The organism is Chromobacterium alkanivorans, from assembly GCF_016937655.1.
Taxonomy (GTDB): domain Bacteria; phylum Pseudomonadota; class Gammaproteobacteria; order Burkholderiales; family Chromobacteriaceae; genus Chromobacterium; species Chromobacterium alkanivorans.
Genome location: NZ_JAFHKL010000006.1, coordinates 112,338 through 322,493, shown reverse-complemented (window position 1 = coordinate 322,493; position 210,156 = coordinate 112,338). Strand labels below are relative to the sequence as shown.

General features: G+C 64.8%; 227 protein-coding genes and 1 tRNA gene (1 of these 228 cut by a window edge). 102 read left to right on the top strand and 126 right to left on the bottom strand.

Annotated elements, in window-relative coordinates; all coding sequences use genetic code 11:
- Positions 1–395 precede the first annotated feature (395 nt).
- The 16 genes from JW897_RS13215 to gspG form a co-directional block, all read right to left on the bottom strand.
- A complete protein-coding gene (locus JW897_RS13215; protein ID WP_205466432.1) occupies positions 396–1,874 on the bottom strand; it encodes a lytic polysaccharide monooxygenase in 1,479 nt (492 codons plus the stop codon).
- A gap of 232 nt (positions 1,875–2,106) precedes the next feature.
- The gene (locus tag JW897_RS13210; protein ID WP_205466431.1) at positions 2,107–3,564 is read right to left on the bottom strand and encodes a lytic polysaccharide monooxygenase; all 1,458 of its coding nucleotides are present in this window, start codon (positions 3,562–3,564) and stop codon (positions 2,107–2,109) included.
- A 127-nt stretch (positions 3,565–3,691) separates the two neighbouring features.
- Entirely contained in the window at positions 3,692–5,956 is a 2,265-nt protein-coding gene (locus JW897_RS13205; protein WP_205466429.1) for a sensor histidine kinase, read from the bottom strand.
- A 189-nt stretch (positions 5,957–6,145) separates the two neighbouring features.
- On the bottom strand, positions 6,146–6,829 hold the full coding sequence (locus JW897_RS13200; protein WP_048415052.1) for a response regulator transcription factor: 684 nt from the start codon (positions 6,827–6,829) through the stop codon (positions 6,146–6,148).
- Between the two features lie 262 nt (positions 6,830–7,091).
- Positions 7,092–7,550: a type II secretion system GspH family protein gene (locus JW897_RS13195; RefSeq protein WP_205466427.1), complete on the bottom strand. Its 459-nt coding sequence runs from the start codon at positions 7,548–7,550 to the stop codon at positions 7,092–7,094.
- Positions 7,537–7,923, bottom strand: a complete 387-nt coding sequence (locus JW897_RS13190) for a type II secretion system protein (protein WP_205466425.1) — start codon at positions 7,921–7,923, stop codon at positions 7,537–7,539. Before JW897_RS13190 ends, JW897_RS13195 begins: the two co-directional genes overlap by 14 nt.
- Positions 7,898–8,374: a type II secretion system protein gene (locus tag JW897_RS13185; RefSeq protein WP_205466423.1), complete on the bottom strand. Its 477-nt coding sequence runs from the start codon at positions 8,372–8,374 to the stop codon at positions 7,898–7,900. The genes JW897_RS13190 and JW897_RS13185 overlap by 26 nt, the downstream gene beginning before the upstream one ends.
- A 7-nt stretch (positions 8,375–8,381) precedes the next feature.
- The gene (locus JW897_RS13180) at positions 8,382–10,229 is read right to left on the bottom strand and encodes a secretin N-terminal domain-containing protein (RefSeq protein ID WP_205466421.1); all 1,848 of its coding nucleotides are present in this window, start codon (positions 10,227–10,229) and stop codon (positions 8,382–8,384) included.
- 56 nt (positions 10,230–10,285) lie between these two features.
- Entirely contained in the window at positions 10,286–10,714 is a 429-nt protein-coding gene (locus JW897_RS13175; RefSeq protein ID WP_205466420.1) for a hypothetical protein, read from the bottom strand.
- Positions 10,711–11,292, bottom strand: coding sequence for a GspMb/PilO family protein (locus JW897_RS13170; protein WP_205466418.1), 582 nt, complete (start codon positions 11,290–11,292; stop codon positions 10,711–10,713). Before JW897_RS13170 ends, JW897_RS13175 begins: the two co-directional genes overlap by 4 nt.
- A gap of 8 nt (positions 11,293–11,300) precedes the next feature.
- Positions 11,301–11,834: a hypothetical protein gene (locus JW897_RS13165; protein ID WP_205466417.1), complete on the bottom strand. Its 534-nt coding sequence runs from the start codon at positions 11,832–11,834 to the stop codon at positions 11,301–11,303.
- Complete coding sequence (locus JW897_RS13160; protein ID WP_205466415.1) at positions 11,822–12,583, bottom strand: hypothetical protein; 762 nt, start codon at positions 12,581–12,583, stop codon at positions 11,822–11,824. Before JW897_RS13160 ends, JW897_RS13165 begins: the two co-directional genes overlap by 13 nt.
- Complete coding sequence (locus tag JW897_RS13155) at positions 12,564–14,132, bottom strand: GspE/PulE family protein (RefSeq protein ID WP_205466414.1); 1,569 nt, start codon at positions 14,130–14,132, stop codon at positions 12,564–12,566. The genes JW897_RS13160 and JW897_RS13155 overlap by 20 nt, the downstream gene beginning before the upstream one ends.
- Positions 14,133–14,152: 20 nt before the next feature.
- Positions 14,153–15,334 (bottom strand): type II secretion system F family protein, encoded by a 1,182-nt coding sequence (locus JW897_RS13150; protein WP_205466412.1) that lies wholly within the window; start codon positions 15,332–15,334, stop codon positions 14,153–14,155.
- A gap of 1 nt (position 15,335) precedes the next feature.
- Positions 15,336–15,803, bottom strand: a complete 468-nt coding sequence (locus JW897_RS13145) for a transglycosylase SLT domain-containing protein (RefSeq protein WP_259043393.1) — start codon at positions 15,801–15,803, stop codon at positions 15,336–15,338.
- Positions 15,781–16,200, bottom strand: a complete 420-nt coding sequence (gene gspG / locus JW897_RS13140) for a type II secretion system major pseudopilin GspG (protein WP_231589306.1) — start codon at positions 16,198–16,200, stop codon at positions 15,781–15,783. Before gspG ends, JW897_RS13145 begins: the two co-directional genes overlap by 23 nt.
- A gap of 319 nt (positions 16,201–16,519) precedes the next feature.
- Here gspG and JW897_RS13135 point away from each other — a divergent pair, with 319 nt between their 5' ends.
- From JW897_RS13135 to JW897_RS13125, 3 genes are all read left to right on the top strand, one after another.
- Positions 16,520–17,173: a cytochrome b gene (locus JW897_RS13135; RefSeq protein WP_205466410.1), complete on the top strand. Its 654-nt coding sequence runs from the start codon at positions 16,520–16,522 to the stop codon at positions 17,171–17,173.
- Positions 17,174–17,274: 101 nt separating this feature from the next.
- The gene (sodC, locus tag JW897_RS13130) at positions 17,275–17,787 is read left to right on the top strand and encodes a superoxide dismutase family protein (RefSeq protein WP_048415063.1); all 513 of its coding nucleotides are present in this window, start codon (positions 17,275–17,277) and stop codon (positions 17,785–17,787) included.
- An 89-nt stretch (positions 17,788–17,876) separates the two neighbouring features.
- On the top strand, positions 17,877–18,329 hold the full coding sequence (locus tag JW897_RS13125) for a DUF4442 domain-containing protein (RefSeq protein ID WP_048415064.1): 453 nt from the start codon (positions 17,877–17,879) through the stop codon (positions 18,327–18,329).
- 11 nt (positions 18,330–18,340) lie between these two features.
- Here JW897_RS13125 and JW897_RS13120 read toward each other — a convergent pair whose 3' ends face one another.
- The 3 genes from JW897_RS13120 to JW897_RS13110 form a co-directional block, all read right to left on the bottom strand.
- Positions 18,341–18,769, bottom strand: a complete 429-nt coding sequence (locus JW897_RS13120) for a hypothetical protein (protein WP_048415065.1) — start codon at positions 18,767–18,769, stop codon at positions 18,341–18,343.
- Positions 18,766–19,704, bottom strand: a complete 939-nt coding sequence (locus JW897_RS13115) for a Nudix family hydrolase (protein ID WP_205466408.1) — start codon at positions 19,702–19,704, stop codon at positions 18,766–18,768. The genes JW897_RS13120 and JW897_RS13115 overlap by 4 nt, the downstream gene beginning before the upstream one ends.
- A 122-nt stretch (positions 19,705–19,826) precedes the next feature.
- On the bottom strand, positions 19,827–20,030 hold the full coding sequence (locus JW897_RS13110) for a hypothetical protein (protein WP_048415067.1): 204 nt from the start codon (positions 20,028–20,030) through the stop codon (positions 19,827–19,829).
- 495 nt (positions 20,031–20,525) lie between these two features.
- Between JW897_RS13110 and JW897_RS13105 the strand changes: the two genes are divergently transcribed.
- Positions 20,526–22,235: a potassium/proton antiporter gene (locus tag JW897_RS13105; protein ID WP_048415068.1), complete on the top strand. Its 1,710-nt coding sequence runs from the start codon at positions 20,526–20,528 to the stop codon at positions 22,233–22,235.
- Here the strand turns inward: JW897_RS13105 and JW897_RS13100 are convergent.
- Both JW897_RS13100 and cysK read right to left on the bottom strand, forming a co-directional pair.
- Entirely contained in the window at positions 22,227–23,099 is an 873-nt protein-coding gene (locus JW897_RS13100; RefSeq protein WP_048415069.1) for an ATP-binding protein, read from the bottom strand. The two genes, JW897_RS13105 and JW897_RS13100, sit on opposite strands and share 9 nt — an antisense overlap.
- A gap of 91 nt (positions 23,100–23,190) precedes the next feature.
- On the bottom strand, positions 23,191–24,126 hold the full coding sequence (gene cysK / locus JW897_RS13095; protein WP_205466406.1) for a cysteine synthase A: 936 nt from the start codon (positions 24,124–24,126) through the stop codon (positions 23,191–23,193).
- A gap of 191 nt (positions 24,127–24,317) precedes the next feature.
- Here cysK and JW897_RS13090 point away from each other — a divergent pair, with 191 nt between their 5' ends.
- Positions 24,318–25,193, top strand: a complete 876-nt coding sequence (locus JW897_RS13090; protein WP_048415071.1) for an ion transporter — start codon at positions 24,318–24,320, stop codon at positions 25,191–25,193.
- Here the strand turns inward: JW897_RS13090 and JW897_RS13085 are convergent.
- The 4 genes from JW897_RS13085 to JW897_RS13070 form a co-directional block, all read right to left on the bottom strand.
- Positions 25,186–25,710: an O-acetyl-ADP-ribose deacetylase gene (locus JW897_RS13085; RefSeq protein WP_048415072.1), complete on the bottom strand. Its 525-nt coding sequence runs from the start codon at positions 25,708–25,710 to the stop codon at positions 25,186–25,188. The genes JW897_RS13090 and JW897_RS13085 overlap by 8 nt on opposite strands.
- A 95-nt stretch (positions 25,711–25,805) precedes the next feature.
- Entirely contained in the window at positions 25,806–27,170 is a 1,365-nt protein-coding gene (locus JW897_RS13080; RefSeq protein ID WP_275899869.1) for a branched-chain amino acid transporter BcaP, read from the bottom strand.
- Positions 27,171–27,515: 345 nt separating this feature from the next.
- A complete protein-coding gene (locus JW897_RS13075) occupies positions 27,516–27,977 on the bottom strand; it encodes a DUF4136 domain-containing protein (protein WP_205466405.1) in 462 nt (153 codons plus the stop codon).
- Positions 27,978–27,981: 4 nt separating this feature from the next.
- Complete coding sequence (locus JW897_RS13070) at positions 27,982–28,872, bottom strand: LysR family transcriptional regulator (protein WP_048415075.1); 891 nt, start codon at positions 28,870–28,872, stop codon at positions 27,982–27,984.
- A gap of 185 nt (positions 28,873–29,057) precedes the next feature.
- On the opposite strand from JW897_RS13070, the gene aceB reads away from it, so the two are divergent.
- From aceB to JW897_RS13050, 4 genes are all read left to right on the top strand, one after another.
- Positions 29,058–30,653 carry a malate synthase A gene (aceB, locus tag JW897_RS13065; protein WP_205466403.1) on the top strand — a complete coding sequence of 532 codons (1,596 nt, stop codon included), beginning with the start codon at positions 29,058–29,060 and terminating at the stop codon, positions 30,651–30,653.
- A gap of 231 nt (positions 30,654–30,884) precedes the next feature.
- A complete protein-coding gene (locus JW897_RS13060; protein ID WP_205466401.1) occupies positions 30,885–32,078 on the top strand; it encodes a GGDEF domain-containing protein in 1,194 nt (397 codons plus the stop codon).
- A 63-nt stretch (positions 32,079–32,141) separates the two neighbouring features.
- The gene (locus JW897_RS13055; protein ID WP_205466399.1) at positions 32,142–32,831 is read left to right on the top strand and encodes an SIMPL domain-containing protein; all 690 of its coding nucleotides are present in this window, start codon (positions 32,142–32,144) and stop codon (positions 32,829–32,831) included.
- Positions 32,832–32,929: 98 nt separating this feature from the next.
- Positions 32,930–33,541, top strand: a complete 612-nt coding sequence (locus tag JW897_RS13050; protein ID WP_205466397.1) for a glutathione S-transferase — start codon at positions 32,930–32,932, stop codon at positions 33,539–33,541.
- An 81-nt stretch (positions 33,542–33,622) separates the two neighbouring features.
- Here JW897_RS13050 and JW897_RS13045 read toward each other — a convergent pair whose 3' ends face one another.
- The 7 genes from JW897_RS13045 to treR all read right to left on the bottom strand — a co-directional run bounded on the left by JW897_RS13045 (position 33,623) and on the right by treR (position 41,046).
- A complete protein-coding gene (locus JW897_RS13045) occupies positions 33,623–33,958 on the bottom strand; it encodes a YnfA family protein (protein WP_205466395.1) in 336 nt (111 codons plus the stop codon).
- Positions 33,959–33,980: 22 nt separating this feature from the next.
- Complete coding sequence (locus JW897_RS13040) at positions 33,981–34,667, bottom strand: DUF1345 domain-containing protein (RefSeq protein ID WP_048415079.1); 687 nt, start codon at positions 34,665–34,667, stop codon at positions 33,981–33,983.
- Positions 34,668–34,699: 32 nt separating this feature from the next.
- Complete coding sequence (locus JW897_RS13035; RefSeq protein WP_205466393.1) at positions 34,700–35,563, bottom strand: arylamine N-acetyltransferase family protein; 864 nt, start codon at positions 35,561–35,563, stop codon at positions 34,700–34,702.
- Between the two features lie 123 nt (positions 35,564–35,686).
- Positions 35,687–36,907 carry a maltoporin gene (locus JW897_RS13030; protein ID WP_205466392.1) on the bottom strand — a complete coding sequence of 407 codons (1,221 nt, stop codon included), beginning with the start codon at positions 36,905–36,907 and terminating at the stop codon, positions 35,687–35,689.
- Between the two features lie 97 nt (positions 36,908–37,004).
- Positions 37,005–38,657 carry an alpha,alpha-phosphotrehalase gene (gene treC, locus JW897_RS13025; RefSeq protein ID WP_205466391.1) on the bottom strand — a complete coding sequence of 551 codons (1,653 nt, stop codon included), beginning with the start codon at positions 38,655–38,657 and terminating at the stop codon, positions 37,005–37,007.
- Positions 38,658–38,673: 16 nt separating this feature from the next.
- A complete protein-coding gene (treP, locus tag JW897_RS13020; RefSeq protein WP_205466390.1) occupies positions 38,674–40,104 on the bottom strand; it encodes a PTS system trehalose-specific EIIBC component in 1,431 nt (476 codons plus the stop codon).
- Between the two features lie 234 nt (positions 40,105–40,338).
- Complete coding sequence (treR, locus tag JW897_RS13015) at positions 40,339–41,046, bottom strand: trehalose operon repressor (RefSeq protein WP_048415126.1); 708 nt, start codon at positions 41,044–41,046, stop codon at positions 40,339–40,341.
- A 192-nt stretch (positions 41,047–41,238) separates the two neighbouring features.
- On the opposite strand from treR, the gene JW897_RS13010 reads away from it, so the two are divergent.
- A complete protein-coding gene (locus tag JW897_RS13010) occupies positions 41,239–41,718 on the top strand; it encodes a nuclear transport factor 2 family protein (RefSeq protein ID WP_205466389.1) in 480 nt (159 codons plus the stop codon).
- Between the two features lie 18 nt (positions 41,719–41,736).
- On the opposite strand, the gene JW897_RS13005 is transcribed toward JW897_RS13010, so the two are convergent.
- Together JW897_RS13005 and JW897_RS13000 are read right to left on the bottom strand one after the other, a co-directional pair.
- The gene (locus JW897_RS13005; protein WP_205466388.1) at positions 41,737–42,429 is read right to left on the bottom strand and encodes a M24 family metallopeptidase; all 693 of its coding nucleotides are present in this window, start codon (positions 42,427–42,429) and stop codon (positions 41,737–41,739) included.
- Between the two features lie 36 nt (positions 42,430–42,465).
- Positions 42,466–43,530 carry an FAD-binding oxidoreductase gene (locus JW897_RS13000; protein ID WP_205466387.1) on the bottom strand — a complete coding sequence of 355 codons (1,065 nt, stop codon included), beginning with the start codon at positions 43,528–43,530 and terminating at the stop codon, positions 42,466–42,468.
- A gap of 145 nt (positions 43,531–43,675) precedes the next feature.
- Here JW897_RS13000 and pdxR point away from each other — a divergent pair, with 145 nt between their 5' ends.
- The 4 genes from pdxR to JW897_RS12980 all read left to right on the top strand — a co-directional run bounded on the left by pdxR (position 43,676) and on the right by JW897_RS12980 (position 48,057).
- Entirely contained in the window at positions 43,676–45,124 is a 1,449-nt protein-coding gene (gene pdxR / locus JW897_RS12995; RefSeq protein ID WP_205466386.1) for a MocR-like pyridoxine biosynthesis transcription factor PdxR, read from the top strand.
- A gap of 44 nt (positions 45,125–45,168) precedes the next feature.
- Positions 45,169–45,648, top strand: a complete 480-nt coding sequence (locus JW897_RS12990; protein ID WP_205466385.1) for an SRPBCC family protein — start codon at positions 45,169–45,171, stop codon at positions 45,646–45,648.
- 121 nt (positions 45,649–45,769) lie between these two features.
- Positions 45,770–45,843, top strand: a tRNA-Gly gene (locus tag JW897_RS12985).
- Between the two features lie 63 nt (positions 45,844–45,906).
- The gene (locus JW897_RS12980; RefSeq protein ID WP_048415088.1) at positions 45,907–48,057 is read left to right on the top strand and encodes an AsmA family protein; all 2,151 of its coding nucleotides are present in this window, start codon (positions 45,907–45,909) and stop codon (positions 48,055–48,057) included.
- Between the two features lie 368 nt (positions 48,058–48,425).
- Here the strand turns inward: JW897_RS12980 and JW897_RS12975 are convergent, their stop codons facing one another.
- Positions 48,426–50,399 (bottom strand): monovalent cation:proton antiporter family protein, encoded by a 1,974-nt coding sequence (locus tag JW897_RS12975; protein WP_048415089.1) that lies wholly within the window; start codon positions 50,397–50,399, stop codon positions 48,426–48,428.
- Positions 50,400–50,516: 117 nt separating this feature from the next.
- Between JW897_RS12975 and JW897_RS12970 the strand changes: the two genes are divergently transcribed.
- The 15 genes from JW897_RS12970 (at position 50,517) to JW897_RS12900 (ending at position 64,490) form a co-directional block, all read left to right on the top strand.
- Positions 50,517–51,497, top strand: coding sequence for a KpsF/GutQ family sugar-phosphate isomerase (locus tag JW897_RS12970; protein WP_048415090.1), 981 nt, complete (start codon positions 50,517–50,519; stop codon positions 51,495–51,497).
- 25 nt (positions 51,498–51,522) lie between these two features.
- Entirely contained in the window at positions 51,523–52,047 is a 525-nt protein-coding gene (locus JW897_RS12965) for a KdsC family phosphatase (protein WP_205466384.1), read from the top strand.
- The gene (lptC, locus tag JW897_RS12960; protein WP_205466383.1) at positions 52,044–52,613 is read left to right on the top strand and encodes an LPS export ABC transporter periplasmic protein LptC; all 570 of its coding nucleotides are present in this window, start codon (positions 52,044–52,046) and stop codon (positions 52,611–52,613) included. The genes JW897_RS12965 and lptC overlap by 4 nt, the downstream gene beginning before the upstream one ends.
- Positions 52,603–53,157, top strand: a complete 555-nt coding sequence (gene lptA / locus JW897_RS12955; RefSeq protein WP_048415093.1) for a lipopolysaccharide transport periplasmic protein LptA — start codon at positions 52,603–52,605, stop codon at positions 53,155–53,157. The genes lptC and lptA overlap by 11 nt, the downstream gene beginning before the upstream one ends.
- Positions 53,154–53,882 (top strand): LPS export ABC transporter ATP-binding protein, encoded by a 729-nt coding sequence (gene lptB, locus JW897_RS12950; RefSeq protein ID WP_048415094.1) that lies wholly within the window; start codon positions 53,154–53,156, stop codon positions 53,880–53,882. Before lptA ends, lptB begins: the two co-directional genes overlap by 4 nt.
- A 3-nt stretch (positions 53,883–53,885) precedes the next feature.
- Positions 53,886–55,310 (top strand): RNA polymerase factor sigma-54, encoded by a 1,425-nt coding sequence (locus JW897_RS12945; RefSeq protein ID WP_205466382.1) that lies wholly within the window; start codon positions 53,886–53,888, stop codon positions 55,308–55,310.
- Positions 55,311–55,377: 67 nt separating this feature from the next.
- Positions 55,378–55,692, top strand: coding sequence for a ribosome hibernation-promoting factor, HPF/YfiA family (gene hpf / locus JW897_RS12940; protein WP_019104259.1), 315 nt, complete (start codon positions 55,378–55,380; stop codon positions 55,690–55,692).
- Positions 55,693–55,813: 121 nt separating this feature from the next.
- A complete protein-coding gene (gene ptsN, locus JW897_RS12935; protein ID WP_043632481.1) occupies positions 55,814–56,275 on the top strand; it encodes a PTS IIA-like nitrogen regulatory protein PtsN in 462 nt (153 codons plus the stop codon).
- Positions 56,268–57,224, top strand: a complete 957-nt coding sequence (hprK, locus tag JW897_RS12930) for an HPr(Ser) kinase/phosphatase (protein WP_019104261.1) — start codon at positions 56,268–56,270, stop codon at positions 57,222–57,224. Before ptsN ends, hprK begins: the two co-directional genes overlap by 8 nt.
- Positions 57,205–58,047, top strand: coding sequence for an RNase adapter RapZ (gene rapZ, locus JW897_RS12925; protein ID WP_205466381.1), 843 nt, complete (start codon positions 57,205–57,207; stop codon positions 58,045–58,047). Before hprK ends, rapZ begins: the two co-directional genes overlap by 20 nt.
- Before the next feature lie 36 nt (positions 58,048–58,083).
- Positions 58,084–58,707 carry a flavin prenyltransferase UbiX gene (locus JW897_RS12920; RefSeq protein WP_205466380.1) on the top strand — a complete coding sequence of 208 codons (624 nt, stop codon included), beginning with the start codon at positions 58,084–58,086 and terminating at the stop codon, positions 58,705–58,707.
- A gap of 45 nt (positions 58,708–58,752) precedes the next feature.
- Entirely contained in the window at positions 58,753–60,243 is a 1,491-nt protein-coding gene (locus JW897_RS12915; protein WP_048415098.1) for a bifunctional ADP-dependent NAD(P)H-hydrate dehydratase/NAD(P)H-hydrate epimerase, read from the top strand.
- Between the two features lie 115 nt (positions 60,244–60,358).
- Positions 60,359–61,276, top strand: coding sequence for a DMT family transporter (locus JW897_RS12910; protein ID WP_156187911.1), 918 nt, complete (start codon positions 60,359–60,361; stop codon positions 61,274–61,276).
- 77 nt (positions 61,277–61,353) lie between these two features.
- Positions 61,354–62,898: a sensor histidine kinase gene (locus JW897_RS12905; RefSeq protein WP_043591975.1), complete on the top strand. Its 1,545-nt coding sequence runs from the start codon at positions 61,354–61,356 to the stop codon at positions 62,896–62,898.
- Positions 62,895–64,490, top strand: a complete 1,596-nt coding sequence (locus JW897_RS12900; protein WP_048415100.1) for a DUF3369 domain-containing protein — start codon at positions 62,895–62,897, stop codon at positions 64,488–64,490. The genes JW897_RS12905 and JW897_RS12900 overlap by 4 nt, the downstream gene beginning before the upstream one ends.
- Before the next feature lie 230 nt (positions 64,491–64,720).
- Here JW897_RS12900 and trhA read toward each other — a convergent pair whose 3' ends face one another.
- The 7 genes from trhA to JW897_RS12865 all read right to left on the bottom strand — a co-directional run bounded on the left by trhA (position 64,721) and on the right by JW897_RS12865 (position 69,281).
- Entirely contained in the window at positions 64,721–65,338 is a 618-nt protein-coding gene (trhA, locus tag JW897_RS12895) for a PAQR family membrane homeostasis protein TrhA (protein WP_019100472.1), read from the bottom strand.
- A gap of 216 nt (positions 65,339–65,554) precedes the next feature.
- Complete coding sequence (adk, locus tag JW897_RS12890; protein WP_048412768.1) at positions 65,555–66,211, bottom strand: adenylate kinase; 657 nt, start codon at positions 66,209–66,211, stop codon at positions 65,555–65,557.
- A 70-nt stretch (positions 66,212–66,281) separates the two neighbouring features.
- Positions 66,282–67,055, bottom strand: coding sequence for a 3-deoxy-manno-octulosonate cytidylyltransferase (gene kdsB, locus JW897_RS12885; protein ID WP_205466379.1), 774 nt, complete (start codon positions 67,053–67,055; stop codon positions 66,282–66,284).
- Complete coding sequence (locus JW897_RS12880) at positions 67,052–67,234, bottom strand: Trm112 family protein (RefSeq protein WP_205466378.1); 183 nt, start codon at positions 67,232–67,234, stop codon at positions 67,052–67,054. Before JW897_RS12880 ends, kdsB begins: the two co-directional genes overlap by 4 nt.
- Positions 67,224–68,246, bottom strand: a complete 1,023-nt coding sequence (lpxK, locus tag JW897_RS12875) for a tetraacyldisaccharide 4'-kinase (RefSeq protein ID WP_205466377.1) — start codon at positions 68,244–68,246, stop codon at positions 67,224–67,226. Before lpxK ends, JW897_RS12880 begins: the two co-directional genes overlap by 11 nt.
- Before the next feature lie 4 nt (positions 68,247–68,250).
- On the bottom strand, positions 68,251–68,664 hold the full coding sequence (locus JW897_RS12870) for an ExbD/TolR family protein (protein ID WP_205466376.1): 414 nt from the start codon (positions 68,662–68,664) through the stop codon (positions 68,251–68,253).
- Positions 68,665–68,666: 2 nt separating this feature from the next.
- A complete protein-coding gene (locus JW897_RS12865) occupies positions 68,667–69,281 on the bottom strand; it encodes a MotA/TolQ/ExbB proton channel family protein (RefSeq protein WP_205466375.1) in 615 nt (204 codons plus the stop codon).
- Between JW897_RS12865 and JW897_RS12860 the strand changes: the two genes are divergently transcribed.
- Positions 69,268–69,630 carry a hypothetical protein gene (locus tag JW897_RS12860; RefSeq protein WP_156187751.1) on the top strand — a complete coding sequence of 121 codons (363 nt, stop codon included), beginning with the start codon at positions 69,268–69,270 and terminating at the stop codon, positions 69,628–69,630. The two genes, JW897_RS12865 and JW897_RS12860, sit on opposite strands and share 14 nt — an antisense overlap.
- Before the next feature lie 89 nt (positions 69,631–69,719).
- Here JW897_RS12860 and JW897_RS12855 read toward each other — a convergent pair whose 3' ends face one another.
- From JW897_RS12855 to JW897_RS12845, 3 genes are read right to left on the bottom strand one after another with little or no spacing between them, the layout of a single operon-like run.
- Positions 69,720–70,409, bottom strand: a complete 690-nt coding sequence (locus JW897_RS12855; protein WP_205466374.1) for a histidinol-phosphatase — start codon at positions 70,407–70,409, stop codon at positions 69,720–69,722.
- The gene (gene hda / locus JW897_RS12850; RefSeq protein WP_043591991.1) at positions 70,406–71,080 is read right to left on the bottom strand and encodes a DnaA regulatory inactivator Hda; all 675 of its coding nucleotides are present in this window, start codon (positions 71,078–71,080) and stop codon (positions 70,406–70,408) included. The genes JW897_RS12855 and hda overlap by 4 nt, the downstream gene beginning before the upstream one ends.
- A gap of 10 nt (positions 71,081–71,090) precedes the next feature.
- Positions 71,091–72,185: an AI-2E family transporter gene (locus tag JW897_RS12845; protein WP_048415998.1), complete on the bottom strand. Its 1,095-nt coding sequence runs from the start codon at positions 72,183–72,185 to the stop codon at positions 71,091–71,093.
- 86 nt (positions 72,186–72,271) lie between these two features.
- Between JW897_RS12845 and purM the strand changes: the two genes are divergently transcribed.
- The 11 genes from purM to JW897_RS12790 all read left to right on the top strand — a co-directional run bounded on the left by purM (position 72,272) and on the right by JW897_RS12790 (position 81,980).
- Positions 72,272–73,309, top strand: a complete 1,038-nt coding sequence (purM, locus tag JW897_RS12840) for a phosphoribosylformylglycinamidine cyclo-ligase (protein ID WP_205466373.1) — start codon at positions 72,272–72,274, stop codon at positions 73,307–73,309.
- Positions 73,278–73,502: a hypothetical protein gene (locus JW897_RS12835; protein ID WP_205466372.1), complete on the top strand. Its 225-nt coding sequence runs from the start codon at positions 73,278–73,280 to the stop codon at positions 73,500–73,502. The genes purM and JW897_RS12835 overlap by 32 nt, the downstream gene beginning before the upstream one ends.
- Positions 73,499–74,128, top strand: a complete 630-nt coding sequence (purN, locus tag JW897_RS12830) for a phosphoribosylglycinamide formyltransferase (protein ID WP_205466371.1) — start codon at positions 73,499–73,501, stop codon at positions 74,126–74,128. The genes JW897_RS12835 and purN overlap by 4 nt, the downstream gene beginning before the upstream one ends.
- A 4-nt stretch (positions 74,129–74,132) precedes the next feature.
- Positions 74,133–75,305 carry a DUF3108 domain-containing protein gene (locus tag JW897_RS12825; RefSeq protein ID WP_205466370.1) on the top strand — a complete coding sequence of 391 codons (1,173 nt, stop codon included), beginning with the start codon at positions 74,133–74,135 and terminating at the stop codon, positions 75,303–75,305.
- A complete protein-coding gene (locus JW897_RS12820) occupies positions 75,301–76,551 on the top strand; it encodes an RsmB/NOP family class I SAM-dependent RNA methyltransferase (RefSeq protein WP_420837266.1) in 1,251 nt (416 codons plus the stop codon). Before JW897_RS12825 ends, JW897_RS12820 begins: the two co-directional genes overlap by 5 nt.
- A 111-nt stretch (positions 76,552–76,662) precedes the next feature.
- The gene (locus JW897_RS12815; RefSeq protein WP_082159173.1) at positions 76,663–78,042 is read left to right on the top strand and encodes a chloride channel protein; all 1,380 of its coding nucleotides are present in this window, start codon (positions 76,663–76,665) and stop codon (positions 78,040–78,042) included.
- A gap of 86 nt (positions 78,043–78,128) precedes the next feature.
- Positions 78,129–78,440 carry a Grx4 family monothiol glutaredoxin gene (gene grxD, locus JW897_RS12810; RefSeq protein WP_019100724.1) on the top strand — a complete coding sequence of 104 codons (312 nt, stop codon included), beginning with the start codon at positions 78,129–78,131 and terminating at the stop codon, positions 78,438–78,440.
- A gap of 124 nt (positions 78,441–78,564) precedes the next feature.
- Positions 78,565–79,377: an EAL domain-containing protein gene (locus JW897_RS12805; protein ID WP_048415993.1), complete on the top strand. Its 813-nt coding sequence runs from the start codon at positions 78,565–78,567 to the stop codon at positions 79,375–79,377.
- Positions 79,378–79,511: 134 nt separating this feature from the next.
- Entirely contained in the window at positions 79,512–80,144 is a 633-nt protein-coding gene (gene upp / locus JW897_RS12800; protein WP_019100726.1) for a uracil phosphoribosyltransferase, read from the top strand.
- A 74-nt stretch (positions 80,145–80,218) separates the two neighbouring features.
- Positions 80,219–80,731 carry a GNAT family N-acetyltransferase gene (locus tag JW897_RS12795; RefSeq protein ID WP_048416001.1) on the top strand — a complete coding sequence of 171 codons (513 nt, stop codon included), beginning with the start codon at positions 80,219–80,221 and terminating at the stop codon, positions 80,729–80,731.
- 4 nt (positions 80,732–80,735) lie between these two features.
- Positions 80,736–81,980, top strand: coding sequence for a uracil-xanthine permease family protein (locus tag JW897_RS12790; RefSeq protein WP_048415992.1), 1,245 nt, complete (start codon positions 80,736–80,738; stop codon positions 81,978–81,980).
- 198 nt (positions 81,981–82,178) lie between these two features.
- Here the strand turns inward: JW897_RS12790 and JW897_RS12785 are convergent, their stop codons facing one another.
- Positions 82,179–83,078 (bottom strand): LysR family transcriptional regulator, encoded by a 900-nt coding sequence (locus JW897_RS12785; protein WP_053077534.1) that lies wholly within the window; start codon positions 83,076–83,078, stop codon positions 82,179–82,181.
- Between the two features lie 194 nt (positions 83,079–83,272).
- Between JW897_RS12785 and JW897_RS12780 the strand changes: the two genes are divergently transcribed.
- The 4 genes from JW897_RS12780 (at position 83,273) to JW897_RS12765 (ending at position 84,397) form a co-directional block, all read left to right on the top strand.
- Positions 83,273–83,440, top strand: a complete 168-nt coding sequence (locus tag JW897_RS12780; RefSeq protein WP_205466368.1) for a hypothetical protein — start codon at positions 83,273–83,275, stop codon at positions 83,438–83,440.
- 30 nt (positions 83,441–83,470) lie between these two features.
- Positions 83,471–83,641: a hypothetical protein gene (locus tag JW897_RS12775; RefSeq protein WP_197083134.1), complete on the top strand. Its 171-nt coding sequence runs from the start codon at positions 83,471–83,473 to the stop codon at positions 83,639–83,641.
- Positions 83,642–83,793: 152 nt separating this feature from the next.
- Positions 83,794–83,985, top strand: coding sequence for a hypothetical protein (locus JW897_RS12770; RefSeq protein ID WP_048415990.1), 192 nt, complete (start codon positions 83,794–83,796; stop codon positions 83,983–83,985).
- Between the two features lie 244 nt (positions 83,986–84,229).
- Complete coding sequence (locus JW897_RS12765) at positions 84,230–84,397, top strand: hypothetical protein (protein WP_197083133.1); 168 nt, start codon at positions 84,230–84,232, stop codon at positions 84,395–84,397.
- A gap of 42 nt (positions 84,398–84,439) precedes the next feature.
- On the opposite strand, the gene JW897_RS12760 is transcribed toward JW897_RS12765, so the two are convergent.
- The gene (locus JW897_RS12760) at positions 84,440–84,943 is read right to left on the bottom strand and encodes a GNAT family N-acetyltransferase (RefSeq protein ID WP_259043306.1); all 504 of its coding nucleotides are present in this window, start codon (positions 84,941–84,943) and stop codon (positions 84,440–84,442) included.
- A gap of 170 nt (positions 84,944–85,113) precedes the next feature.
- On the opposite strand from JW897_RS12760, the gene JW897_RS12755 reads away from it, so the two are divergent.
- On the top strand, positions 85,114–85,665 hold the full coding sequence (locus JW897_RS12755) for a hydrolase (RefSeq protein ID WP_205466367.1): 552 nt from the start codon (positions 85,114–85,116) through the stop codon (positions 85,663–85,665).
- Positions 85,666–86,133: 468 nt separating this feature from the next.
- Entirely contained in the window at positions 86,134–86,469 is a 336-nt protein-coding gene (locus tag JW897_RS12750) for a DUF2322 family protein (protein WP_240352188.1), read from the top strand.
- Between the two features lie 76 nt (positions 86,470–86,545).
- Here the strand turns inward: JW897_RS12750 and rplI are convergent, their stop codons facing one another.
- The 9 genes from rplI to JW897_RS12705 all read right to left on the bottom strand — a co-directional run bounded on the left by rplI (position 86,546) and on the right by JW897_RS12705 (position 94,644).
- Positions 86,546–86,995, bottom strand: a complete 450-nt coding sequence (gene rplI, locus JW897_RS12745) for a 50S ribosomal protein L9 (protein ID WP_048415986.1) — start codon at positions 86,993–86,995, stop codon at positions 86,546–86,548.
- A 21-nt stretch (positions 86,996–87,016) separates the two neighbouring features.
- Positions 87,017–87,244 (bottom strand): 30S ribosomal protein S18, encoded by a 228-nt coding sequence (gene rpsR / locus JW897_RS12740; RefSeq protein ID WP_011137185.1) that lies wholly within the window; start codon positions 87,242–87,244, stop codon positions 87,017–87,019.
- A 5-nt stretch (positions 87,245–87,249) separates the two neighbouring features.
- Positions 87,250–87,549, bottom strand: coding sequence for a primosomal replication protein N (gene priB / locus JW897_RS12735; protein WP_048415985.1), 300 nt, complete (start codon positions 87,547–87,549; stop codon positions 87,250–87,252).
- 17 nt (positions 87,550–87,566) lie between these two features.
- Entirely contained in the window at positions 87,567–87,944 is a 378-nt protein-coding gene (gene rpsF, locus JW897_RS12730) for a 30S ribosomal protein S6 (protein ID WP_048410930.1), read from the bottom strand.
- Positions 87,945–88,188: 244 nt separating this feature from the next.
- Positions 88,189–88,491: a hypothetical protein gene (locus JW897_RS12725; protein WP_048415984.1), complete on the bottom strand. Its 303-nt coding sequence runs from the start codon at positions 88,489–88,491 to the stop codon at positions 88,189–88,191.
- A 25-nt stretch (positions 88,492–88,516) separates the two neighbouring features.
- Positions 88,517–88,849, bottom strand: a complete 333-nt coding sequence (locus JW897_RS12720; protein WP_476727390.1) for a metal-sensitive transcriptional regulator — start codon at positions 88,847–88,849, stop codon at positions 88,517–88,519.
- A gap of 85 nt (positions 88,850–88,934) precedes the next feature.
- Complete coding sequence (locus tag JW897_RS12715; RefSeq protein ID WP_205466366.1) at positions 88,935–90,431, bottom strand: multicopper oxidase family protein; 1,497 nt, start codon at positions 90,429–90,431, stop codon at positions 88,935–88,937.
- 176 nt (positions 90,432–90,607) lie between these two features.
- Complete coding sequence (rlmB, locus tag JW897_RS12710) at positions 90,608–91,363, bottom strand: 23S rRNA (guanosine(2251)-2'-O)-methyltransferase RlmB (protein ID WP_048415982.1); 756 nt, start codon at positions 91,361–91,363, stop codon at positions 90,608–90,610.
- A 68-nt stretch (positions 91,364–91,431) separates the two neighbouring features.
- On the bottom strand, positions 91,432–94,644 hold the full coding sequence (locus JW897_RS12705) for a sensor domain-containing protein (RefSeq protein ID WP_240352187.1): 3,213 nt from the start codon (positions 94,642–94,644) through the stop codon (positions 91,432–91,434).
- Between the two features lie 362 nt (positions 94,645–95,006).
- Between JW897_RS12705 and mfd the strand changes: the two genes are divergently transcribed.
- Positions 95,007–98,411 carry a transcription-repair coupling factor gene (gene mfd, locus JW897_RS12700; protein ID WP_205466365.1) on the top strand — a complete coding sequence of 1,135 codons (3,405 nt, stop codon included), beginning with the start codon at positions 95,007–95,009 and terminating at the stop codon, positions 98,409–98,411.
- Between the two features lie 664 nt (positions 98,412–99,075).
- Positions 99,076–100,428: an exodeoxyribonuclease VII large subunit gene (xseA, locus tag JW897_RS12695; protein WP_205466364.1), complete on the top strand. Its 1,353-nt coding sequence runs from the start codon at positions 99,076–99,078 to the stop codon at positions 100,426–100,428.
- Between the two features lie 69 nt (positions 100,429–100,497).
- Here xseA and JW897_RS12690 read toward each other — a convergent pair whose 3' ends face one another.
- On the bottom strand, positions 100,498–101,055 hold the full coding sequence (locus JW897_RS12690; RefSeq protein WP_259043296.1) for a GNAT family N-acetyltransferase: 558 nt from the start codon (positions 101,053–101,055) through the stop codon (positions 100,498–100,500).
- Positions 101,056–101,199: 144 nt separating this feature from the next.
- Here JW897_RS12690 and JW897_RS12685 point away from each other — a divergent pair, with 144 nt between their 5' ends.
- Positions 101,200–101,967: a hypothetical protein gene (locus tag JW897_RS12685; protein WP_205466362.1), complete on the top strand. Its 768-nt coding sequence runs from the start codon at positions 101,200–101,202 to the stop codon at positions 101,965–101,967.
- A 19-nt stretch (positions 101,968–101,986) separates the two neighbouring features.
- Positions 101,987–102,328 carry a hypothetical protein gene (locus tag JW897_RS12680; RefSeq protein WP_205466361.1) on the top strand — a complete coding sequence of 114 codons (342 nt, stop codon included), beginning with the start codon at positions 101,987–101,989 and terminating at the stop codon, positions 102,326–102,328.
- 92 nt (positions 102,329–102,420) lie between these two features.
- On the opposite strand, the gene JW897_RS12675 is transcribed toward JW897_RS12680, so the two are convergent.
- Positions 102,421–102,762, bottom strand: coding sequence for a DUF6616 family protein (locus JW897_RS12675; protein WP_205466360.1), 342 nt, complete (start codon positions 102,760–102,762; stop codon positions 102,421–102,423).
- Positions 102,763–103,037: 275 nt separating this feature from the next.
- Here JW897_RS12675 and JW897_RS12670 point away from each other — a divergent pair, with 275 nt between their 5' ends.
- A complete protein-coding gene (locus JW897_RS12670; protein WP_205466359.1) occupies positions 103,038–103,481 on the top strand; it encodes a hypothetical protein in 444 nt (147 codons plus the stop codon).
- A gap of 54 nt (positions 103,482–103,535) precedes the next feature.
- Here the strand turns inward: JW897_RS12670 and JW897_RS12665 are convergent, their stop codons facing one another.
- On the bottom strand, positions 103,536–104,933 hold the full coding sequence (locus JW897_RS12665) for an amino acid permease (RefSeq protein WP_048415616.1): 1,398 nt from the start codon (positions 104,931–104,933) through the stop codon (positions 103,536–103,538).
- 483 nt (positions 104,934–105,416) lie between these two features.
- On the opposite strand from JW897_RS12665, the gene JW897_RS12660 reads away from it, so the two are divergent.
- The gene (locus JW897_RS12660; protein WP_205466358.1) at positions 105,417–106,814 is read left to right on the top strand and encodes a methyl-accepting chemotaxis protein; all 1,398 of its coding nucleotides are present in this window, start codon (positions 105,417–105,419) and stop codon (positions 106,812–106,814) included.
- Positions 106,815–106,881: 67 nt separating this feature from the next.
- Here JW897_RS12660 and adhE read toward each other — a convergent pair whose 3' ends face one another.
- From adhE to JW897_RS12640, 4 genes are all read right to left on the bottom strand, one after another.
- The gene (gene adhE / locus JW897_RS12655; protein WP_205466357.1) at positions 106,882–109,551 is read right to left on the bottom strand and encodes a bifunctional acetaldehyde-CoA/alcohol dehydrogenase; all 2,670 of its coding nucleotides are present in this window, start codon (positions 109,549–109,551) and stop codon (positions 106,882–106,884) included.
- Between the two features lie 426 nt (positions 109,552–109,977).
- Positions 109,978–111,078 (bottom strand): carbonic anhydrase, encoded by a 1,101-nt coding sequence (locus tag JW897_RS12650; protein WP_240352186.1) that lies wholly within the window; start codon positions 111,076–111,078, stop codon positions 109,978–109,980.
- Between the two features lie 158 nt (positions 111,079–111,236).
- Complete coding sequence (locus JW897_RS12645; protein ID WP_205466356.1) at positions 111,237–111,620, bottom strand: ester cyclase; 384 nt, start codon at positions 111,618–111,620, stop codon at positions 111,237–111,239.
- Between the two features lie 28 nt (positions 111,621–111,648).
- Positions 111,649–111,852 (bottom strand): hypothetical protein, encoded by a 204-nt coding sequence (locus JW897_RS12640; RefSeq protein WP_156187977.1) that lies wholly within the window; start codon positions 111,850–111,852, stop codon positions 111,649–111,651.
- 95 nt (positions 111,853–111,947) lie between these two features.
- Between JW897_RS12640 and JW897_RS12635 the strand changes: the two genes are divergently transcribed.
- The 3 genes from JW897_RS12635 to JW897_RS12625 all read left to right on the top strand — a co-directional run bounded on the left by JW897_RS12635 (position 111,948) and on the right by JW897_RS12625 (position 114,661).
- Positions 111,948–112,880 carry a LysR family transcriptional regulator gene (locus JW897_RS12635; RefSeq protein ID WP_205466355.1) on the top strand — a complete coding sequence of 311 codons (933 nt, stop codon included), beginning with the start codon at positions 111,948–111,950 and terminating at the stop codon, positions 112,878–112,880.
- A 94-nt stretch (positions 112,881–112,974) separates the two neighbouring features.
- Positions 112,975–114,159: an FAD-dependent monooxygenase gene (locus tag JW897_RS12630; protein ID WP_205466354.1), complete on the top strand. Its 1,185-nt coding sequence runs from the start codon at positions 112,975–112,977 to the stop codon at positions 114,157–114,159.
- Positions 114,160–114,283: 124 nt separating this feature from the next.
- Positions 114,284–114,661 carry a hypothetical protein gene (locus tag JW897_RS12625; RefSeq protein WP_205466353.1) on the top strand — a complete coding sequence of 126 codons (378 nt, stop codon included), beginning with the start codon at positions 114,284–114,286 and terminating at the stop codon, positions 114,659–114,661.
- Positions 114,662–114,735: 74 nt separating this feature from the next.
- Here the strand turns inward: JW897_RS12625 and JW897_RS12620 are convergent, their stop codons facing one another.
- The 5 genes from JW897_RS12620 to JW897_RS12600 form a co-directional block, all read right to left on the bottom strand.
- Positions 114,736–116,172 carry an EAL and HDOD domain-containing protein gene (locus tag JW897_RS12620; protein WP_205466352.1) on the bottom strand — a complete coding sequence of 479 codons (1,437 nt, stop codon included), beginning with the start codon at positions 116,170–116,172 and terminating at the stop codon, positions 114,736–114,738.
- A gap of 50 nt (positions 116,173–116,222) precedes the next feature.
- Complete coding sequence (aroC, locus tag JW897_RS12615) at positions 116,223–117,323, bottom strand: chorismate synthase (protein ID WP_048415623.1); 1,101 nt, start codon at positions 117,321–117,323, stop codon at positions 116,223–116,225.
- 57 nt (positions 117,324–117,380) lie between these two features.
- Entirely contained in the window at positions 117,381–118,025 is a 645-nt protein-coding gene (locus JW897_RS12610; protein WP_205466351.1) for a 2OG-Fe(II) oxygenase, read from the bottom strand.
- A 59-nt stretch (positions 118,026–118,084) separates the two neighbouring features.
- Positions 118,085–119,002, bottom strand: coding sequence for an alpha/beta hydrolase family protein (locus JW897_RS12605; RefSeq protein ID WP_205466350.1), 918 nt, complete (start codon positions 119,000–119,002; stop codon positions 118,085–118,087).
- 142 nt (positions 119,003–119,144) lie between these two features.
- Complete coding sequence (locus JW897_RS12600; RefSeq protein WP_205466349.1) at positions 119,145–120,353, bottom strand: MFS transporter; 1,209 nt, start codon at positions 120,351–120,353, stop codon at positions 119,145–119,147.
- A gap of 122 nt (positions 120,354–120,475) precedes the next feature.
- Here JW897_RS12600 and JW897_RS12595 point away from each other — a divergent pair, with 122 nt between their 5' ends.
- Both JW897_RS12595 and JW897_RS12590 read left to right on the top strand, forming a co-directional pair.
- On the top strand, positions 120,476–122,155 hold the full coding sequence (locus tag JW897_RS12595) for an SgrR family transcriptional regulator (RefSeq protein WP_205466348.1): 1,680 nt from the start codon (positions 120,476–120,478) through the stop codon (positions 122,153–122,155).
- 108 nt (positions 122,156–122,263) lie between these two features.
- Positions 122,264–122,695 carry an Hsp20/alpha crystallin family protein gene (locus JW897_RS12590; protein ID WP_048415628.1) on the top strand — a complete coding sequence of 144 codons (432 nt, stop codon included), beginning with the start codon at positions 122,264–122,266 and terminating at the stop codon, positions 122,693–122,695.
- A gap of 63 nt (positions 122,696–122,758) precedes the next feature.
- Here the strand turns inward: JW897_RS12590 and pepN are convergent, their stop codons facing one another.
- Both pepN and JW897_RS12580 read right to left on the bottom strand, forming a co-directional pair.
- Complete coding sequence (pepN, locus tag JW897_RS12585) at positions 122,759–125,383, bottom strand: aminopeptidase N (protein WP_205466347.1); 2,625 nt, start codon at positions 125,381–125,383, stop codon at positions 122,759–122,761.
- Positions 125,384–125,465: 82 nt separating this feature from the next.
- Positions 125,466–127,244, bottom strand: a complete 1,779-nt coding sequence (locus JW897_RS12580; RefSeq protein ID WP_048415630.1) for a M61 family metallopeptidase — start codon at positions 127,242–127,244, stop codon at positions 125,466–125,468.
- Positions 127,245–127,716: 472 nt separating this feature from the next.
- Between JW897_RS12580 and ccoN the strand changes: the two genes are divergently transcribed.
- From ccoN to JW897_RS12520, 12 genes are all read left to right on the top strand, one after another.
- Entirely contained in the window at positions 127,717–129,141 is a 1,425-nt protein-coding gene (ccoN, locus tag JW897_RS12575; protein WP_048415631.1) for a cytochrome-c oxidase, cbb3-type subunit I, read from the top strand.
- A 16-nt stretch (positions 129,142–129,157) separates the two neighbouring features.
- The gene (gene ccoO / locus JW897_RS12570) at positions 129,158–129,772 is read left to right on the top strand and encodes a cytochrome-c oxidase, cbb3-type subunit II (RefSeq protein WP_019102681.1); all 615 of its coding nucleotides are present in this window, start codon (positions 129,158–129,160) and stop codon (positions 129,770–129,772) included.
- A gap of 3 nt (positions 129,773–129,775) precedes the next feature.
- Positions 129,776–129,967: a cbb3-type cytochrome oxidase subunit 3 gene (locus tag JW897_RS12565; RefSeq protein WP_019102682.1), complete on the top strand. Its 192-nt coding sequence runs from the start codon at positions 129,776–129,778 to the stop codon at positions 129,965–129,967.
- Positions 129,964–130,881: a cytochrome-c oxidase, cbb3-type subunit III gene (gene ccoP / locus JW897_RS12560; protein ID WP_048415632.1), complete on the top strand. Its 918-nt coding sequence runs from the start codon at positions 129,964–129,966 to the stop codon at positions 130,879–130,881. Before JW897_RS12565 ends, ccoP begins: the two co-directional genes overlap by 4 nt.
- 155 nt (positions 130,882–131,036) lie before the next feature.
- Positions 131,037–132,488: a cytochrome c oxidase accessory protein CcoG gene (ccoG, locus tag JW897_RS12555; RefSeq protein ID WP_048415633.1), complete on the top strand. Its 1,452-nt coding sequence runs from the start codon at positions 131,037–131,039 to the stop codon at positions 132,486–132,488.
- A gap of 3 nt (positions 132,489–132,491) precedes the next feature.
- Entirely contained in the window at positions 132,492–133,019 is a 528-nt protein-coding gene (locus JW897_RS12550; RefSeq protein WP_048415634.1) for a FixH family protein, read from the top strand.
- Entirely contained in the window at positions 133,019–133,438 is a 420-nt protein-coding gene (locus JW897_RS12545; RefSeq protein WP_205466346.1) for a YbaY family lipoprotein, read from the top strand. The genes JW897_RS12550 and JW897_RS12545 overlap by 1 nt, the downstream gene beginning before the upstream one ends.
- Before the next feature lie 447 nt (positions 133,439–133,885).
- The gene (locus JW897_RS12540) at positions 133,886–135,262 is read left to right on the top strand and encodes a peptide MFS transporter (protein WP_048415635.1); all 1,377 of its coding nucleotides are present in this window, start codon (positions 133,886–133,888) and stop codon (positions 135,260–135,262) included.
- 178 nt (positions 135,263–135,440) lie between these two features.
- Positions 135,441–136,940: an ArnT family glycosyltransferase gene (locus JW897_RS12535; protein WP_205466345.1), complete on the top strand. Its 1,500-nt coding sequence runs from the start codon at positions 135,441–135,443 to the stop codon at positions 136,938–136,940.
- Positions 136,933–137,946 carry a glycosyltransferase family 2 protein gene (locus JW897_RS12530; RefSeq protein WP_205466344.1) on the top strand — a complete coding sequence of 338 codons (1,014 nt, stop codon included), beginning with the start codon at positions 136,933–136,935 and terminating at the stop codon, positions 137,944–137,946. Before JW897_RS12535 ends, JW897_RS12530 begins: the two co-directional genes overlap by 8 nt.
- Complete coding sequence (locus JW897_RS12525) at positions 137,943–138,350, top strand: GtrA family protein (protein WP_205466343.1); 408 nt, start codon at positions 137,943–137,945, stop codon at positions 138,348–138,350. The genes JW897_RS12530 and JW897_RS12525 overlap by 4 nt, the downstream gene beginning before the upstream one ends.
- A gap of 54 nt (positions 138,351–138,404) precedes the next feature.
- Positions 138,405–139,229, top strand: a complete 825-nt coding sequence (locus tag JW897_RS12520; protein ID WP_048415639.1) for a ChbG/HpnK family deacetylase — start codon at positions 138,405–138,407, stop codon at positions 139,227–139,229.
- 28 nt (positions 139,230–139,257) lie between these two features.
- On the opposite strand, the gene JW897_RS12515 is transcribed toward JW897_RS12520, so the two are convergent.
- Together JW897_RS12515 and JW897_RS12510 are read right to left on the bottom strand one after the other, a co-directional pair.
- The gene (locus JW897_RS12515; protein ID WP_205466342.1) at positions 139,258–139,944 is read right to left on the bottom strand and encodes a TIGR01621 family pseudouridine synthase; all 687 of its coding nucleotides are present in this window, start codon (positions 139,942–139,944) and stop codon (positions 139,258–139,260) included.
- Positions 139,937–140,443, bottom strand: a complete 507-nt coding sequence (locus JW897_RS12510) for an acyl-CoA thioesterase (protein ID WP_048415641.1) — start codon at positions 140,441–140,443, stop codon at positions 139,937–139,939. Before JW897_RS12510 ends, JW897_RS12515 begins: the two co-directional genes overlap by 8 nt.
- A 209-nt stretch (positions 140,444–140,652) precedes the next feature.
- Here JW897_RS12510 and JW897_RS12505 point away from each other — a divergent pair, with 209 nt between their 5' ends.
- Positions 140,653–141,324 carry a putative metalloprotease CJM1_0395 family protein gene (locus JW897_RS12505; protein WP_205466341.1) on the top strand — a complete coding sequence of 224 codons (672 nt, stop codon included), beginning with the start codon at positions 140,653–140,655 and terminating at the stop codon, positions 141,322–141,324.
- Positions 141,325–141,488: 164 nt separating this feature from the next.
- Here the strand turns inward: JW897_RS12505 and JW897_RS12500 are convergent, their stop codons facing one another.
- Complete coding sequence (locus tag JW897_RS12500; RefSeq protein ID WP_205466340.1) at positions 141,489–143,873, bottom strand: heavy metal translocating P-type ATPase; 2,385 nt, start codon at positions 143,871–143,873, stop codon at positions 141,489–141,491.
- 143 nt (positions 143,874–144,016) lie between these two features.
- Between JW897_RS12500 and JW897_RS12495 the strand changes: the two genes are divergently transcribed.
- Both JW897_RS12495 and JW897_RS12490 read left to right on the top strand, forming a co-directional pair.
- On the top strand, positions 144,017–144,487 hold the full coding sequence (locus tag JW897_RS12495) for a Cd(II)/Pb(II)-responsive transcriptional regulator (protein WP_048415642.1): 471 nt from the start codon (positions 144,017–144,019) through the stop codon (positions 144,485–144,487).
- Positions 144,484–145,143 (top strand): YiaD family glycine zipper/OmpA-like lipoprotein, encoded by a 660-nt coding sequence (locus JW897_RS12490; RefSeq protein WP_048415643.1) that lies wholly within the window; start codon positions 144,484–144,486, stop codon positions 145,141–145,143. Before JW897_RS12495 ends, JW897_RS12490 begins: the two co-directional genes overlap by 4 nt.
- Before the next feature lie 179 nt (positions 145,144–145,322).
- On the opposite strand, the gene JW897_RS12485 is transcribed toward JW897_RS12490, so the two are convergent.
- Both JW897_RS12485 and JW897_RS12480 read right to left on the bottom strand, forming a co-directional pair.
- The gene (locus tag JW897_RS12485; RefSeq protein ID WP_048415644.1) at positions 145,323–146,006 is read right to left on the bottom strand and encodes an LrgB family protein; all 684 of its coding nucleotides are present in this window, start codon (positions 146,004–146,006) and stop codon (positions 145,323–145,325) included.
- A complete protein-coding gene (locus tag JW897_RS12480) occupies positions 145,996–146,427 on the bottom strand; it encodes a CidA/LrgA family protein (protein WP_205466339.1) in 432 nt (143 codons plus the stop codon). The genes JW897_RS12485 and JW897_RS12480 overlap by 11 nt, the downstream gene beginning before the upstream one ends.
- Before the next feature lie 123 nt (positions 146,428–146,550).
- Between JW897_RS12480 and JW897_RS12475 the strand changes: the two genes are divergently transcribed.
- Together JW897_RS12475 and JW897_RS12470 are read left to right on the top strand one after the other, a co-directional pair.
- Positions 146,551–147,441: a LysR family transcriptional regulator gene (locus JW897_RS12475; protein ID WP_205466338.1), complete on the top strand. Its 891-nt coding sequence runs from the start codon at positions 146,551–146,553 to the stop codon at positions 147,439–147,441.
- 27 nt (positions 147,442–147,468) lie between these two features.
- Positions 147,469–147,921, top strand: coding sequence for an LEA/WHy family protein (locus tag JW897_RS12470; protein WP_048415647.1), 453 nt, complete (start codon positions 147,469–147,471; stop codon positions 147,919–147,921).
- Between the two features lie 84 nt (positions 147,922–148,005).
- Here JW897_RS12470 and JW897_RS12465 read toward each other — a convergent pair whose 3' ends face one another.
- Positions 148,006–148,440, bottom strand: a complete 435-nt coding sequence (locus JW897_RS12465) for a hypothetical protein (protein WP_081574618.1) — start codon at positions 148,438–148,440, stop codon at positions 148,006–148,008.
- A 127-nt stretch (positions 148,441–148,567) separates the two neighbouring features.
- Positions 148,568–150,454, bottom strand: coding sequence for a methyl-accepting chemotaxis protein (locus tag JW897_RS12460; protein WP_205466337.1), 1,887 nt, complete (start codon positions 150,452–150,454; stop codon positions 148,568–148,570).
- Between the two features lie 291 nt (positions 150,455–150,745).
- Between JW897_RS12460 and JW897_RS12455 the strand changes: the two genes are divergently transcribed.
- Positions 150,746–151,390: a TetR/AcrR family transcriptional regulator gene (locus JW897_RS12455; protein WP_205466336.1), complete on the top strand. Its 645-nt coding sequence runs from the start codon at positions 150,746–150,748 to the stop codon at positions 151,388–151,390.
- 198 nt (positions 151,391–151,588) lie between these two features.
- Here JW897_RS12455 and sucD read toward each other — a convergent pair whose 3' ends face one another.
- The 13 genes from sucD to JW897_RS12390 all read right to left on the bottom strand — a co-directional run bounded on the left by sucD (position 151,589) and on the right by JW897_RS12390 (position 165,685).
- Entirely contained in the window at positions 151,589–152,473 is an 885-nt protein-coding gene (sucD, locus tag JW897_RS12450; RefSeq protein ID WP_043592732.1) for a succinate--CoA ligase subunit alpha, read from the bottom strand.
- A 27-nt stretch (positions 152,474–152,500) separates the two neighbouring features.
- A complete protein-coding gene (sucC, locus tag JW897_RS12445; protein ID WP_048411387.1) occupies positions 152,501–153,673 on the bottom strand; it encodes an ADP-forming succinate--CoA ligase subunit beta in 1,173 nt (390 codons plus the stop codon).
- Between the two features lie 199 nt (positions 153,674–153,872).
- A complete protein-coding gene (gene lpdA, locus JW897_RS12440; RefSeq protein WP_205466335.1) occupies positions 153,873–155,306 on the bottom strand; it encodes a dihydrolipoyl dehydrogenase in 1,434 nt (477 codons plus the stop codon).
- A gap of 49 nt (positions 155,307–155,355) precedes the next feature.
- Positions 155,356–155,538 carry a hypothetical protein gene (locus JW897_RS12435; RefSeq protein WP_048411385.1) on the bottom strand — a complete coding sequence of 61 codons (183 nt, stop codon included), beginning with the start codon at positions 155,536–155,538 and terminating at the stop codon, positions 155,356–155,358.
- Positions 155,539–155,592: 54 nt separating this feature from the next.
- Positions 155,593–156,834 carry a 2-oxoglutarate dehydrogenase complex dihydrolipoyllysine-residue succinyltransferase gene (odhB, locus tag JW897_RS12430; protein WP_205466334.1) on the bottom strand — a complete coding sequence of 414 codons (1,242 nt, stop codon included), beginning with the start codon at positions 156,832–156,834 and terminating at the stop codon, positions 155,593–155,595.
- A gap of 52 nt (positions 156,835–156,886) precedes the next feature.
- Complete coding sequence (locus tag JW897_RS12425; RefSeq protein WP_048415650.1) at positions 156,887–159,715, bottom strand: 2-oxoglutarate dehydrogenase E1 component; 2,829 nt, start codon at positions 159,713–159,715, stop codon at positions 156,887–156,889.
- A 200-nt stretch (positions 159,716–159,915) separates the two neighbouring features.
- Positions 159,916–161,208: a citrate synthase gene (gene gltA, locus JW897_RS12420; protein WP_048415651.1), complete on the bottom strand. Its 1,293-nt coding sequence runs from the start codon at positions 161,206–161,208 to the stop codon at positions 159,916–159,918.
- A 53-nt stretch (positions 161,209–161,261) separates the two neighbouring features.
- On the bottom strand, positions 161,262–161,510 hold the full coding sequence (locus JW897_RS12415) for an FAD assembly factor SdhE (protein WP_019103260.1): 249 nt from the start codon (positions 161,508–161,510) through the stop codon (positions 161,262–161,264).
- The gene (locus JW897_RS12410) at positions 161,507–162,217 is read right to left on the bottom strand and encodes a succinate dehydrogenase iron-sulfur subunit (protein WP_019103261.1); all 711 of its coding nucleotides are present in this window, start codon (positions 162,215–162,217) and stop codon (positions 161,507–161,509) included. The genes JW897_RS12415 and JW897_RS12410 overlap by 4 nt, the downstream gene beginning before the upstream one ends.
- Positions 162,218–162,230: 13 nt before the next feature.
- Positions 162,231–164,003, bottom strand: coding sequence for a succinate dehydrogenase flavoprotein subunit (gene sdhA / locus JW897_RS12405; RefSeq protein ID WP_205466333.1), 1,773 nt, complete (start codon positions 164,001–164,003; stop codon positions 162,231–162,233).
- Complete coding sequence (gene sdhD / locus JW897_RS12400) at positions 164,003–164,347, bottom strand: succinate dehydrogenase, hydrophobic membrane anchor protein (RefSeq protein ID WP_048415653.1); 345 nt, start codon at positions 164,345–164,347, stop codon at positions 164,003–164,005. The genes sdhA and sdhD overlap by 1 nt, the downstream gene beginning before the upstream one ends.
- On the bottom strand, positions 164,341–164,715 hold the full coding sequence (gene sdhC, locus JW897_RS12395; RefSeq protein ID WP_019103264.1) for a succinate dehydrogenase, cytochrome b556 subunit: 375 nt from the start codon (positions 164,713–164,715) through the stop codon (positions 164,341–164,343). Before sdhC ends, sdhD begins: the two co-directional genes overlap by 7 nt.
- A 235-nt stretch (positions 164,716–164,950) precedes the next feature.
- Positions 164,951–165,685 (bottom strand): GntR family transcriptional regulator, encoded by a 735-nt coding sequence (locus JW897_RS12390; protein ID WP_048415654.1) that lies wholly within the window; start codon positions 165,683–165,685, stop codon positions 164,951–164,953.
- Between the two features lie 210 nt (positions 165,686–165,895).
- Between JW897_RS12390 and JW897_RS12385 the strand changes: the two genes are divergently transcribed.
- The 5 genes from JW897_RS12385 (at position 165,896) to JW897_RS12365 (ending at position 171,821) form a co-directional block, all read left to right on the top strand.
- A complete protein-coding gene (locus JW897_RS12385) occupies positions 165,896–166,876 on the top strand; it encodes a malate dehydrogenase (RefSeq protein ID WP_048415655.1) in 981 nt (326 codons plus the stop codon).
- A gap of 116 nt (positions 166,877–166,992) precedes the next feature.
- A protein-coding gene (prfB, locus tag JW897_RS12380) for a peptide chain release factor 2 (RefSeq protein WP_191186809.1) occupies positions 166,993–168,097 on the top strand; the annotation gives its coding sequence in 2 pieces (ribosomal slippage) (positions 166,993–167,073 and positions 167,075–168,097; 1,104 coding nt in all).
- Positions 168,098–168,167: 70 nt separating this feature from the next.
- A complete protein-coding gene (lysS, locus tag JW897_RS12375) occupies positions 168,168–169,673 on the top strand; it encodes a lysine--tRNA ligase (protein ID WP_048415713.1) in 1,506 nt (501 codons plus the stop codon).
- Between the two features lie 164 nt (positions 169,674–169,837).
- A complete protein-coding gene (locus JW897_RS12370; RefSeq protein WP_205466332.1) occupies positions 169,838–171,100 on the top strand; it encodes a tyrosine-type recombinase/integrase in 1,263 nt (420 codons plus the stop codon).
- An 88-nt stretch (positions 171,101–171,188) separates the two neighbouring features.
- Positions 171,189–171,821: a hypothetical protein gene (locus JW897_RS12365; protein WP_205466331.1), complete on the top strand. Its 633-nt coding sequence runs from the start codon at positions 171,189–171,191 to the stop codon at positions 171,819–171,821.
- A gap of 169 nt (positions 171,822–171,990) precedes the next feature.
- Here JW897_RS12365 and JW897_RS12360 read toward each other — a convergent pair whose 3' ends face one another.
- From JW897_RS12360 to JW897_RS12195, 35 genes are all read right to left on the bottom strand, one after another.
- Positions 171,991–172,374 (bottom strand): hypothetical protein, encoded by a 384-nt coding sequence (locus JW897_RS12360; RefSeq protein WP_205466330.1) that lies wholly within the window; start codon positions 172,372–172,374, stop codon positions 171,991–171,993.
- 17 nt (positions 172,375–172,391) lie between these two features.
- Entirely contained in the window at positions 172,392–172,844 is a 453-nt protein-coding gene (locus JW897_RS12355; protein WP_205466329.1) for a CHAP domain-containing protein, read from the bottom strand.
- A gap of 109 nt (positions 172,845–172,953) precedes the next feature.
- A complete protein-coding gene (locus tag JW897_RS12350; RefSeq protein WP_205466328.1) occupies positions 172,954–173,442 on the bottom strand; it encodes a hypothetical protein in 489 nt (162 codons plus the stop codon).
- A 68-nt stretch (positions 173,443–173,510) separates the two neighbouring features.
- Positions 173,511–174,044, bottom strand: coding sequence for a DUF7338 family protein (locus tag JW897_RS12345; protein ID WP_205466327.1), 534 nt, complete (start codon positions 174,042–174,044; stop codon positions 173,511–173,513).
- The gene (locus tag JW897_RS12340; protein ID WP_205466326.1) at positions 174,041–174,376 is read right to left on the bottom strand and encodes a hypothetical protein; all 336 of its coding nucleotides are present in this window, start codon (positions 174,374–174,376) and stop codon (positions 174,041–174,043) included. Before JW897_RS12340 ends, JW897_RS12345 begins: the two co-directional genes overlap by 4 nt.
- A gap of 2 nt (positions 174,377–174,378) precedes the next feature.
- The gene (locus tag JW897_RS12335; RefSeq protein ID WP_205466325.1) at positions 174,379–175,704 is read right to left on the bottom strand and encodes a hypothetical protein; all 1,326 of its coding nucleotides are present in this window, start codon (positions 175,702–175,704) and stop codon (positions 174,379–174,381) included.
- Positions 175,704–176,288, bottom strand: a complete 585-nt coding sequence (locus JW897_RS12330; RefSeq protein ID WP_205466324.1) for a YmfQ family protein — start codon at positions 176,286–176,288, stop codon at positions 175,704–175,706. Before JW897_RS12330 ends, JW897_RS12335 begins: the two co-directional genes overlap by 1 nt.
- Positions 176,279–177,376 (bottom strand): baseplate J/gp47 family protein, encoded by a 1,098-nt coding sequence (locus tag JW897_RS12325; RefSeq protein ID WP_205466323.1) that lies wholly within the window; start codon positions 177,374–177,376, stop codon positions 176,279–176,281. The genes JW897_RS12330 and JW897_RS12325 overlap by 10 nt, the downstream gene beginning before the upstream one ends.
- Positions 177,366–177,782 (bottom strand): phage GP46 family protein, encoded by a 417-nt coding sequence (locus JW897_RS12320; protein ID WP_205466322.1) that lies wholly within the window; start codon positions 177,780–177,782, stop codon positions 177,366–177,368. Before JW897_RS12320 ends, JW897_RS12325 begins: the two co-directional genes overlap by 11 nt.
- Positions 177,783–177,784: 2 nt before the next feature.
- Complete coding sequence (locus JW897_RS12315; RefSeq protein ID WP_205466321.1) at positions 177,785–178,327, bottom strand: phage baseplate assembly protein V; 543 nt, start codon at positions 178,325–178,327, stop codon at positions 177,785–177,787.
- 8 nt (positions 178,328–178,335) lie between these two features.
- A complete protein-coding gene (locus tag JW897_RS12310; RefSeq protein ID WP_205466320.1) occupies positions 178,336–179,469 on the bottom strand; it encodes a phage baseplate assembly protein in 1,134 nt (377 codons plus the stop codon).
- Complete coding sequence (locus JW897_RS12305; protein WP_205466319.1) at positions 179,462–180,655, bottom strand: DNA circularization protein; 1,194 nt, start codon at positions 180,653–180,655, stop codon at positions 179,462–179,464. Before JW897_RS12305 ends, JW897_RS12310 begins: the two co-directional genes overlap by 8 nt.
- A 42-nt stretch (positions 180,656–180,697) precedes the next feature.
- Positions 180,698–182,563 (bottom strand): phage tail tape measure protein, encoded by a 1,866-nt coding sequence (locus JW897_RS12300; protein WP_205466318.1) that lies wholly within the window; start codon positions 182,561–182,563, stop codon positions 180,698–180,700.
- A complete protein-coding gene (locus tag JW897_RS24530) occupies positions 182,556–182,678 on the bottom strand; it encodes a hypothetical protein (RefSeq protein ID WP_275899868.1) in 123 nt (40 codons plus the stop codon). The genes JW897_RS12300 and JW897_RS24530 overlap by 8 nt, the downstream gene beginning before the upstream one ends.
- Positions 182,679–182,695: 17 nt before the next feature.
- Positions 182,696–182,995, bottom strand: a complete 300-nt coding sequence (locus tag JW897_RS12295) for a phage tail assembly protein (protein WP_205466317.1) — start codon at positions 182,993–182,995, stop codon at positions 182,696–182,698.
- Entirely contained in the window at positions 182,992–183,351 is a 360-nt protein-coding gene (locus tag JW897_RS12290) for a phage tail tube protein (protein ID WP_205466316.1), read from the bottom strand. The genes JW897_RS12295 and JW897_RS12290 overlap by 4 nt, the downstream gene beginning before the upstream one ends.
- A gap of 57 nt (positions 183,352–183,408) precedes the next feature.
- Positions 183,409–184,893: a phage tail sheath subtilisin-like domain-containing protein gene (locus tag JW897_RS12285; RefSeq protein ID WP_205466315.1), complete on the bottom strand. Its 1,485-nt coding sequence runs from the start codon at positions 184,891–184,893 to the stop codon at positions 183,409–183,411.
- A complete protein-coding gene (locus JW897_RS12280) occupies positions 184,890–185,060 on the bottom strand; it encodes a DUF2635 domain-containing protein (RefSeq protein ID WP_205466314.1) in 171 nt (56 codons plus the stop codon). The genes JW897_RS12285 and JW897_RS12280 overlap by 4 nt, the downstream gene beginning before the upstream one ends.
- A gap of 11 nt (positions 185,061–185,071) precedes the next feature.
- Positions 185,072–185,650 (bottom strand): phage tail terminator protein, encoded by a 579-nt coding sequence (locus JW897_RS12275; RefSeq protein ID WP_205466313.1) that lies wholly within the window; start codon positions 185,648–185,650, stop codon positions 185,072–185,074.
- Between the two features lie 59 nt (positions 185,651–185,709).
- Positions 185,710–186,033 carry a DUF4429 domain-containing protein gene (locus JW897_RS12270; protein WP_205466312.1) on the bottom strand — a complete coding sequence of 108 codons (324 nt, stop codon included), beginning with the start codon at positions 186,031–186,033 and terminating at the stop codon, positions 185,710–185,712.
- 67 nt (positions 186,034–186,100) lie between these two features.
- Complete coding sequence (locus JW897_RS12265) at positions 186,101–186,616, bottom strand: hypothetical protein (RefSeq protein WP_205466311.1); 516 nt, start codon at positions 186,614–186,616, stop codon at positions 186,101–186,103.
- Entirely contained in the window at positions 186,609–186,944 is a 336-nt protein-coding gene (locus JW897_RS12260) for a head-tail adaptor protein (protein WP_205466310.1), read from the bottom strand. The genes JW897_RS12265 and JW897_RS12260 overlap by 8 nt, the downstream gene beginning before the upstream one ends.
- Positions 186,941–187,492 (bottom strand): head-tail connector protein, encoded by a 552-nt coding sequence (locus JW897_RS12255; RefSeq protein ID WP_205466309.1) that lies wholly within the window; start codon positions 187,490–187,492, stop codon positions 186,941–186,943. The genes JW897_RS12260 and JW897_RS12255 overlap by 4 nt, the downstream gene beginning before the upstream one ends.
- A gap of 51 nt (positions 187,493–187,543) precedes the next feature.
- Positions 187,544–187,765, bottom strand: coding sequence for a hypothetical protein (locus JW897_RS12250; protein ID WP_205466308.1), 222 nt, complete (start codon positions 187,763–187,765; stop codon positions 187,544–187,546).
- Positions 187,766–187,903: 138 nt separating this feature from the next.
- A complete protein-coding gene (locus JW897_RS12245) occupies positions 187,904–189,106 on the bottom strand; it encodes a phage major capsid protein (protein WP_205466307.1) in 1,203 nt (400 codons plus the stop codon).
- Positions 189,107–189,175: 69 nt separating this feature from the next.
- Positions 189,176–189,940 (bottom strand): head maturation protease, ClpP-related, encoded by a 765-nt coding sequence (locus JW897_RS12240; protein ID WP_205466306.1) that lies wholly within the window; start codon positions 189,938–189,940, stop codon positions 189,176–189,178.
- On the bottom strand, positions 189,861–191,150 hold the full coding sequence (locus JW897_RS12235) for a phage portal protein (RefSeq protein ID WP_205466305.1): 1,290 nt from the start codon (positions 191,148–191,150) through the stop codon (positions 189,861–189,863). Before JW897_RS12235 ends, JW897_RS12240 begins: the two co-directional genes overlap by 80 nt.
- Positions 191,150–192,805 carry a terminase large subunit gene (locus JW897_RS12230; protein WP_338030567.1) on the bottom strand — a complete coding sequence of 552 codons (1,656 nt, stop codon included), beginning with the start codon at positions 192,803–192,805 and terminating at the stop codon, positions 191,150–191,152. The genes JW897_RS12235 and JW897_RS12230 overlap by 1 nt, the downstream gene beginning before the upstream one ends.
- A 50-nt stretch (positions 192,806–192,855) precedes the next feature.
- Positions 192,856–193,365, bottom strand: a complete 510-nt coding sequence (locus tag JW897_RS12225; protein WP_205466304.1) for a P27 family phage terminase small subunit — start codon at positions 193,363–193,365, stop codon at positions 192,856–192,858.
- Between the two features lie 120 nt (positions 193,366–193,485).
- The gene (locus JW897_RS12220) at positions 193,486–193,911 is read right to left on the bottom strand and encodes an HNH endonuclease (protein WP_205466303.1); all 426 of its coding nucleotides are present in this window, start codon (positions 193,909–193,911) and stop codon (positions 193,486–193,488) included.
- Positions 193,912–194,091: 180 nt separating this feature from the next.
- Positions 194,092–194,625, bottom strand: a complete 534-nt coding sequence (locus tag JW897_RS12215) for a hypothetical protein (protein WP_205466302.1) — start codon at positions 194,623–194,625, stop codon at positions 194,092–194,094.
- Between the two features lie 83 nt (positions 194,626–194,708).
- A complete protein-coding gene (locus JW897_RS12210; RefSeq protein ID WP_205466301.1) occupies positions 194,709–195,404 on the bottom strand; it encodes a hypothetical protein in 696 nt (231 codons plus the stop codon).
- A complete protein-coding gene (locus JW897_RS12205; protein ID WP_205466300.1) occupies positions 195,401–196,288 on the bottom strand; it encodes a hypothetical protein in 888 nt (295 codons plus the stop codon). Before JW897_RS12205 ends, JW897_RS12210 begins: the two co-directional genes overlap by 4 nt.
- Before the next feature lie 431 nt (positions 196,289–196,719).
- A complete protein-coding gene (locus JW897_RS12200; RefSeq protein WP_205466299.1) occupies positions 196,720–197,292 on the bottom strand; it encodes a hypothetical protein in 573 nt (190 codons plus the stop codon).
- A gap of 81 nt (positions 197,293–197,373) precedes the next feature.
- Positions 197,374–197,634, bottom strand: a complete 261-nt coding sequence (locus tag JW897_RS12195; protein WP_205466298.1) for a helix-turn-helix domain-containing protein — start codon at positions 197,632–197,634, stop codon at positions 197,374–197,376.
- A 1-nt stretch (position 197,635) separates the two neighbouring features.
- Here JW897_RS12195 and JW897_RS12190 point away from each other — a divergent pair, with 1 nt between their 5' ends.
- The 21 genes from JW897_RS12190 (at position 197,636) to JW897_RS12090 (ending at position 209,238) form a co-directional block, all read left to right on the top strand.
- Complete coding sequence (locus tag JW897_RS12190; protein ID WP_205466297.1) at positions 197,636–198,190, top strand: helix-turn-helix domain-containing protein; 555 nt, start codon at positions 197,636–197,638, stop codon at positions 198,188–198,190.
- A 62-nt stretch (positions 198,191–198,252) separates the two neighbouring features.
- Positions 198,253–198,642: a hypothetical protein gene (locus JW897_RS12185; RefSeq protein ID WP_205466296.1), complete on the top strand. Its 390-nt coding sequence runs from the start codon at positions 198,253–198,255 to the stop codon at positions 198,640–198,642.
- A 2-nt stretch (positions 198,643–198,644) separates the two neighbouring features.
- Positions 198,645–199,415 carry a hypothetical protein gene (locus JW897_RS12180; RefSeq protein WP_205466295.1) on the top strand — a complete coding sequence of 257 codons (771 nt, stop codon included), beginning with the start codon at positions 198,645–198,647 and terminating at the stop codon, positions 199,413–199,415.
- Positions 199,412–199,957 carry a hypothetical protein gene (locus JW897_RS12175; protein ID WP_205466294.1) on the top strand — a complete coding sequence of 182 codons (546 nt, stop codon included), beginning with the start codon at positions 199,412–199,414 and terminating at the stop codon, positions 199,955–199,957. Before JW897_RS12180 ends, JW897_RS12175 begins: the two co-directional genes overlap by 4 nt.
- Positions 199,958–200,649: 692 nt before the next feature.
- Positions 200,650–200,964, top strand: a complete 315-nt coding sequence (locus JW897_RS12170) for a hypothetical protein (RefSeq protein ID WP_205466293.1) — start codon at positions 200,650–200,652, stop codon at positions 200,962–200,964.
- Positions 200,965–201,087: 123 nt separating this feature from the next.
- Positions 201,088–201,456: a hypothetical protein gene (locus JW897_RS12165; protein ID WP_205466292.1), complete on the top strand. Its 369-nt coding sequence runs from the start codon at positions 201,088–201,090 to the stop codon at positions 201,454–201,456.
- 16 nt (positions 201,457–201,472) lie between these two features.
- Positions 201,473–202,225, top strand: a complete 753-nt coding sequence (locus tag JW897_RS12160) for a P-loop NTPase family protein (protein ID WP_205466291.1) — start codon at positions 201,473–201,475, stop codon at positions 202,223–202,225.
- Complete coding sequence (locus JW897_RS12155; protein WP_205466290.1) at positions 202,222–202,389, top strand: hypothetical protein; 168 nt, start codon at positions 202,222–202,224, stop codon at positions 202,387–202,389. The genes JW897_RS12160 and JW897_RS12155 overlap by 4 nt, the downstream gene beginning before the upstream one ends.
- A complete protein-coding gene (locus JW897_RS12150; RefSeq protein WP_205466289.1) occupies positions 202,386–202,892 on the top strand; it encodes a hypothetical protein in 507 nt (168 codons plus the stop codon). Before JW897_RS12155 ends, JW897_RS12150 begins: the two co-directional genes overlap by 4 nt.
- Complete coding sequence (locus tag JW897_RS12145) at positions 202,889–203,467, top strand: 3'-5' exonuclease (RefSeq protein ID WP_205466288.1); 579 nt, start codon at positions 202,889–202,891, stop codon at positions 203,465–203,467. Before JW897_RS12150 ends, JW897_RS12145 begins: the two co-directional genes overlap by 4 nt.
- On the top strand, positions 203,464–203,835 hold the full coding sequence (locus JW897_RS12140; protein ID WP_205466287.1) for a hypothetical protein: 372 nt from the start codon (positions 203,464–203,466) through the stop codon (positions 203,833–203,835). Before JW897_RS12145 ends, JW897_RS12140 begins: the two co-directional genes overlap by 4 nt.
- An 82-nt stretch (positions 203,836–203,917) precedes the next feature.
- Positions 203,918–204,115 carry a phosphoribosylglycinamide formyltransferase gene (locus tag JW897_RS12135; RefSeq protein ID WP_205466286.1) on the top strand — a complete coding sequence of 66 codons (198 nt, stop codon included), beginning with the start codon at positions 203,918–203,920 and terminating at the stop codon, positions 204,113–204,115.
- Positions 204,116–204,133: 18 nt separating this feature from the next.
- Complete coding sequence (locus tag JW897_RS12130) at positions 204,134–204,856, top strand: hypothetical protein (protein WP_205466285.1); 723 nt, start codon at positions 204,134–204,136, stop codon at positions 204,854–204,856.
- A 48-nt stretch (positions 204,857–204,904) separates the two neighbouring features.
- Positions 204,905–205,600, top strand: a complete 696-nt coding sequence (locus JW897_RS12125) for a DUF2786 domain-containing protein (protein WP_205466284.1) — start codon at positions 204,905–204,907, stop codon at positions 205,598–205,600.
- A 43-nt stretch (positions 205,601–205,643) separates the two neighbouring features.
- A complete protein-coding gene (locus tag JW897_RS12120) occupies positions 205,644–206,036 on the top strand; it encodes a hypothetical protein (protein WP_205466283.1) in 393 nt (130 codons plus the stop codon).
- Positions 206,036–206,254 carry a hypothetical protein gene (locus tag JW897_RS12115; RefSeq protein ID WP_205466282.1) on the top strand — a complete coding sequence of 73 codons (219 nt, stop codon included), beginning with the start codon at positions 206,036–206,038 and terminating at the stop codon, positions 206,252–206,254. The genes JW897_RS12120 and JW897_RS12115 overlap by 1 nt, the downstream gene beginning before the upstream one ends.
- Positions 206,251–206,556, top strand: coding sequence for an H-NS family nucleoid-associated regulatory protein (locus JW897_RS12110; RefSeq protein WP_205466281.1), 306 nt, complete (start codon positions 206,251–206,253; stop codon positions 206,554–206,556). Before JW897_RS12115 ends, JW897_RS12110 begins: the two co-directional genes overlap by 4 nt.
- Complete coding sequence (locus tag JW897_RS12105; RefSeq protein ID WP_205466280.1) at positions 206,549–207,511, top strand: phage Gp37/Gp68 family protein; 963 nt, start codon at positions 206,549–206,551, stop codon at positions 207,509–207,511. Before JW897_RS12110 ends, JW897_RS12105 begins: the two co-directional genes overlap by 8 nt.
- Entirely contained in the window at positions 207,508–207,810 is a 303-nt protein-coding gene (locus JW897_RS12100) for a helix-turn-helix transcriptional regulator (RefSeq protein ID WP_240352183.1), read from the top strand. Before JW897_RS12105 ends, JW897_RS12100 begins: the two co-directional genes overlap by 4 nt.
- Positions 207,811–208,317: 507 nt before the next feature.
- Positions 208,318–208,641, top strand: a complete 324-nt coding sequence (locus JW897_RS12095; RefSeq protein WP_205466279.1) for a monooxygenase — start codon at positions 208,318–208,320, stop codon at positions 208,639–208,641.
- Between the two features lie 147 nt (positions 208,642–208,788).
- On the top strand, positions 208,789–209,238 hold the full coding sequence (locus JW897_RS12090) for a fimbrial biogenesis chaperone (protein WP_048415657.1): 450 nt from the start codon (positions 208,789–208,791) through the stop codon (positions 209,236–209,238).
- Positions 209,239–209,246: 8 nt separating this feature from the next.
- On the opposite strand, the gene JW897_RS12085 is transcribed toward JW897_RS12090, so the two are convergent.
- A protein-coding gene (locus tag JW897_RS12085; protein WP_205466278.1) for an aldo/keto reductase crosses the window boundary here: on the bottom strand, positions 209,247–210,156 show its 3' portion. The gene runs 80 nt beyond the window's last position; only the last 910 of its 990 coding nucleotides appear in the window; the start codon falls outside the window, past its right edge; it ends in the stop codon at positions 209,247–209,249.

Here is a 210,156-nt window from a genome sequence, read left to right as displayed (position 1 = left end):
GCCGAAGGCGGCCTCGCCCAATTGACCCTGCCCGCCCAACGCCGCCAGCGAACTGTTCTGCAACCCCAAACCCGCACCCGCCACCACTGCAACCATGCTGACCTCCGGAAACTGGACTGTTCGGAGAGTCTTATCTAGAGAATCGGGGAAAAGTTTAGCAAATTTGAAAAAAACCATTTTTCATGACAAATGCAAACCTTGTATCGAGTACGGCCTCTCAGGCATTAGGCGCCCGGGAAAGGCTGCGCCGCGGACGAGCGCTTGAAAACTAGCAAACCCCTTGTCCCGACAGAGACAAGGGGCTATCGCCGTTTCCCGCTAGCGGCGCTTAACGCCTGATCAAAGCCTTGCGACCCTAAACACCCACTCAGCCGCCGCTCGGGTCAAACGCGGACTTAAATCAGCGCCCACAGGGCTGGCTGGCTAGCCGGCGTCCAACCGGAACCCGCCCAGGCGGTATGCGGCTGCAAGCAGCGATACTTCTTGCCTTCGAACACGACCACCTGGCCGGCCTTGTAGCTGGCGCCCTCTTTCCAGGCTTCGCCCTCCACCGGCGGCGTGGTGCCGCTGTCGTCGGCCTTGACCGTCAGCGCATGCGCGGCGGTTTGCTCGCCTTTGCTGTTGCTGACCTTGACCTTGAAGCTGTAGGCGGTGTCCTGCTTCAGCGCCGGCGCCTTGAAGTTGAGGGTGGCGGCGTTCAGCGCCAGGCCGGCTATATTGGGCGACACGGTCCACAAGTATTTCAAGTTGCTGCCGGAGGCGGCCTGGGCGCTCAAGCTTACGGCTTCGCCCGCCTTGGCTTCGGCCTTGCCGGTGACCGTGACCTTGCCCGGCGCGATATCGTCTACCGGCGGCGGCTTGATCTCGCCCATGGAGGTTTCGATTTCGAAGTTGTAAGCCTTGTTGAGGCCATAGACCGCGTTGTCGGTGGCGCTTTCCAGCGGCTTGACCTCATTGCCCGCCAGCTTGCCCAGCTTGACGATGCGGGACTTTTGGTTCACTTGCTGAGCCAGCGCGTACACCCATTTTTCCGGCTGCTGCTGGCCGGCGGCGACGACGATTTCATGACGCTCGACATCGCTGCCGCGCGCGCGGTCGAATACGCGCAGGGTCACTTTCATGCCCTGATTCAGCACAACGTCACGCTTGTTGATCTCGCCGCTGTGCTTCCACTGGACATTGGCCGAAGCCACATCCACATCGGAGCAGGAGTAGAAGGCTTCGTCGTTGTCATCCGGGGCACGCTGCCATACGGTGTAGACCACGCGCTTGCCGGTTGCCCAGGCCGGCAGCGTCACCGCAATGTCGGTGTAGCCGACTTTACGGCTGGCCAGATCGCCAGTCAGCTCCGGCCTATCGCGGCGTTGATCTTTGCCGATGGACACCAGATCGCTCCAAGTCAGGGGCTTGGAAGGATCGTAGCTGTCCTTGCTAATAAACACCTCGAAGTACTTGGTGTAGTGCGGGGCGCTCTGAGCGTAGCGGAAGGTCATTTTTCCATCCGCGCCGGGCGTCAGCACCGTGGCCGTCGGCCAGCTGTGTCTAGGGTTATCCAGCTCAGCCCAACTGCCCGCTTTGCCGCCGCCGCACAGCTTGCCGTTGGGCACCAGCTGCTGATGGTTGCCGTCGGACTTGGCTTGGGCATTCGCGGTCCAGTCGTCGACAGCGGTCGCCGCGGCCTTGCAGCCGGAAAACTTGCTGGAGCCGCTCCAATGCCCGCCCTCCAATTTGCACGCCACTTCACGGCTTACCGGGAAAGACATGGAGCCATGGGCGGAGGCGGTGGACGGGGCAATGGCCATCAGGGAGGCGGCAATCTGGCTCAGGGCCAACACAGGCAGGACGAGCTTGCCGGCGGTGCGAGGTGCGGTCATGTTCTAAAACCTTAAGTGCAAGGGTTGGGTTGTCGCCCTCCCCCGGCCATCCGCGGCCGGGAAAGGGCTTGCCCGTATTGTTCCAAACCCCGCCATGACGCCCAATCATTCTCAATAAAAGCTAAATTTTGGTGATTCCCAGGCGATATCCATCCTCAACGGAAAAAACCCGCAACCGGGTCTTAAACGCGCGCCAAACCGAAGCTGGCCGCGTTCGAACTAGCCGTCACGGCTACTGCCCCTTGCACATCGCATGCATATTGGAAACACCGACCTCGCGCCATGCGCCCCACTGTCCATCCGAACCCGGAGCGATGCCTCTGATCTCCCAGCCATTCAGCCATTCCTTGCCCTGGTAGGTGACTTTGGTGCAAGGCGTCTTGTAGACCGTGGCCGCATTCCAGCTGCCTTCGGCCGGCGGCGCGCTGTCCGCCTTGACCAGCAACTGGTGGCTGGCGCCCTGGCTGCCCTGGCTATTGCTGACCTTGACCTGGAAGGTATAGCGAGTGTCCTGCTTCGGCGCCGGCGCCTTGAAGTTGAGGGTGGCTGCGTTCAACGACAGGCCGGAGATGCTGGGCGACACCGTCCACTGGTATTTCAGATTGGTGCCGGCGGCCGGTTTGGCCGACAGGCTGACGTTGGCGCCGCTGCTGACGCTGGTCGGGCCGCTAACGGTCACCTTGCCCGGCGCGATCTCACCCGGCGGCGGCTTGGTGCCCTCGTCCGATTGCTCCAGCACAAAGCTGTATTCCTTGCCCAGGCCGAACACAGTGTTGGCGGTGGCGTTCTTGACCGGCACCACTTTGCCGTTTTGCAATTGACCGACATTGACCACGCTGGATTTGGCGTTGACGGCGGTGGCCAGCGCATAGGTCCATTCATTGGCCGCGGTTTGGCCGGCGGCGATCTTGATCGAGTGTTTCTCAAGATCCGTGCCGCGCAGCTTGTTGAACACGCGCAAGGTGATGGTGGTGTCGGGCTTGGCCTCGAAGGGGCTTGCCGTCAGCAGGCCCAGTGGTTTGAAATCCACGTTGTTGGCCACGATGTTGACGTCGGAGCAGCTGTAGAAGGCCTCGCCGCTGTCGCTGCGCTGCCATACATTGTAGATCACGCGCTTGCCCTGCATCCCAGCCGGAATATTCACGTCCAGCTTGGTCTTGGCGCTGGGCGCCACCGCGCCGGAGTCACCAATCAGCTGCAGATCGTCCCACTGCAGCGGGCGTTTGAAGTCATAGGAATCCTTACTGATATAGGATTTGAAATAAGCGGTTTGGTGCTGGGCGGTCTGATGATAAGTCATCGTGTATTTGCCGTCCGGCCCCGGCTGGATGGTGGTGGCCGGCCAATCGACCGTAGCGTCCAGGCCGCCGAAGGTTCTGGCGTCGCCGCCGGCGCACAGCTTGCCGTTGGGCACCACTTGCTGGTGATTGCCGCTGGCATTGCCCTGGCGCACGCCATTCCAGTCATAGATGGCTTGCGAGCCGCCGCTTTGCTTGACGGCCTGGCATCCCGGGGTCTTGGGGTTTTCCGGATTATCCGAAGTGCGGCAGTAGTAGATGCGGCTGATCGGCTCTTCCATCGAACCATGGGCGGAGGCGGCGGTCGGGGCCAGCAATATCAGGGAGGCGGCGATCTGGCTCAGCGCCAGCGCGGGCAGAGCTAAGCTGCCGGCCTTGCGAGATAGGGACATGATGTTCCTTGATTTAGGGTGGGTGTGGTTCAGGCCGGGACGGCTTCAAGCGCCTCCCCCAGCCTGTCCCCATTGTTCCAAACCCCTCCCATGCGCCCAATCAATCTCAAGAGATGCTCAAACGCTCCTAGGCTTCGTCCTCCCCGCTCTCCATCCACGGCGTCAGCAGCAGGAACTCGCTGCCCAGCCGGCTCTCGGACTTGACTTCGACGCGCCCGCCGTGGGCCTGCATCACCGCCTTGACGAAGGGCAGGCCCAGGCCGGCGCCGTCGCGGCGGCCTTCGTCCACCTGGTAGAACAGCTCGAACAGCCTGGGCAGCGCGTGTTCGGGAATGCCTATGCCCTGATCCACCACGCTGATGCCGGCCATCTCGCCCCAGCGCGCCAGCCGCACCACGATGTGGCTGTTGGGCGGCGAGTATTTGACGGCGTTGTCCAGCACATTGACCACAGCGCGCAACAGCATGTCGTAATGGCCGCGCACCCACAACGCTTCCAGCGCTTCCGGGCCATGCAGCGCGATGCGCTTTTGACGGGCGCTGGCCTCGATCTGGTCCATCGCGTCTTCGGCCAGGTCGGACAGCGCCACCGGCAGGAAGCTGGCCGGGTCCAACTGTTCGGCGCGGGACAGCTGCATGAAGTCCTGCGCCACGCGCAGGCTGTAATGCACTTGCCGGCGCAGATCGTTGAAGAATTGGTCCTGCCGCGGCCCGGTCTCGCCGCCGCGCTGCTCTATCATCGCCAGCATCGTGGTCAGCGGGTTGCGCAGATCGTGCGCCATCTGACGCAGCACGCGCCGGTCGCCGGACACGCTGGCCTTGACGTTTTGCAGGTCGACCAGGCTGATCAGGCTGCTGGACAAGCCGTCGCATAGTTCCTGACAGGGCGTGACCAGCAACATATGCTCGCCCTGGCCGCTGCGCACTTCTTCCACGCTGATGCCGCCGCTGCGCAGCGCCTTCGCGCGCGCTTGCGCGGCCAGTTCCAACACCCAGGCTTCGGCTTCGTCCGGGGTGCCTTGCTCGCACAGCAGATTGCGCGCCGCCTGATTGCTGAGGACGATCTTGCCGCCCTGCTCGAAGAAGATAGGATAGGGCAGCATATTGAGCACGCTGGCGTAGGCGTTTTGCCAGGCGCGCATCTGCTGCATCAGCCGTTCGATTTCATCAGTGTCGGATTCGGCGTCCTGGCCGCGCAGCGGCAGCTCCATGCCGGCCTCGCGCAGGTTCCGCCGCATCGCCTCCATTTCCTCCCGCAGCAGCAAATGGGTCTTGGTTTGCCAGCGCCAGGCGCAGCCGGCGTAGATCAGCAAGCCGCCGATCAAGGGCGAGCTGACCGGAATCCAGATCTGGGTTTGCAGCAACAACAGGGTGGACGCCAGCCAGCAGCCGCCCAGCCACAGCCAGGCGCGGCGATGCATGCGCGCCGGCGGCGCCAGCAGGCAGATCAGCAACAGGCCGAGCATGATGCCGAGATTGATCAGCAGCTTGTACGGAGCGGCCAGCATGGCGACCGGGCCGTGGTTCATCAAGGTCTGGGTTTGCAGCGCCAGGATCTGACTGCGGGTATGGCCCTCGCGGTCCAGCGGATAGCGGTTGGCGCGCAGACCCTTGAACGGATCCAAGGCCAGGTGGCCGACAAAGACGATCTTATTGTGAAACGCCTGCCGCGGCACCACGCCGGTCAACACGTCCAGCATCGAGTACTGCTGGATGTGGTGCTGAGCCGGCAACACCAGCAGCCAACCGTCGCTCTGCGGCGCGCAGCGCCGCCAGAACGCGGCCAGACACCAGGTGTTTTCCCGCGGCGGCAGTTCGTAGCCGGCGACGCGGATCGCCTCCATCACCATGTGCGGCGCCAGCTTGCGGCCATGCAGCTTGTAAGGCACCAGGCCGGTGACCACGCTGCGGTCGCCGATCAACAAGTCGCGGTGCCCCATCCCAGCCGCGGCGGCGTAAATGGCCGAGGGCTCGGGACCGTCGCGCCCCGACTCGGCTTCGGCGTCGGGCGGCAAGGCCAGCACCACCCGGCCATGCCGCCGGATGGCTTCCGCCAACATGCCTTCGTCCCGGCGCGACATCAGGTTCATGTTCAGCGCCACGCTGTCGGCCTGGTTCAGCCGCTCCAGCAGCGCGGCGTAGAGCACGTTGCCGTTGACTTCCTCGTGGCCCAGCGCCCGCACCGTGGCTTGATCGACATTGACGAGCACGACGTCGTGTTCGTCTTCATCGGTTTGCAGCTCGGAGAGCAGCTCAAAATACAAGCGGTCCAGTGAGTGGAACAGCGCGTCCTGGGTGGGAATGGCGAACACCGCCGCCAGCAGGACGAAAGCGATCAGGAAGCGCGCGTCGTAGCGACGCCCGCGCCGGAGCGCTTGGCAAAACCATTTCATAAGACATCCAAAACGCGGCATGAGAGCGCGGCGGGCCTGAACGGCGGCATCGGCCTCGGAGCCTGTTCAAAAGCCCGCGGGCAAGGCGAAACGAGCGAAAAAGCGGAATGTACAAGGGATACATGAGCATTTTGAGCTTGTACTCACCGAGCAACGCCTCACGAAGCGCAGCAGACTTTGAACAGGTTCTCAGACCCGCTCCAGCCGGTAGCCGTAGTTGTACACGGTGGAAATCACCATGCCCTTGCGCGGCCGCAGGCCCAATGCCGAACGCAGATTGCTGACATAGGTGGCCAGGCTGGCGTCGTATTTGCGGTCCGCCTGGCCCCAGATGCGCTGGCTGAGAAAGTCCTTGGTCAGGATACGGCCCAGGTTGCGGAACAGCAGCGTGGCCAGCGCGAATTCGCGCGCCGGCAACGTGGCCTTGCCGCCGGGAAAGCTGACGCTGCGCGCTTCCGGATTGAAGGTATAGCCGCCCGCCTCGAACGAGGCTTCCGGATCGCCCAGGCGCTGCTGCTTGCGGAACTGGGCGTTCAGCCGCGCCAGCAGCTCGCGTTCGCGGATCGGCTTTTGCAGGTAGTCGTCTGCGCCGTGCTCCAAGGCCAGCACGATGTCTTCTTCGTCGTCGCGCTGAGTCACCATCAGGATGGGCAAGGCCGGCGGCAGTTTGGCGCGCGCCCACTTGAGCACTTCCACGCCGTCTCGACCCGGCACCTCCCAATCCAGCAGCATCGCGTCGCAGCGTTGCTGCCGGAACTGAGCGACGAACTGATCGCCATCGACGCAGGCGACAGGCTGATGGCCGTGCTGCTCCAGCAGTTTGACCACGCGTGCGGATTGGAGCGGACAGTCTTCTAAAATTGCAACAATCATAAATAGGTGTGTAGGTTGAAAGCGGCGGATTCATAAGCGGAGCGCCAGCAGTGCGCGCCCGGGAGCTGAGTGCTTCCGCACGCGCCTGAGCGCCGCCGGATGCCGTCATGAATAGCCCAAAGAAGGCATTCTTACGGAAAGATGGTCAGGGAATCCATAGGACTACTCCTAACTTCCTAAAGAATCCCTCAATAAATTTAAGCCTATTGAACCGGAGCAACTGATACGTCATGCGGCTACAACCATCACAGCCGCGCCGGCGTCACGGCGCGGCCGGCGCCAGAAACACCCATTGCCGGTAGCTGTCCTTGTCGGCAAAGTCCCCCAGCTCCGCGGCGAAACCCCGCTGTTTCAACGGCCTCCCTTCCGCCAGGCTATGCACGCCGACGATGCCGCCGTCCGCGCCCTTGATCAGCCCCCAGTCCGGCTTGCCCGTCAGCGGGTCGGCGTAGAGCCGGCGCAGGTGGCGTCGGGTAAAGGGCGCGCGTTCGTCCTTGAGCAAGGCTTCCAGGGTTTTGGGATAGGCCGGCGCGGGGCCTGCGCGATGGTAGGCGGCGATGGCGCGCTGTAATTGCAGGCCGATGTGCAGCAGCTCTTCCTCCTGCTCGCGTTGCAGCTGCCGGCTCCAAGCGCCGGCCGCCGCGCTGAGGGCGACGCCCATGGCCAACGCCAGCGTCAACACGCCCAGATAGGCCAGCCCACCTTGCTTACCAGCTGCCATAGCTGCTGCCGTCCAGGCTCTTGCCCGGCGCGCCGCTGGTCACGTCGCCGATGCCTCCCTCCTCGGCCGGTTTGGCTTGCCAGCCGTCGCGCCGGCCGGCGATGGGATCAAGCGGCAGTTCGCGCAGATAGCGGCCGGCCACCAGATCCTGCAGCGCGGCCGGGTTGGCGCCGTGATCGGCGCGGTAGTCGTCCATCGCCTGGCGCAGCGCGGCCAGATTGTGGCGCAGCACGGTTTCGCGGGCGCGGTCGTTGTGCTTGAAGTAGCTGGGGCTGACCAGGGCCATCAGCGCGCCTATGATGCTCATCACCACCAGTAGCTCGATCAGGGTGAAGCCGCACGCCGGCTTACCATTGTTGGTAGGGTATGCCATTGATGCCCTTTCGAAGGCTCTTGGAGCGGATATCGTATACGTCGCGGCCGGAGGAGAACGCCTCGGCCGAGCTGTCGTAGCCGCGCGTGTCCCAGCTGTCCGCCGGGTCCTTGCCCGCGCAGCCCTCGCACATCGGATCCGCTGGCAGCCGGCGCAGGAAAAAGAGTTTGCCGCCATTGGGATCGCTCTGGTCCGGCACGCCGTCCACCAGGCTGGAGAGGCGGGGAGGATAGCCGCTCTGCTCCAGCGAAGCGTCTATCTTCTTGTCCGCCACCGCCTGCCGGTAGGCGTCGATGGCGTTGCGGATCTGGCGCAGACTGTGCCGCAGCTCGGCCTCCTGCGCGCGCCGCCTGGCCAGCTCGCTCAGCGGCAGGCTGGCGCCCAGCAGCAGCGCCATCAGGGTGAGCGCGGCCAGCATCTCGATCAGGGTGAAACCGGATTGACGCGGCATAAGCACCTCAGGGCGCGGCCAGCGGGCTGTCCAGCGCCGGCGCGGACGCCTCCTGCTCCGGCGCCGCGGCGGGCGCGGCCGGCCGCGGCGCTTCGGTCGTCAGCGGCTCCAGCGTCAGCCGGCCTTCGGTGCCGGAATGGAAATAGCTGTTGGAGGCGGCCGGCAGGTCCAGCGCCCTTTCAATGCGCGGGGTCAGCAGCAAGATGAGCTCGGTGTGCTCGACGCTGCGTTTCTGGCTGCCGAACAAGCTGCCCAGCCAGCCCAGGGTGCTGAGGCCGGGCAACCCGCTGCTGCCGCGGTCGTGTTGCTGATTGACCAGGCCGGCCAGCACCTGGGTTTCGCCGTCGCGCGCAGTCATCACGGTTTCGGCGTTGCGGGTGCTCATCGGATAGACGGTGCCGCCGCCGGCGGTTTTGACTTCGCCCTTGAGATTGCTGACTTCCATATTGACCTTGACGCTGACTTCATTGCTGAGGCTGATCCGCGGCTCCACTTGCAGGATCAGGCCGACGTCCTGATAGTTGACCGATTCCGTCACCACGCCGTTGGCGTTGGTGGTGGTGACCACCGGCACTTTCTCGCCTATCTTGATGCTGGCCTTTTCCATATTGCGCACGCGGATCTTGGGGTTGGCCAGCACCTTGGTCTTGCCCTGCCTTTGCAGCAGTTTGATCGCCGCGCCCAGATCCCCGCCGTTGCTGCCGCCAACGCCGATGCCGTCGCGGTTCAGGCCCAGCAGGTCGCCCACCGTCACCTTGTCCGATCCCTCTTTCGGCAACACCGAAAACCGCAGTTCCGCCGGATAGTCGACGCCGACGTCAAGCACGTCATTGGTGTTCACTTCCAGCACTTGCACGTCCATGGTGACTTCTGACTGGGCAATGTCCAGGCTGGCCACCAGCCGCTCGATCACCGCCATCACTTCCGGCGTGTCGCGCACGATCACCGCATTGGTGCGTTCGTCCAGGTGGACGTTCTTGGGCGAGCTGATCTGGCGCAGCGCGGCCAGCACATGACTGGCGTTGGCCTGACTCAGGTAGAAAGCGCGGGTCAGCAGCTCTTGGTATTCCTTGGCTTTTTCCGAACGCGCCGGATAGATCAGCATGCTGTGCTGGCTAAGCACTTTCTTTTCCAGCTGATGGGTGCGCAGCAGCAGATTGATGGCGTCTTCCGCCGTGGTCTGGCTGGCGACGATGCTGGCGGGGGCGGCGATGGGCACTTCCGGGTCGAACACGAAGTCGATGCCGGCCAATTGGGAGATGGCGTCGAAGATGCCGGAGATCGGCTGCACCTTGAAATTCAGCGTTACCGGCTGACGCAGGGCCTCGGCCAGGCTGGGGCGCGCGTCGCGGCGGCCGGCCTCCCGGTTTTGCAATTCGTCGCGCAGCGCTTGCGCCTGTCGGTAGTCCGGCTGCTCCTGCAGAATGCGGCCCAGCCGCTCCAGCGCCTCGCGCGGACGCTGCGCGCCGATCTCGGCGGCGGCGTCCAGCTCCAGCTTCAGCCGCAGCCGGCGCTCCAACTGCCGTTTCAGCTGCTGGGCGCGCATATGCTCCGGCGCCGATGCCAGCAGGCGGCTCACTTCCGCCAGCGCTCCCGCGTCGTCGCCGGCGTCCATCCTGGTCTTGGCCGTTCGCAAGGCCTCCTCCGCCAACGCCGCGCTCTTGACCACGACGTTTTTGCGGCGTTCGACATCGTCGGGCTTCCGCCGCAAAGCGGTTTCGGCGGCGCGCAATTGTTCTTCCGCGCCGGGCGGGGCCGTCTGGTTGAAGATCTTCTTGACCGGCCCGGGCAGCGCGCATCCGCCCAGCGTCAAACCAAGAGCGAGGGCCAGCAGTGTGGGTTTGCAATGTTTCATGATGCCTGGTGTCTGGTGTCTGGTGAAAACAGCGTCGTCTCGTCGGCGGCGACGCCTTAGTTAGCCGATGGATGCAACGCAATCGAATGCTCCCGCCCGTCCGCGTCCAGCAGCAGCGCGCGCTCCGCCTCCAAGGCCTTGAATGTGTATTGCCCCGCCAACTTGGCGCCCGGTTGCAGCGCCCTGGGCATCCGGCAGCCGACGCACAGCAGGAAGCTGCGCCCCAGGCCTTCCAGCACGACCACGCGCTGGCCGTCCTGCCGCCATTCGCCTACGGCGCTGAACGGCGCCGGCGCGGCCTCCAGCGGGGCTAGCGGCAGCGGAGCGGCCAGCGCCGACGCGGCGTCCGGCGGCGGAAGCTCGGGCCTCGCTTCTTCGCGCAGCGACGCCAGGCTCTGGACCGGAAACAGATCGACGCCGCCCGCCTGGGCCAGCGCCGCGCAGGCCAGCGCGAGGCCGCCCAGCCAATGCTTAAGCCGCCTCATCGTCCGGCGCCCAGCAGACTGAAGCGCATGCGCATGCTCAGCGTCGCGGTGTCGGTGCGCGCCCGCTCCAGCGTCAGCGCCTCCAGCCGCAGCAGCGGCTGCGCCGTCAGCGCGCCCAGCGCCGCCGTCAACTCCGGATAGCGGCCGCTGGCGCTCAGCTCCACCGTGACGCGGCGCAAAGCGCCGCCGGCCTCCGCGTCTTCCCGATAGCTGGCCTCGGACACGCTCAGGCCCGACTGGCGCAATTGCTCCAGCAACGCCAGCTTGCGCGGGGCCAGCGCCAGCCGCAGCTGGGCCTGCCATTGCCGCTCTCGCCCCGCCGCCGTCGCCGGCTGCGCGCGCGCCGGCGCGCTCAATTCCTGGCGGCGCTGTTGCAAGTCCGCTTGCTGAGCTTCTTGCACCAGCGCGCCGTAGGCCAGCAACAGACCGCAGGCCGCCAGCGACAAACGGCCGCAGCGCCCCAGCCGGCAAGCCAACGCTTGCCGATGCCAGCGCAGCCTGGCGCGCCATGGCCGTCCGCCGGCGGCGGGCCGAGCGCCGCGCTTGAAGGCCGCCAGCCGGCGGCCGGCGTCTTGCATCCAAGCCCTCATCGCAAGCCCACCTGCACCGTGGCCAGCACCGTCTGCTCCGAGTCGCCGGGCTTGAGCCCATGCCGCAACAGCTGCGCCTGGCCAAAACCGGCCGGCAGGTTCAGCCGTTCGACGAAATGGAAGACCTCCGCCAACTCCGCCGCGCTCAACTCCAGCCGGACTTGCTTGCCGGCGCCGTCGAGATGCAGCGACAAAATGCCCAAGCGCGGCGACCAGGCCTGTTCTATCGCCCGCAGCAGCGCCGGACGCAGCCGGGTTTGATCATCGCCCTGAGCCTGCAGCAAGGCCTGCGCCTTGCGCGCTTCCGGCGAGGCTGCCTGGGCGCGGCGCTGTTCGCGCTCGCGCAGAAAGCGCTGTTGCTGCCGCCGCTGCTCCCAGGCCGAGGTGTCCGCCTCCAGCAACTCCAGCTCCCATTGCCGCCAGCCCAAGGCCGCCAGCAACGCCAGCAATACGATGGCGGCGACGCCGGCCAGCGGCGCGCTCGCCTCTGGCCGGCTGAAATCCAGCCCGCGGGTATTCAGGCGGCGCATGGCTGGCTCGCTAGCAAGGGGTGGGGAAAGCCCAGCCAGCGCGCCCGCGCCGCCAGCGGCTGCTGCGTCGGGCCTTGAGTCGCGCTCCAGTCGTAGTCGCCGCCGGGCTCGCGGCCGCACAGGGCTTCCGCCGCCGCCACGCCTTCGGCCGCGCTTTGCCCCGGCGCCAGCGCCAGGGTGAGCAACTCTTCCCAGCCGCCCTCGCCGCGCCACAAACAAGTAACGGCGCCGGCCTCGGCCAGCACCAGCCCGCCCGAGGCCGACGCGCGCGGGTGGGCTTGCAGGCAGCTGGACAACAAGTCGCGGCAGCCGGCCAAGCGCCAGCCGGCCGCCCGCGCCGCGGCGCGCAAATCGGCCAGCAGCGGCGCGTGGGCGGCGAAGGCCAGCCGCGCCGCGCCGTAAGCGGCCGGCGCCAGGCGGATGTCCAGTTCGCCGCCGACGCCGCGTTCGCGCAGCAAGCCCTGCGCGTAGGCGCGCCACTGCGCGCGCTGCCCGGACAAGCCGTCCTGCCACGGCAACAGCTGGCTGTGCGCCCATGGATAGCCCAGCAGCACCCGCGCCCGGTTGCGCCAGGCCGGCCGCCGGCGCTGGACGCCGCCCAGCAGCATGGCCAGCGCCTCGGCCGGCTTGCCGTGATGACGGCAGCGCCGCGGCTGGCCAGGGACGCCATCGGATGATTGCAGAGGCGGCAGCAGGGTCGCCAGTTCGGCGTCGATCAACACGGTTCTGTCATTCCATGGCCACGGCACGGCTGACCTCCTGATAAGTGGTGAGTCCGCGCGCCACCGCCTCGTGGGCGGCGTCGCGCAGCGATTGATAGTCGGCGCATTGCGCCAGCGCCTGCTGGCGCTTCTGCGGCGAGCGCTCCAGCAGCGCCTCCTTGAGTCGGCTGTCCAGGCGCAACACTTCCGCCAGCGCGATGCGGCCGTGAAAGCCGCCGCCGCGGCAGCTATCGCAGCCAGCGCCGGCGCAGGCGGCGCACAGCCGGCGCACCAGGCGCTGCGACACCACGCCGTTGAGCGCTTCCAGGAAGGTAGCCGCTTCCACGCCCATGTAGAGAAAGCGGTCTATCACGCTGAAGGCGTCGTTGGCGTGCACCGAAGACAGCACGCGGTGGCCGGTCAGCGCCGATTGCACCGCGATGGCGGCGGTCTCGGCGTCGCGGATTTCGCCCACCAGGATGGTGTCCGGGTCGTGGCGCAGGATGGAGCGCAGGCCGCGGGCGAAAGTCAGGCCTTTTTTCTCGTTGACCGGAATTTGCAGAATGCCGGCCATTTCGTATTCCACCGGGTCTTCGATGGTGATGATCTTTTCCTCGCCGGTGTTGATCTCCGCCAGCGCGCCGTACAAGGTGGTGGATTTGCCGCTGCCGGTGGGGCCGGTGATCAGGGTCAGTCCGTAGGGCAGCTGCGCCAAGGCGCGTACGCGGCGCGCGGTTTCGCCGTGAAAGCCCAGGCTGTCCAGGCTCAGGCTGTCGCCGCGCTGGGATTTGTCCAACAGGCGCAGCACCGCGTTTTCGCCGTGGACGCCCGGCATGATGGAGACGCGGAAATCCACCTCGCGGCCTTGCAGCGCCACCTTGAAGCGGCCGTCCTGCGGCACGCGCTTTTCCGCGATGTCCAGGCTGGACAGCACTTTCAGCCGCGACAGGGTCTGACTGGCCGCCAACTGCCCCGGCACCCGGCGAATGGCCTGCATCACGCCGTCGATGCGGTAGCGGATTTGCAGCCCGTCGTCGCGGGACTCCAGATGGATGTCGCTGGCGCGGCTTTGCAGGGCGTCGTACAAGGTCATGTTGACCAGGCGGATCACCGGGCTTTCGTCCTTGGCCAGGCTGCTCAGCGAGATCGATTCCACCGCCTTGGCCAGGCTGTCCTCGGCCAGGTCCACTTCCGCGCCGTCCATCACCCGCTCGCGGGCCTCGGCCTGTTTCAGCCAGGCGTCGGCCACGCCGGGCAGGCTGAGAGCGAAGCGCTGGCCGCGGCCCAGCAGCCGGTTCTGCATGCGCAGCCGCAGGTCCAGCCGCAGCGGTTCGGCCAGCAGCAGGTACAGTTCGCCCCGCCACTCCAAGGGCGCTACGCGGCAGGACAGGGCCTCAGCCAGCGGCAACAGATCGAAGCGCGCCGTCGCCTCCCCCACCTGGGCCTCGCTCAGCGCGGCCAGGCCCAGCAGCCTGGCCGCCTGCGGCAGGCCGACCGGCTCGCGCTCCAGCTGCCGATTCAGCAGCTCGGACATCGGCAGGTCTTGTTCCCCGTTCTCGCGCCGCCATTGCCAGGCGGCCGGCAACGCGGGCTCCATCAATGCTTCCATACCCCTCCTCACCCCATGCCGCCGGCCAATTCGAAAATCGGCATATACAGCAGGACGACGATCAGACCGACCAGGCCGCCCACCGCCAACATCAGAATCGGTTCGAACACTTTGCTGAACACCTCGATCGCCTGGTCCAGCGCGCCGTCGTGAAACTGGGCGATGCGCTCGCACATGCCGCCCAGGTCGCCGCTCTGCTCGCCGACGCGCAATAAGCGCTCCGCCACCGCCGTGGTCAGCGCGTGACGCGCCAGGGTGTCCGCCACCGGCCGGCCGGCGCGCAACTCCTCCAAGGCGCGGCCCAGACGCTGGCCATACGCGGCCGGCAGCAGCCGCCCGGACAGCACGAAGGCCTGCAAGGCCGGCGTGCCGCCGGCGATCAGCAAGCCGGCTGTGCGGTAAAACCGCGCCAGCACGAACAGGCGCGCGACGTCGCGCAAGCGGGGCAGCGTCCACAGCAGGCTCAGCAGCGCGCGCTGGATCCGCGGCGCGCGCAGCAGCAGGCACAGCGCCGCCAGGCCGGCGGCCAGTCCCGCGCCCAGCAAGCCGCCGTGGGCCTGCACCAGCCGCGCCCACCACAGCATGGCGGCGGCGCTGGCCGGCATCTCGCGCAGCGATTCGAACACCACGGCGAAACGGGGAATCACGAAGAACAACATGAACAGCAGGATGCCGAAACCGACGGCGAGCACCAGCGCCGGATAGACCAGCGCGCCGCTCACCCGCTTGCGGATGGCGACGATGCGCAGTTCGTAGTGCTGATAGCGCTTCAGCGCTTCCGGCAGTTGGCCGCTGCCCTCGGACGCGGCCACGGTGGCCGCCAGCAGCGCCGGAAACACCTCCGGCTGCTCTTCCATCGCCCGCGACAGCGGCTGGCCCTGGTACAGCGCCTGCAACAGCCGCTCCAGCACGCCCTGCAAGGCTTTGTCGCCGCGGCCGGCCTTGTCGCGCAGCGCTTCCAGCGCTTCGATCAGCGCCAGCCCGGCCTCCAGCAGCGCCGACAGCTCCTGCAGCAGCAGGCCCAGCGCCGCGCCCTTGAGCGCGCGCTCGGCGCCGGCTTCGCGCCTCGCCTCCAGCACCAGGCCGTCGTCGGCGCTCAGTTGGGCCAGCGCGGCGGCTTCGCTGTCCGCCCGCAGCAAGCGCGTCCGCACCTCCCCCTGCCGCAATACGCGGATCCGGTAGGCCGCCACCTCAGCGCCGCGCCTCGCGTTCCGCGCGCAATTGCAGATACTGCCGCCACACCTTGTCCACGTAACGCTTGCGCGCGCCTTCGCGCGCAGCCGCGCCGCCGGCGTTGTAAGCCCCCACCGCGCGCCAGGTGTAGCCGTAGCGCGCGATGAAGTCCGCCAGGATGGACGCGCCCACCTGAACGCTCAGGCAGGGCTCGTCCAGCAGCCGCTGGCGGCTGATGCCGCGCAGGGCCAGCGCCGGCAGATGGAGGCTGTTGATCTGCATCAGGCCGATGTCGTGGCTGCCGTCCTTGTTGTAGTTGACGGCGCGCGGGTTCAGCGACGACTCCACTTTGGCGATGGAATACAGCAGCAGCGGGTCCACCCGGTGGCGCGCGCCGGCTTCGCGCCAGCAATTGGCCGCCTGCGCGCCGTCGGCCAGCAAGGCGCAGGCGGCCAGCAGCCCCTTACAGCGCATGGACCAGTTCACCGTCGCCTCCCGCCCGTCCGGCTTCGCCCAGCGAAACGATCTCGGCCTCGGCCTCGCCGCCGGGCACCCGCCATTGATACGGCCGTCCCCAGGCGTCCATCGGCACATCCTTGGCCAGGTAGGGGCCGTGCCAGCCTGCCACGCCCGCCGGCGCCTTCACCAATGCCTCCAGGCCTTGCTCCGCGCTGGGATAGCCGCCGACGTCCAGCCGGTATTGCGCCAAGGCGTCGCCCAGCGTCTTCATCTGCGCCTGGGTGGCTTTGACCTTGGCCTTGTCCACCTGGGAAAACAGCTTGGGTCCGACGTAGCCGGCCAACAGGGCGATGATCAGCAGCACCACCAGTAATTCCAGCAGCGTGAAGCCGCCTTGTCCGGCGGCTCGTCGTCGAGCGCTCATCGTCGTCATAAGAATCGCTTGTCCAAAGTCAGGCCGCGCCCGGCGGCGTGGGATTAGAAGAGAGGAAGCGGGCCCGCGCCGCCCGTGACGACGGCGGCCCACTCCTTGCCAACGCATGCTCACATGGGGCTTTCGCGGTTCTCAATCTTTCTGAAAGGAATCTAAAGTCGGGCGGACGCGCCGGGACCGGCCGGCCGGAGCAAGCCATTGAGGATGGTTTCAGAATCATGGCGCCGGCAGCTGCGCCGGCGTTTGAATAGCGTTTTTTTAATCGCGCGCCGCCGCCGGCCCCGCCCGGCGCCGCGTCCCGGAGAAACGCATGTCCCCTTCCGCCCCTGCCGCCGCCAACGCTGGCTATCCGCGCCTGCAAATCTTGTTTCACTGGCTTAGCGTGCTGTTGAAGGCCGTCCTGGCGCTGGCCGGCGGGCTGCGCCACCAGTTGGTCAGCCACGCCGCCGTCGACATGCGCAGCGTGATGATCGTCCACATCGGCTGCGGCATGGCCCTGCTGTTCCTGACCCTGCTGCGCGCCGCCACCCGGCTGGCCGGCCCGGCGCTGCCGCCGCTGGCCGGCAGCAGCCGCGCGCAACGCGCTTGCGCCCACGCCGCCCATCTGGCGATCTACGGCTTGATTCTGGGGTCCTGCCTGCTGGGCTGGCTCATCGTCAACGCCAAGGGCATGGCGATCCCGATGCCGCTGCTGGGCTTCGATTTTCCGCGCCTGGTCGCCGCCGATCCGGCCCTGGTGATCGCGGCGGTGCGGCTGCACGACTGGCTGGGCTGGATCTGCTACGGACTGCTCGCCGTCCACATCGCCGCCGCCGTCTGGCACCATGTCGCGCTGAAGGACGACACGCTGCGACGGATGAGCTGGCGACGGCCGGAGACGGCCGCGGCCGGCTGCCATCGCTGCTCGCCGGCCACCGAGGCGCAAAACGAGAACCTGGCGCCCGCCGACCGGCTGGCCTCCTGAGCCGCGCCCGCCCCACCCGAACAGCCAGGCTCCGGCCTGGAACCGGGATGGCACAATCGGGGTCTTCACCCTACCCCCGCCCTTATTCGGAGAATCCGCCCATGTTGCGCCCCCTATCCGCCCTGCTGTGCTGTCTGCCCGCTCTGGCCCTGGCCCAAAGCGTGGAACTGTCCTTCGTCGACGCCAAGGGCAACGCCGGCCCGGCCGGCAGCGTCCAGATTGAAGACACGCCCTACGGCGCGCTGCTGACGCCCAATCTTGAAAAACTGCCGCCGGGCCTGCACGGCTTCCACGTGCACGAGAAAGCCTCCTGCGCGCCGTCCGTCGGCGCCAACGGCGCGGTCACCCCGGCCGGCGCCGCAGGCGGCCACTGGGACCCGGACAAGACCGGCGCGCACGCCGGCCCTTACGGCCAAGGCCACAAGGGCGACCTGCCGGCGCTGTACGTGGGCGCCGACGGCAAGGCGAGCTATCCGGTGCTGGCGCCGCGGCTGAAAGCGGCGGACTTCGCCGGCCACGCGCTGATGGTGCACGCCGGCGGCGACAATCACAGCGATCACCCGCAGCCGCTGGGCGGCGGCGGCGCGCGCGTGGCCTGCGGCGTGGTCAAATAAGCCCGTCCTCGACAAGGAAAAACCGGCGCGATTGACAAGGCCGGTTTTTTTATTGACGATGACAGAATTCAAACGACCGTTTCAATACGATGAAACCACCCTCCTGGCTGTTCAGAGTCTTGCTCAATCTGTGGCCCCCCTTCCTGGGCGCCGGCATCCGCGTCCAGCGGCTGGCCGACGATTTCAGCGATATCGAAGTGCGGCTGAAGCTGGGCTTCAGCAATCGCAACTACGTCGGCACCCATTTCGGCGGCAGCCTGTACGCGATGACCGATCCCTTCTTCATGCTGATGCTGATGCACCAGTTGGGGCGGGACTACTATGTGTGGGACAAGAGCGGCAGCATCGACTACGTCAAGCCGGGCCGCGGCACGGTGCGCGCGCATTTCCGGCTGGAGCCCGCCGTGCTGGAGGAGATTCGGCTGCGCACCGCCGCCGGAGACAAATACCTGCCGCAATTGCAGGTGGACATCGTCGATCAGCAGAACGAGCTGGTGGCGAGGGTGTTCAAGACGCTGTACATCAAACGCAAGAAGAAATGAGGCGCCGCGCTTCAGCGCGTGGAAAACGGCAGCAGATAGCGCTTGCCGTCCAGGCTCAGCGTGGCCAGCCAGTCGCGGCTGCCGCTGACGCACAACGGCAGGGTGACCACCGCCTTCCAGTCCGCGCCGTCGCGCACGAAGGTGTAGCGGTTGAAGCCCATGTCCATGTCGGCCATATTGAACTCCACCTGCGGCGCTTCCCGGGCCGCGACGCCTTGCAAGCGAATCTCGAACGGCTTGCCGTGTTGCGGCGGCGACGCGAAACGCCAGACGCCGCCGCCGGGCAGAGCACAGGACGGCTGGCCGGCCGCGCAGGCCAGCGGCGTCGGCTTGGCCGGCTGCCGCTCGCCGTACCAGCGATAGATCAGGCCGAACTTGAGGCCGCCCAGCAGCAGCAAGGCGCCGCCCAGCGCCAGCCATTTGCGCTGTTTGGCGTTCATCGCCAGGCCCCCCGCATCAAGGCGACGCCGTGCGCGCCGTGACGACGGGCCGCGTCCAAATCGTCCAGACTCATGCCGCCCAGCGCGTAGACCGGCGCCGGCGCGCCGTCCGCCAGGCAGCGCCGGAAACCGTCCCAGCCCAAGGGCGCCACGCCGGGATGGCTGGCGGTGGCGGCCACATGGCCGAGCAAAGCGTAATCCAGACCCAACTCCCCTATCCGCGCCACTTGCGCCGCATCGTGCGCCGACGCGCCCACCCAGGCGAAATCCGGCCGCCGCGCGATGGCCTCCAGCCGCGCGGCGTTCAGGTGCACGCCGTCCACCGGCCATTCCGCCGCCCAGGCCGGATCGGCGTTGACCAGCAGCTTGCCGCCGCGGCAGTGAATAATGGCAGCCGCCTTGGCGACGAAATCGGCGAGCTCGACCCGCGTCATCTGCGGCTCGCGGATCTGCACCATCCCCCAGGCCGGCCCCTGCTCCAGCCGCCGCAATTGGGCGTCGACGCCGATCTCGTGCGCGCAGCTGATAGCATAGGCCGCCGGCAGCTCCAGCGATTTGAGAATGGGGCCGTTGGCCGGCAGCATGGGCTGCACCGTGCAAGCGCCCGGCGTCTGCCAGGCGAAGCGCTGGCCCTCCCGCGGCTGCGGCTCGCCGCGCCAGGACCAGACCCGGAAGAAGCGCAGCCGCACCGAAGCGTGCTCATAATGGTGGACTTTGCTCAGCCACGGCGTCGCGGCCTCCATCTCTATGCCCATTTCCTCGTAGAGCTCGCGCGCCAGCGCCTGCTCGCCGCTTTCGCCCGGCTCCACCTTGCCGCCAGGAAACTCCCAGTAACCGGCGTAGGGCTTGCCCTCCGGCCGGCTGCCCAGCATGAAACTGCCGTCCGGCCGCATCAGCGCGCCGGCCACTACCTCGATGATCTTGCTGTCGCTCATTGCTTGGTCTTGCCCGGTGAATATCGTTCCGGCTCTCGACGGCCGGCAGCGCATTCTACCGCAAGCGCTCCTCAGCAAAGCAATAAGGGCGCCACGGCGCCCTTGATGGATTCAAGCCCGTCTCAACCCGGACGGCCCGGCTTGGTGCAGCCCGCGTCCTTGTAAGGCTGGGAGCTGAACTGCAGCCAGCCCGGTCCCAGGGAGAATTGCGAGCAGGCGAGCTTGCCGTCTATCTTGCTCTGCCACAGATACCAGGGCGCGGGCGCGGCCAGGGTCATCAGGGGGAAGGACAAGGCCGCCAGGGCCAGAATGATTTTGCGAGTCATCGTGAATACCTCGGGACACAGTGAAGAAGAGCATGGCCGATGCGAGGCCTGGCCAGGCGCTGAAAATGCCAAACAAATATACAATACAATTCTAATTGCATAAAGCGCGACTTGCCGTAGGCATCAAGTCGCCCGACACGACGTTTTTTGCAAAAAATGCGCCCAGCAGGCCGATCCGCGCCGGCTAATCGGTAACAAAGTGTTACCATTAGCCCTGTAAGGCAGCGAATTCAACGCATTTGTCCCCATTGTCATGAACCCTCCGCCTCGAGAGCCTGTTCTCGGGCTCGCGCGCCAGGAACGAGACAAGGCGGGAACGACTGAGAAAACGGCATGCTCAAGCGGCGCTCGAGCGTTTCGAGGTCGTGCTCGCCGCGCAACGTTCAAGCCAGCGCGGCGGTCGGTTTCATCTCGCCCCGGCAAGTCCCCCGATTCGCAGCATCCGCCCCTCGCATCATCGATGCGGCCCTCGCCACCGCCAGAAGGAGATTTTTCTTGGACACCCTGAATTCACTGATCCTGGCCGGTTCGCTGGTGTTTCTCGCCAGCCTGGTGGTGTCCTCCATCGCCTCCCGCTTCGGCGCGCCGCTGCTCTTGGTCTTCCTGGCGCTGGGCATGCTGGCCGGCGAGGACGGCCCCGGCAAGATCGTGTTCAGCAATTACCAGCTCAGCTATGTGATCGGCACCATCGCCCTGGTGGTGATCCTGTTCGACGGCGGCCTGCGCACGCGCCAGGACAGCTTCCGCATCAGCCTGAAGCCGGCCGGGGTGCTGGCCACGCTGGGCGTGCTGATCACCACCGGCGTGACCGGCCTGTTCGCCGCCTGGGTGCTGAACCTCAGCTGGCTGGAGGGCTTGCTGATCGGCGCCATCGTCGGCTCCACCGACGCCGCCGCGGTGTTCGCCCTCCTGTCCGGCCGCGGCCTGGAAATCAACCGCCGCGTCGGCAGCGCGCTGGAGATAGAATCCGGCAGCAACGATCCGATGGCGGTGTTCCTGACCTCGGCGCTGATCGGCGTGCTGGGCCAGCAAGGCCAAGACGCCGGCGTCGCCGCCATGCTGTGGCTGTTCGTCAAGCAGATGGGCCTGGGCGCGCTGGCCGGCTGGGCCGGCGGCAAGGCCATGGTCTGGCTGTTCCAGCGGCTGGGTCCGCGCGGCGCGATGCTGGCGCTGTTCAGCCTGGGCACCGCCGGGGCGCTGTTCAGCCTGACCACGGCGGCCGGCGGCAGCGGCTTCCTCGCCATCTATCTGGCCGGCATCGTGGTGGGCAACGCCCGGGTGGCGGACCTGCCCAATCTGTTGAACATCCACGACGGCTACGCCTGGCTGGCCCAGGTGACCATGTTCCTGGTGCTGGGCCTGCTGGTGACGCCGTCCAATCTGCTGCCGGTGGCGCCCTACGCGCTGGCGATCTCCATCGTGCTGATGCTGGTGGCGCGGCCGCTGGCGGTGTGGCTGTGCATGCTGCCCTTCCCGGTGCCCAAGGCGGAAAAGCTGTTCATGAGCTGGGTGGGCCTGCGCGGCGCGGTGCCGGTGATTCTGGCCATTTTCCCGCTGATGGCGGGGCTGCCCAACAGCCAGCTGTTCTTCAACGTGGCCTTCTTCGTGGTGATGATGTCGCTGCTGTTCCAGGGCTGGACCATCGCGCCGCTGGCGGAGAAATTGAAGCTGAAGCTGCCGGCGCGGCCGGACGTAGAACACCGGGTGCCGGTGGTCAGCGGCCAGGAAGCCCGCTACGAGGCCGCCTCCTGCCTGGTGCGCGCCGACAGCCCGGCCGAGGGCCAGCTGGCCGGCGAGCTGGCCTTGCCCGGCGGTGTGAGGCTGGCCGCGCTGTACCGCGACGAACAAGCGCTGGAGCCGGCGGCCGGCCAGACGCTGCGCGCCGGCGACTGGGCCTGCCTGATCGGCCCCGGCCCGGCGCTGGAGACCGCCGGCGAGGCCTTCCACCCGCCCGGCGACGATCCTTACTACGGCTATTTCACCGTGTCCGGGCTGGCGCGTCTGGCCGACCTGGCCGACAGCTACGGCCTGACGCTGAGCGAGCGCGACCGCGCCGACAGCATCGCCGACTACTGCAAACGCGCCTGCGGCTATCCGCTGGTGGCCGGCGACGTGCTGCGGCTGGACCGTCTGGAGATGGTGATCCGCGCCGCCGCCGACGGCCAGGTCAAGAGCGTGGGCCTGCGCTATCTGACATCACAATAAGGCCTTGCGCTCCTTGGCGCTGCGTCCGGCCCAGTCGCAGGCGAACTGCCAGGCGACGCGGCCGGAGCGGCTGCCGCGCAGATGGCTCCAGTGCAGCGCGGCCTTTTCCGCCTCGGCGTCCAGCTTCAGGCCGAAATGCGCCAGCCACTCGGTCGCCGCCGCCAGATAGGCGTCCTGATCGAACGGGTAAAACGACAGCCACAGGCCGAAACGGTCCGACAAGGACACCTTCTCCTCTATCGCCTCGCCCGGGTGGATCTCGCCGTCCTGCACCCAGCCCTCGCGGTTTTCGCTCATTTTTTCCGGCATCAGATGACGGCGGTTGGATGTCGCGTACACCAGCACATTGTCGACGCGGCGCGCCAGGCCGCCGTCCAGCGCGGTCTTCAACGCCTTGTAGGCGTCGTCGCCCTGCTCGAAGGACAGGTCGTCGCAGAACAGGATGAAACGCTCCTTGCGCCCGGCCACCAGCTCGACGATGCGGTTCAAGTCGCCCAGCTGCGCCTTGTCCACTTCGATCAGGCGCAGGCCCTTGGCGGCGAACTCCGGCAGCAGCGCCTTGACCAGCGAGGACTTGCCGGTGCCGCGCGCGCCGGTGAGCAGCACATTGTTGGCCGGCCGGCCCTTGACGAACTGGCGGGTATTGCGCAGCAGTTGCGCGCGCTGGGCGTCGATATGGGTCAGGCGCTCCAGCTCCGGCGCGTGCGGTTCCGCCACCGCCTCCAGCCAGCCGGCCATGCCCTGGCGCTGCCAGCGGAATGCCAGCGCGCTCCAGTCCGGCTCCGGCCGCGCCGGCGGCAGCAAGGGCTCCAGACGCGCCAGCATGGCTTCGGCCCGGGCCAGGAAGGCTTGCAACTGCTCCATGATTCCCCCTCAGATGCGAAACGACAAAAACAAACAGCCTGGCAGAAAGCCGCCAGGCTGTCGATGTCCGCGGCCGCGGCCGCGACCGAACTCAGTCCGCCAGATGCTGGAACAGCGGCGTGGACAGATAGCGCTCGCCGAAGGAGGGAATCACCACCACGATCAGTTTGCCGGCGTTTTCCGGACGCTTGGCCAGTTCCAGCGCCGCCCACACCGCCGCGCCGGAGGAAATGCCCACCAGCAGGCCTTCGCGCGCCGCCACCGCGCGCGCGGTTTCCATCGCGTCCTCGTTCTTCACGCGGATGATTTCATCGTAAATGCCGGTGTTGAGGATGGCCGGCACAAAGCCGGCGCCTATGCCCTGGATCGGGTGCGGGCCCTTGGGGCCGCCGGACAGCACCGGCGACGCGTCCGGCTCCACCGCCACGATCTGCACGCCGGGCTTGCGCGCCTTCAGCACCTCGCCCACGCCGGTGATGGTGCCGCCGGTGCCCACGCCGGCGACGAAGATGTCGACCTGGCCGTCGGTGTCGCTCCACACTTCTTCGGCGGTGCTGCGGCGGTGGATGGCCGGGTTGGCCGGATTTTCAAACTGCTGCGGCATGAAGTGGCTGTCCGGATTCTGCTCCACCAGCTCGCGCGCCTTGGCGATGGCGCCGCCCATGCCGTCCGGCCCCGGGGTCAGGATCAGCTCGGCGCCGTAGGCGCGCAGCAGCTGGCGGCGTTCGCGGCTCATGGTTTCCGGCATGGTGATCACCAGCTTGTAGCCGCGCGCGGCGCAGACCATGGCCAGGCCGATGCCGGTATTGCCGGAGGTGGGCTCCACGATGGTGGTGTCCGGGCCGATCTTGCCGGCCTGTTCGGCGGCGTCGATCATCGCCACTGCGATGCGGTCCTTGACGCTGTGCGCCGGGTTGAAGAACTCCAGCTTGGCCGCCACGGTGGCGCCGCAGCCGTCGGTCACCCGATTCAGCCGCACCAGCGGGGTGTTGCCGATCAAATCCGTCACTGCATTGGCAATTCGCATCTTTATTCTCCACAGACAGTTTTGAAGAAAACCATATTACCCAGCATCATAAACAAGCCAAGCGACGATCCAAAATATTGTTTGCTTATAATCGTCAAACTTGGCAGTCTCAGCCGGCCCCGCGCGCGCCGCGGCCCGGCGGCTACACTGAAACGACACACACCACCCGCAGACCGAGGTCCACTTCCCGCATGCCTACACAGGAAACCCTGATCCCCCTCACCGGCTGGCGCCGCAAGCTTTACATCATCATTTACGAGGCAGACACCCGGCCGGGCCGCATCTTCGACCTGGCGCTGATCGTCGCCATCCTGCTGTCGGTGCTGACAGTGATTCTGGAGAGCGTGCAGAGCATACAGGCCGCCTGGGGCGCCCAGCTCAAGATTCTAGACTGGTGTTTCACCATTCTGTTCACCATCGAGTACGCATTGCGGCTGATTTGCATCCACAAGCCTATGCGTTACGTGAAGAGCTTCTTCGGCGTCATCGACCTGCTGGCGGTGCTGCCGATGTATTTGGGGCTGTTCATCCCGGAGAGCCGCTTCCTGGCCGATATCCGCATCCTGCGCCTGCTGCGCATGTTCCGCATCCTCAAGCTGACCCGCTACATCGGCGAGGCCAGCGAACTGAAACGGGCGATGCTGGCCAGCCGCCGCAAGATCACGGTCTTCCTGGTCACCGTGGTTCTGCTGGTGGTGATCCTGGGCACGCTGATGTTCGTGATCGAAGGCCCGGAACACGGCTACACCAGCATTCCGGTCAGCATTTACTGGGCTATCGTCACCCTGACCACGGTGGGCTTCGGCGACATCACGCCCAAAACGCCGCTGGGCCAGGCGCTGGCCAGCGTGGTGATGATCACCGGTTACGGCATCATCGCGGTGCCCACCGGCATCGTCACCGCCGAAATCGCGCGCGGCAGCGGCGCCAAACCCAAGACCGTGGAAGCGGTGTCCGGCACCCGGCTGTGCCCGCACTGCTTCACCGAGGGCCACGACTGGGACGCGCGCTTCTGCAAACACTGCGGCGGCCAGTTGCCGCGGCCATCCAAGGGCGAGGTCAGCTAGCGCCGGCCAGCAACTGCCGGTAGCGGCCGGCCATCGCCTCGTCGAAGGCCACCAAGAGCACGCGCCGCAGCGGATGCGACTCCTGCGCCAGCCAAGCGCGCACGGTATCCACCGCGATGACGGCGGCCTGCTCCGGCGGATAACCGTAAACGCCGCAGCTGATCGCCGGAAAGGCGATGCTGGCCAGGCCGTGCCGCGCCGCCAGTTCCAGGCTGTTGCGGTAGCAGGCGGCCAGCAGTTCCGCCTCGCCGTGGGCGCCGCCCTGCCACACCGGCCCCACGGTGTGGATCACATGCCGCGCCGGCAGCCGGTAGCCGGCGGTCAGCTTGGCTTCGCCGACGCGGCAGCCGTGCAAGCCCCGGCATTCCTCCAGCAGCTCCGGCCCGGCCGCGCGGTGGATGGCGCCGTCCACGCCGCCGCCGCCCAGCAGGCTGGTGTTGGCGGCGTTGACGATGGCGTCCAGCGCCAGCGTGGTGATGTCGCCCTGCCAGGCCGTCAATTCGATCCGCTCTTCCATGCGTCCCCCTCCTTCCTTGATGCCGCCATTATCCGCCCGCGGCCGGCGGCGGGCGCAAAAAAAGCCGGCTGAAGCCGGCTTTTTCATCCTCCGCCTCAGGCGGGGTTGTTCAACAGCGAATTGCGCCGCGAATAACCAAAGTACACCACCAGGCCTATCAACAGCCAGACCATGAAGCACACCCAGGTCAGCAGCGACAGCTGGGTCATCAGGAAGCCGCAGCACAGAATGGCCAGCGTCGGGATGTAGGGCACGCCCGGGCAAACGAATTTGCGCGGCAGATTGGGCTCGCGCTTGCGCAGCACGATCACCGACAGCGCGATCAAGGTGAAGGCGGCCAGGGTGCCAATGTTCACCAGCTCCGCCAGCGTGTGCAGCGGCACGAAGCCGGCCAGCAGCGCGATGATGGTGCCGATCAGCCAGGTGGCCTTGTACGGGGTGCCGTACTTGGGATTCACATCGGAGAAGATCTTGGGCAGCAGGCCGTCGCGCGACATCGCGAACAGGATGCGGGTCTGGCCGTAAGTCATCACCAGAATCACCGTCATCATGCCGAGGATGGCGCCCAGGTCGACGAAGCCGGCGAACCAGTCCAGCTTGGCCACTTGCAAGGCCAGCGACACCGGATGGTCTACGCCTGCGAACTGCATATAAGGCACGATGCCGGTCATGATCGCCGCCACCACCACGTAGAGCAGCGAACACACGCCCAGCGACCAGATCACCCCGCGCGGGATGTCCTTGGCCGGGTTCTTCACTTCCTCGGCGGCGCAGGTCACCGCGTCGAAGCCGATGAAGCTGAAGAACACGATGGCGGCGCCGTGGAACACGCCGGAGAAGCCGAAGGGCAGCGCCGGCTGCCAGTTCACCGGCTTGACGTGCCACACGCCGATGCCGATGAACAGCAGCACCACGCCCACCTTGATCAGCACCACCACATTGTTGACGCGCTTGGATTCCTTGATGCCGAAGGCCAGCAAGGCGGTGATCACCATCGCCACGCAGAAGGCCGGCAGGTTGAACAGCGTATGCTTGCCCGGCAGCGAGCCGGCGGCGGCGGTCAGGTATTCGGGCAGGGTCACGCCGAAGCCGGACAGCAGGCTCTGGAAATAGCCGGACCAGCCCACCGACACCGCCGACGAGGCCAGCAGGTATTCCAGCAGCAGGTCCCAGCCTATGATCCAGGCTATCATCTCGCCCAAAGTCGCGTAGGCGTAGGTGTAAGTGGAGCCGGACACCGGCAGCATGGAGGCGAATTCGGCGTAGCACAGCGCGGCGAAGCCGCAGGCGAAGGCGCTGATCACGAAGGACAGCACCAGGCCGGGGCCGGCCACGGTGGCGCCGGTGCCGGTCAGCACGAAGATGCCGGTGCCGATGATGGCGCCGATGCCGAGCATGGTAAGGTCGAAAGCAGAAAGCTCCTTGCGAAGCCCACGCGAGGTTTGAGCGGTAGCCAGCATTCCCTGGACGCTCTTTTTGCGCATCAAACTCATTTGTTTCACTGTCCCGTAACGGCCGTCCGGTACAACGACAAAGCGCCCGCTGTCCCGGCGGGCGCTTCATACTCGGATGGGGCCTGTATGATCTGTTGTGTCCTATCCCCCGCTGCTCTGTCTGTCGTTGGCTTTAAATAAACGCGATAACAAGGGCTTGCCGTTGTCGAGCGCGGTGCTTAAGCCGCCGATCCACGCAGTTCATGCCGGGGAAGAATGCGATAGTACCGCAGGGCCGGCCGCCGGCAATGCGGGAAACCCCATATAGCCCGCGGCCATCAAACCCTGCGCGTCATCATAGCGCAAAACAAATCATGGCAATGGCATTAAATCTATCAATTTGCGCGCGGCGTTCTCCAATTGCTGACGGCCGTTGTCGCCGTCGCCCAATTCCTGCTGGCCCTGCCACAGCACAGCGCCGTCGGCGCTGTTGACCACCTCCAGCGCCAGCGTGCGCACGGTGCGCACCTGGTAGTCCGGCGACCAATACATGCCGCCGCCGTAGCGCCAATCGCGCCAGCCGCCGGCGTACCAGCCGTCCGCCGGCCAATACACCTGGCGCTGCTGGCTTTGCTTGAAGCACAACTTCCATTGCGGGCGCGCCTCGTCCACCGCCGCGCCTTTCAAGGCCAGCCGGTCCAGCAGCCATTCGCGCATGTCCACGCCGGCGCCGGCCGACGGCAGGCAGCTCAGGCCCACCGTGCCCGCGCCGGCCCAGGCCGGGGCGGCCGCCAGCGCCGCCAGCAGCGCCGCCATCGCTGTTTTCATCTTCATCGCCTCAATTCCAATATGCCGCCTCAGCATACACTGACCGCAGATAGTCGACGAAGTGCCGCACCCGCGCCGGCAACAGCCGCCGCTGCGGCACCACCGCGCACACCGGATAGTCCGGCGCGGAGAACTCGTCCAGCACCGTCACCAGCCGGCCGTCGGACAAATCGTCCTTCACCTCCCACAGCGAACGCCAGGCCAGGCCCAGGCCCTGCAGCGCCCAGTCGTGCAGCACCGCGCCGTCGTTGCACTCCAGCCGGCCGCCCACGCGCAGGTTCACCGCCTCGCCGTCGCGGCGGAACGCCCAGCCGCGGCTTTGGCTCTCGCCCAGCGACAGGCAGTTGTGCTCGGCCAGGTCCTCCAGCCGGCGCGGCAGGCCGTGGCGTGCCAGATAGGCCGGCGCCGCCACCACCACGCGGCGGTTTTCCGCCAGCCGGATCGCCACCAGCGAGGAATCGGCCAGATCGGAAATGCGGATCGCGCAGTCGATGCGGTCACGCTGCAAGTCCACCAGCCGGTCCGACAGGTCCAGCGTTACCTTGACGTCGGGGTGGCGCTGCTGAAAGCCGGCGATGTGCGGCGCCACGTGCTTGCGGCCGAAACCGGCCGGCGCCGACACCCGCAGATGGCCGCGCGCGCGGCCGCTGCCGGAGGCCACTGCCGCCTCCGCGTCCTCCAGATCGGCGAGGATGCGCTGACAGTCCTCGAAAAAAGCCGCTCCCTCCTGGGTCAGCGCCAGGCTGCGCGTGCTGCGGGTCAGGAGCTTGACGCCCAGCCTCTCCTCCAGCGCGTCGATGCGCCGGCCTATTATGGCCGGCACCACCCCCTCCTGGCGCGCGGCGGCCGACAAGCTGCCCTGCGACACCACGGCGACAAAGGTCTCCAATTGTTTCAACATCCGGGCCGCCCCACGATTAGCTAACAAAAAGTAAAAGATGATATGTCTATATATGCATTTTTTTTTACGCTTTGCCTAGATAGACTAGCCAGGTCCCGTTTCACTGTCCCAGGTGCGGACGCGGACGCCGCCTGTCCCGGCGCGCCCGCTCGCCGCCCCGTCCAACGATGCAAAGGAGTCCCAGCATGGCAGCCTCGCTTCCCCAGGGGATGGAAATCCTCGCTACGCTCACCCCGGCCTACGCCGACATCCTCAGCCACGACGCGCTGGCCTTCGTCGCCAAGCTGCATCGCCGCTTCGAGCCGCGCCGCCGCGAACTGATGGCCGCCCGCGCCGCGCGCCAGGCCGAGCTGGACGCGGGCAAGCTGCCGGACTTCCTGCCAGACACCGCCGCCGTCCGCGCCGGCGACTGGACAATCGCGCCGCTGCCGGACGATTTGCTCGACCGCCGCGTGGAAATCACCGGCCCGGTGGACCGCAAGATGATGATCAACGCGCTCAATTCCGGCGCCAAGAGCTTCATGGCGGACTTCGAGGACTCCAACTGTCCGAGCTGGGACAACCAGATCAACGGCCAGATCAATGTCCGCGACGCCTATCGCAAGACCATTTCCTTCGCCAACCCGGACGGCAAGCAATACCGGCTCAACGCCGACACCGCCACCCTGCTGCTGCGCCCGCGCGGCTGGCATCTGATGGAAAAGCACGTCAAGGTGGACGGCGAGATCGTCTCCGGCGCGCTGTTCGACTTCGCCCTGTCCTTCTTCCACAACATCAGCTATCTGCGCAGCGTGGGCAGCGCCACTTATTACTACCTGCCCAAGATGGAAAGCCATCTGGAAGCGCGGCTGTGGAACGAGGTGTTCGTCTTCGCCCAACAGGAACTGTCCATCCCGCAGGGCACGATCAAGGCCACGGTGCTGATCGAGACCATACTCGCCGCCTTCGAAATGGACGAAATCCTGTACGAATTGCGCGAGCACAGCGCCGGCCTCAACGCCGGCCGCTGGGACTACATCTTCAGCTGCATCAAGAAATTTCGCCAGAACCGCGATTTCTGCCTGGCCAACCGCGCCCAGATCACCATGACGGTGCCCTTCATGCGCGCCTACGCGCTGCTGCTGCTGAAAACCTGCCACCGCCGCGCGGCGCCGGCGATAGGCGGCATGGCGGCGCTGATTCCGATCAAGAACGATCCGGCGGCCAATGAGAAGGCGCTGGCCGGCGTCCGGGCGGACAAGGAGCGCGACGCCGCCGACGGCTACGACGGCGGCTGGGTGGCCCACCCCGGCCTGGTACCCATCGCCGCCGAAGCCTTCGGCAAGGTGCTGGGCGACGCGCCGAACCAGATCGCCAAGCTGCGGCCCGACGTCCAGGTCGGCGCCGCCGAACTGCTGGACTTCCGTCCCGACGCGCCCATCACCGAGGCTGGGCTGGCGATGAACATCAATGTGGGCATCCAGTACCTGGGCGCCTGGATTTCCGGCAACGGCTGCGTGCCCATCCACAATCTGATGGAAGACGCCGCCACCGCCGAAATCTCCCGCTCGCAGATCTGGCAATGGATACGCAGCCCCAAGGGCGTGCTGGACGACGGCCGCAAAGTGAGCACCGAACTGTTCCGCCAGCTGCACGCGGCGGAAGTGGCCAAACTCAAGACCGAGTACGGCGCGCGCTGGACCCGCCAGTACGACGACGCGGCCGCGATGTTCGACCTGCTGACCACTTCCGACGATTTCGTCGAGTTCCTGACGCTGCCGGGATACGAATACCTGGCCTGACAGGACAAATGGATCCCGACGGCGAAATTGTCGGGATTTGTCAGCCTGGCTGCGTAGCTTTGCGGATTGAAGCCCATGGACAACGGCCCTATGATGGGCCGCTTGTCATAATTCACCTTGCAAAGCGCCGGCCCCGAGCCTGTTCACGCTCTGGCGAGCGCCCACGAAACCAAGCGCCGCGCCCGCCGCGCGAGGTTTCGCGACGCGCAGCGGACTTTGAACAGACCCCACATGCAAAGCATCCTAGACTTCCAGGCCGCCGTGCTCAGCACCACCGGCTACGGCCTGGCGCTGACCGCCGTCATCACGATGTTCTGGCTGCGCAACCGCGACGAGCGGGCCTTCCTGTACTTCTGCGCGGCCGGCGCCAGCGTCAGCCTGGGCGGCGTGTTCAGCCTGCTGCCCGTCGGCCTGCCGCCGTGGCCGCAACTGGCGTTCAACAATCTGCTGTGGATGCTGTTCCACCCCCTCGCGCTGTGCGGCGTCCGCCATCTGAACGGCAAGAAGCCGCGCGTCTGGCAAAGCCTGCTGCTGGTGGCCGCCGGCATGGCCGCCTATCTGCAGGCCGGCCCGGCCGATATGGGGCGGCGCACCATCGCGGTCTGCCTGGTCTATCTAATCGCCTGGCTGCTGGCCGCGCGCGAACTGTGGCCCGGCCGCACCCGCATCGCCGGCGCCGGCTGCAAGATGGCGCTGGCGGTTTGCCTGCTGTACGCCTTGCTGTCGCTGACGCGCCTCGTCCACGCCGGCTGGGCCGGCGAGGTCTACGACGCCGACGCGATGCGCTTCTCCATGCTCGCTTCGCTGGGCATGCACTGGCTCAGCTTCGGCTTCATCTTGTGCGCGCTGTACATCTGCTACGAGCGCGCGCTGGAGCGGACCCAACACCAGGCCAGCCACGACGGCCTGACCAATCTGCTCAACCAACGCCGCTTCCGCGAACTGGCCGAGGCCGCCTGCCGCCGCGCCTGGCGCGAGCGCGAGCCGCTGGCGCTGCTGCTCCTGGACGTCGATCACTTCAAGAGCATCAACGACCGCCACGGCCACCAGTTCGGCGACCTGGTATTGCAACAACTGGCCGCCTGCCTGCGCGCCGAAGCGCGCGGCGACGACATCGTCGGCCGCTACGGCGGCGAGGAATTCGTGATGCTGCTGCCGCGCGCCGGCCTGCGGGACGCGCACGCGGCCGCGCAACGCATCATGCGCGCGGTGGACGCGTTGCGGCCGCAGCCGGCCGCCGCCGCCCCGCCCTTGCGCATCAGCGTCAGCATCGGCGTGGCCAGCACCAGCCAGCAGCCCTACGACGACCTGTCCAGCCTGTTCCGGGCGGCGGACAGCCAGCTCTACCGGGCCAAGCGCAACGGCCGCAACCGGATCGAACTGGCCGAAGGGCAGTATGCCGTCGGAAACTTTTCTCGGGCATGATGGGCCTACACACTGCGAATCGGACTTTTCCGATCAAGACAACAATGTCATGGGAATCGACACATGAACAAACCAACTCTCTTGCTTGCCAGCCTCGGAACCCTGTTCGCCGTCAGCGCCGCCCCGGCGCTGGCCGACAGCACCCAACTCAATCTGTCCGCCAGCGCCCAGCGCGAAGTGCCCAACGACCAGATCAGCGCCACCTTCTACCAGCAGCTGAGCAACGCCCAGCCGGCGGTGCTGGCCGACCGGCTGAACAAGGCCGCCGCCCAGGGCATCGCTCTAGGCCGCGCCTATCCCAAAGTGCAGCTGTCCAGCGGCGGCTACAACACCTGGCCCAATTACGACAAGAACGGCAAGATCCAGAGCTGGCAAGGCCGGGTGGAAATCCAGCTGAAAAGCCGCGATTTCGCCCAGGCCGCCGAACTGATGGCCAAACTGCAACAAAACCTGCTGCTGCAAGGACTGCAGTTCAGCGTGTCCGACCAGGCGCGCAAGGAGGCCGAGCAGACCATGCTGCCGGAAGCCATCGCCAACCTGGAGTCCCAGGCCAAGATCGCCGCCAAGGCCATTGGAAAAAATGTCAGCAATATCAAGGAACTGGACATCGGCAGCCAATCACCCATCTTCCGTCCGCCGATGATGATGAAGGCCGCCGGCATGGCCGCCAACGCGGAAGTGGCGCAACCGGACCTGCAGCCCGGACAATCGCAACTGCAACTGCAAGTCAGCGGCAAGGTGGAGTTGAAGTAAGCCTTCCAGCCGCCACGGCATTGCGCTAAAGTAGTCGCTCGCCGGGCCTTGCCGTCCGGCGAGCACTTCGCCTGCCAATATCCAGAACGACCCGAAACATGAAACTGATCGCCTCGTTGACCAGCCCCTACGCCCGCAAGGTGCGCATCGTGCTGGCCGAAAAGAAAATTGACTGCCCGCTGGAGGAAGACGTGCCGTGGAACGCGGACACCCGCGTCGGCGACTACAATCCTCTGGGCAAGGTGCCGGTTCTGGAACTGGATGACGGCTCGACGCTGTACGACTCGCGCGTCATCGCCGAATATCTGGACAATATCTCGCCGGTGTCGCGCATTCTGCCGCAGGAAAACCGCCTGCTGATCGCCACCCGGCGCTGGGAAGCGCTGGCCGACGGCATCGTCGACGCAGCGGTGGCCATCGTGCTGGAAAAGCGCCGCCCGGACGACAAGCAGATGCCGGAAGCGATCGCGCGCCAACGCGGCAAGATAGATCGCGGCCTGGCCGCGCTCGCCGCCGACCTGGCCGACCGCCAGTGGTGCAACGGCGTGAGCTACAGCCTGGCCGACATCGCCGTCGGCGCCTGCCTGGGCTATCTGGACTTCCGCTTCCCGGAGATAGACTGGCGCGACAGCCACCCCAATCTGGCCAGCCTGCTGGAGCGGCTGATGACGCGGCCCTCCTTCGCCGACACCCTGCCGCCGGTCGCTTGAATCGCGCCGCCGCCAAGAAAAACCGGGCCTGAGCCCGGTTTTTTCATGCCTGCGCCCGCACAACGGATCGTGAACGGGCACTCAAGCCGGCCGCGGCGCCAGCATGATGATGGCCATCCCGCACAAGGCCACCGCCGCGCCGGCGATGTCCCAGCCGCTGGGCCGCACGCCGTCCACCAGCCACAGCCACAACAGCGCCACCGCCACGTAAACGCCGCCGTAAGCGGCGTAAACCCGGCCCGCGGCCGCCGGATGCAGGGTCAGCAGCCAGACGAACAGCATCAGCGACAGCCCGGCCGGCAACAGCAACCACCACGGCCCCACCTTGCGCAGCCACAGCCAGGGCAGATAACAACCGACGATTTCCGCGACCGCGGTCAGGCCGAACAAGAGCAATAATTTCAACACGTTCAACATGGGGTCTCGCTGCGCTCCGGCATCAGATCAGGCCGGCGGCGATATTGATCATCAAGGCCAACACCGTGGCGTTGAAAAAGAAGGACAGCACGCAATGCAGCGTGCCCACCTTGCGCATCGCGCTGGTGGTGTAGCTGACGTCGGCGGTTTGCCCGGAGGTGCCGATGATGCAGGCGAAATAGAGGAAGTCGCCGTAATCCGGCTCCTCCTTGCCGGGAAACTCCAGACCCGGGGCCAGGCCGCGCGCGTGGGCGGCGTAGTAGGCGCGCGCGTAATGCAGCGCGAACATCACATGGATGAAGGCCCAGGAGGAAAAAATGGTCAGGATGGCCAGCGCGACGTGGCCGGCGCGCGGCCAGCCGTGCAAGTCCTTGACCGCCGCCAGTTCCAGCACGATGGCGGCCAGGCTGGCCAGCGCCGCCAGCACCGCCAGCGTCATCACCAGCGTCTGTCCCTCGTCCTCCAGTCTGGCCCAATGACGGATGTGCTGGCGGCCCTCGCTGAACATCATCCAGGCCACCAGCGCCAGATAGAGCGCGGCGCCCACGTTCCAGCCGACGATGTAGCGGGTGATCTCCTGCACCGGCCACAGCCAGGGCAGCGCCTGCACGGCCAGCAGGCCGACGACGGCGGCGATCGCCAGCCGCGGACGGGCCAACAGCATGCGCGCCGGCGCGAACCGGCGGATGGAGCGAAACAGGACGGACATGGCGGCGAGACTCCCCGACGATGGACAGGGCCTCAGTGTACCCGTCCCGGCGCGGGCGGCAAGCCCTCTCCGTTCAAGCCGGCGGCTCGCTGAAGCGCCGGGTGAACAGCCGGCGGCTCGCTGAAGCGCCGGGTGAACAGCCGGCGGAAGGTCTCGAACTCGCCCGGCGCCAGCGTCAGCCGGCATTGCCTGCCGTTGCGGGTCTCGGTCAGCGCGTCCTCGGTCAGCACCCGGCTGCCTTCGACGGTCAGCAAGGCCATCAGCCGGCTCTTGTTGAACGGCGAGCGCGGGTCTTCGGCGATGCGGCGCTGGATCTCGCTCAGCGCGCCGCAATCGGCGATCTCGTCGTCCAGGTCGAAGCCGTAGGCGATGCGCCAATCCTCGCCCTCCCCCGCCAGCCGTCGTTCCAATTGGGCGAAGCCGGCGCCGGCCGGCCAGACTACCCGGTAATCACCGTTGGCGGAGCGCGCCACTTCGCCGCACAGCGGCACCATGCGCAGCGGCTGCTTGAGGCCGTAGCCGCAATCCAGCAGATAGCCCTGGGCCTGGTGCCACAGCAGGACGGCGACATGAGTGCCGCCCAGCGGCAGCCAGTCTTGGCTGTCCTCGTCGAAGATCGTCGCGCGGATCAGGCTGGCTTCCAAGCCGTTGCGGCGCAGAAACAGATAGAGCAAGGGGTTCAGTTCGTAACACAGGCCGCCTTCGTCGCGCAGCGCGACTTTTTCCAGCAGGCTGCGCTCGCTGATGGGCTCGGGCCCGCCCTGGAACAGGCTCAGGTTTTCGAACGGCAGGCACAAGGCCGTCTCGCGCAGCAAGTCGTCGATGTCCTCGAAGGCCAGCGGCCGCTGCGCGTCCCAGCCGATGCGGGCCCGAAATAGAGCGTTGATGTCCGGCATAGTCCCTCCCGTCTAGCGTCAGACAGGCAATCTAACAGCCGCCGGACCGGATCGACAGATCAATTATCCGGGCGAGACGTTCAAAAAATTTGATGGTCCGCGCCCGGCACGCTCAAGCCTCGCTCACCACCAGTGCTCCAGCTGCACCCCGAAGGTGGAGCCGCTGAGCGCGCTGCCGAAAGCGCCGCCGTCGGCCAGCGTCGAACCGGGGGCGGCCGCCTGCTGGGCGGCGCGGTTCCAGCGCGCGTAGGTGTAGAAGAAACGCAGTTCCGGCCGGCTCCAGAACGCCTTGTCCAGCGCCAGCGTCGGCGCGATGGTGAACTTGCTCAGGGTACGCACCTGACCGTCGGCGGCCTTGACCCGGTCGAAGCCCACTTCGGCCGCCAACTTGAAGCGCTCGCCGAAGGCGTAGACCGGCCGCGCGCCGGCCGACCACCAGGTCTGCCCGCCGTCCGGCCGCGCGTCGCGCTGCCAGGCCAGCATCAGTTGGCCGCCGAACTCCCGCGTGGCCTGCCAGTCCAGCGCCTCCACCAAGCGGCTGCGGCGGCTGCCGCTGTCGCTGACGAGGCTGCCGGTACCGCCCAGGCCGGTGCCCGGCCCTACTCCGTATTGCAGCGAGAACAGATTGCGGCCGCCCAACACGCCTTTTTGCTCGTGCAGCGCGCTGAGCGACCAGCCGCTGTTCGCGCCCGCCACCTGGCCGGCGCGCTGGATGTAGCTGAGGCCCAGGCTCAGTTCGCCGCCGGGATTGACGGCGATGCCGCCCAATTGCAGATCGTGTTTGTTGGCCTGGTCCGCCTGCCACCAGTTGTCGTTGCGCGAGAAGGCGTAGCTGAGCTTGAGTTCCTGGCCCAGCTTGAAATCCTCCAGGCCGAAGCCGGTGCCGCTGGGATTCCAGAAATAGAAGTCGGCGATATGCACGTCGTGGCGCTTGTAGTAGCGGCGGCCGGCCCACAGCGTGGCGCCGTTCAGCTGCGGGATGTCGCTCCATTTGGCGTAGGCCTGCGGCAAACGGACATTGCCGTTGTCGCCCTGGAAGGTCAGCGAATGACCGTTGCGGTTGTACAGGCTGGCCATGCCCACCACGCTGAGTTTGCTGCCGTTCTCGGCTTGAAACAGCTGCTGGCCCAGTTCCAGCTCGGCGTACTGTTCGCATTCATTGCCCAGCCGGTACTTGGTTTCGGCGCCGGCCAGCTGGAAGCAGCTTTGCTTGCCGCCGCCGTCCGATCCGCCGGCGCCCAGGCGGGCGTAGCCGTGAAAATCCAGCGCTTGCGCGGCAACGGGCAGCAACAGGGGGGCGGACAAGGCCAGCAAGGCCAGGCCGCGGGGGGTGAATTGAGTCATTGTTCTCTCCATTTCCCTTAGTTTTGGGCACAGCGCGGCCTGCCGGCCGGGAATGCCGGCAGCTCGCAGAGGATTAACGCCTCGAAAATTCTGAGGCTCAGTTCAGCACGGCGCGGTACAGCAAGGATTCATAGGGCCGCAGCCGCGCCCGGGCGGGATGCGAGGCCGCGTCGGCGTAGTTGGCGCACAGCAGCTGCCAGCCGTGGTTCGGCGCCAGGTACTCCGCCGGCGGCGAGTAGTCGCGCTCCTCGGCGCTGAAATTGCTGATCACCAGCAGCTTCTCGCACTCGCCGGTCCGCGCGTAGACCCACAGCGCCGGATCGTCCGGCGTCAGGCAGCGGTAATCGCCGTCGCTGAAGATCGGGTATTGCTTACGCAGCGCGATCAAGCGCCGGTAGTGCTGCAGCACCGAGTCCGGATCGCGGCGCGCGGCGGCGACGTTGACCGTCTCCGCGTCCGGCGCCAGCCCTATCCACGGCTCCCGCCGCGAGAAGCCGGCGAAGCGGCCGTCGTCCCATTGCATAGGCGTGCGCGAGTTGTCGCGCGACTTCTGCCGGATCGCCGCCATCGCCTGCCCGCGCTCCAGACCGTCGGCCAGCAATTGCCGGTAGGCGTTATGGGTTTCCACGTCGCGGTAGTCTTCGATGTCGGCGAAGCCGGGATTGGCCATGCCGATCTCTTCGCCCTGGTAGATGTAGGGCGTGCCTTGCAAGCCGTGCAGCGTGGACGCCAGCATCTTGGCGGACTCCACCCGGTAGCGGCCGTCGTCGCCGAAGCGCGACACCACCCGCGGCTGGTCGTGGTTGCACCAGAACAGCGCGTTCCAGCCGCCGCCCTCGTGCATGCCGCGCTGCCAGTCCGACAGGATGCGCTTGAGCGCGATGAAGTCGAACGGCGCGGCGCGCCATTTCTCGCCGTCCGGGTAATCCACTTTCAGGTGGTGGAAGTTGAAGGTCATCGACAGCTCGCGCCGCTCGGGATGCGAATAGGCGACGCAGTGCTCCAGCGAGGTGGACGACATCTCGCCCACCGTCATCAAGTCCCGGCCGGCGAACACTTCGCGGTGCATCTGCTGCAGGTATTCGTGCACTCGCGGGCCGTCGGTGTAGAAATGGCGGCCGTCGCTGTCGTCCTCGGAAAAGGCCGGGTCCTTGGAAATCAGATTGATCACGTCCAGCCGGAAGCCGGCCACGCCCTTGTCCGCCCAGAAATTCATCATGTCGAACACCGCGCGCCGCACCGCCGGATTGTCCCAGTTCAGGTCCGCCTGGGTCTTGTCGAACAGGTGCAGATAATACTGGCCGCTGGCCTCGTCCCACTCCCAGGCCGATCCGCCGAACTTGGAGCGCCAGTTGTTAGGCCGGTCGCGCCAGATGTAGAAATCGCGATAGGGATTGTCCCGGCCCTGCAGCGCCTGGCGGAACCACGGGTGCTCGGTGGAGGTGTGGTTGACCACGATGTCCAGCATCACTCCGATGCCGCGCAGCCGGGCTTCGGCCAGCAGCAGTTCGAAGTCGGCCATGCTGCCGTAAGCCGGGTCTATCGCGTAGTAGTCGCTGACGTCGTAGCCGTTGTCGCGCTGCGGCGAACGGTAGAACGGCGTCAGCCACAGATAGTCCACGCCCAGCCAGGCCAGGTAGTCCAGCTTGTCCGCCACGCCCAGCAGATCGCCGGTGGCCGCGCCGTGGTGGCTGTAAAAGCTCTTGGGGTAGATCTGGTACACCACCGCGGATTTCAGGTTCTTGTTCATTGCTACGGCTTTCTCGTCAGGACTGCGGCAGCTGGCGGCGCGCCAACACCCAGGTCAGCGCGAACGGCGCCACCAGCGCCACCACCATGCCCGCCAGGAACATCGGGATCTGCTGCGGAATGATGGAGATGAAGGCCGGCAAACCGCCTACGCCTATCGCCGAGGCGCGCACATGGCTGAGGGTGATGGTGGCCGCCGCCAGCGCCGAACCGGCCAGCGCCGCGTAGAACGGCAGCTTGTAGCGCAGGTTGACGCCGAACATCGCCGGCTCGGTGATGCCGAAGAAGGCGGAAATCGCCGAGGTGGACGCCATGCTCTTCTCATTGCTGGCGCGCGCCAGCCAGAACATCGCCAGCGCGGCGCTGCCCTGGGCGATATTGGACAGCGCGATCATCGGCCAGATGAAGGTGCCGCCCTGGTTGGCGATCAACTGCAGGTCCACCGCGATGAACATATGGTGCATGCCGGTCAACACCAGCGGCGCGTACAGGGCGCCGAACAGCATCGCGCCCAGCAGCGGCGCCAGATTGAACACGTAGACCAGCGCGTCGGTGATGGCGATGCCCAGATGGCGCGCCACCGGGCCGATCACCGCCAGCGCCAGCACGCCGCTGACCACGATGGTGACGATGGGCACCACCAGCAGCTGGACGGAATTGGGCACCCGCGGCCGCAGCCACAGCTCCACCCGGCACATCACCCAGGTGGCGGCCAGGATGGGCAGGATCTGGCCCTGATAGCCCACTTTTTCGATGCGGAACCAGCCCAGCACGTCGAAATACGGCAGCGCCGCGCCGTCCAGGCCGGCGGCGGCCTTGCCGTAGTTCCAGGCGTTGAGCAAGTCCGGATGCACCAGCAGCAGGCCCAGCACGATGCCCAGCACCTCGCTGCCGCCGAAGCGCTTGGCCGCCGACCAGCCCACCAGCGCCGGCAGGAACACGAAGGAGGTGTTGGCCATCATATTGATCAGCCCCCACACCCCGTCCAGGCCCGGGTAGGCGTCCAGCAGGCTCTTGCCGTCGATGAACATGCCCTTGGCGCCCAGCAGATTGTTCAAGCCCATCAGCAGGCCGGCCACGATGATGGCGGGCAGGATGGGCATGAACACGTCGGAAAACACCTTGACCAGCTGCTGCAGACGGCCCTGTTTCTGATCGCCGCTGGCCTTGACCTCGGCCACGGTGGCGCGCTGCAGCGCCGCCAGTTCGATCAAGGGCTGGTAGACCCGGTCCACGTCGCCGGAGCCGATCACGATCTGAAACACCCCGCCGTGGCTGAACTGGCCCTTGATCAGCTCCACCTGGCGCAGCGCCTCCTGGTCCACCCGGCTTTCGTCCTTCAAGGACAGCCGCAGCCGGGTAATGCAGTGCGCGGCCTGCTGCAGATTGTCGCGGCCGCCCACCGCTTCGAGTATCCGGGCGGCAATGTTCTGGTAATCGTGGCTCATTTGGGGGTCCCTGTGTGTCTCGGCCTGGCGGTCTGCGCCGTCTAGCCCGTTATCAAACCTGGCGGCGGTATTGGCAAGCGCCGCCGATGCTGATGGCACGCTAACTGGTACAGACGAGTTGTGTCAACACTCGTATAGACGAGTTTGCGCAAAATCAAGCAAGCCCGTGCGCGGACGCAACAGCCGCGACGGCTCGCTTCAAATCAAGGGATTAGCGCGCGCGACGCCGGGCCGCTATTTGCGGCGGGCGACGTCGGAGAAGAAGAATTTGTCCAGCCGATGGCGGGACTCGGTGTATTCGAACTGGCGGCCGTCGTAGAGATGGGTGTGGTTCTTGACCACGATCACATGGTCCATGCCGTTCAGGTCCAGGTAGCGGCGATCGTCGTCGCCGCAGGCCTGCGCCTCTATCACCCGGCGCGCGTAGCTGATGTTCAGGCCCAGCCGCTGTTCGATGAATTCGTAGATCGAGCCGGCGGCGGCCTCCCGGTCCAGCCCCGGCACCAGGCCGGCGACGAAGTAGTTGATGTCCAGGATCACGTTTTCATTGTCGATATTGCGCACCCGCTTGATCCTGAGCAGCGGGGTTTTCTCGCGCACGTCCAGCAGCCGCGCCAGTTGGGCGTCCGCCGGCACCGTTTCCATCTCCGCCACCCGGGTGCTGACGCGGCGGCCCAGGTGCTGATGCGCCTCCTTGAAGCTGACGATGCCGCTGAGCTGGAATTCGATATTGCCGGAACGCAGCACGAACACGCCCTTGCCGTGGATTTTCTGCACATAGCCGCGCTCCTGCAGCATGTCCACCGCCTTGCGCACGGTGCCGCGGCTGGCCTCGTAGCCCTGCATCAGCTCGGCTTCGGAAGGGATGCGGTCGCCCTGCTGGTAACGCTGGTTGTCGATGTCGGCGACGATGTCGGAAAAGATTTGGCTGTATTTGTTCACGGCGTGGATTCGGCAAGATCTGGCGGAGCGCCCCAGTCCGGCAGTCTGCCTCAAGCGCGGGCGGCGCGCCAGCCCGCGCCGGGCGCGCTCTTGCGCCGCGCGCAATAGTGCATTGCCGGCCGCGGCTATTCCGCCCGCGGCGGCGGCGGCGCACACTGGCCGCACCTTAAGCCCTTTCCACAGGAGAACAAGATGTCCTCGTCCGCCCCTCTTCGTCCGCCGCTGCCGCCCTTCGATCGCGCCGGCGCCGTCCTCAAAGTCCGCCTGGCCGAAGACGGCTGGAACAGCCGCAATCCGGAACAGGTGGCCCAGGCCTATACCGAGGACAGCCAATGGCGCAACCGCGCGGAATTCCCGCGCGGCCGCGCGCAAATCATCGACTTCCTGAGCCGCAAATGGCGGCGCGAACACGAATACCGGCTGATCAAGGAGTTGTGGGCCCACGACGGCGAGCGCATCGCGGTGCGCTTCGCCTATGAATGGCGGGACGAGGCCGGCCAGTGGTTCCGTTCCTACGGCAACGAAAACTGGGAGTTCGCCGCCGACGGCCTGATGCAACGCCGCTACGCCTGCATCAACGATCTGGCCATCCGCGAAGACGAGCGCCTGTTCCACTGGCCGCTGGGACGCAGGCCGGACGATCATCCCGGCCTGAGCGAGCTGGGACTGTAAGCAAGTCCTAGGCGCCCATCACTCCTCGAAACAGGCATCCTCCAGCAACATGTCCTCGAAGAAGGCGCCGAAGGGCCGCGACGGGTGGCGGATATGGATTTCCAGCACCCACAGCATGCGCGCCGGCGTGAAGTCCACCTCCGCCAGCGGCCCCTCGTGGATGGCCGCGTGCGGGAAATCCGCCAGCCGGTGGCCGGACAGGTCCAGGTTCAGCGCCCAGCCGCGGCCGGCGGCGCAGTCCTCGGCGAACCGGTACAGCTCGCGCCCGCTACAGCCTTCGCTCGCCCATTTGCGCCTGACCTCGTGGAAAATGGCGCGGGCGTCGGCGGCGCAGCGCGCCATCTCAGGATCGGCGCCGGTGACGAAGCTGTCGCCGCCGTCGCCCTCCCACTGTTTCCACACCGGGCCGATGTCGATGAAGAAAATATCGTCGTCGCCCAGGCGCACGCCGGGATCGGACGCCGCGCCGAAAGTCTTCAGCGTATTGCGGCCAAAGCGCACGTAGACATCGTGCCAGCCGCGCAGCATGCCGCGCTCGGCCAGGATGTCCTTGGCCAGCTCCACCGCGTCCTCCTCCAGCATCCCCGGCCGCATCGCCGCGGCGATCAGGGCGATCGCCTGCCGGGTTTTGTCGCGCACCGCCATCAATTGCTGCGGATCGAAGGCCGGGCCCACGCCCTCCAAGGCCGATTGTTCAAGGTTTGCTTCCATTTCATGCTCCTTTGCTGAATGCGGGCAGGCGGCCGCCTACCCGGGTACGACAACGCTCAAACCGTGCAAGCGCGGCTGCAGCGCGATCTGACAAGCCAGCCGGCTGCGGCCGTCATTCACTTCCAGCACTTCCAGCGCCGCCAGCAGCCGCCGCTCCGTACGCTCCATCGCCGGCAAGCGCGGCAGCCAGTCCTGTTCGACGCGCACCAGGCAAGTGCCGCAGGCGGCCTGCCCGCCGCAAACGCCGCGCATCAGCCCGGCGGCGGCCAGCGCCTGCATCAGGCTGCCGGCGGCGGCCACTTCCAGCCTCCGCTCCCCGCCATCCGCGACGCGCACGCTCAAGGCCACCGCCTCCGGGGCGGATGCGGCGGAAAGCGCCGGCTGAAACGCGTCGGCCAGGAAGCGTTCCTCCGGCAGGCCGCGCTGTCGCGTCAGCAACTGGCGCGCCGCGCCCACCATCGCCGGCGCGCCGCAGGCATAGACCTCGGCGGCGCGCAAACAGGGGAAATCCTCGGCCGCCGCCTGCTGGACGAAACCGCGCCGTCCGTCCCAGCCCGGTCCGGGTTCGGACAGCACCGGCTCGAAGCGGAAACCCGGACGCTCGCGCTCCCACGCCCGCATCTCCTCAAGCAAATACAGGTCGTCCACGGTGCGGCCGCCCCAGTACAAGGTCACCGGCCGGCCTCCGGCCGCGCCCAGTCCCTGCAGCAACATCGCCCGCAGCGGCGCGATGCCGGTGCCGGTGGCCAGCATCAGCGCCTGTTCGGCGCCGGAGTCCTCCCGCCACACGCAGTCACCGTAGGGCCCCTCCAGCCAAAGCGCGTCGCCCGGCCGCGCTTGCCGACTCAGCCATTCGGAAAACGCCCCGCCCGGCTGCAGCCGCACCTGCAGCTCCACGCCGCCGTCGGCGCGCGGCGCCGCCGCCATCGAATAACTGCGCGTCAGCCCGCCCGGAGCCGTCACCGACACGAACTGCCCGCCGCGAAAACGCAGCGGCTCCGCATCGACGCACTCCAGCCGCAAGCCGCGCACCTCGCGTCCCAGCCTCTCTATCGCCGCCAGCCGGTAGCCGCGCGCGCCGCTGTCTGTCTGTTCCGTCATTTCCGTTCCTTGATCTCTCTCGCCGCGTCGGCGGCGCTGATGACCGGAAAGACTTTAGGCGGTCTTTGGACCAGCAAAAACATCCAGTTTTGATAAGATTGATGGTCCAGAAACCAGAAGTGCGGACCAGGGAAGGAGAGCGCGCATGCTGCGCAAATGGAATTTGCAACTCAGCCTGGACCGAGGCGGCGGGCTGCCGGTGCACCTGCAAATCGCCCAGCGGATCAGCGCCGACATCCAGCGCGGCCGGCTGCCGCCGGGCGCGCCGCTGCCGGGCAGCCGCGAATTGGCGGCGCAGTTGGGCGTCAACCGCAAGACCGCGGTGCTGGCCTATGAGGAACTGGCGGCGCAAGGCTGGCTGCTGACCCAGGGCCGGCGCGGCACCTTCGTCGCGCCCAGCCTGCCGCTGTTGTCGCCGCGGCCCGCGCCGGCCGCCGCGCGGACGCCGACAAGCGTCCCCGCGAACGACGCCATCGACTTCGGCGACGGGGTGCCGGATTCGCGGCTGATTCCCTTCGACGTGCTGGGGCGCGCCTACCGCCGCGCGCTGATCGCCGCCGCCCGCGCCGGGCGGCTGGCCTACGGCGATCCGCGCGGAGAATTGCCCTTGCGCCAGGCCTTGGCGGAAATGCTGGACATGGAGCGCGGCCTGGACGCCGACGCCGAACGCATCTGCCTGGTGCGCGGCAGCCAGATGGGCATCTATCTGGCCGGCCGCGCGCTGCTGCGGCCCGGCGACGCCGTGGCGCTGGACGCGCTCAGCTATCCGCCGGCGCGCGAAGCCTTCCGCTCCCTGGGCGCGCGGCCGCTGGACGTGGAACTGGACGCCGCCGGCATGCGGCCGGACGCGCTGGAGCGGCTGTGCCGAACCCAGCCGGTCAAGGCCGTCTACCTGACCCCTCACCACCAATACCCGACCACCCTGATGATGCCGGCCGAACGGCGCTTGCAATTGCTAGCCCTGTCGCGGCGCTACGGCTTCGCCATCATCGAGGACGATTACGACCACGAATTCCACTTCAGCCGCAGCCCGGCGCTGCCGATGGCCAGCCTGGACGCCGCCGAGCGCATCGTCTACGTCGGCTCCCTGTCCAAAGTGCTGGCCCCGGGCCTGCGCGTCGGCTATCTGGTGGCCGAGCCCGCCATCATCGAGCGCTGCGCCGCCGACATCATGCTGATAGACCGCCAGGGCAACGCCGTCACCGAGCTGGCGGTGGCGGAACTGATGCACAGCGGCGAACTGAAACGCCATCTCCGCCGCGCGCTGCGAGTCTATCGCGCGCGCCGCCAGGCGCTGGCCGACGCGATAGACCGCCATCTGGCCGGCCTGGCCGACTACGATCTGCCCGAAGGCGGCCTGGCGCTGTGGCTGCGGCTGCCGTCCTGGGTGGACATGCCGCGGCTGTGCGCGGACGCGCAAAACGCCGGCGCGCGCGTCTTGCCCGGCGGCGCTTTCGCCGGCGACGGCCGCGACATCCCCGCGCTGCGCCTGGGCTTCGGCGCGCTGGAGCCGGCTCAGTTGGAGCAAGGCGTCGCCCGCCTGGCCCGGGCGCTGCGTCGGCAAATTCCCGCGGCGGGATTGCGAACCTCATGACAAAGAACTAATCTGAGCCGATACCTCCACCCGAAAGGCCAGCCATGGACCACGCCAACGGCCCGTACCGTCTCACGCTGGAACGCCTGATCGACGCCCCGCCGGAACAGGTTTACCGCGCCTGGACCGAAGCCGAACTGCTATGCCAATGGTTCACCCCGCGGCCGTGGACCGTGGCCTCGGCCGAACTGGACGTCCGGCCCGGCGGCTCCAGCCTGGTGGTGATGCGCAGTCCGGAAGGACAGGACTTCCCCAATCGCGGCGTCTATCTGGAAGTGCGGCCCGGACGCCGGCTGGTGTTCACCGACGCCTACACCGAGGCCTGGCTGCCGTCGGCCAAGCCCTTCATGACCGTGACGCTGGACTTCGAAGCCCGCGACGGCAAGACCCATTACCGCGCCGACGTCCTGCACTGGACCGAGGCCGACCTGCGCGAGCACGAGGCGATGGGCTTCGCCAGCGGCTGGGGCCAGGCCACCGATCAGCTGGAGGCCTTGTTGGCCGGGCTGCGCAAAGAGCGTTGAGCGCGCGCTTGTTTATCAATCGCTTAGCTCGCGCCGTCGCCGCCGGAGCCGTCCGCTCCGCCGCGGCGCCTTGCCAAAACAGGCAAAAACCGCTACATTCGGGCGCTCTAGCCGAAAACGCGCGGGTGTAGCTCAATGGTAGAGCAGAAGCTTCCCAAGCTTACGACGAGGGTTCGATTCCCTTCACCCGCTCCAGTCCGATTTCCCAACCCGTAACCTAGATCCAAGCGCTGGCATGGCCCATCCGAGCATCCCCCAATGAAATTGAACTCCGGCCGGCTGTGGCTTCGCATCGCTGTTTACAGCCTCACCGCGCTGATTGCGGTCGTCGTGCTGGTGCAATCGCTGATCTACTGGCAATTCAATGAAGCCCAGGTGCGCGGCACCCTGTCCCACGCCTTGCAGGACACCGGCCGCGTCATCAGCATCGAAGGCCGCGTCACTCCGGTATTGTTCCCCTCCCCCGGCATCCAGATCGAAAAACTCTCCGTCTCCGAACCGGGCCAGCAAACGCCCTTCGCCCGCGTGGAGGAATTGCGCGTAGGCCTGGCCTGGTGGCCGCTGCTGTTCGGCAACCGCGAAGTGAGTTCGGTGGCCCTGTACGGCCCCAGCGCCAACATCAGCCGCGGCGAAGACGGCCGCCTGTCCATCGCCGACCTGTTCCAGCGCCATAGCCAGAGCAGCTTCTCCGTCAAGCTGGACACGCTGAAGATACGCGAAGGCACCCTGGTGCTGTCCGACCAGATGACGCATACCGACAGCCGCGTCGCCAGCATCAGCCTGGACGCCGACGATCTGCGCGGCAGCGCCAGCCTCAGCGCCGGCGCCATCCTGGAACAGGGCTCGCGTCCGGTGCGGCTGGCGGTCAACACCCCGCTGTCCATCCAGGACGACCAGGTCAGCCTGGAAGCGCTGGACGCGGTGGCGATGACCCAGGTGCCCGGCCTGGGCGAAAGCAAGCTCACCGTCAGCGGCCAGTACAAGCTCAATTTCGCCACCTTGCAGGCCACCGGCAGCAATGTGGCGCTCGCCTTCAGCAGCGAGCGGCCCAGCAGCGAAGTCCACCTGGCGCTGCCGCAGATCAACGCCAGCTTCGACGAACTGACCATGCCCTCCGGCCAGCTGAGCGCCAAGCTCAGCTACGCGCGCAGCCAGTACCAGCTGGAAGCCGCGCTGGAAAACCTCAAGCTCAACGAAGCCGGCCTGTACGCCGACAAGCTGCACGGCGACTTCAACTGGCTGGCCGGCTCCACCAAGGTCAACGTCAAGCTCAACGCGCCGCTGTCGCTGGCCGGCATGAACCAATTGCGGATGCAGCCGCTGGCGCTGACTTCCACCATCACCACCCCGCTGCTGCCGCGCGGCAAGCTGGTCTCCACCATGGACGGCGCGCTGGACGGCGACCTGGACGAGCCGCGCTTCAATCTGCGCGTCGCCGGCAAGATGGACGGCTCCGACCTGGCGGTCACCGTCAGCCAGTACGGCCTGATCAAGCCGCGCCACGAGGCGACGGTGTCGGTGGGCCGGCTGGACCTGAACCGCTATCTGCCGGAAAGCAAGGGCGACCCGGTGGCCATCTTCCAGAACACCGGCGACATCCCCCTGGACTGGCTGGACCTGTTCGACCTCACCGGCAAGGTGGCGATAGGCGAACTGGCGGTGGGCCGCTTCCGCATCAAGCAGATCAGCAGCAATGTGCGCGTCAACCCGCGCGAGCTGGAGCTGGACCAGATGTCGGCCGACATCTACGAAGGCCGGCTGCAGGGCGACGCCAGCCTCAGCCGTCGCGACGTGCCGCAGCTGAAAGTGAACCAGACGCTGCAAGGCATGAAGATTCGGCCGCTGCTGGTGGACCTGTTCAACTTCAGCCGCCTGGACGGCAAGGGCAACGGCAAGATCGACATCAACGCCGACGGCAAATCTTTCGCCCAGCTGCGCGACACCCTGAGCGGCAATGTGCAGATGAGCCTGAACAACGGCGCGCTGACCGGCATCGACCTGGTGGCGGCGCTGAAGAACCTGCCGGCCGAGCTGAAGGAATGGAACAGCGCCGCGCAGAACGACCAGAAAACCACCTTCTCCACGCTGTCCAGCAGCTTCCGCCTGGACAAGGGCGTGGCGCGCAGCCAGGACCTGAAGCTGGCCTCTCAGCTGATGAATGTGGGCGGCGGCGGCAAGATAGACCTGAAGCAGAGCATCGTCGACTACACCATGGACGTGCAGGCCAACCCGCTGGCCTTCGCCCGCCTCAAGGGCGTCAACGTGCCGCTGAAGATCACCGGCCCGCTGAACGCGCCGGTGTACGCGCTGGACTTCAACGCCATGGTCAAGGGCAAGAAGACCGAGGTGGAGAAGCAGCAGGCGCTGAAACAGCAGTTGCAAAAGCAGATCACCACCATCCTGCCTTAAGAACCTGTTTACGATCTGCTGCGCGTCGTGGAGCGTTACACGGTGAGCACAGCTTCGAAATGCTCATGTACCACGTGTATATTCCGCTTTCTCAGCCGCAACGCCTTGTCTCGCCTTAGCTCGCGAGATCGTCAACACGTTCTAAGCTCCGGCAAGCGACTTCAACACGAACGGCCCCCGCGACTCACGTCGCGGGGGCCGTTTCCATTTACGCCTTCAACGCCGGCAAAGCCCCACAGGCTGGAGCGAAACCACACCTAAAGACTTAGCAAGCGGAATCCACATGCGGCATCCGGGCATGTCTGAAGTGGCGCTCACCCTATGGCGCGCCACGACGCTCGGCAGATCGAGAGCCCCTTCCTAAACCGCTACTCCCCCTGCAGAATCCGGTACTCGGCCAGCGCCAGCTGCTCCGGCGTGCCCAGCAACACCAGCGCGTCGCCCTGCTCCACCTCGAAACTGTCGTCGAAATCGGTGCGCCTCACCCGCTGACGGCGGATCGCCTTCAACTCCACGCCCAAATCCCCCAAATGCAGATTGGCCAAGGGCTGGCCCACCGCCGCCGCCCCGGTGCAGACCTGCACGCTCTGCAAGCGCGGCACCAAGGCTTCGTCCATGGCCTCGCCCTCGTCGCTGGCGCCGCGGAAAAAGCCGCGGAACAGGCCGTAGCGCTCCTCGCGCACCGCGCGGATGCGGCGCACCACCCGGCTCGGCGGCACCCCGACCACCAGCAAGGCCTGCGAGGCCAGCATCAGGCTGCCCTCCATTACCTCGGCCACCACCTCGTCTGCGCCGGCGTGGCGCAGCTGATCCATATCGCTGTCGTCCACGGTGCGCACGATCACCGGCAGCCCCGGCCGCGCGTGTTCGACCGAACTCAGAATGCGCAGCGCCGCGTGGGTGTCGGCGAAAGTCACCACCACCGCCTTGGCGCGCATCAGGCCGGCCGCCACCAGCACCTCGTGCTTGCCGGCGTCGCCGAACACCACCGGATCGCCGGCCTCGCCTGCCTCGCGCACCCGCTCCGGGTCCATGTCCAGCGCGAAGAACGGAATCTCCTCCGCCTCCAGCAAGCGCGCCAGCGCCTGGCCGCTGCGGCCGTAGCCGCAGATCACCACGTGATCGTTCTTGGACATGCTCTCCACCAGCATGTGGTGCAGGTCCAGCGCCTGGAACATCCAGTCCTGCTTGATCAGGCGACGGGTGATCTTGTCGCCGTACAGGATCAGGAAGGGCGCGATCAGCATGGAAATCAGAATCGCGGCGATCGCCGCCTGGGCGGTGCCGGCCGGCACCAGATGCAGGTTCAAGGCCAGCGCCAGCAGCACGAAGCCGAATTCGCCGCCCTGGGCCAGCGCCAGCGCGGCGCGCATGGACTCATTGGACTTGTGACGGAAGCCGCGCGCCACGCCGAACACCACCGCCACCTTGATAGGCAGCAGCAGGGCCAGCATCAGCAGCACTTCGCCGAAGCGCTCGAACAACACCGTCAGCTCCAGCTTCATGCCGACGGTGACGAAGAAGAAGCCCAACAGGATGTCGCGGAACGGGCGGATGTCCTCCTCCACCTGGTAACGGTATTCGGTTTCCGAAATCAACATGCCGGCGACGAAGGCGCCCAAGGCCAGCGACAGGCCGGACAGCTCGGTCAGCCAGGCCACGCCCAAGGTCACCAGCAGCACATTGATCATGAACAGCTCGCCCGAGCGCTGGCGCGCCACCAGATGGAACCACGGCCGCAGCAGCCGTTGGCCGAAAAACAGCAGCAAGGCCAGCACCACCACCACCTTCAGCGCCGCCAGGCCCAGGTCCATCCACAAGGTGTCGCTGCCGCCGGCGAAGGCCGGGAACAGAATCAGCAAGGGGACCACCGCGATGTCCTGGAACAGCAGCACGCCGATGGCCAGTTGGCCATGGGTCTGGTTCAGCTCCAGCCGCTCGTTGAGCAGCTTGCTGACGATGGCGGTGGACGACATCGCCAGCGCGCCGCCGACGGCGAAGCCGGTCAGCGGGCTGCCGCTGAGCCAGCCCACCGCCAGCCCCACCAGCAGCATGGTCGCCGCCACCTGACCGAAGCCGACGCCGAACACCAGCTGCCGCATCGCGCGCAGCTTGGGCAGGGAAAACTCCAGGCCGATGGAAAACATCATGAAGACAATGCCGATCTCGCCGAGAAAGGCGGTTTCCTCGCCTTGCGGAATCAGATTCATCACGCCGGGGCCGGCCAGGAAGCCCACCACCAGATAGCCGAGCATGGCCGGCACTTTCAGGCTGCGGCACAAAGTCACCGACAACACCGCGGCCAGCAGAACCAAGACGATAGGGGCAAGAGACGAATGCATCGCGCGGCGGAACTCCTGAGGCTGATGGGGTGGAAGGCTGCAATTTTTAACACATGCCAAGCAAAAGATGCACCAGCCTGCGTTCAGCGATTATAACCTTTGATATACTTTCGAATTATGGAAAAAGTACAAGCTCCGTCCCGGCTTCAATTGGCCCGGGAAGTCCTGCAGATCGAGTCCGAAGCCCTCACCGCGCTGTCGAGCAGCCTGAACGGCGACTTTCTCGCCGCCGTGGACCTGATCCTGGCCAGCGCCGGCCGGCTGGTGGTCACCGGCATGGGCAAGTCCGGCCATGTGGCGCGCAAGATCGCCGCCACGCTGGCCAGCACCGGCACGCCGGCCTTCTTCGTCCACCCGGGCGAGGCCGCCCACGGCGACCTGGGCATGATCACCGCCCAGGACATCGTGCTGGCGCTGTCCAACTCCGGCGAAAGCGACGAGATCATCGCGCTGCTGCCGGCCTTGAAGCGCAAAGGCGTGCGTCTGATCTGCATGACCGGACGCGACGGCTCCACCATGGCGCAGGAGGCCGACATCCACCTGGACGCGCGCGTGGAGAAGGAAGCCTGCCCGCTGGGCCTGGCTCCCACCACCAGCACCACGGTGCAGATGGCGCTGGGCGACGCGCTGGCGGTCACGCTGATGGACGCGCGCGGCTTCGGCCAGGGCGATTTCGCGCTGTCGCATCCGGGCGGCAGCCTGGGCCGCAAACTGCTGGTTCACGTTTCCGACATCATGCACAGCGGCGACGAATTGCCGCGGGTGGCGCCGGGCACGCCGCTGAAGGACGCGCTGCTGGAACTGTCGCGCAAGCGGCTGGGCATGCTGGCCGTCTGCGCCGCCGACGACTCCCTGCTGGGCGTCTACACCGACGGCGACCTGCGCCGCACGCTGGAGCGCTCCGCCAACCTCTACGATCTGAGCATCGACCAGGTGATGAGCCCCTCGCCGCGCACCATAGGCCCGAAAAAACTGGCCACCGAGGCGGTGTTCCTGATGGAACAGAACAAGATCACCAGTCTGCTGGTCGTAGATGAAGACAACAAGCTGATAGGCGCGCTGCATCTGCACGACCTATTCAAGGCCGGCGTGATCTGAGTCGCCGGCATTAGCAAGGACAAGCATGCAAAGCATTTTCGAGCAGGCCCGCAAGGTCAAGCTGCTGATCATGGACGTGGACGGCGTGATGACCGACGGCCGCATCTACTACAACGCCCACGGCGAAGAAAGCAAATCCTTCAATGTGCAGGACGGCCTGGGCCTGCACCTGCTGCGATCCACCGGGGTCCGGCTGGCCATCATCTCCGGCCGCGCCGACCGCTGCGTCGAGCACCGCGCCCAGGCGCTGCAGATCGACCACTACTACGGCGGCGTGCACGATAAGAAGCTGGCCCTGGCCGAGCTGCTGACATGCGCCGGCCTGAGCGCCGAAGAATGCGCCTTCATCGGCGACGACCTGATCGACCTGCCCATCCTCACCCGCGTCGGCCTGGCCGTCGCCGTGCCGGAAGCGCCTGCCCTGGTTCGCCAGCACGCCCACTACGTGACCGGCTGCTCAGGCGGCAAGGGCGCGGTGCGCGAGCTGGCCGAGCTGATCATGCAGGCCCAGGGCTCCTTCGATCAAATCCTGGCGGGATATCTGGCATGATCCGCCTGCTGCGTTCCCACCGGCTGTTCCCGCTGCTGCTGGTCGGCCTGACCGGCCTGTTGACCGTGTGGCTGGACCAGGTCTCGCGCTGGGACAGCAACCGCCGCGAACTGGACCCGGACAAGCCCGAGTACGTGGCCGAACACCTGATCGCCACCCGCTTCGACCCGCAAGGCAAGCTCTACGAACGGCTGATCGCCACGCGCATGTGGCAGTACCCGGGCAAGGACGACGCCTTCTTCGAAAACCCCGAGCTTTACCTATACCAGCAAGGCGCGCTGCAATATCAGTTGATCGGCGACGTCGGCCGTTACAACAACAAGACCCAGCAGGCCTATTTCGACAAGAAGGCGACCATGATCCAGCCCGCCGCCGCGGACAAGCCGGAAACCAAGGTCGTCACCAGCGCCATGCATGTCGACACCGCCAAGAAAATCGCCCGCTCCGCCGCGCCCACCGTGTTCTTTCAGGGCAAATCGCACGGCAACTCCGTGGGCTTCATCTACCAGCAACAGACAGGTTTGTTGAACCTGCTGTCTCACACCAAGATCATTTATGAAAAATAAGCTCCGTCTCCTGCTGGCCGGCCTGGCGCTGGCCGCCGCCTCCGTCGCCCACGCCGAACAGGCCGACCGCACCAAGCCGATGGAAATCACCAGCGACAACGGCTGCACCATGGACCAGATCAAGGGCGTGTCCACTTGCGAAGGCAATGTGGTGATCATCCAGGGCACCTTGCGCCTGAACGCCGACAAAGTCGTCGCCACCCAGGACAAGCAGGGCAACCAGACCCTGGTGGCCACCGGCCGCATCGTCACCTTCCGCCAGAAGATGGACGGCAAGAACGAATGGGTGGAAGGCCAGTCCAGCCGCCTCGATTACAGCAGCTCGGCCAACCTCGCGGTGCTGACCGGCAACGCCCGCGTCAAACGCGAAGGCGATCTGGTGGTGGGCAACGTAATCACCTACAACACCCAGAACGAAACCTATCAAGTGACCGGCGGCACCGCCACCGGCCCCAACAAGGGCCGCGTCACCGTGATCCTGCAGCCCAAGAACACCGCCTCCCAGCCGGCAGCGGCCAAACCCGCCAGCGGAGCCGCCAAATGACGCAAAGCGTGCTCAAGGTGGAGCGCCTGCGCAAGCGCTTCAAGAAACGCACCGTGGTCAAGGACGTGGCGCTTGAAATCGCCAGCGGCGAGGTGGTGGGCCTGCTCGGCCCCAACGGCGCCGGCAAGACCACCAGCTTCTACATGATCGTCGGCCTGATCGGCGCCGACGACGGCGAGATCCGTCTGGACGACCAGGTGATCACCCACTACCCCATCCACCAGCGCGCGCGCCTGGGCCTCGGCTACCTGCCGCAGGAAGCCTCCATCTTCCGCCGCATGACGGTGGAGGAGAACATCGCCGCCATCCTGGAAGTGTCCGGCCTCAAGGGCAAGGAACTGGAGAAGGAGCTGGAGCTGCTGCTGGACGACCTCAACATCGGCCACCTGCGCGACAGCAGCGCCTTGTCGCTGTCCGGCGGCGAACGCCGCCGCGTCGAGATCGCCCGCGTGCTGGCCACCCGGCCGCGCTTCATCCTGCTGGACGAACCCTTCGCCGGCGTCGACCCGATCGCGGTGATCGACATCCAGAAAATCATCTCCTTCCTGAAGGAGCGCGGCATCGGCGTGCTGATCACCGACCATAACGTGCGCGAAACCTTGCGCATCTGCGACCGCGCCTACATCATCAGCGAAGGCTCAGTGCTCGCCTCCGGCGAGCCGGAAGAACTGGTCAACAACGAGAAGGTGCGCGAAGTCTATCTTGGCGAACACTTCCACCTGTAAGCGATGAAACAGACCCTTCAGCTCAAGGTATCGCAGCAGCTGACCCTGACGCCGCAGCTGCAGCAATCGATCAAGCTGCTGCAGATGTCCACCCTCGACCTGCAGACCGAAGTCGAGCGCTTCCTGCTGGACAACCCCTTGCTGGAGCGCGGCGACGAAGCGCCGCAGGGCGAGGCGCCCGACGCCCCCGCCGGCCAGGAGCAGGACGCCGCCGCGGAAGCCCGCGACGAAGCCTCCGGCGACGACGGCGAGCGCGGCGCCGAGGCCGGCGAACTGAGCGACTGGGGCAGCGGCGGCCGCCGCGGCGACGGCGACGACGAGCTGGACCCGATGCTGAACGTGCCCTGTCCGATCAGCCTGCGCGAACACCTGCTGGCGCAACTGGGCGAAGTGGCGCTGCCGACGCGCGACCAGGCCATCGTGCAACTGCTGATCGAAGAACTGGACGACGACGGCTATCTGGGCCAGACGCTGGAAGACATCGCCAGCCACCTGCCGCTGGAGCTGGAAATCGAGGCCGACGAACTGATGATAGGCCTGCGCCTGCTGCAGCAGTTCGACCCGCCCGGCGTCGGCGCGCGTTCGCTGCCGGAGGCGCTGGCGCTGCAATTGCAGCGGCTGGACCCGGACGAGCCTCAGCGCGAGTTGGCGCTGGCCATCGTCCGCGACCACCTGGCCTTGCTGGGCAACCGCGACTACACCCGGCTGAAAAAGCAGCTGGGCGTCGACGACGCCGCGCTGCGCGCCGCCCAGGCGCTGATCGCCCGCCTCAACCCCCGCCCCACCGCCGGTTTCGGCGCCAGCGACACCCAGTACGTGATCCCCGACATCTCGGTCCGCAAACGCAAGGGGCGCTGGGTGGCGACCCTCAACGGCGGCGCGGTGCCGCGCTTGCGCGTCAACCAGATGTACGCGCGGCTGCTGGCGGAAAACCGCGGCGGCAACGGCGAAATGTCCTCGCGGCTGCAGGAGGCGAAATGGCTGGTGAAGAACATCCAGCAGCGATTTGACACTATCCTGAAAGTGGCGGAAGCTATCGTTGAACGGCAGCAATCGTTCTTTGAACACGGCGAAGTGGCCATGCGCCCGCTGATCCTGCGCGACATCGCGGACGAGCTGGGCCTGCATGAATCCACGGTTTCCCGGGTCACCACCCAGAAATACCTGCTCTGCCCGCGCGGCCTGTTCGAGCTCAAGTATTTCTTCGGCAGCGCGCTGGAAACCGACAGCGGCGGCGAGTGCTCCGCCACCGCGATCAAGGCCCACATCCGCAGCCTGATAGACGCCGAATCGCCGAGCAAGCCGCTGTCCGACAGCGCCCTGGTCGAAGCGCTGGCCAAACAGGGAATACAAGTTGCCAGACGCACGATAGCCAAGTATCGTGAAGCCATGCAGATACCGCCGGTCAACCAGCGCAAGACGCTGTGATCCGCGCGGCAGAATACAGCGATCCGGCCGACCCGACCGGACTGTCAACACCAGAAGGAGCTAGGGTATGAACCTCAAAGTAACTGGACTGCATCTGGAAGTAACTCCCGCCCTGCGCGAATACGTTGAAACCAAAATGGAGCGCGTTACTCGACATGTCGACCATGTGATCGACATTTCCGTTACTCTGTCTGTTGATAAACTGGTGCAAAAAGCTGAAGTCAACGTGCATCTGTCCGGCAAGGACATCCACGTGGAAGCCACCGAATCCGATATGTACGCCGCCATCGATCTGTTGATCGACAAGCTGGACCGCCAAGTGCTGAAACACAAGGAAAAGCAGTCTGAACACCGTGCTCCGGCCCCTGAAGCCAGCCTGTAATCCCTTGAATTGGAAGGCGGGGGCCTGCGGGTTCCCGCTTTTCTTTGCACTTGCCCGTTTTCAGTACTATCAAGGCAACGTAGAATTGCCGGGTTTTTCTCAGCCGCATGCATAATCCAATATGAACCTCATCGGCAAAATCCTGACTCCCGAACACGTGCTGCTGGATCTCGACGTCGCCAGCAAGAAACGCGTGTTCGAACAAGTCGGCCTCTTGGTTGAAAATACCCGGGGCATCGCGCGCAGCGAAATCTTCGATTGCCTGTTCGCCCGCGAAAAGCTCGGCTCCACCGGCCTTGGCCAGGGCGTGGCGATTCCGCACGGCCGCGCGCGCGGCCTGAAGGAGGCGATGGGCGTGTTCATCCGCCTGAAGACCCCCATTCCCTTCGACGCCCCAGACGGCAAGCCGGTGCAGTGCCTGTTCGTGCTCTTGGTGCCGGAACAGGCCACCGACCTGCACCTGCAAGTGCTGTCCGAGCTGGCGCAACTGTTCTCCAGCCGCCAGATGCGCGAGCAGATGCTGGGCATCTCCATCCGCGACGAGCTCTACCAGCTGCTCAATAATTGGGTGCCCAATGCCTAGCATCAGCGTCCGCCGGCTGTACCAGGAAAACCAGCAGAAGCTCAACCTGACCTGGGTCGCGGGCACCGGCGGCGCCGACAATATGATAGGCAACGACGAACAGCGCCCCACGCAGGCGCTGGTCGGCCACCTCAATTTCATCCACCCCAACCGGGTCCAGGTGCTGGGCCTCGCCGAGGTGGACTATCTGAACCGGCTGGAGCAGTCCGCCGCCAAGACCGCGCTGGACCAGCTGTTCCACAAGAGCATGTCGGTGGTGATGGTGGCCAACGACCAGCCGGTGCCCAAGCTGCTGCGCGACTACTGCCACACCCACAACGTCCCGCTGATGACCACCAAGCTGGAAAGCCCCTACCTGATGGATGTGCTGCGCATCTATCTGGCGCGGGCGCTGGCGGTGTCCACCGTGCTGCACGGCGTCTTCCTCGACGTATTCGAGATCGGCGTGCTGATCATGGGCGATTCGGCGATGGGCAAGAGCGAATTGGCGCTGGAACTGATTTCCCGCGGCCACGGCATGGTGGCCGACGATGCGGTGGAACTGTACCGCATCGGCCCGGACACGCTGGAAGGCCGCTGTCCGCCGCTGCTGCGCGACTTCCTGGAAGTGCGCGGCCTGGGCATCCTCAACATCCGCACCATCTTCGGCGAAACCGCGGTGCGGCCGAAGAAGGTGCTGCGGCTGATCATCCACCTGGTCAAGGCCAACGACCAGGCGATGCAGGCGCTGGACCGGCTCAACATCCAGTCCGAGACCCAGGACATCATCGGCGTCACCATCCGCAAGGTGGTGCTGCCGGTGGCCGCCGGCCGCAACCTGGCGGTGCTGGTGGAGGCCGCGGTGCGCAACTACATCCTGCAGCTGCGCGGCATCGACAGCACGCGCGAATTCATCGAACGCCACACCAACTTCCTCAGAGACCAGGAAAATGCGCCTGATATTGATTAGCGGCCTGTCCGGTTCCGGCAAGTCGGTGGCGCTGCGCGCGCTGGAAGACGCCGGCTTCTACTGCGTGGACAATCTGCCGGCCACCATGCTGCACGAGGCGATGTCGCTGTACGCCGACTACGGCTACGAACAGATCGCCATCAGCGTAGACACCCGTTCCGGCCCGTCGCTGGGCGCCTTGCCGGCGGAAATGGAAAAACTGCGGGCCCAGCAGGTGGACGTGCGCCTGCTGTTCCTGGAGGCCACGCCCGCCACCCTGGTCAAGCGCTTCTCCGAAACCCGCCGCCGCCACCCGCTGTCCGGCGCCGACGTCACGGTGGAGGAAAGCATTCTGCTGGAACAGGAAATGCTGGCCGAGATCATGGAGCTGGGCACCCGCATCGACACCAGCGAGCTGTCCGCCAACGCGCTGCGCAGCTGGGTGCGCGAACTGGTGGACGCCGACAGCAGCCGGCTGACCCTGATCTTCGAATCCTTCGGCTTCAAACACGGCCTGCCGCGGGACGCCGACTTCGTGTTCGACGTCCGCTGCCTGCCCAATCCCTATTACGACCCGCAACTGCGCCCGTTCACCGGCCGCGACCAGCCCATCATCGACTTCTTCCAGCAAACGCCGGAAGTGCAGCAGATGGTGGACGACATCCAGCAGCTGGTCAGCAAATGGCTGCCCAGTTTCAGCATGGAAAACCGCAGCTATCTGACCGTCGCCGTCGGCTGCACCGGCGGCCAGCACCGCTCGGTCTACATCACGGAACGGCTTGCCCGCCTGTTCGCCGCCGAACAGGTGCTGGTGCGCCATCGCCAGCTTTACCGCCAGAACTGAACGCGTTCGGGCCGCCCCCGCCTACAGGAAACATTCATGCGCCCGATCCAAACCGTCACCGTCGCCCTGACCGGCGCCTCCGGCCTGCCCTACGGCCTGCGGCTGATCGATTGCCTGATCGCCGCCGGCGTCCGCGTCTGGGTGCTGTACTCGCAGGCCGCGCAAGTGGTGGCCAAACAGGAAATGGACCTGACCCTGCCCTCGCGCCCGGCCGAAGCCCGGCAATGGCTGACGCAACGCAGCGGCGCGCGCGACGGCCAGCTGGCGGTGTTCGGCCGCGAAGAATGGTTCGCGCCGGTGGCCTCCGGCTCCAACCCGGCCGACGCCATGGTGGTCTGCCCGTGCTCGATGGGCACGCTGGCCGCCATCGCCCAGGGCAGCAGCGACAATCTGATAGAGCGCGCCGCCGACGTCAGCATCAAGGAACAGCGCAAGCTGGTGCTGGTGCCGCGCGAAGCGCCGTTCTCCGCCATCCACCTGGAAAACATGCTCAAACTGGCCCGTCTCGGCGTTGTCATCCTGCCGCCGTCTCCGGGGTTCTATACTCATCCCAAGACCGTGGACGACATGATCGACTTCGTGGTGGCGCGAATTCTGGATCAGCTCCGCGTCGACAATCAATTGACGCCGCGCTGGGGCGAACCCGCCGCGGCGTCCTAGCCAGCCGCCGCGCCGCTTGCGGCCCGGTCAAAGAGGAACCTTGGGATGCCGACACAAGACCAAAGCATTCTCAGCCTGGACGCCTTGCGCCAACTGGAGCGCCAAGCCACCGACGCCGGCTACAACCTGATGCAGCGCGCTGCGATGGCCACCGCCGACTGGGTCAGCCACCATCTGCCCAGCGCGTCCCGGCTGCTGATCTGCGCCGGCCCCGGCAACAACGGCGGCGACGCCTTGTACGCGGCGCTGGAGCTGATGCGCCGCCGCTTCCGCGTCGACGTGCTGGTGCCCACCCAGCCCACCAGCCCGGCCACCTCGGAAGCGCTGCGTGAGCTGGAACAGGCGCAAGGCCATGTGATGTTCGATCTGCCGCGCGACTACCGCGCGCCGCAGCTGATCATCGACGGCCTGTTCGGCGTCGGCCTGAGCCGGGACTTCGATCTGGAATGGACCACGCTGATAGACCGCATCAACCAGCTGGGCGGCCCCATCCTCGCCTTGGATTGCCCCAGCGGCCTGGACGCCTATACCGGCGTGCCGGCCAACACCGCGATCCAGGCCAGCCACACCCTGACCTTTCTGTGCCAGAAACCCGGCCTGTTCAGCGCCTCCGGCGCCGATCTGGCCGGCAACGTGGAGCTGGAACTGCTGGACTGCCCGCCCAGGCTGATCCCGGCGGCGGACGGCAGCATCAACCAGCCCGACGTCCGCGCGCTGCTGCGGCCGCGCAACAGCCACAAGGGCTTGTTCGGCACCGTCTGCGTGATAGGCGGCGCGCCCGGCATGCTGGGCGCGGCGCTGCTGGCCGGGCGCAGCGCGCTGGCCTGCGGCGCCGGCAAAGTCCATGTCTGCCCGCTGGACGACCGGCTGCCGGTGGACCCGGTGGTGCCGGAGCTGATGATACACGCGCTGGACGACATCGCCGGCCTGCCCGACGCCGACGTGCTCGCCGTCGGCCCCGGCCTCGGCCAGCAAGAACGGGCCGGCCTCCTGCTGGACCAGCTCATTCTGCAACCACAGGCGCTGGTGCTGGACGCCGACGCGCTCAACCTGCTGGCCAACGACCACGCCGCCGCCGCGCTGATCGCCAAACGCCAGGCCGGCACCGTGCTGACCCCGCACCCGGCGGAAGCCGCGCGCCTGCTGGGGCAAAGTACCGAGACGGTGCAGAAGGACAGACTGCTGGCCGCGCGCCGGCTGGCCAACCACTTCAACTGCGTGGTGGTGCTCAAGGGCGCCGGCAGCCTGATCGTCGGCCCGGACGGCTTCTACCACCTGAACACCAGCGGCGGCCCGGCGCTGGCGGTGGCCGGCCAGGGCGATGTGCTGACCGGCATCATCGCCGCGCTGCTGGCCCAGCGCATGGAGCCCTTCGAAGCCGCCAGCCTGGCGGTGCACATCCACGGCCTGGCCGGCGACGACTTCGAAATGGAAACCGGCGGCCCCATCGGCCTGTCCGCCTCCGACACCGCCTGGCGCGCCAGCCTGATGCTGAACCGGCTGATTCAGGAGCGCGCTCAGGAGCAGGCGACTTAGAACCCAACCCCAGCAAGCCCCCGGTGAAAATCCATTTGCATTAGAATGGCTCATCGGCGCGCGGGCCGGCGGCATGGCCGTCCCGCGGCCCCTCATCCGTCACCTGGGGATTACCTTGCAGTCACAATCTAAAGCTTACGCCTACGGACTCGCCGCCGTTCTGGCCTGGTCCACGGTGGCCAGCGCCTTCAAAATCAGCCTCGCCCACCTCAGCCCGGCCCAACTCGTGCTCTACGCCAGCGCCGCCTCCCTGCTCTGCCTGCTGGGGCTGCTGGCGGCGCAGGGCCGGCTGCCCGAACTCGCGCCGGCCCTGCGCCGCCATTGGCGCGCCTCGCTGGTCTTCGGCGCGGTCAACCCGGCGCTGTACTACCTGATCCTGTTCCAGGCCTACGCGCTGCTGCCGGCGCAGGAAGCCCAGGCCATCAACTACACCTGGGCGCTGACCATGAGCCTGCTGGCGGTGCCGCTGCTCAAGCAGAAACTGCAGCGCCGCGACATCGCCGCCGCGCTGGTCTGCTATCTGGGCGTGCTGGTGATAGGCACCCGCGGCCAGGTGCTGGAACTGCGCTTTTCCGACAGCCTGGGCGTGGCGCTGGCGCTGGCCTCCACGCTGCTGTGGGCCGGATACTGGATCTTCAACGCCCGCGACGCGCGCGAGCCGGTGATAGGCCTGACGCTCAATTTCGCCTTCTCGCTGCCGCTGAGCCTGGCCTGGTGCGCCTATACCGGGCAGCTGGGCCCGGTCGCCTGGCAGGGCCTGGCCGGCGCCGCCTACGTCGGCGCCTTCGAGATGGGCTTCACCTTCGTCTTGTGGCTGACGGCGATGAAGTTGACGCCCAGCACCGCCCGCATCGCCAACCTGATTTTCCTGTCGCCGCTGCTGTCGCTGGCGCTGATCCACTTCCTGATCGGCGAAGCCATCCTGCCCTCCACCCTGGTCGGCCTGGGCCTGATCCTCGGCGGGCTGGCGCTGCAGAAGCTGGCCCCGCGCGCCAAGCCCGCCGCGGCGCTGAGCGCCGACGGAGGCGGCTAGCTCCGCGCGCATCCGGATTTGGTATTCGCGCCAGAACTGCCTAGGATTCAGTGTGGGCACTTGGAACTGTGAACATAATGAAAAGCATAAAAACCAAATTGATGTTCTGGTTGATGGCCTGGATCACCGCCATTCTGGGGACGACGGGCCTGTTTTCCTATCTGCACAACCAAGAACGCAATGAGGCCGATTACCAATCCCAACGCGCCGCGGTCAAAGCCCGCCTGGCGATGTCGCTGCCGCACAGCGTCTGGCAGCTGGACGACGAAAACGTCAGGCTGACGCTGGACAGCGAGCTGAGCTGGCCGTCCATCATCGCCATCAGCGTCAAGGGGGAGTCCGGGCTCAGCCTGGGCCGCAGCCACGACACCGACGGCAGCATCCGCGACATGCCGCCGTCGGAAGAGCCGCGTTCCGACGACATGCTGAACATCCCCATCATCTACCAGGGCAAGGAGCATCTGGGCAACGCCACCGTCTACCTGTCGCGCCAGGCGCTGGCCAAGCATCAGCGCGACCAGCTGATCGAACTGTCCGCCCAGATCCTGCTGCTGGACGTGATGATCTTCATGATCATGTCCTTCAATCTGCAGCGCTTCCTGTTCCAGCCGCTGGCGCGGCTGCAGCAGGCGCTGAACACCGCCATCCGCGCGCCGGACGCCAGCGGCGCCCAAGTCACCCACGTGGCCGACGACGAGATCGGCGGCATCGTCAACGGCTTCAACCGCATCGTGGCGCGCACCGCCGGCGACCTGGCCAAGCGCACCGAGGCCGAAGCCGTGGCCCGCGCCGAACGCGACCGCGCCGAAGAGGCCTACCGCCAGTTGATGGAGGCGCAGCAAACCCTGGTGGAAACCGAGAAGATGGCCTCGCTGGGCAGCCTGGTGGCCGGCGTGGCGCACGAGATCAACACCCCGGTGGGCATCACCCTGACCACGGCATCGCACCTGGGCACCGCCACCAGCCACATCATCGAGAAAGTGGACGGCGGCACCGTCAAGAAAAGCGACTTCCAGGCTTACCTCGACACCGCCAAGGAATGCAGCGACCTGATCCTGTCCAACGCCGAGCGCGCGGCCAATCTGATCCACAGCTTCAAGCAGGTGGCGGTGGACCAGACCAGCGAAGCGCGGCGCAGCTTCCAGCTGCAGGATTATCTGAACGAAGTGATCACCAGCCTGAAGCCGCGCTTCAAGCACGCCAACACCACCATCAGCGTGCAGTGCGAGGAAGACATCCTGCTGGACAGCTATCCGGGCTCCTTCGCCCAGGTGGTCACCAATCTGATGGTCAACTCCCTGGTGCACGGCTTCGAAAACCGCAGCAGCGGCAAAATCCTGATCGAAGCCCGGCGCAACAACCCGCATTACATCACGCTGACGCTCAGCGACGACGGCAAGGGCATTCCGCCGGAAAACCTGAGCCGGGTGTTCGACCCCTTCTTCACCACCCGCCGCGGCAGCGGCGGCAGCGGCCTCGGGCTCAACATCGTCTACAACATCGTGCGGCAACGCTTGGGCGGGTCGATCGAGGTGCACAGCGAAGTGAACAAAGGCACCACCTTCACCATCACCATGCCCTGCTCCGCCCCGGTCAATCAGAGCAAGGAGAACATAGCATGAGCGACACCACCAACCAGGAAGAAGACTGGCTGCTGGACGATGACGCTCCGTCTGCGGCTTCTCCCGCGGCCGGCGCAGGCGACGGCCGCCATCCGTGGAAAATCCTGATCGTCGACGACGAAAAGGACGTGCACACCGCCACCCGCATCGCGCTGCGCAACATCCGCTACAAGGAGCGTCCGCTGGAGCTGCTCAGCGCCCATTCCGGCAAGGAAGCCTACGAAGTGGTGCGCCAGCACCCGGACATCGCGCTGATCATGCTGGACGTGGTGATGGAAAGCGAGGACGCCGGCCTGAAGCTGGTGCACCAGATCCGCCAGGACTTGAAGAACGGCCTGGTGCGCATCGTGCTGCGCACCGGCCAGCCCGGACAGGCGCCCGAGCAGGAAGTCATCCTCAACTACGACATCAACGACTACAAGACCAAGACCGAGCTGACGGTGCAAAAGCTGTTCACCACCATCATCTCCTCCTTGCGCGCCTACGAAAACCTGCTGTCGCTGGAAAAGAACCGCCAGGGCCTGTCCAAGATCCTGGAAAGCGCTTCCGATCTGTATCAGCTGTACTCGCTGCGCGAGTTCGCCTCCGGCGTGCTGCGCCAGATCAGCGCGCTGCTGGACATCGGCAGCGACGGCATCCTCTGCGTGCGCAACGACAACAGCAACGGCCGGCCGGAACTGGAAATCCTGGCCGCCTCCGGCAACTACGAATCGCTGGGTCAAAGCGGCGACCTGACCCCCTTCCCCGAGCTGGAGCAAGTGATCCTGCGCTCCTTCGCCGAGAAGCGCAGCATCTACCAACACCCTTACGACGTGCTCTACATCACCTCGCGCAACGGCCGCGAATTCATCATCCACTTCACCCCGCAATGGCCGCTGGAGGAAGTGGAGCGCGATCTGCTCGACGTGTTCTGCCAACGCATCTCCGCCGCCTACGACAACCTCTACCTCTACAGCCAGCTGCGCAGCGCGCAGGAGGCCACGGTGGTGGCGCTGGCGGATCTGGCGGAATTCCGCGACACCGACACCGGCAACCACGTGTTGCGCGTGCAACGGCTGACCGACGCCATCGCCGGCCAGATGCGCGACAACGGCGCCTATCCGGAGCTGATGGGCAAGGAATTCATGGACATGGTGGGCATGGCCAGCATCCTGCACGACGTGGGCAAGGTGGGCACTCCGGACCACATCCTGTTCAAGCCGGGCAAGCTGGACCCGGACGAGCGGGTGATCATGGAACAGCACGCCACCATAGGCGCGCAGATACTGGCCAGATCGGCCAGCATGGTGGAAGGCATGAGTTATTTGTCGCTGGGCTCGGAAATCGCCGGCGGCCACCACGAGCACTTCGACGGCAACGGCTATCCCAGGAAGCAGAAGGGACAGGAGATTCCGCTGTCGGCGCGCATCGTCGCGGTGGTGGACGTGTTCGACGCCCTGCTCAACAAGCGGCCCTACAAGGAGCCGTGGACGCTGCACGACACCATGGACTATATCTCCGGCCGCGCCGGCAGCCAGTTCGACCCGGAAGTGGTGCGCGCGCTGGAAACCCTGGTCAAGGAACGCAAGCTGCAGGACTTGCCGGACGAATGAACGCCGCGGAAGCGGAGCCGGCAGCAAACAGGGCGAAACCAGCGGACTTCAAGCCGGTTTCGCCCTTCTTCCCGCGCGCCGTCCTGCTCCGCCTCTCAGAGCCTGTTCAAAGTCTCGCGAGCTAGAGCGGGACAAGGCGAAAACCGCTGAGAAAGCGGAACCTGCGGATGATAGGTGACCGCGCTCTCCGCGCCGCGTCTGACGCAGAGCAGCGGACTTTGCGCAGCGTCTCAGGCCACGTAGAACAAGACGCTGACAAACTGGCAGACGCTGCCGCCCAGCACGAACAGATGCCAGATGCCGTGGCCGTGGCGGATTTTCTCGTCGTTGAGAAACCAATAGATGCCGACGCTGTACAGAATCCCGCCCAAGGCCAGCCAGAACAGGCCGCCGCTGGGCAAGGACTCGATCAAGGGCGGCAAGGCCACCAGCACCAGCCAGCCCATCACCACGTAGAGAATCATCGACAGCAGCCGGGTGCGCCGTCCCAGCGTCAGCTCCTGAATGATGCCGAACACGGCCAGGCCCCAGCTGACGCCGAACAGGCTCCAGCCCCAGGCGCCGCGCAGGGTCACCAGCGCGAACGGCGTGTAGCTGCCGGCGATCAGCAGGTAGATCGCCGAATGGTCGCACTTCTGCAGCACCGCCTTGGCGCGGCCGCGAAAGCTGTGGTACAGCGTGGAGATCAGATACAGGGCCACCAGCGTGGCGCCGTACAGGCTGAAGCTGACCACCTTCCAGGGGTCGCCCTCGCGCGCGGCCATGGTCACCAGCACCACCAGGCCGGTAATGGCCAGCAAGGTGCCGATCAAATGGGAAATCCCGTTGAAACGTTCCCCGTGATACATAGGTATTATCCTTGCGCCGGCATCGCTCCGGCTTGACGTGCAAAAACTTTTGGAGCCGCTAGCGGGCTCCGGGTTCAATTGTCCGCCTGTTGCCGCCGGCGCGCCAGCCCTTTCTCGACGCGCCAAAACAAAAGCGGGCCGCAGGCCCGCTTTTGCTTACACGGCGAATCCGGCGCCTGTCGACGATCGCTCAGCGGATCGCCAACCGGCCGCGGCTCAGACGCCCAGCGCCTTCAGCACCTCGTCGCGCACGGTTTCCACCGCGCGGGTGCCGTCGATCTTGATGTATTTCGGCGCCTTGGCGTCGCCGCTGGCGGCGCGCTCACCGTAGAAGCCCACCAGCACCGCGGTCTGTTCGTGGTAAACCGCCAGACGCTTCTTCACGGTTTCTTCCCGGTCGTCGTCGCGCTGGACCAGCTCTTCGCCGCTCACATCGTCCTTGCCGGCCACTTTCGGCGGGTTGAAGCTGATGTGGTAGGTGCGGCCGGAGGCCAGGTGCACGCGGCGGCCGGCCATGCGCTCGACGATGGCCGCGTCCGGCACGTCGATCTCCACCACGTAGTCGATGTCCACGCCGGCTGCGATCATAGCCTCGGCTTGCGGGATCGTGCGCGGGAAGCCGTCGAACAGGAAACCGTTGGCGCAATCCGCGTCGGCGATGCGCTCCTTGACCAGGCCGATGATGATGTCGTCGCGCACCAGGCCGCCGGCGTCCATGATCGCCTTGGCTTCCAGGCCCAGCGGCGTGCCGGCCTTGACCGCGGCGCGCAGCATGTCGCCGGTGGAGATTTGCGGGATGCCGAATTTTTCCTTGATGAAATTGGCCTGGGTGCCTTTGCCGGCGCCAGGCGCCCCCAACAGGATCAGTCGCATGAAGATCGCTCCGTCAATTTGAATAAGATGATTTGATATCGAAATCCGGGCCGCGCCGACGCGGCCCGGCTTATGGCTTCCGTCCGTCGCCCAGCAAGCGGCGCACCCGCTCCAGATCCTCCGGCGTGTCCACGCCGGCCGGCGGCGCGGACTCGACCACGGCCACCTTGATGGCGAAGCCGTGCCACAGCACCCGCAACTGCTCCAGCGCTTCGAAACGCTCCAGCGGCGCCGGATCCAAACGGTTATAGGTCTTCAGAAAACCCGCCTGATAGGCGTACATGCCGATATGCCGCAGCACCGGTAGGTCCGCGGGCAGCGCGCTCGCATCCTGTGCGAAGGCGTCGCGGGCATAGGGAATCGGCGCGCGGCTGAAATACAGCGCGCGGCCGGCGTGGTCCAGCACCGCCTTGACCACATTGGGATTGAACATGTCGGCGGCGTCGCGGAACGGATGCGCCAAGGTCGCCACCGGCGCGTCGCCGGCGGCCAGCAGCGCCGCCAGCCGGTCGATCAAGGCCGGATCGATCAAGGGCTCGTCGCCCTGGACATTGACCACGATCTCATCGTCGGCCAGGTTCAGCGCCTGCGCCACTTCGGCCAGCCGGTCAGTGCCGCTGGCGTGGTCGGCGCGCGTCATCAGCGCCTCGATGCCGTACGCGCGGCAGGCGGACAGCACATCCTCGTGGTCGGTGGCCACGATCACCCGGCTCGCGCCGCTTTTGGCCGCCTGCGCGGCGACCCGCGCCACCATGGGCAGGCCGGCGATGTCGGCCAGCGGCTTGCCCGGCAAGCGGCTGGACGCCAGGCGCGCCGGGATCACCACGCAAAAGCCGCGGCTCATTTTATCTCTTCTTCCGGCGCCAGCTCGCGGGCCTCGGCTTCCAGCATCATCGGGATGCCGTCCTTGATCGGGTAAGCCAGCCGATCGCCCTTGCAGACCAGTTCCTGCTTGGCCTTGTCGAAAACCAGCGGGCCCTTGCACAGCGGGCACACCAGGATGTCCAAGAATTTAGAGTCCATGTTTTATCTTCAGTCGATCCAGAATCCAAGCGCTCAGATCAGGCTCCAACTCCGCCTGAACCGGCAAAACCCATAGTCTAGCACGCTGCGCTGCATCATGAATCACCCGCCGCAGCTTGACCGCGTCCTTGCTGGTGACGATCACCGCGTCCACGTCGGCCGGCAGGTCGGCGGCCTCGAATTGATGATGGTCGGGCCAGGCCAGGCACAGCTCCGGCCGCAGGCCCAAGCCGGCCAGCGTGTCGAAAAAGCGCTGCGGATGGCCGATGCCGGCCATCGCCGCCAGCCGCAAACCGGCAAAATCCGCCGCCGCCCGCGTCTCCTCGGGCGCATCCAGCCGTTGCAAAGCGGCCGGGCGCAAGCGCATGGCGAAGCGCCGCGGCCCGGCCGGCAAGACCAGGCCGGCGGCGTCGCCGCCATTGACCACCACCGCGCCCGCCGCAGCCAACCGCGACCACGGCTCGCGCAAGGGACCGGCCGGCAGCAGATGGCCGTTGCCGCCGCCGCGCGCGCCATCCAGCACCACGATCTCCAGATCGCGGCTCAGCCGATAATGCTGCAGCCCGTCGTCGGTCAGAATCAGTTGCACATCAGGGTGCAGCGCCAGCAGATGGCGGCCGGCGGCGACGCGGTCGCGGCCCACCACCACCTGCGCGCCGCTGGCGGCCAGCAACAGCGGCTCGTCGCCCACCTCCTCCGGCGCGCTGTCCGGCCGCACCAGCGTGGGCTGGCGGTGGCTGCCGCCGTAGCCGCGGCTGATCACGCCTGCCTTGACGCCGCCTTGTTGCAGTTCGCGCAACAGGCTCAGCGTCAACGGCGTCTTGCCGACGCCGCCGACATTAATGTTGCCGATCACCACCACCGGCGCGGCCAGGCGCTCGGCGCGCAGCCAGCCGCGGCGATAGCCTAGCCGCCTGGCCGCCGCCAACAGGGCAAACAGCCCTTCCAGCGGAGCCAGAAGGGCTGTCAGCCACCAGCGCGGCCGATACCAGTGCCGTTCAATCCAATGCATGCGGCTATTGCGAGCGGGTGGCGAAGGTCAGCTGATTGAGACCGGCTTCGCGCGCCGCCTCCATCACCGTCACCACCGATTGATGCGTCGCCTTGGCATCGGCGTTGACGATGACGATCACATCAGTCTTGCCCGCGGCGTCGTCCTTCAGCTTGTTCAACAGCGCAGCCTTGTCGCCGGCGGCCAGCTTGGCCTCCCCCACCGCCATCTCGCCGCTGGCGGACACCGCCACGGTGATTTCCGACGACTTGGTCTTGGCCTGCTCGCCCTGGGCGGCCGGCAGATTGATCTTGAGTTCGGCGAACTTGGAATAGGTGGTGGTGACCATCAGGAAGATCAGGATCACCAACAGCACGTCGATCAGGGGGATGAAGTTGATCTCCGGCTCTTCGCGGCTGCGGCCTCGGCGAAAATTCATACTCAACCCCCGTTTTTACGCTCGCCGTGCAGCACTTCCACCAGCTTGACCGCCTGCGACTCCATCTCCACCAGCAGGCCATCCACCTTGGAACGGAAGTGGCGGTAGAACATCATGCTGGGAATCGCCACGATCAAGCCGAAGGCGGTGTTGTACAACGCGATGGAGATGCCGTGCGCCAAGGCTTGCGGATTGGTGCCGGCCGGCGACTGCGAGCCGAAGATCTCGATCATGCCTATCACCGTGCCCAGCAGGCCCAGCAAGGGCGCCATCGCGGCGATGGTGCCCAGCGTGGTCAGCAAGCGCTCCAGCTGGTGCGCCACCACGCGGCCCTCGTCCTCGATCGCTTCCTTCATCACTTCGCGATTGCCGCCGACGTTGCGCAGGCCGGCGCAGAACAGGCGGCCCAGCGGCGAATGTTCCTGCAGCTTGCGCAACAGCTCGTCGCTGGCGCCGGCTCGGCGGTATTCCTGCAAGGCCTGCCCCAGCAGGCCCTCCGGCGCCACGCTGCTCTTTCTCAGGCTGAACAACCGTTCAAAGATAATCGCCAGCGACACGACCGAGGCGGCGATGATGGTCCAGATCGGCCAGCCGGCCGCTTCAATGATTGACCACACGAGGAGGTTCTCCGAAAAACGATTGCAAACACTAGGGTCTGCCGCGCCGGTTTCACCTTGGCGAAACCCGGCGCGGCAGACCCTGAACTTTAGCGGCATCCATGCCGGTTCAGCAACCGGCGTCGCGGCGCGCGCTCATCGCCGCGACCGCAAACAGGCGCTTAGCGGCGAAAACTACGCAGAGTTGTCAACAAAGCCGCCTAAACCCATCTTTTATAAAGGCTTTCGAATTCTCGCCCTATTTCGTCGGCGGCGCTCGAAACTCAACTTGACGAAAGCCCCGCCAGGCAAGGCTTTCAAGCAAATCTATCAATTTCGCGACCGCGATTGGGGGCTGCCGCTTTTTTAACCTTTGCCAGCAAAAGCCAAGCCCCGGCAAGCGATCCACACAGTTATCCACAAGGTTATTCAGCCGCCGCTGTGGATAATTGCCGCGCCTCAATCCCGCAGCGAAATCACGCGCCAGCCCTGCTGCTCGGCGTGGGCGCGCAGGGTGTCGTCCGGATCCACCGCCACCGGATGGTCGACCAGCTTCAGCAGGGGCAGATCGTTGTGCGAATCGCTGTAGAAAAAGCTCTGCCCGTAGCTGTCCATGCTCAGGCCGCGCTCGTCCAGCCACTGCTGCAAACGGGTGATCTTGCCCTGCTGGAAGCTGGGCACGCCGCTGACGCGGCCGGTGAAGCGCCCGTCCGCCTCCTCTTCCAGCTCGATGGCGATCAGATGCTCCACGCCCAGTTCGCGCGCGATCGGCCCGGTGATGAAACGGTTGGTCGCGGTGATGATGATGATTTCGTCGCCCTGGGCCGCGTGCGCGGCCAGCAGATCGCGCGCCTTGCGGGTGATGATGGGCTTGATGTGCTGTTCCAGGTAATCGGCGTGCAAGGCGTCCAGCTCGGCGCGGCTGAAGCGCTTCAAGGGCTCCAGCGCGAACGCCAGGTATTCGTGGATGTCCAGCGTGCCCTGCTGGTACTGCCGGTAGAAATAATTGTTGCGCTCGTCGTAATGCGCCTGTTCCAGAATGCCGCGCTGGATCAGGAAGCGCGGCCATTCGAAATCGGAATCGCCGGCGATCAGGGTGTGGTCGAGGTCGAACAGCGCCAGGTTGCGCAATGCGGTGGTGTCGGTCATGGTTCCGGGCTTGCGGTTTGCAAAACGTTTTTCACCAGCGGCACGGTAATCGGCCGCCTCATGGCCAGAGAGTAGCGGTCCAATATGTCAATCATGCCGATCAGGCTGGACAGGTCGCGCCGCCAGTGGGTCAGCAGGTAGCGGTAGACATCGTCCGGAATGGACAGCTGGCGGCTGGCGGCGTGGCTGCGCAGCGCGGCCAGCTTGTCCTCGTCCGACAAGGCCTTGACCTCGAACACCAGGCCCCAGCCCAGCCGGGTGCGCAGATCGTCGCGCACCGCCAGGGCCATCGGCGGCTGGCGTCCGGCCATCAGCAAGCGCGACTCCCCGCTCTCTTTCAGCGAGTTGTAGAAGGAAAACAGGGTGATCTGGTCGTCCGGCGCCAAGTCGTCGACATGGTCGACGGCGATGAAGCTGGCCTCGCGCGCGAAGTCAGGCAGATGCTCGGTCTTGCCGTCCAGATAGATGGAGGCGCGCCCCAGCCGCTCGGCGTGGGCGATCCAGGCCTGCAGCAGATGCGTCTTGCCGCAGCCGGGCTCGCCCCACAGATAGATGAAGCGCTCGCCGGCCTCGGCCGTCAGCGCGGTAATCACCTCGCGGTTGCGTTCGGCCAGGAAATTGTCGAAGGCCGGCAAGGGGGTGGGCGTCAAATCAAGTATTAACTGGTCCAAGTGAAGGCGATCAAACTGGGTTTTGATGTCTGTTTCTGATTTTACGCTGATAAAAGCGTGTGTTGAAATAAGCGCGCGCCAGAAAGCGGCATATCACCAGGGTGGCGGCCGCCATCGGCAGGGCCAGCAGCAGGCCGGCGAAGCCCAATAACTGTCCAAACGCCAGCAGGGAAAATATCACCGCCACCGGCGACAGGCCGATGCGCTCGCCCACCAGCCAAGGGGTGATCAGAAAGCTTTCCAGCAACTGCCCGGCGCCGAACACGCCCAGCACCAGCAGCACTTCGCCGGCGGAATCGAACTGCAGCGCGGCGGCCAGGCCGGCCAGCGCGAAGCCGAGAAAAGTGCCCAGATAGGGAATGAACACCAGCAGGCCGGCCACCACGCCGATGGCGATGCCGGACTCAAGCCCCAGCAAGGCCAGGCTGGACGCGAAGATCAGCGCCATGATCAGCATCACCGACAGCTGGCCGCGCAGGAACTCGCCCAGCACCCGGTCCAGTTCTCCCGCCAGGGCCTCCACTTCGCCGGCCCAGCGCCGCGGCACCAGCTTGGCCAGCATCGCCGCCATCCGCGGCCCGTCCTGCAGGAAATAAAACAGCAGCACCGGCAGCAACAGCAGATTGAACAGCAGGCCGGCCAGCATGAAGCCGCTTTGGGTCGCGCGCAGCGCCACCGCCGACAGCGCGCTCTTCAAGGCGCCGGCGTTGGCGGCCAGCGCTCGCTTCCAGCCGGCGGCGTCCAGTTCCAGCTGGATGGCGAACTCGGCGCGCAGCCAGGGCAGCAATCTGCCCTGGGCGAAGTCCACCAAGACCGGCAAGCGGTCGATCAGGCCCTGGGTCTGCTTGAACAGCATAGGCGCCACCACCAGCAGCAGGGCGAAGGTGGCGGCCATGCCGGCCAGCGTCACCAGGCCGGCGGCCAGCGGCCGCGGCAGGCCCTTGCCGGCCAGATGGCGCATCGCGGGATTGAGCACATAGGCCAGCACCGCGGCCACCGCGAACGGCGTCAGCGCGGCGGCCAGCTGCTGCAACAGCCAGCCGGCGAACAGCAAGGCTGTTGCGCCGATGACCCAGGGAATCAGACGGTTTTGGGAGCGTTTCATCGCGACTTCAGTTAAAATGTGCTGCTTTCGCGTCGGCGAAAGCTTGATGTAAAAATACTTCAAGATTTGCAGAAAGCGAGTTTACCTTGAACACCACTTCCCTCAGTTACCGTGATGCCGGCGTCGACATTGATGCCGGCGACGCGCTGGTCGAGAACATCAAGCCTTATGCCAAGCGCACCATGCGCCCGGAGGTGATCGGCGGCATCGGCGGTTTCGGCGCACTGGTGGAGATTTCCAAGAAATACAAGGAGCCGGTGCTGGTTTCCGGCACCGACGGTGTCGGCACCAAGCTGAAACTGGCCTTCGACTGGAATCGTCACGATACCGTGGGCGTCGACCTTGTGGCAATGAGCGTCAACGACATCCTGGTGCAAGGGGCGGAACCGCTGTTCTTCCTCGACTACTTCGCCTGCGGCAAACTGGACGTGCCCCAAGCCACCGACGTGATCAAGGGCATCGCCGCCGGCTGCGAACAGGCAGGCTGCGCGCTGATCGGCGGCGAGACTGCTGAAATGCCCGGCATGTACCCGGCCGGCGAATACGACCTGGCGGGCTTCGCCGTCGGCGTGGTGGAGAAGAGCGCCGTGATCAGCGGCCGCGACATCGCCCCCGGCGACGTGGTGCTGGGCCTGAAGTCCAACGGCGTGCACTCCAACGGCTACTCGCTGGTGCGCAAGATCATCGAACGCGCCCAGCCGGATCTGGACGCGCCGTTCGAGGACGGCCGCAGCCTGCGCGACGCCATCATCGCGCCCACCCGCATCTACGTGAAGCCCCTGCTCAAGCTGATGCAGGCGCTGCCGGTCAAAGGCATGGCCCACATCACCGGCGGCGGCATCACCGAGAACACCCCGCGCGTGCTGCCTGAGCAGGTCGTCGCCCAGATCGACGCCGCCGCCTGGCCGCAGCCCAAGCTGTTCCAGTGGCTGCAGCAAGAAGGCAAGGTAGACAGCCAGGAAATGTACCGCACCTTCAACTGCGGCATCGGCATGGTGGTGATCGTGGCGGCGGAACACGCCGAGCAGGCCGCCGCGCTGCTGCAGGCCGAGGGCGAAACCGTGTACCGGATCGGCGCGGTGCGCGCCCGCAATGGTGACGAACATCAAACTCAGATCGCCTAAAGCGCTGCGTTGGATGCTACTGGCGCCGCTGGCCCTGCTGGCGGCGTTTGTCATTTATCGCGAGGCCGCCATCCCGGCCGACCTCGCACGCCGTCAAGTCCCGGACGGCAAGCACGAACAAGCGTTGCGCGGCATCGCCGATGCCGCCGACTGGCAACATTATCCGGCAAGGTCTCCGTCGACTCCATCATGAAGAACATCGTCATCCTGATTTCCGGCCGCGGCTCCAATATGCAGGCCATCGTCGACGCCAACATCGCCGGCGCGCGCATCGCCGCGGTCATCTCCAATCGCCCCGACGCCGCCGGCCTCGCCTGGGCGGCCGAACGCGGCATCGCCACCGCGGCGCTGGACCACAAGACCTTCGCCAGCCGCGAGGATTTCGACGCCGCGCTGGCGCAGCTGATAGACGGCCACCAACCGGACCTGGTGGTGCTGGCCGGCTTCATGCGCATCCTCAGCGCCGGCTTCACCCGCCGCTACGAAGGCCGCATGCTGAACGTGCACCCCTCGCTGTTGCCGGCCTTCACCGGCCTCAACACCCACCAGCGCGCGCTGGAGATGGGCTGCAAGGTGGCCGGCTGCACCGTGCACTTCGTCACCGCCGAGCTGGATCACGGCCCCATCGTCGCCCAGGGCGTGGTGGAAGTGCTGGACGGCGACGACGCCGCCGCGCTGGCCGAACGCGTGCTGCGACTGGAACACCGGCTCTATCCGGCCGCGGTGCGCCGCTTCGTCGCCGGCGAGCTGAACATCGTCGCCGGCAAGGTGGCCAGCCATGCCGCCGTCGCCGGCAGCCTGATGGCGCCCGCGCCCTGATTCCATGAAAAGCCGTCGCCTGATCCTGTTGGCCCTGGCCCTGTCGCTCGCCCTTCATCTGGGCGTGCTGGGCTCCGGCCTGCTGCCGGACGTCCAACTGGACTTGCCGCCGGATCAGGACTTGCGCAGCATCAGCGTCAAGATGCAGGCGCTGGACGCCGACGAGCCCCCGGCCAAACCGGCGCCGCAAGGCGCGATGGCGCAATTGCGGCCGGCCGCGCCCAAGCCGGCGCAGGCCAAACCCAAGCCCGCCGCCAAGAAGGCAGAGGCCTCGGCGCCGCTGGCGGCGTCGGAAGCCATGGTCGCCCAGGCGCCGCCAAGCAAGAGCGTCGCCAGCGCGCCGGCGGCGGAGGCCAAACCCGACGCCTCCATGCCCGGCGCGGAGAGCAAGATCGCCTCGTCCGAGCCGGCCGCGGAACAGGCGGCGGCCAACGACAAGGACGAGGCCAGCGCGCCGGCAGCCGTCACCGCCGCCGCCGACGACGGCTATATCCATCCCAAGGGCAAGCTGCGCGGCTTTCCGCGCCAGGCCACGCTGGGTTATCAAGTGTTCTACGGCTCGGCGATGCTGGGCACCGGCACGCTGGATTGGGGCCGCGGCGACGGCGGCTACCGGCTGGAGATCAACGCCAACCCCTTCATCGGCCCCAAGCTGCGCTATCTGTCCGAAGGCCGTTTCAAGAGCAAGACCGGCCTGTTGCCGGACAGCCTGCAAGCCTGGCGCGGCGGTCAAGCCAAAGAGTCCGCGCATTTCGACTACAATGCGGGTCAGCTGCGCTACGGCGATCAGGGCGACAAGCTGCTGGATTTGAAGCCGGGCGCGCAGGATGTGTTCAGCCTGGCTTTCCAGCTGGGGCTGAAAGGCGGCGAACTGGGACCCGAGCCCATCCAGATCACCACCGGCAAAAAAGTGTACGAGTACCCGATGCATCCCAGCGGCGAGGCCGATTACGACACCGGCGCCGGCAAGATCCGGGTCATCGTGTTCCGCGCCCAGGGCGACGGCGACATTAATGAATTCTGGCTGGCGCCGGAGTTCTCCAATCTGCCGGTGCGCATCCAACGCATCGACAAGGACAAGCGGATCGACCTCAGGGCCGTCCGCATCGACGTGAACGGCGCGCCGCAATGGAAGCTGCCGCCGCAACCCACGAGAAAACACAAGAATGACTATTAATCACCATCAACTGAAACATATCGAAACCGTCATCGGCCAGATGATCCGCTTCGACCGTCCGGCCGACGCGGTGCTGTCGGCCTATTTCCGCGAACACAACAAGCTGGGCTCCAACGACCGCCACATCATCGCCGAGACCGCCTTCGGCGCGTTGCGCCGCCTGCTGCAGCTGCGCGCGCTGATCGCGCCGGACAAGGCCACCCCGCGCCGGCTGGCGCTGACGGCCCTGCTGAAGATCCACAAGCTCAATGTCAAGGAGCTGGGCGACGCCGCCAGCGCCGGCGAAAAGGAATGGCTGGGCCAGATCAAGGGCAAGGCGCTGCCGGCCAGCCTGGAAGTGGACGCCGAGTTGCCGCAATGGGTGATCGAGCGCCTGGGCGAGCAGACGCAGGAACAAGTGATCGCGCTGGGCAAGGGCCTGGCGGAAGGCGCGCCGCTGGACCTGCGCGTCAACACCATGAAGATGAAGCGCGACGAGTTGCTGGGCCGGCTGCAGGCCGACGGCCTGGAGTGCGAAGCCACCCCCTACTCGCCGCTGGGCATCCGCCTGAAAGCCAAACCCTCGCTGGCCAAGCACGAGCTGTTCAAGGCCGGCGTGTTCGAGGTGCAGGACGAAGGCAGCCAGCTGCTGGGCCTGATCACCGGCGCGCGCCGCGGCGAAATGGTCGTCGACTTCTGCGCCGGCGCCGGCGGCAAGACCCTGCTGCTGGGCGCGCAAATGGCCTCCAGCGGCCGCTTGTACGCCTTCGACGTATCGGAAAAACGGCTGGCCAAGCTGAAGCCGCGTCAGGCGCGCTCCGGCCTGTCCAACGTCCATCCGCAGCTGCTGGCCTCGGAAAACGACACCAAGGTCAAACGCCTGGCCGGCAAGGCCGACCGCGTGCTGGTGGACGCGCCCTGCTCCGGCCTGGGCACGCTGCGCCGCAATCCGGACCTGAAATTCCGCCAGAGCCCGGACAGCGTGGCCGAACTGAACGCCAAGCAGGCCTCCATCCTGGCTTCCGCCGCCCGCCTGGTGCGCGCCGGCGGCCGCCTGGTCTACGCCACCTGCAGCCTGCTGCCGCAGGAAAACCAGGACATCGTCGCCGCCTTCCTGGCCGACCATCCCGAGTTCAAGCTGGTCAAAATGGACGAGGTGCTGGCGGAGCAGAAGATCCCGTTGCAAATGGGCGACTACCTGGAACTGAAGCCGCAGTTGCACAATACCGACGGCTTCTTCGCCGCGGTGTTGGAAAAAACCGCCTGAGCATGCGCGAACCCCGGTCCTTGATGCGGCCGGGGTTTGTCATTCCGGGCAATACGCCTTACCATTGAATATTAGAAAAATCTCACATATTCATCCGCAAAGGCCGGCTCCATGCCAGACTCACCCACTGCCAGACAAGTCCGCAGCCGCGTCCAGCGCCGCCTGCGCTATCTATACTTGTCCGCAGTCCTGTGGCGACGCCACATCCCGATCTGGACCGCCGCCATTCTGATCGGCCTGATGGCCAGCGTCTTCGCCAACGGCAGCCACCTGTCGCACGCCATCTTCACCCGCATCTACGACAACTCGCCGTACTGGAGCCTGCTGATCACTCCGGCCGGCCTGGCGCTGGCCATCTGGCTGATGCGCAACTACTTTCCCGGCTCCGCCGGCGGCGGCATCCCGCAATCCATCGCCGCGCTGGAAGGCGGCATGCAGGCGCTGCGCGAACGCATCCTGACCATACGCGCCGCCATCGGCAAAATGCTGCTGACCCTGATAGGCATCAGCTCCGGCGCCACTTTCGGCTACGAAGGCCCCATCGTGCAGGTGGGCGCGGCGATCAAGTATTCGCTGAACCGCCACGCGGCGCTGCGCCACGAAGGCGCGGCTCGCAGCTTCATCCTGGCCGGCGGCGCCGCCGGCGTGGCCGCCGCCTTCAACGCGCCGCTGGCCGGCATCGTGTTCGCCATCGAGGAGATGGGCCGCACCTTCGACTTGCGCGCCAGCTCCACCATTCTGCTGTCGGTGATCGTGTCCGGCCTCACCGCCACCGCCATCCTCGGCAATTACAGCTATTTCGGCATGGTGTCGGTGAATATGGAGCTGGAGCAATCCTGGCTGGCCATCCCCGTCTGCGGCATCATCGGCGGCCTGCTCGGCGGCGTCTGCTGCCGCATCATGCTGGCGCTGACCCAGCGCCTGCCCGGCCCGCTGCACGGCTGGCGGCTGCAAAAGCCGGTGCTGTTCGCCGCCGGCTGCGGCCTGGCGCTGGCGGTGATCGGCATCGCCAGCGACGGCGTCACCTTCGGCACCGGCTATTTCCGCGCCCGCGAAATCATCGAGGGCAGCGGCGCCGGCATGCAGGGCTACGGCCTGCTCAAGCTGCTCAGCATGTTCATCAGCTTCATCAGCGCGGTGCCGGGCGGCATGTTCGCGCCGTCGCTGGCGGTGGGGGCCGGCTTCGGCCTGAACATGGCCAATCTGCTGCCCTTCCTGCCGCAGACCCTGATCGTGCTCTTGGGCATGGTGGGCTTCTTCGCCGGCATGACCCGCGCGCCGATGACCGGCTTCATCATCGTGATGGAAATGACCGACTCCTCGGCGATGATCATCCCGCTGATGGCCACCGCGCTGCTGGCGTCCAATGTGTCGCGGCTGATCACCCGCCGCGCGCTGTACGACGGCCAGGTGCACATCTTCCTGCGCCAGTGGCACGCGAACCAACCGCAGCCAGCCAAGCAAATTGACCCGCGGGCGGACGAAAAGTAAAATAACCCATTGAAACGCTCGGGTATTTCGCCGCAGTCAGGCGCAAGACCCGCAGCCAGATTGACGATCCAAGCAAGGACCACTGAATGAGCGCGCAACAAACCATCCAGCAAACCGTGACCGACAACCCGGTAGTGCTGTTCATGAAGGGCTCGGCCCAATTCCCGCAATGCGGCTTCTCCTCCCGCGCGGTGCAAATCCTCAAGGCCTGTGGCCTTGAACAGTTCGTGACCGTGGACGTGCTGCAGGACGCCGACATCCGCCAGGGCATCAAGGACTTCTCCAACTGGCCGACCATTCCGCAGCTCTACGTCAAAGGCGAGTTCGTCGGCGGCTCCGACATCATGTATGAAATGTTCCAGAACGGTGAATTGCAAGAGCTGCTGAAAGACCTGTAAGCACCTCTCCCCGGTCCCGGCCAACGCCGGGACCTTTGTTTTTGCAGCGGAATTTACCGTTTCGAAAACACCCGCCATGTCATACAATCAGGGTGACATCCGCTTGCCCGACCCAAACCGCCCCATGCCGACACATCAGGAAACCAAAGCCGCCCTCAGCCCCGCCAGCGCCATGCCCATCGAAGAGATCTGGCGCGCGCTGGTCAACGATCAGCTCATCCCCTGGTTTCAGCCGATAGTCGAAATCTCCAGCCGCAAGGTGATCGCGGCCGAAGCGCTGGCGCGCTGGCAGCACCCGGCGCTGGGCGTGCTGTCGCCGGTCAGCTTCGTGCCGGCGATGGAAGAGCGCGGCATGATCCGCGAACTGACCGAACTGATCCTGGAAAAATCGCTGTACGCCTGCAGCGACTGGCAGGAGCGCGGCCACGACATTCCGGTCACCATCAACCTGACCTCGATGTCGCTGGACGACGACAGCCTGTGCGAGCAACTGTTGCAGAAAGTGCGCATCCTGGGCCTGGAACCGGCCAAGCTGACGCTGGAATTCTCCGAGTCCACGCTGCGCCAGCACTGGCAGAAGGCCGACGCGCAGCTGTCGCAATTGCGCGCCGCCGGCTTCGGCATCGGCATCGACGAGTTCGGCATCGGCGTCACCCTGACCGACAAGCTGCTGATCAGCCATTTCAGCCTGCTGAAGGTGGATCGCGCCTTCGTCCAGGGCGTCAACTCCAACCAGCACCTGCAAGCCATCCTGCGCGAAGACATCGGCCTGGCCAAGGCCGCCGGGCTCACCACCGTGGCCATAGGCGTGGAGGACAGCGCCGATCTGGCCATGCTGGCCGAGCTGGGCTGCGACGCGGTGCAAGGCTATATCTGCAGCCCGCCGCGGGCCGCCGCCGAATTCTTGCAGTGGATTTCGGAATGGGAAAAGGGGTAAAATACCGCCCCATACCAAATACCCCCCGGCAGCCCGAGATCACCGAAGGCTGCCGGCTTCATAATTAATACCAAGAGCTGCTTTTGGCGCGCCCGCGCCGAAAGCAGCTCTTTGCCAAGGTATGGGAACGTCTCATGAACATCACCGTCGTCCAGCATCCGCTGGTGCAACACAAGCTCGGCCTGCTGCGCGAAGCCGACACCAGCACCATGAAATTCCGTCAGCTGACCCAAGAGCTGGCGCGCCTGCTCGCCTATGAAGCCACCCGCGACTTCGAACTGGAAAGCGTCACCATAGACGGCTGGTGCGGCAAGATCGACGTCCAGCAGATCAAGGGCAAGAAAGTCACCGTGGTGCCCATTCTGCGCGCCGGCATCGGCATGCTGGACGGCGTGCTCGACCTGGTGCCCTCCGCCAAGATCAGCGTGGTCGGCCTGGCCCGCAACGAGGAAACGCTGGAACCGGTGTCCTATTTCGAGAAGTTCGTCGGCAATCTGGACGAGCGCATCGCCATCATCATCGACCCGATGCTGGCCACCGGCGGCTCCCTGGTCGCCACCATAGACCTGCTCAAGCGCAACGGCTGCAAGCAGATCAAGGCTGTGGTGATGGTGGCCGCGCCCGAAGGCGTGAAAATCGTCAACGACGCCCACCCGGACGTGCAGATCTACGCCGCCTCGCTCGACAGCCACCTGAACGAGCACGGCTACATCATTCCCGGCCTGGGCGACGCCGGCGACAAGATTTTCGGCACCAAGCAAGCCTAATCATGAGCCATTCCAGCGCCGCTGCTCCCGTTTCGGACGCGGCGCTTTTTTGCGCGCCCAGCCCGGCCCCGAGCATGACGATACGCCCCGCCGCCGCAAGCGACCTCGCGGCGATCTGCCGTCTGGCCGACGAGATCAATCTGCAGCACCATCGCGCGCTGCCGCACATCTTCGCCGCCAACGGCGCCGCCGACCGCGATCGAGCGTTCTGGGCCGGCCAGCTGGACACCGCCGGCGGCGCGCTGTTGCTGGCTGAATCCGGCGGAGAAGTCACCGCCTTCGTCGCCTTGACCCTGCAGGACCTCACCCTGCCCTTCCTGCGGCCGCGCCGCATCTGCCGCGTCGCCACCCTGGTGGTGACGGCGGCTGAGCGCGGGCAAGGCCAAGGCAGCGCGCTGCTGGCGGCGGCCGAAGACTGGGCGCGGCAGCGTTCGGCCGACGAGATCCGGCTGGAGGTGAAGGACTTCAATCAGGCCGCGCTGAATTTCTACCTGCGTCGCGGCCTGGAACCGCAGTCGCGCATTCTGGGCAAACGGCTGGACCAGGCCCCCGTCCCCCATTCAGATCAAGAAAAGCAAAGAGGCTAAAATCATGTTCCAACAACTCAAGCTGGCCGTGTCCGGCGCCCAGATCCTGTTCGTCGCCTTCGGCGCGCTGGTGCTGGTGCCGCTACTGACCGGCCTCAATCCGGCGATGGCGCTGCTGGGCGCCGGCGTCGGCACCCTGCTGTTCCAGCTGTACACCGGCCGCCAGGTGCCCATCTTCCTCGGCTCCTCCTTCGCCTTCATCGGCCCCATCATTTATTCGATGCACACCTGGGGCCAGGGCGCGACGCAGTTCGGCCTGTTCTGCGCCGGCTTCATGTATTTCCTGTTCTCCGCCGTGGTCCGCTGGCGCGGCATGGCCTTCGTCAACCGGCTGCTGCCGCCGGTGGTGATAGGCCCGGTGATCATGATCATCGGCCTGTCGGTGGCCACCGCCGCCTCCGGCATGGCGATGGGCATAGCCGGCGGCAAGCAGGTGACGCCTTACGCGGTGTCCATGCTGCTGGCGGCGATCTCGCTGGCCACCACCATCATCGTCTCCATCTACGCGCGCGGCCTGTTCAAGCTGGTGCCTATTCTGGCCGGCGTCATCGTCGGCTATATCGCCGCCGCGCTGCTCGGCGTGGTGGATTTCGCCAAGCTGGCCGCCGCGCCGTGGTTCGCGATGCCCGCCTTCCACAGCCCGGAAGTCAACTGGGCGGCCGCGCTGTTCATGCTGCCGGTGGCCATCGCGCCGGCCATCGAGCACATCGGCGGCGTGATGGCGATAGGCGGCGTCACCGGCAAGGACTACACCAAGTCGCCCGGCCTGCACCGCACCCTGTCCGGCGACGGCCTGGGCGTCTGCGTGGCCGGCCTGATCGGCGGCCCGCCGGTGACCACTTACGCCGAAGTCACCGGCGCGGTGATGATTACCCGCAACTTCAACCCGGTGACCATGACCTGGGCCGCCTTGTTCGCCATCGCCATGGCCTTCTTCGGCAAGTTCAACGCGCTGCTGCAGTCCATCCCGCTGCCGGTGATGGGCGGCATCATGGTGCTCTTGTTCGGCACCATCGCCTCCATCGGCCTGAAAACCCTGATCGAGGCCAAAGTGGACCTGATGGAGCCGCGCAATCTGGTGATCATCTCGGTGGTGCTCACTTCCGGCATCGGCGGCCTCAGCCTGAAGCTGGGCGATTTCGAGCTGGCCGGCGTCGGACTGTGCTCGCTGCTGGCCATCGTGCTGAACCTGCTGCTGCCCAAGCACGCCGCCAGCCATGACGGCATCGTCGAGGGCCAGGACGTATAAGAAGCTGTTTACGATCTGCTGCGCTTCGGCGATACAGCGTTGAAAACACCCTCAAAATGCTCATGTACCAACCGTACATTCCGCTTTTTCGGTCGTTTTCGCCTTGTCTCGCTCTTGCTCGCGAGATCGTAAACACGTTCTAAGAACCCGCTTGCGATTGCGCACGCCCGGCCGGCCTCCACGCGGACGCCGGCTTTTTCACGGCCGCAGCCCGCCCGCCTCCACCGCCTGCTCCAAGCGCTGAATGAACCACTGCAGGGCCTTGCCCGGCTGCGCCTGCTTCCAGGCGAAGCACATCTGGTGGTCCGGGCTGTCCTCCGCCACCTCCTTGGCCACCAGTTCTCCGCCGGCCAGATACGGCTCCACCATGGAGCGCGGCAGATAGCCGCTGCCCAGACCGGCCAGGATCACGTCCAGCTTGGCGCGGCTGCTGTGCACGGTCAGCACGTCCTGCCCGTCCAGCAAACCGCCGGTGCGCGGCTGCAAGCGCCGCGAGGTGTCGCCTATCGCCACCGCGCGGTGCTGGCGCAGCACATGCGGCGGCAACGGCTTGTCCTCCGCCGCCAGCGGATGGCCGGCGGCCACCACCAGCACGAAATCGTAGCTGCCTATGGTGCGGGTGAAGTAGTCGCCGGGAGGCGGCATATTCGGCGCGCCTATCACCAGGTCGGCGCGGTCGTCGTACAAGGCGTCCCAAGTGCCGCCGAAAATCTCGCTGCGGAAAATCAGCCGCGTGGCCGAAGCCAGTTGATCGAATTCCGCGATCAAGGGAATCACCTGGGAAAAATCGACCAGGTCGCCGATCACGATGCGCAGCTGATGCTCCCAGCCCTGCGCCTGTTTGCTGACGCGCAGCTCCAGCTGACGCGCCGCGTCCAGCAGATGCCGTCCGTCCTTGAGCAGGCGTTCGCCGGCCGGGGTCAGCCTGGCGCGGTGGCCGCTGCGGTCGTAAATCTGCACGCCCAGGCTCTGTTCCAGCTTCTGTACGGTGTAGGTGACCGCGGACGGCACCCGGAACAAGGCGTCCGCGGCGGCGGCGAAGCTGCCGTGGTTGTCGATGGCGTCCAGCACCAGCAAAGCGTCGAGAGATAGTTTCATATTCAAATTTACTGATGGTTCAGTGCAAATCATTCCGCTATCTGCGGCGAAAAAACATCCTTAATATTCAGTCACTAAGTCGCGCAGCCCGCCAGAGCTGGCCGCCCGACTCCTTAGCGCGGCGCTGGATGGATTCTAGCATTTTGAACATCCTCGCCGCCGCCAAGCCACTCAATCACACAAGGATTTTGACCATGTTGAAGCAAACCGTTATCGCCGCCCTGTCTCTGATCATGTTGTCCGGCGCCGCCACGGCCGGCGGCGAAGGCGCCAGCAACGCCCGCGAAATGCGCGAGCGCATGCAAGCCCAGATCGACGCCAAACAGGCCCAAGCCCCGGTTCAAGCGCCGCAAGCCAAATAAGCGCGCTCCACACTTTACAAGGAATTCCCCATGTTGAAACACACCGTTATCGCCGCCCTGTCCCTGATCATGCTGTCCGGCGCGGCCGCGGCCGGCGGCGAAGGCGCCAGCAACGCCCGTGAAATGCGCGAGCGCATGCAAGCCCAGATCGACGCCAAGCAAGCGCCGGCGCCGTCCCAGACCAGCCAGGCGGGCCGCTGATCCGGCTTTGTAAACGCGATCAAAGTTCATTAGCACACGCTCACAATCGTTTACCGCACTGCGGCAAAGGCCGCCATAGAATATCGACTCAAGCCCTGCAGCCGAGCGCAGCAAGCCCGGCCCCGGCGAGATCGCAATGAAAGGAAACCATCATGAAGAAAACCGTCATCACCGCGCTGTCCCTGATCATCCTGTCCGGCGCCGCCATGGCCGGCGGCGAAGGCGCCAGCAACGCCCGCGAAATGCGCGAACGCATGGAAGCCCAGATCGCCGCCAAGCAGGCCGCCGCCGCGCAGCCCGCAGCAACGGCCGCCGACGCCCAGACCAGCCAATCCGCCAGCTAAGATGGCAAGCCGCCCCCTCCCGCCCGCGCTTCGCGGCGGGAGGCCCGGCACCCGTGAAATGCGATTCACACTCGTTTGCAAATTGATCGCCGCCAGCGCCGGATAAAACCCCGGCCTTCACTAGAATTCAATGGCGATGCAAGCCGCCAACGCGACGGCAAGCCTCGCCGGGCCCGCAGCCGACCTCCGTCGACGCCCTGCGCCGAGCCGGTCGACCGGTCGATTTGCCATGAAAGGAAACATCATGCTGAAGAAAACCGTACTGACCACCCTGTCCTTGATCCTGCTGTCCGGCGCCGCGATGGCCGGCGAAGGATTGTCCAATATGTGGGAAATGCGCGCGCGCATGGACGCCCAACTGCAAACGCAACAGCAGCAAGCGCCGCAAGCGCAGGACGCCGCCGGCAAGTAAACGCCGAGACCCCGCGCAGCGCCCGCCCACGCGGGCGCTTTGTCATTCCGGCCGGCGCAAGCGCGCCATGATCAGCGTGTCTTCATAACGGCCGGCGCGCAGCTGCTCCATCCGCCGCCGCCCTTCCAGCTCAAAACCGAATTTGCGGTACAAGGCGATCGCCGGCTCGTTGTCGTGCACCACCGCCAGTTCCACCCGCAGCAGCCCCAGCCAGTTGTCAGCCAGCTCCAGCAGCGCCCGCAGCAAGGCCGAGCCCACGCCGCGGCCATGCCAGTCCGGATGCACGACGATGAACAAGTCGGCCGCGTGCCGGATGCGCGGACGCTCATTGCCGATCAGGCCGGCGTTGCCTATGACCCGACCCTCGGCGTTGCAGGCCACCAGGGAATGCACGTGCGGCTGCGTTTGCGCCAGCTTCCGCCGCCAGTCGTCCACCGATTGGTAAGGCAGTTGCAAAGTATTGGCCACCACCTCCTCCAACACCATCATCGCCGCCAGCGCGGGCGCGTCTTCGGGCTCCACCTTCCGGATATGCAGTTCCTGCACGATGTTCCTCCTATCGATTGTCGCGGCTCAAGCCATGAACCATCATGAGCGGAATCCGGCGAAGCCGGCAAGCGAAAATGACGTAGGGATTTCAACTCGGCGCAAGCGCTCGTCAAAACGGGTATCCTGATACCCTGCGACAAACCCTCAAACGCCTCAAGGAGCGCGTCATGCTGATGCACAAGGAATTGGCCAGCCTGCTGGTGGTGGACGTTCAGGAAAAACTCGCGCCGGCGGTCGCGGACGCGGCCGGCATGGCGGCCCGCTGCCGCTGGCTGATAGGCGTGGCCGGCGATCACGGCGTGCCGGTGGTGTTTTCGGAGCAATACCCGCGCGGCCTGGGCCACACGCTGCCGGAACTGCTGGCCCAGGCGCCGGAGCCGCACGTGGTGGAGAAAACCCACTTCTCCTGCGTGGCCGCGAACTGTCTGCCGGAGGCGGTCCTGGCTCGGCCGCAAATCATCGTCTGCGGCATGGAAACCCACGTTTGCGTGCTGCAAACCGTGCTGGAGCTGCTGGATATGGATAAACAGGTCTTCGTGGTGGCGGACGCGGTGTCCAGCCGCAAAGCGTCCGACATCGAACTGGGCCTGCAGCGGATGCGCGACGCCGGCGCCGTCATCGTCAGCAAGGAAATGGTGTTGTTCGAATGCCTGCGCCAAGCCGGCGGCGAACACTTCAAGCGGATGAGCCAGCGCTATCTGGTGGGCGAGCAGCCGTGACGCGGCGAAAATGAAACGGGGTCGCCGGCTTCGCCGATCGACCCCGATCCAAGGCGGCTGTGCCGCTCTCTTATCCCCTTTGGAGACTGGCGCGAGACGCCGGGCCATGCCCAGGCGTCACCAGATCGATTTATATTTAGCAATTGCCGTGCCAAGTTAACAGTTACCGGCCAAGCCTTTGATTCGTTAACACATTCGCAACACAAGCCCGCCCAAAGCATGGTGTAATGGGGGCTTGGCGGCATTCATTGCACCAAATCAAGGCATTTCGTTCGATTCTGCGCACCAAAAATGTGCAATGCGCGGCGACCGGCTGAACTTTCTCAGCCGCCCCCGCGCCTAATATCCGGCTACACTACAGCGGCCTTGCAGCCGGTCCGACGCCGACGCCTCGGCCCATTCGCAACGCCCGCCCCTCAACGGGCCGCCCGGCGGCCCGCCACGATAACGACAATAGGAAACTCCATCATGCAAGCAAGCGTTTTCAAGGACATCCTCAATACCCTGCCCGCCGTCGACGGCATCCGCGCCATCGTGCTGCTGGACGCCGGCGGCGAACCGGTCGGCCGGCTGGACAACCAGCCCGGCACCGCCGGTTCGGTGCGCGTTTACCACGCGCTGATCAAAAGCCACGGCCACATAGACCGCAAGGCCGCGCGCGAGGGCCTGGCGCTTTACGCCGAACACACGCAGGACGCCCGCGCCAATCCGGGCAAGCATCCCAATATCGACCGCCTGCTGTCCATCGCCGAAGCCGACGCCCCCGGCCTGCGCGCGCGTCTGGTGCTGAACCAGGACGAATGAAGCGCGCGCCGCGCCCAAACAAAAAGCCCGCTCGAATGAGCGGGCTTTTTCGTAAAGCGATTCCCGAAAGCGGAAATTAGGCTTCGGCAACAACCACGATCTTGATCGGGGCGACAACGTCGTGATGCAGGGCGATCTCGATGTCGTACTCGCCGATGGCCTTGAACGGGCCGTTCGGCAGGCGAACTTCGAAACGCTTAACCGGCACGCCGAAGGCGGTCACGGCTTCAGCAACGTCGACGTTGGTCACGGAACCGAACAGACGGCCGTCAACGCCGGCTTTCTGAGCGATGGTGACAACGGCCTCAACCAGTTTCTCGGCGCGCACTTTGGCGTCGGCCAGGATCTCGGCTTGCTTGGCTTCCAGTTCGGCGCGGCGAGCGTCGAACTCTTTCAGGTTGGCTTCGGTAGCGCGCTTGGCTTTGCCTTGCGGGATCAGGAAGTTACGGCCGTAACCATCCTTGACTTTAACCACATCACCCAGTTGACCCAGGTTGGCAACTTTTTCGAGCAGAATGATTTGCATCTTTTAAGTTCCTTTCCCGGCTTAGTGCTGGTCGGTGTACGGCAGGAAAGCCAGGAAGCGAGCACGCTTGATAGCGGTGGTCAGCTGACGCTGGTAGCGAGCCTTGGTGCCGGTGATGCGAGCCGGAATGATTTTGCCGTTTTCGGCGATGAAGTCTTTCAGGAGATCAACGGATTTGTAGTCGATTTCCTTGATGCCTTCTGCCGTGAAGCGGCAGAACTTCTTGCGCTTGAAGAGTTGACGAGCCATTTTGACTAACCTTTTACAAATTCAACATATTCGATATTGAGCACTAACCGCGGATTCCTGAGGCTGCGCTGGGACAGAAAGCCGGTGAGGTTCACCGTGTTTCCCGCCAGTTTCCCGGAAAATTTCCGGGCGTCTTCGCCTATCAGCACGGCCTGTATTTCGCAGGCCACATCCCGATCGAAACCATGAGCTGTCTGTCTGGACTGATGCTTGAGCCACATTTCCAGCACCGGCAAGCCGGCGGGCGTGTATCTCAGCGCATCCTCGCGGTCGACCGTGGCGGTCAGCGCCAGACGGTTCTGCAAGACCTTGCTCCGGCCGATTAGGCGGAAGCTTCAGCCTCGGCTGCCGGCTGCTGGGCGTCCAGCAGGTTCTTGGCCTTTTCGTCCTTCATCATCGGGGACGCTTCGGTAACCGCGCGCTCCAGCTTGATGGTCAGGTGACGCAGAACAGCGTCGTTGAACTTGAAGGCGTGTTCGATTTCAGCCAGGGTCTCGGACTGGCACTCTACGTTCATCAGAACGTAGTGAGCCTTGTGCAGCTTCTGGATCGGGTAAGCCAGTTGACGGCGGCCCCAGTCTTCCAGACGGTGGATTTTGCCCTCAGCGGCCAGAACCATGCCCTTGTAGCGCTCGATCATGGCCGGAACCTGTTCGCTCTGGTCCGGGTGGACGATGAACACGATTTCGTAATGACGCATGTTAACTCCTTGTGGCTATTGAAGCCTTTTGCCATGCGGTTGCAAAAGGCAAGGTGTTGAAACCGCAGCATTCTACGCGCTTAGCCAGCGGCAGGCAAATAAATCAGGGCCTTCCGCGCGGGGCGGCAACGACGCTGTGGCGAAAACGATGGGGAAAGCGGCCTGCGCGCGCGGCGGGCGCGCCATTTCGACGGCCTGTTCGCCGCGTGCGCCCCACGCCGCGCGGCGGCTTTTGAACAGGTTTTCAGAGCTTTTTGTCGCGGGAAATATCCACCACCACTCCATTGCTCAAGGTCACCGTGGTGGTGTAGGGCACCGCGTCGTTGGCGAGCCAGGACAGCGAGCGGGTGCTGGTCTCCACCACCGCGTTGGCGTCCTTGGTTTTGACCGTGGGGCCGTTGCTGCTGTAATCGGGCGCGCCGGCCTGGGACACCAGTTCGGCCTCGGACATGCCCTTGTGCAGCTTGATGTAGACCTCGAACGGAATCGGCCCCGCCGCGGCCAGCGCGGACGCGAGGGACAACAGAACGGCGAGCGGGGTTTTCATATGCCTTCCTTTGCGACGACGCGGCTCAGCGCACTTTTTTGACCACGTCTATCAGTTCGGTGACCATGCCGGTGGCGTCGCCCTGATGCAGCGCGCGCGCCACGCAGCCTTTCATGTGATTTTCCAGTAACTGCATCGATACTGCGTCCAGCGCCGACTTGACCGCCGCCACCTGGGTCAGGATGTCCACGCAGTAGCGGTCCGCCTCCACCATGCCGCTGATGCCGCGCACCTGGCCCTCGATGCGCGCCAGCCTCTTGATCAGAGCGCTCTTGCCCGGCTGCACCACGGTTTTGTCGGAAAGCGGGGCCGCTGCGTCGCAACAGCCGTCCTGCGGTTTTTCTTGCGTCATGTCCATCCCAATTCCAGGCGGGTTCAAAGCGGGCCCGGCCGCCGCCTGCGGGCCGGGCTGCGGCCATTGTGACGCAGTTGCGCGCGGCCGCCTAGGCCTCCACCCGCAGCATGCCCATCATCCCGGCGTCCTCGTGCTCCAGGATGTGGCAATGGAACATGCGCAGGCCCGGCATGTCCTGGCGGAAACGCAGCCGCAGCGTCTCGCCGGCGGAGACATTGGCCACGTCGCGCCAGGCCAGGAACGGCTCTTCGCGCCAGACGCCGTCGTTGCGGCGCGCCAGCGTCTGGAACTGGGTGCCGTGAATATGGAAGGGATGATCCATGTCCGCTTCGTTGACGATCTCCCACTCCTCCACCACGCCCACCTTGCCGAGGAAGTCCGCCCGCGCCATGTCGAAGGTCTTGCCGTTGATCAGGAACATCGCGGCGGGATTGGCCATGTCTTCGGACAGCACCACTCTGCGCCGCACCGCCGGCGCGCCCAGGGGCTCGATCTTGCGCAGCCGCGCCGGCAGCGGCGCCGTGGCGACGGCCGCGGCCCCTCGGCGCAGCTCCAGCAGGGTCAAGGTTTCTTCCTGCTCGGCCGACATCATCTTGCCGCGCCGGTACGGCAGGGCCAGCAGGCCGGCCCCGTGGCCGGGCGCGAAGCGGCCGGTCACCACCAACTCGGCGCGGGCGCCGGGCGGCAGCTCCAGGCTGTCGATGCGGCGCGGCCGCTGCAGCAGGCCGCCGTCGCTGCCGACCAGTTCCAACTCGTGGCCGGGCAGCGCCAGCTTGAGCACGCGCGCGCTGGTGGCGTTCCAGACCCGCCAGCGCTGGCGCTCGCCCACGCCCAGGGTCAAATGCGGCCGCCAGGCGCCGTTGACCAACAGGAACTGGCCTTCGCGGCCGTCCATGCGGTCGGCCTCGCTGTTGGCGGCGATCTTGCCGTCGGCGTCCAGCTTCAGGTCCGACAACACCAGTCTTTGCTCGGGCAAGTGGGCCAGCGGATCGCTGCGGCTCTTGACCACGAACACGCCGGCCAGGCCCCGATACACTTGCTCGGCGGTATGGCCGTGCGGATGCGGGTGATACCAATAGCTGCCGGCGCAGCCTTGCGGCAAGGTGAAACGGTACTCGCGGCTTTGACCCGGCGGCACCGGGTCTTGCGGATTGCCGTCCTGGTCCGCCGGAATCGGCAGGCCGTGCCAGTGAATGGTGGTGGGCTGGGGCAGCCGGTTTTCGAAATGCAGGCGCAGCTCGTCGCCCTCGAACACTTCTATCGTCGGCCCCGGCACCTGGCCGTTATAGGCCCAGAACACCGTCGCCGGCTTGCCCGGCAGCAGCGGCACGGGCTGCGCGCCCGCGCTCAGCCCGGCCTGGAACACGCCCGGCCGCGCGCTCTGGTTCGGCAAGGCCGCCAGCGACGGCAAGGGCCGGCCAAACGGCAAGCCCAGGCCGGCCGCGGCCGGCGCCGCCTCCGCGCCCATTGCGCCATGCCCCATCGCCGCATGATCGACGGCGGACGGCTGCGCCGCCCAGGCCTGCCGCAATAGCGGAACCAAGGCCAGCGCCGCGCCGGCGCCGATGAATCCACGTCTGTCCATCACTCGCACTCCCCTCTAAATAGGATACCCAGGTAAGGTATCAACAAGACTACGGCGGCGCCAGATCGGTTCCGTGTTCTGTCTACTTTTTTAGGCCCGCATCTGATCACAGTCAAACCGCGCGCCCAAGAAAAAGCCCCCGAGGACGGGGGCTGGGCGGATCTGCCTGCCGGCGTTCAATCGGCCTTGGGCTGAGCCAGCGTGCGCTGGCGACGGCTTTCCGACAACACCATGCCGGCGGACACCGACACGTTCAGGCTTTCCACGGTGCCGAACATGGGGATGGACACCAGCACGTCGCAGTGCTCGCGGGTCAGCCTGCGCATGCCTTCGCCTTCCGAGCCCATCACCCAGGCCAGCGGGCCGGCGGCGTCGCAGTGATAGAGGTCGGTGTCCGCCTCCATCGTGGTGCCGGCGATCCAGATGCCGGCGTCCTTGAGATCGCGCAGGGTGCGCGCCAGATTGGTGACCGCGATGTAGGGAATCACCTCGGCGGCGCCGCAGGCCACTTTGGACACGGTGGCGTTGAGGCCGGCCGAGCGGTCCTTGGGCGCGATCACCGCGTGCGCGCCCATCGCGTCCGCCACCCGCAGGCAGGCGCCCAGATTGTGCGGATCGGTGACGCCGTCCAGGATCAGCAGCAGCGGCGGCTCGCTCAGATTGTCCAGCACGTCGTCCAGGTGCACGAAATTGCGGCTGGCGTCTATGGTGGCCGCCACGCCCTGGTGGCGGGCGTTGCCGGTCATGCTGTCCAGGCGCTCCTTGTCGACGATGTGCAGCTTGATGCCTTCCTCGGCGGCCTTGTCTATCACCGCCTTGGCGCGGGCGTCGTGGCGGCCGCCGGCCAGCCAGACTTCCAGCAGGCTCTTGGGGTTCTGCCACAGGCGGGCATTGATGGCGTGAAAGCCGTGGATCAGGCGTTTGTTGCTCATGGCGATTCTCTAATGACAATCCCGCCATTTTAGAGCGCGCGGCGGTTCAGGGCAAAACCGGCTTGCTTTCAGCTGCCCAGCGCCTCCACGCCGGACATCAGCGCCAGTTGCCGCTGCTCGCCCACGGCGACGATGCCGGCCAGCAAGGCCGGCAGTTCCGCCGCCGGCACCGGGCGGCCGAAGTGATAGCCCTGCAGCAAGGCGCAGCCCTTGCTGGTGAGGAATTGCGCCTGCCGCTCGCTCTCCACCCCTTCCGCCACCACCTGGAACTGCAGTTTGCGCGCCATCGCCAGAATGGCCTCGGCGATGGCGGCGTTGTCGCCGTCGTCCGGCAAGCCTTCGACGAAGGATTGATCGATCTTCAAGGTGTCCAGCGGGAAACGCTTCAAATTGGACAGCGAGGAGTAGCCGGTGCCGAAGTCGTCGATGGACAGGCCCACGCCCAGCGCCTTCAATTCGCCCAGCTGGCGCACCGCCTCGACGGGGTTGAGCATGATCATGCTTTCGGTGATTTCCAGCTCCAGCCGCGCGGCGGACAGGCCCGCCGCCCGCAGCGCTTCCGCCACCTTGAACGGCAGCAGCTGCTGCTCGAACTGGCGCGCGGACAAATTCACCGCCAGCCGCGGCACCGTCAGGCCCTGACGGTCCCAGGCCGCCAACTGGCGGCAGGCCTCTTGCAGCACCCAGTCGCCGATGGGTTTGATCAGGCCGGTTTCCTCCGCCAGCGGGATGAAGCGGCCCGGCGGCACCAGGCCCAGTTGCGGATGGCGCCAGCGGATCAGCGCTTCCGCGCCCAGCACCCGGCGGCTGACCGCGTCCACCTGCGGCTGGTAGTGCAGCTCCAGTTCGCCGCGCTCCAGCGCCAGCCGCAGACCGTTCTCCAGCAGCAGGCGCTCGAAGGTCTGGGTGTTCATTTCCGCAGCGAAGAACTGATAGGTGTTCTTGCCCGCCTCCTTGGCGCGGTACATCGCCACGTCCGCGTTCTTGAGCAGGGTCTGGGCGTCGGTGCCGTCGTTGGGATAGACGCTGATGCCTATGCTGCCGGTGACGTAGACCTCGTGGTTTTCCAGCCGCAGCGGCTGGCCCAGCGCCGCCAGCGTGTCCTCGGCGGCGGCCACCAGTTCGGCGGCGTCCTTGAAGCCTGTCATCACCAGGGTGAACTCGTCGCCGCCCAGCCGCGCCAGCAGGCCGCGCGCGCCCACCGCCCGTTGCAGGCGCAGCGCCGTCTCGCGCAGCAATTCGTCGCCGGCCTGGTGGCCGAAGGAGTCGTTGATCAGCTTGAAGCGGTCCAGATCGATGAACATCACCGCCAGCGAGCCGCTGACGCAATCCAGGCTGATGATGGCCTCGTCCAGCCGCGAGGTCAGGCTGCTGCGATTGGGCAGTTGCGTCAGCGGATCGTGATTGGCCAGGAACTGCAGCCGCTCTTCCGACTGCTTGCGCAAGGTGATGTCGGAAAACACCGCCACGTAGTTGCTGAGCGCGCCGCCGGCGTCGCGCACCGCCGAGATCGCCAGTTCGGCCGGGTACCACTCGCCGCTCTTGCGCCGGTCCAGCATCTCGCCCTGCCAGTGGCCGCCGTCCGTCAGCGCCTCCAGCATCGCCTGCCGCCCCAGCTGTTTCTGATCGCCGAAGATTCGCGACACCTTGCCCAGCGCCTCGGCCTCGGCGTAGCCGGTGATCCGGCTGAAAGCGTGGTTGACCGCGATGATGCGCGCCTCGGCGTCCATCAACAGGATGCCTTCCGCCGAGTTTTCGAACACCTTGGCCGCCAGCCGCAGATTGGCGTCCGCCGCCAGGCGCTCGGAAATATCCATCACCACGCCGATGATGGCCTTCTTGCCCTCGTAATCGAACAGCCGGCTGTGAATCTCCACGTCCACCACCACGCCGTCCTTGCGCACCGCGCGGGTGCCGTACTGCAGCACCGCGATGTTCTCGCGGAAGCGCTTGACGATCTGCTGGCGGATGCGCGCCGCCTCGCCCGGCACCAGCAGTTGCTCCAGGCCCATGCCCTCCATCTCCTTGGGCTGATAGCCGACGATGGCGGCCAGCTTGGGGTTGGCGTAGATCAGCCTCTCGTCCTGCAGGATGTAGATGCCCACCAGCGATTGCTCCACCAAGGCGCGGTAGCGCTCCTCAGCCTCGCGCTTGGCCTTCTGCTCCTGACGGGTCTGGGTGATGTCGGTGTCCACGCTGCCCACCCCGGCCGGGCGGCCGTGGGCGTCGAACAAGGGAAACTTGGTGACCAGCAAATGGCTGAGCACGCCGTTGAACAGGAAGCTCTCTTCAAACTGGCGCGGCTCCAGGCAGGACAGCACCACCGCGTCCTGCGCGCGGATCTGGACGGCGTCCTGCGCGTCGAACAGCTCCTCCACCGTTAGCCCCTGCATGCCCTGCGGCGCGCGCCCCACCCGCCGCGCATAGGCGGCGTTGGCCAGCAGGAAGCGGCCGTCCAGGCCTTTCAGCGACATCATATTGGGGCTGTTGTTGACCAGGGACTCCACCCTGGCGCGGAATTCGCGCAGCGCGCTCTCGTTCTGGCGATGGCCGTCGGCCAACACCGACACCAGCAGAGTCGCGCAGCTCAAGGCCAGGGTCAGCGCCACCTCGCTGGCGCCGTTGAGCACGCTGGCGTGCATGGTCAACTCCGGCGCCAGCACGTACAGCGACAGCAGGGCCAGCACCCAGGCCCCCGCCAGCGCCGCGCCGCGGAAGCCCACGCGGAAGGCCGCCCACAGCATCAGCGGGAAGAACAGCAGCTGGCAGGGCAGCGAATAGGAGACGCTGCTGCCCAACAGGCTGAACCACACCACGCTGGCCAGCGCCAGGATCAGCCCGGTTTCCAACGCCTGGCGCCGCGTCGGCGGCGCGCCGGACGCGTACAAGGCCGGCGGCACGCACAAGGACAGCGCCAGGCCGGACACGCCCCAGGCCTGCGCAGCCCACGACCATAGCCCCTCCATGCCGAACCAGCGCCATCCGGCGCCGGCGGCCAGGCCGGCCAGCAACACCGACGGGTAGCAGGCCAGCCTCAGCAGCAGCCGCAACAAATCCGCCGGCTGGCGCACAGCCGCCCCGCCGCCCAGGCCGGCGGCGTACAAACCGGGCGCCAGCGCGTACAGGCTGATCAGCAGCAGAGCCGCCCATTGCGGCGACGACCATTGCGCCGCCAGCGCGGCGGCGGCCAGCGGCCACCACCAGGACTGCCGCCAGCCGCGGCGCAAAAAGCGGTAGCTCCATACGCCGTGCGCCAGGAAGGCCGCCAGCGAAAATCCCAATACCGGCTCGCGCGGCCAAAAAGCCGTGCACGCCAAAAACCCCAGAAACACCGCCGCGTCCCGGCAAGCCGATCCGACTGTCACGCCACCCCGCCCCCATCCGCACGGCATCCCGCCGCGCGCCGCAATTAATTTTGCATTAACAAATCAAGCGCATATATGCCAAACGAAAAACAAAAACACCCGGCTGACATACAATATATGCAATTGCCGGATGCAGCCAGACAATGGCGATGAAAATATTCACCCCGCCGAACACAAGCCGCGCCCGCCCGGCGCAAGCCGGGCCAACGGCGCGCGCCGGTCGGCTGCTATAATCCCGAAACCGCCAAGCCCGAAACCGTCAAAACTAGTGAAGCAGCATGTTGGATAATCTCCCGCGGATCCCTCCCGCCAGTCAGAAAACTCGTCACGGACGCCTGCCCGCCGGGCTGGACGCCAACATCGTCGCCCGCCTCGCCGCGGAGCGGCGTCCGCTGCTCATCCTCGCCGCCGACGCGCAATCGGCGCAGCGCCTGCAAGCCGAAGCCCCGTTCTTCGCGCCCTCGCTGCGCGTGGCGCTGCTGCCGGACTGGGAAACCCTGCCTTATGACCACTTCTCCCCGCACGGCGAACTGGTCAGCGAACGGCTGGCCACCTTGTGGCAGATCCATCAGCGCGAATGCGATGTGATCATCGCCCCGGTCGGCACCGCGATGACGCGGCTGGCCCCGATCAGCTATCTGCTGGGACGCACCTTTTTCCTGCAGGTCAAGCAGCGGCTGGACGTGGAACAGCTGCGCGCCAATATGGTCACCGCCGGCTACCACCACGTCACCCAGGTGATGGCGCCGGGCGAGTTCTCCATCCGCGGCGGTCTGGTCGACCTGTTCCCGATGGGCTCGGCGCTGCCCTACCGCATCGACCTGTTTGACGACGAAATCGACAGCCTGCGCACCTTCGACCCGGACAATCAGCGCACTCTGTACCCGGTGCCGGAAATCCGCCTGCTGCCGGCGCGCGAATACCCGGCCGATGAAAGCGGGGTCACCGCCTTCCGCCAGCGCTACCGCGAACGCATCGAAGGCGACCCCAGCAAGAGCCGCATCTATAAAGACGTGTCCCAGGGCCTGTGGCCGGCCGGCATCGAATACTTCCTGCCGCTGTTCTTCGACGACACCGCCACCCTGTTCGACTACCTGGGCGACGACGCGCTGGTCGTGCTGCACCACGATGTGCAACAGGCCGCCAACGTCTTCTGGCAAGACGTGGAGAGCCGCTACGACATGGCGCGCGGCGACACCGAGCGCCCGGTGCTGCCGCCGGCCGACATCTTCCTGCGCCCGGACGAACTGATGGCGCGGCTCAAACCCTACGCCCGCATCGAACTGGCCGGCGACGGCGAACTGGCGGAAGGCTGCGCCCCCTTGCCGGAACTGGCGGTGGAACGCCGCGCCGAGCAGCCGCTGCACAAGCTGGACGCCTTCATCCGCGGCGGCCGGCAACGCATCCTGATCACGGTGGAAAGCCTGGGCCGCCGCGAAACCGTCCACCAGTTCCTGCAAGAGCACGGCATCAAGCCGCGCCCGGTGGACGGCTGGGCCGAGTTCATCGCCGGCGACATGCCGCTGGCGCTGAGCGTGGCGCCGCTCTACACCGGCTTCGCCCTGCCCGGCGCCGGCATCGCCGTGGTCACCGAGTCCGAGCTGTACCAGCACGTGGCGCGCAGCCACACCCGCCGCAAGAGCGTTCGCGCCGGCTCCGATTCCATGCTGCGCGACCTGGCCGAAGTCAAGGCCGGCGACCCGGTGGTGCACGAGCAGCACGGCATCGGCCGCTACGTCGGCCTGGTGTCGATGGACCTGGGCGAAGGCGAAACCGAGCTGATGCAGCTGGAGTACGCCGACAGCGCCACCCTCTACGTGCCGGTCAGCCAGCTGCACCTGATCTCCCGCTACGCCGGCGGCGCGGCGGACCAGATCCATCTGCACAAGCTGGGCAACCCGGCCTGGGAAAAAGCCAAGAAGCGCGCCGCGGAAAAAGCCCGCGACACCGCCGCGGAACTGCTCAATCTCTACGCCCAGCGCGCCGCGCGCGAAGGCCACAGCTTCAGCCTGTCCCACAATGATTACGAGGCCTTCGCCGCCGGCTTCGGCTTCGAGGAAACCCCGGACCAGGCCAGCGCCATCGAAGCCGTGGTGCAGGACATGTGCTCCGGCAAGCCCATGGACCGGCTGGTCTGCGGCGACGTCGGCTTCGGCAAGACCGAGGTGGCGCTGCGCGCAGCCTTCGTCGCCGTCCTCGGCGGCAAGCAGGTGGCGGTGCTGGTGCCCACCACCCTGCTGGCGGAGCAACACTTCCAGAATTTCTCCGACCGCTTCGCCGACTGGCCGGTGAAAATCGCCGAGCTGTCGCGCTTCCGCAGCGCCAAGGAAAGCAAGGCCGCGCTGGCCGGCCTGGCCGACGGCGGCGTCGACATCGTCATCGGCACCCACAAGCTGGTGCAGCCGGACATCCAGTTCAAGAACCTGGGCCTGGTCATCATCGACGAAGAACACCGTTTCGGCGTGCGCCAGAAAGAGCAGCTCAAGCGGCTGCGCGCCAACGTCGACGTGCTGACGCTGACCGCGACCCCGATTCCGCGCACCCTGTCGATGGCGCTGGAAGGCCTGCGCGACTTCTCCGTCATCGCCACCGCCCCCAGCCGCCGGCTGGCGGTGAAAACCTTCGTCAGCCCGATGGCCAACGGCGTGATCCGCGAAGCGGTGCTGCGCGAGCTCAAGCGCGGCGGCCAGGTGTTCTTCCTGCACAACGAGGTGGACACCATAGAGAATATGCGGGAAAAACTGGCGGAACTGGTGCCGGAAGCCCGCATCGGCGTGGCCCACGGCCAGCTGCGCGAACGTGAGCTGGAACAAGTGATGCGCGACTTCCTGCAGCAGCGCTTCAATGTGCTGCTGTGCTCCACCATCATTGAAACCGGCATCGACATCCCCAACGCCAACACCATCCTGATCAACCGCGCCGACAAGTTCGGCCTGGCCCAGCTGCACCAGCTGCGCGGCCGCGTCGGCCGCAGCCACCACCAGGCCTACGCCTATCTGCTGACCCCGGAAGGCATCACCAAGGACGCGATGAAACGGCTGGAAGCCATCCAGATGTCCGAGGAGCTGGGCGCCGGCTTCTATCTGGCGATGCACGACCTGGAAATCCGCGGCGCCGGCGAAGTGCTGGGCGAAGGCCAGTCCGGCGAAATGCAGGAAGTGGGTTTCTCCCTGTTCACCGAAATGCTCAAGCAGGCGGTGCGCGACCTCAAAAAAGGCCGCACCCCGGACCTGGACGCGCCGCTGGGCGTCACCACCGAAATCAATATGCACAGCCCCGCGCTGCTGCCGGACGGCTACTGCCCGGACGTGCACGAACGGCTGGTGCTGTACAAGCGGCTGGCCACCTGCGAGAGCGAACAGGAAATCGACGACATCCACGAAGAGCTGATCGACCGCTTCGGCCTGCCGCCGCAAACCGTCAAGACCCTGATAGACAGCCACCGCCTGCGCCTGCTGGCCAAGCCCTTGGGCGTGCAAAAACTGGACGCCAGCGAAGTGGCCATCCAGGTCCACTTCGCCAAGAATCCGCCGATAGACCCGATGAAGATCATCCAGTTGCTGCAAACCAAGCGCAATTACCGGCTGGCGGGTCAGGACAAGCTGCGCGTGGAGGCCGACATCCAGGACGTTGCGCTGCGCGTGGTGAGGGTCAAGGAGCTGCTGAAGGAGTTGAGCGCCTAAGAACCTGTTTACGATCTGCTGCGCTGCGTGGAGCGTTACACGGTGAGTACCGCTTCGAAATGCTCATGTACCACTCGTACATTCCGCTTTCTCAGCCGTTTTCGCCTTGTCTCGCTTTTGCTCGCGAGATCGTAAACACGTTCTAAGAGCGGCCAACAAAACGTCCGACCTTGCGTTGCGCCGCCTTGCCTCAGCCGTGAAACTGATTGTTGTTAGCCGCTCCGAAGAAGAGGTTCACGATCTCGCGACGGATCATGAATCTTTCCTTCGGCGCCGACAATCCAAAGGCATAACCGGCCGGCAAAACCAAGCCGTCGGCATCCGCCCCGAATGAAAGAAGAAAGCGCTTACTTGAGCAATATCAAGACAAACGAGGACAGCGACTCTGAGGCAAAAAGCCTTGCCCCTTGTTTTTACAGGAAAAATTAGCGTCACAGGATTGAAACCTAAAACCCTGTGGATAACTTTGTTGATAAAACTGTGCAAATATGCTCTCAAGCCAAGCGCCAAGCCATTTTGAGCCTGAGTCCGCCCTGGATAAGAAAACAATCAAGTTATTGATTTTATTAGTTTTTTTAGAGATATCAAACGCTACGCAAGCCAAGTTGCAACTCGTTTTAGCTGAAAATATTTTCCACCCACCGCTGTGGATCACTTGACAACCATGTTTTTTACCGCACCCCAGAACGACGTCATCAGCGTCTCCTCCCTCAACCGCATGGCGCGCGATCTGCTGGAAAGCGGACTGCCGCCGATGTGGATAGGCGGAGAGATCTCCAACCTCACCCTGGCCGCGTCCGGGCACGCCTATTTCTCCTTGAAGGACGGCGGCGCCCAGGTCCGTTGCGTGATGTTCCGCGGCAAGGTGTCGCAACTGCCCTTCCGCCCGGCCGAAGGCATGCAGGTGGAGCTCAAGGGCACCGTCACCCTGTACGAGGCCCGCGGCGACTTCCAGATCAACGTCGATCAGATGCGCTCCGCCGGCCTGGGCCGCCTGTACGAGGCCTTTGAAAAGCTCAAGGCCAAGCTGCAAGCCGAGGGCCTGTTCAATCCCGCGAACAAGCGCCCCTTGCCTGCGCACCCAGCCGCCATCGGCATCGTCACCTCTCCCGCCGCCGCCGCGCTGCGCGACGTGGTCAGCACCCTGCGCCGGCGCATGCCCGGCATCCCGGTGATTCTCTACCCGGCCCAGGTGCAGGGCGAAGGCTCCGCCCAGCAAGTGGCCGACGCCGTCCGCCGCGCCGGCGAACGGCGCGAGGTGGACGTGCTCATCGTCTGCCGCGGCGGCGGCAGCATCGAAGACCTGTGGTCGTTCAACGAGGAAATCGTCGCCCGCGCGGTGGCGGCCAGCCCCATCCCCACCGTCAGCGGCGTCGGCCACGAAACCGACTTCACCATCTGCGACTTCGTCGCCGACAAGCGCGCGCCCACGCCCACCGCCGCCGCGGAACTGGTGTCCCCCAGCCGCGAGCACCTGAACGCTCAGCTGGAAACCGCCAAGCGCGGTCTGGAGCGCGCGCTCGGCCGCCTGCTCACCGACAAGTCGCAGCAACTGGACTATCTGGCGCGCCGGCTGGCCCATCCCGGCGAAAAGCTGCAACGCCAGCGCGAGGCGCTGCAGCGCCAGCAAGAGCGGCTGCAGCGCCGGCTGAGCGGCCTGTTCGAACAGCGCCGCTGGGCGCTGCAGCTGGCGGACAGCAAACTGCAACGCCGCCGCCCGGACCTGGCCCAAACCGCGCAAACGCTGGACCGGCTGCAAACCCGGCTGCAACGCGCGCGCCAGGACCTGCTCAACCGGCAGACGCAGAAGCTGGACACCCTGGCGGCCACCCTGCTGGCGCTCAATCCGGAAGCGGTGCTGGCCCGCGGCTACGCCATCGTGCAAAAACAGGACGGCACCGCGGTCAAATCCCCGGCTGAACTCCGCGACCGCGAACGCGTCAGCCTGCTGCTGGCCGAAGGCAGCACCGAGGCCGTGATCGACCACCCGCAAGGCGCGCAGCCCAGCTTGTTCTGAGCCCCAACCCTGCGGACGCCGCAAAAAGCGAACGGGCCGGAGGCCCGTTCGCGGTCGCGCAGGCTCCGCCTAAAAATATCCCGGGGGCTGCTCAGCCGCCGCTCTCAGTATTTCCTCCCACAGATCCGGCGCGCAATACGCCATCCCCACCGCGTCGCCATAGGACTGCACCGCCTCCGGCAGCGGCATGAAGCCCAAACGTTGGTAAAACCGTAATTCGATATCCGCGAACAACAAGAACACCTCCACTCGACAATACTGCCGATAGCCGGACATCAAACACTTCAAAGCCTGACTGGCGTAGCCCCGGCCCCGCAATGCGAGCGGCGTAGCCACTGATCCCAGGCCTAGCGTCACCCGTCCCGCCAGCCGCGGTAGCAAATAGGCAATCACGGAACACATCAGTGCTCCGTCCGAATCCGCCAACACGTGCCAGCGGCCGCGCCGGTATTTGCGCGATTCCCGACATTGCCGCAGATACTCGGTTTTGGTACAGCCATCGCCCCAGACATCCCTGCCCATCAGGTACACAGCCTCCATTTCCGACTCGGAGGCAGGCCTCAAGGTCAAGCCGTCACAGCACTGTGCCGGCAGGGCCGGTGCCGGCCCCAAGCAATCAAGCGTCATCCGCCCATCCCCCCCTCCAAACATGACGTCAGGCTTGCATGGCCATCATATTTACGCAAACAAACTTGAGCTGTGCTAGCATCCGGCGCGGCCAAACGCCGCGCGCGTTCCGCCCATCCGTCTTAGCGCCGCCAGGAAAACCTCATGTCGCCAGTACACAAATGGGAAATCACCGTCGCCGCCGGCGGCTACTATCCCGACCTCGCCCATAATTTCTTCGGCAACGACATCGACCTGGGCTACGAAAACGACCACATCGGCATGCAGTTCTACGCCTATTCGCGCCATATCGACGAGCTGGACGACCCCGAGCACGTTTCCCAACGTCTCTACAGCCTGCAGCTGCTGCTCAACGGCGCCTTGCGCGCCGCCGCCGGCAGCGTCAGCAGCATGCCGGTCCAGTTTCTGGGCTTCAGCGCTTACGAAAACGGCTGCAGCTATCCCATCAGCGCCCACCGGATCGAAGAAGAACCGTTCAGCCGCAACCCCAGGATCGACCAGATCCACACCCGCTACGAGAATCCTCGCCAACGCTACCCGTCCTATCTGCTCTACCTGGCCAAGCACGACCCCTGCCTGCGCGATCTGCTGTTCCTGCTGGGGCTGATCTCCACCAACACTACGCTGGAAAAAGTGCTGGCCTGGAGCACGCTGTACAAGATACTGGACAGCGTCAAACACTACGCCAAGGACATCGACGCCGGCATCGACGCCTTCGCCGACCCGGAGCAGCTCAGCCTGTTCACCGCCGCCTGCAACAACACCAGCATCCTGGGCATCTACGCCCGTCACGGCGCGTCGGAGAACCCGCCGCCCAAGCGCGCGCTCACCGATATCGACGACGCCAGCGCGCTGATCGCGGGCATGACCGCCCGCTTCTGCCGCAGCTACGTCGCCGCCAAATATTCCTGAGCCGCGCTCGCGGCCGCAGGTGCGCGACGACGCCGATCTCCATGAGGATATTGCTTACCAGATCCACCTGAACGACGTGTCGGTCAGCGCTTACATCCCGCCCAATGAACCACTGTCTGTTCCGCTGATTGAAAACGGCAAGGGCATCGCCACCTTCGCCGGCCTGCTGCCCGGCGGCACATGGTCGGTGGCCGTGGCTGGCGGCGAGCGGCCTAACCCGCGGCAAGAAGGCATGACCGTCACCATCGCCGGCACCAATGTCGCCACCGGCAAGCCCTTCCACATTCCAGCGGTCTTCGAGACCAAGGAAACCGGCGAGCCCGCCGAGTTCGTGGAGTGGCGCGTGCTGCGGGAACTGTAAGCGGAACGGCCGGCTGTCCGCCGGCCGGCCGCCGTTGACGTCTCCTTGCGGACGACAGCTCAAGCTGCCGTCCGCAACGGTTGCTGAAGCGCTTATTTGACTTGCAGCAGATCCGCCAGATGCACGTCCACGCCGCCGGCCGCGCCCACCGCGTTGACGTGATCGAAATAATCGTACCAACCGCTGGCGCGGATGCCGGCCAGCATCGCCTCACAGGCCTCGTGATTAGGCAGGCTCCAAACGCCCAGGAAACGATAGGGCGCCGCCTGGTCGGCGTCGGCCGCGATCTGGCTCAAGGTCAGCAATTGAATGCCCAGGCCGGGCAGCGCCTCGATATTGGTTTTGACCTGGTCCAGAAAATCGGTGCGGTGCAGAAAACTCAAGGCCAGCCAAGCCGGTTTCGGGCTGTACAATTCCACCAGATAATGCGCCATAGAAAATCTCCGTGAGTGTGAATGGCCGAAGCCGCGACCTATTGATTAAGCCGCGCGTCGCCGCGCCTGTCATTGCATCTTATTGCCAGCTGAAAAACTTTGATGTTATAAAAAGCATCCGCCCGCTCCCATTGAAGTTTCGATGAGCGGCGCTCAGCCACCGCGGCCATGGCCGCGTCAGCCAATTCTCCCAACAAGAAGCATTCCGCGCGCCCTTCCCTGCCTGGCAGCAGCCGGGCGCCAGCGGCATTGCCACCGCAGGACAAAGATTCATCATGCAGTGTAGACACGCCCTATTGCTGTCGCTGGCCGCCTTGAGCGCAAGCCTGGCGGCGGCGCCCCTGCCTTCTTACGACTTCGCCTTGAAAGACCCGTGGGACGCGCGCGCCAAGCCGTCGATGAAACAGACGGACAAAAAGAACAAGCCGCTCAAATTCAAAAGCGCGGTGCAGTTGAAGGAACTGGACGCCGGGCCGGACTTTTCGGTCAAAGCGGAGCTGAACTCGCCCAGTTTGCTGGAGCGGACGCAAAGAGAGCGGATGCAGCATTGCGTCGGCGCCAACCCGCCGCCGGGCTGCCCTGGCTTCAACCCGTTGCCGCGCTGCTTCGGCCGAAGCGACTGCGCGCAGCATGCGCCGTCGCCGGCGCATCCGCTCAGCGGCCCCACCCGGCCGCAGGCCGGCGATTACTCGCTGCGCGGCAGCTGGCTGCCGCGTTGAGTCGCAAAAAAAACCCGCTCCTTGCGAGCGGGTTTTTCATTGCCGGCGAGCAACTCAGCGGGCGTTCTGCGCCAGCCGCGCCACTTCCTCGGCGCTGCGCTTGTTGTAGCCCAGCAGATAGTAGGCCACCACCAGGAAGGCCAGCCAGCCCGGGCCGACGATCAAGGCGATGCGGGTGTCCGGGAAGTAAGCCATCAGCCCCACCACCAGGATCAAGAAACCCATGGCGATGTAGGAACCGTAAGGCCAGAACGGCATTTTGTAGGCCAGCTCCGCCAGCTGCTCGCGGCTCAGGGTGCGGCGGAAGCGCAGTTGGGCCAGCAGAATGATCACCCAGGTCCAGATCGCGCCGAAGGTGGAGATCGCCGTCAGCCAGGTGAACACTTCCTTGGGCGCCAGATAGTTGAGCAGCACGCCCACCAGCAGCGCGAACACCGACATCAGCAAGGCGAACACCGGCACGCCATGGCGCGACACTTTGGCGAACACCGGCAGCGCCTGCTGTTGCTGAGCCAGGTTGTACAGCATGCGGCCGGTGCTGAAGATGCCGCTGTTGCACGAGGACAGCGCGGCGGTGAGCACCACGAAGTTGATGATGCCGGCGGCGGCCGGGATGCCCAGCTGCTCGAAAGTCAGCACGAAGGGGCTGCCGCGGGTGCCCAGCTCGTTCCACGGGTAAATGGCCAGGATCACGAACAGCGCGCCGATGTAGAAGATCAGGATGCGCCAGAACACCGAATCCACCGCGCGGGCCAGCGCTTTCTTCGGGTTCTTGGCTTCGCCGGCGGTCAGGCCCAGCATTTCCACGCCCAGATAGGCGAACATCACCATTTGCAGCGACATCAGCACGCCGCTGAAGCCGTTGGGCATGAAGCCGCCGTGGCTCCACAGATTGGAGATGCCGGTGGCCACGCCGCCGTGGCCCAGGCCGAACACGATCATGCCCAGGCCGCCGATGATCATCAGCACGATGGTGACGATCTTGATCAGCGCGAACCAGAACTCGAATTCGCCGTAAGCCTTGACCGCGATGAAGTTGACCCCGCCCATGGCCACCAGCGCGGCCAGCGCCCAGTACCAGGCCGGCACGTCCGGGAACCAGATGCCCATGTAGACGCCGACGGCGGTGATTTCCGCCATGCAGGTGACCAGCCACAGGAACCAGTAGTTCCAGCCGGTCAGATAGCCGGCCAAGGGGCCGAGGTAATCCAGCGCGTAGCGGCTGAAGGAACCGGCCACCGGATTGTGGATGGCCATTTCGCCCAGCGCGCGCATGATCAGGAAGATGGCGAAGCCGCCCAGCGCGTAGGCCAGCATGATGGCGGGGCCGGCCATCTTGATGGCGGTGGCCGATCCCAGAAACAGGCCGACGCCGATGGTGGCGCCCAAGGCCATGAGGTTGATATGCCGCTCTTCCAGTCCCCGATGCAGGGTGTCCTGAGCAGGTTGCATAGTTGCTCCTTTAACTGTCTTTGTATTGCGTAAGGGATGTGGCCTTGACGCCTTAGAGCCTGTTTAAAGTCTCGCGAGCAAGCGCGAGACAAGGCGAGAACGGCGGAGAAAGCGGAGTGCGCATAACGCACATGGCCTTTCCAAGCAGTACTCACCGTGTGACGTCCCACGAAGCACAGCAGACTTTGAACAGGTTCTCGCGGCGCCGCCGCCGGTGTTATGGCTTGGGATTGTCGTTATGGCCCATAACACATGGGGCAGGAGATTACCTCAAGACCCTTGTCATGTCATGTTTAAGAATATAGATACGCGCAAAAGGCATAAATGCGGCGCTTTATGCCGGCGGCGCCGCCCCCGCGCCGGACAGACGCCGTCCGGCCGCTTCCGCCGGGCTTAAGCGCCGCCACACAAGGGCCCGGCCCAAGCCGACAGGTGCTATCAATAAAGCGTTGAATCGGTTTCTCGAGCCGGGAGCATGCACCCATGCGGCACCACAGCATCAGCCTGAAGCTCAACCTGGCCTTCATGCTCATCATGTCCGCCCTGCTGGCGGCCTTCGGCGCGCTGGACTACTGGCGCACCCAACAGGAACTGCGCCAGGCGCTGGACAGCGAAATCGCCGCGATCGGCGCGCGGCTGGCGGCCAATCTGGCCGGCCCGATGTGGAATTTCGACAGCGCCCAGGGCTTGCGGGTGCTGGAGGCGGAAATGGGCAAGCGCGCGCTGCGCGGCGTTTTCGTCCGCGACGCCAACGGCGCGCCCTTCGCCGGCTACCGCCGCGAGGCCGACGGCTCGCTGCTGCGCGGCGGCGCGCCGGCTCAGGACGCGGACATGACCCGCGAGCGCGCCGTGGTCTTTCACGACGGCTCGGCCGCGCGCACCGTGGGCAAGCTGAGCCTGCAAGTGTCCACGGAAGAAATCCGCGAGAAGCTGCGCGCGGTGCTGTGGCGGGTGACGGCGGAAATCCTGCTGCTGGATCTGGTCACTGTCCTGGTGCTGTCCCTGCTGGTGCGCCGCCTGCTGCACCAACCCATCCGCGAGGTCAGCCAGGCGCTGCACGCCATCGCCGACGGCGATCTGACCGCGCCGCCGCGCTACGCCAGCCAGGACGAGCTGGGCGACCTGGCCGAATCCACGCGCCGGCTGGTGGCCAAACTGGCCGGCATTCTGGCGCACATCGACGCCTTCTCCTCGGACTTGGCCAACGCCGCGCGTCAGATCAGCCAGGCGGTGGACACGCTGAGCCAGCAAGCGTCCGAGCAGGCCAACAACATCGACAAGAACAGCGCCAGCCTGGAGCAGATTTCCGCCTTCGTGTGGAAGAACCGGGACGACGCCCGCACCACGGACCAGATGGCCAGCGACAGCAGCAGGCACGCGGCGGCCGGCGGCCAGGCGGTGGACGAAACCATAGCCGCGATGTGGGACATCGCCAACAAGGTGCTGATCATCGACGACATCGCCTATCAGACCAATCTGCTGGCGCTGAACGCGGCGATCGAGGCCGCGCGCGCCGGCGAGCACGGCCGCGGCTTCGCGGTGGTGGCCGGCGAAGTGCGCAAGCTGGCGGCGCGCAGCCAGCTGGCGGCCAAGGAAATCAGCCAGCTGACGCAAAGCAGCGTGCGCCGCGCCGAACACGCCGGCGAACTGTTCAACCAGATGCTGCCGTCGATACAGAGCACCGCCAGCTTCGTGCAGGAAATCAACCAGTCCTCCAACCAGCAGGCGCTGCGAGTGGAGCGGATCAATCAGGGCGTCAGCGAAATCAGCCGCTCGATGCAGGCCAACGCCGCGGCGTCGGAGCAACTGACCGCCACCGCGCGCGGCATGAGCGAGCAGGCGGTGGAGCTGGCGCAGACCATAGGCTATTTCAAATACTGAGCCGGCCGCCGCGCCGTGAAAAAACCGCCGGGCTGACGCGCGGCGGTTTGACGGACGGCGGCGGGGCTCACACCGCCTTGAGCTTGCCCTTGGCCGGACGCGCCTCGGGCTTGGCTTCGGCGCCCGGCTCGCGCTCCCAGCTCTCCTTGTAGACGCGGCCGTAATAGCTGTCCAACAGCAGCTGCTTCAGTTCGCTGATCAGCGGATAGCGCGGGTTGGCGCCGGTGCACTGATCGTCGAAAGCGGCCTCCGCCAGCAGGTCCACCTTGGCCAGGAAGTCCGCCTCGGCCACGCCGGCGGCCTGGATGGACGCCGGAATGTCCAGCGTGCGCTTGAGCTCGTCCACCCATTCGATCAGCTTCTCCACCCGCTCGTGGTCGCGGCTGGCCTCCAGGCCCAGGTGGCGGGCGATTTCGGCGTAGCGCGCCACGCTCTTGGGCCGGTCGTACTGACTGAAGGCGGTCTGCTTGGTCGGCACGTCGGCGGCGTTGTAACGGATCACATTGCTGATCAACAAGGCGTTGGCCAGGCCGTGGGCCAGGCCGAACTCCGCGCCTATCTTGTGCGCCATCGAATGGCAGACGCCGAGGAAGGCGTTGGCGAAGGCGATGCCGGCGATGGTGGCGGCGTTGTGCACCTGCTCGCGCGCCTTGGGATCGCCGGCGCCGTTGCGGTAGGCGGACGGCAGGTAATCCTTGAGCAGCTTCAGGGCTTGCAAGGCCTGCGGGTCCGAATACTCGTTGGCCATCACCGAGGCGTAGGCCTCCAACGCGTGGGTCACCGCGTCGATGCCGCCGAAGGCGGTCAGCGACTTGGGCATGTTCATCACCAGATTGGCGTCGACGATGGCCATGTTCGGCGTCAGCTCGTAGTCGGCGATCGGGTATTTGACCCCGGTGTTCTCGTCGGTGACCACGGCGAACGGCGTCACTTCCGAACCGGTGCCGGAGGTGGTGGGCACCGCCACCAGCTCCGCCTTGCGTCCCAGTTTCGGGAACTGGTAGATCCGCTTGCGGATGTCCATGAAGCGCAGCGCCAGGTCTTCGAAATGCACTTCCGGGTGTTCGTACATCACCCAGATGATCTTGGCCGCGTCCATAGGCGAACCGCCGCCCAGGGCCATGATCACGTCCGGCTTGAAGGCGTGGGCCAGGTCCGCGCCCTTGCGCACCACCGCCAGCGTCGGATCGGCCGGCACCTCGAAGAACACCTCCACCTCCAGGCCCATTTTCTTCAGCAGGCGGATAGGCTCGTCGACGAAGCCGTTGTCGAACAGATACTGGCCGGTGACGATCAGGCAGCGGCGTTTGCCGGACAGGTCTTCCAAGGCCACCGGCAGGCAGCCGCGGCGGAAGTAAATCGATTTGGGCAGCTTATGCCACAGCATGTTCTCGGCCCTCTTGGCCACGGTCTTCTTGTTGATCAGGTGTTTGGGGCCGACGTTCTCCGAGATAGAGTTGCCGCCCCAGGAGCCGCAGCCCAGGGTCAGCGACGGCGCCAGGCTGAAGTTGTAGAGGTCGCCGATGCCGCCTTGCGAGGACGGCGTGTTGATCAGGATGCGCGCGGTCTTCATCTTGTCGCCGAAGTAGCGGATGCGCTCGCCCTGCAAGTCCTGATCGGTGTACAGCGCCGAGGTGTGGCCGATGCCGCCCATCGCCACCAGCGCGGCGGCCTTGTCGCAGGCGTCGATGAAGTCGCTGGCGCGGTACATCGCCAGCGTCGGCGACAGTTTTTCATGGGCGAAGGCTTCGGCGGCGGACAGGTCGCTGACCTCGCCGATCAGCACCTTGGTGGCCGGCGGCGCTTCGATGCCGGCCATCGCGGCGATCTTGGCCGCGCTCTGGCCGACGATGGCGGCGTTGAGGCTGCCGTCCTGCAGAATCACCTTGCGCACCGCTTCCGCTTCGCGCTTGGACAGGATGTAGCCGCCGTGCTTGGCGAAACGCTCGCGCACCGCCTCGTAGATTTCGTCGACGATGATGACGGACTGCTCCGACGCGCAGACCACGCCGTTGTCGAAGGTCTTGGACATCAGGATGGAGGCGACGGCGCGCTTGATGTCGGCGGTCTCGTCTATCACCGCCGGGGTGTTGCCGGCGCCGACGCCGATGGCCGGCTTGCCGGAGGAATAAGCCGCCCGCACCATGCCCGGCCCGCCGGTGGCCAGGATCAGATTGAGGTCAGGGTGATGCATCAGCTGATTGGACAACGCCACCGAAGGCTCGTCTATCCAGCCTATGATGTCCGGCGGCGCGCCGGCCGCCACCGCCGCCTGCAGCACCAGCCGCGCCGCCTCGCAAGTGGAACGCTTGGCGCGCGGGTGCGGCGAGAAAATGATGCCGTTGCGCGTCTTCAGCGAGATCAGCGCCTTGAAGATGGCGGTGGAAGTGGGGTTGGTGGTGGGCACGATGCCGCAGATCAGGCCTATCGGCTCGGCGATGGTGATGGTGCCGAAGGTGTCGTCCTCGGCCAGCACGCCGCAGGTCTTGTCGTCCTTGTACTTGTTGTAGATGTATTCGGAGGCGAAGTGGTTCTTGATCACCTTGTCCTCCAGCACGCCCATGCCGGTTTCCGCCACCGCCATCTTGGCCAGCGGTATCCGCGCGTCCGCGGCGGCCAGCGCCGCCGAGCGGAAGATGTGGTCCACCTGCTCCTGGCTGAAGCCGGCAAACGCGGCCTGCGCTTTTTTCACCCGCGCCACCAGCGCGTCCAGTTCCAATTCATTGCCTACGGTCATTTCAAGTCTCCCAAACAGTTAAACCTGTCGCGGCGAGAGAATGACTTATTAGTGACATTTTACTTTCATTTATGAAAATAAAATCGAGACAATACTATTGTCCATTCACCACGCATTCTCATCGCTACAAAACTTTTTTGTAGCAAGCGCATTACATCAATACGCTTTCAACGCAGAAAAACCCTGTCGCCCGCAAACGCGAAACCATAGCGGCGGCATTGATAAGTCCATGCTAAGCGAAAAAACGATATTCGTTTTTGCGCATTGCCAAACAAATACGGATTAAGCGGAGAAAAAATGTCCGAACCGGAATCGTGAAGAAAAAAGAGCGCGCCTCGGCTGTAACGGCGACGCTACCGCGCCGACGCCGCGCAAATAGAATGGCCGCCTGACGGCGGCCATGGGGAAGCGAAAAGCGGCGCGCCGCTATTTCATGAAACTGTATTTGAAGAACTGGCCGGCGCGGCTCATTTCGCGGATCTTGGCCGGATCGGTCTCGCCGTTCAGATTGGTGATCACCAGCTTGCCGTAGCCTTGCTTCAGATCGTTGCGGAAGTCGTAGAACGCGCCCAGCACCGCCAGCTTGCCGGCCTCCACTTCGCCGGCGTAGGTCATGATCGCGGTTTCCACCTGGTTGTTGACGTTCAGCAGCGCGCCGTTGGTGGGGTCTATGCCCTTGGGAATGTCTATGGTGGCCAGTTCTTTGCGTATCGCCGGCTCCAGAGCGCCATAGTCGCCGGAGGCGGCCTTGATCGCGCCGCAGGCGGCATGGCCGATGATGATCAGCAAGGGGGTGTGCAAATGCCTCACCCCGTACTCCACCGAGCCCTCGGCGGTTGCCAGTTGATTGCCGATGTCGCGCACCATGAACAGATCGTTGACCGCGTCGGCGTGGAAAGCGTTGGTCTGCACCCGGGAGTCCGAGCAGGTCACCACGGTGGCGCGCGGGCTCTGATGCTCGGCGAATCGCTCGAAATAGGCCTTGTCGTGCGACTTCATATAGCGGGCGTTGGCTTCGACGATGGCGTCCACCACGCCGCGCACTTGCTGGGCTTCGGAGGCGAGATGCGCGCCGGCGTGCGCGTCGCCGCGCTCGGCCGGAGCCGCCTTGCGCTTGGGCTTGGCCACGCGGCGCTTTTTCACCGGCGCATGCACTTCCGGGCTGGGCTCGCTCAAATTCTTGGCCGCCGGCGGCGGCGCCATCTTCACCGCCGGCTCCAATTTCTCCGGCGGCTTGGCTTCAGCGGGCTTGGCCTCGGCCGGCTTGGCTTCCGCGTGTTTCGCCTCGGGCTTGGCTTCCGCCTTGGCGGCGGGCTTGGCCTCGGTCTTGTGTTCCGCCGCCGGCGCGGCCGGCTTGGCCGGCTCCGCCTTGTGGGCGTCGGGCGCCGCCGGCTTCAACTTCAACGGCAGCTTGATCACCGTCTTGGGCTGAGAGCCCTCGGCCGGCGCCGCCTCTTCCGCCCAAGCCTGGGCCGTCAACAACAGCAGACAAAGCGCCAGTCGGCGCTTGCGTCCAAGCATCCCCATTTACAGCTCCTTATTGTCATCTTGGCCGTCATTATATTTATGCAATATCGGCCATGTTTGATAAAACTGAAAGTCGATATTAATAGACCGGCAATTAACACAAATCAATGACAATAAGTTAAAGCTTCAGCACACGCCATGCGAACGGCACCGACCGCTCAGCTGCTCTGTATCCAATACTCGACGATGCGCCCATCCGCCACCCGGTAGCAGGCGCTGCCGATCTGGCGCAAAGGCGCGCCGCTGGGCGGACGGCCGTCGCGGCCGGCCAGATCGCGCCCCGTCTGGGTCCAGCGCGCGTACGCCTTGTCCCCGTCCACCAGCAGCTCGTCCACCCGCAGCTCGAAGACGCCGTAGTCGCGCAAAAACTCGCGCACATGCGCGGCGTAATCGGCCGGGCTGCGTTCCAGCGTATGCGGCGACTCCGCCACCAATTGATGCGCCAGCACCTTAGGCGCCAGATAATCGCCCGCCGCGTCCGGATTGCGTCCGGAGCGCACTTCATTCAAAAAGCCGGTCACCACCGCTCGCGTATCCATCATCCCAAACTCCTCTGCCTACCCGCCGTTTTCAATGAAACATCCGCTTGATCCGCCCGCATTCGCTCGGCTCCGCGCACAAGCGCCCTCCGGTGCCCGCCGCGGCGCGCGCCCGCTCCAGCGCCTCGCTTTCATCCCGCAGCGCGCGCCGCGCGTGGGCTTGCATGCCCTGCCACCACCAGCGGCCCAGCCGCCCCCAGAACCAGCTCCATCCCCTCCAGGCTCCCGATGCCATGATGCGCTCCAATTGTTCTGCTATTGATCACGCAAGCATGCTAATCTACATGCCTAAACAATAAAATCCGTGAAATACCCACACACTGTTCTGAAATGAAAACAAACCACCCTCCCTCTCCGGACGCGTTGCTGGCCTTCGACGCGCTGGCCCGCCACGGCAGCTTCACCGCGGCCGCCGACGCGCTAGGCTGCGCCAAAAGCCGCGTCAGCCAATTGGTCAAGCAGCTGGAACTGGAGCTGGGCGCGGTGCTGGTGCTGCGCAACACCCGACGCGTGGCGCTGACCGAAGCCGGCCAACGGCTGGCCACGCACGCGCGCCAGCTGCGCGAGATGCTGGACCGGGTGCGCGGCGACGTGGGCAATGTGCAGGATTGCGTGGAAGGGCCGCTGGTGATCAGCTCCGCGTCCGCCTTCGCCCAGTTCCTGCTGGTGCCCATCCTGTCCGAACTGTCCAACCAGTACCCGGGCCTGGAAATGCAGCTGCAAGTGGAGAACCGGCTGCAAGACCCGGTGGCGGAAGGGCTGGACTTCTGCGTGCGCACGCGCAATGTCTACGACGACGGACTGGTGGCCAAGCCGCTGGGCTTCATGCGCGAAACCGTCTACGCCTCGCCCGGCTACCTGGCGCAGGCCCCCAGGCTGGAACACCCGGAAGACTTGTGCCTGCACCGCGTGCTGTACGACTCCAGCAAGGCGCCCAGCGAGGCGGTGGAATGGGCGCTGGAGAAAGACGGCGTCTACGTGCGCATGCCGGTGCGGCCGGTGCTCAGCTGCAATCAGTATTCGCCGCTGGTTTCCGGCGCGGTGGCCGGCTGCGGCCTGGCGCTGCTGCCCCACTACGTGGCCAGCAGCTTTCTCGCCACCGGCCAGCTGGTGCCGGCGCTGCCCGGCTGGAGCCACGACTGCTGGCCCGCCTTCCTGGTCTATCCTTACCGCCATCCGCTGCCGCGCAAGAACGAAGTCTTCGTTCAGCACGTGGTGCCGCGGCTGCGCGCGCTGCTGGCGGCGGAACCGCAAACGGCTTGATCCAGGCCAAGACGCGCGGCCCCGCCCCTGGGCTATGCTGGCGCGCGACCCGGCGCTCGGCGAAAAGCGCGGGCAAACGATTGGAAAGGGATTTATGCAATACAGCGATATTCTCATCGTCGGCGGCGGCATGGTGGGCTCGGCGCTGGCCGCCGCGCTGTCCGGCCATGGCCTGAGCATTGCGGTGCTGGAGCAGACGCCGCCCACCCCGTTCGACGCGGCCCAGCCGCCGGATCTGCGGGTTTCGGCGATCAGCCCCGCCTCGGCCCGCTTTCTGGCCGGCATCGGCGCCTGGGACGCAGTGCTGGACATGCGCGCGGCGCCCTATCTGCGCATGCAGGTGTGGGAGGGAGAGGAAGCCGACGGCACGCTGTTCACCGCCGAGGAGGCCGGCGAAGCGGCGCTCGGCCATATCGTGGAGAACCGGGTGGTGCAACTGGCCGCCACCCAGGCGCTGCAACGCAAGCCGGACATCGACTACCTGGCGCCGGCCGCGATCCGCCGCATCGTCTACCAGCCCCTGGCCTCGCGCGTGGAATTGGAAGACGGCCGCCAATTGAGCGCCCGCCTGCTGGTCGCCGCCGACGGCGCGCGCTCCTCGGTGCGCGACGCCGCCGGCATCGGCGTCACCAGCTGGGATTACCCCATGCACGCGCTGGTGGCTTGCTGCGAGCAGGAGCAAACCCAGCAGGACATCACCTGGCAGCGCTTCACTCCCACCGGCCCGCAAGCCTTCTTGCCGCTGACGGGGCAATACGGCTCCTTGGTCTGGTATCACCGCCCGCCGGAAGTCCAGCGCCTGCTGGCGCTGGACGAGGCGGAGCTGGCCGCGGCCTTTCACGCCGCCTTCCCGCGCAAGCTGGGCAATATCCGCCGCATCGTCGCCAAGGGCAGCTTCGCGCTGACCCGCCGCCACGCGCAGCGCTACGTCAAGGACGGCGTGGCCCTGGTGGGCGACGCCGCCCACACCATCCACCCGCTGGCCGGCCAGGGCGTGAACCTGGGCTTCCAGGACGCGGCCAAGCTGGCGGAAGTGATTCTGGAAGCCGCGGCCCAGGGCAGGGATTTCGCCGCCGTCGACGCGCTGCTGCGCTACCAGCGCGCGCGCAAGCCGGCCAATCTGGCGATGCAGACCGCAATGGACGCCTTCTGCTACGGCTTCGGCAACGACATCGCCCCGCTGCGGCTGGCGCGCAAGCTGGGGATGCGTCTGGCCAATCACGCCGGCCCGCTGAAGCGCGAAGCGATACGCTACGCGCTGGGGCTGAAAGGCGGCTGAGCCCGGCCGCTCTCCTCTGCCGGCGGCGGCGTCATGCTTTGGCGGCTATGCTGAAGGGTTCCGACCCCATCCACGCCGGCGCCGCCTTCACGACGGGCCGGCCATCGCTCAAGGAGGCTGCCCGATGAAACGTCTGAGCTTGCTGGCCGCGCTGGTTTGCGCACTCGCTTCGCTGTCCGCGCCCGCGTGGACCTTCTCCCCTGTCCACGGCCCGCTGTTCAGCCAGGCCGGCGGTGGCGGCGGCGGCTCTGGCGGCGGTGGACATGATGGCGGCGGCTCCGGCGGCGGCGGACATGAAGGCGGCGGCGGTTCCGGCGGAGGAGGATCTGGAGGCGGCCCGCAAGGCGGCGGCCATGCCCCGGGCGGCCCGCAACACGGCGCGGAGCCGGGCAAGGCGCCCTCCGGCGCGCCCCATGGCGAACCGCCGGGAGAGCGCCGCGCGGCGCCGGGCGCCGACGACGCGCCCGCGCAGAATCAAGGCCAAAGCGGCGGCTCGCAATAAGCCGGCGGACAGCACGAGGCCGCGCCCTGGGGCGCGGCCTCGTTCACGGTCTCGAGACGACGGCTAAGGCCCTCTCAGACCGCCTCCACATTGTTGTGCACCTCGCTGTCGCGCAACACCACCTGCGCCCACACCGCCGCGTCCATATAGTACTGGTTGACCAGCTCGACTTCGAAATCCAGCACCTTGGCCAGCGCCTCGATCTGTTCGCTGTCGCCCTGTTCGCAAGCCAGCGCCATCCCCAGGAAGGGCGCGAACATGCCGCGGTGTTCCACCACCGCCTCGCGCACCGGCGTGGCCAGCTCCAACGGGTCCAGCACGTCGGGGAAAGGCGTGCCCAGCAAAACGTCCAGCATAGAGAACATGCCGGTCAGGAAAAGATGCTCGGCCTCCACCCGGTTGCCGCGGTAACTGCCCATCCGTTCCAGCAGGCGGGCGCGGATCAGCGATTTTTCCAGCAGCGACACCGCGGTGCCGTCGTCCTTGCGCGCGGTGAACAGCAGCATGGACAACCACTTGAACAAGGTTTCCCGCCCCAGCAGCAGCAAGGTTTCCTCTATGGTCTGCACCTTGCGCGACAGGCCGTGCACCGGCGAATTCATGAAACGCAGCAGCTTGAACAACAGCACCGAGTCCAGCTTGAACTGAGTCTCGATCTCGGCGGCCTCGGCGTTGGCGCGCAACATGCGCATGATTTGCAGCACCCGGGTCTGGCTGGCGTCCACCTTGCCGCCCTCCAGCGCGCGCACGGTGGCGATGAAAGGACCGTGGAACAAGGCGAAGCGATTGTGTCCCGGCCCGCGCAGACAGACGTCCAAATCCTCGGCGGTGCCGACGTTGCGCGCCATCCAGCGCACGGTGGGATAGCGCTTGGGCAATTGATCCAGGATGGGCTCCAGCACCTTGGCCGACGGCGCGTCGAAGTCCAGGATCATGAAGTCCATGCGGCTGAACAAGTCGTTCTGCAGATGGGCCGGCAGGCTGCCCGGATCGTAGGCGGCCGGCTCCAGCGCGAAGCGCATCGCTTTTTGCTTGAGCGCGTCCAGCTGTCTGATCATCTCCTCGGACACCGTGCCGGTCTGCGACGGCTCCAGCACGAAGATCACGCTGCTGGCCGGCATATTCGACAACATGGGCTCGTCCAGGGTGTCGATGGAGATGTGGACAAAGGCGCGGCGGAAGGCCAGCAGGCGGAAAATGTCCATATTCTGCAGCGTGCTGAGCATCAGCCTGTCGAATTCCTGCTGCTTGCCGGCGGCGATATTGCGCTTGCCCTGGCGCACGAAGAAATCGTAAGCCACCACCCTTTGCAGCCTGTCCATCACCGGCTGATGCGAGACGAAGCCCAGGGTGGGCGGCAAATCCAGCGGCGGCGCGTTCTCCAGCTGCCGGCTGGCCGGCGAGTCGTGCGCCAGCTCGGTGAACGGCGCGGGCACGACCTGTTCGTCGCTGGAGGAGTCCGAAGATTTCTTCATACGGCCGGTCAGGCCGCTGATCAGATTTTTCAGCATGTTCCATCCTACCGGATATGCCGGCGTCGTCCCGGCTTACGGTTTACAGTCTAGCCGATTCGGCCGGCAATTCTGGGAGTATCTACCGAAACATCGCCGCATTGCGCGCGATGGCGCAAGGCGTGGTCGATCAACACCAGCGCCAGCATCGCCTCGGCGATAGGCGTGGCGCGGATGCCGACGCAGGGATCGTGGCGGCCGTGGGTTTCCATCGTCAGCGGCTGGCCCTGCTTGTCGATGGAACGGCGCGGCTGGGCGATGGAGGACGTCGGCTTGATGGCGATGGACACTTCGATGTCCTGGCCGGTGGAAATGCCGCCCAGCACGCCGCCGGCGTGATTGCTGGCGAAGCCCTGCGGCGTCAGTTCGTCGCCGTGCTCGCTGCCGCGCTGGGTCACGCAGCCGAAGCCGGCGCCGATTTCCACGCCCTTGACCGCGTTGATGCTCATCATCGCGTGGGCGATGTCGGCGTCCAGCCGGTCGAACACCGGCTCGCCCCAGCCCACCGGCACGTTCTCGGCCACCACCCGCAGCCGCGCGCCGATGGAGTCCAGGCTCTTGCGCACGCTGTCCATATAGCTTTCCAGCTGCGGCACCACCTCGGGGTCGGCGGCGAAGAAGGGATTGCCGGACACGTGCTCCCAGCCCTTGAACGGGATGGCGACTTCGCCGATCTGGCTCATGTGGCCGCGGATGACGATGCCGTAGCGTTCGCTCAGCCATTTCTTGGCGATGGCGCCGGCGGCCACCCGCACCGCGGTTTCGCGGGCGGAGGAACGGCCGCCGCCGCGCGGGTCGCGGATGCCGTATTTGTGCCAATAGCAGTAATCGGCGTGGCCGGGACGGAAGGTGTCGGCGATATTGCCGTAGTCCTTGCTGCGCTGATCGGTGTTGCGGATCAGCAGCGCGATCGGCGTGCCGGTGGTCTTGCCCTCGTACACGCCGGACAGGATTTCAACGCTGTCCGGCTCGCGGCGCTGCGTCACGTGGCGGCTGGTGCCGGGCTTGCGCCGGTCCAGCTCCGCCTGGATGTCGGCTTCGCAGATCTCCAGCCCCGGCGGGCAGCCGTCCACCACGCAGCCGATGGCCGGGCCGTGGCTTTCGCCGAAGGAAGTCACCGTGAACAACAACCCCATGGTATTGCCTGACATCTTCACTGTCCTTTGTATGCGGAATCCTTGGCGAAGATTCTAGCACGACCCGTCGGACTACCAGCCGGCCGCCGTCGCCATCCGGCGGCGAAACCAGCCGGTGATGGACAAACGCTGCCGGCCGGCCGGCAACACCTCGTGCCAGAAGCGGTCGGACAGGAACAGCGCCAGGGTGCCGGCCTCCGGCCTGACGTCGACATGGCGTTCGCCGTCCTCGTCCAGGTACAGGCGCATCTCGCCGCCGGCGTCCGCCGGCCAGTCGTCGTTCAGATAGAGCACCGCGGTCAGCGCGCGCGCGTCGTCGTCGCGGAAGCGGTCCAGGTGTTTTTTATAGAATGCGCCCTGCGGATACACGGCGAAATGGGACTCCAAATCCTCCAGACCCATGTAAAAGGCCTGATTGACCGCCTGACGGACGGCGTCCAGCTTGGAGAAATACAAGGACGCGGCGGAATCCGCCTGCTCCGGCTCCAGCCACAGCACCGAGTCGGAACGGATTTCGCCGCGGCGGTTCTGCTGCGCGGCGCGCCCGACGGCGGCCTCGTGGAATTTTCCCTGCTGCCAGTTGGCCAGGCATTCCTCGCGCAGCAGGCGGATCTCTTCGACGGTGAACAGGCTGCGGTCCACGACCCAGCCCTGTTCGGCAAGGTTGTCGATAACGGGCCCCAGCAAATAGGGCGAAACTTCAAAGTCTTGTGTCATGGTTCATTCTCCCAGCCGCGATTTCTACCACAGCCGCGCGTCCAGGAGAATGCGGTTTATCAGTAATTTTCGACGACTTCCTCATGCCGCCCATGCAGCCATGCCAATACCAGTGGGAAATGGTCCCGGATGGCATCCTGGTGGGTCAATAATGACACATGGTCGTAGTCGTGCAGGTGGCCGGCGCGCCGGGACAGCAGATGCAGCCGCGACAGATGCGGGCCGGATTCGTCGCGAAACCGGCGCACGTCCTCCGGGTGGCCGCGGCAGGGATCGTTGCCGGCGGCGAAGTACAAGGCCGGCGGCAAGCGCGCGCGGCTGGCGGCTGCGCCGTAGTCGAAACCGTCGTCGCTGTCCACCCACGGCTTGGGCTGCGCCCACAGCTTGCTTTGCAGATGGCTCTTGTCGCTTTCGTCGTCCGCGCCCAGCCGGATGCGCCGCGCCGGCAGATAGCCGAACAGGCGGATCAACGCCCGCGAGGCGATATTCCACATGAAGTCCACTTCCACCAGCTTGTTCAGATTGCTCACCCGCACGCTGCGCTTGCTGCCGAAATAGACCAGGCTGGCCACTTGCCGCGCCAGCTCCGGAAAACGGATCAGACAGCTGGACATGTGCACGCCGCCCCAGGAATGGGCCATCCAGTGCAGGGGCGCGCCGCCCTTGAGTTCGCGGATGTGGCGGTGCAGCGCCGGCAGGTCCTCGCAGATGGTCTCGGTCTGGCCGTGGCGCGAGGCGCGGCTGATCTTGGGCAGGCTGCGGCCGCGTCCGCGCAGGTCGGCGACGAACACATCGCAGCCGGCCTCGGCCAGGTAATGGGCCAAGCCTCGGCCGGAATCGCTGTAGAAAGTGCGGCCGTTGGCCATCACCCCGTGCAGCAGCAACACCGGCGGGCCGTCCTCGCGGCAATAAATGCGTTTCAGATACAGCTGCTCGTCGCCCACCGCGACAAAGCGGTCCTGCTGGCGCTTTTCCATGCGTTCTCCTCGTATCGGCGTCTGCTTCGTCGTCTGCGCGACAATTCAAACAAGCGCTTGATCATGACAAAAAAGCCGCCAAAGAGAAAGCCCGCCCCGCCGCGGAACCGGTTCACGATCCCGCGAGACCTTGAACAGGCTCTCAGACCTTCAAGGCCGAAGCCCGCCAACCGCCGCCGCTGCGCGCCTGCCGCAAGGCCCCGCCGCGCAGCGCCAGCCACCAGGCCAGCGCGCACAAGCCCGCCATCGCCGCGAACAAGGCCCCGCCGGACGCGCGGGCCAGCACCCAGCCGGCCAACATAGGCCCCAGCGCCCCGCCCAGGCTGGCCAGGTTCTGCGCGCCGTAGTAGACGCCCTTGCAGTCCTCCGGCGCAATCGCGTCTATGTACAGATATTCGGCCGGCACCAGCACGATCTCGCCCACGGTGAACACCAGCATCGCCGCGCACATGCCCCACAGCCCGCCGGGCGCCCAGCCCAAGCCCAAGACGCCCAGCCCCAGCAATAGAAAGCCGGCGCCGATGGCCTTCATCAAGCCGGCCTGGCCGATACGCCGGCCCAGCGGGTATTGCAGCAAGATCACGCCGACCGCGTTGCAGCTGATCAACGCCGACATCCAGCGCAGCACCTCCGCCTCCGGCAGCGACTGCATCAGATACAGCGGCAGATAGCTGGAAAAGCGCGCGTACACCAGATTGGCCAAGGCGCAGCTAAGGGTGAACAACACCAACACCCGGTCTTGCCGCAAACGGCCGAGCGTCGCCAGAAAACCCGGCGCCGGCGCGCCGGTCTCGCGGCGCGGGGCGTCGGCGCCGCGCGGCGTCGCCAGGCCGCCAGCAACGGCCAAGGCGATCGCGCACCAGAACGGCCAATCGCCGTCCCAGACCAGCAGCAGGCTGCACAACAGCGGCCCCAGCGCCCAGCCGACATTGGCCAGGGTGTAGCGCAGCGAGAAGGCCTTGCCGCGCCGCTCCGGCGGCAGCAGGTCGCTGATCATGGCCTTGATCGCGATGCCGTGCACCGCCTGGCCGATCTCGCTGAGCGCCAAGGCCAGCGCGCTCCACCACAGCTGCTGGCTCAGCGGCAGCACCAGGTAGTTCAGCGCGATCAGCGCCGAAGCCCCCAGCAGCACCGGCCGTCGCGGCCAATGATCCAGCAAGTGCCCGCCGTACAGGCCCATCAACGCGGACAGCAGCAAGACCCCGCCCAGCAACAGGCCGGTCTGCTCGCCGTTCAAGCTCAGCTGCCGTCCCAGGGTCAGCACCAGCAAGGGAGCGATCACCGCCCGGCTCATCGTCAACAAGCAGGAACCGGCCAACAGCCAGCGCACCTGGATTTCTTTTTCGCGCATCGCTCCAACGCCTATGCAAACAGGGAATGTCCCCAGTATCCTGCTAAAAGCGGAATGTAAAAATGGATGCCGACGCGAAAAACGACTTCCGCTTTTAACCAAGGCCTCAATCGGGAACGAGCATGAAACTGGAACAGCAATACCAGGCGCTGCACCAGGCCTACGCCGGCCGGCAGCCCGCCCAGCCGGGGCTGGCCGAGCTGTGCGCGCTGTGGAGCTGCAGCGAGCGCAACGCCCGGCTGCAACTGGCCAAGATGCGCGCCCGCGGCTGGCTGGACTGGGAGCCGGGACGGGGGCGCGGCCATAAATCGCGGCTCAGCCTGCTCTGCCCGCCGGAGCAGCCGGAGTGGCAACGCCTGCAGAACTTGCTGCGCGACGGCAAGCTGGAACAGGCCTTCGCCCAATTGCCGCCGCAGCGGCGCGAGCAGCTGCTGAGCGCGCTGCCGCAATACCTGGGCAGCGCCGCCCAGGGCCGCTGTCTGCGCATTCCGATACCGCATGCGCCGCTGAGCCTGGATCCGGTCACTGTCAGCGGCCGGCTGGAATCCCACCTGGTGCGGCAGATATTCGACCGCCTGTGCCGCTTCGACCGCGCGCTGCAAAGCCTGCAAGGCGGCCTGGCCCACCACTGGGAGAGCGACGCCGAGGCTCGACGCTGGCGCTTCTGGCTGCGCCCCGGCCTGCAGTTCCACGACGGCTCGCCCTTGCAGGCCGACGCCGCGGCCGCCAGCCTGCTGCGCCTGCGCGAGGCCGACAATCCTTATCAGCGGCAATACCGCCACCTTAGCGCGGTCGAGGTCCACGACGCGCTGTCCTTCAGCTGCAGCCTGGACGACGGCGATTTCCTGTGGCCGCAGCGGCTGGCCACCGCCAACAGCTCCATCGTCCCGCTGCGGCGCGGCGCCGATTTCGCCCGACTGCCGGTGGGCAGCGGACCGTTCCGGACGCTGCGTCACAGCGAACAGCGGCTGAGCCTGGCCGCCTTCGCCGCCCATTACCGTGAGCGGGCGCTGCTGGACGAGATCGAACTGTGGTTCATTCCCTCCGGCGACGACGGCCAGGACTTCCATCTGCGCCTGGACTACGCCAGCGACGACGCCAACGGCACGCTGCAATCGGCCTGCACCTATCTGCTGCTGAATCCGGCGCTGCCGGAGAGCGAGCGCGCGCCGCTGATGCGCTGGCTGGCGGAGCCCGCGCTGGTTCAGGCCCACGACGCCTTGCAGACGCCGGCGGCGGGCCTGCTGCCGGGCTGGCGCCATCCCTTGCCGCAAGCCGAGCGTCGACCCCGGCTCGACCGCGCCCGCCTGCGCCTGTTCCATTACGACCTGCCCAGTTTCCCGCCGCTGGCCGCCGCCATCCGTCAGCGGCTGGCCGGCCTGTCCATCGAACTGGAAATCCACGCCCTCAGCCGACGCGATTTCTTTCACGACCAGAACTGGTGGCGGCAAGCCGATCTGATGCTGTGCAGCGAGGTGCTGCACGACGACCGCGACTACAGCTGCCACGAATGGCTGGGCACCCGGCAACCGTTGCAGCGCGGACTGGACGCGGCGACGCAGGCGCGGCTGAACGCGCAGTTGCGGGACATCCAGCGCCAAGCAGACACCCGGCGGCGCATGGCCGGATACGCCGCCATCGGCGACTGGCTGTGCGCGGAAGGCTGGGTGCTGCCGCTGTCGCATGAGCGCCAGGGCCATCAGGCCAGCCCGCAACTGGCCGGCCTGCAAATGAGCGAAAACGGCTGGACCGATTTCGCCGGCCTGTGGCTGCGGCCTGTCCCATCGGACTGGCCGGCGTGAATCGCGCCGAATTCCTCCCTCGCGGGGGCTTGAGAATCGGCGCGGCGTCCCTATATCGACAACAGGGCCCGTTACGCACCTAAACCATTGATCAAAAAGGAGAGTAAGATGAACATCCTGCCTTCCCGCGGCAATGTTAGCCTGTTTGACGAACTGTTCCGCGACTTCACCCCCGGCTTCTTCATCAAACCGCTGCACGGCGATCCGCTGCCCAGCCAGATCAAGATCGACGTCAAGGAATCCGAAACCCAGTTCACCGTTCACGCGGAGATCCCCGGCGTCGGCAAAGAGGATATCCACGTGGAAGTGGACGGCCCGCTGGTCACCATCAAGGCGGAAGTGCGCCAGACGGACAGCGAGCGCAAGGACGAACGCCTACTGCGCAGCGAGCGTTTTTACGGCGCGGTGTCGCGCAGCTTCCAGCTGCCGGCGGAGATCGAACGCAACGCGGCCAGCGCCAAGTACGAAAACGGCGTGCTCAGCCTGACGCTGCCGAAGAAACAGGGCGGCCAGGGCGGACAGCGGCTGCGCGTAGAGTAAGTCTCGCCAGCCATGAAAAAAGCCCCGGTTTCCGCCGGGGCTTTGTGTTGAGCGCGAAGCGGCTCAAGCTTCCAAGATCTTGGACACGATCTCGTACACGTCCTTGGACAGCTGCTGTCCGGCCAGGCGCTGCAATTGCTCGCGCATCAGCGCCTGACGCGCCGGCTCCAGCTTCTTCAGCCGGCGGAAGGCGTTGACGATGCGGCTGGCCACTTGCGGATTGATCGCGTCCAGCGCCAGCACCTGGTCGGCGAGGAAGCGGTAGCCGCTGCCGTCGGCGGCGTGGAACAAGGCCATATTGGCGCCGAAGGTGCCGATCAGCGCGCGCGCCTTGTTGGGGTTCTTCAAGGTGAAGGCCGGATGCTGCATCGCCGCCTGCACATGCTCCAGCGTGCCCGGCAGCTGGCTGCTGGCCACCAGCATGAAGAACTTGTCCATCACCAGCGCGTCGCCCTGCCAGCGGGCGGCGAAGGCGGTGAAGCAATCGTCGCGCTCGGCGCCGTCGCGATCGCGCAAGGCCAGCATCGCGCCCATCTGGTCGGTCATATTGTCCGCCTCCCGGCACTGCTTGGCGGCGGCCTCCGCCGGCCAGGCGTCGTCCAGGCGGTTCAGCATCGCCAGCGCGCGGTTTTTCAGGTCGCGCTTGCCGGCGTCCTGCGGCTTGTAATCGCGGGTCTGGCTCAATTCGTACGCCTCGCGCCATTCGCCGCGCAGCGCCTGCGCCAGTTCGTCCAGCACGAAGTCGCGCACCAGATGGATGTTCGCCGGATCGGCCGTCTCCACCATCTCCAGGATTTCCGCCTCGGACGGCAGGGCCAGCATCAGGGCCTTGAACGCCGGATCGGCGACATGGTCCTTGAGCACCGCGCGGAAGGCGGCGACGAAGGTCTCCGGCAGCTTCAGCTCGCCGCCTGCGGCCAGCGTCGCCAACAACTGCTTGAACAGGCGCTCGGCCAAGGTCTGGCCGGCTTCCCAGCGGCTGAAGCTGTCGCTGTCGTTGGCCATCAGGAAGGCCAGCTGGTCGTCGCGCCAATCGAAGTCCAGCTTCACCGGCGCGGAGAAGCCGCGCAACAGCGAAGGCACCGGTTCGGCCGGCACGCCGACGAAGGTGAAGCTCTGCTCCGCCGCCTTGACGTCCAGCACCCGGGTGCCGCCCTGCGCCTCGGCCTCGCCCTCCAGTTGCAGCGGCAGGTCGGCGCCGTCGGCGCCCACCAGGCCCAGCGCCAGCGGGATGTGGAAGGGTTGTTTCCCTTCCTGGCCCGGCGTGGCCGGGCAGGATTGGCGCACGTTCAGCGTATAGCTCCGCGCCACGCTGTCGTAACGGCCGCCGACGCTGAGCACCGGGGTGCCGGCCTGGCTGTACCACAGGCCGAACTGGCCCAGGTCCACGTCGTTGGCGTCGGCCATCGCCGCGCGGAAGTCGTCGCAGGTCACCGCCTGGCCGTCGTGGCGTTTGAAATACAGGTCCATGCCCTTGCGGAAGCCGGCCTCGCCCAGCAAGGTGTGATACATGCGCACCACTTCCGCGCCTTTTTCATACACCGTCATGGTGTAGAAGTTGTTCATCTCGATATAGCTGTCCGGGCGGATAGGGTGCGAGGTGGGGCCCGCGTCCTCCGGGAACTGGTGAGCGCGCAGGCCCTTGACGTCCTCGATGCGCTTGACCGCGCGGCTGCTCATGTCGGCGCCGAACTCCTGGTCGCGGAACACGGTCAGGCCTTCTTTCAGCGACAGCTGGAACCAGTCGCGGCAGGTGACGCGGTTGCCGGTCCAGTTGTGGAAGTATTCGTGGCCGATCACCCGCTCCACGCCCTGGAAGTCGGCGTCGGTGGCGGTGTCCTTGCGCGCCAGCACGTACTTGGTGTTGAAGACGTTGAGGCCCTTGTTCTCCATCGCCCCCATATTGAAGTCGCCGACGGCGACGATCATATAGATGTCCAGGTCGTATTCCAGGCCGAAGCGCTGCTCGTCCCACTTCATCGAATGCTTCAAGGACTCCATCGCGTGCTGGGTCTTGTCCTGATCTGCCGGCTCGGTCCAGATTTCCAGCGCCACTTCGCGGCCGCGCATGGTGACGAACTTGTCCTTCAGCGCCGTCAGCTTGCCCGCCACCAGCGCGAACAGATAGGACGGCTTCTTGTACGGGTCCACCCATTTCACCCAGTGGCGCTTCTTGTCCACCATGCCTTCGCCCACCTTGTTGCCGTTGGAGAGCAGCACCGGGAATTTGTGCTTGTCGGCCATGATGGTGGTGGTGAACTTGGCCATCACGTCGGGACGGTCCAGGTAATAGGTGATCTTGCGGAAGCCTTCCGGCTCGCACTGGGTGAACAGATTGCCGTTGGACGCGTACAAGCCCATCAGGCTGGTATTGGCCACCGGGTCGATCTCGGTCTCCACCTCCAGGATGAAGCTGTCCGGCACGCCGCGCACGGTCAGTTGCTCGTTGGCCAGCGCGTAGCCGCCCTCGTCCAGGCGTTCGCCGTCCAGCGTCACCGCCACCAGCGCGGCGCTGCCGTCCAGCACCAGATCGTCCCGGCGCGCGGCCTTGTCGTTGCGGGTCACCACCAGGCGCGCGTGCACGCGGGTGGCGTCGTCTTCGATGTCGAAGCTCAGATCGACCCGGTCGATCAGAAAAGCGGGGGCTGCGTAATCGTTGCGATACTTGACTTGCGGCTGTTGAGCCATGTCTACGTCTCCTTCGATGCCGGCTGCGCCGGTCTTGGCTGGAGGGGGGCGGCGCCGGAACGCGGCGCCGTCCCGATGAATGTTAGCGACGCAGCCAGCGGGCGCCGCCGTCCTGCAACAGCAGGCGGCAGGCGTCGGCCGGCGCGGCTTGCAGCTCCACTTGCGCGCTGATCAGCTCGTCGCGGCGGAACCAGTGCAATTTCAGCTTTTCGCCCGGCTGGTAACGCGCCAGCGCCTTGTCCAGGTCCACGGCCTTGAGCTTGTCCACGGCCACGATCACGTCGCCGCCGGACAGGCCGGCTCGCTGCGCCGCGCCGCCGTCGTAGACGTTGATCACGCGCACGCCCTGGGCCTCGGCCACCGCCTTGACGCCCAGGCTGGCCGGAGCCGGCTTGCCGCTCAGCGCCAGGCCGCCGCGATCGCCGGCGTTGGCGGCCGGCTCGAAGCGCAGCTCAACGCCCTGGCCCGCCAGCAGCTCGGCCAGCGGCAAGGGCTCGACGCCGCGCAGCGCGCGCTCGAAGAAGGCCTTGAGGTCCAGGCCGGTGGCGGCCTGCGCCTGGCTTTCCCACTCGTCCTCGGCCAGGCCCTTGCCGTCGTCCAGCCATTTGCGCCACAGCGCGCGCATCACGTCGTCCAGCGACTGACGGCCCTGGCTGTCGCGGCGTATGGTCAGGTCCAGCGCCAGCGCGGCCAGCGCGCCCTTGGTGTAATAGCTGACGATGCTGTTGGGGCTGTTTTCGTCTTGCCGGTAATACTTGGTCCACGCTTCGAAACTGGATTGCTCCAGCGTCTGCTTCAAGCGGCCGGCGCCGCGCTCGACGCCGCTGATGGTTTCCGCCAGCAGGCCCAGATAGCGCTTCTCGTCTATCAGGCCGCAGCGCACCAGGCTCAGGTCGTCGTAATAAGAGGTGATGCCCTCGAAGGCCCACAGCAAACGGGTATAGCCTTCCTGGTTCAGGTCGTAGGGCGTGAACGCCGCCGGCTTCATCCGCTTGACGTTCCAGCTGTGGAAATATTCGTGGCTGATCAGGCCCAGCAGCTTCAGGTAGCCGTCGCCGATTTCCTCGACGCCCTGCTGCGGCAGATCGTCGCGGTTGGCCACCAGCGCGGTGGAGGCGCGATGCTCCAGGCCGCCGTAAACGTCCTTGCCGACGAAGAGCATGAACACGTAGCGCTCGAACGGCGCCGGCTCTCCGAACAGCTTGATCTGGTATTCGCAGATTTTCTTGGCGTCGCGCGCCAGACGCTTGAGATCGGCGCGGAAGCGGCCGGAGACGACGAATTCGTGCGGCACACCGCAGGCTTTGAAGCTGACGCGCTCGAAGGCGCCCAGTTCCACCGGGTGGTCGATCAGTTCGTCGTAGGAAGCGGCCTGGTAGCCGCCGAAGCCGGTTTTCTTGTCCGCGCCGCGCGTCGGCAGGCTGGTCGCCACTTTCCAGTCGGCGTAGGCCTTGCCCTCCGGCGGCAGGATGTCCACCGCGCAAGCCTCGTTTTCATAGCCGTCCACCGCCAGGAAAACGCTGGTGCCGTTGTAGAAGCCGCGCTGAGCGTCCAGATAGGCGCCGCGCACCGACAGATCAAACGCATAAACTTTATAGCGCAGAACCAGCGCGCCCTTGACTGGCGCGGCTTGCCAGCTGTTTTTTGTCAGCTGGACCAGCTGAACCGCTTTTCCCGCGGATTCCGCGCGAATCTCCACAATATGCTTGGAGAACTCCCGGATCATGTAACTGCCCGGAATCCAAGCCGGCAACGAGAAAATCTGGCCATTCTTGGCGGGCCGGGAAACGGTCAGGACGACCTCGAAAAGATGCGCCTCCGGGGCGCAGGGACATAGGGTGTAGCGGACGGAAACGGTCATGATCTGCCTGCAATCGTTGCAAAACCTTCTGATTTTAGCACTTGCCGCGGGGAAACGCTGCGTTTTATGACATCTTGATCCAGGTCAAGAAGGCTGGGCCGCCAGACAATACAATCTCGGTCAGTAGCAACAGTATTTGCAAGAACTGTCACGCTCGCTTGAGACATAAATAAAGACAAATGGGAAAGCGACATCCCCCGGCCGTCCAAACTGGCCCGATATGGGTAATTGATTTAGAATGCCGGGTTAACTAAATGGGGAAATTGCGCTGTCGCAATACGGGATGAACTGCTAATACAGACATCAGTACCGCTGCGATCTGGGTCAAGCGCTTGATTTTAATAAAAGTCGTTTTCCCTGCGGCTTCGTCTGGATACAGTCACATCAGTACAGATGGGGACAGTATCCCGGACTTCAAGCCGCCGATTAGATATGTCACGTTCTGAGTTAGCAACCTTGGAGAAAACCCTAAATGGAAACGCAATCCACTTATAACTATAAGGTGGTGCGCCAATTTGCCATCATGACCGTCGTGTGGGGCATTGTCGGCATGTTGGTGGGCGTCATCATTGCGGCCCAACTGGTCTGGCCCGAATTGAACTTCGGCCCCTGGTTCCACTTCGGCCGCCTGCGCCCGCTGCACACCAATGCGGTCATCTTCGCCTTCGGCGGCTGCGGCCTGTTCGCCACCTCCTACTACGTGGTGCAGCGTACCTGTAACGTCCGGCTGATCTCCGACAAGCTCGCCGCCTTCACCTTCTGGGGCTGGCAGCTGGTGATCGTGCTGGCCGCCATCACCTTGCCGCTGGGCCTGACCACCAGCAAGGAATACGCCGAACTGGAATGGCCGATCAAACTGCTGATCGCGGTGATCTGGGTTGTTTACGCCATCGTTTTCTTCGGCACCATCGCCATCCGCAAGGTCAAGCACATCTACGTGGCCAACTGGTTCTACGGCGCCTTCATCCTGGCCGTGGCCTTGCTGCACATCGTCAACTCCGCCTTCGTGCCGGTGTCGCTGTGGAAATCCTACTCCGCCTACTCCGGCGCCGTGGACGCCATGGTGCAATGGTGGTACGGCCACAACGCCGTGGGCTTCTTCCTGACCGCCGCCTTCCTGGGCATGATGTACTACTTCATCCCGAAACAGGCCGGCCGTCCGGTTTACTCCTACCGCCTGTCCGTGGTCCACTTCTGGGCGCTGATCTTCACCTATATGTGGGCGGGTCCTCACCACCTGCACTACACCAGCCTGCCCGACTGGACCCAGTCCGTGGGCATGGTGTTCTCCCTGGTGCTGCTGGCTCCGAGCTGGGGCGGCATGATCAACGGCATCATGACCCTGTCGGGCGCCTGGCATAAGCTGCGCACCGACCCAGTGCTGAAGTTCCTGGTGGTGTCGCTGTCCTTCTACGGCATGTCCACCTTCGAAGGCCCGATGATGTCGATCAAGACCGTCAACGCCTTGTCCCACTACACCGACTGGACCATCGGCCACGTGCACTCCGGCGCGCTGGGCTGGGTGGGCTTCATCACCATCGGTTCCATGTACTACCTGATTCCGCGCCTGTTCGGCCGCGAATCCATGATCAGCCTGAAGCTGGTCGAGGCTCACTTCTGGCTCGCCACCGTCGGCGTGGTGCTGTACATCGCCGCGCTGTGGATTTCCGGCGTGACCCAGGGCCTGATGTGGCGCGCGCTGAACCCGGACGGCACCCTGACCTACGCCTTCGTCGAGGCGGTCAAGGCCACCTATCCGTACCACTTCGTGCGTCTGCTCGGCGGCTTCCTGTACCTGCTCGGCATGTTCCTGATGGCCTACAACACCTTCCGCACCGTAACCGCGGGCCGTGCCGTAGACGCCAAGATCCCGGCCATCACCGCCCACGCTCATTGAGGCGCAAGGAAACATCATGGATAAGATACAAAAACTGATCGAAGAACACGTCGGCTATCTGATCGTGTTCACCCTGCTGGTCGTCAGCGTGGCCGGCCTGGTGGAAATCCTGCCGCTGGCCTTCCAGAAATCGACCACTCAGCCGGTGGCGGGCGTCAAGCCCTACACCGCCGTGCAGCTGGCAGGCCGCGACATCTACATCCGCGAAGGCTGCCACACCTGCCACACCCAGATGATCCGTCCGTTCCGCGCCGAAACCGAACGCTACGGCCACTACTCCGTGGCCGGCGAGTCGGTGTACGACCACCCCTTCCTGTGGGGCTCCAAGCGCACCGGTCCTGACCTGGCCCGCGTGGGCGCCCGCTACTCCGACGAATGGCACCGCGTGCACCTGATCAACCCGCGCGACGTGGTTCCCGAGTCCAATATGCCGGCCTTCCCGTGGCTGGCCAAGAATCTGGCCGACGCCGACATCGTGCCGACCAAGATGAAGGCGCTGCGCCTGGTGGGCGTTCCCTATACCGACAAAGACATCGCCGAGGCCAAGGCCCAGGTGGAAGGCAAGTCGGAAATGGACGTGCTGGTCGCTTACCTGCAAGGCCTGGGCCTTGCCTTGAAGAACGTTCGTTAAGCCATGGACTGGGTAACCATCGGACGCTCGCTGTTCACGGTAGTGTGCTTTGCATTCTTCATCGTGGTGCTGGGCATCGCCTACAGCAAGCGCTCCAAGAACCGGTATGAGGACGCGGCCAACCTGCCCTTCCTCGACGACGACAAGGTGCAGGAAGCGGAACAAGACCAAGCTTCCAACGGAGCAAAAAAATGAGTGATTTCGTGAGCGAATTCTGGAACATCTGGATCACCGCGATCGTGCTGGGCGGCCTCGTCTGGCTGACCTATCTGGTGTTTTCGCAATCCAAGATCAAGGTGCAAAAGGGCGAACAGGTTGAGATCACCGGCCACGTGTGGGACGGCGACCTCTCCGAGTACAACCACCCGCTGCCGCGCTGGTGGATGCTGATGTTCTACGTGACCCTGGCCTTCGCCGTGGTCTACCTGATCCTGTACCCGGGCCTCGGCACCTGGAAGGGCGTGTTCGGCTGGACCTCGGTAGACCAGTACAAGAAGGAGCGCGCGCAAGCGGAAGCCAAGTATCAGCCGCTGTACGACCAATTCCTGAAGCAGGACGTCAAGGCCGTGGCCGCCGACCCCAAGGCTCAGGAAATGGGCAAGCGCCTGTTCCAGACCTACTGCGTGCAGTGCCACGGCTCCGACGCCCGCGGCGCCAAGGGCTTCCCCAACCTGACCGACAACAAGTGGCTGTGGGGCGGCGACATCAAGACCATCCACACCACCATCTCCGAAGGCCGTCACGGCCAGATGCCGGCCTGGGGCGCGGCGTTCGGCGAGGAAAAGGTCAAGGACGTGGCCAACTACGTGCTGTCGCTGTCCAAGCGCAAGCATGACGCGGAGCGCGCCGCGCGCGGCAAGGAAACCTTCGCCACGGTCTGTATCGCCTGCCACGGTCCGGACGGCAAGGGCAACCCGCAGCTGGGCGCGCCCAACCTGACCGACAACAACTGGCTGTACGGCGGCAGCGAGAAAACCATCATCGAAACCATCACCAACGGCCGCAACAACCAGATGCCGGCCTGGAAAGACTTCCTGGGTGAAGGCAAGGTGCATCTGTTGACCGCTTACGTCTGGGGCTTGTCCAACAACCCCAAAGCGCCGCAATAAACCGGTACCGATCTACTGCCCGCTGATGCGGGCAGTATTCTTTCGCGAAGATGTTATATGATTTCATATAACATCTTCGCTCCGACGCAGCCGCGCATTTCGCCAAGTCCATGCCCCGCATGGCCTTGGCCAAATCCGCAGAGAAGGAAACGCCCATGTCCGATTCGCTCAAGGAAATCCCGATCAAGGTAGAACCGCCGCGCCAGGCCGGCCCGCAGCCCGACGCCACCGAGACCGTTTCTCTGTACGAGTCGCATACCAAGATCTATCCGCGCGCCGTCAAAGGCCTGTTCAACAATCTGCGCGTGCTCTTCGTCATCGGCACCCAACTGGTCTTCCTCGGCCTGCCCTGGCTGAGCTGGAACGGGCGCCAGGCGCTGCATTTCGATCTGATCGAACGCAAGTTCTACCTGTTCGGCCTCACCATCTGGCCTCAAGACTTCGTCTATCTGGCCGCGCTGCTGATGTGCTGCGCCTTCGCCCTGTTCACCTGGACCACCATCGCCGGCCGGCTGTGGTGCGGTTATTCCTGTCCGCAGACGGTCTACACCGAAATCATGCTGTGGATAGAGCAATGGGTGGAAGGCGACCGCAACAAGCGCATCAAGCTGGACAAGTCGCCGATGAGCTTGCGCAAATTCCGCCTCAAGTTCACCAAGCACGGCTTGATGATTCTGTTTTCACTGTGGACCGGCTTCACCCTGGTGGGCTATTTCACGCCGATCCGCGACCTGGTCGCCGCCGCGCCGCGCTTCGACTACGGGCCCTGGGAAGCGTTCTGGATGTTCTTCTACGCCGGCTTCACCTATCTGCTGGCCAACTTCATGCGCGAGCAGGTGTGCAAATACATGTGCCCGTACGCGCGCTTCCAGAGCGTGATGTTCGACGCCGACACCCTGATCATCTCCTATGACGAGAAACGCGGCGAGCCGCGCGGCGCGCGCAAGAAAGGCAGCGACCCGAAGGAACAGGGCCTGGGCGCCTGCATCAACTGCAGCATCTGCGTGCAAGTCTGTCCGGTGGGCATCGACATCCGCAACGGCCTGCAGTACGAGTGCATAGGCTGCGCCGCCTGCATCGACGCCTGCGACGAGGTGATGGACAAAATGGCCTATCCGCGCGGCCTGATCCGCTACACCACCGAGAACGCGCTGGAAGGCAAATATCCGGAAAAAGCCATCGCCTCCCGGCTCAAGCGCCCGCGCGTGGTGTTGTACACCCTGGTTCTCGCCGTCGTCATCGCCACCGCCATCGGCTCCATGTGGATGCGCAAACCGTTCAAGGTGGACGTGATCCGCGACCGCGCTTCGCTGGTGCGCGAAACCGACGCCGGCTGGCTGGAAAACACCTATATCATTAAAATTATCAATACTACGGAACAGAATCAGCATTTCAGGATCACAGCATCGGGCTTGCCCGGCCTGAAAGTGCAGGCCGACCGCGGCGACATCGCCGTTGCCGCCACCGGCAACACCGACGTCACCGTCCACGTGCAGGCCGATCCGCAGTACGCGACCAAAGGCAGCCATGAAATCCGCTTCCTGATCCAGTCCATCAACCACCCTTCCCTGCAAGTGGAAGAGAAGTCCAGCTTCATCGGAGAGTAATACATGCAGCACACCCACTCCGCTCCGCGCCCCTGGTACCGCGAGCCCTGGCCCTGGATTCTGTTCGGCATTCCGCTGGTGTCCGTCATCGTCGGCGTGATGTTCCTCGCCACGGCGATCCGCACCGACGACGGACTGGTCACCGACGACTATTACAAGAAGGGCAAGGCCATCAATATGGAGCTGCGCCGCGACAAGCAAGCCTCCAATATGGGCTTGAGCGCGCAGCTGATGGTGGGTTCGGACCAGCGCACGCTGCGGCTGATCACCACCAGCAAGGTGGCGCTGCCCGCCGCCATCACCATGCGCATGGTGCATCCGGCCCAGGACGACTTCGACCAGCAGGTGGAAATGCGCCAGGCCGGCCCCAACCTCTACCAGGCCGTGCTGCCGGCGGTGCCGGTCAAGGCCAACCACTGGTATATCCTGCTGGAAGACCAGGCCAAGCAATGGCGGCTGCAAGGCGAATGGAAGCCAGCCGAGGGCCAGACCGTCTCGCTCGGCCACCCCAATCTGGAGCCGGTGGACTGATGATGAAACGACTGACCCTTTCCCTGCCCGCGCTGGCCTTGAGCCTGGCCTTGAGCGTCGCCCACGCCGGCGGCTTCGTGCCCGCCTACCTCAGCGGCACCATCGCGCCGCAACAGAGCGCCACGCTGCCCCAGGCCAAGGACGTGCTGGTCAAAGTCCGTCTACTGGATCAAAGCCGCCAGGACGCGCCGCCGCAACTGCTGGCCGAACAGATCCTGGAAAAGCCGCGCAGCATTCCGGCCGACTTCTCGCTGTGCTACGACAAGCAGGCGATCAAGCCCGACGGCCGCTACGTGGTGGAAGGCCAGATCTTCGTGAACGGCGAACTGCGCTACAACAGCAGCCGCCAGACCGAGGTGCTGAGCGCCGGCGCCGCCGAACATCCGCAGCTGCGGCTGGACGCCGTCGGCGGCAACTAAACGCCGAAACGCTCCGCCTCCCGGCCCTGCTTCCCGCAGGGCTTTTTCTTTGCCCGCCCCCGCCGCCCCTCCGGCAAGTGTTGCTGTTTTGCCTCAGCGCCGACTCGCCGCGCCCCCAAGCGTCCGGCGCTCGCCCGTTCGCCCGCAGACATGCTTAAACCCTTCTCCCAACGGGATTTTCGACAATAGCCCAAATACGAAGCCACGACGCGTCCCTGTCATTTTGCTTACAAATAAATATGCCAAATGAAGACAGTTAGTGACGCATTTACTCTATAAATACCGATTGTATGGCAATAAAGATTAAAAAATTTTCACATACAAACATTTACTAGTTATTATCAAAAATTGCCTACAAAATCCAAGGCAAGTAAAAACTAAAACAACACCCTCACTCGACCTTGCTCGTTCAAGTGGTGTCACTCAAGTCACACAAGGAAATAATCTATGTCGACCACTTCGCATCCCAAAGGGCTCTACCTGCTTTTTGTGACCGAAATGTGGGAGCGCTTCAGCTATTACGGCATGCGCGCCATTTTCGTGCTGTTCATGATCAAGGCCCTGATGTTCGACAAGGCTCACGCCGCCGACATCTACGGCACTTACACCGGCCTGGTCTATTTGACTCCGCTGATCGGCGGCTATATCGCCGACCGCTACTGGGGCAACCGCCGTTCCATTCTGGTGGGCGGCGTGCTGATGGCCATCGGCCAGTTCATGCTGTTCTTCTCCGGCTCGCTGCACGACAGCAATGTGCAAAGCGCCTCCTGGCTGCTGTACGGCGGCCTGGGCATGCTGATCGCCGGCAACGGTCTGTTCAAGCCGAACATTTCCTCGATGGTGGGCCAGCTCTACCCTGAGGGCGACAAGCGCGTCGACTCCGCCTTCACCATCTTCTACATGGGCATCAACGCCGGCTCGCTGATCGCGCCGCTGGTGTGCGGCACCCTGGGCGACACCGGCCATCCGGCCGACTTCAAGTGGGGCTTCATGGCCGCCGGCTTCGGCATGCTGCTGAGCCTGGTCGTGTTCTCGCTGTTCAAGAACAAATACCTGGTGACCCCGGAAGGCAAGCCCATCGGCATGGCGCCCAAGCGTCACCACGACAGCGGCGAGAAAGTGGTGCACGCGCCGCTGACCCGCGTGGAAAAAGAACGCCTGGCGGTGATTCTGATCGTGTCCGCCTTCGTGATCTTCTTCTGGTCCGCCTTTGAGCAGGCCGGCGCCTCGCTGACCTTCTTCGCCGAAGAGCAGACCAATCGCAATCTGCTCGGCTTCACCGTGCCGGCGTCTTACTTCCAGTCGATCAACCCGATCTCGGTGGTGATCTTCGCCCCCATCTTCGCCCTCATCTGGACCAAGCTGGGCCACAACAACCGCGAGCCGAACTCGCCGGTGAAAATGGCGCTGGGCCTGTTCTTCCTGGCGCTGGGCTACCTGGTGATCGCCTTCGGCGTGGAAGGCCTGGAGCCGGGCGTCAAGGTCAGCATGCTGTGGCTGGTCAGCCTCTACGTGCTGCACACCTTCGGCGAGCTGTGCCTGTCCCCGATCGGCCTGTCGCTGGTGGTGAAACTGTCCCCGGCCCGCTTCACCGGTCTGATGATGGGCATCTGGTTCCTGTCCAACGCCGCCGCCAACAAGTTCGCCGGCACGCTGTCGGAACTGTACCCGGACCCAAGCAAGCCGGTGCCGCACTTCCTCGGCTACGCCATCAGCAATCTGCACGACTTCTTCATGCTGTTCGTGGCCATGGCCGGCGTCAGCTCGCTGGTGCTGTTCGCGCTGTCCTACAAGCTGAAGAAAATGATGCACGGCCTGCAATAAGGCCAAGCGTCGCCGGCCGGGCGCCCTGCCCGGCCGCGCAGCAAGCCGGCGAGCGCCGGCTTTTTTTGCGCCCTCCCCGGTCAACACAGAGCGGGGAAAAGGCTTTATCATACGGGGCTTCCAGATCCTGGCCCTTACTCGCCGCCGCGCCCGCGCGCGCCGACGGCCTTCGTCCCGAATGAAAAGAATAAGTCTCCCCCGCTGGCAGCAAGGCGCCGTCGTCGTCCTGCTGCTGCTATTGCTGCTCCGCCTCGTCGGCATGTGGGTGATCCCGCTCACAGACACCACCGAGGCGCGCTACGGCGAAATCGCCCGCAAGATGCTGGAAACCGGCAACTGGGTGACGCTGTGGCACGATTACGGCATCCCGTTCTGGGCCAAGCCGCCCTTGTCCAGCTGGCTGTCCGCCGCCGGCATGGGCCTGTTCGGCGTCAATGAAATCGCCGCGCGCCTGCCCTCGCTGTTGCTGGCCGTCGCCACCCTGGGCCTCAGCGCCCACCTGATGCGCAAGCGCAGCGGCGGCGAAGCCGCCATGGCCGCCGCGCTGATCCTGGCCAGCGGCCTGCTCTTCCTCGGCGCCGCCGGCACGGTGATGACCGACCCGGCGCTGCTGTTCTGCGTGACGCTGAGCCAGGCCGCCTTCTGGCACGCGCTGACGCGCGGCAGCCGCGGCTGGGGCTACGTCTTCTTCGTCGGCCTCGGCCTCGGCCTGCTGGCCAAGGGCCCGCTGGCCATCGTGCTGGTGGGCATGCCCATCTTCTTCTGGGTGTTGCTGCGCATGCAGTGGCTGGCGCTGTGGCGCAAGCTGCCGTGGATCAGCGGCACCCTGCTGATGTTCGCCGTCGCCGCGCCCTGGTACGCGCTGGCCGAGCTGCGCACCCCGGGCTTCCTCGATTACTTCATTATGGGCGAGCACGTCAGCCGCTTCCTGGACGCCGGCTGGAAAGGCGACAAATACGGCTTCGCCCACGCCACGCCGCGCGGCATGATCTGGCTGTACGCGCTGGCGGCCATCTTCCCCTGGTCCCTGGCCATGCTGGCCTGGCTGCTCCGCCACGGCGCCAAATTGCCGCGGCTCTGCCGCGACGACGACGGCTGGCTGCTCTACCTGGCGCTGTGGACGCTGATGACCCTGCTGTTCTTCACCCTGTCCGGCAACATCATCTTCCCCTACTCGCTGCCCATGCTGCCGGGCTGCGCGCTGCTGTTCGCCGAATTGTGGCGGCGCGCGCGCGCCGACGGCGCCGAGCGCAGCGCGCTGCCGTGGATCGCCGCGGTCGGCGGCCTGTTGATGCTGGCGCTGCTGGCCTTCAACCACTACGACGGCAATCGCTACCTGCGCACTCAGAAGCAGGTGATCGCCGCCTGGCAAGCGCAAAACCCGAGCAAGGACAGCGCCCTGGTCTATTGGGCCGGCCGCCGCGAGTTCTCCGCCGAGTTCTATTCCCACGGCCGCGCCCGCGCCACTCAGGACCCGCAGCAGCTGCGCGCCTGGCTGGCCGGCAAGCCCGGCAGCTTCATCGTCAGCGACGAGAACGAGCTGGCGCGGCTGCCCGCCGACGTCCGCGCCCGCTTCGCCCCGCTGGGCCGCTTCCAGATCATGAACGACACCGTGCTGCTGCTCGGCGACGCCGCGCGCGCGCAGCCGGCCCAACGCGAGGACGCCCAGCATGACTGAGGCTTTTGTGCCGCCCTATCTATTGGCCCAACGCGCCAAGGAGCGCCCGGCCGACCCGCTGGTCAGCTGCGTGGTGCCGGCCTACAACGAATCCGCCAACATCGTGCCGATGCTGCAAACCCTGCATCAGCTGCTGAACGACGCCGGCTACCGCCATGAGCTGGTGGTGGTGGACGACGGCAGCGGCGACGACACCGTGGAACAGGTGCTGACCCACGCGGCGGAACTGCCGGTGACGCTGATCCAGCTGTCCCGCAACTTCGGCAAGGAGATCGCGCTCACCGCCGGCGTCGACCACGTCCAGGGCGACGTCGCCGTGCTGATAGACAGCGACTTCCAGCATCCGCCGGAAATGGTGCCGGTGTTCCTGCAGGAATGGCGCAAGGGCTACGACATGGTCTACAGCGTGCGCAGCAGCCGCGAAGACGAGCCGCTGGCCAAGCGCCTGTTCACCCGCGTCTTCTACCGGCTGGCCAACAGCGGCAGCCGCCACAAGATGCCGGCGGACACCCAGGACTTCCGCGTGCTGGACCGCTGCGTGGTGGAAGCGTTGCGCCAGATGCCGGAGCGCAACCGCTTCATGAAGGGCTTGTATCACTGGGTGGGCTTCACCCAACGGCCGATGCCTACCCAGACCCGGGAACGCCGCGCCGGTCAAAGCAGCTTCAACTACCGCCGGCTGCTGGACCTGGGCATTACCGGCCTCACCGCCTTCTCCAATATGCCGCTGCGCATCTGGACTGTGATCGGCTGCCTGATTTCGCTGTGCTCCATCGGCTACGCCGCCTGGGAGCTGACCCACACCCTGCTGTTCGGCAACCCGGTCAGCGGCTGGCCGACGCTGGCGGTGGCGATCAGCTTCCTCGGCGGCGTGCAGCTGCTGTCCATCGGCATTCTCGGCGAATACGTCGGCCGCATTTTCGACGAGGTCAAGCAGCGCCCCACCTATCTGGTCAGCCGCATCAGCGGCCGCCGCCAGCCGGGCGCCGGGGACGCGGCGGAATGAGCCGCGAATTGTTCTGGTTCGGCGTGGTCGGCGTCTCCGCCATGCTGGTTCACTTCGGCGTGGTGGCCTGGCTGCTGGTGCCGCTGGGCATGGCGCCGCTGCACGCCAATGTGCTGGGTTTTCTGATCGCCTTCCAGGTCAGCTACTGGGGCCATCGTCAACAAACCTTCCAGGCCCGGCACATCCCTCACCGCCAGGCCCTACCGCGCTTCTTCGGCGTCGCCTGCCTGAGCTTCGTCGTCAACGAGGCGATGTACGCGCTGCTGCTGCGCTTCACCCCGCTGAATTACCGCGCCGCCCTGTTGCTGGTGCTGATCGTCGTGGCGGCGCTGACCTTCGCGCTCAGCAAGCTGTGGGCCTTCCGCGGCCCGTCGACGGCACAAAAACTACACAGAACCCCTTAATTTCCAGCACAAACGGGTATAAAACTTTATCCGCTTGCCGCGGTCACACCCCCCATGACAAAACGACTGACACTCTGCGCCGACGACTTCGCCCAGTCCGACGCCATCAGCGCCGGCATTCTGGAACTGCTGGCCGCCGGCCGCCTGTCCGCCACCAGCGTGATGAGCCAGGCGCCCAGCTGGGCCAGCCGCGCTTCCGAACTGAAAGCCTTCGACGGCAAAGCCGACATCGGCCTGCATTTCAATTTGAGCCACCCCTTTGGCGAACACGTCCGCCCGCTGTCGCATTGGCTGATGAAAAGCCAGCTGCGCCAGCTGTCGCGCCCGATGCTGCGCGATGCCGCGGTCCTGCAAATCGATCTGTTCTGCCAGCATTACGGCCGCTTGCCGGACTTCATCGACGGCCATCAGCATGTGCACGCGCTGCCGGTGGTTCGCGACGCGCTGTTCGAAGCCATCGCCCAGCGCTGGCAAGAGCAGCCGCTGCCTTATCTGCGCTCGCCGGACCGCCTGGGCCACCCCGGCGACAACCGGCTCAAGGCGCTGGTGCTGCGCAGCGTCAGCACCGGCTTCGACGACGGCGCCCGCGAACAGGGCTTCAGCACCACGCCCTGGTTCGGCGGCATGTACTCGTTGACGCCGCAAGCCGACTTCGCCGGACTGATGCAGCAATGGCTGGCGCGCACCCCTGACCGCGGGCTGATCATGTGCCACCCCGGCCACCCGGCCGCCGACAAGGACGATCCGATTGCCGCGACGCGGGAAAAGGAATACCGCTTCCTCGGCAGCCAGGCCTTCGCCGACCTTTGCGGCCAGTACGACGTGGAAGTGGCGCGCTTCGACAAGGCCGCGCCCGCTCCCGCGCCGATGGCGGCCTGAAAGCCGGGCCCCGGCCAAGCCTAGCCGCTCACACCGCCGGCCAGCTCAACTCCCACGGCCGCGCCAGCTGCTGCAGCGCCGCGCCGCAGGCCTCGGACAAAAAGGCCTCGCCCCGGCTCGGCGGGCAGACGAAACAGAAGCGCTCGCCCTCCAGTTCGAAACGCAGCGCGTAAGCGTGCAGATAGCCTCGATCCGCCGGCGTGCCGCCGTACAGCAGATCGCCCAGTATCGGCGCCGACTGCGACTTCAAGGCCACCCGCAACTGATGCGTCTTGCCGCTACGCGGCCGCAGCAGGAACAAACGCAGGCCGGGCTGCAGCGAATAGCTGAAAAACTGCGTCACCGCCGGGTTCTGCTGGCTGTTCAGCAAACGCCAGGCGCCGCCGCGCCCCTTGGCCATGTCTCCGGCCACCCTGCCCTGCTTCTTGCCCGGCTTGCGGTCGGACAGCGCCAGGTAATATTTCTCGATCTCGCGGCCGGCGAAGGCCTCGCCCAGCCGCGCCGCCGTCTCGGCCGAACGCGCCACCAGGATCAGGCCGGAGGTGATGCGGTCCAGCCTATGCACCGGCCACACCGCCTCGTCGCCCAAGCCGGCGCGCAAGGCCTCCATCAGGCCGGCCTCCTCGCCGTCGCGGTGGAAGCTGACGCCGGGCGCCTTGTCCAACAGATAGAAACGCGGATCGCTATGCAATAAGGTGAACGCCGCCTCAGGCATCGGCGCCGTCCTGGCGGGATGCCTGGCGCATGCGCTGCTCGGTTTCCATCCGCATCTTCTTGCGGATTTCCGCGTCGCGGAAACGGTGTTGCTGCTCCGTCGTTTCCAGCGTCAGCGGCGGCACCGGCACCGCCTTGCCGTTCTCGAACGCCACCATGGTGAAATAACAGCTATTGGTGTGGCGCACCGTGCGCTTCTGAATGTCTTCCGCCACCACCTTGATGCCCACCTCCATCGAGGTCCGCCCCACGTGATTGACGCTGGCGAGAAAGGTCACCAGTTCGCCGACGTGGATGGCCTGCTTGAACAGCACCTGATCCACCGACAAGGTCACCACGTAACAGCCGGCGTAACGGCTGGCGCAGGCGTAAGCCACCTGGTCCAGCAGCTTCAGCAACACCCCGCCGTGGACATTGCCGGAAAAATTGGCCATGTCCGGCGTCATCAACACCGACATCACCAGTTCGCGCTGGCTCGCCTGATCCACCTGTTGCCCCATGCCTCACTCCCAAAATCGGACCCCGTCCGCCGCCGCTCGCGGCGCTCCACGTGGTCGCGCAAAGATTCGAAACGGCGTATTTTGCGCTCATAAACTTGTTTTAAACAGTTTCGAGCGAGATTTCCGCCCCCGCCGCTCGCGCAATCGCTTTTGGACAAAAACCCCGCATAGCGGCTAAACTGGAAATATCAAGCTAAGGCAATGAATTCATGAGCATTTCCGGGATATCCAGCTACGGAGGCTATGGCGGCTACGCATTGCAGGCCAGCCATGGCGCCAACTGCCAGTGTCCGGCCTGCCAGCAAAGTCTGGCCAGCGCCGCGACGCCGACGGCGGCCACCGCTGCGCCCGGAACCCCGGCCGCCGACTCAAGCTCAAGCGCCGTCGATCAGAAAGAGCAAGCCCGGCCCAACGCCACGCTAGGCGCCGACGGCAAGCCGCTGGACGAACAGCAGCAGAAACAAGTGGAAGCGCTGAAGGCGAGAGACAGCGAAGTGCGCCAGCACGAGCAGGCGCATCTGACCAGCGGCGGCGCGCTGGCCGGCGGCGGCGCCACCTACACCTATCAGCAAGGCCCGGACGGCAAGCAGTACGCGATAGGCGGCGAGGTCGGCATTCGCCTGGCGCGGGGCAGCACGCCGCAGGAAACCATTTCCAACGCGCAGACCGTGCAAAGGGCGGCGCTGGCGCCGGCCGACCCGTCCGGCCAGGACCGCGCGGTGGCCGCCGCGGCGGCGCAGATGGAACAACAAGCCCGCATCGAACTGATGCAGCAGCAGGCCGGCAAGCAGGGACTGAGCCCGCTACAGGCGCGGCAGCAAATCAACAGCCCCGAGCGGCAAGGCCCGGGGCTGGGGTCCAACATCGATACCTACGCCTGAGAAGCTGTTCAAAATCTGCTGCGCGTCGTGAAACGTGACACGGTGAGTACGGCTTCGAAATACGCATGCACCACGAATACATTCCGCTTTCTCAGCCGCAACGCCTTGTCTCGCCCTTGCTCGCAAAACTTTGAACAGGCCCTGTGAACCAGGCGCCGTTTCTATCACTCCGCCTTGCGCACGCCGCGCGCCAGCCGCAGACCGTTGGCGATCACCACCAGGCTGGTGCCCACGTCGGCGAACACCGCCATCCACAAGCTGGCCAGGCCGAACATGGCCAGGCCGAAAAACACCAGCTTGGTCAGCAGCGCCACCGCGATATTCACCTTCAGCACCCGCGAGGTGCGCCGCGCGTGGCTGAGCAAGTCCGCCAGCTTGGCCAGCTTGTCGTCCATCAGCGCCACGCCGGCGGTTTCCAGCGCGCTGTCGGAACCGGCCGCGCCCATGGCGATGCCCAGGTCGGCGCGGGCCAGCGCCGGCGCGTCGTTGACGCCGTCGCCCACCATCGCCACCGTCTTGCCGGAGGCTTGCAAGCGAACAATGCGCTCCAGCTTGTCTTCCGGCAGCAGGCCGCCGTGGGCTTCGACGATGCCGGTCTTCGCCGCCACCGCCTGCGCCACCTGCTGGTTGTCGCCGCTCAACATCACCGTCGCCACGCCCAGCTTGGCCAACTGGCGCAGCGCCGCCGGCGCTTCCGGACGAATGCGGTCCGCCACCGCGATCACGCCCAGCGCGCGCTCGCCCTCCAGCAACACCAGCGCGCCCTGGCCAGCCAGCTCCAGGCGCGACAGCTCGGTCCGCAGTCCCTCGCTCAAAGCGCCCTGCTCCCGCGCCAGCCGGCTGCTGCCCAAGGCCAGCTTCCGGCCGTCGGCCAGGCCGCTGACGCCGCGTCCGGCCTGCTCGCTGACTTGTTCCGCCTCCGGCCAGGACAGGCCGCGCGCGCTCGCCGCCGCCAACACCGCCTTGGCCAGCGGATGGGTGGAATGCGCGTCCAGGGCCGCGGCCCAGCGCAGCAGTTGATCCTGGTCCGCGTCGGCCAGCGCCACCACCTCGGTCACCTGCGGCTCGCCCTCGGTCAGGGTGCCGGTCTTGTCGAAGCACACCGCGTCTATCCGGGCCGCCATCTCCAGCGGCGCGCCGCCCTTGATCAGCAGGCCGTGCTTGGCGGCGGAGGCCAGCGCGCTGACCACGGTCACCGGCGTGGCGATCACCAGCGCGCACGGGCAGGCGATCACCAGCATCACCAGCGCGTTGTAGATCGCCTCGCCCCAGCTCAGCCAGCCCAGCAAGGGGGTGGCCACCGCGAACAGCAGCGCGGCCGCCAGCACCACCGGGGTGTAGACCTCGGCGAAGCGGTCGATGAAACGCTGCGTCGGCGCCTTGCTGGCCTGGGCGTTGCGCACGGTGTCGATGATGCGCGCCAGCACGCTGCCGTTGGCCGCCGCCGTGGTCAGCACTTCCACCACGCCGCTGCCGTTGATGCTGCCGGCGAATACCGCGTCGCCCGGCGACTTGTCCACCGGCAGGCTCTCGCCGGTGATCGGCGCCTCGTTGAAGGCGCTGTGGCCTTGCTCGATGCGGCCGTCCAGCGGCACCCGCTCGCCCGGACGCACCCGCACCCGGCTGCCCGGCGCCACTTCGGCGGCCGGCCGCTCCACCCATTCGCCGCCGCTCTGCAGCCAGGCGGTTTCCGGCGCCAGCGACATCAGGGCCTTGACCGCCTCGCCGGCGCGCGCCAGCGACATCGCTTCCAGCCGCTCGGCGATGGCGAACAGGAACAACACCATCGCCGCTTCCGGCCACTGGCCGATCAGCATCGCGCCTATCACCGCCACCGACATCAGGAAATGGATGTTGAGCGTGCGCGTGGACAGCGCGATCCAGCCCTTTTTCAAGGTGGGGATGCCGCCCAGCAGGATGGAAGCCAAGGCCAACGCCGCGCTGCCCCAGCCCTGATCCGCGCCGCTGAGCCAGGCCACGCCTTCGGAGCCGGCCGCGGCCAGGCCGGACAGCGCCAACAACCAGTTGCTGCGACGCGAAACCTTGGGCTGTTCCACCGGCGCGGAGGCGTCGCTCAGCTCCACCGCCTTCATGCCCACCTTGGCGATGGCCTGCTTGACGCCGTCCAGATTGGGCAGGTCATGGCGCACCAGCAGCACGCGTTCGATGAAGTTGAACTCCAGCGCGGCCACTCCCGTCATACCGCCCAGGGCTTTTTCAATCAGCTTGGCCTCGGTCGGGCAGTCCATCGCCTGGATGTGCAGCCTGGCCTGCTGCCGGCCGCCCTCGCCCAAGGACACCGCGCGCGGCGCCTCCGCGTCGTGATCGTGGCCCGAGCAGGCCTTGCCGCCATGATCGTGGTCATGACCATGATCATGGCCGTGCTGGTGGACATGTCCGGCCGCTTGAGCCGGCAACGCCGCCTCCAGTTTGCCTCCGCAGCAATCGTCCGCCGGGCGCGGATCGGGCTTGCCCTCGCCGCCGCGGCAAGATGCGTGGCCGGCGTGCGGCGCGAACCCGCGCCGCCGTCTTTGCGCTGGATGGAACATGGTGGCCTCCCTTGGTCGGATTGATATAGGCTCATTGCAAACCCTATAGTCGCTACAAGGTCAAGCTTTTTTGCTAAAATTTCCTCATCCGGCGGAGAACCGTCGCCACCGCCCGTCGCCGGGCGCCTTGCGGGAGAACTGAGATGCTGATTGGAGAACTGGCGCGCCAGACCGGCTGCGAAGTGGAAACCATCCGTTATTACGAACGCGAGGGCCTGCTGTCCGCGCCGCTGCGCAGCGCCTCGGGCTACCGCCGCTACAACGCCGAGCAATTGGGCGAACTGAATTTCATCCTGCACTGCCGCTCGCTGGGCATGTCGCTGGCCGACATCCGCCAGCTGGCCGCGTTCAAGGCCGACTCCTCGCTGGCCTGCGACGACATCAACCAGTTGATAGATCGCCAGGTCAGCAAGGTTCATCAGCAAGTGGAAAGCCTGCGCCTGCTGGAGCAACAGTTGCTGGCGCTGCGCGACCGCTGCCACGACCATCACACCGTGGCGGAATGCGGCATTCTGCAAACCCTGGTGGAAGCGTCCGAAGGCGAGCCTTGCGTCTGCCACACGCCCTTCGGCCAGGATCCCCACCCCCACCCACATTCCATGGAGAAGCAATGACCCGTTTGTTCAAGCCCGCCACCGCCGCCGCGACCCTGTTCGCGCTGGCCCTGTCCGCCTGCACCACCAACCCGCAAACCGGCCAGACCGAGATCAGCAAGACCGCGCTCTACGGCCTGGGCGGCGCGGCGGCCTGCGGACTGGTGGGCGCGCTGACCCATGGCGGCAAAGGCGCCCGCAATTCGGCGCTGGCCTGCGGCGCGATCGGCGCCGGCATCGGCGGCTATATGGATTACCAGGAAAAACAGTTGCGCGAGAAGCTGAAGAACAGCCAGATCGCGGTCGAGCGCATTGGCGACCAGCTCAAGCTGTCCCTGCCCGACAACATCACCTTCCCCACCAACGGCTATCAATTGAACGCCAGGGCGCAAAAGCCGCTGGGCGACATCGCCGGCGTGCTGGTGCAGTTCCCGGACACTTCGATCACCGTGGCCGGCCACACCGACAGCACCGGCGCCGCCGCCTTCAACCAGACGCTGTCGGAGAAGCGCGCCCAGTCGGTGACCGAATACCTGCAAGGCCAGGGCGTCAACTCGGTGCGGGTGCGCACCATGGGCTACGGCGCGGCCCAGCCGGTGGCCAGCAACGCCAGCGACAGCGGCAAGGCGAAAAACCGCCGCGTGGAGATCATGATCACGCCGCAGCAGATGGGTTGAGCGGCGGCAGACCTGCAGGCCCGGCTCCAGCCGGGCTTTTTCGCGCCCGCGCCGGCGGAGCGGCAAAAAAAATGGGCCAACCCACTGGGTCGGCCCTAACAACGCTCGTTTGGGGAGATGAGGAGAAACCACCGCACGCCACCCCACGGGAATGCGGTCACAACAAGTACACACACAAACTACAACAACAAACCTATCAGCGGCGCGGCGAACACCGTCGCCAAACCGCCCAGCATCATGGTCAGGCTGGCCACCACGCCTTCTTCCGCGCCCAGTTCGCTGGCCTTGGCGGTGCCGGCCGCGTGAGCGGCGGCGCCGAACAAGGCCCCGCGCGCCAGGCTGGAGCGCAGCGGCATCCAGGCCAGCATCACTTCGCCCAGCAACATGCCGCACACCCCGGTCATCACCACGAACACCGCGGTCAGGTCCGGCGAGGCGCCGATGCCGGAGGCCGTCGCCAGCGCGAACGGGGTGCTGATCGATCTCGGCGCCAGGCTGCGCTGCAACAGCTCGGACAAACCCAGCAGGCGCGCCAGCCAGATCGAGCTGAACACCGCCACCGGCATGCCCACCAGCACGCCGCAGCTCAGCGACAGCCAGTGCCGGCGTATCATCGCGCGGTGCTCGTAGATCGGCACCGCGAAGGCCACCGTGGCCGGGCCCAGCATCCAGGTCAGCCAGCGGGTGTCTTCGAAATACACCCGGTACGGCACCTTGGCCAACACCACCAGCGCAATCACCAGCAGCGGCACCGCCAGGATCGGGGCGCTCCACCAGTTGCGCTTCTTCAGATAAAACTTTTTGACCAGTCCGTACAAAACAACGGTAATCAGCAGACTGGCCAGTGCGATCTCATGCTCCATGCGTCTTCACCTGTTTCTGGCGGCCATGCCAGCGCATGGCGACTTCCAACCGGTAACATTTGTCCACCACCCAGGAGGTCGCCGCCATCACCAGCAAGGTGGACAGCACGATCACCGCGACGATGCGCAGCCCGGCGGCCATGATCACGTCCGGGTACTGGATCACCGCCACCACGGCGGGAATGAAGAACAACAGCATTTCGGCCAACAACCAGCGGGCGCCGCTGCGGCACCAGTCCAGCGGCAACCAGCCCAGCCAGAGCGCCGCCAGCACCAGGAACATCCCCAGCACGCCGGCAGGCACCACAGGCAGGAAATGGCTGCTCAACTGGCTGGCCGCGATCCACACCACGCTCAGCAAGGCCACCTGACCGATGGTCAGCGCCACTTGCTTGAATGCGGAAAGATTCGGGTTTGCCATGATTGAGCCACTACACAACACAGGGAGTGTTTCGAGTATAGAGCGCCGGCATACATTCAAAAAATGAATTAAAATTATTTCACGCATTCCAATCTGGAATGCACGACCCGGACTAAGGCATCTATGGACATCCGCGCGCTGCGCTACTTCATCGAGGTGGTCAAACGCCAAAGCTTCACCAAGGCGGCCGAGGCCCTCTACGTGACCCAGCCCACCATCAGCAAGATGGTGCGCCAGCTGGAGGAAGAATTGGCCTGCCCGCTGATCTTGCGCGAAGGCCGCAGCTTCCGCCTCACCGACGCCGGCCGCGCCACTTACGAGCGCGGCCTGGACGTGTTGTCGGCGATGAACCAGTTGAAGACCGAGCTGTCCGACCTGTCTGCGCTCAAGCGCGGCGAACTGGTGGTCGGCCTGCCGCCGATGGTGGGCGTGGCCTTCTTCGCGCCGGTGGTCAGCAGCTTCCGTCAGCGCTATCCGCAGATCGAACTGAAGATGGTGGAAGACGGCGCGCTGGCGATCGAGAGCAGCGTGCGCAGCGGCGAGCTGGAAATCGGCGTGGCGGTGCTGCCGGTGGACAATCAGGCTTTCGATCAATTCGCCGTGGTGCGCGACCCTTTGTGCCTGGTGGCGCCGGCTGGCTCGCCTTGGCGCGGCCAGAGCGTGGTGCGGTTGGAACAGATCGCCGACCAGCCCTTCGTGCTCTATCCTCAGGATTTCACGCTGGCGCGCCGGGTCAGCGACGCCTTCCGCGAGCTGGGCCGTCCGCTGCACGTGGTGGGGCGCAGCGCGCATTGGGACTTCATCGTGGAACTGGTGTCGGCCCATATGGGCGTCACCCTGTTGCCGCGCTCCATCGTCGAACGGCTGGACCGCGCCGACTACGACGTGATCCCGCTGGCCGAACCCAAGCTGGTCTGGCATCTGGCGCTGATCTGGCAGAAGAACGGATACTTGTCGCACGCGGCGCGCGCCTGGCTGGCGGTGACGCGCGATGTGCTGGGCGGTTTGGAATAAAGCCAGTCAACTCAAGGAAAACCGAAGATGAAACGATATCTGGGCATCGCCCTGTTCGCGCTGCTGCTGAGCGGTTGCGCGGCCTTGAACTACCAGAAACCCCAAGTCAGCATCGCCGACGTCAAGCCCGGCCGGGCCACGCTGTTCGAACAAAGCTTCGATGTCAGCCTGCGGGTCAGCAATCCCAACAATCTGGCCTTGAACGCCAAGGGCATGACGCTGGAGCTGAACGTGGCCGGCGAGAAGCTGGCCACCGGGGTCAGCAATCAGGCCATCGCGGTGCCGGCGCTGGGCGAGGGCCTGATCACGCTGCAATTGCACACCTCGCTGGCCGGCTGGCTGAAGCAGATAGGCAAGGCGATGGAGGCCGGCAACGGCGGCAAGCTGGAGTACCAGTTGAACGGCACGCTGGAGGACTTGAACGGCATGGGCCGGGTGCCGTTCCGCAGCAAGGGCGAATGGAAGCTGCCCGGCCAATAAACGCCCCGTCGCCGCCTTGCGCGGCCTTGCCGGCTCCGGGCCGCCGCTATCTGCCCGCGGCCCCGTCGACGACGGGGCCGGCACTCACTGCCGCGGCACCGCCACGCAGTTGTTGCCCTCGAAGCTGACGGTCTCCACCAGCTGGCTCTTGGGATTGACCACGAAGTTGGTGGTGCAGCTGTAATGGGTGGAGCCGCCGCCTATCATGCCGGTATTGACCCAGCGTCCCGGCGTTTCTATGGTCTTGGTCTGGCCGTTCTCGTTGTAAGTCACCTTGGCGCCCGGCTCGTACACGCGGTTTTCGCGCAGCGGCTCGCGCTGGGTGAACTCCTTGCTGTAGGTGTAGAGCATGTTGCCGTTCGGCATCTTCAGCGTTTTCTGCGGCGCGCCCCACTCCGCCAGCAATTGATTCACGTCGCGGCCCTGCCAGTAATATGCCTTCTGCGCATAGCCTTCCTGCGTCGGAAAGGTGCCGCAGGCGGTCAGCAGCAGCGCCGACACCATCATCAGTCTTTTCATCCGAAATCCTTCAATCCCCGTTTCACTATCCATAGCATAACAAAACGCCGGCCCCTGAACGGAGCCGGCGCAGTGTGACTGACCATGGGGCCGCGCAAGAGTTTCCTTGCGCGGACAATCCGCTGGTTTACAGACGGAAACGGTTGAAGGTGCTTTGCATCCCGCGCGCCAGATCGTTCAAGGCGCCCAGGGTTTGCATCGCCGATTGCAGCGCGGAGTCGGAATCGATGATCTGGTTGTTGATCGACTCGGTGCTCTGCGCCATCGCCGTGGTGGCGTTGTGCTGCTCGCTGGTGGACAGGGCCACGTCGCCGATCTTGTCCACCACCTGCTGCATCGCCTCGCTGATCGCGGTCAGGCGCGCGCGCGCCTGGGCGGTCAACTCCACGCTATTGTCCACCGCGCCGACGGTGCTGTTCATGTTCTGCACCGCCTTGCCGGTTTCGCCCAGGATGTTTTCCACCATCTGGCTGATTTCCACCGTGGCCTGACCGGTGCGCTCGGCCAGCTTGCGCACTTCGTCGGCCACCACCGCGAAGCCGCGGCCCTGCTCGCCGGCGCGCGCGGCTTCGATCGCCGCGTTCAAGGCCAACAGATTGGTCTGGTCGGCGATGTCGCGGATCACGTTGGTGATCTTGGAAATCTCCTGCGAACGCTGCTCCAAGGACGCCAGCAGGCCGGACAGCTCGCCCACCGATTCGCTGGTGCGCGACATCTCGCTGCTGATGCGCTGCATGTCGTTGGCGCTTTCGCGCGAATGCTCGCCGGTATTGCGCGCCAGGCTGTCGGTTTCGCGGGTGGCGTCGGCGATGTGGGAGATGCTCACCGTCACTTCCTCGATCGCCGCGGCGTTGGAGCTGGAAATGTCAGCCAGCACGTGGGAGTCGTCGGCCAGGCGCTTCACCGCGCCGCTGACTTCGATCACGCCCTGGGTCAGTTGTCCGGCCTCGTCGCGCAATTCGCGGAACATGCCGTTCAGGCGTTGCACGAACTGGTTGAAGGCCTGCGCGGTCTGCGCCACCTCGTCCTCGCCGGCCACTTCGATGCGGCGGGTCAGATCGCCTTCGCCCTGGGAGATTTCGCGCATCGCGTCGCGCACCTGGAACAGGCCCTTGAGCAGGCGGCCCAGATAGGCGGAGCTGAAGGTCAGCATCACCGCCAGCACGATGGCGACGGCGCCGGCGATCAGCCAGATGATGCCGTTGACCTGGGAGGAAATCACCTCCTCGTCCGCGGCCACGCCCATCACCCAGTCGGAGCCGGCGATAGGCCGCAAGGCCACCATATAGGCGCCGCCGTCGATGTCCACGCTCTTGGCCTGGTCGCTTTGCAGCAGGCTGGCGAACGCGGCCTCGTCCAAGGCCGGAATCACGCTGCCTATGGGCTTGAGCTCATTGCCCGGCTTGGGATAGGCGATGATCTTGCCCTGCTTGGTCAGCAGGAAGGCGTGGCCCTTGCCGGCCAGCTTGATGTCCAGCACCGACTTGACCAGCTTGTCGATCAGGATGTCGCCGCCCACCACGATGTCCTGGCCCTTGACCTTGTCGGCGATGGTGATCACCAGCTTGTCCTTGGTTTCCGGCTCGGAGTCCTTGTACGGATCGGTGACGATCAGGCCGTCCTGGGCCTTGGACTGCTGGAACCACGGCCGCTGCGCCGGCTGGTAGTCGGCGCTGGGCTTGGGACGCCCCGGCACCGAATACTTCATGTCGCCGGTGACGCCGTTGCCGGCGTAGATCACGTTGAAGCCGCCGCCCTTGGCCAGCTGCTGCAGATAGTAGCTGACCTGCGCGTCGTCGGCGTGGCTGAGGCTGGCGCTGATCAGGTTCTTGCGGACCGACAGCCATTCGGACACGAAGCCGCCCTGCAGTTGGGCGACCTGGTTGATCTCGCGCTCCGCCTCTTGGTAAGCGTGGGCGCGGATGTTCAGGCAGGCGGTGATGGTGATGCTGAGCGTGGCGACCAGAATGGACACCGCTGTCAGCAGCGTGAGCTTGTGACGGATGGAGCGCATGATAAGCCGTTGCTGATAAAAGCGTTATTATCCGTCATACGAGATGTCATGCATTGTTAAAAATAACAATGTCTTTAAATATTTGCGCATGTTTTAAATCAAACTAAGAGCTCAATCATGCGTTTCAAATATTCAGAGCGGCCGCAAACCTGGTCTTGCCGATTCTCGCGTCACAAAATGTCGACAATTTGCCCTAACAACGACAATTGCACCCCAATTTGAGCGATACTGGCGCCTGGACGCCGTCACGGCAATGGACGGCGCCCGGTTATTAGACAGAAAGGGGCCAAGATGAGTAAAAGCGGCAACCGGTCGCAAACCTTTCAGAACATCGTCGACGCCAGCCTACAGCTGTTCAATCAGGAGGGCGAACGCGTCATCACCACCAACCATATCGCCGAGCGGATGAATATCAGCACCGGCAAGCTGTACTATCACTTCCGCAACAAGGAAGAGATCATCAGCGAGCTATACCAGCGCTACGTCAAGGGCATGGCGGAACAGCTGTCCGCCGCGCTCCGGCACAGCAACTCGATCGAGGCGATGGTGGGCGCGATGGAAAAAACGCTGCGCCACATCTGGAGCTTCCGCTTCCTGCCCAAGAGCATGCCCAGCCTGTACTACCTGCACCCGGAACTGGCGGAAAACCACCAGCAGCTGTCGCGCGGCCAGTTGGCCGGCAGGCTGGCCCAGTTGTTCGCCCGCCTGCGCGAACAGGGGGTGCTGCTGGGCGACGACAAGCAACTGGCCCACCTGGTTCAGCACTTTCAGATGGTGCAGACCGGCTGGGTGACCACGCTCAAGCATTCCGCCACGCCGGCCGAACTCGAACGCATGGTGAAGGACGGCTGTCGCAGCCTGCTCTATCTGCTGACGCCTTACGTCGACCCGCGCTACCGGCCGCCTTTCGACCGCGTCTGCGCGCGCTACGCCTGAACGGCGGCGCATAAAAAAACACCCCTGGCTTGCCAGGGGTGTTTTGCATGCGGCCTTAAAATCCATCCACGATCTCGCGAGCTAGAGCGAGACAAGGCGAAAGCGGCTAAGAAAGCGGAATGTACACTTGGTACATGAGCATTTCGCAGTCGCTTTCAACGCCGTATCGATGAAGCGCAGCAGATCGTGAACCGCTTCTTAGATCATGCCCTTGCTTTTCAGCAACTCGAACATGGTCTTGCCGATTTCCGCCGGGCTGCGGGTGTAGGCGATGCCGGCCTTCTCGAAGGCCTTGAACTTCTCTTCCGCCGTGCCCTTGCCGCCGGAGATGATGGCGCCCGCGTGGCCCATGCGCTTGCCCTTCGGCGCGGTCACGCCGGCGATGTAGCCGACCACCGGCTTGGTCACGTAGGACTTGGCGAACTCGGCCGCCTCTTCCTCGGCGGAACCGCCGATTTCGCCGATCATCACGATGGCGTCGGTGTCCGGATCATCCTGGAACAGCTTCAGCGCGTCGATGTGGCTGGTGCCCGGGATCGGGTCGCCGCCGATGCCGATGCAAGTGGACTGGCCCAGGCCCAGAGCGGTGGTTTGCGCCACGGCTTCATAGGTCAGGGTGCCGGAACGGGACACGATGCCGATGCGGCCCGGGTTGTGGATGTGCCACGGCATGATGCCGATCTTGCACTCGCCCGGGGTGATGATGCCGGGGCAGTTCGGGCCGATCAGGCGGATGCCGGCTTCGTCGACGGCCTTCTTCACGTAAAGCATGTCCAGGGTGGGCACGCCTTCGGTGATGCAGACGATCAGCTTCACGCCGCTGTCGATGGCTTCCAGGATGGAGTCCTTGGCGAAGGCCGCGGGCACGTAGATCACCGAGGCGTCGGCCTGGGTCTGACGCACGGCGTCCTTCATGGTGTTGAACACCGGCAGGCCCAGGTGCTCGGAACCGCCCTTGCCCGGGGTCACGCCGCCTACGACCTTGGTGCCCACTTTCAGCGCCTGCTCGGCGTGGAAAGTGCCGTTCTTGCCGGTGAAGCCTTGCACCAGCACTTTGGTGTCTTTGTTTACCAATACGCTCATTTTGTATTCCTCAGCTCAGTGCGGGTCTCAGGCAGCGGCCTTGACGGCGGCGACGATCTTCTCGGCAGCGTCGTTCAGACCCTGGGCGGAAGTCAGTTTCAGACCGGAGTCGTCCAGGATCTTGGCGCCCAGCTCGGCGTTGTTGCCTTCCAGACGCACCACTACCGGCACGGTCACGTTCACTTCCTTCACCGCGGCGATGATGGCTTCGGCGATCATGTCGCAACGCACGATGCCGCCGAAGATGTTGATCAGCACGCCCTGCACCGAGGTGTCGGCCAGGATCAGCTTGAAGGCTTCGATCACGCGCTCCTTGGTGGCGCCGCCGCCCACGTCCAGGAAGTTGGCCGGCTGGCCGCCCTTCAGCTTGATGATGTCCATGGTGGCCATCGCCAGGCCGGCGCCGTTCACCATGCAGCCGATATTGCCTTCCAGCGCCACATAGTTCAGATCGAACTCGGAAGCCTTCACTTCGCGTTCGTTTTCCTGGCTCTTGTCGCGTTGCGCCAGCAGTTCCGGGTGGCGGTACAGGGCGTTGGAGTCCAGGTTGATCTTGCCGTCCACGCAGGCCAGCTGGCCGTTTTCGCGCAGCGCCAGCGGGTTCACTTCGAACAGGGCGAAGTCGTTCTCGACGAAGGCCTTGTAGGAGCCCAGCATCAGCTTGGTGAAGGCGGCAACCTGCTCGCCCTTCAGTTCCAGCGCGAAAGCGGCGTCGCGAGCCTGGAACGGCTGCATGCCCACCAGCGGATCGACCTCGATCTTGATGATCTTTTCCGGGGTTTCCTCGGCCACTTTCTCGATTTCCACGCCGCCTTCGGTGGAGACCATGAACACCACGCGCTGGCTGCCGCGGTCAACCACGGCGCCCAGGTAGAGCTCCCGCTGCACCGGGTACATGTCTTCGCACACCAGCACGCTGTTCACCGGCTGGCCGGCGGCGTCGGTCTGGTAGGTCACCAGGTTCTTGCCGATCAGGCCCTTGGCCACTTCGGCGGCTTCTTCGCGGCTTTTCACCACTTTCACGCCACCGGCCTTGCCGCGGCCGCCGGCGTGCACCTGGGCCTTGACGACGGCGAATTTGCCGCCCAGTTTATCGTAAGCGGCAGCGGCTTCTTCCGGCGTGGCGGCCAGAATGCCCTGTTGCACCGGCAGGCCGTACTTGGCCAGCAGCTCTTTCGCTTGGTATTCGTGCAGGTTCATCTATGGTTTCCTTTCGGAGAAATGGATGGCGGGCTGAAACCGACGCCCCTATTTCTTTGAGTCGCTTGTAAACCTTTAATGTATCTGGCGCGCGCCGTCACCCCCCAGGCTGAGCGGCGCCGCCGCATACTCCGTCAACCGGCCCCCGAGGGAGCCGTTTTGCCGGGCCGTGCGCGATTGTACACGACCCGGCGAACGCTCAACCGTGCAAAGCGCGCTTGTCGGCGGCCAGGGCGGCTTCGTGTATCACTTCCGACAAGGACGGGTGGGCGTGGACAATGCGCGCCAGGTCTTCGCTGGCGGCCTTGAACTCCATCGACACCACGCCCTCGCTGACCAGCTCGGACACCATCGGGCCTATCATGTGCAGGCCCAGGATGCGGTCGGTCTTGGCGCAGGCCAGGATCTTGACCGTGCCTTGCGCCTGGCCCAGGCCCAGCGCGCGGCCGTTGGCGCCGAAGCCGGAAGAGCCCTTCTTGTACTCGACGCCTTCGGCCTTGAGTTGCTCCTCGGTCTTGCCGACCCAGGCGATCTCCGGAGAAGTGTAGATCACCCACGGAATCACGCCGAAGTCCACGTGCGGCTTCTGGCCGGCGATACGCTCGGCCACGGCCACGCCCTCTTCCGACGCCTTGTGCGCCAGCATCGGGCCGCGCACCACGTCGCCGATCGCCCAGACATTGGGCAGATTGGTGTGGCAATGATCGTCCACCGCCACGAAGCCGCGCTCGTCCAGCTGCAGGCCCACCGCTTCGGCACCCAGGCCTTGGGTGTTGGGCACGCGGCCGATGGAGACGATCAGCTTGTCGAACTCGGCCTTGACCGCTTCGCCGTTCAATTCGTAGTTGACGGTGACGCTCTTCTTGCCGGCCTTGACTTCGCCGATCTTGACGCCCAGCTTGATGTCCAGCCCGGTGTCCTTGGTCAGCGTCTTGAACGCTTCCTTGGCGATCTGCTGGTCGGCGGCGGCGAGGAAGGTCGGCATCGCTTCCAGGATGGTCACCTCGGCGCCCAGACGCTTCCAGACCGAGCCCATTTCCAGGCCGATCACGCCGGCGCCGATCACGCCCAGGCGCTTGGGCACGTCCGTCAGCGCCAGCGCGCCTTCGTTGTCCAGCACCAGCTTGTTGTCGGTGGCCAGGCCCGGCAGCGCGCGCGGGCTGGAGCCTGTGGCCACGATCACGTGGCTGGCTTCCAGGGTGTCCACCACCTTGCCGCCGTCGCTGACTTCGATCACCCACTTCTCGCCCTGGCGGCCCTTGAAGGCGGCCAGGCCGTGGATGTTGGCGACCTTGTTCTTCTTGAACAGGAAGCTGATGCCGGCGGCGTTCTTGGTGATGATGTCGGTCTTGCGCGAAATCATCTGCGCCACGTCCATCTTGGCGCCGGAAACGCTGATGCCGTGCTTGGCGAAGTCATGCTGCACCGCGTGGAAGTTTTCCGACGACTGCAGCAAGGCCTTGGACGGAATGCAACCGACGTTCAGGCAGGTGCCGCCCAGCGACGCCTTGCCTTCCGGGTTCTTGAACGCGTCCACGCAGGCGGTGTTGAAGCCCAGCTGGGCGGCGCGGATGGCGGCTACGTAGCCGCCGGGGCCGCCGCCGATCACCACTACATCAAACGATTGGCTCATCTTGTTTTCCTTTGTCGGTGGCGGGCGCGCGGCCCGCCGGCTGCCGGGTCTACTTGCCGACCTTCAGCAGCAGAATGCCGAATGCGATCATGAACAGACAGAGAATGCTTTTGCCGATCAGGCTGTACAGGTCTTCGCGAACGCCGTTTCGGCGTTTTTTCCAGGTCAGCCAGCCTATGGCCACGCCGGCCAGGATGGCGGCGATTCCGTAAAACCAGTCGGGCAACTGCATTCAAGCTCCATTCATCGCAAGACAGGCCGGGAGCGCGCCCCCGGCCGCGGGTGATTACAAGTCGAGGATCAGGCGGGCCGGATCTTCAATCGCGTCCTTGATCGCCACCAGGCTCAGCACGGCTTCGCGGCCGTCGATGATGCGGTGGTCGTAGGACTGGGCAAGATACATCATCGGACGCACCACCACTTGACCGTTCTCAACCACGGCGCGCTCCTTGGTGGCGTGCATGCCCAGGATCGCGGACTGCGGCGGGTTGATGATGGGGGTGGACATCATCGAACCGAAGGTGCCGCCGTTGGAGATGGTGTAGGTGCCGCCGGTCAGCTCTTCCACGGTCAGCTTGCCTTCCTGGGCGCGCTTGCCGAATTCGGAGATCTGCTTCTCGATGTCGGCCAGGCTCAGTTGGTCGGCGTTGCGGATCACCGGCACCACCAGGCCGCGCGGGCTGCCCACAGCCACGCCGATGTCGAAGTAGCCGTGGTAGATGATGTTGTTGCCGTCCACCGAGGCGTTGACGATCGGGTATTTCTTCAGCGCGGCGACCACGGCCTTGACGAAGAAGCCCATGAAACCCAGCTTGATGCCGTGCTCTTTCTCGAAGCGGTCCTTGTACTTGGCGCGCAGGTCCATCACCGGCTTCATGTTCACTTCATTGAAGGTGGTGAGGATGGCGTTGGTCTGCTGCGACAGGATCAGGCGCTCGGCCACGCGCTGGCGCAGGCGGGACATCGGCACGCTCTGCTCCGGACGGTCGGACAGGATGGCGGCGACATTGACCGCGGCCGGGGTGGCGGACAGCGCGGCGCCGGCGGCGGCCGGAGCCAGCACCGGACCGGCCTGGGCCGGGGCGGCTTGCTTGGCGGCCTGCACGTCTTCCTTCAGCACGCGGCCGTCGCGGCCGGAACCGGCCACTTTGGACAGGTCCACGCCGGTTTCGGCGGCCAGCTTGGCGGCGGACGGCATGGCGGCGGCGCCTGCCGGGGCGGCGGCGGGCGCCGGAGCGGCTGCCGGAGCCGGCGCGGCTGCGGCGGCCGGGGCCACGTCGCCGGCCTTGGCGGCGGTGTCGATCTTGGCGATCAGCTGGCCGGACACGACGGTGGCGCCGTCCTCTACGATGATTTCAACGATCACGCCTGCCTGGGGCGCCGGCAGTTCCAGCACCACCTTGTCGGTTTCCAGGTCGATCAGGTTCTCGTCGCGGCTGACGGCTTGGCCAACCTTCTTGTGCCAGCTCATCAGCGTGGCTTCGGATACGGACTCGGGCAGTTGCGGGACGGTGACTTCAATCAGCATGTTCTTCTCCATGTAGAGGCAGCCCTCCGGCTGCCTCGAACTCATTCAGTGGTTATTTGGCGACCGACATGGCTTCTTCAACGAAAGCCTTGAGTTGGGCGACGTGTTTGCTCATATAGCCTACGGCCGGGGAAGCGGACGACGGACGGCCGGCGAAGGACAGCGACTGCTTGGCGCCCAGCAAACCTTCCAGGCGGTGGCGGATCTGGTACCAAGCGCCCTGGTTGCGCGGCTCTTCCTGCACCCACATCACCTCGCGCGCCTGCGGGAAGCGCGCCAGCTCGGCGGCCACCTGCTCGGTCGGGAACGGGTAGAGCTGCTCGATGCGGACGATGGCGATATCGTCGTCCAGGCCGCGCTCCTTGCGGGCGGCGGCAAGGTCGTAATACACCTGGCCGGCGCACAGCAGCACGCGCTTGACCTTCTTGGCGTCCTGCACCACCGAGTCGCCGATCACCGGGCGGAAGCCGCCGCTGGTGAACGCTTCGATCGGGCTCATCGAGTCCTTGAAGCGCAGCAGGCGCTTGGACAGGAAGATCACCAGCGGCTTGCGGTACGGACGCAGCACCTGGCGACGCAGCATGTGGAACATCTGCGAGGCTTCGGACGGCATCACCACCTGCATATTGTGCTCGGCGCACAGTTGCAGCCAACGCTCCAGGCGCGCGGACGAGTGTTCCGGGCCCTGGCCGTCGTAGCCGTGCGGCAGGATGGTGGTCAGACCGCACAGACGGCCCCACTTGGTCTCGCCGGAGGAAATGAACTGGTCGATGGCCACCTGGGCGCCGTTGGCGAAGTCGCCGAACTGGGCTTCCCAGATCACCAGCTGATCCGGAGCGGAACAGGCATAGCCGTATTCATAGGCCAGCACCGCTTCTTCGTTCAGGATGGAGTCGATCACCAGGAAATCGGCCTGGTTGTCGGACATATTGCGCAGCGGAACATAGCTGCCCTGGTCCCAGCTCTCGCGGTTTTGGTCGTGCAACACCGAATGACGGTGGGAGAAGGTGCCGCGGCCGGAGTCCTCGCCGGACAGGCGCACGCCGAAGCCATTGGTCACCAGGCTGGCGTAAGCCAGGGTCTCGGCCATGCCCCAGTCCGCGTTCTGCTCGCCGGCGGCCATCGCCTTGCGCGCGGCCAGCACCTTCTGCACCGTCGGGTGCAGCTTGAAGCCGTCCGGCAGCGAAGTGAACTTGTCGGTCAGGCGCTGGATGTCGGCCTGCGGCAAGGAGGTGTCGGTCGGATGCGCCCAGTGGGTGCCCAGATACTGGCTGAAGTCCAGCGCGTGCTCGCGCTTGTAATTGGTCAGCGCGGTCTGCTCGACATGCTCGCCCTTGTCCAGCGCGTCGCGGTAGGCCTGGATCTGCGCGTCGGCCTCTTCCGCCTTCAGCACGCCTTCCTGCACCAGACGCTCGGCGTACATCGCGCGCACGCCCTGGTGCTTGGCGATCTTCTTGTACATCATCGGCTGGGTCAGGAACGGGTCGTCGCCCTCGTTGTGGCCCAGTTTGCGATAGCACACCAGATCGATGACCACGTCCTTCTTGAAGGTCATCCGGTAGTCCAGCGCGGCCTGCATCACGTAGCAGACGGCTTCCGGATCATCGCCGTTGACGTGGAAGATCGGCGCTTCGATCATCTTGGCCACGTCGGTGCAATACATCGTCGAGCGGATGTCGCGAGTGTCCGAGGTGGTGAAGCCCACCTGGTTGTTGATCACGATGTGGATGGTGCCGCCGGTGCCGTAGCCGCGGGTCTGCGACAGGTTGAACGTGCCCTGGTTGACGCCCAGGCCGCCAAAGGCGGAGTCGCCGTGGATCAACACCGGCACCGCGGTCTTGCGTTCCGCGTCCTTGCGGCGTTCCTGGCGCGCGCGCACCGAGCCTTCCACCACCGGGTTGACGATTTCCAGGTGCGAGGGGTTGAACGCCAGCGACACGTGCATCGGGCCGTCGGCGGTCGGGATGTCGGACGAGAAGCCCATGTGGTACTTCACGTCGCCGGAAGCCATTTGCTGGGCGGCCTTGCCTTCGAATTCGGCGAACAGGTCGCGCGGCAGCTTGCCCAGGGTGTTGACCAGCACGTTCAGACGGCCGCGGTGGGCCATGCCGATGATCAGTTCCTGCACGCCCTGGCCGGTGGCGTTCTGGATCAGGTGATCCAGCGCGGCGATCGCCGACTCGCCGCCTTCCAGCGAGAAGCGCTTCTGGCCGACGTATTTGGTGTGCAGATAACGTTCCAGCGTCTCGGACGCGGTGATCTGCTTCAGGATGCGCTGCTTCTTGGCCGCGTCGTAATGCGGCGTGGACAGGTCGCCCTCGAAGCGCTTTTGCACCCAATGCTTTTCATCCGACTTGGTGATGTGCATGTACTCGACGCCGATATTGCCGCAGTAGGTCTGCTTCAAACGCGCCAGGATGTCGGACAGCGGCATCTTCTGCGGGCCCACCAGCGAGCCGGCGTTGAATTGCACCGCCATGTCGGCGCCGGTCAGACCATGGGTAGCCGGGTCCAGTTCGCGCACCAGCTCCTGATCCATGCGCTTCAGCGGGTCCAGATTGGCCTGACGGCTGCCCAGCACGCGGTAGGCGGAAATCAGTTTCAGCACCCCCACCTGCTTCTGCATGGTGTCCCAGTCCGCTCCGCTGCCGGCGCGCTGGCCGGCGGCCGGCTTCTTGGCCAGCTGAATGAAGGATTCCTGGATCGGCATGTGCGGCACATCGCGTTCGGCAGCGCCCGGCGCTTGCGCCAGCTTGTCGAAATAGTCGCGCCACTCGTTCGGAACGGAGTTGGCGTCAGCGAGGTACTGTTCGTACAGCTCCTCGATGAACGGTGCATTCCCACCGAACAGGTAAGAATGGCTGTACATGGATTGCATCATGGGGCTACCCTTTGTCGTTTCTGTTCGGAATCCGGCCAGCTACGCTCTGGCGCGAACTCCCTGTTGCTGCATGGGGAAAACGCTATCGGAAAAACTTGTTGTTGTGCTTCCCATAACATTCTGACCCTGCCGCCCGGCCCGCCGTCGGGCCGGAAAAAAAGGCTGACTGAAGCCCTGCTCCAGCCAACCCTCGTTCCTGCTTACTTGCGTTTCTCCACCGGGATGAAATCGCGGCGGGGAGCGCCGGTGTACAGCTGGCGCGGACGGCCGATCTTCATCGCCGGGTCGGAAATCATTTCGCTCCAGTGGGCGATCCAGCCCACGGTGCGGGCCAGCGCGAAGATCGGGGTGAACATCGACACCGGGATGCCGATGGCCGACAGCACGATGCCGGAGTAGAAGTCCACGTTCGGGTACAGCTTGCGCTCGATGAAGTACGGATCGGACAGCGCGATCTTTTCCAGTTCCATCGCCAGCTTGAACTTGGGATCGTTGTGCAGGCCCAGCTCGTTCAGCACTTCGTCGCAGGTCTGCTTCATGATGGAGGCGCGCGGGTCCATGTTCTTGTACACGCGGTGGCCGAAGCCCATCAGCTTGTAGCGCTTGTCCTTCACGCCCTGCATGAAGTCGGCCACGTTCTCCACGCTGCCGATTTCGTCCAGCATCTTCAGCACGGCTTCGTTGGCGCCGCCGTGGGACGGGCCCCACAGGCAGGCGATGCCGGCGGCGATACATGCGAAGGGGTTGGCGCCGGAGGAGCCGGCCAGACGCACGGTGGAGGTGGAGGCGTTCTGCTCGTGGTCCGCGTGCAGGGTGAAGATGCGGTCCAGCGCGCGCGCCAGCACCGGGTTCACCTTGTACTCTTCGCACGGGGTGGAGAACATCATGTGCAGGAAGTTTTCCGCGTAGGTCAGGCCGTTTTTCGGGTAGGAGAACGGCAGGCCCTTGTTGTAGCGGTAAGCTTGCGCGGCGATGGTCGGCAGCTTGGCCACCAGGCGGTGCGCGGAAATGCGGCGATGCTCCGGATTGGAGATGTCCAGCGAGTCGTGATAGAAGGCGGACAGCGCGCCCACCACGCCCACCATCACCGCCATCGGATGCGCGTCGCGACGGAAGCCCTTGAACAGGCTCATCAGCTGATCGTGCAGCATGTTGTGGCGCATGATGCCGCGTTCGAAGTCCTTGCGCTGGGCCGCGGTCGGCAGTTCGCCGTTCAGCAGCAGATAGCAGACTTCCAGGTAATCGCTCTTCTCGGCGAGCTGTTCGATCGGGTAGCCGCGGTAGTAGAGCTGGCCCAGGTCGCCGTCGATGAAGGTGATGCCGGACTCGCAACTGGCGGTGGCCAGGAAGCCCGGGTCAAACGTGAACATGCCGGTTTTGGAGAAGGTGCGGATGTCGACGACATCCGGCCCCAAAGTGCCGCTCTGGACCGGCAGATCCAGAGTTTCCTTACCCTCGTTGTAGGTGAGCGTTACTTTGCGATTAGTTTCCACAGCAATACTCCCAGTCGGTTTATGGTCGTTGTAATTGGGGTGATGCATAGCCGTCAGAGCGACCTGAGAATCGCCACGATGGCCATCTCTTCCGGATCGTCCAGGTCGGCCTTGCCGCTGACGACGTCCAGAAAATCGGTATCGGGCAAATCCAGCAACCGCCTATAAGCTTCTATCTCGGCCGGGGCCAGCTGGTCGAAGGGGCCGGCGAAGAACTTCTCCAGCACCAGATCCAGCTCCAGCAGCCCCCGCCGAGACCGCCAACGGATCCGCTTGAGTTCAATCGGATCGTAGGCGGTCATACTGCACGCTTGACCATCAGGTCCTTGATCTTGCCGATCGCCTTGGTCGGGTTCAGGCCCTTGGGACACACGTCCACGCAGTTCATGATGGTGTGGCAACGGAACAGGCGGTACGGGTCTTCCAGGTTGTCCAGACGCTCCTTGGTCGCTTCGTCGCGGGTGTCCGCGATGAAGCGGTAGGCGGCCAACAGGCCGGCCGGACCGACGAACTTGTCCGGGTTCCACCAGAAGGACGGGCAGGACGTCGAGCAGCACGCGCACAGAATGCACTCGTACAGGCCGTCCAGTTCCTTGCGGTCTTCCGGCGACTGCTTGCGCTCGCGTTCCGGCGGCGGCGTGTCGTTGATCACGTAAGGCTTGATCGAGTGGTACTGCTTGAAGAACTGGGTCATGTCCACGATCAGATCGCGGATCACCGGCAGACCCGGCAGCGGACGCAGCTCGATCGGCTGTTTCAGGTCGCGGAAGTCGGTCAGGCAGGCCAGGCCGTTCTTGCCGTTTATGTTCATGGCGTCGGAGCCGCACACGCCTTCGCGACAGGAGCGGCGGAAGCTCAGCGTGTCGTCCTTCACCTTCAGCTTGACCAGCGCGTCCAAGAGCTTGTGCTCGGTGGAACTCATCTCCACGCTGATGTCCTGCATGTACGGCTTGGCATCGGTTTCCGGATTGTAGCGGTAGATGCGGAATTTGACGGTTTCGGTAGTCATCTTGATGGAACCCTTAGTAGGAGCGGGTCTTCAGCGCGATCGTGTCGACCGACAGCGGCTTCAGGTTGACCGGCTTGTAGTCCAGACGGTTGGCTTCGCGATACCACAGCGTGTGCTTCAGCCAGTTCTTGTCGTCGCGGCCGTTCGGGGTTTCCTCGGTGTCCTTGGCGTCGTCGCGCACATGGGCGCCGCGCGATTCGGTGCGGGCGTTGGCCGAGATCATGGTGGCCTTGGCCACTTCGATCAGGTTTTCCAGCTCCAGCGCTTCGATGCGGGCGGTGTTGAAGACATTGGACTTGTCCGAGATCTCGGTGCGCTGCACCAGTTTCTCCACTTCCAGAATCTTCTCCACGCCTTCGGCCAGCATGTCCTTGAAGCGGAACACGCCGCAGTGCGCCTGCATGGTGCGCTGCATCGCCTCGCGCGCGTCGTTGACCTGCACGCCGCCGGTCTGGGAGTTCAGACGCTCGACGCGGGCCAGCGAGCGCTCGACGTCGGCCTGCGCCAGTTCCGGCAGATCTTCCGGCTGCTGCATGATGAACTCGATCATGGAGTTGGCCGAGCTCTTGCCGAACACCAGCAAGTCCAGCAGCGAGTTGGTGCCCAGGCGGTTGGCGCCGTGCACCGACGCGCACGCGCATTCGCCCGCCGCGTAGAAGCCCTGCACTTTTTCGCCGTGCACCACCACTTCGCCGTGATAGTTGGTGGGAATGCCGCCCATCTGGTAATGGCAAGTCGGCACCACCGGGATCGGCGCCTTGATCGGGTCCACGCCGGCGAACTTGATCGAAATCTCGCGGATGCCCGGCAGCTTGGACATGATCACTTCCGGATCCAGGTGGGTGATGTCCAGCAGCACGTGATCCTTGTTCGGACCGCAGCCGCGGCCTTCGTTGATCTCGGTCACCATCGCGCGCGACACCACGTCGCGGGACGCCAGGTCCTTGGCGTTGGGCGCGTAGCGTTCCATGAAGCGCTCGCCCTGCGCATTGCGCAGAATGCCGCCTTCGCCGCGCACGCCCTCGGTGATCAGCACGCCGGCGCCGGCCACGCCGGTCGGGTGGAACTGCCAGAACTCCATGTCTTCCAGCGGGATGCCGGCGCGGGCGGCCATGCCCAGGCCGTCGCCGGTATTGATGAAGGCATTGGTCGACGAGGAGAAGATGCGGCCGGCGCCGCCGGTGGCGAACAAGGTGGCCTTGGCCTGGAACACGACGATTTCCGAGGTTTCCATTTCCATGGCGATCACGCCCTGGACATTGCCGTCGGCGTCGCGGATCAGGTCCAGCGCCATCCATTCAACGAAGAAATGGGTGTTGGCGCGCACATTGCGCTGGTACAGCGCGTGCAGCATCGCGTGGCCGGTGCGGTCGGCGGCGGCGCAGGCGCGGCGCACCGGCTTCTCGCCGAAATTCGACATATGGCCGCCGAACGGGCGCTGGTAGATGGAGCCGTCGGCGTTGCGGTCGAACGGCATGCCGAAGTGCTCCAGCTCCACCACCACCTTGGGCGCTTCGCGGCACATGAATTCGATGGCGTCCTGGTCGCCCAGCCAGTCCGACCCCTTGACGGTGTCGTACATATGCCAGTGCCAATGATCTTCCTCGGAGTTGCCGAGAGAAGCGGACACGCCGCCCTGGGCGGCAACGGTGTGGGAGCGGGTCGGGAATACCTTGGACAGCACCGCTGTCTTCAGGCCGGCCTCGGACAATTGCAAGGCCGCGCGCATGCCTGCTCCGCCTGCCCCAACGATAACGGCGTCGAAATGACGAACAGGAATACCCATTACAGCCCCCAGACCACTTTAACGGAATAGATAAAACAGGAAACCAGCCAGACGATGGTGAACACGTGCAGCGCCAGGCGAACGCCCGCCGGCTTCACATAGTCCATCCACAGATCGCGGATGCCCACCCATACGTGCAGGAACAGGGCGATCAGGCTCACCTGGGTCAGCAACTGCACCCAGAACTGGCCGAAGAACGCCTTCCAGCCTTCGTAGCCGGACGGCATGGTCAACAGGAACAAAGCCAAAGCCACGGTGTAGATCAACATGATCACCGCGGTGACGCGCTGCATGATCCAATCGCGCAGGCCATAGCCGGCGCCGACGACATTGCGATTTACCATAGAGCAACTCCCAGAACCACGGTCAGCGCCAGGCTGACGGCCACGACGGTCTTGGCGGTGGCGCGGGCGGTCTGCAGTTCGAGACCTTTATGAATATCGAGGAAGAGGAAACGGATACCGGCACAGAAGTGGTGCATGTACGCCCACAACAGGCCGAGCAACACCAGCTTCATCAGCGGGTTGCCCACCACGGCGCGGTAGGTTTCGAACGATTCGGCCGAGCTCAGCGAACCGTGCAACAGGTAAATCAACAGTGGGAGAGAAAAGAACAGCGCAACACCGCTGATCCGGTGCAAGATCGAGACGATGCCGGGAATCGGCAGTCTGATCTTGGCCAGATCCAGGTGCTTTGGTCGTTGCTTCTGCATATGGCTTCCTTGGATGTTTTTAGAACCAAGAGGTTACACAACAGACGGCCCGCTTAGAGGCCGCCCGCCTGAAGGGCTCCGTTGTTGTTATGGCTGGATGCCCGTCATTACCGCTCATGCCGCACCAGGAATATCGCGGTGCAATATGACCCGGGGATTCTAGCAAAACTGGCTGGCCGCGGCCCGTTTTTCGCCGCCGGCCCAGCCGTCCACGTCACGTCAAAAGCCCGCCGCGTCAAGCCCGGCGGGCGGTGTAAGCCCAATTGTGCGTCAGACAGTAACGCTGCCGCCACTCCAGCGGCACCCCTTCCATCGAGCCGGAAATCCGGATCAGGCTCAAGGCCGGCGCCTCGGCCACCATGCCGGTGACGCCGAGCAGCGCGCTTTCCTCGCGCGGCAACATCAGCGCGCGGAACTGCTCGCACAATACTTTCAAACGGATGCCGAAACGCTGCTGCAGCGCCTGGTACACCCCGGACGAGCCGCGCAGCCAGCGCGCGTCCAGTCCTTCGAATTCGTCGGCCGGCAGGAAGGCCTCGTCCACCGCCACCGGAATGCCGTGCCAGCGCCACAGCTGCCGAACTCTCAATAAAGGCGCAGCGCGCCGCAATTGCAATGCCGCGGCCATGTCGTCGCTGGCGTTGCCGCGCGAAATGCCGAGGAACTCCCGCGCCAGATCGTCCGGCTGCTCGTTGAACAGCCCGGGCGTCAGCAGCAGGCCCTCGCCCCACTCGCTGGGCGCCGGCGCCACGAAAGTGCCCCTGCCCTGCGCTCGGTACAAAAGACCGTCCGCCACCAGTTCGCCCAAGGCCTTGCGCACCGTGCCCTGGCTGGCGCCCAGTTCGTCCGCCAAGTCCCATTCGCTGGGCAAGGCATCGTTCTCCTGCCACTCGCCATCGCCGATCCGGCGCAGCAACTGCTGCTTGATCTGGCTGTACAGCGGCTGTCTACGCAGCGGTCGATCTGTCATGTTCTCTGTTGTATCACCAAACAAATCAAGCGTAAATACAAGTCTTATATAAGATACAAGACTTTATCCGGGCCATCAGCTTTTCTGATGAGGATTAGCCCGCCACTTTGGCTATACTCCGTGTTACACTCAGCCGCACAAAAGCATTCAATGCTGCAGAGCAACATCTGCATATCGTCATTATCGGATACATCAAAGGAGAGTCCGCCAATGAAAGCTCCCGTTCGCGTCGCCGTCACCGGCGCAGCCGGCCAGATCGGCTACAGTCTGCTGTTCCGCATTGCCAGCGGCGAAATGCTCGGCAAGGATCAACCGGTCATCCTGCAACTGCTGGACCTGCCGCAAGCGCAAACCGCCCTCAAGGGCGTGATGATGGAACTGGAAGACTGCGCCTTCCCGCTGTTGGCCGGCATGGTCGCCACCGACGACCCGAACGTGGCCTTCAAGGACGTCAAGGTCGCGCTGCTGGTGGGCGCCCGCCCGCGCAGCAAGGGCATGGAGCGCAAGGATCTGCTGGAAGCCAACGGCGCCATCTTCACAGTGCAGGGCAAGGCGCTGAACGACCACGCCGCCCGCGACGTGAAAGTGCTGGTGGTGGGCAACCCGGCCAACACCAACGCCTGGATCGCGATGAAGTCCGCTCCGGACCTGAATCCGAAAAACTTCACCGCCATGTTGCGTCTTGACCACAACCGCGCGCTGTCCCAGATCGCCGCCAAAACCGGCAAGCCGGTGGCCGCCATCGAGAAGCTGGCGGTATGGGGCAACCACTCGCCGACCATGTACGCCGACTACCGCTTCGCCAGCATCGACGGCCAGCCGGTCAAGCCGATGATCAACGACGAAGCCTGGAACCGCGACGTATTCCTGCCCACCGTGGGCAAGCGCGGCGCCGCCATCATCGAAGCGCGCGGCCTGTCCTCCGCCGCCTCCGCCGCCAACGCCGCCATCGACCACGTCCACGACTGGGTGCTGGGCAGCCAGGGCAAATGGGTGACCATGGGCATTCCGTCCGACGGCTCCTACGGCATCCCGGAAGGCGTGATGTACGGCTTCCCGGTTGTATGCGAAAATGGCGAATACAAGATTGTGCAAGGTCTGGAAATCGACGAGTTCAGCCGCGAGCGGATGAACTTCACCCTGGCCGAACTGGAAGAAGAGCGCGCCGCCATCGCTCACCTGTTTGGCTGATCCATCCCAAGTCTTTTCAGCAAAAGCGCACCTTACGGTGCGCTTTTTTGTCTTTGATCAAGACCCGATTTCCCGACTGCCTATATTTAACAGACTGCCATTTGGAGTTGAGCATGATTGAAGTCGAAGTACTGAACCAAATCGCGGCCAAGATCGACGACCTGGCCACCCGTGGCGCCGACATCCGGGGGTATCTTTGACTACGACGGTAAAAAAGACCGTCTGGAAGAAGTTTCCCGCCTGACCGAAGATCCGGACATCTGGAACGACCCCAAGCGCGCCCAGGAGCTGGGCCGCGAGCGCAAACAGCTGGAAGACGTGGTGCTGGTGATCGACGAGATCGGCGCCATGGTCAGCGACAGCGCCGAATTGTTCGAGATGGGCCGCGCCGAAAACGACGACGACACCATCCTGGCCGTGCAGGCCGACCTGGACACCGCCGAAGCCAAGCTCGCGCAGCTGGAATTCCGCCGGATGTTCCACGACCCGATGGACCCGAACAACTGCTTCCTGGACATCCAGGCCGGCGCCGGCGGCACCGAGGCTCAGGACTGGGCCGGCATGCTGCTGCGCATGTACATCCGCTACGCCGAGCGCAAGGGCTTCAGCGTGGAAGTGCTGGAAGAGTCCGAAGGTGAAGTGGCCGGCATCACCAGCGCCACGCTGAAGATCAGCGGCGAATACGCCTACGGCCTGCTGCGCTCGGAAGTGGGCGTGCATCGCCTGGTGCGCGTGTCGCCGTTCGACTCCAACGCGCGCCGCCACACCTCGTTCTCCTCGGTCTTCGTCTACCCGGAAGTGGACGACAGCTTCGAGATCGACATCAATCCGGCCGATTTGCGCGTCGACACCTACCGCGCCTCCGGCGCCGGCGGTCAGCACATCAACAAGACCGACTCCGCCGTGCGCATCACCCACAATCCCACCGGGATCGTGGTGCAGTGCCAGAACGACCGCTCCCAGCATCGCAACCGCGACGAAGCGATGCAGATGCTGCGCGCCAAGCTGTACGAGCTGGAACTGAAAAAGCGCAACGAGGCCAAGCAGGCGCTGGAAGACACCAAGACCGATGTGGGCTGGGGCCACCAGATCCGTTCCTACGTCTTCGACCAGTCCCGCATCAAGGACCTGCGCACCAGCTACGAAGTGGGCAACATCAAGGGCGTCATGGACGGCGACCTGGACGGATTCATCGAAGCCAGCCTGAAACAGGGCGTCTGAGCCTAAAACCCGCTTAACCCGGCCGCCCGCGCGGCGGCCAACAGCCATTGCATTGAATTACGGAGTGAACATGTCTGAACACGAGCAAGCATCGCCCAGCCAGGACGAAAACCAGATCATGGCGGAACGCCGCCAGAAGCTGAAGAGCATCCGCGAACAACGCATCGCCTTCCCCAACGACTTCAAGCGCAGCCACTTCGCGCAAGCCTTGCAGGACGCGCACGCCGGCAAGGAAAAAGAAGCGCTGGAAGCCGAGAAGATCGAGGTTGCCGTCGCCGGCCGCATGATGTTGAAACGTGTGATGGGCAAGGCCAGTTTCGCCACGCTGCAAGACGGCAGCGGTCGCATCCAGGCCTATATCTCCAATGACGGCGTGGGCGAAAACGCGCACGCCGAGTTCAAGCACTGGGATCTGGGCGACATCGTCGCCGTCAAGGGCACCCTGTTCAAGACCAAGACCGGCGAGCTGACGGTGCAGGCCAGCGAAGTGCGCCTGCTGTCCAAGAACATCCGTCCGCTGCCGGAAAAATTCCACGGCATCACCGATCAGGAAACCAAGTACCGTCAGCGCTACGCCGACCTGATCATGAACGAGGATAGCCGCCAGACTTTCATCAAGCGCTCCAAGATCATCCAGAAGGTGCGCGACGTGATGGTGGGCGAAGGCTATCTGGAAGTGGAAACCCCGATGATGCACCCGATCCCGGGCGGCGCCGCGGCCAAGCCTTTCGTCACCCACCACAATGCGCTGGACATGCCCTTGTACCTGCGCATCGCGCCGGAGCTGTACCTGAAGCGCCTGGTGGTCGGCGGCCTGGAACGCGTGTTCGAGATCAACCGCAACTTCCGCAACGAGGGGATGAGCACCCGCCACAACCCCGAGTTCACCATGATCGAGTTCTACGAGGCCTACAGCGATTACCAGCGCATGATGGAGATGACCGAAACCATCATCCGCGAATGCGCGCTGGTGTCCTGCGGCTCCACCACCGTCAGCTATCAGGGCAAGGAAGTGGACCTGGGCAAGCCTTTCGACCGCTTCACCATCGTCGGCGCGATCAAGCACTACAACCCGCAATACACCGACGCGCAACTGGACGACGCGGCCTGGGTGGCCTCCGAGATCAAGCGTCTGGGCGGCAAGCTGCCGCCGGCGCCTGGCCTGGGCAGCCTGCAGCTGGCGCTGTTTGAAGAGTGCGCCGAGAGCCTGCTGTGGAACCCGACCTTCATCATCGACTACCCGGTGGAAGTGTCCCCGCTGGCGCGCGGCTCCGACAGCAAGCCGGGTCTGACCGAGCGCTTCGAACTGTTCATCGTCGGCCGCGAGCACGCCAACGGCTACTCCGAGTTGAACGATCCGGAAGACCAGGCCGCGCGCTTCCTGTCCCAGGTGGCGCAAAAGGACGCCGGCGACGACGAAGCGATGCATTACGACGCCGACTACATCCGCGCGATGGAATACGGCCTGCCGCCGACCGGCGGTTGCGGCATCGGCATCGACCGCCTGGTGATGCTGCTGACCGACGCGCCGTCCATCCGCGACGTCATCCTGTTCCCGCAGATGAGACCCGAATAAAGTCCTAAGCCGTAAGCTGAAAACCGGAAAGCCGCGCAATCATTGGGTTGCGCGGCTTTTTTATGTCCGGTACAGTCCGGGGCTGAATACCCCAAACCGATGCAATTAGGGGGGACTTATGGGGGGATATGAAAAATCGGATACCCCCACGCATGCAAGGGGACATGATGGCGTTGACGAAGGTAGCGATAGACAGCCTTAGCCCGCGAGCTGATGGCAAGCCGCTGAAGGTGCCAGACGGGCAAGGCCTTTATGTGTGGGTAATGCCAACCGGCGCGAAGTACTGGCGCCTGAAGTACCGGTTTGGCGGCAAAGAGAAGTCCCTGGCTATCGGCGTGTATCCGGAGGTATCAATCAAGGAGGCCCGCCAAAAAAAGGATGCCGCACGTCGCCTGCTTGCCGATGGCGTTGACCCAGGCGAGAAAAAAAAGGCGGTCAAGCGGGATCAGATCATAGAGGCCGCATCGAGCTTTAGGGCCGTGACCATGGAGTGGCACGAAAAAATGGCCGCAGAGTGGGCGCCACGACATGCCGCCGCCGTGCTCCGTAGTCTTGAGATGTACCTCTTCCCGGCCCTGGGCGACCGCCCAATCGCCCAGATCACAGCCATGGAGTTAATGCTGGAGCTGCGGAAAGTCGAGCAGCTGGGCTTGCACGATACAACCAAGCGCCTGCGCGAGCGATGCAGCGCAATTTTCCGGCGGGCGGAAGTGACCGGCCGCGTATCATCCAACCCTGCGGCGGCACTGGTGGACGAGTTTATTTCGCCAGTATCAGCCCCTCAGCCAGCACTGGAGCAGGAAGACTTACCAGCGTTCCTTGATACCCTGGCAACCACCGATCGCATCACCCTGCAAACCAAGTACCTGGTACAACTCATCATGATCTTGTTTACCCGCATAGGCGAAACCGTGCGCGCGGAATGGGATCACATAGACCTTGAGGCTGGCGTCTGGGAAATCCCACCGGAAACACGGAAGCTGAAGCGCAAACTGATGGCAAATGCCAGCGCGCATATCGTCCCCCTCCCCCGCCAAGCCATTGAAATTTTCCGCCAGTTGCAGGCGTTCAAGCTAGAGGACAGCAACTACGTATTCCCAAGCTTCCGCTATCGCAAGAACCATATGAGCGAAGCAACGCCGCTAAAGGCGTATGAGCGCATGGGATACGGCGGCAACAATAAGGCACATGGCCATGTTGTCACCCATGGTTTCCGCGCGACTGCATCTACAATATTGAACGAGGCTGGCTTCAACCCAGACGCCATCGAGCGCCAGCTATCGCACAAGGAGCCAAATAAAGTACGCGCGGCATATAACCGGGCCAAATACCTGGAGGAGCGCCGGAAAATGCTCCAGTGCTGGGCGGACTATCTGGACAAAGTGGCAACTGGAGAACAGACGCCGCCGCTGCAGGCTACCACCTAGACTACGTCAGGAAACACGAGCAAGACCTGCCGCTGAAAGACCATCCCTAGAAAAAACAACACAACACCTATTGGCAACAATCAAGAAAATGACAGAACCAAACTGGATTGTTTTGATACTATCAAGCGCACTTATTAGCGCACTAGTGAATGCTATATGGAATGCACTCTCCAAATACATTGACCACAAAAAGGAAACGCGAAAGCATCAGCAAAAAATAAGTCACACATATCTTGCGATAGCAAATGACCTAGAGGTTTTTGCAAAGAAATGCGACGCCCAGCTATACGATATATACGATGGACTAAGAGAAAGGGCAGAATTTCACGACGAACGAAAGCTGGACAACATTGGCACAGTGGAACTTGATTTTTCCTCAAACCCCGATTGGCAAGAATTACCAATCAAATTTGTTGCCGAAATAAAATCACTGCCAACTTTCTTCAACACTGCGCACGAATGGATATCTAGCCAATGGTTTGCATGGGCAGACACAGAAGAAACATTCGCATTTGAAGAAGAGCGCCTTGCATACTATGGGCTCATAGCCTGCAAAAAAGCGGAAAACATAAGAGAGAAACTAATTAAAGTACAAAAGGGAAATACAGAGGAATTCGAAAATCACTTCAATGAAATAATAGAAAAACGAAGAGAGCAACACATAAAAAACCCAGATAAATCGAACCTAATACCAGAGCTACATAATCATTTCAAAAAATAGAGCCCCAGCCATCTGAAGACAGCTGGAGCCTCTCTTTTAGTTCTAACCACCAGGCAAACCGTTCAGAGCTTCACCCTGTTTCAACACACGAGCCGCGCACTCCCCGTAATCCAGTATCAGTTTAAGATAGGCGCCGGTCAGCACATCCCAGTCGCCGGTATTGACTGTATCAATCGGCGGGCACTGCCGTTGCAGGTTTGCCGGCACCGGCTGCGGCGGCGTTGGCAGCCGTGATGGCATCATTGATGATGCGCAGGCGCTCAGGGCTGATACGACAATCAGCAGGCAGAGGCGTTTTAACGGTTTCACGAGTGTATCGCTCCACGATGGTTGGCCGCACTTCGGCCAGTTTGTTGATGCGCTGATCCAGACCAGCAGACAGCCCCTGCAGGCGATTCGCCTCGGCCGCAAATTCAGCCAACCCAGCCACAGCGTTGTCGCGCTCGGCTTTAACTGCCTGCCGCTGGTATTCGGCTTCCTTCACGGCACTGCCGGACCAATACGCCAGCCCGTGCGACAGCGCCAGCAAGCCCAGGCCGATCAGCCACGGCATGATACGTTCCAACATAGTCAGACCCTCAGATAGCCTTTGATGGACGATGCGGCGCGGATGCGCCGGCAGACGGCGTAACCCTCACGGCTCCCGTCTCCGTTGGTATTACCCTCGACGGTCTGGATGCGACCATCCGGCAGCACCTTCTCGACAAAACCGGTATGCCCCTGCCCCTTGCCGAAATCCATGATGAACACGTCACCCGGCAGCGGGGTGGAGACACGCAGCGCCGGCCGCTCGTTCCACTGACGCATAACGCCGGCGGTTTGCAGCAGTGGGTTAGCCTGGTGCAGATCAGCGCAGACCTTGGCCGTGCACCAGTACACGAAGGCCATGCACCAGGCGTAGCCCGGGCCGAGCTTTACACTGGCGAGGTAGTCGCGCACCTGCGGGCCGTCGTTGCTACCGCGCGGCTGCTCGGTTACGCCAAGCTGAGTGGCGGCGATCTTCAGGGCATCTTGTCCCAACATTCTTGACTCCATGAAAAACCCGCCTCATGGGCGGGGACAGAGAAAAGCGCCGCAGCAGCAGCGCCAGACCTTGGCAGCGGCCTTGATGGGCCGACTGGAATTCAGCGGATTACTGCGGGGGCGTTTCAGACACACCAATACGCGCGCTGACCAACCGTTTCAGCCACCCAATATCCCCCAGCATCGCCCGAGCGGCATCGAGCAACGGCACGGCCAGATATGCGGCGGCGGTGCCGATCACCCCCACCCAGCCGGATTCAAGCCCCCAGCGCTCGGCGCCGGCCACGCCGCCAAAATAGGCAGCCACGAACGACACCAGGGTGATAACGATGCGCTCGGGGAGTGGACGCGCCTTGAGCTGCAACAACTGCAGGGCCGCGCCCATTAGTGCGCCGACGAGTGCTGGCACATGCGCCCCACCAGCGGCAACCCCGGCTTTACCCGCACCAACGGCCCCAGCGATGGCCTGCGCGGACAGGCCAGCCCACACAGCCGCCGCAGCGGCGACAACAAGCGAACGGAACGCCAACAACGCGACAAAACCAGAGGCCAGTGCAATAAAAAACAGCGCCACGCGGCGCCGGACGATGTGGGTCATGAGGTTCCCTTGAATGAGAGCACCCGCGAGCAGCGGGCAATAAAGGCGAAGGGCCGCGAGATGCGGCCCTACTTAATAGGCATTACCGGGTTGAACGTAAGCACGATCGGCACCCGGTCTGATTCTTCCGGGTGCTGGATCGCCCCCATCAGCTTCCACCCGCAATACAACCGCAGGCAGCGGCCGGGCAGCGTTGGCCAGACCACGTACAGCATCCAGGCCGGACCGACGCGAGCCCAGCACCACCCAGGCCGAAAGGGGATGTTGCTGATCCACGGATTGCCGCGCACCAGGCGTGGCATCGAGCCGCCGACGGAGACGCCAGCAACGCGCTCATCAAAGCCGCCGCCGGGATTGCGCCAGATCCAGATCAGCCGGCGCAGGTAGCGCGGCAGCCGATTGACGGTTGGGTGCGCCGTCGGGTCACGCCAATACCGGTCACCGTCCAGCGTCGCGTCGCTGGTTTGCAGCCAGGACAACCAGCGCGGCAGGTTGCCAGCATCGTCCGCCAGCAACACCAGGAGTGGCGCACCCAAAACAGAAACGGCGGTGAGCGCAAGGCTGACCGCCGCCAGAAACACCCATCGGATCAGGCCCATCATGGCGTCACCACCAGTTTGCCGCGCAATGCTGCTTTCTGGTCTTCGATGTCCTGCAGGCGCTTGACCGTATCGGCCGGCAAGCTGGTGCCGGACGCAGCGAGCACGAGAATAGCTTCAAGAAGCGGCCGAGAGGCTTTCTTGTCCAGCTCCTCGAGCTGCGCCTTGATAGCGGCCATCTGCTGCGATGGCGGGTTTTTAAATGCTTGGTAGCGCGAATCGGTGTCATCTACCTCACCTTGATTCGGGTAGTCATTGGGGTCTTGCGGGCAGGAGAATGCGCAGATGATGGTCGTCTCGGCCGCATCCGAGAATTGAACGTAGGCTTTAGTCATGATCAGAATGTGTACCCAGAAATGAAGATGTTTACGCTGCCGTTGGCTTGCTTGTAGTAGAGAGTCTGCGCAGTAATCATCGGCAGATTGGAAAACGAAGCAGCAGGCCCGTACGTACTCGACGTATTACCTGCAAATATTTTTTCTGCTATCCCCGTACCACTGGCTGCTATATAGGCCATCCCAGAGCCAGTACCATTCAGGGAGGCATAACCCTCGCAGCTTCTTGCATTCTTCGGAACTGCGCTCGCAATTGATAAAGAGGTGTAACTGGTCGCCGCACCAGAGGAAATCACCTGAACCGGCGCCGGCGAAACCTGCCGATCTACCTGATAACCAACGACGAACTGACCGCTGCCGTTAGTCGGCCATACACCAATTAGCGCGCTCGCGGTATAGCCGGCCGGCATGTTCGCGCCGCCATAGATATTTCCGACCACGCTTGACGTAGCATTTATAGCCAGGATGTTGGCGGTGCCATTCGCCTGGTTGTAGATCGCATAGAGTGCAACAAAGCCGTTGACCGGCGCGCTACCAGTGTCCATACCGCCGACACCGGTTGTTGCCAGGTTAATAGTCTTGCTGAAATTGGCTAGCTGATAAGCCGTACCACCCAGCGCAGACTCCACAACAATTTCGTCAGCAGAAAACGTTGCCGAAGCGCTTGCTGCCGTAACCGACATCAGTGCATTACGCATAGTGCCAACGACCGATATTTTCGGAATTGTAGGCAACGGGTCCAGCACCACAGCATCCGCGCCGTCATACTCGATGTCCGCTAGTTGGCCAGCAGCCAGCACGGCAACAATCTTGTTACCCTGCGCATCGTATTGTTTCAGGTTGACCGCACCCTGCCCGGAGATGTTGATGGTCGGGTTGGTGCCGCTGGCCACATGGAATTTGGCACGGAAACGCAGGTTGGGGGCGTATGCCTGAATTGCGGGCGACGGCGTGAACGTGTACGCCGTAGCAGTGCCGGCAGTGGTGAACGCCGTTAAACCCTGCACCTGAATCTGACCAGCGTTTACGGCGTGCTGGCTCTGTGTTGCGTTGCCTACGCTAAATATCTGGACATTGCTCCCGGCCAGCGGCGCCCTGAGCGCCAGCGCGGCCAGCACCAGGGTCTTGACCTGGTCGCGCTTGGTCGGGTCAAGCGCGCCGCCAAACCCCTCCACCAGGTTAACCAGCTCCTCCTGTACCGCGTCGAACCATTCATAGCCGGGCGTGGTCGCCGGCACCCCAGCCTGCGGATCGCCCGCGGTAAAACCATTTTTCCCAGCGCCGAACTTATCGACGGCCGGATTACGATTGTTCGCTACACGTTGCATCAGCTTGCTCCATAGGAAATCAAAACGGTGGATGGCTGCGGGCACTCGCGCGCCATCACACAAGCCAGTTCGGTACTGCCCCAACTGCGCAGCGGATCTTCGGCGCCGGACTCGCAGGAGGATTCCGCCACCCGCACCGCATCCGGCACCTGCAGCGTCCAGGCAAAGCGCCAGTCCGCGCTATTGATGGGCTCTTCGCAGGTGAATTCACAGGTGTGCGCCCGGTGGCGCTTGGTCGTCACTCCCGCATAACCCAGCGCCTCGGCGATCTGCACAAAGCGCGGAATACGCGCGCCGCCGGCATCGGTCAGCCGGGCCACAAGCGAAGCCCTGCGCTCTGCCAGCGTGGGGGCGGCGGCGCTGCAGCTGTCCGGCAGACCGAAATCCGCCTCCCAGTCCGGCAGCATCGCCAGCGCCTTGTAGGGGTTACCTTCATCCAGCAGCCGGACGCCCGCAGCATCCACTGCGGCCAAGCGCCGGGCGGCCACCTTCACGAAAGCAACCAGGTCGACATTGTCGCGCGACCAGGCCGGGCCGGGCGGCAGCAGCCGCCACAGCACCTCTTCGTAATCGCTTACGTCCATGTGATCACCCCCAGCTTGGCCAGCTCACCCACCGCGCAGGCGACATTGCCAGCCGGCACCGTCAGTACATGGTCGGTTTCGCCAAGCACGGCACTGATCGCCTCGGTCAGATGGCTGCGCAGGATGGTTACCCCCGCCACCGGCAGCACGGTGCGGCCGTTGGCGTCACGTTTTACCGGCGCCGCCTCGGCGGCGATTTTGTCGCCCAAGGCCGTCGTGACGGCCGCGCGCATCGCCGGCGTGTCCGGTTCGATATGCAGGGTGATGTTGACCGGCTTGGCCACCGGCGCCATGGCGAAGATTTCCCCCCACGGCGTGCCGGTGGTCTCCAGGTGCACCCGCACCGTCTCGCACTCGGCCGCCGCCGGGTAAGGGTCAACGTCGTCATCCCGCATGAAGTACAGCCCCATGCTGCCCAGCCCTAGTAGCCTGGGCGCCGCCCAGGCACGGGTAACCCCGGCGATTTCTTTCGCCCAGTTCTCCCAGTCCACGTCGCGCCCAGTCTGGGCGCCGGCCTCGGTGACTTGCAAAATGCGCTGGCGGTAGCTTTCGATATCCTCGTCGTCCGCCCCGCCTGTCAGGCCATCTGCTTGCACCTGGGCGGCGGCGTCCAAACCGGGCACACCCGTCGTCAACTGGAGCCACACGCCGGCGTCGGTATCGCCATCAAAGCCGCCGCCCACCGCCTTGACGGTCAGATCCACATAGCTGCCAGCACCGACCACGCCGCCGGTCACGACGACAAACAGCCGGCCATCGTCGCGCTGCAGCTCGACGTCGGCACCGACTGGCGCACCGACATTGCCGGTGAAGCGCACCAGCCCACTGCTTTGCACCGCCGCGTTGGGCTTGTCGCCGCGCAGGTAGAACGGCCCCTGCCAAGCCAGCAGCGTGGATTCCGCCGCCGAGCTGGGCAGCAGTTGCTTGGACTGGTACTGCAGATAGCCGTACATGCCATGCACCGCCGCCGCGAGCGCCCGGCCGAACACGTCGGCATCGGAGCGCAACAGGGCATCCGGGTTTTCTGCCCCGAGGTCAGCTCGGATATCGCGCGTCAGCTGGTTCAGGGTTGGGATTTCATACGCCATGCGTCAGGCTCCAAATGTCAGAGAGGTCGGCCGTCAGGGTCTTGCCGCTGCGCAGGGTGATCAACACGCGGATGGCCAAGCCGTCATCGCCAAGGCGCGACACCGTCACCTCCACGGCGCTGGCCTGCTTGCTGTCCAGCCACCACTGCAGCGCCTCGCGGGTGTAGTCGTGGGCGTCACGCTCGGCATCGGCATCCAGCCGCCGACGCGCCAGCAGCCACAGGCGGGAGCCGATGCCAGCCGGCAAGGCCGCATCCAGCCCTTCCGCCCACCAGCCCTGCAAATCGCCGTCGGCCGGGTCGCCCTGCTCGGCGCGGCGCCAGGTAAACAGGCTGATCGCCAAGGCGCGCGCGTAGGCGTGGCTGGCAGCCAGCGGCTTGCCATCCAGTTGAACGAGAATTTCCATGGTCAGACCTGCAGGTTGGGCGGATCGGTCGGGCCGTTGGCCGTGCCGTTGTGCTCGATGTGGGTGTGGTCGTTGTGGGCATCGCGCACCGCGGCCAACGAACTACCGCCGCCATTGGTGTTGTCGATGATGTCGAGCGCGGCCTCGATGCGGCCGGTGGCACGAAATAGCGGCGTATCGGCCACCACCTCATCCGCCCCCTTCAGCACGATGCGCGGCGCGGTGATCTCGATGCGATCCTGGTACAGCACGATGGTGTGGCCGGCCGAGTTGTAGGCCGCTGATTCCCCGGGCTGGAGCCCGCGCACGCGGTAGCGGCGATCGCTGACACTGATCACCACCCCGTTGCTGCGGTCGCCACCCAGGAACAACGCCAGCGCCTCCGCACCGGGCTCCGGGCAGGCGGTAAAGCCGAACGGCTCGGCGTGCTCCATACCGTCCTTCAGCTCGTCCGCCGTCAGCATCAGCTGCACCTGCTGCATGGCCGGTGCCGGGTTGGCGCGCGTCACTCGCCCGCGGCCAATGAGGCCGAACAGGCGTTGCATGGCCTCTCTCATGTGTTGGGCTCCCAGTCAGACGGCAACAGGTACTCGAACTTGTCGCCCTTTTTCTTGCGGTTTTTCTTGCGCTTTTCCGGGTCGGGCGGCTCGGGCTGATAGCCCTCCGGCGGCGCCACCACCATGCGCACCACCGAACCGCCATCGTCCAGCCGGTAGTTGCAGGACACGATCAGCATGTCGCGGTCAAAGCCCAGAATCGGGTCGATCACGCGCACGATCTGGTTGAGCTGCCACAGCCGGCCGTCGCTCTGGCGCCAACCGGCCACCTCGTAGTTGGTAGTCAGCGCCTTGCCGATACGGTGATCGCGCTCCCACTGCGCACGGGTCGTGGCCATGGCCGGCGTCAGGTTGCCGCTCTCGGTGATGACCTTGACCCGCTTGCGGGCGATGCGGCTGTCCGTTGCCGTGCCGGCCACCTCGTTGGCCGCCGCGCCGTGGCGGTGGTTGCCGGTGGCGTGCTGGCCGATCACGCGGTATTCGCTGAAGCATTCGCTGAAATCAAAGCTGCAGTCGCCTGCCTTGGCGTTGCGGCCCACCTCAATCGGGTCGGTCGCGCGGCCGGCACTCCCTGGCGAAGCCAGCACCAGCCGGCCCTCTGCATCGTCGGTGGACAGCAGGCGGCCAATCTTCAGCAACCGGTCTACGCTCTCGAAAACCGTTTCGCCTGGCTGGATGGTGTGATCTGCCACCACCTCTCCGTCGCCCACCTGGCTCAGCACCGTGATGCCATAGGGCGCCGCCAGCGCCGTGGCAATCGCCCGCATGGAGCGCTGCTTGAACTGCGGCGGCTTGTTGATGGCGGCGCAGTCCACCAGGTCGGCCGTCAGGCTGCGGCCGGCAATGCCGAAGGCCGTGCTCTGCGGGTCATGCGCCTTGGGCGTGGCGAACACGTAGCCGGTCACCACCAGGTCTTGCCCGATGCGCAGTTGGCAACGGTCGCCGTGCTGGATCGGCACCTGATCGATGCCGCCCGGCCCCAGCCTGGCAATGCCGATCTGGAAGGACCGGCACTGCTCGTCCAGGCTGGCGGTGACATCCACGCTGGTCCAGCCCTCCCACGCATTACCCCCCACCGTCAGGCTGACCCGGGTCGCCGGATCAAGTGCCGCCGTTCCGGCATCAGTCATAGGTCACCTGTAATTCCTGCACCGGCACAAACAGCGGATGCACGATGTTGTTACGGCTCAGCAGTTCATCCGCCAGCGAGGCGTCGCCCTGCGCCCGGTAGGCCAGCACCAGCGCCGGCATGACGGCCGGCGGCGTGAAGGTCTGCAGCTGCAAGCCGATGGCCTCCACCTGGTTGAGGTGCGCCACGGCCGCACGCTGCACCACCAGCAGATACGCCGCCTGCTCATACTCGGCGCCATCCGCCATGGCCCACAGCGAGCCCGACAAGTCCTGCCGCAGGCTGGACACATCGGCCGCCACCGGCAGGTTGCCGCCATCGGCGGGGCGGCTGGTCGGCAGCGCGGCAACCGCCTGCAGGGTATTGGCCGCCACGCCGGCGGCCATCAGGCCAACCAGCACGCCCGCCACCTTGGTGGACACCGTCCCGCCGTTGCGCTTGCTCAGCGCCTTGCTGCGCGCCCGCAGCACGCGCATGGCGCGGCTTTGGTTGATGCCCCAGCGGGTCAGGTCGCCGTAGCGGTCGAATGCCCGATCCACCGACTCCAGAATGCTGAGGATCTTGCCCACGGCCGTGGCCGGCAGCGTGAGCACGGTATTCACCAGCGACTGCCAACTGTCGAAGTAGTCCAGCACCGCCTCCACCGCGTTGCTCACGCCCTTGATCGCCGACATCACCGCCGAAACCACATCGCCAACCACCGCGCGCGCCAGATCCAGCGCCGCCAGCGCCTGCTCGGCCATGGACTGCGCGCCCGTCAGCATGTCGTCGCTGGCGCTTTGCAGCGGCGCCGCCGTGCTGGCCAGCGGCACCGGGAACAGCAGGTCGCCGTTTTCTATGAACTCCAGCGGGATATCCACCCGCCCGCCTGCATCCAGATTCAGCGACCAGCGCGCCGGCTTGGCGTACACCGTGATCCGCCCGAACAGCGGGTGCACCAGCTCGCCGGCGCCCGGCTCCTCCAGCACGGTCAGCAGCGTGTTGAGCTGCTGCAGCCAGTCCTCGCCACAGCACACCGCCATGAAGCGGTACGGCCGCGTGGCGCGCCCCATGTCTTCCACCCAGGGCTTATCGCGCTGCGGGAATTCATGCTCGGCCACGCGGCGGCCGTTTTCGCCTTCCATCGAGATCCACTTGATCGGCACGCCCTTGAACGAGGCATCCCGCAGCTGATCCATCCAACTCATGGCACCCTCCGGTCATAAAAAAACCCGCCGGAGCGGGTTGGGTTATTGGCTGGTCGGCGCCAGCGATCGGCGGCCGTTGTTCTGGTTCACCGTCAGCTTGGTGTTGGTGGTGGCCGGCTGCTCGACACGTGTACCAGGTGGCGCATTGCCGATGTTCACCGTCAGCTCGGCCTTGGCCTGCTGGGTCGCCCCCTTGATGATGCTGGTGCCGGCGTTCAGACTCTGGCCGACCATGCCCGAAACGGCACCGCCCGCCCACTTCGCCGCGCTGATCATGGGCTCGATGTAGGGCTTGACCCGCTCCCACATGCCTTTGAAGAAGGCCACGATAGGCTCCCAGTTTTTGATGATCAGCCCCAGCGGGGTGAAGTTTTCAAAACCCCACTTGATGAATTGCCATCCGGCGTCGAACACCACCTTCAAGCCATCCCACAACGCCCCGAAAAACGCCTTGATCGGCTCCCAGTTGTTCAGTACCACCCCCAGCGGCGTCCAGCCCAGATAGGTCTTGATGAACTCCACTCCGGTGGACACCACACGCTTGATGCCATCCCACAGCCGCGAGAAAAACGGCCCCACCTGCCCCCAGTTCGAAAGCAGGAAGCCCGCGGCCAGCACCATGACACGCACGGCAATGCCCAACGGCGACAGACTGGCCACCGCGTTGAACAGGTTCAGCGCCCCAACCACCGCCATGGCCGCCAGCCTCATCCCCAGCATGGCCGCACCAGCACCCAGCAGCCCCTTAATCAACCAGGGATTGGCCGCCGCCATGTTCGACAGGCTGGTGACCATCGGCCCCGCCATCGCCATGAACTCGTTGAGCGGCGGCAACAACACGTTGCCGACGGCAATGCCGACATCGGTGACGCGGTTCCAAAACAGTTGCAGGCTGTTGGCCGTGGTGGCCGCACGCACGTCGAATTCCTTGGACATAGAACCGGCGTAGCCCGTGGCATCCCCTACCAGCTTAAGGTTGGTTTTCAGCAAATCCAGATTGGAGATGAACGGCGCGATCGCCTCGATGCTTTCCTTGCCGAATAGTTCGGACAGCACCGCCGCCTGTTTGGCCGGGTCCACCGACTTGATGCGGTTGAGCACATCCAGCACCGTGCCCTTGGAATCCATCTGCATCGCCTTGGCGACCTTGCTGGCATCCAGCCGCAGCGCCTTGAGCGTTTCTTTCTGCGACTTGGACGCCGCCGTGCCCTGCGTCAAGGCCAGCACAAAGTTCTTGATGCCGGTGGCCGCAACGTCGGTCGGCACCTTCACGGCATCCATGGTCGCGGACAGCGCGGCGATGGTGCTGGACGACAGGCCCGCCACCTTGCCGATTGACCCTACCCGGGTCACCACCTCGGCCACATTCTTGGCCGAGCTGTTGCCCTTGGCGTCCAGGTAGTTGATCTGATCGGCCAGGCCGCGCACCTGGTCTTGCGTCAGCCCCATGGCGGCACGCCAAGCCGCCATCTGCTCGCCAGATTGTTCCGCAGTGAACCCGAAGGCCACCCCCATTTTGACGGCGTCCTGAGCAAAGGCTTTCAGCTCGCCGCGCGCCACACCGGCAGAACCACCCTGCGCATAGATGGCCGCGATTTCCTTGGCCGCCATGGGCAGCTGCAGCGCCATCTGGCGGATTTCGTTGTTCATGTCCGCAAACTGCTGCGGCGTGTCGAAATCCACCACCTTGCGCACGTCGGCCATGGCCGACTCGAAATCGATAGCCGCCTTGGCCGCACCCACCAGCGGTGCCGTCACGGCCGCCACCTTGCCGAAGTCGATCTCGGCCATACCGGACTGGCGCAGGTTCTTGCGCAGTTTGGCGACGTTCTTGCGGATGCCATCCAGCGTGGGCGACAGCTTATCGACACCGGTAATCAGCGCCTTGAGCTGAAACTTGTCAGCCATCGTTGGCCTCCTGCCTGAGCTTGTTGATGCGCTGCGCGTGATCGCGCGCCTCAATCAACTGATCGAGGCCGCGCTCGGCCAGGGCGAACGGGTCGACCTGCCACCAGGCCGCCACGTCGAACAGCAGGACGTTCAGTTGTCCGAGGTCGGCGAGCCCGGACTCAAGAAAAAACCCGCCACCGCCCAGCAAGCCGTATTGAGATCGGCAATATCCAGCTGATCCACCGAAGTGGGCGGGATGCCGCCGCACTTGCTGATGTACTGGCACGCGGCGGGGATGTTGATCGTCGGGACGTTGCCTTCACCCAAGCTATAGGGAAACACGCCAATGGCTCGCGCCTCGGCCGGGACCGGCTTACGCAGTACCAGCTCGGTGATTTCTTCGCCATGCGCCTTAATCGGCGCACTCAGCGGGATACGAACTTCGCTCATTGCCAGATACCTTTCTCACCATTGAATTCCAGTTCCACCTTGCCGTCGTCACCCTTCAGCGCCGCCGGGTTCACCAGGAAGCCACCCGACAGCACGTAGACATTGCCGTTGGCAAACTCGACCGTGACGGTCAGGTCGTCGTTCTTGGTGATGGCTTCACGCGGGAAGTCTTTCGGCACCACACATTCCACCTTCACGTACGGGATGACATCCGTCTCGCTGTAGTGGACGCCGGCACTGGTCTTGAACGCCTCGCGCTCGACATCGGTCAGCGGCGCCTCGACGCCACCGGTGACGGCCACCTGATCGCCGTCGACTTTCACGTAGCAGGTGCCAGCTACTTTTTTGCCGCTCATGGGCTGCTCCTGAAATGACAACAGCCCGCACGGGGCGGGCTGTCATGGGGTTGTGGCTTAGTTGTACTGCAGGCGGAACTGGTTGAGCAGCGCCACCACACGCAAGCCGTTGATGTAGTCCGGCGGATACAGCACGTCCAGGCGGTTCGGATCGTCGGCGTTACGCTCCACGATCAGATTGGCCGCAAACTGTTTGGCGTTTTCCACCCAGCCCAGCTTTTCCATCTTTGCGTACTCGCTGACCAGCTCGGCACGGAAGATGGCCGGCGTCACGATCGGCGCACCAGCGCCGAAGCGCGTGCCGTCATTGGCCAGCTTGTGGCGACCGTACTTGCTGGTCACCACGCCCTTGAGGCGACGCAGCACGGCCGCCGACAGGTGCAGCGTTTCGCTGTCCAGGTAGCTGTTGTCCGGGCTGCCCCAGGCATTCTTCTGGTAGGTGGTGATGGCACGCTCAACCCGCACGGTATCGGCAGCGGTGTAGCTGGTGGCAATGCCGTTGTTCAGCAGGGTCTTGCGCTCGGAAATGGCGAAGCGCTTGCCGGCACGCGCCGGCAGAATGCCTTCCAGCGCGCCGCTTTGCGTCGGCCGGGACGGGTCAGCCTTCAGATACACCGCGTTGCGGGCGGCATAGGCCGCGGCAAAACCCCACGGCGCCGCCTGCACGTCCATCTCATAGCCAGCGATGGTGCAGTGCTGGTCGTTGCGGGCAGAACCCAGCGTCACCAGCGTGGCCATGCTGCCGCGAGCCGCGCTGTAGACATGGCCGTAAATCTGGCGCAGGTAGCTCCAGCGGCCGGCACTGTCGCCCATTTCCAGCTTCAGCGCATTCAGCGCGGCCGTGTCGGTATACGGACTGACGATGAAGTCGTATTCTTCGTCGCCCATGCCGGTGATCGCCGGCGCCAGATCGGGCGCGCCCGCGCCGCCGGCCATATCGACGATGGCGCAGGTCAGGCCAGCCGGCAGCGCCTCGCCGCCCGCCAGGCCGTAGTAGTTGGCCACCGCCGGGATGCCGTTACCCGTCAGCCCGGTCCAGCGCGCGGTCAGGGTGACCACGCCGGCCACAGCCGCCGCCGTCACCGGCAGATCGGCATTGGCAGTGATGGCGCCGGCCAGCGCCGTCGCCACCGCCGCCACGGTATCCGCCGCACCCACGGCCGCCTGCACACGCTGGCCGTCGATATACACCGCCAGCGTGCCGGCCGCGGTGACCGCACCGCCCAGGGTGACGGTGCCAGTGGCAGCGGCGCCGGCCGGATCAGCCACCGCCATGCCCCAGATGGTGGCCAGCGGGTCGGACTGGATGTAGCGCTCGTACATGTTAGCCAACATCGAGCCACGGCCGAACAGTGTCCACACGGTAGCGATGTTGTTCAGCAGCTGCGGCACGCCGGTCAGCGCGCCGCCGGCCACCAGTTTCTGGCCAAGCAGCAGCGTTCGCTTGTCGGCCGTCGCGGTGTTGGCCGCGCTGTTGTCCATTTCCGCGTAGAACAGCGGCACGCGCATGTCGCTGGGAATGGTGTTGAACGGAACGGTCATTCCTGATCACCTTTCTTGAGGGTTGGCGGCTTGGCCTTCTGCACGTCGCCATCCGCGAGGCGGCGCAGCCAATACTGGGTTTCGGGCACTTCGCGCCCGGAAGCGGGCAACACGTCGCCCCGGGCGGGGTCCGGTACGGACCGCCCGTCAGTCGGTTTCAGATACATGGATCAATCCTTCAGGTTGAAGCGGCCGGCAAGGTGATCTGCAGCCGATGCTCGATCTGGCCATCCGGCGTAGGGCCGTTATCGACATCGACGTGCACGCGCAGCAGATCGGCCAAGCCGTCCCGCTCCACGTCATGCCAGGTAGCCGGTGGCTCGCCAGCGGCTCGAACGCCACCAATCACGGACATCGATGTGAACCCGAAGCGCCACACCACCCGTGCCCGGTTGAGCAGCAGCAACGCGCCGCCGTCGTACTCCACCGGGTCACACCCCGGCGGCGACCAGCCGAGCAGCGCCAGCCACAGCTCGGCCCGCAGGTCGTGCAGGCGGTCGGCCACGGACTGGCCGCGCTCATCGCTGGGCGCCAGCGCCACCACCACGTCGAACTTTTCTTCCAAGTCCTGCATGTAGGGCGCCGTCGTGGTCGGCGTCTGCGGGTCTTCCCGCGTCGGCACGACGTAAGCTGAAGGCAGCGCCATCAGCGGCACGTTGTCATCCAGCAACGCAGCCAGCTCCAGCGCCCCCGCCACCCGGCCAGCAAAGGACGGACAGTAGCTGCGCAGCTGGGCAATGATCGGGGTAATTTTCATGGCGACAGGCAACAAAAAACCCCGCCGGGGCGGGGTTGGGTTAATGACGCAGAATTGACCTATTGGCGACTCATCCGCTGCAGCAGCTCACCATGCAGCGCCTCGAAGTCGATCTGCTGTTTTTTGCTGAAGATGACGGCATTCTCGTTTTTGCTGGCCGCATCGACATTGCCATCCAGCGTCTTGCTACCTGAGAAAACAAAGTGGATGAATCCACGGCTCAACCAGCCCGCCTTCTTGAATTCGACACTGGAGAGCGCATCGACCTTGACCGCTTTCTCACCCTTGCCGAAAAACGCCGCCTTGGCGAGGATTCCCTCGCGTTTGATCAGCAGCAAATCGCCGGACAGCTCCAGCTGACCATTGATGCCACTTGCCTTCATACATTTCTCCGGTTAGATACGGTGACCCGGATGCTATTTCAATCAAACAGCATCGTCCACCCACCGGCTATTTTGGCCGCAAGGCGCGACCAAGAGCAGCGGCCAGCACGCCCTCCACCTCTTGGGCAGAATCCTGCAGCGCATCCACGATGTAGTTGTCACGCGGCGCAATGCGCCAGCCAGTGAGCTTGCGTGCCGCCAGCGCCTCGCCGCGGGCACCTCGCGCCCGGCGATTACTGCGGCCAAGCCCCTGCCCCGGAGCCAGCTTGGTGACGCGCGCCCCCTGACGCACGCCGTAATGCAGATAGGCCGGGTAGTACTCTTTGGAACCCTCCGGCATGTTCGGCATCACCCGCACCATGAAACCGGAACGGCTCACCTTGAAACTGATGGCATGCAGCAGAGCGCCGGTGCGGTTGGTCGGGTAACCATCCTGCCCCTTGCCCAGCGCAAGCAGCATCTGAGCCCGGCCGGTGACGATCTTGCCCGCCTGGCGAAAGCCTGCGCGCACCTTGGACTTGTCGAAGTCGACCTTATCGAATTCATCAAAGCCCGTGATGTGCATCGACAGCGTGTCAGCCATTGCGCAACTCCTCGCAATCCAGCCGCATGAATTCCGGCTGATCGTTCAGCGGCGCCGCGCGGCGCACCCGGTAAACCACCGAACCGCGCACCACCTCCCATTCGGCGCTGATGTTCTTGCGGGTGCGGACATAGACGAAATGGGTCACGGCCTCGCCTACCTGCACAGAGCCCAGGTAAACCGAACCGCCCACCGCATCAATTCGTGCCCTGGTCGGGATCTCGCTCACCGTTTCCGGCAGGGTGGACATGTCCAGACCGGGCAGCTGCTGACTGAGACGCAGCCGGACAGGCGCTTTCAAGTCACCTGCCGCGATACGCCACTTCATCGATAGCTCCGGTACGGGTCCAGTAAGCCATCGACAAAGTCGCGCGGCAGCTCGATAAGCCGGCCGTCCTCGGCCAGCGCTTCGCGGTTGGCGTAGGCCGTGGCCACGCGCTGCATGATCCACAGCTTGATCGGCTCCGGCACGCCGGCCGCGTCGGGCCAGGCACCACAGGCGAAGCGCACACGCACCAGCAGGGAGCCATACGGCCAGATCCCCATCGCGACCAGCTTGCAGCCCTTGGCCAGCCGCCAGCTTTGCGCCGCCAGGTCGATCTCGGCGGAGCCTGTCACCGCAGTCACCTTGACCACAGAGGTGACATCACAGCGCAGCGGCAGCTGCAGCGCCGGGTCGTCGAACTCGCGCTCCCACGTCTGCGGCAGGATAGGCCGGCCCATCTTGTGCTGGCACGCCTCTACCGCAGCCAGCGTGTAGCTGGTGAGCAGCGCGTCGTCGTCGGTAATGTCGGCATCGACGCGGCACTGTTGCTTAATCTGCGCCAGCGGGACGATGTCGGCCGCAGCCTGCGGGGTGATCAGCTTTTCTTGCATGGTGCACCTCACAAGAAAGCCCGCACGCGGCGGGCTTGTCGGGTTGGCGGGTTACTTGTCAGTCGATTCGTCTTCGGCCTTGGCCTCCAGCGACACCTCCTTGCCGCCAGAAACCAGTGCGGCCTCTACCGCTTCCGGCGTCGGATCGAGCTCAGCGGGGTGCGCCTTCAGAGTCTTTTCATCCACCGACACGACGTCATTGGGCCGCAGATCCACGCCGGACAGCACGAAAGCGCCCAGCACACGGGCGCGAGTAAGTTTTGCAGTTGCCATGTTTTCTCCACTGAATTTTGGGTAACCAAGATGTGCCGGAGGAATATGTGGCATCAGCCGGATTCGCCGCCTGATCATCAGGAATTCCTTTCAGCGCACAGAACATGCCGACAGCCCCTTGCGGGGCCGCCGTAGCGATTAGGTCGCCGAGTTCTGGTAGTACTTGATGGCACCGCCGACATCCACCATCTTGCCGTCAGAACGCATGATGGAATGGAAGCCGACCAGACCCTGCTCGTTGTACTTGGAGTCGGTGTTGCGATACAGGATCGCACCCAGCACGTCACGAATCAGGTACTTCTTGAAGTCGCCAAACAGCATCGACTTGGCATTGGCCGCCATGGTGGCCATATGCTGGTTCACCTGGTAGCCGTAACCCAGGATGCTATCCGGTGCCGTTTCGGTCAGGCCCGGCAGCCAGATCGGACGGTTGGTGGTGTCCTTCAGCTGCTTCAGCTTCTTCAGCGTGTTGTCGTGGAACATCCAACGTGCATTGCCGCGATAGATCGGGTCCACGCTGTGCTCCAAGTCCACCAGGTCGTCATAGATGATGCCAGTGGTTTGACCGGTAGTACCCACCTTGCCAGCGCCGGCCGCGGTGACGATACCCTGCGGCTCACTGGAGCCGGTGCCGACAGTAAAGTAACGGTTGGCGACGCGCCCCAGGCGCAGCCCCAGCAGTTCGGTGATGTAGGCTTCGATATCGAACTCGCTGTCCTGCAGCAGCTCCAGCGAGACGGCAATCACCTTGCTGGAGAATTTGTAGGCACCCATCGTCGCCAGGCCGAAGGTAGTATCGCCAGTCGGGACCGTGGTGTTTTCGCCCAGCAGTTGGCCCTCTTCAGAGGTAGCGTCGGTCGTAACGAAGTCCAGCGGGTTGCCGTTACCGGTGGTAATGACTTGCGCCACTTCGCGCATGCCGCCGAACTGCCTCATGGCGGCCACGATGCTGCCCCACATTTCCCGCTGCACGGTGTAGCCACCGCCGGTATTCGAGCCGACCGTCTGGGCGTTCTGGATGCGGCCGGCCTGCGCCAGCGCTTCGACACCGGCACGGCCATCGCGCAGATAGGCCACCAGCACCTCGCGGCGCAACTCAGCCGCGTTTTCCACCGAAACATTGTGGAAACGGGCGGTGTTTTGATCGTTGGCCGCCATGCCCTCGGCAATAGCCAGGGTCTGCTCGATGGCCTTGATCTGGTTGTCGATTTGCTCGACTTCGGCGTTCATGGCCTGGAACTCAGCCTGACGCTCAGCCGTCCATGCGCCCTCTTTCTTCACCAGGGCCTGCATCTTGTTTGCGATTTCAACGCGCTTGGCGCGCAAAGCTTGGATAGACATCAGGGTCTCCATTAACGAAAAAAGCCCGCACTGGGCGGGCTGTTTGTTGCGGTAGTTCGGGGAAACCCGTCAGCTACCCAATTGGATGCAGGCAAGCACGCGCTCGGCATGAGCACGCGCCGCCTCAAGGCTGGCCGCATCTTCCTGCGGCTCAGGTTGTTGGTTAGCGACGGGCGGCGCCGCCGGTGGCTGGCTATCGGGCAGCAACAACGCCTTGGGCGCGTTGCGGCAACCGGTAAAGTCCCAGGCGCTGTTATCCACCTTCTGGCCGGTGACGATCAGATCGACAAAGCCGTATTGCTTGGCCTCCTCCGCCGTAAACCAGGTTTCTGCGGCCATCCAGTCGCGCACCTGCTGTTCGGCCTGGCCGGTCTTGCGGACGTAGTCACTGACAATGGTGTTGTCGACCTTGTCCAGCAGGTTGGCCGTTTCGCGCAGATCGGCACTGTTCCCCCAGGTCATGGTGCTGGCCTGATGAATCATGAAAAACGCACCATCGGCCATATGCACCTCATCGCAGTTGGCTGCGATGAAGGTGGCCGCACTGGCAGCCAGGCCGTCTACGTACGCGACAACCTTGGCACCGCTGCCTCGCAAGGCGGCCACAATGGCGCGCGCGCCGAACACATCACCCCCCGGACTGTTGATGCGCAGGTGGATGGTATCGACCGCCAGCGCCGCGATCTCCTTGGCGAAATCGCCTGCGTTGACACCCCACCAGTCGTCGATGGCGTCGTACAGCCACAGCGTGGCTTCATTCTGCTGGGCTTCCGCCCTGATCTTGGCCGGCGCCGCCCGGTTCTTCGGACGGATCAGCAGGTTGTGAATCGGCATTGCTGGCTCCTGCGTAGTAGATAATGTCGCCACCCGGCACAGGTGGCAGATTCTTGCGGCGGCGCACTTCGTTGACCGTCATCCAGCCTTGCGAGCCAGGCCCACCCAGCGCCTTGCCGAAGTACTCACCCTGAGACTTGCCGTCCCCCTCCTGAAGGGCGTCCAGCTCAAACTCACAGAAAAGGCCGGCATCGCGCGGGAACAGCTTGCGGTTAATCTCCTGCTGGATCGCCTGCAAGTGACGCTTGAGGGTGAACTTAATGAAACCGAGCGTCATGGATTCGATGCCGCTTCCCCAGCTAGTGACCTTGTCGGTGGCTCCGATCATGTGGGGCAACACACCGAAGATGCGGGCAATCTCGACCACACTGAACTGGCGAGCTTCCAGCAACTGGACGTCTACCGGCGAGAGCTTGAGCCGCTCCAGTTTGAAATCACCGGACAACACCATGGGGCGCCGCGTGTTGGCCAGCCCGTTGTAGCGGGTTTCGATTTCGGTCCGCAGCTCATCCTTCTGGTCAGAGCTGAGCTTGGCCGGCGTGGACAGCAGCACATCGGCGTGATTACCCTGCCCCAGCGAGCGCTCGCCAAACTCGTCTTGCGCCAGCGCCAGCCCGATAACCGAGCGCCCCGCGTGATGGCGGATGGGAGATAAGCTGCGCAGCCCATCAAACCCAAGGCCAGAGACATGCAACACATCGTCTTCATGCAGCGCCTTTACCGTGCCGTCGGGCCGCCACCAGGTGTACATGCGCCAACCACCGTCCATGCGCTTGACGTTTACGCGCCGCGGGTCCATCGGCTGAACACCGACAACCTTGCCGCGCCTGTCGCGCACCAGCCAGCACAGCATGTCGCCATCCAGCAAACGGGACTCCATACCGTATTCCCACATGGCGGCGGCAGTGTATTCGTTGGTGGCGGACTCGTTGAAAAGCCACCAGTAGTCGTGGTCAACACGCTTTCTTACGCCGCCTTCTCGGCTGTAAAAGTGCAGCGGCAGCGTGGTGAGGATGCCCGCCAGCAGCTGGACACAGGCGTAGACCGCGCCTTGTCGCATGGCAGTGGTTTCGTTGACCACCACACCGGACAGACCCGCAGTCAACACATCGCCCAGCGACTCCCCACCAAGGTTTTGCACAGTCGGCTCGACACGCTCCGGCGGCGCGGCAGGCTGACCACCGCCAAATAGGCGCTGCAGTAGGTTCATCAAATAATCTCCAGGTGATCTTCTTCAGGCTCCATGTGGACCATGGCGCGCGTTGCGGCCATGCATGTGGCGACAACCGGGTCGATTCGCCCCTGGCTGCGCTTTTTGTCCGGCTTGATGTTTTCGTTGCTGTCGATCAGCAACGTGACGTTGCCGGCGCACCAGCGCAGCAAAGGGTTAGCCGCATGGCGTAGCCGCTTGCTGTAAACCAGCCGCTCGATGTGCTTGGCGCCAGGCGACAGGCCGCCGAAGTTCTGCGGCAGCTTCACCATCGGCACGTCGTTTTCCAGCAGCTGGTTGGCCAGGTGCGTGCTGTTCCAGGTATCGAAGGCAATCTCCTGCACGTCGTAGTCCTGCACGGCCTGCTCGATCACCTCCTTCACCGGGTCGTAATCGGTCACATCGCCCTCGGTAACGGTGAGCCAGCCCTTCTTCGACCAAGCCTTGTAATCAGAACCGGCGTCCTGATCGCCTTGCAGCTTGGCCTCCGGCACCCAGCACCAGACCAACACGTACCAGTCGCCGTCCTCGTCGCCATCCGGCGGCGGAAACAGCAGCACGAAGGCGGTGATGTCACGCGTGGACGCCAGATCGAGACCACCGAAACAGCGCCGCCCCTTGAGCATGTCGCGGTCGAACGTCTTGCCGCCCTTGTCCCACACGGTCATGTCGAACCACGACAATGCGTCGCCGACGAAGACGTTGAGGTCTTTGGTCAGAAAGCCCGCGCGAGCGGACGGCAGCACCTTGGCCTGGCTGGCCTGCTCCTGCATGTAGGTGTAGGTTTTGGCACTCCCCAGCGAGGGGTTTGCCTTGGGCCACACGTCGGGGCTGTAGGGGTCGTCGCCTTCGTCGATGGTGTAAATGACACCGAACATGCGGTCGTCGACGACTTCGCCGCGTAGCACCTTGACCAGGTACGTGCGGATCTCGACGCAGATGCCGTCAAGAATGAAACCCGCCGTGGTAATGGCGTTGATGAGCGGATGCAGCCGCGCACCGAGCGCGGATTTCATGACGTCCCACACCTCGCGGGTTTTGTGGGCGTGCAGCTCATCGACCAGCACGACGTACGGGTTTTTGCCGTCCAGGCTTTCGGCGTTGGCGGCCAGCGGCTCATAAACGGACTCGCCGAACTCGCCAAACAGCACCATCTTTTCCTGGTTGGCGCCTTCAAAAATCTTGATGGACTTGGCAAGCCGCGGGGACTTGCGCACCCAACGCTTAACGTTGGCAAAGGCGGGCTTGAACACCGGCATAGCCTGGGCGCGAGTGGTCGCAATGGTGTAAACCTGCGCGCCCTCTTCGCCGTCCATCATCCAGAGATAGGTGCCAATCGGCGCCATCCAGGTGCTCTTCCCGTTCTTGCGGGCCACCTCTTCGTAACCAGTACGGAAGCGACGCAAGTTGGAGCCGACCTCGCGCCAGCCGATCAGCACGGCCGTCCAAAACAGCTGCCAGCCATCCAGCACAATAGGCTTGCCGCCGAGCGGGCCGGTGGTATGCACGAACCAGCCCTGCACGAAATCAATGCAATGCCAGGCGTGCGCCGGCGAAAAATAGAAACCGCGCTTGTGCGCGGTTTGCAGATCCCGGTAGTGACGTTCGACAGACAGCATGGTCAGCTGGCCAACGACGATTTCCCCCTTGAGCACCGGGATGCCGTATCGAACATCCCACTCCTGCCATTGATCTTCAGGCGGGATCAGCCTGAGGCGGCTGACGGGTGGCCTCTTGCGTGATTTACGGCGCTGTCGAACAGGTCGTCCTGCGGCGTCAGATCCGGCAGCTTGGCCTTGGCCGTCACCACCGACGGCAGAGTCAAGCACGATTCCGGCAACCATTTGAGCAGCTCCCCTTTCAAGTTGCGGGCAACGTGGAACGCCTGGTGCGGCTGCTCGTAGCCGTTGGGCGTGCTGACAAAGTAGGTGCCGCCGTTCTTTTCCTCGACCTCGGCCAGCTTCCGCTCGGCGTCGATCCACCGGACGTAGGTTCGGCAGATGACGCTGATGGTCAGCCCGCAAGTGAGATGCTCAAGCCCGGCGGCCGAGAGGTTCTTGCAGATGTAGTCCCACACCTTGCGCTCACGCGGCGAGAGATCGCAGCCCGGAGGCGGCGGCGGGGACTTGATATCGGTTTGCTTATCAACCCCGTTTTGGGATGGCGGCACAGTACCACCGTGAATCACCGTAAACGGCGGCCTTGTATCGCTCATGGCTCGCTCCGGGGGCCTTTGCCCATCAAAAAAGCCCCCGACGCGTCAATTAACGCGGCAGAGGCCGTCTATTTTTAACCCCCCCCCTAGTTCAAAAAGGGGCACCATAAATTTTCGAAGCTAGGCGCTTGGTCGCGGAGGTTTGGCCGCAGACTTTGACCCACCCCCTCCCCCGCGGCGCGGGTTGCCAAAGCCGCCGTCCTCGGTCGCCGTCTTGCGGTCATGGCACGGCTTGCACAGTGGCTGCCAGTTCGACCGGGACCAGAACAACTTCGGGTCGCCCTTGTGCGGGACGACATGATCCACCACCGTGGCGGCTTCGACGAAACCGCGCCGGCGACATTCGGCACAAAGGGGATGCTCACGCAGATAACTCTCACGCGCCCGGCGCCACTTGCTGTCGTAACCACGACTGGTAGCACTGCCGCGCTTTTCGTCCGCCTCCTTCTGCACCTGCTTGCGGTGCTGATCACACAGACCGGACCCATCGCGCACCAGTACCTTGCAGCCGCGATGACGGCACGGACTCGGAGCAGCTTTCGGCATGTTGCAGACCCATAAAAGGCGACGCCCCGATCACAGGACCAGGGCACCAAACAAGAGGAGAGATAGAGGAGAACCGCCAGCCACCACAATGCAAAAAGCCCAAGGCTTTTTGACCTTGGGCTTTTCTGGACGCAATATGGGTAACTGCAGACCGAACTTTATTGGAACATTTTTACCCTGTCAAGCAGCCTCCAAAAAATTCTGATACAGCTGCGCCACCAACGACTCCAGCGCACCCTTGGCCGCCACGAACCAACCATCCAGGCACGGGCACACCCGTTCCCGGTAATACCTCTGGTGAGACACATGAGCCTGCCCGTACAACATGGCCGCCTCCCGGCTGGAACCATCGCGGCGCGCCCAGTGCCGCACCCAGTAACGCAACCCCTCGCGTCCAAACTTGTTGCCATCGGTGATGTGATGCGCAACAAAACACGTCAGGTCATCCAGCGTTGCCTCACCCATGCGCGGATTATCCCGCAACACCTTCCACATCAACGCCAAGTGCTGCTCGGCCGGCAGTCGGATCACCGCTTCCCACAACGACAGTGCCGCCAGATTGTCATTGCCGGTCAGATCGGACCAACCCTTGCCGTCCGCCGAATAATCCAGCGCCTTGGCGCCGTCTGCCGAGAGTACTTCCATCGCCTTCGCCACCGCAGATACCACATCCGAATCGCTCAGGCCGTAAATCGTCACATCATTCTGGTTCACACATCTCCTATGTCCGCCTTGAACCGTTTTCCTCGCGGCCAGCCTCTACTGGGCCAGCTCGTTTCGCATTCTATCAGACGCCATCAGGTGACCACGCCGTCATCCCGGCGCCACAGCCCACGCTCCTGCATATCCCGGATGCGCGCCGACGTCACCTGATCCCGACGATCAGCCGCGCCCGTCAGTAGCTCCCGCGCTTTTGCCATCGCCGACAAGTGTGCACCCTCGGTCCGCAAGCCTCCAGCGTCCGGCAACCTCGCCATGGCGTCCGGCCAATGCCCCCACGTCAACACCTCATCCAGCACCACCACCCACCGTTTCCGCGCCTGGTCCCATGACGCATTGCGCGCCTCAAACCACCCGAACCGCTCGGCCGCCCAATACACCGCTGGATGGCTCCACGCCTGCGGCGGCACCGGATTGCCATACTCGCATTCCCAGCTCAGGCGCTGTGCCTCCTCGAACGCCGCCTGGTAGTCCCGCACCGGCGAGAAATACCGCAGCAGCTTCGGCACCTCCACCGGCGGCCAGTCGCATTCCGCCCGGATTTGCTCCAGCCCCGCGTCCACCAGATCCCGGCCAATCCGGCGCTGCGCCAGCGCCGCCTCCAGCTCCTGCGTGAACAGCCTAACCAGCTTGCTATCCGGCAGGCATTTGGTGATCTTGTCCGGCCACATCCCGGTCAGGCGACCCAGCACGTACGCCGCCAGCTGCTGGAACGGGTCGACGCCACGCGCCGCACCAGCCGCCTCGATCTGCACCACCCGCTGGCGGTTCATGACCCGAACGCCTCTTCCAGCACCGAGAACACACCATCCAGCCCGGACGGCTGGCGGCGCGCAATCGAAACCACCTTGGCGCCGGGCGGCGGCGCCAGCAGCGAACCATTGGCGATGATCGCCGCGGCGTAGCCCGCCACATTGCCGGCAGAACGCAACCGCGCATCGGCGATTGCCGCCTGCATTTCCGCCGTGGACACCTCGCGCTGCCGCTTCACCTCAGCCACCCGGCTGCAAGCCTTGATCACATTGCTGCTCGGCAGCCCGTCGTCGCCAAGCAGCCGGCGGAAGTCGGCGACCTGCCCTGTTGCAGACAATCCCACGCCAGCAACACCACCAGCGTCAGTCGGAGCCACCTCACCGACAGCATCCTCCCGCGCGCCCGCGACCATCTCATCTCTATCAGACAGATATACAGATGGCTGGGGTTCATCGCCTTGGCCGGCGCGGGGTTCGCCTTGGCACGAAAACGCCTCAGCACGTTGAAACTCAAAGGGATTTTCTGCGGGATTCATGCGGGGTTCACACGCGTGGTTCATGCGGGGTTCCTCATTTGGACGCACTAATGCCATAGGCAGCCGATAGCAAAACGAGAACGTCTCCCCCGCAGCCTTCAGCAGCCCGCGGCGCACCAGGCGCGCCACCGATGCCCGCAGGGCGTCGTCCGTGCGCTTCGCCGGGGCCATCTTCGAGCCGCGCTCCGGCACCACCTCCATATGCTCACGAAGGCGACGATAGCTCACCAGCCGATCGCGCGGATCGCCGACCAGCCCGGTCGCATAGTTCATCCAGTACCGCATCAGGACGTACATCCTAAAATCCTGATCGGGCACGCCGGAGAGCGCTTCCATTTCGTCGCTCGACAACACAAAACCCGAACTCATGCCATTACCTCCTATTGCATTGCACCGTTCGCACAGCACGCACGAATCCCGCCCGCGTCATAACGCAGGGCACCACCAACCGCTACGGCATTACCGCCGCCAGGGCCGACGCTCTACAATCGGGGACGCCAGAGACAGCCCACGCGTTTGCAAGCACCGCTCCACGGCCCGCAGATATTCCATGCCGTACAGCCTCAATAACCGCCGCTCCTCGAAGCGCTGCCGCTCGACCCAATCCATGGCGGCCAACGATGCCAAGAAATCCGCATCACGTTCCGGGGCGCCGCTCTCCTGCCGCCATAGCACGCTCACATTTGGACTCCAGATGGCGAAGTAACAACTTCAGCAACGCGCGCCCCTCTGCGGGCCGGTCGGACGGATGCGCTTTGCGCACCCGGTATGCCTTGCGCTGCAGCACCTGCTGCACCGGATCAAGCGGCATGATCGCTCTCCGCATCAGCCAACGAATCGACAAACGTCAGCGCGGCCTTGTACGCGGCCGTCGCCTCCTGCAGTTCGGCGCGCACTGCGGCCAGCTCCTGCGGCGTCCAGCCATCCGCCAGCCCCGCCAGTGCGGCAATGGCCTCGCCAGACTCTTTTGCCGATACCGCCAGCACCTGGGCGTGCGTTACCGCCGGCAACACGCCCTGGCGGATGCTCACCGACAGGCCGATCGGCCCCAACAGCTCGTTAACGCACATCATGCGCAGATTGAACGGCAGCACCCCCATCACCACCGGCAGCATGTTGGCCGGCAGCAGCGTGGTGTCCTTGGTCTGATCATCCAGCCAGCGCCAGATGCGCTCGCTGTTGGCCTTGATCGCCGCATAGGCATCGCCGCCAGTGTGAAAATCCACCGGCCATACCTTGCTCATCCCACTGGCGAAATAGTGCTCGACGATTTCGCCGGCCGCCGCCTGCAGCGACAGGCCGCGCTCCCGGCGCCACTGGTCCAGATAATCCCGAACCACACCGATCACGGTTTTGTGCGAACTCTTGCGCATGCAAACCTCCACGCTGCCCTCTACAGTGACAGCACAAATAAAAAACGCCCGTGCCGGCAAGCACTAGGCAAACAGCGCCGGTCAAGGCTGTCCGGCGTCCGAGGAAACCAAATCAGATTCAAAAGAAACACACGACGAGACCGCACCAAGCGGCACCAGGTAGGAAATCTTGAAGTACGCAGCCAGCGCCTCGACGGTCCGAACACCGGGGTCCAGGCTCTTGCGCTGCGCAATCTTACGAATCGTGGATACGGGCACCCCGCTACCATCGGCAACTTCCGGCCATCTCCCACGGGAAGAATCGAGGTATTGCAGCACCGTCTGATAGAGAGGATATGTCATCGTGAATCTCACTGAACCGAATACGGTTAGATTAACCGAACCTCAAACGGTTTGCAAATTCGATGACAATCCAGATATGGATAGCAAGATTAGAGGCGTCCTCGCCAACAACCTCGCGCTGCTCATGGCGAGTTCACACAAATACGCCACCAACAACAAGTTGGCGGCGGCCACTGGCCTTGGCCTTGGCACGATCAACCGCGTCCGCAACCAGGAATCAGCAGCCAGCATCGAGACCGTTGACACCATCGCGGGGAAGTTCGGCATCTCTGCCAGTCAGCTAATTGACGAAAACCTGTTCAATCCGAAATCGGATACGGATAAGGCAAGCGCATTCAGCCTGGCTTCCGAACCCCTGCCGGACTGGCTATTACCCCTGATCGAAGCAGCCAAGGACGCCAACCTGAGAGGCAGCTTGCCGCCGAATGCCGTCAAGAATCTCATTGGCCTACTGCGCTCTTTGCCAGGCCCACCAACTGGCGATGCAATCACCGACGACACCCCAAGCGCCGCCAATTCGCTCCGACAGCTCGCCGGCAAACCCAAATCGACGTAAAAATGCGGCTGGCACACGCCAGTCGCATCAAATCAAACGCCGTGACCATCTGATGACCGCAGATGACCGCACCGGTCATTCCTGCGCCCAGCAAGGATGGAGACAATCACGGCATGAGCCCGCACGAGATACGACGCGACAACCTCCGCCGCCTCGCCGACCAGGCCGGCGGCGTGGCAGCGCTCGCGCACCGCATCGAACGCGACCAGTCACAGGTCAGCCGCTGGCTCGCCTGGCCCACCCCAAACAGCCGCGCCATAAGCACCAGAATGGCCACGCACATCGAACACACATTAGGACTAACCATGGGCTGGTTATCCACCCCGCACGCCGATAAGCTGCCGGAACACCCACTCATCACAGCCGCATGTCAGTACCTGAACACCTCGCCAGACCCGGCCATCGCAGATATACTCGCGCAGCTGCTCGAAGCCCTTACACCACCCCGCTAAACGTGATTACCCTGCTGGATACCGGAAGCCTACTCGCCCCACTTTCACAGCAGACCGCCACAGCCTCCCACCATCGAGCATGTTTAATCCTGGACGAATACGACAACGAGGTATGTGCGCACATCAAGGCGTTCCCGCGCGACAGCCACGGCCTGGCTAACGAGCTGGCCGGCTGGATGCTGCATCGGGGCGCCGGCATTGAAACCGCCCCCAAAATCTGGGTAATCATCCTGACCAGCGAAGAACTGAATGCGCTGTTTCCAAGTGCACGCTGGGGCAAGAGCAACGAATGGCCATGCCTGGCCGTGCAGCATGTACCCGGCCAGCCCATCGCCGCCCGCTCGGCGGACATCTGGACAGACGAACTGGCAATGTGGCATTCCACCGCCGCCTGCATCGCCATGGCGGAATGGATATGGGAGATTGACGGCAATGCCGGCAACCTGATCAGCACCGGCCGCGGCGAGTTCATCGCCATCGACTTCGCCGATTCGCTTGGCGGCGAATACTGGACCCCCAAACTGCTGCGCGAGAACGTAAACACCCCGTTCTACAACAAGCGCTTGCACATCGCTTGGGGCGGCGTCGCCACCGCCAGCCAGAGACACGCAATACAACAGGCGGCGGCCGGACATGCCGACATTCTGCGCACGGCCTGGCCGGAGATAGCCCGCTGGTGGGCCGCCATGTTAAAAACAGAAAAACAATGCCGCACCGCGTTCGAGTTCCTGCACGCGCGCGCCGCGCCCGACTGGATCACCACCCGCCTATGAAATCGACGGCCAAAATCATCCGCAGCTTGCGCGCGGCCAACCTCGGTAGCCGCGCACGTCAACACGCCTACTCGGGCTCCGGCCAGTGGCTACACTGGCGCGCGCCCGGCGGCGAAAGCATCCTGATCGGCGTCGCAATCACCCTCAACCAAATCAACTATCGCCAATTGCCCGATCTGGCCGACATTCAGCCCACGGTCGCCGCGCTGTGGGGCGACACAGTTGCCTGGCAATTGGGCAAGCTGCTCGACGCCACCGCCATGGCACTGCACGTCGGCAATCCATTACCGGAAGGCATCAGCAGCGAACCCATCCCGTTCTGCCGCGGCGACAACCCCGCGCAAATCCTTGACCGCCTGTGGCGCCACGGCCCGGCACAAAGCATCCTGCTCAAAAAAAAACCGCCCAGCCAACTTGCTGAGCGGTTTAACGACGGGAGCACCCCCGCGGTGGCACCCTCTGAATCGGCGGCGAACAACCACGCCGAGAACGATCAACGGGCCGCGCCGGCATCGCGCGGCGCAAAAGGTCAAAAAAAGTAACGCACTTTCTCATTCGTATAACATATATTACAAATGCAACATTTCCCATCCGTATCCATACGGATGGCAATATTACCAATAATGCGCTAGCCACCCCCAAGGCAACACGCCCACCCCTCGGTCCACCAACCACGGACCACGCAGCCCCACTCCAAACGCGCACCTCATAAACACCGCGAATGCACCTCCCCATCGCGGCCCTCTCCCGATTCTAACAACCAACCGGCATAGCCCCACTCCGCCAAGCAAACCATTTTCGCAACGCCACCAAACCGCATGTGGTTCAACTCGCTTGACATCAATCCGTATTCGGTTATTATTCAGCCCATAACGAACCGAATACGGTTCTGCTCCTTAACAACCCACGAATGCGTAGCCCGTCCGCACCGACGGGTCACACCCAACTGATGCAGCGCCCATGTGCGTTGCGGCCACACCTGCGAGAGGCAGGCCGCAGCGATGTCATTCAGACACAAGCGCAGATCACGACGCCCCGGCCGCGCACACATCACCGCGCCGCCACGCATCAGCCAACCCGCCCGGGGATATTCGGGAATAACCGGCCACCGGCCCGCAGCGCCCTGCATCAGGACGCTGCCAGACGTTGGTCACGGCGTCAGTTCGAGCCAGGCGGGAAACCGCCCCCAATAGGCAGCCGGATGGCGTTACCGGCCAAACAAACAGGAGAACCCATGAATCACCGCACTGTTTTGCGCGCAGAAGTCGTTGCAGACATTTATGCCGGCCCTAACTGTGACCAGGTAAAAAACCTCTTCCGCGCGCACGCCGACGGAGACATGGACGAGTCCATAGACTCCGCCGACATCGTTCTCAAGTGCAAAGAACTACCGCCCGGCACCATCATCGAGGTGCGCTATCCGGCCTGTCCGGCCTGCGGCCTTGCCCGCCTCGACACTCTCGACGCCAGCAAAAAGATCATCGGCCACGCCTCGAAATGCGAGTGCAGCTTCGACTGGGACAAATGGGCCCAGGACAAATACAGCTGACCAACACACTAAGCGGCACGGAAACCCCGTGCCGCTTTTCTTGAATCCTAATTGCTAATTAGCAGGTCGTTAGCAATCCATTAGCAACGCATTAGCAAACCATTAGCAGGAGATACGCGGACCATGAGCGACGACAGCGCATGGCAGGAACAGGCCAGGAGCGCGCTACACAGCCTGAGCCCGCGGCCGCGCACCACCACCAAGGCGGAACGCTTCCGAACGATGTTGCCCGACATCGAAGCCAGCATCCGCAACGACATCAGCCACGCCGACATCATCGCCGCGCTGGCCCGCGCCGGCCTCACGATGACCGAAAGCGAATTCCGCAACGCCCTGTGCCGCGAGCGCAAGCGACAGAAAGGCAAGCCAAGTGAAACAAGCAAAACCCAACCACCGGCCGCGCCCACGCCGGCCGCAGCACCCAACCAACCTACCGCAACCCGCAAGCCTGGCGATCATCGCCAATCACGCGACCGCAACCCAAACTGGTAACCAGGAGAAGAACCCCATGCAACGTACGGCCCACTTCATCATGCAAGGCAAGGGAGGTTGTTTTAAATCCGGGACCAGCTCGCTGGTGGCGCAATACCTCACCACCATGGCCAGCGCGCTGATCCAGTGCTTCGACACCGACCCGGTGAACCGCACCTTCAGTCGCATCACCTCGCTCGGCGTGCAAGGTGTGGAACTGCTGAACAACCACCAGCAGATTGCCACCCGTGAGTTCGACACGTTGATCGGCCGCATCCTCGACCACAGCGGCCACACCGTCACCGACACCGGCGCCAGCGTGTTCGTGCCGCTGAAATCCTACCTGGTGCAGTCGGACGCGCTGGGCCTGCTGGTGGACGAGGGCATCCGGCCAATCATCCATGTGCCGCTGCTGGGCGGGCTGGATTTCGTCGAAACCGCCAACGGCCTGCAGGACATTCTGGAAGACCTGCCCGCCGCCGACATCGTCGCCTGGTGCAACCCGTACCACGGCCCGGTCGAGCATGAGGGGCGCGGCATCGAGCAAAGCCAGCTTTACCTGCAGAACCGCCACCGCTTCGCCGGCATCGTCCACATGATGGAGCTGGACCCCCATACCTTTGGCCAGGACTACGCCGAAATGCGAAGCGACGGCCTGACCTACGCCGAAGCCGTGCAGCACAGCGCATACAGCCCCGTCGCCCGCCGCCGCCTGGCGCGCGTGTGGGCGTACTACTGCAACGCGCTGGACGGGCTGGACATCGGGCAGAAAGCGGCGGTGGCAGCATGACGCGCCTTTACCCCAACCGCGATTACATCCGCACCCGCGCCGATCTGCGCTCCGCAGAGCTGGCCGGCAAGCCGCTGCCGTGCTGCAGCCTCAAGGACCGCCGCACCGCCGCCGCCCGCCGCGAGATCGAGAACCGGCGCATCGAGAAGGAGGCCCGAGCATGAAACTCTTCAACGTCCCCGCCAACCTTCATCCAGACACAGCCAACCTAGTCGGCCTATTTGCCGAAGCGCTGGCATTCAAGCTGACTGCCGCGCAAGAAAAGCATGGCTACACCAACAACTGGATGCGCCCCGACTGGATGAACATCTGTCGCGCCCACCTCCTGCAGCATCTTGAAAAGGGCGACCCGCGCGATGTGGCCGCCTACTGCGCCTTCCTCTGGCACCACGGCGAATCGACCGCCGCGCCCCAGCCCGAGCCGGTGAACCAACAGCTGCTGGCGGCGCTGAAAGTTTTGCGCAAGCGCCATCAAATTGACGACCCTCACCATGCAGATCGGTGTGAATACTGCAAACAAGCAGACGCCGCCATCGCTGCAGCCGAGAACAGCCAGTCGCTGTGCAAAACGTGCACGAAGGCCAATAGAAGCTGCCCGATCTACCCGCAGGACACGCAGCACTGCGTAGAGTACGCCTCCACCCAGCGGCCGAGGATCGCCAAATGACCAATCGCTACATCATCACGGACCTTGAAACGATGGCCCTGACACCGGACGCGATCATCCTTAGCGTCGGCGCGGTCGTCGCCGACATCGAGCACGGAAAGGCCCACATCCGCGCCCGCTGGTATCGCCGCGTCGAATACCTGGAGCAATTGCCCACACGGCACGCCGACCGGAGCACCTGGAAATGGTGGCAGGAACAGAACGACGCCGCCCGACATGAAGCGTTTTCCTACAAGCTGGACCGCTTGCCGCTGTGGCTGGCGCTGCAGTCGCTGGACGCCTGGCTGAGGCTGAACCCGTACCCGATATGGGGCAACGGCGCACCGTTCGACAACACAATCCTCAGCCACGCCTATCTGCAACACGGAATGCACTGGCCGTTCTGGCGCGACTGCTGCCTGCGCAACCTGAAGAACATGGCGCCGCTATGGGGCGGCAGCACCCGCTACCCGGCCCGGCCGGAGCACCTGCGCAAGCACATCGCCATCGATGACGCCGAATACGAGGCCGGCCACCTGGCCGAGCTGCTGCACGGCCTGCAGACCAGAAACCACCCTGCAGAAGTCACGATATGAACCCACAAGGAGCCACCATGCAGGACATCCTTGCCCGCCTGCGCGACGCGATCGCCGCCCAACACGGCCAGCCGTTCGGCAGCACCGCCATCGCCCGCCAGCTGAACACCAACCCCGACCGCATCGGCCAGCTGCTGGCACTGCACGCCCGCGAACTCGACATCACCATCGCCCGCCACCACCCGCGCCAGTACCGCGCCAACGGCTCAGACGGCCATACGTTGCAGGCGCTGCTGGGCTACCGCCTGCCGGCAGCCATGCCGCCCGGCCGGCACATCCCGGAGCGTCACGCCCGCGGCCGAAGCTGCACCTCCAGCCACATGCCGCGCAACTCCAGTAGCGCGTTTTCAGCCATGGAATCCGCATGAACTGCTACCGCGACTATGGCGAGGACTACCACGTCACCCCGCGCCGCCCGCCGGCGCAGGATGTGAAGAAAGCAGCAGAGGCATGCGCAACGACATCGCCCAATTGATTGCGCCCTATATCGCCGCCGGCGCCACGCTACGGCCGGGCAAGAAGCACGACGTGCTGATCCTGCCCGGAGGCCGGCGCACCGGCATACCGAAATCACCATCCGACTGGCGCGCGCTGCGCAACCTGCGCGCCCAACTCAAACGACTACAGGCCACCCACGCGGTGGCCTGATTCATTCAGGAGAGAACAATGGAACTCAAGATCGACATCGAAAAGATGGTGGCCGACGCCATCGCCGCCAAGCTGGCGCCGGAAGTGCTGCAGCCCATCATCGAAAAGAATGTGGGCGAGGCCGTACAGTCGGCCATCGAAGGTCAGTTCCGCTACAGCAGCGACTTCCGCAAAGGGCTGGAACAGCACATTACCGACCACATGCCAAAAACTTACGCCGACATGGGCTATTTCGGTGACTTCGTGTCCAAGGCCGTTGTAGCCAAGCTGAACGCCATGATGGCCGAGCAGGCAGCGAACGTGATTAACCCCATGCTGGAGGAAATCACCAAGCCGCTGCCGTCGGAAATGAAGATCGGCGACCTGCTGCAGATGCTGTTTGACGACTTCAACGACACGTCGGAAAGCTACGCCGAGAAAAACGACTACCCCACCTTCATCATCTGGCAGAGCTATCCCGATAGCAGCGTGCTGCGTGGATACATGAGCGTGAGCATCGACCCGGAAGAGAACAAGTCGCGCCATTCCTGCAAGTACCATCTGGCCTTTGATGGCGACGGGCGCGTCACCACCATTCGCGTTGACGATGTGAAGATCACCGAGGGCCTGATTGCAGGCCGCATGTTTGGCATTTCCCGCATGCTGCTGCAGCTGTACAGCCAGCAGGTGAAGGTGATCTTCGACCGCACCGACTTTGACGGCGAATTCCAGTACCGAGACCCGGACGGCTACGACGACTAAACCACCAAGGCCACCCCAGCGGTGGCCCGGTCAATTCTGGAGCCTGACATGCAAGACGAAAACATCCTCCGCAAGATCAAGAAATGCCTGCGGCTGGCCGGTAGCAGCAATGAACATGAAGCCTCAACCGCGCTCCGGCAGGCCCACGCCCTGATGAAGAAGCACGGTCTACGCATGAATGACGTGCAGACCAGCGACATCAAGGAGCACTCAATCCGAGCAGGCGCAAAAAACAGGCCAGCACAATGGGAAGCCTGGCTCGCCTCCACCGTGGCAAAAGCCTTCAATTGCCGGTCGCTCCATCAGTCAATGTGGAGACGCGGCGAGTGGCAATTTATCGGTCGAGAGGCCGCCCCCGAGATTGCCGGTTACGCATTCAACCAACTCGCAAGACAAGCGCGCAAAGCCCGGCAGGAGTTTATCGAAACGCAATGCCAGCGGCTGGTCTCGCGGAGCAAAACGCGTCGAGCGGATCTGTTTTGCGAGGGATGGGTCAGGCAGGTTTACAGCCAGGTGCAACAGTTCGCTGGCGACACCAATCCCGACGCAGAAATCATCGAAAGCTACCTGCAGAACAAGTACGAACAAATCGGCGACCTGAAAACAAACAACCGCAACCAAGATCGCAAATTCAACCAGGCCGACACCAACGCCTACCGCCAAGGCCAGCGCGAAGGTGAAAAGGCCAAGCTTCACCACGGCATCGGCGGCCATGCGGGCGACAAGCAATTGGCGCTGACGTGACAACAGGCCACCACCACGGTGGCCTTACTTTTCAGGATTGACTATGACCACTATCCAACTGATTCAGCCGGTCGAGCCACAGCGCGATGAACAAGGCTACTGGACACACCCGGACATCCCCAATTTCGACGAGGACGCAGCCGCCTACACCGCCTGGCTGAAAGAGCAACGGCTAACTGTCCGGAGCGTTTGGCTCGAGTGGGAGGAAGAAGACCACCCCGCCTATGCCAGCTACTTCGAAATTGAAAGCAACGACATCCGCGAATGGAAGCCGGAACATCCCCCCGGCTGGTTCCTGCTGGGCATCTGGGACACCGAAGACGGCCCAGTGGCCACCTTTGCGAAACGTGAGGAGCCGGAGCACAAGCAATGCACCTGCGGCCCAGTCCGCCACTGGGAATGCAACGCCGGCAGCAAGGCAAGAGGGGGCGCCTGATGGACGTTAAAACAATCACCTTGGAGTTCCTGCGCCAGCACGGTTATGACGGACTCTCCGGCGACGAGTGCGCCTGCAAGCTGGATAGCCTGTTTCCGTGCGGCTACGCCGGCACCGAGGCTTGTCGAGCCGGCTACCTGCAGCCGATGGATGAACAGCAACGCCGTGACTACGACTTCATGATCGGCCCGGATAAGCCGGAAGGAACCGCGGCATGAGCGACCAGATCGAGCTTGACCTCACCACCACCGGGCAGCAAGCGGCGGCACTGTTACCGCCAGATGTGAGGCGCCGGCTTGCGGCCAACCACCTACGCGGACGCCAAGTGTTCTACGTCATGGGCAGCAGAGCAGGCGGCGTGATGACGTGGGCAGGACGTGGCCAGCAGCCTGGATGGGTGCGCGAGTGGCTGGCCAAGGGCGGCACGCTGAAGCAGCTGGCAGCCAGATTGGACCAGCAGGCAGCTACAACGCAGGAGAGCGCTGCAATCGCCAACACAAAAGGAGCCAATCATGGCTGAAAACAGCAAGATCGAGTGGACGCACCACACGTTCAACCCATGGTGGGGCTGCGCGAAAGTCTCGCCGGCCTGCGATAACTGCTACGCCGAGCGTGATGCGAACCGCTTCACGCCCAATTCGGAGCTGTGGGGCGCGCTTGCGAGCCGCCGCGAGTTCGGCGACAAGCACTGGAACGAGCCGCTGAAGTGGAACCGCAAGGCCCAGGCCGAGGGCGTGCGCTACCGCGTGTTCTGCGCCTCGATGGCCGACGTGTTCGACAAGAACGCCCCGGCCGGCGCCCGCGAGCGCCTGTTCGAGCTGATCAAGGCCACGCCGCACCTGGACTGGTTGCTACTGACCAAGCGCATCGGCAACGCCACCAAGATGCTGCCGCCCGATTGGGCCGACGGCTACTCGAACGTGTGGATCGGCATCAGCGTGGTGAACCAGGAAGAGGCCAACCGAGACATTCCGAAGTTGCTGGCGCTGCCGGCACGCATTCGCTGGCTATCCATGGAGCCGCTGCTTGGGCCGGTGGACCTGACCAAAATCGCCCACACTGCCAGCCCTGGTTTCTTTGGCGACGCCTTGGAGTGGCACCACCGCCCACATGGCAATAGGGACGATAAGTGGCCTGGTATTGATTGGGTGGTCGTCGGTGGCGAATCCGGCCCGAACGCGCGGCCGATGCACCCGGCCTGGGCTCGCTCCCTGCGCGATCAGTGCACGGCCGCCGGCGTGCCATTTCTGTTCAAACAGTGGGGCGAATGGATTGCTGAGGGCGTACAGATGCCAGAACCGTTGCGCAAGGCGCTCGATCACGATACTCGTCGATGGGTTGCCGATGACGCAGACGACAACCGATACACGCGCACCGCTGCGGCAGTCTACCGAGTCGGAAAGAAGGCCGCCGGCCGACTGCTCGACGGCGTGACCCATGATGGCTATCCAGCAATGAAAGGCGGCGAGGCATGAAGCAACGCAATCTGACCGATAAGCAGCGCCGTCTGATCGAAATGGACATGGCCGGCACCACGGATGCAGCCATTGCCCTGCCACCCTGGTCCAGCCAGTCGCCAGTAAAAGGCGACCGCTTCCTGCGCTGCGCCACTGTGCTGGATCGCTGCGGCATCAGCAAGACCACCATGTACGACTGGATCGCCGGTGGCGGATTCCCGGCCCCGATCCCGCTTGGCGGCAAAAGCGTGGCCTGGCTGGAGTCCGAAATCGACGCCTGGCAGTTGTGGAAGGTTGGACAGAGGGCGGTAGCGTGAGAGCCAACTGCCAGAATCAAAGCCACCGGACACGGTGGCTTTTTGCATTACAATGCAGCACAAAGCGTGATACCCCCGCCATGCGTGACGGATATGAGATCAAAAAAAACAGGGGGTATATATGGGGGTATCTTGTTTACAAAAACAAGAACACACAATATATATCAATAGGTTACACAATTAATTTTTACGCCGCAGATGCGTCCGGAATAAGCGCCTCCCGCCTCCGGCACGATGAAGCCGCTCGCCAACCGCGAGCGGCTTTTTCATTCGCGCTCGTTCAAGGCCGCGCCAAGTCCGAAGCCGCGTTTCGAAACAGTCCCGCCCACAGCGCTGCCGATTCTGATCGGGCCGCCCCCCTGTCCCCTCTCGCTTGCTTGATCTCGGCCAGAGCGCGCCCGCGCCAGGCGAGTATCATGGCGATGCGCGACGCGGCGCCCTGCCCGGCGTCGCAAGCCGTGCAGGCCCGCTCCCCATAGGGTTCTTCATCCCCAAGGAAACGCTTTCATGCCCAAACTGCTGCAAGTCCACTTCGACTACCCCGGCCCCTTCGGCGACGACATGAGCGCGCAACTGCAAGCGCTGGCGGCCTCCATCAATCAGGAACCCGGCTTCATCTGGAAGATCTGGACGGAGAATCCGCGCCGGCAAGAAGCCGGCGGCGTTTATCTGTTTGCCGACGAGGAAAGCGCGCAAGCCTATTTGCGCATGCATAGCGCCAGACTGAAGGCCTTGGGCGTAAGCGAGGTGAGCGGCAGAATCTTCGACGTCAACCCGGCGCTCAGCCAGATCAACCACGCGGATTTCGTCTGCGGCCCGGTCCAGGGCTGAGCGGCCGGAAAGTTTTGCTTTTGTTTGCCAAACCCCCTTGCCGTCAACATTAGACATCATTCCGCCGTGCAGCTTCGCGCATGCGCAATAGTCCCGGACGATATTGGCAGTACAACACTCGCTTGTACGACCAAAAGGACATTCGCCATGAAACGCCTATTCGCATTCGCCGCGCTGACCGCCTCGGCATGGTTCTGCGCCATGCCGGCCCAGGCCGGCGTCTCCATCGCCATCGGCCAACCCGGTTTCTACGGCCAACTCACCCTTGGCGGCTTCCCGCCGCCGCAACTGATCTATCCGCAACCGGTGCTCATCCAGCCCGCTCCGGTATCGGTGGCGCCGATGTACCTGCGGGTGCCGCCCGGTCACATGAAGGATTGGCGCCGCTACTGCGGCCGCTACGGCGCCTGCGGCCGCCCGGTCTACTTTGTCCGCGACGAGTGGTACCGCCAAGTCTATGTGCCGCGTTACCAGCAGGTCCGGCACGGCCATGAGCACTGGCGCGAACACGATCGGCGCGAGTGGCGCGGCGGCGACGATCACGACCATGGCCGCGGCCATGAGCGCGACCGCCGCGACTGGCGGCGAGACCGCTAGGGCCCCGCTCAGCGCTGCACCGTCGCCATCACTTCAGCCGCGTAGCGCAGGCCGCTGACGGCCTCCGGCGGAAACAGCGCGTCGATCTCCGCTCGCTCCGCCGCGCTCAGCTCCACCGCCAGCGCGCCCAGATTGTCGTCCAGATTGCGGATGCGGCGCGCGCCGGGAATGGCGACGATGTGATCGCCTCGCGCCAGCACCCAGGCCAGCGCCAATTGCGCCGGCGAGCAGCCCTTGGCCTCGGCCAAGGCCTTCACCCGGTCCACCAGCGCCAGGTTGCGTTGGAAATTCTCGCCGAGGAAGCGCGGATTGCCGCGCCGGTAGTCGTCGGCGTCGAAGTCGTCCGGGCTGCGGATCGCCCCGGTCAGAAAGCCGCGGCCCAGCGGGCTGTAGGCGACGAAACCGACGCCCAGTTCCCGGCACAGGGCCAGCGCCTCTTGTTCCGGATCCCGCGTCCACAAGGAGTATTCGCTTTGCAGCGCGTGGATGGGGTGGACGGCGTGCGCGCGGCGCAGAGTCTCGGGCGCGGCTTCGGACAAGCCCAGATAGCGGACCTTGCCCGCGCGCACCAGCTCCGCCATCGCGCCCACCGTTTCTTCGATCGGCACCTGCGGGTCCACGCGGTGCAGGTAGTAAAGGTCGATGACGTCGACGCCCAAGCGCTTGAGACTACCCTCGCAGCTGCTGCGCACGTACTCGGGCCGGCCGTTGACGCCGCGCGCGGCCGGATTGGCCGCATCCATCACGATGCCGAACTTGGTGGCCAGCACCACCTCGCGGCGACGCGACTTCAACAACTGCGCCAGCAGCTCCTCATTGCGGTAAGGGCCGTACATATCGGCGGTGTCCAGCAGATTGACGCCGCGGTCCAGCGCGTGATTCAGCGTGCGCAGCGATTCGGCGTCGTCATGCGCGCCG

Excerpts from the sequence above, each read along its gene's own strand:
- JW897_RS13215 (WP_205466432.1), bottom strand. The coding sequence starts at position 1,874 with ATGACCGCACCTCGCACCGCCGGCAAGCTCGTCCTGCCTGTGTTGGCC.
- JW897_RS13210 (WP_205466431.1), bottom strand. The coding sequence starts at position 3,564 with ATGTCCCTATCTCGCAAGGCCGGCAGCTTAGCTCTGCCCGCGCTGGCG.
- JW897_RS13205 (WP_205466429.1), bottom strand. The coding sequence starts at position 5,956 with ATGAAATGGTTTTGCCAAGCGCTCCGGCGCGGGCGTCGCTACGACGCG.
- JW897_RS13200 (WP_048415052.1), bottom strand. The coding sequence starts at position 6,829 with ATGATTGTTGCAATTTTAGAAGACTGTCCGCTCCAATCCGCACGCGTG.
- JW897_RS13195 (WP_205466427.1), bottom strand. The coding sequence starts at position 7,550 with ATGGCAGCTGGTAAGCAAGGTGGGCTGGCCTATCTGGGCGTGTTGACG.
- JW897_RS13190 (WP_205466425.1), bottom strand. The coding sequence starts at position 7,923 with ATGGCATACCCTACCAACAATGGTAAGCCGGCGTGCGGCTTCACCCTG.
- JW897_RS13185 (WP_205466423.1), bottom strand. The coding sequence starts at position 8,374 with ATGCCGCGTCAATCCGGTTTCACCCTGATCGAGATGCTGGCCGCGCTC.
- JW897_RS13180 (WP_205466421.1), bottom strand. The coding sequence starts at position 10,229 with ATGAAACATTGCAAACCCACACTGCTGGCCCTCGCTCTTGGTTTGACG.
- JW897_RS13175 (WP_205466420.1), bottom strand. The coding sequence starts at position 10,714 with ATGAGGCGGCTTAAGCATTGGCTGGGCGGCCTCGCGCTGGCCTGCGCG.
- JW897_RS13170 (WP_205466418.1), bottom strand. The coding sequence starts at position 11,292 with ATGCAAGACGCCGGCCGCCGGCTGGCGGCCTTCAAGCGCGGCGCTCGG.
- JW897_RS13165 (WP_205466417.1), bottom strand. The coding sequence starts at position 11,834 with ATGCGCCGCCTGAATACCCGCGGGCTGGATTTCAGCCGGCCAGAGGCG.
- JW897_RS13155 (WP_205466414.1), bottom strand. The coding sequence starts at position 14,132 with ATGGAGCCCGCGTTGCCGGCCGCCTGGCAATGGCGGCGCGAGAACGGG.
- gspG (WP_231589306.1), bottom strand. The coding sequence starts at position 16,200 with ATGAGCGCTCGACGACGAGCCGCCGGACAAGGCGGCTTCACGCTGCTG.
- JW897_RS13135 (WP_205466410.1), top strand. The coding sequence starts at position 16,520 with ATGTCCCCTTCCGCCCCTGCCGCCGCCAACGCTGGCTATCCGCGCCTG.
- sodC (WP_048415063.1), top strand. The coding sequence starts at position 17,275 with ATGTTGCGCCCCCTATCCGCCCTGCTGTGCTGTCTGCCCGCTCTGGCC.
- JW897_RS13125 (WP_048415064.1), top strand. The coding sequence starts at position 17,877 with ATGAAACCACCCTCCTGGCTGTTCAGAGTCTTGCTCAATCTGTGGCCC.
- JW897_RS13120 (WP_048415065.1), bottom strand. The coding sequence starts at position 18,769 with ATGAACGCCAAACAGCGCAAATGGCTGGCGCTGGGCGGCGCCTTGCTG.
- JW897_RS13115 (WP_205466408.1), bottom strand. The coding sequence starts at position 19,704 with ATGAGCGACAGCAAGATCATCGAGGTAGTGGCCGGCGCGCTGATGCGG.
- JW897_RS13110 (WP_048415067.1), bottom strand. The coding sequence starts at position 20,030 with ATGACTCGCAAAATCATTCTGGCCCTGGCGGCCTTGTCCTTCCCCCTG.
- JW897_RS13100 (WP_048415069.1), bottom strand. The coding sequence starts at position 23,099 with ATGGAGCAGTTGCAAGCCTTCCTGGCCCGGGCCGAAGCCATGCTGGCG.
- cysK (WP_205466406.1), bottom strand. The coding sequence starts at position 24,126 with ATGCGAATTGCCAATGCAGTGACGGATTTGATCGGCAACACCCCGCTG.
- JW897_RS13090 (WP_048415071.1), top strand. The coding sequence starts at position 24,318 with ATGCCTACACAGGAAACCCTGATCCCCCTCACCGGCTGGCGCCGCAAG.
- JW897_RS13085 (WP_048415072.1), bottom strand. The coding sequence starts at position 25,710 with ATGGAAGAGCGGATCGAATTGACGGCCTGGCAGGGCGACATCACCACG.
- JW897_RS13080 (WP_275899869.1), bottom strand. The coding sequence starts at position 27,170 with ATGCTGGCTACCGCTCAAACCTCGCGTGGGCTTCGCAAGGAGCTTTCT.
- JW897_RS13075 (WP_205466405.1), bottom strand. The coding sequence starts at position 27,977 with ATGAAGATGAAAACAGCGATGGCGGCGCTGCTGGCGGCGCTGGCGGCC.
- JW897_RS13070 (WP_048415075.1), bottom strand. The coding sequence starts at position 28,872 with ATGTTGAAACAATTGGAGACCTTTGTCGCCGTGGTGTCGCAGGGCAGC.
- aceB (WP_205466403.1), top strand. The coding sequence starts at position 29,058 with ATGGCAGCCTCGCTTCCCCAGGGGATGGAAATCCTCGCTACGCTCACC.
- JW897_RS13060 (WP_205466401.1), top strand. The coding sequence starts at position 30,885 with ATGCAAAGCATCCTAGACTTCCAGGCCGCCGTGCTCAGCACCACCGGC.
- JW897_RS13055 (WP_205466399.1), top strand. The coding sequence starts at position 32,142 with ATGAACAAACCAACTCTCTTGCTTGCCAGCCTCGGAACCCTGTTCGCC.
- JW897_RS13050 (WP_205466397.1), top strand. The coding sequence starts at position 32,930 with ATGAAACTGATCGCCTCGTTGACCAGCCCCTACGCCCGCAAGGTGCGC.
- JW897_RS13045 (WP_205466395.1), bottom strand. The coding sequence starts at position 33,958 with ATGTTGAACGTGTTGAAATTATTGCTCTTGTTCGGCCTGACCGCGGTC.
- JW897_RS13040 (WP_048415079.1), bottom strand. The coding sequence starts at position 34,667 with ATGTCCGTCCTGTTTCGCTCCATCCGCCGGTTCGCGCCGGCGCGCATG.
- JW897_RS13035 (WP_205466393.1), bottom strand. The coding sequence starts at position 35,563 with ATGCCGGACATCAACGCTCTATTTCGGGCCCGCATCGGCTGGGACGCG.
- JW897_RS13030 (WP_205466392.1), bottom strand. The coding sequence starts at position 36,907 with ATGACTCAATTCACCCCCCGCGGCCTGGCCTTGCTGGCCTTGTCCGCC.
- treC (WP_205466391.1), bottom strand. The coding sequence starts at position 38,657 with ATGAACAAGAACCTGAAATCCGCGGTGGTGTACCAGATCTACCCCAAG.
- treP (WP_205466390.1), bottom strand. The coding sequence starts at position 40,104 with ATGAGCCACGATTACCAGAACATTGCCGCCCGGATACTCGAAGCGGTG.
- JW897_RS13010 (WP_205466389.1), top strand. The coding sequence starts at position 41,239 with ATGTCCTCGTCCGCCCCTCTTCGTCCGCCGCTGCCGCCCTTCGATCGC.
- JW897_RS13005 (WP_205466388.1), bottom strand. The coding sequence starts at position 42,429 with ATGGAAGCAAACCTTGAACAATCGGCCTTGGAGGGCGTGGGCCCGGCC.
- JW897_RS13000 (WP_205466387.1), bottom strand. The coding sequence starts at position 43,530 with ATGACGGAACAGACAGACAGCGGCGCGCGCGGCTACCGGCTGGCGGCG.
- pdxR (WP_205466386.1), top strand. The coding sequence starts at position 43,676 with ATGCTGCGCAAATGGAATTTGCAACTCAGCCTGGACCGAGGCGGCGGG.
- JW897_RS12990 (WP_205466385.1), top strand. The coding sequence starts at position 45,169 with ATGGACCACGCCAACGGCCCGTACCGTCTCACGCTGGAACGCCTGATC.
- JW897_RS12980 (WP_048415088.1), top strand. The coding sequence starts at position 45,907 with ATGAAATTGAACTCCGGCCGGCTGTGGCTTCGCATCGCTGTTTACAGC.
- JW897_RS12975 (WP_048415089.1), bottom strand. The coding sequence starts at position 50,399 with ATGCATTCGTCTCTTGCCCCTATCGTCTTGGTTCTGCTGGCCGCGGTG.
- JW897_RS12970 (WP_048415090.1), top strand. The coding sequence starts at position 50,517 with ATGGAAAAAGTACAAGCTCCGTCCCGGCTTCAATTGGCCCGGGAAGTC.
- JW897_RS12965 (WP_205466384.1), top strand. The coding sequence starts at position 51,523 with ATGCAAAGCATTTTCGAGCAGGCCCGCAAGGTCAAGCTGCTGATCATG.
- lptC (WP_205466383.1), top strand. The coding sequence starts at position 52,044 with ATGATCCGCCTGCTGCGTTCCCACCGGCTGTTCCCGCTGCTGCTGGTC.
- lptA (WP_048415093.1), top strand. The coding sequence starts at position 52,603 with ATGAAAAATAAGCTCCGTCTCCTGCTGGCCGGCCTGGCGCTGGCCGCC.
- lptB (WP_048415094.1), top strand. The coding sequence starts at position 53,154 with ATGACGCAAAGCGTGCTCAAGGTGGAGCGCCTGCGCAAGCGCTTCAAG.
- JW897_RS12945 (WP_205466382.1), top strand. The coding sequence starts at position 53,886 with ATGAAACAGACCCTTCAGCTCAAGGTATCGCAGCAGCTGACCCTGACG.
- hpf (WP_019104259.1), top strand. The coding sequence starts at position 55,378 with ATGAACCTCAAAGTAACTGGACTGCATCTGGAAGTAACTCCCGCCCTG.
- ptsN (WP_043632481.1), top strand. The coding sequence starts at position 55,814 with ATGAACCTCATCGGCAAAATCCTGACTCCCGAACACGTGCTGCTGGAT.
- hprK (WP_019104261.1), top strand. The coding sequence starts at position 56,268 with ATGCCTAGCATCAGCGTCCGCCGGCTGTACCAGGAAAACCAGCAGAAG.
- rapZ (WP_205466381.1), top strand. The coding sequence starts at position 57,205 with ATGCGCCTGATATTGATTAGCGGCCTGTCCGGTTCCGGCAAGTCGGTG.
- JW897_RS12920 (WP_205466380.1), top strand. The coding sequence starts at position 58,084 with ATGCGCCCGATCCAAACCGTCACCGTCGCCCTGACCGGCGCCTCCGGC.
- JW897_RS12915 (WP_048415098.1), top strand. The coding sequence starts at position 58,753 with ATGCCGACACAAGACCAAAGCATTCTCAGCCTGGACGCCTTGCGCCAA.
- JW897_RS12905 (WP_043591975.1), top strand. The coding sequence starts at position 61,354 with ATGAAAAGCATAAAAACCAAATTGATGTTCTGGTTGATGGCCTGGATC.
- JW897_RS12900 (WP_048415100.1), top strand. The coding sequence starts at position 62,895 with ATGAGCGACACCACCAACCAGGAAGAAGACTGGCTGCTGGACGATGAC.
- trhA (WP_019100472.1), bottom strand. The coding sequence starts at position 65,338 with ATGTATCACGGGGAACGTTTCAACGGGATTTCCCATTTGATCGGCACC.
- adk (WP_048412768.1), bottom strand. The coding sequence starts at position 66,211 with ATGCGACTGATCCTGTTGGGGGCGCCTGGCGCCGGCAAAGGCACCCAG.
- kdsB (WP_205466379.1), bottom strand. The coding sequence starts at position 67,055 with ATGAGCCGCGGCTTTTGCGTGGTGATCCCGGCGCGCCTGGCGTCCAGC.
- JW897_RS12880 (WP_205466378.1), bottom strand. The coding sequence starts at position 67,234 with ATGGACTCTAAATTCTTGGACATCCTGGTGTGCCCGCTGTGCAAGGGC.
- lpxK (WP_205466377.1), bottom strand. The coding sequence starts at position 68,246 with ATGCATTGGATTGAACGGCACTGGTATCGGCCGCGCTGGTGGCTGACA.
- JW897_RS12870 (WP_205466376.1), bottom strand. The coding sequence starts at position 68,664 with ATGAATTTTCGCCGAGGCCGCAGCCGCGAAGAGCCGGAGATCAACTTC.
- JW897_RS12860 (WP_156187751.1), top strand. The coding sequence starts at position 69,268 with ATGATTGACCACACGAGGAGGTTCTCCGAAAAACGATTGCAAACACTA.
- JW897_RS12855 (WP_205466374.1), bottom strand. The coding sequence starts at position 70,409 with ATGACCGACACCACCGCATTGCGCAACCTGGCGCTGTTCGACCTCGAC.
- JW897_RS12845 (WP_048415998.1), bottom strand. The coding sequence starts at position 72,185 with ATGAAACGCTCCCAAAACCGTCTGATTCCCTGGGTCATCGGCGCAACA.
- JW897_RS12835 (WP_205466372.1), top strand. The coding sequence starts at position 73,278 with ATGGTGACGAACATCAAACTCAGATCGCCTAAAGCGCTGCGTTGGATG.
- purN (WP_205466371.1), top strand. The coding sequence starts at position 73,499 with ATGAAGAACATCGTCATCCTGATTTCCGGCCGCGGCTCCAATATGCAG.
- JW897_RS12825 (WP_205466370.1), top strand. The coding sequence starts at position 74,133 with ATGAAAAGCCGTCGCCTGATCCTGTTGGCCCTGGCCCTGTCGCTCGCC.
- JW897_RS12815 (WP_082159173.1), top strand. The coding sequence starts at position 76,663 with ATGCCAGACTCACCCACTGCCAGACAAGTCCGCAGCCGCGTCCAGCGC.
- grxD (WP_019100724.1), top strand. The coding sequence starts at position 78,129 with ATGAGCGCGCAACAAACCATCCAGCAAACCGTGACCGACAACCCGGTA.
- JW897_RS12805 (WP_048415993.1), top strand. The coding sequence starts at position 78,565 with ATGCCGACACATCAGGAAACCAAAGCCGCCCTCAGCCCCGCCAGCGCC.
- upp (WP_019100726.1), top strand. The coding sequence starts at position 79,512 with ATGAACATCACCGTCGTCCAGCATCCGCTGGTGCAACACAAGCTCGGC.
- JW897_RS12795 (WP_048416001.1), top strand. The coding sequence starts at position 80,219 with ATGACGATACGCCCCGCCGCCGCAAGCGACCTCGCGGCGATCTGCCGT.
- JW897_RS12790 (WP_048415992.1), top strand. The coding sequence starts at position 80,736 with ATGTTCCAACAACTCAAGCTGGCCGTGTCCGGCGCCCAGATCCTGTTC.
- JW897_RS12785 (WP_053077534.1), bottom strand. The coding sequence starts at position 83,078 with ATGAAACTATCTCTCGACGCTTTGCTGGTGCTGGACGCCATCGACAAC.
- JW897_RS12780 (WP_205466368.1), top strand. The coding sequence starts at position 83,273 with ATGTTGAAGCAAACCGTTATCGCCGCCCTGTCTCTGATCATGTTGTCC.
- JW897_RS12775 (WP_197083134.1), top strand. The coding sequence starts at position 83,471 with ATGTTGAAACACACCGTTATCGCCGCCCTGTCCCTGATCATGCTGTCC.
- JW897_RS12770 (WP_048415990.1), top strand. The coding sequence starts at position 83,794 with ATGAAGAAAACCGTCATCACCGCGCTGTCCCTGATCATCCTGTCCGGC.
- JW897_RS12765 (WP_197083133.1), top strand. The coding sequence starts at position 84,230 with ATGCTGAAGAAAACCGTACTGACCACCCTGTCCTTGATCCTGCTGTCC.
- JW897_RS12755 (WP_205466367.1), top strand. The coding sequence starts at position 85,114 with ATGCTGATGCACAAGGAATTGGCCAGCCTGCTGGTGGTGGACGTTCAG.
- JW897_RS12750 (WP_240352188.1), top strand. The coding sequence starts at position 86,134 with ATGCAAGCAAGCGTTTTCAAGGACATCCTCAATACCCTGCCCGCCGTC.
- rplI (WP_048415986.1), bottom strand. The coding sequence starts at position 86,995 with ATGCAAATCATTCTGCTCGAAAAAGTTGCCAACCTGGGTCAACTGGGT.
- rpsR (WP_011137185.1), bottom strand. The coding sequence starts at position 87,244 with ATGGCTCGTCAACTCTTCAAGCGCAAGAAGTTCTGCCGCTTCACGGCA.
- rpsF (WP_048410930.1), bottom strand. The coding sequence starts at position 87,944 with ATGCGTCATTACGAAATCGTGTTCATCGTCCACCCGGACCAGAGCGAA.
- JW897_RS12725 (WP_048415984.1), bottom strand. The coding sequence starts at position 88,491 with ATGAAAACCCCGCTCGCCGTTCTGTTGTCCCTCGCGTCCGCGCTGGCC.
- JW897_RS12720 (WP_476727390.1), bottom strand. The coding sequence starts at position 88,849 with ATGGACATGACGCAAGAAAAACCGCAGGACGGCTGTTGCGACGCAGCG.
- JW897_RS12715 (WP_205466366.1), bottom strand. The coding sequence starts at position 90,431 with ATGGACAGACGTGGATTCATCGGCGCCGGCGCGGCGCTGGCCTTGGTT.
- rlmB (WP_048415982.1), bottom strand. The coding sequence starts at position 91,363 with ATGAGCAACAAACGCCTGATCCACGGCTTTCACGCCATCAATGCCCGC.
- mfd (WP_205466365.1), top strand. The coding sequence starts at position 95,007 with ATGTTGGATAATCTCCCGCGGATCCCTCCCGCCAGTCAGAAAACTCGT.
- xseA (WP_205466364.1), top strand. The coding sequence starts at position 99,076 with ATGTTTTTTACCGCACCCCAGAACGACGTCATCAGCGTCTCCTCCCTC.
- JW897_RS12690 (WP_259043296.1), bottom strand. The coding sequence starts at position 101,055 with ATGACGCTTGATTGCTTGGGGCCGGCACCGGCCCTGCCGGCACAGTGC.
- JW897_RS12685 (WP_205466362.1), top strand. The coding sequence starts at position 101,200 with ATGTCGCCAGTACACAAATGGGAAATCACCGTCGCCGCCGGCGGCTAC.
- JW897_RS12675 (WP_205466360.1), bottom strand. The coding sequence starts at position 102,762 with ATGGCGCATTATCTGGTGGAATTGTACAGCCCGAAACCGGCTTGGCTG.
- JW897_RS12670 (WP_205466359.1), top strand. The coding sequence starts at position 103,038 with ATGCAGTGTAGACACGCCCTATTGCTGTCGCTGGCCGCCTTGAGCGCA.
- JW897_RS12665 (WP_048415616.1), bottom strand. The coding sequence starts at position 104,933 with ATGCAACCTGCTCAGGACACCCTGCATCGGGGACTGGAAGAGCGGCAT.
- JW897_RS12660 (WP_205466358.1), top strand. The coding sequence starts at position 105,417 with ATGCGGCACCACAGCATCAGCCTGAAGCTCAACCTGGCCTTCATGCTC.
- adhE (WP_205466357.1), bottom strand. The coding sequence starts at position 109,551 with ATGACCGTAGGCAATGAATTGGAACTGGACGCGCTGGTGGCGCGGGTG.
- JW897_RS12650 (WP_240352186.1), bottom strand. The coding sequence starts at position 111,078 with ATGGGGATGCTTGGACGCAAGCGCCGACTGGCGCTTTGTCTGCTGTTG.
- JW897_RS12645 (WP_205466356.1), bottom strand. The coding sequence starts at position 111,620 with ATGATGGATACGCGAGCGGTGGTGACCGGCTTTTTGAATGAAGTGCGC.
- JW897_RS12640 (WP_156187977.1), bottom strand. The coding sequence starts at position 111,852 with ATGGCATCGGGAGCCTGGAGGGGATGGAGCTGGTTCTGGGGGCGGCTG.
- JW897_RS12635 (WP_205466355.1), top strand. The coding sequence starts at position 111,948 with ATGAAAACAAACCACCCTCCCTCTCCGGACGCGTTGCTGGCCTTCGAC.
- JW897_RS12630 (WP_205466354.1), top strand. The coding sequence starts at position 112,975 with ATGCAATACAGCGATATTCTCATCGTCGGCGGCGGCATGGTGGGCTCG.
- JW897_RS12625 (WP_205466353.1), top strand. The coding sequence starts at position 114,284 with ATGAAACGTCTGAGCTTGCTGGCCGCGCTGGTTTGCGCACTCGCTTCG.
- JW897_RS12620 (WP_205466352.1), bottom strand. The coding sequence starts at position 116,172 with ATGCTGAAAAATCTGATCAGCGGCCTGACCGGCCGTATGAAGAAATCT.
- aroC (WP_048415623.1), bottom strand. The coding sequence starts at position 117,323 with ATGTCAGGCAATACCATGGGGTTGTTGTTCACGGTGACTTCCTTCGGC.
- JW897_RS12610 (WP_205466351.1), bottom strand. The coding sequence starts at position 118,025 with ATGACACAAGACTTTGAAGTTTCGCCCTATTTGCTGGGGCCCGTTATC.
- JW897_RS12605 (WP_205466350.1), bottom strand. The coding sequence starts at position 119,002 with ATGGAAAAGCGCCAGCAGGACCGCTTTGTCGCGGTGGGCGACGAGCAG.
- JW897_RS12600 (WP_205466349.1), bottom strand. The coding sequence starts at position 120,353 with ATGCGCGAAAAAGAAATCCAGGTGCGCTGGCTGTTGGCCGGTTCCTGC.
- JW897_RS12595 (WP_205466348.1), top strand. The coding sequence starts at position 120,476 with ATGAAACTGGAACAGCAATACCAGGCGCTGCACCAGGCCTACGCCGGC.
- JW897_RS12590 (WP_048415628.1), top strand. The coding sequence starts at position 122,264 with ATGAACATCCTGCCTTCCCGCGGCAATGTTAGCCTGTTTGACGAACTG.
- pepN (WP_205466347.1), bottom strand. The coding sequence starts at position 125,383 with ATGGCTCAACAGCCGCAAGTCAAGTATCGCAACGATTACGCAGCCCCC.
- JW897_RS12580 (WP_048415630.1), bottom strand. The coding sequence starts at position 127,244 with ATGACCGTTTCCGTCCGCTACACCCTATGTCCCTGCGCCCCGGAGGCG.
- ccoN (WP_048415631.1), top strand. The coding sequence starts at position 127,717 with ATGGAAACGCAATCCACTTATAACTATAAGGTGGTGCGCCAATTTGCC.
- ccoO (WP_019102681.1), top strand. The coding sequence starts at position 129,158 with ATGGATAAGATACAAAAACTGATCGAAGAACACGTCGGCTATCTGATC.
- JW897_RS12565 (WP_019102682.1), top strand. The coding sequence starts at position 129,776 with ATGGACTGGGTAACCATCGGACGCTCGCTGTTCACGGTAGTGTGCTTT.
- ccoP (WP_048415632.1), top strand. The coding sequence starts at position 129,964 with ATGAGTGATTTCGTGAGCGAATTCTGGAACATCTGGATCACCGCGATC.
- ccoG (WP_048415633.1), top strand. The coding sequence starts at position 131,037 with ATGTCCGATTCGCTCAAGGAAATCCCGATCAAGGTAGAACCGCCGCGC.
- JW897_RS12550 (WP_048415634.1), top strand. The coding sequence starts at position 132,492 with ATGCAGCACACCCACTCCGCTCCGCGCCCCTGGTACCGCGAGCCCTGG.
- JW897_RS12545 (WP_205466346.1), top strand. The coding sequence starts at position 133,019 with ATGATGAAACGACTGACCCTTTCCCTGCCCGCGCTGGCCTTGAGCCTG.
- JW897_RS12540 (WP_048415635.1), top strand. The coding sequence starts at position 133,886 with ATGTCGACCACTTCGCATCCCAAAGGGCTCTACCTGCTTTTTGTGACC.
- JW897_RS12535 (WP_205466345.1), top strand. The coding sequence starts at position 135,441 with ATGAAAAGAATAAGTCTCCCCCGCTGGCAGCAAGGCGCCGTCGTCGTC.
- JW897_RS12530 (WP_205466344.1), top strand. The coding sequence starts at position 136,933 with ATGACTGAGGCTTTTGTGCCGCCCTATCTATTGGCCCAACGCGCCAAG.
- JW897_RS12525 (WP_205466343.1), top strand. The coding sequence starts at position 137,943 with ATGAGCCGCGAATTGTTCTGGTTCGGCGTGGTCGGCGTCTCCGCCATG.
- JW897_RS12520 (WP_048415639.1), top strand. The coding sequence starts at position 138,405 with ATGACAAAACGACTGACACTCTGCGCCGACGACTTCGCCCAGTCCGAC.
- JW897_RS12515 (WP_205466342.1), bottom strand. The coding sequence starts at position 139,944 with ATGCCTGAGGCGGCGTTCACCTTATTGCATAGCGATCCGCGTTTCTAT.
- JW897_RS12510 (WP_048415641.1), bottom strand. The coding sequence starts at position 140,443 with ATGGGGCAACAGGTGGATCAGGCGAGCCAGCGCGAACTGGTGATGTCG.
- JW897_RS12505 (WP_205466341.1), top strand. The coding sequence starts at position 140,653 with ATGAGCATTTCCGGGATATCCAGCTACGGAGGCTATGGCGGCTACGCA.
- JW897_RS12500 (WP_205466340.1), bottom strand. The coding sequence starts at position 143,873 with ATGTTCCATCCAGCGCAAAGACGGCGGCGCGGGTTCGCGCCGCACGCC.
- JW897_RS12495 (WP_048415642.1), top strand. The coding sequence starts at position 144,017 with ATGCTGATTGGAGAACTGGCGCGCCAGACCGGCTGCGAAGTGGAAACC.
- JW897_RS12490 (WP_048415643.1), top strand. The coding sequence starts at position 144,484 with ATGACCCGTTTGTTCAAGCCCGCCACCGCCGCCGCGACCCTGTTCGCG.
- JW897_RS12485 (WP_048415644.1), bottom strand. The coding sequence starts at position 146,006 with ATGGAGCATGAGATCGCACTGGCCAGTCTGCTGATTACCGTTGTTTTG.
- JW897_RS12480 (WP_205466339.1), bottom strand. The coding sequence starts at position 146,427 with ATGGCAAACCCGAATCTTTCCGCATTCAAGCAAGTGGCGCTGACCATC.
- JW897_RS12475 (WP_205466338.1), top strand. The coding sequence starts at position 146,551 with ATGGACATCCGCGCGCTGCGCTACTTCATCGAGGTGGTCAAACGCCAA.
- JW897_RS12470 (WP_048415647.1), top strand. The coding sequence starts at position 147,469 with ATGAAACGATATCTGGGCATCGCCCTGTTCGCGCTGCTGCTGAGCGGT.
- JW897_RS12465 (WP_081574618.1), bottom strand. The coding sequence starts at position 148,440 with ATGAAAAGACTGATGATGGTGTCGGCGCTGCTGCTGACCGCCTGCGGC.
- JW897_RS12460 (WP_205466337.1), bottom strand. The coding sequence starts at position 150,454 with ATGCGCTCCATCCGTCACAAGCTCACGCTGCTGACAGCGGTGTCCATT.
- JW897_RS12455 (WP_205466336.1), top strand. The coding sequence starts at position 150,746 with ATGAGTAAAAGCGGCAACCGGTCGCAAACCTTTCAGAACATCGTCGAC.
- sucD (WP_043592732.1), bottom strand. The coding sequence starts at position 152,473 with ATGAGCGTATTGGTAAACAAAGACACCAAAGTGCTGGTGCAAGGCTTC.
- sucC (WP_048411387.1), bottom strand. The coding sequence starts at position 153,673 with ATGAACCTGCACGAATACCAAGCGAAAGAGCTGCTGGCCAAGTACGGC.
- lpdA (WP_205466335.1), bottom strand. The coding sequence starts at position 155,306 with ATGAGCCAATCGTTTGATGTAGTGGTGATCGGCGGCGGCCCCGGCGGC.
- JW897_RS12435 (WP_048411385.1), bottom strand. The coding sequence starts at position 155,538 with ATGCAGTTGCCCGACTGGTTTTACGGAATCGCCGCCATCCTGGCCGGC.
- odhB (WP_205466334.1), bottom strand. The coding sequence starts at position 156,834 with ATGCTGATTGAAGTCACCGTCCCGCAACTGCCCGAGTCCGTATCCGAA.
- JW897_RS12425 (WP_048415650.1), bottom strand. The coding sequence starts at position 159,715 with ATGATGCAATCCATGTACAGCCATTCTTACCTGTTCGGTGGGAATGCA.
- JW897_RS12415 (WP_019103260.1), bottom strand. The coding sequence starts at position 161,510 with ATGACCGCCTACGATCCGATTGAACTCAAGCGGATCCGTTGGCGGTCT.
- JW897_RS12410 (WP_019103261.1), bottom strand. The coding sequence starts at position 162,217 with ATGACTACCGAAACCGTCAAATTCCGCATCTACCGCTACAATCCGGAA.
- sdhA (WP_205466333.1), bottom strand. The coding sequence starts at position 164,003 with ATGGGTATTCCTGTTCGTCATTTCGACGCCGTTATCGTTGGGGCAGGC.
- sdhD (WP_048415653.1), bottom strand. The coding sequence starts at position 164,347 with ATGGTAAATCGCAATGTCGTCGGCGCCGGCTATGGCCTGCGCGATTGG.
- sdhC (WP_019103264.1), bottom strand. The coding sequence starts at position 164,715 with ATGCAGAAGCAACGACCAAAGCACCTGGATCTGGCCAAGATCAGACTG.
- JW897_RS12390 (WP_048415654.1), bottom strand. The coding sequence starts at position 165,685 with ATGACAGATCGACCGCTGCGTAGACAGCCGCTGTACAGCCAGATCAAG.
- JW897_RS12385 (WP_048415655.1), top strand. The coding sequence starts at position 165,896 with ATGAAAGCTCCCGTTCGCGTCGCCGTCACCGGCGCAGCCGGCCAGATC.
- lysS (WP_048415713.1), top strand. The coding sequence starts at position 168,168 with ATGTCTGAACACGAGCAAGCATCGCCCAGCCAGGACGAAAACCAGATC.
- JW897_RS12370 (WP_205466332.1), top strand. The coding sequence starts at position 169,838 with ATGATGGCGTTGACGAAGGTAGCGATAGACAGCCTTAGCCCGCGAGCT.
- JW897_RS12365 (WP_205466331.1), top strand. The coding sequence starts at position 171,189 with ATGACAGAACCAAACTGGATTGTTTTGATACTATCAAGCGCACTTATT.
- JW897_RS12360 (WP_205466330.1), bottom strand. The coding sequence starts at position 172,374 with ATGCCGTGGCTGATCGGCCTGGGCTTGCTGGCGCTGTCGCACGGGCTG.
- JW897_RS12355 (WP_205466329.1), bottom strand. The coding sequence starts at position 172,844 with ATGTTGGGACAAGATGCCCTGAAGATCGCCGCCACTCAGCTTGGCGTA.
- JW897_RS12350 (WP_205466328.1), bottom strand. The coding sequence starts at position 173,442 with ATGACCCACATCGTCCGGCGCCGCGTGGCGCTGTTTTTTATTGCACTG.
- JW897_RS12345 (WP_205466327.1), bottom strand. The coding sequence starts at position 174,044 with ATGATGGGCCTGATCCGATGGGTGTTTCTGGCGGCGGTCAGCCTTGCG.
- JW897_RS12340 (WP_205466326.1), bottom strand. The coding sequence starts at position 174,376 with ATGACTAAAGCCTACGTTCAATTCTCGGATGCGGCCGAGACGACCATC.
- JW897_RS12335 (WP_205466325.1), bottom strand. The coding sequence starts at position 175,704 with ATGCAACGTGTAGCGAACAATCGTAATCCGGCCGTCGATAAGTTCGGC.
- JW897_RS12330 (WP_205466324.1), bottom strand. The coding sequence starts at position 176,288 with ATGGACGTAAGCGATTACGAAGAGGTGCTGTGGCGGCTGCTGCCGCCC.
- JW897_RS12325 (WP_205466323.1), bottom strand. The coding sequence starts at position 177,376 with ATGGCGTATGAAATCCCAACCCTGAACCAGCTGACGCGCGATATCCGA.
- JW897_RS12320 (WP_205466322.1), bottom strand. The coding sequence starts at position 177,782 with ATGGAAATTCTCGTTCAACTGGATGGCAAGCCGCTGGCTGCCAGCCAC.
- JW897_RS12315 (WP_205466321.1), bottom strand. The coding sequence starts at position 178,327 with ATGCAACGCCTGTTCGGCCTCATTGGCCGCGGGCGAGTGACGCGCGCC.
- JW897_RS12310 (WP_205466320.1), bottom strand. The coding sequence starts at position 179,469 with ATGACTGATGCCGGAACGGCGGCACTTGATCCGGCGACCCGGGTCAGC.
- JW897_RS12305 (WP_205466319.1), bottom strand. The coding sequence starts at position 180,655 with ATGAGTTGGATGGATCAGCTGCGGGATGCCTCGTTCAAGGGCGTGCCG.
- JW897_RS12300 (WP_205466318.1), bottom strand. The coding sequence starts at position 182,563 with ATGGCTGACAAGTTTCAGCTCAAGGCGCTGATTACCGGTGTCGATAAG.
- JW897_RS12295 (WP_205466317.1), bottom strand. The coding sequence starts at position 182,995 with ATGAGCGAAGTTCGTATCCCGCTGAGTGCGCCGATTAAGGCGCATGGC.
- JW897_RS12290 (WP_205466316.1), bottom strand. The coding sequence starts at position 183,351 with ATGAGCGGCAAAAAAGTAGCTGGCACCTGCTACGTGAAAGTCGACGGC.
- JW897_RS12285 (WP_205466315.1), bottom strand. The coding sequence starts at position 184,893 with ATGACCGTTCCGTTCAACACCATTCCCAGCGACATGCGCGTGCCGCTG.
- JW897_RS12280 (WP_205466314.1), bottom strand. The coding sequence starts at position 185,060 with ATGTATCTGAAACCGACTGACGGGCGGTCCGTACCGGACCCCGCCCGG.
- JW897_RS12275 (WP_205466313.1), bottom strand. The coding sequence starts at position 185,650 with ATGAAAATTACCCCGATCATTGCCCAGCTGCGCAGCTACTGTCCGTCC.
- JW897_RS12270 (WP_205466312.1), bottom strand. The coding sequence starts at position 186,033 with ATGAAGGCAAGTGGCATCAATGGTCAGCTGGAGCTGTCCGGCGATTTG.
- JW897_RS12265 (WP_205466311.1), bottom strand. The coding sequence starts at position 186,616 with ATGGCTGACACGCTGTCGATGCACATCACGGGCTTTGATGAATTCGAT.
- JW897_RS12260 (WP_205466310.1), bottom strand. The coding sequence starts at position 186,944 with ATGAAGTGGCGTATCGCGGCAGGTGACTTGAAAGCGCCTGTCCGGCTG.
- JW897_RS12255 (WP_205466309.1), bottom strand. The coding sequence starts at position 187,492 with ATGCAAGAAAAGCTGATCACCCCGCAGGCTGCGGCCGACATCGTCCCG.
- JW897_RS12250 (WP_205466308.1), bottom strand. The coding sequence starts at position 187,765 with ATGGCAACTGCAAAACTTACTCGCGCCCGTGTGCTGGGCGCTTTCGTG.
- JW897_RS12245 (WP_205466307.1), bottom strand. The coding sequence starts at position 189,106 with ATGTCTATCCAAGCTTTGCGCGCCAAGCGCGTTGAAATCGCAAACAAG.
- JW897_RS12240 (WP_205466306.1), bottom strand. The coding sequence starts at position 189,940 with ATGCCGATTCACAACCTGCTGATCCGTCCGAAGAACCGGGCGGCGCCG.
- JW897_RS12235 (WP_205466305.1), bottom strand. The coding sequence starts at position 191,150 with ATGAACCTACTGCAGCGCCTATTTGGCGGTGGTCAGCCTGCCGCGCCG.
- JW897_RS12225 (WP_205466304.1), bottom strand. The coding sequence starts at position 193,365 with ATGAGCGATACAAGGCCGCCGTTTACGGTGATTCACGGTGGTACTGTG.
- JW897_RS12220 (WP_205466303.1), bottom strand. The coding sequence starts at position 193,911 with ATGCCGAAAGCTGCTCCGAGTCCGTGCCGTCATCGCGGCTGCAAGGTA.
- JW897_RS12210 (WP_205466301.1), bottom strand. The coding sequence starts at position 195,404 with ATGAACCGCCAGCGGGTGGTGCAGATCGAGGCGGCTGGTGCGGCGCGT.
- JW897_RS12205 (WP_205466300.1), bottom strand. The coding sequence starts at position 196,288 with ATGAGTTCGGGTTTTGTGTTGTCGAGCGACGAAATGGAAGCGCTCTCC.
- JW897_RS12200 (WP_205466299.1), bottom strand. The coding sequence starts at position 197,292 with ATGCGCAAGAGTTCGCACAAAACCGTGATCGGTGTGGTTCGGGATTAT.
- JW897_RS12195 (WP_205466298.1), bottom strand. The coding sequence starts at position 197,634 with ATGACATATCCTCTCTATCAGACGGTGCTGCAATACCTCGATTCTTCC.
- JW897_RS12185 (WP_205466296.1), top strand. The coding sequence starts at position 198,253 with ATGACCGCACCGGTCATTCCTGCGCCCAGCAAGGATGGAGACAATCAC.
- JW897_RS12175 (WP_205466294.1), top strand. The coding sequence starts at position 199,412 with ATGAAATCGACGGCCAAAATCATCCGCAGCTTGCGCGCGGCCAACCTC.
- JW897_RS12170 (WP_205466293.1), top strand. The coding sequence starts at position 200,650 with ATGAATCACCGCACTGTTTTGCGCGCAGAAGTCGTTGCAGACATTTAT.
- JW897_RS12165 (WP_205466292.1), top strand. The coding sequence starts at position 201,088 with ATGAGCGACGACAGCGCATGGCAGGAACAGGCCAGGAGCGCGCTACAC.
- JW897_RS12160 (WP_205466291.1), top strand. The coding sequence starts at position 201,473 with ATGCAACGTACGGCCCACTTCATCATGCAAGGCAAGGGAGGTTGTTTT.
- JW897_RS12155 (WP_205466290.1), top strand. The coding sequence starts at position 202,222 with ATGACGCGCCTTTACCCCAACCGCGATTACATCCGCACCCGCGCCGAT.
- JW897_RS12150 (WP_205466289.1), top strand. The coding sequence starts at position 202,386 with ATGAAACTCTTCAACGTCCCCGCCAACCTTCATCCAGACACAGCCAAC.
- JW897_RS12145 (WP_205466288.1), top strand. The coding sequence starts at position 202,889 with ATGACCAATCGCTACATCATCACGGACCTTGAAACGATGGCCCTGACA.
- JW897_RS12140 (WP_205466287.1), top strand. The coding sequence starts at position 203,464 with ATGAACCCACAAGGAGCCACCATGCAGGACATCCTTGCCCGCCTGCGC.
- JW897_RS12135 (WP_205466286.1), top strand. The coding sequence starts at position 203,918 with ATGCGCAACGACATCGCCCAATTGATTGCGCCCTATATCGCCGCCGGC.
- JW897_RS12130 (WP_205466285.1), top strand. The coding sequence starts at position 204,134 with ATGGAACTCAAGATCGACATCGAAAAGATGGTGGCCGACGCCATCGCC.
- JW897_RS12125 (WP_205466284.1), top strand. The coding sequence starts at position 204,905 with ATGCAAGACGAAAACATCCTCCGCAAGATCAAGAAATGCCTGCGGCTG.
- JW897_RS12120 (WP_205466283.1), top strand. The coding sequence starts at position 205,644 with ATGACCACTATCCAACTGATTCAGCCGGTCGAGCCACAGCGCGATGAA.
- JW897_RS12115 (WP_205466282.1), top strand. The coding sequence starts at position 206,036 with ATGGACGTTAAAACAATCACCTTGGAGTTCCTGCGCCAGCACGGTTAT.
- JW897_RS12110 (WP_205466281.1), top strand. The coding sequence starts at position 206,251 with ATGAGCGACCAGATCGAGCTTGACCTCACCACCACCGGGCAGCAAGCG.
- JW897_RS12105 (WP_205466280.1), top strand. The coding sequence starts at position 206,549 with ATGGCTGAAAACAGCAAGATCGAGTGGACGCACCACACGTTCAACCCA.
- JW897_RS12100 (WP_240352183.1), top strand. The coding sequence starts at position 207,508 with ATGAAGCAACGCAATCTGACCGATAAGCAGCGCCGTCTGATCGAAATG.
- JW897_RS12095 (WP_205466279.1), top strand. The coding sequence starts at position 208,318 with ATGCCCAAACTGCTGCAAGTCCACTTCGACTACCCCGGCCCCTTCGGC.
- JW897_RS12090 (WP_048415657.1), top strand. The coding sequence starts at position 208,789 with ATGAAACGCCTATTCGCATTCGCCGCGCTGACCGCCTCGGCATGGTTC.